Source organism: Lentzea sp. DG1S-22, from assembly GCF_036321065.1.
Lineage (GTDB): Bacteria > Actinomycetota > Actinomycetes > Mycobacteriales > Pseudonocardiaceae > Lentzea > Lentzea jiangxiensis.
Genome location: NZ_CP143276.1, coordinates 3762029 through 3990000 on the forward strand (window position 1 = coordinate 3762029; position 227972 = coordinate 3990000).

General features: G+C 68.8%; 208 protein-coding genes, 1 tRNA gene, 2 rRNA genes and 5 pseudogenes (2 of these 216 running past the window's edge). 107 read left to right on the forward strand and 109 right to left on the reverse strand.

Annotated features, from left to right (window positions below; genetic code table 11):
- From V1227_RS16640 to V1227_RS16660, 5 genes are all read left to right on the forward strand, one after another.
- Window positions 1-493, forward strand: partial view of a pectate lyase family protein gene (locus V1227_RS16640; RefSeq protein WP_329793485.1) — the final stretch only. It extends 611 nt beyond the left edge of the window; the window shows 493 of its 1104 coding nt (coding positions 612-1104); its start codon lies off the left edge, out of view; the stop codon is at window positions 491-493.
- A gap of 591 nt (window positions 494-1084) precedes the next feature.
- On the forward strand, window positions 1085-2107 hold the full coding sequence (locus V1227_RS16645; protein ID WP_329793486.1) for a pectate lyase family protein: 1023 nt from the start codon (window positions 1085-1087) through the stop codon (window positions 2105-2107).
- A gap of 13 nt (window positions 2108-2120) precedes the next feature.
- Window positions 2121-3080 carry a pectate lyase family protein gene (locus V1227_RS16650; protein WP_329793487.1) on the forward strand — a complete coding sequence of 320 codons (960 nt, stop codon included), beginning with the start codon at window positions 2121-2123 and terminating at the stop codon, window positions 3078-3080.
- 19 nt (window positions 3081-3099) lie between these two features.
- Entirely contained in the window at window positions 3100-4092 is a 993-nt protein-coding gene (locus tag V1227_RS16655; RefSeq protein WP_329793488.1) for a pectate lyase family protein, read from the forward strand.
- Window positions 4089-5081 (forward strand): pectate lyase family protein, encoded by a 993-nt coding sequence (locus V1227_RS16660; RefSeq protein ID WP_329793490.1) that lies wholly within the window; start codon window positions 4089-4091, stop codon window positions 5079-5081. The genes V1227_RS16655 and V1227_RS16660 overlap by 4 nt, the downstream gene beginning before the upstream one ends.
- Here V1227_RS16660 and V1227_RS16665 read toward each other — a convergent pair.
- The 5 genes from V1227_RS16665 to V1227_RS16685 all read right to left on the reverse strand — a co-directional run bounded on the left by V1227_RS16665 (window position 5012) and on the right by V1227_RS16685 (window position 12334).
- On the reverse strand, window positions 5012-5860 hold the full coding sequence (locus tag V1227_RS16665; protein WP_329793491.1) for a hypothetical protein: 849 nt from the start codon (window positions 5858-5860) through the stop codon (window positions 5012-5014). The genes V1227_RS16660 and V1227_RS16665 overlap by 70 nt on opposite strands.
- Window positions 5860-6129: a hypothetical protein gene (locus tag V1227_RS16670; RefSeq protein ID WP_329793492.1), complete on the reverse strand. Its 270-nt coding sequence runs from the start codon at window positions 6127-6129 to the stop codon at window positions 5860-5862. The genes V1227_RS16665 and V1227_RS16670 overlap by 1 nt, the downstream gene beginning before the upstream one ends.
- Before the next feature lie 547 nt (window positions 6130-6676).
- Entirely contained in the window at window positions 6677-8017 is a 1341-nt protein-coding gene (locus V1227_RS16675) for an ABC transporter substrate-binding protein (protein ID WP_329793493.1), read from the reverse strand.
- A gap of 204 nt (window positions 8018-8221) precedes the next feature.
- Window positions 8222-10012, reverse strand: coding sequence for an RICIN domain-containing protein (locus V1227_RS16680; protein ID WP_329793494.1), 1791 nt, complete (start codon window positions 10010-10012; stop codon window positions 8222-8224).
- Window positions 10013-10288: 276 nt separating this feature from the next.
- Window positions 10289-12334 carry a beta-galactosidase gene (locus V1227_RS16685; protein ID WP_329793495.1) on the reverse strand — a complete coding sequence of 682 codons (2046 nt, stop codon included), beginning with the start codon at window positions 12332-12334 and terminating at the stop codon, window positions 10289-10291.
- A gap of 334 nt (window positions 12335-12668) precedes the next feature.
- Here V1227_RS16685 and V1227_RS16690 point away from each other — a divergent pair, with 334 nt between their 5' ends.
- Window positions 12669-13667 (forward strand): LacI family DNA-binding transcriptional regulator, encoded by a 999-nt coding sequence (locus V1227_RS16690; RefSeq protein WP_329793496.1) that lies wholly within the window; start codon window positions 12669-12671, stop codon window positions 13665-13667.
- A 33-nt stretch (window positions 13668-13700) separates the two neighbouring features.
- Here V1227_RS16690 and V1227_RS16695 read toward each other — a convergent pair whose 3' ends face one another.
- Entirely contained in the window at window positions 13701-14981 is a 1281-nt protein-coding gene (locus V1227_RS16695; RefSeq protein ID WP_329794047.1) for an RICIN domain-containing protein, read from the reverse strand.
- Window positions 14982-15620: 639 nt separating this feature from the next.
- Here V1227_RS16695 and V1227_RS16700 point away from each other — a divergent pair.
- On the forward strand, window positions 15621-15929 hold the full coding sequence (locus V1227_RS16700; RefSeq protein WP_329793498.1) for an alcohol dehydrogenase catalytic domain-containing protein: 309 nt from the start codon (window positions 15621-15623) through the stop codon (window positions 15927-15929).
- A 221-nt stretch (window positions 15930-16150) separates the two neighbouring features.
- Here the strand turns inward: V1227_RS16700 and V1227_RS16705 are convergent, their stop codons facing one another.
- The 8 genes from V1227_RS16705 to V1227_RS16740 form a co-directional block, all read right to left on the reverse strand.
- A complete protein-coding gene (locus V1227_RS16705) occupies window positions 16151-17620 on the reverse strand; it encodes a family 43 glycosylhydrolase (RefSeq protein WP_329793499.1) in 1470 nt (489 codons plus the stop codon).
- Between the two features lie 194 nt (window positions 17621-17814).
- On the reverse strand, window positions 17815-17961 hold the full coding sequence (locus V1227_RS16710) for a hypothetical protein (protein ID WP_329793500.1): 147 nt from the start codon (window positions 17959-17961) through the stop codon (window positions 17815-17817).
- Between the two features lie 23 nt (window positions 17962-17984).
- Window positions 17985-19346: a family 43 glycosylhydrolase gene (locus V1227_RS16715; protein WP_329793501.1), complete on the reverse strand. Its 1362-nt coding sequence runs from the start codon at window positions 19344-19346 to the stop codon at window positions 17985-17987.
- Between the two features lie 134 nt (window positions 19347-19480).
- Window positions 19481-20821, reverse strand: a complete 1341-nt coding sequence (locus V1227_RS16720; protein ID WP_329793502.1) for a glycoside hydrolase family 43 protein — start codon at window positions 20819-20821, stop codon at window positions 19481-19483.
- 622 nt (window positions 20822-21443) lie between these two features.
- A complete protein-coding gene (locus V1227_RS16725) occupies window positions 21444-22904 on the reverse strand; it encodes an alpha-L-arabinofuranosidase B (RefSeq protein ID WP_329793503.1) in 1461 nt (486 codons plus the stop codon).
- A gap of 471 nt (window positions 22905-23375) precedes the next feature.
- Window positions 23376-24836 (reverse strand): family 43 glycosylhydrolase, encoded by a 1461-nt coding sequence (locus V1227_RS16730; protein WP_329793504.1) that lies wholly within the window; start codon window positions 24834-24836, stop codon window positions 23376-23378.
- Between the two features lie 55 nt (window positions 24837-24891).
- A complete protein-coding gene (locus V1227_RS16735) occupies window positions 24892-27294 on the reverse strand; it encodes an RICIN domain-containing protein (protein WP_329793505.1) in 2403 nt (800 codons plus the stop codon).
- 338 nt (window positions 27295-27632) lie between these two features.
- Window positions 27633-28016: a hypothetical protein gene (locus tag V1227_RS16740; protein WP_329793507.1), complete on the reverse strand. Its 384-nt coding sequence runs from the start codon at window positions 28014-28016 to the stop codon at window positions 27633-27635.
- Between the two features lie 68 nt (window positions 28017-28084).
- Between V1227_RS16740 and V1227_RS16745 the strand changes: the two genes are divergently transcribed.
- Both V1227_RS16745 and V1227_RS16750 read left to right on the forward strand, forming a co-directional pair.
- The gene (locus V1227_RS16745) at window positions 28085-28621 is read left to right on the forward strand and encodes a helix-turn-helix domain-containing protein (protein WP_329793508.1); all 537 of its coding nucleotides are present in this window, start codon (window positions 28085-28087) and stop codon (window positions 28619-28621) included.
- A gap of 87 nt (window positions 28622-28708) precedes the next feature.
- Window positions 28709-29248: a tetratricopeptide repeat protein gene (locus V1227_RS16750; protein ID WP_329793509.1), complete on the forward strand. Its 540-nt coding sequence runs from the start codon at window positions 28709-28711 to the stop codon at window positions 29246-29248.
- 183 nt (window positions 29249-29431) lie between these two features.
- Here V1227_RS16750 and V1227_RS16755 read toward each other — a convergent pair whose 3' ends face one another.
- Window positions 29432-30649, reverse strand: coding sequence for a hypothetical protein (locus tag V1227_RS16755; protein WP_329793511.1), 1218 nt, complete (start codon window positions 30647-30649; stop codon window positions 29432-29434).
- 934 nt (window positions 30650-31583) lie between these two features.
- Here V1227_RS16755 and V1227_RS16760 point away from each other — a divergent pair.
- The 3 genes from V1227_RS16760 to V1227_RS16770 all read left to right on the forward strand — a co-directional run bounded on the left by V1227_RS16760 (window position 31584) and on the right by V1227_RS16770 (window position 34502).
- Window positions 31584-32765, forward strand: a complete 1182-nt coding sequence (locus V1227_RS16760) for a zinc-dependent alcohol dehydrogenase (RefSeq protein WP_329793512.1) — start codon at window positions 31584-31586, stop codon at window positions 32763-32765.
- Window positions 32766-32779: 14 nt separating this feature from the next.
- On the forward strand, window positions 32780-33349 hold the full coding sequence (locus V1227_RS16765) for a hypothetical protein (RefSeq protein WP_329793513.1): 570 nt from the start codon (window positions 32780-32782) through the stop codon (window positions 33347-33349).
- A gap of 664 nt (window positions 33350-34013) precedes the next feature.
- The gene (locus tag V1227_RS16770; protein WP_329793514.1) at window positions 34014-34502 is read left to right on the forward strand and encodes a hypothetical protein; all 489 of its coding nucleotides are present in this window, start codon (window positions 34014-34016) and stop codon (window positions 34500-34502) included.
- 63 nt (window positions 34503-34565) lie between these two features.
- On the opposite strand, the gene V1227_RS16775 is transcribed toward V1227_RS16770, so the two are convergent.
- Window positions 34566-35204 carry an isochorismatase family protein gene (locus V1227_RS16775; RefSeq protein WP_329793515.1) on the reverse strand — a complete coding sequence of 213 codons (639 nt, stop codon included), beginning with the start codon at window positions 35202-35204 and terminating at the stop codon, window positions 34566-34568.
- A 110-nt stretch (window positions 35205-35314) separates the two neighbouring features.
- Between V1227_RS16775 and V1227_RS16780 the strand changes: the two genes are divergently transcribed.
- Both V1227_RS16780 and V1227_RS16785 read left to right on the forward strand, forming a co-directional pair.
- A complete protein-coding gene (locus V1227_RS16780; protein WP_329793516.1) occupies window positions 35315-36313 on the forward strand; it encodes a GlxA family transcriptional regulator in 999 nt (332 codons plus the stop codon).
- Window positions 36314-36576: 263 nt separating this feature from the next.
- Complete coding sequence (locus V1227_RS16785) at window positions 36577-37869, forward strand: IS256 family transposase (protein WP_442916536.1); 1293 nt, start codon at window positions 36577-36579, stop codon at window positions 37867-37869.
- Here the strand turns inward: V1227_RS16785 and V1227_RS16790 are convergent.
- From V1227_RS16790 to V1227_RS16805, 4 genes are all read right to left on the reverse strand, one after another.
- Window positions 37866-38591, reverse strand: coding sequence for a hypothetical protein (locus tag V1227_RS16790; protein ID WP_329793517.1), 726 nt, complete (start codon window positions 38589-38591; stop codon window positions 37866-37868). The two genes, V1227_RS16785 and V1227_RS16790, sit on opposite strands and share 4 nt — an antisense overlap.
- A 311-nt stretch (window positions 38592-38902) precedes the next feature.
- Window positions 38903-39493, reverse strand: a complete 591-nt coding sequence (locus tag V1227_RS16795; protein WP_329793518.1) for an ABC transporter permease — start codon at window positions 39491-39493, stop codon at window positions 38903-38905.
- A gap of 339 nt (window positions 39494-39832) precedes the next feature.
- On the reverse strand, window positions 39833-40870 hold the full coding sequence (locus V1227_RS16800; RefSeq protein ID WP_329793519.1) for a medium chain dehydrogenase/reductase family protein: 1038 nt from the start codon (window positions 40868-40870) through the stop codon (window positions 39833-39835).
- A gap of 505 nt (window positions 40871-41375) precedes the next feature.
- Complete coding sequence (locus V1227_RS16805; protein ID WP_329793520.1) at window positions 41376-41780, reverse strand: Dabb family protein; 405 nt, start codon at window positions 41778-41780, stop codon at window positions 41376-41378.
- A 122-nt stretch (window positions 41781-41902) separates the two neighbouring features.
- Here V1227_RS16805 and V1227_RS16810 point away from each other — a divergent pair, with 122 nt between their 5' ends.
- Together V1227_RS16810 and V1227_RS16815 are read left to right on the forward strand one after the other, a co-directional pair.
- Window positions 41903-42625, forward strand: a complete 723-nt coding sequence (locus V1227_RS16810; protein WP_329793521.1) for a TetR/AcrR family transcriptional regulator — start codon at window positions 41903-41905, stop codon at window positions 42623-42625.
- Window positions 42626-42881: 256 nt separating this feature from the next.
- A pseudogene (locus V1227_RS16815) lies at window positions 42882-43454 on the forward strand (FAD-dependent monooxygenase); the annotation flags it as partial.
- A 314-nt stretch (window positions 43455-43768) separates the two neighbouring features.
- Here the strand turns inward: V1227_RS16815 and V1227_RS16820 are convergent.
- Genes V1227_RS16820 through V1227_RS16830 form a run of 3 tightly spaced genes read right to left on the reverse strand, consistent with a single transcriptional unit; the run spans window position 43769 to window position 46402 of the window.
- On the reverse strand, window positions 43769-44338 hold the full coding sequence (locus V1227_RS16820) for an NADPH-dependent FMN reductase (protein WP_329793522.1): 570 nt from the start codon (window positions 44336-44338) through the stop codon (window positions 43769-43771).
- A gap of 31 nt (window positions 44339-44369) precedes the next feature.
- The gene (locus V1227_RS16825; protein ID WP_329793523.1) at window positions 44370-45122 is read right to left on the reverse strand and encodes an SDR family NAD(P)-dependent oxidoreductase; all 753 of its coding nucleotides are present in this window, start codon (window positions 45120-45122) and stop codon (window positions 44370-44372) included.
- Between the two features lie 32 nt (window positions 45123-45154).
- Complete coding sequence (locus tag V1227_RS16830; protein ID WP_329793524.1) at window positions 45155-46402, reverse strand: amidohydrolase family protein; 1248 nt, start codon at window positions 46400-46402, stop codon at window positions 45155-45157.
- A gap of 75 nt (window positions 46403-46477) precedes the next feature.
- On the opposite strand from V1227_RS16830, the gene V1227_RS16835 reads away from it, so the two are divergent.
- Window positions 46478-46702: a hypothetical protein gene (locus V1227_RS16835; protein ID WP_329793525.1), complete on the forward strand. Its 225-nt coding sequence runs from the start codon at window positions 46478-46480 to the stop codon at window positions 46700-46702.
- 39 nt (window positions 46703-46741) lie between these two features.
- Window positions 46742-47371: a TetR/AcrR family transcriptional regulator gene (locus V1227_RS16840; RefSeq protein WP_329793526.1), complete on the forward strand. Its 630-nt coding sequence runs from the start codon at window positions 46742-46744 to the stop codon at window positions 47369-47371.
- 107 nt (window positions 47372-47478) lie between these two features.
- Here V1227_RS16840 and V1227_RS16845 read toward each other — a convergent pair.
- From V1227_RS16845 to V1227_RS16860, 4 genes and pseudogenes are all read right to left on the reverse strand, one after another.
- A pseudogene (locus V1227_RS16845) lies at window positions 47479-48425 on the reverse strand (IS481 family transposase).
- Window positions 48415-48973, reverse strand: a pseudogene (locus V1227_RS40670) (3-keto-5-aminohexanoate cleavage protein). The pseudogenes V1227_RS16845 and V1227_RS40670 overlap by 11 nt, the downstream one beginning before the upstream one ends.
- Before the next feature lie 174 nt (window positions 48974-49147).
- Window positions 49148-50053 carry an NAD-dependent epimerase/dehydratase family protein gene (locus V1227_RS16855; RefSeq protein WP_329793528.1) on the reverse strand — a complete coding sequence of 302 codons (906 nt, stop codon included), beginning with the start codon at window positions 50051-50053 and terminating at the stop codon, window positions 49148-49150.
- Between the two features lie 176 nt (window positions 50054-50229).
- Window positions 50230-50832 carry a helix-turn-helix domain-containing protein gene (locus V1227_RS16860; RefSeq protein WP_329793529.1) on the reverse strand — a complete coding sequence of 201 codons (603 nt, stop codon included), beginning with the start codon at window positions 50830-50832 and terminating at the stop codon, window positions 50230-50232.
- 206 nt (window positions 50833-51038) lie between these two features.
- Between V1227_RS16860 and V1227_RS16865 the strand changes: the two genes are divergently transcribed.
- Window positions 51039-52379: an MFS transporter gene (locus V1227_RS16865; RefSeq protein ID WP_329793530.1), complete on the forward strand. Its 1341-nt coding sequence runs from the start codon at window positions 51039-51041 to the stop codon at window positions 52377-52379.
- A 152-nt stretch (window positions 52380-52531) separates the two neighbouring features.
- On the opposite strand, the gene V1227_RS16870 is transcribed toward V1227_RS16865, so the two are convergent.
- The 7 genes and pseudogenes from V1227_RS16870 to V1227_RS16905 form a co-directional block, all read right to left on the reverse strand.
- The gene (locus V1227_RS16870) at window positions 52532-52852 is read right to left on the reverse strand and encodes a hypothetical protein (protein ID WP_329793531.1); all 321 of its coding nucleotides are present in this window, start codon (window positions 52850-52852) and stop codon (window positions 52532-52534) included.
- Window positions 52849-53961 (reverse strand): annotated as a pseudogene (locus V1227_RS40675) (IS701 family transposase). Before V1227_RS40675 ends, V1227_RS16870 begins: the two are co-directional and overlap by 4 nt.
- Window positions 53962-54047: 86 nt before the next feature.
- Window positions 54048-54791 carry a sulfite exporter TauE/SafE family protein gene (locus tag V1227_RS16885; RefSeq protein WP_329793535.1) on the reverse strand — a complete coding sequence of 248 codons (744 nt, stop codon included), beginning with the start codon at window positions 54789-54791 and terminating at the stop codon, window positions 54048-54050.
- Window positions 54792-55154: 363 nt separating this feature from the next.
- The gene (locus V1227_RS16890; RefSeq protein ID WP_329794048.1) at window positions 55155-56546 is read right to left on the reverse strand and encodes an MBL fold metallo-hydrolase; all 1392 of its coding nucleotides are present in this window, start codon (window positions 56544-56546) and stop codon (window positions 55155-55157) included.
- Between the two features lie 69 nt (window positions 56547-56615).
- Entirely contained in the window at window positions 56616-57038 is a 423-nt protein-coding gene (locus tag V1227_RS16895; protein WP_329793536.1) for a nuclear transport factor 2 family protein, read from the reverse strand.
- A 166-nt stretch (window positions 57039-57204) separates the two neighbouring features.
- Complete coding sequence (locus V1227_RS16900) at window positions 57205-58113, reverse strand: IS3 family transposase (RefSeq protein ID WP_329793537.1); 909 nt, start codon at window positions 58111-58113, stop codon at window positions 57205-57207.
- A gap of 5 nt (window positions 58114-58118) precedes the next feature.
- Window positions 58119-58385, reverse strand: a pseudogene (locus V1227_RS16905) (transposase); the annotation flags it as partial.
- 613 nt (window positions 58386-58998) lie between these two features.
- On the opposite strand from V1227_RS16905, the gene V1227_RS16910 reads away from it, so the two are divergent.
- The 4 genes from V1227_RS16910 to V1227_RS16925 are packed head-to-tail and all read left to right on the forward strand — an operon-like array spanning window position 58999 to window position 61140.
- The gene (locus V1227_RS16910) at window positions 58999-59304 is read left to right on the forward strand and encodes a hypothetical protein (protein ID WP_329793538.1); all 306 of its coding nucleotides are present in this window, start codon (window positions 58999-59001) and stop codon (window positions 59302-59304) included.
- The gene (locus V1227_RS16915) at window positions 59301-59930 is read left to right on the forward strand and encodes a helix-turn-helix domain-containing protein (RefSeq protein WP_329793539.1); all 630 of its coding nucleotides are present in this window, start codon (window positions 59301-59303) and stop codon (window positions 59928-59930) included. The genes V1227_RS16910 and V1227_RS16915 overlap by 4 nt, the downstream gene beginning before the upstream one ends.
- The gene (locus tag V1227_RS16920; protein WP_329793540.1) at window positions 59927-60136 is read left to right on the forward strand and encodes a hypothetical protein; all 210 of its coding nucleotides are present in this window, start codon (window positions 59927-59929) and stop codon (window positions 60134-60136) included. The genes V1227_RS16915 and V1227_RS16920 overlap by 4 nt, the downstream gene beginning before the upstream one ends.
- Window positions 60133-61140 carry a hypothetical protein gene (locus V1227_RS16925; protein ID WP_329793541.1) on the forward strand — a complete coding sequence of 336 codons (1008 nt, stop codon included), beginning with the start codon at window positions 60133-60135 and terminating at the stop codon, window positions 61138-61140. Before V1227_RS16920 ends, V1227_RS16925 begins: the two co-directional genes overlap by 4 nt.
- A gap of 375 nt (window positions 61141-61515) precedes the next feature.
- Here the strand turns inward: V1227_RS16925 and V1227_RS16930 are convergent, their stop codons facing one another.
- Complete coding sequence (locus tag V1227_RS16930; RefSeq protein ID WP_329793542.1) at window positions 61516-61992, reverse strand: very short patch repair endonuclease; 477 nt, start codon at window positions 61990-61992, stop codon at window positions 61516-61518.
- Window positions 61993-62452: 460 nt separating this feature from the next.
- Here V1227_RS16930 and V1227_RS16935 point away from each other — a divergent pair, with 460 nt between their 5' ends.
- From V1227_RS16935 to V1227_RS16960, 6 genes are all read left to right on the forward strand, one after another.
- Window positions 62453-64024 carry a nuclease-related domain-containing DEAD/DEAH box helicase gene (locus V1227_RS16935; protein ID WP_329794049.1) on the forward strand — a complete coding sequence of 524 codons (1572 nt, stop codon included), beginning with the start codon at window positions 62453-62455 and terminating at the stop codon, window positions 64022-64024.
- The gene (locus V1227_RS16940) at window positions 64021-67185 is read left to right on the forward strand and encodes a helicase-related protein (RefSeq protein WP_329793543.1); all 3165 of its coding nucleotides are present in this window, start codon (window positions 64021-64023) and stop codon (window positions 67183-67185) included. Before V1227_RS16935 ends, V1227_RS16940 begins: the two co-directional genes overlap by 4 nt.
- Window positions 67182-68966 (forward strand): DUF1998 domain-containing protein, encoded by a 1785-nt coding sequence (locus tag V1227_RS16945; RefSeq protein WP_329793544.1) that lies wholly within the window; start codon window positions 67182-67184, stop codon window positions 68964-68966. The genes V1227_RS16940 and V1227_RS16945 overlap by 4 nt, the downstream gene beginning before the upstream one ends.
- Window positions 68963-72115 (forward strand): sigma-70 family RNA polymerase sigma factor, encoded by a 3153-nt coding sequence (locus V1227_RS16950; RefSeq protein WP_329793546.1) that lies wholly within the window; start codon window positions 68963-68965, stop codon window positions 72113-72115. Before V1227_RS16945 ends, V1227_RS16950 begins: the two co-directional genes overlap by 4 nt.
- Window positions 72112-73857 (forward strand): AIPR family protein, encoded by a 1746-nt coding sequence (locus tag V1227_RS16955; RefSeq protein WP_329793547.1) that lies wholly within the window; start codon window positions 72112-72114, stop codon window positions 73855-73857. Before V1227_RS16950 ends, V1227_RS16955 begins: the two co-directional genes overlap by 4 nt.
- A gap of 147 nt (window positions 73858-74004) precedes the next feature.
- Entirely contained in the window at window positions 74005-75873 is a 1869-nt protein-coding gene (locus V1227_RS16960; RefSeq protein ID WP_329793548.1) for a DNA cytosine methyltransferase, read from the forward strand.
- 107 nt (window positions 75874-75980) lie between these two features.
- Here V1227_RS16960 and fxlM read toward each other — a convergent pair whose 3' ends face one another.
- From fxlM to V1227_RS16985, 5 genes are all read right to left on the reverse strand, one after another.
- Window positions 75981-77180, reverse strand: a complete 1200-nt coding sequence (gene fxlM / locus V1227_RS16965) for a methyltransferase, FxLD system (RefSeq protein ID WP_329793549.1) — start codon at window positions 77178-77180, stop codon at window positions 75981-75983.
- Window positions 77181-77240: 60 nt separating this feature from the next.
- Window positions 77241-78413 carry a lanthionine synthetase C family protein gene (locus tag V1227_RS16970; protein WP_329793550.1) on the reverse strand — a complete coding sequence of 391 codons (1173 nt, stop codon included), beginning with the start codon at window positions 78411-78413 and terminating at the stop codon, window positions 77241-77243.
- Window positions 78410-81466: a lantibiotic dehydratase gene (locus V1227_RS16975; RefSeq protein ID WP_329793551.1), complete on the reverse strand. Its 3057-nt coding sequence runs from the start codon at window positions 81464-81466 to the stop codon at window positions 78410-78412. The genes V1227_RS16970 and V1227_RS16975 overlap by 4 nt, the downstream gene beginning before the upstream one ends.
- Window positions 81467-81530: 64 nt before the next feature.
- Window positions 81531-81713: an FxLD family lanthipeptide gene (locus V1227_RS16980; protein ID WP_329793552.1), complete on the reverse strand. Its 183-nt coding sequence runs from the start codon at window positions 81711-81713 to the stop codon at window positions 81531-81533.
- A gap of 607 nt (window positions 81714-82320) precedes the next feature.
- Window positions 82321-82872, reverse strand: coding sequence for a DUF4254 domain-containing protein (locus tag V1227_RS16985; RefSeq protein WP_329793553.1), 552 nt, complete (start codon window positions 82870-82872; stop codon window positions 82321-82323).
- Window positions 82873-83037: 165 nt separating this feature from the next.
- On the opposite strand from V1227_RS16985, the gene V1227_RS16990 reads away from it, so the two are divergent.
- A complete protein-coding gene (locus tag V1227_RS16990; protein ID WP_329793554.1) occupies window positions 83038-84351 on the forward strand; it encodes an XRE family transcriptional regulator in 1314 nt (437 codons plus the stop codon).
- Window positions 84348-85226: a phosphotransferase family protein gene (locus V1227_RS16995; RefSeq protein ID WP_329793555.1), complete on the forward strand. Its 879-nt coding sequence runs from the start codon at window positions 84348-84350 to the stop codon at window positions 85224-85226. Before V1227_RS16990 ends, V1227_RS16995 begins: the two co-directional genes overlap by 4 nt.
- A gap of 33 nt (window positions 85227-85259) precedes the next feature.
- Here the strand turns inward: V1227_RS16995 and V1227_RS17000 are convergent, their stop codons facing one another.
- The 8 genes from V1227_RS17000 to V1227_RS40685 form a co-directional block, all read right to left on the reverse strand.
- Window positions 85260-85994, reverse strand: a complete 735-nt coding sequence (locus V1227_RS17000; RefSeq protein ID WP_329793556.1) for a hypothetical protein — start codon at window positions 85992-85994, stop codon at window positions 85260-85262.
- 444 nt (window positions 85995-86438) lie between these two features.
- A complete protein-coding gene (locus tag V1227_RS17005) occupies window positions 86439-87278 on the reverse strand; it encodes a hypothetical protein (RefSeq protein WP_329793557.1) in 840 nt (279 codons plus the stop codon).
- 23 nt (window positions 87279-87301) lie between these two features.
- The gene (locus V1227_RS17010) at window positions 87302-91369 is read right to left on the reverse strand and encodes an AAA domain-containing protein (RefSeq protein ID WP_329793558.1); all 4068 of its coding nucleotides are present in this window, start codon (window positions 91367-91369) and stop codon (window positions 87302-87304) included.
- Window positions 91370-91679: 310 nt separating this feature from the next.
- On the reverse strand, window positions 91680-93386 hold the full coding sequence (locus V1227_RS17015; protein WP_329793559.1) for a relaxase/mobilization nuclease domain-containing protein: 1707 nt from the start codon (window positions 93384-93386) through the stop codon (window positions 91680-91682).
- On the reverse strand, window positions 93383-93784 hold the full coding sequence (locus V1227_RS17020) for a hypothetical protein (protein ID WP_329793560.1): 402 nt from the start codon (window positions 93782-93784) through the stop codon (window positions 93383-93385). The genes V1227_RS17015 and V1227_RS17020 overlap by 4 nt, the downstream gene beginning before the upstream one ends.
- 322 nt (window positions 93785-94106) lie before the next feature.
- Window positions 94107-95252 carry an AAA family ATPase gene (locus tag V1227_RS17025; RefSeq protein ID WP_329793561.1) on the reverse strand — a complete coding sequence of 382 codons (1146 nt, stop codon included), beginning with the start codon at window positions 95250-95252 and terminating at the stop codon, window positions 94107-94109.
- 28 nt (window positions 95253-95280) lie between these two features.
- Window positions 95281-95505, reverse strand: coding sequence for a helix-turn-helix transcriptional regulator (locus V1227_RS40680; RefSeq protein ID WP_442916501.1), 225 nt, complete (start codon window positions 95503-95505; stop codon window positions 95281-95283).
- A complete protein-coding gene (locus V1227_RS40685) occupies window positions 95498-95755 on the reverse strand; it encodes a helix-turn-helix domain-containing protein (RefSeq protein WP_442916502.1) in 258 nt (85 codons plus the stop codon). The genes V1227_RS40680 and V1227_RS40685 overlap by 8 nt, the downstream gene beginning before the upstream one ends.
- Before the next feature lie 100 nt (window positions 95756-95855).
- Here V1227_RS40685 and V1227_RS17035 point away from each other — a divergent pair, with 100 nt between their 5' ends.
- Together V1227_RS17035 and V1227_RS17040 are read left to right on the forward strand one after the other, a co-directional pair.
- Window positions 95856-96443, forward strand: a complete 588-nt coding sequence (locus V1227_RS17035; protein ID WP_329793563.1) for a hypothetical protein — start codon at window positions 95856-95858, stop codon at window positions 96441-96443.
- Window positions 96444-96458: 15 nt separating this feature from the next.
- Entirely contained in the window at window positions 96459-97625 is a 1167-nt protein-coding gene (locus tag V1227_RS17040; RefSeq protein ID WP_329793564.1) for a tyrosine-type recombinase/integrase, read from the forward strand.
- A gap of 931 nt (window positions 97626-98556) precedes the next feature.
- Here V1227_RS17040 and V1227_RS17045 read toward each other — a convergent pair.
- Window positions 98557-99405 carry a GntR family transcriptional regulator gene (locus tag V1227_RS17045; RefSeq protein WP_329793565.1) on the reverse strand — a complete coding sequence of 283 codons (849 nt, stop codon included), beginning with the start codon at window positions 99403-99405 and terminating at the stop codon, window positions 98557-98559.
- 579 nt (window positions 99406-99984) lie between these two features.
- Here V1227_RS17045 and V1227_RS17050 point away from each other — a divergent pair.
- The 15 genes from V1227_RS17050 to V1227_RS17120 all read left to right on the forward strand — a co-directional run bounded on the left by V1227_RS17050 (window position 99985) and on the right by V1227_RS17120 (window position 112672).
- A complete protein-coding gene (locus V1227_RS17050; RefSeq protein WP_329793566.1) occupies window positions 99985-100302 on the forward strand; it encodes a hypothetical protein in 318 nt (105 codons plus the stop codon).
- A complete protein-coding gene (locus V1227_RS17055; protein WP_329793568.1) occupies window positions 100302-100775 on the forward strand; it encodes a Pycsar system effector family protein in 474 nt (157 codons plus the stop codon). The genes V1227_RS17050 and V1227_RS17055 overlap by 1 nt, the downstream gene beginning before the upstream one ends.
- Before the next feature lie 54 nt (window positions 100776-100829).
- Entirely contained in the window at window positions 100830-101669 is an 840-nt protein-coding gene (locus V1227_RS17060; RefSeq protein WP_329793569.1) for a DUF4097 family beta strand repeat-containing protein, read from the forward strand.
- 5 nt (window positions 101670-101674) lie between these two features.
- Window positions 101675-101848 (forward strand): hypothetical protein, encoded by a 174-nt coding sequence (locus tag V1227_RS17065; RefSeq protein WP_329793570.1) that lies wholly within the window; start codon window positions 101675-101677, stop codon window positions 101846-101848.
- A 139-nt stretch (window positions 101849-101987) separates the two neighbouring features.
- Window positions 101988-102137, forward strand: a complete 150-nt coding sequence (locus V1227_RS17070) for a hypothetical protein (RefSeq protein ID WP_329793571.1) — start codon at window positions 101988-101990, stop codon at window positions 102135-102137.
- Between the two features lie 341 nt (window positions 102138-102478).
- The gene (locus V1227_RS17075) at window positions 102479-102754 is read left to right on the forward strand and encodes a hypothetical protein (protein WP_329793572.1); all 276 of its coding nucleotides are present in this window, start codon (window positions 102479-102481) and stop codon (window positions 102752-102754) included.
- Entirely contained in the window at window positions 102751-103059 is a 309-nt protein-coding gene (locus tag V1227_RS17080) for a hypothetical protein (RefSeq protein WP_329793573.1), read from the forward strand. The genes V1227_RS17075 and V1227_RS17080 overlap by 4 nt, the downstream gene beginning before the upstream one ends.
- Window positions 103056-104174 (forward strand): DUF2637 domain-containing protein, encoded by a 1119-nt coding sequence (locus tag V1227_RS17085; protein ID WP_329793574.1) that lies wholly within the window; start codon window positions 103056-103058, stop codon window positions 104172-104174. Before V1227_RS17080 ends, V1227_RS17085 begins: the two co-directional genes overlap by 4 nt.
- On the forward strand, window positions 104171-106441 hold the full coding sequence (locus V1227_RS17090; protein ID WP_329793575.1) for a hypothetical protein: 2271 nt from the start codon (window positions 104171-104173) through the stop codon (window positions 106439-106441). Before V1227_RS17085 ends, V1227_RS17090 begins: the two co-directional genes overlap by 4 nt.
- 310 nt (window positions 106442-106751) lie before the next feature.
- Complete coding sequence (locus tag V1227_RS17095; RefSeq protein ID WP_329793576.1) at window positions 106752-106922, forward strand: hypothetical protein; 171 nt, start codon at window positions 106752-106754, stop codon at window positions 106920-106922.
- 456 nt (window positions 106923-107378) lie between these two features.
- Window positions 107379-108434 carry a bifunctional DNA primase/polymerase gene (locus tag V1227_RS17100; protein WP_329793577.1) on the forward strand — a complete coding sequence of 352 codons (1056 nt, stop codon included), beginning with the start codon at window positions 107379-107381 and terminating at the stop codon, window positions 108432-108434.
- Between the two features lie 83 nt (window positions 108435-108517).
- The gene (locus V1227_RS17105; protein WP_329793578.1) at window positions 108518-109264 is read left to right on the forward strand and encodes a hypothetical protein; all 747 of its coding nucleotides are present in this window, start codon (window positions 108518-108520) and stop codon (window positions 109262-109264) included.
- 49 nt (window positions 109265-109313) lie between these two features.
- The gene (locus tag V1227_RS17110) at window positions 109314-111005 is read left to right on the forward strand and encodes a hypothetical protein (protein WP_329793579.1); all 1692 of its coding nucleotides are present in this window, start codon (window positions 109314-109316) and stop codon (window positions 111003-111005) included.
- A gap of 274 nt (window positions 111006-111279) precedes the next feature.
- Window positions 111280-111504, forward strand: coding sequence for a helix-turn-helix domain-containing protein (locus V1227_RS17115; RefSeq protein WP_329793580.1), 225 nt, complete (start codon window positions 111280-111282; stop codon window positions 111502-111504).
- Entirely contained in the window at window positions 111488-112672 is a 1185-nt protein-coding gene (locus V1227_RS17120; RefSeq protein ID WP_329793581.1) for a tyrosine-type recombinase/integrase, read from the forward strand. Before V1227_RS17115 ends, V1227_RS17120 begins: the two co-directional genes overlap by 17 nt.
- Window positions 112673-112803: 131 nt before the next feature.
- On the opposite strand, the gene V1227_RS17125 is transcribed toward V1227_RS17120, so the two are convergent.
- The 6 genes from V1227_RS17125 to cmk all read right to left on the reverse strand — a co-directional run bounded on the left by V1227_RS17125 (window position 112804) and on the right by cmk (window position 117589).
- Window positions 112804-112877: transfer RNA gene (locus tag V1227_RS17125), tRNA-Pro, on the reverse strand.
- A 173-nt stretch (window positions 112878-113050) separates the two neighbouring features.
- Window positions 113051-114166, reverse strand: a complete 1116-nt coding sequence (locus tag V1227_RS17130) for a sensor histidine kinase (RefSeq protein ID WP_329793582.1) — start codon at window positions 114164-114166, stop codon at window positions 113051-113053.
- Window positions 114160-114792 carry a response regulator transcription factor gene (locus V1227_RS17135; protein ID WP_329793583.1) on the reverse strand — a complete coding sequence of 211 codons (633 nt, stop codon included), beginning with the start codon at window positions 114790-114792 and terminating at the stop codon, window positions 114160-114162. The genes V1227_RS17130 and V1227_RS17135 overlap by 7 nt, the downstream gene beginning before the upstream one ends.
- 63 nt (window positions 114793-114855) lie before the next feature.
- Window positions 114856-116277, reverse strand: a complete 1422-nt coding sequence (der, locus tag V1227_RS17140) for a ribosome biogenesis GTPase Der (protein WP_329793584.1) — start codon at window positions 116275-116277, stop codon at window positions 114856-114858.
- Window positions 116274-116906, reverse strand: a complete 633-nt coding sequence (locus tag V1227_RS17145) for a lysophospholipid acyltransferase family protein (protein ID WP_329793585.1) — start codon at window positions 116904-116906, stop codon at window positions 116274-116276. The genes der and V1227_RS17145 overlap by 4 nt, the downstream gene beginning before the upstream one ends.
- Window positions 116903-117589, reverse strand: a complete 687-nt coding sequence (cmk, locus tag V1227_RS17150; RefSeq protein WP_329794050.1) for a (d)CMP kinase — start codon at window positions 117587-117589, stop codon at window positions 116903-116905. The genes V1227_RS17145 and cmk overlap by 4 nt, the downstream gene beginning before the upstream one ends.
- Before the next feature lie 242 nt (window positions 117590-117831).
- Between cmk and V1227_RS17155 the strand changes: the two genes are divergently transcribed.
- Window positions 117832-118272 (forward strand): pyridoxamine 5'-phosphate oxidase family protein, encoded by a 441-nt coding sequence (locus V1227_RS17155; RefSeq protein WP_329793586.1) that lies wholly within the window; start codon window positions 117832-117834, stop codon window positions 118270-118272.
- A 6-nt stretch (window positions 118273-118278) separates the two neighbouring features.
- Here the strand turns inward: V1227_RS17155 and aroH are convergent, their stop codons facing one another.
- The 3 genes from aroH to V1227_RS17170 all read right to left on the reverse strand — a co-directional run bounded on the left by aroH (window position 118279) and on the right by V1227_RS17170 (window position 120254).
- The gene (gene aroH / locus V1227_RS17160) at window positions 118279-118641 is read right to left on the reverse strand and encodes a chorismate mutase (protein ID WP_329793587.1); all 363 of its coding nucleotides are present in this window, start codon (window positions 118639-118641) and stop codon (window positions 118279-118281) included.
- Between the two features lie 41 nt (window positions 118642-118682).
- The gene (locus tag V1227_RS17165) at window positions 118683-118997 is read right to left on the reverse strand and encodes an STAS domain-containing protein (protein ID WP_329793588.1); all 315 of its coding nucleotides are present in this window, start codon (window positions 118995-118997) and stop codon (window positions 118683-118685) included.
- A 141-nt stretch (window positions 118998-119138) separates the two neighbouring features.
- On the reverse strand, window positions 119139-120254 hold the full coding sequence (locus tag V1227_RS17170) for a DUF1015 family protein (RefSeq protein WP_329793589.1): 1116 nt from the start codon (window positions 120252-120254) through the stop codon (window positions 119139-119141).
- Between the two features lie 18 nt (window positions 120255-120272).
- On the opposite strand from V1227_RS17170, the gene V1227_RS17175 reads away from it, so the two are divergent.
- From V1227_RS17175 to V1227_RS17195, 5 genes are all read left to right on the forward strand, one after another.
- The gene (locus tag V1227_RS17175) at window positions 120273-120746 is read left to right on the forward strand and encodes a cation:proton antiporter regulatory subunit (protein WP_329793590.1); all 474 of its coding nucleotides are present in this window, start codon (window positions 120273-120275) and stop codon (window positions 120744-120746) included.
- Window positions 120747-120772: 26 nt separating this feature from the next.
- Window positions 120773-121924: a cation:proton antiporter gene (locus V1227_RS17180; RefSeq protein ID WP_442916537.1), complete on the forward strand. Its 1152-nt coding sequence runs from the start codon at window positions 120773-120775 to the stop codon at window positions 121922-121924.
- Window positions 121925-121987: 63 nt separating this feature from the next.
- Entirely contained in the window at window positions 121988-123145 is a 1158-nt protein-coding gene (locus tag V1227_RS17185; RefSeq protein ID WP_329793592.1) for a S8 family peptidase, read from the forward strand.
- On the forward strand, window positions 123142-123363 hold the full coding sequence (locus V1227_RS17190) for a hypothetical protein (protein WP_329793593.1): 222 nt from the start codon (window positions 123142-123144) through the stop codon (window positions 123361-123363). Before V1227_RS17185 ends, V1227_RS17190 begins: the two co-directional genes overlap by 4 nt.
- Before the next feature lie 97 nt (window positions 123364-123460).
- Window positions 123461-123907 (forward strand): DUF6319 family protein, encoded by a 447-nt coding sequence (locus tag V1227_RS17195; protein ID WP_329793594.1) that lies wholly within the window; start codon window positions 123461-123463, stop codon window positions 123905-123907.
- A gap of 84 nt (window positions 123908-123991) precedes the next feature.
- Here V1227_RS17195 and V1227_RS17200 read toward each other — a convergent pair whose 3' ends face one another.
- The gene (locus tag V1227_RS17200; RefSeq protein ID WP_329793595.1) at window positions 123992-124963 is read right to left on the reverse strand and encodes a quinone oxidoreductase family protein; all 972 of its coding nucleotides are present in this window, start codon (window positions 124961-124963) and stop codon (window positions 123992-123994) included.
- Between the two features lie 2 nt (window positions 124964-124965).
- Window positions 124966-125766, reverse strand: a complete 801-nt coding sequence (locus V1227_RS17205) for an SDR family NAD(P)-dependent oxidoreductase (RefSeq protein WP_329793597.1) — start codon at window positions 125764-125766, stop codon at window positions 124966-124968.
- Between the two features lie 130 nt (window positions 125767-125896).
- Between V1227_RS17205 and V1227_RS17210 the strand changes: the two genes are divergently transcribed.
- Both V1227_RS17210 and V1227_RS17215 read left to right on the forward strand, forming a co-directional pair.
- The gene (locus V1227_RS17210) at window positions 125897-126649 is read left to right on the forward strand and encodes an SDR family oxidoreductase (RefSeq protein WP_329793598.1); all 753 of its coding nucleotides are present in this window, start codon (window positions 125897-125899) and stop codon (window positions 126647-126649) included.
- A 1-nt stretch (window position 126650) separates the two neighbouring features.
- Window positions 126651-127103, forward strand: a complete 453-nt coding sequence (locus V1227_RS17215; RefSeq protein ID WP_329793599.1) for a MaoC family dehydratase — start codon at window positions 126651-126653, stop codon at window positions 127101-127103.
- Between the two features lie 3 nt (window positions 127104-127106).
- On the opposite strand, the gene V1227_RS17220 is transcribed toward V1227_RS17215, so the two are convergent.
- The gene (locus V1227_RS17220) at window positions 127107-127673 is read right to left on the reverse strand and encodes a TetR/AcrR family transcriptional regulator (protein ID WP_236219616.1); all 567 of its coding nucleotides are present in this window, start codon (window positions 127671-127673) and stop codon (window positions 127107-127109) included.
- 38 nt (window positions 127674-127711) lie between these two features.
- Between V1227_RS17220 and V1227_RS17225 the strand changes: the two genes are divergently transcribed.
- Window positions 127712-128767 carry a DUF2855 family protein gene (locus V1227_RS17225; RefSeq protein WP_329793600.1) on the forward strand — a complete coding sequence of 352 codons (1056 nt, stop codon included), beginning with the start codon at window positions 127712-127714 and terminating at the stop codon, window positions 128765-128767.
- On the opposite strand, the gene V1227_RS17230 is transcribed toward V1227_RS17225, so the two are convergent.
- From V1227_RS17230 to V1227_RS17245, 4 genes are read right to left on the reverse strand one after another with little or no spacing between them, the layout of a single operon-like run.
- Window positions 128757-129299 carry a 3'-5' exonuclease gene (locus tag V1227_RS17230; protein WP_329793601.1) on the reverse strand — a complete coding sequence of 181 codons (543 nt, stop codon included), beginning with the start codon at window positions 129297-129299 and terminating at the stop codon, window positions 128757-128759. The two genes, V1227_RS17225 and V1227_RS17230, sit on opposite strands and share 11 nt — an antisense overlap.
- 29 nt (window positions 129300-129328) lie before the next feature.
- Window positions 129329-130087 (reverse strand): SDR family NAD(P)-dependent oxidoreductase, encoded by a 759-nt coding sequence (locus tag V1227_RS17235; protein ID WP_329793602.1) that lies wholly within the window; start codon window positions 130085-130087, stop codon window positions 129329-129331.
- A 16-nt stretch (window positions 130088-130103) separates the two neighbouring features.
- Window positions 130104-131300 carry an acetyl-CoA C-acetyltransferase gene (locus V1227_RS17240; protein ID WP_329793603.1) on the reverse strand — a complete coding sequence of 399 codons (1197 nt, stop codon included), beginning with the start codon at window positions 131298-131300 and terminating at the stop codon, window positions 130104-130106.
- Window positions 131301-131312: 12 nt separating this feature from the next.
- Window positions 131313-132458 carry an acyl-CoA dehydrogenase family protein gene (locus tag V1227_RS17245; protein ID WP_329793604.1) on the reverse strand — a complete coding sequence of 382 codons (1146 nt, stop codon included), beginning with the start codon at window positions 132456-132458 and terminating at the stop codon, window positions 131313-131315.
- Window positions 132459-132549: 91 nt separating this feature from the next.
- Between V1227_RS17245 and V1227_RS17250 the strand changes: the two genes are divergently transcribed.
- The gene (locus V1227_RS17250) at window positions 132550-133173 is read left to right on the forward strand and encodes a TetR/AcrR family transcriptional regulator (RefSeq protein ID WP_329793605.1); all 624 of its coding nucleotides are present in this window, start codon (window positions 132550-132552) and stop codon (window positions 133171-133173) included.
- Here V1227_RS17250 and V1227_RS17255 read toward each other — a convergent pair.
- On the reverse strand, window positions 133166-133438 hold the full coding sequence (locus V1227_RS17255) for a GlsB/YeaQ/YmgE family stress response membrane protein (protein ID WP_329793606.1): 273 nt from the start codon (window positions 133436-133438) through the stop codon (window positions 133166-133168). The genes V1227_RS17250 and V1227_RS17255 overlap by 8 nt on opposite strands.
- 106 nt (window positions 133439-133544) lie before the next feature.
- A complete protein-coding gene (locus V1227_RS17260; protein WP_329793607.1) occupies window positions 133545-134324 on the reverse strand; it encodes a sporulation protein in 780 nt (259 codons plus the stop codon).
- Between the two features lie 136 nt (window positions 134325-134460).
- Here V1227_RS17260 and V1227_RS17265 point away from each other — a divergent pair, with 136 nt between their 5' ends.
- The 3 genes from V1227_RS17265 (at window position 134461) to secA2 (ending at window position 141371) form a co-directional block, all read left to right on the forward strand.
- The gene (locus V1227_RS17265; protein WP_329794051.1) at window positions 134461-137679 is read left to right on the forward strand and encodes a carboxyl transferase domain-containing protein; all 3219 of its coding nucleotides are present in this window, start codon (window positions 134461-134463) and stop codon (window positions 137677-137679) included.
- Between the two features lie 9 nt (window positions 137680-137688).
- A complete protein-coding gene (locus tag V1227_RS17270) occupies window positions 137689-138990 on the forward strand; it encodes an MFS transporter (protein WP_329793608.1) in 1302 nt (433 codons plus the stop codon).
- 95 nt (window positions 138991-139085) lie between these two features.
- Complete coding sequence (gene secA2, locus V1227_RS17275) at window positions 139086-141371, forward strand: accessory Sec system translocase SecA2 (RefSeq protein ID WP_329793609.1); 2286 nt, start codon at window positions 139086-139088, stop codon at window positions 141369-141371.
- A 3-nt stretch (window positions 141372-141374) separates the two neighbouring features.
- On the opposite strand, the gene V1227_RS17280 is transcribed toward secA2, so the two are convergent.
- The 5 genes from V1227_RS17280 to V1227_RS17300 form a co-directional block, all read right to left on the reverse strand.
- Entirely contained in the window at window positions 141375-141662 is a 288-nt protein-coding gene (locus tag V1227_RS17280; RefSeq protein WP_236219606.1) for a hypothetical protein, read from the reverse strand.
- 43 nt (window positions 141663-141705) lie between these two features.
- Window positions 141706-142818 carry an aromatic ring-hydroxylating oxygenase subunit alpha gene (locus tag V1227_RS17285; protein ID WP_329793610.1) on the reverse strand — a complete coding sequence of 371 codons (1113 nt, stop codon included), beginning with the start codon at window positions 142816-142818 and terminating at the stop codon, window positions 141706-141708.
- Entirely contained in the window at window positions 142815-143921 is a 1107-nt protein-coding gene (gene solA, locus V1227_RS17290; protein ID WP_329793611.1) for an N-methyl-L-tryptophan oxidase, read from the reverse strand. Before solA ends, V1227_RS17285 begins: the two co-directional genes overlap by 4 nt.
- A complete protein-coding gene (locus V1227_RS17295) occupies window positions 143918-146284 on the reverse strand; it encodes a GcvT family protein (RefSeq protein WP_329793612.1) in 2367 nt (788 codons plus the stop codon). Before V1227_RS17295 ends, solA begins: the two co-directional genes overlap by 4 nt.
- Before the next feature lie 162 nt (window positions 146285-146446).
- Window positions 146447-147217, reverse strand: a complete 771-nt coding sequence (locus V1227_RS17300) for an IclR family transcriptional regulator (protein WP_329793613.1) — start codon at window positions 147215-147217, stop codon at window positions 146447-146449.
- Window positions 147218-147336: 119 nt separating this feature from the next.
- On the opposite strand from V1227_RS17300, the gene V1227_RS17305 reads away from it, so the two are divergent.
- The 4 genes from V1227_RS17305 to V1227_RS17320 all read left to right on the forward strand — a co-directional run bounded on the left by V1227_RS17305 (window position 147337) and on the right by V1227_RS17320 (window position 151756).
- On the forward strand, window positions 147337-147657 hold the full coding sequence (locus tag V1227_RS17305; RefSeq protein WP_329793614.1) for a bifunctional 3-phenylpropionate/cinnamic acid dioxygenase ferredoxin subunit: 321 nt from the start codon (window positions 147337-147339) through the stop codon (window positions 147655-147657).
- A complete protein-coding gene (locus V1227_RS17310; protein WP_329793615.1) occupies window positions 147654-148757 on the forward strand; it encodes an NAD(P)/FAD-dependent oxidoreductase in 1104 nt (367 codons plus the stop codon). Before V1227_RS17305 ends, V1227_RS17310 begins: the two co-directional genes overlap by 4 nt.
- Before the next feature lie 81 nt (window positions 148758-148838).
- Window positions 148839-150278 (forward strand): aldehyde dehydrogenase family protein, encoded by a 1440-nt coding sequence (locus V1227_RS17315; protein WP_329793616.1) that lies wholly within the window; start codon window positions 148839-148841, stop codon window positions 150276-150278.
- Window positions 150275-151756, forward strand: coding sequence for a GMC family oxidoreductase (locus V1227_RS17320; RefSeq protein WP_329793617.1), 1482 nt, complete (start codon window positions 150275-150277; stop codon window positions 151754-151756). The genes V1227_RS17315 and V1227_RS17320 overlap by 4 nt, the downstream gene beginning before the upstream one ends.
- A 76-nt stretch (window positions 151757-151832) precedes the next feature.
- Here the strand turns inward: V1227_RS17320 and V1227_RS17325 are convergent, their stop codons facing one another.
- The 8 genes from V1227_RS17325 to V1227_RS17360 all read right to left on the reverse strand — a co-directional run bounded on the left by V1227_RS17325 (window position 151833) and on the right by V1227_RS17360 (window position 160134).
- Window positions 151833-153380 (reverse strand): helix-turn-helix domain-containing protein, encoded by a 1548-nt coding sequence (locus V1227_RS17325; protein ID WP_329793618.1) that lies wholly within the window; start codon window positions 153378-153380, stop codon window positions 151833-151835.
- Complete coding sequence (locus tag V1227_RS17330) at window positions 153377-154669, reverse strand: MFS transporter (RefSeq protein WP_329793619.1); 1293 nt, start codon at window positions 154667-154669, stop codon at window positions 153377-153379. Before V1227_RS17330 ends, V1227_RS17325 begins: the two co-directional genes overlap by 4 nt.
- Before the next feature lie 10 nt (window positions 154670-154679).
- Window positions 154680-155411: a 3-hydroxybutyrate dehydrogenase gene (locus V1227_RS17335; RefSeq protein WP_329793620.1), complete on the reverse strand. Its 732-nt coding sequence runs from the start codon at window positions 155409-155411 to the stop codon at window positions 154680-154682.
- A 291-nt stretch (window positions 155412-155702) separates the two neighbouring features.
- Window positions 155703-156722, reverse strand: a complete 1020-nt coding sequence (locus V1227_RS17340) for an LCP family protein (RefSeq protein ID WP_329793621.1) — start codon at window positions 156720-156722, stop codon at window positions 155703-155705.
- 76 nt (window positions 156723-156798) lie between these two features.
- Window positions 156799-157185, reverse strand: coding sequence for a DUF3037 domain-containing protein (locus tag V1227_RS17345; RefSeq protein WP_329793622.1), 387 nt, complete (start codon window positions 157183-157185; stop codon window positions 156799-156801).
- Window positions 157169-157936: a HipA family kinase gene (locus V1227_RS17350; protein ID WP_329793623.1), complete on the reverse strand. Its 768-nt coding sequence runs from the start codon at window positions 157934-157936 to the stop codon at window positions 157169-157171. The genes V1227_RS17345 and V1227_RS17350 overlap by 17 nt, the downstream gene beginning before the upstream one ends.
- A gap of 149 nt (window positions 157937-158085) precedes the next feature.
- Entirely contained in the window at window positions 158086-159141 is a 1056-nt protein-coding gene (locus tag V1227_RS17355; RefSeq protein WP_329793624.1) for a lactonase family protein, read from the reverse strand.
- 162 nt (window positions 159142-159303) lie between these two features.
- Window positions 159304-160134 carry a PPK2 family polyphosphate kinase gene (locus V1227_RS17360; RefSeq protein WP_329793625.1) on the reverse strand — a complete coding sequence of 277 codons (831 nt, stop codon included), beginning with the start codon at window positions 160132-160134 and terminating at the stop codon, window positions 159304-159306.
- A 140-nt stretch (window positions 160135-160274) separates the two neighbouring features.
- Here V1227_RS17360 and rocD point away from each other — a divergent pair, with 140 nt between their 5' ends.
- The 3 genes from rocD (at window position 160275) to V1227_RS17375 (ending at window position 163437) form a co-directional block, all read left to right on the forward strand.
- Window positions 160275-161525, forward strand: coding sequence for an ornithine--oxo-acid transaminase (gene rocD, locus V1227_RS17365; protein ID WP_329793626.1), 1251 nt, complete (start codon window positions 160275-160277; stop codon window positions 161523-161525).
- 74 nt (window positions 161526-161599) lie between these two features.
- Window positions 161600-162985, forward strand: a complete 1386-nt coding sequence (locus tag V1227_RS17370) for a DUF2252 domain-containing protein (protein WP_329793627.1) — start codon at window positions 161600-161602, stop codon at window positions 162983-162985.
- Between the two features lie 44 nt (window positions 162986-163029).
- Entirely contained in the window at window positions 163030-163437 is a 408-nt protein-coding gene (locus tag V1227_RS17375) for a GNAT family N-acetyltransferase (protein ID WP_329793628.1), read from the forward strand.
- Window positions 163438-163458: 21 nt separating this feature from the next.
- Here V1227_RS17375 and V1227_RS17380 read toward each other — a convergent pair whose 3' ends face one another.
- The 3 genes from V1227_RS17380 to zapE all read right to left on the reverse strand — a co-directional run bounded on the left by V1227_RS17380 (window position 163459) and on the right by zapE (window position 166413).
- Window positions 163459-165054: an ABC-F family ATP-binding cassette domain-containing protein gene (locus V1227_RS17380; RefSeq protein ID WP_329793629.1), complete on the reverse strand. Its 1596-nt coding sequence runs from the start codon at window positions 165052-165054 to the stop codon at window positions 163459-163461.
- A gap of 48 nt (window positions 165055-165102) precedes the next feature.
- Window positions 165103-165348, reverse strand: coding sequence for a DUF3040 domain-containing protein (locus V1227_RS17385; protein ID WP_329793630.1), 246 nt, complete (start codon window positions 165346-165348; stop codon window positions 165103-165105).
- A gap of 72 nt (window positions 165349-165420) precedes the next feature.
- Complete coding sequence (gene zapE / locus V1227_RS17390; protein WP_329793632.1) at window positions 165421-166413, reverse strand: cell division protein ZapE; 993 nt, start codon at window positions 166411-166413, stop codon at window positions 165421-165423.
- A 66-nt stretch (window positions 166414-166479) separates the two neighbouring features.
- On the opposite strand from zapE, the gene V1227_RS17395 reads away from it, so the two are divergent.
- Together V1227_RS17395 and V1227_RS17400 are read left to right on the forward strand one after the other, a co-directional pair.
- Window positions 166480-167133, forward strand: coding sequence for a dihydrofolate reductase family protein (locus V1227_RS17395; RefSeq protein WP_329793633.1), 654 nt, complete (start codon window positions 166480-166482; stop codon window positions 167131-167133).
- Window positions 167134-167150: 17 nt separating this feature from the next.
- Window positions 167151-168215, forward strand: a complete 1065-nt coding sequence (locus V1227_RS17400) for an ATP-dependent DNA ligase (RefSeq protein ID WP_329793634.1) — start codon at window positions 167151-167153, stop codon at window positions 168213-168215.
- Here V1227_RS17400 and V1227_RS17405 read toward each other — a convergent pair.
- A complete protein-coding gene (locus tag V1227_RS17405; RefSeq protein ID WP_329793635.1) occupies window positions 168212-169081 on the reverse strand; it encodes an EamA family transporter in 870 nt (289 codons plus the stop codon). The genes V1227_RS17400 and V1227_RS17405 overlap by 4 nt on opposite strands.
- Window positions 169082-169201: 120 nt before the next feature.
- Here V1227_RS17405 and V1227_RS17410 point away from each other — a divergent pair, with 120 nt between their 5' ends.
- On the forward strand, window positions 169202-170704 hold the full coding sequence (locus V1227_RS17410; protein ID WP_329793636.1) for an alpha/beta hydrolase: 1503 nt from the start codon (window positions 169202-169204) through the stop codon (window positions 170702-170704).
- Between the two features lie 314 nt (window positions 170705-171018).
- On the opposite strand, the gene V1227_RS17415 is transcribed toward V1227_RS17410, so the two are convergent.
- The 5 genes from V1227_RS17415 to V1227_RS17435 all read right to left on the reverse strand — a co-directional run bounded on the left by V1227_RS17415 (window position 171019) and on the right by V1227_RS17435 (window position 174580).
- On the reverse strand, window positions 171019-171708 hold the full coding sequence (locus tag V1227_RS17415) for a DUF6319 family protein (protein ID WP_329793637.1): 690 nt from the start codon (window positions 171706-171708) through the stop codon (window positions 171019-171021).
- A gap of 108 nt (window positions 171709-171816) precedes the next feature.
- Window positions 171817-172035: a hypothetical protein gene (locus V1227_RS17420; protein ID WP_236219580.1), complete on the reverse strand. Its 219-nt coding sequence runs from the start codon at window positions 172033-172035 to the stop codon at window positions 171817-171819.
- A 78-nt stretch (window positions 172036-172113) separates the two neighbouring features.
- Window positions 172114-172929: a phosphotransferase family protein gene (locus V1227_RS17425; RefSeq protein ID WP_329793638.1), complete on the reverse strand. Its 816-nt coding sequence runs from the start codon at window positions 172927-172929 to the stop codon at window positions 172114-172116.
- 34 nt (window positions 172930-172963) lie between these two features.
- Window positions 172964-173971 carry a non-homologous end-joining DNA ligase gene (gene ligD / locus V1227_RS17430; protein ID WP_329793639.1) on the reverse strand — a complete coding sequence of 336 codons (1008 nt, stop codon included), beginning with the start codon at window positions 173969-173971 and terminating at the stop codon, window positions 172964-172966.
- A gap of 9 nt (window positions 173972-173980) precedes the next feature.
- Window positions 173981-174580 carry a TetR/AcrR family transcriptional regulator gene (locus V1227_RS17435; RefSeq protein WP_236219577.1) on the reverse strand — a complete coding sequence of 200 codons (600 nt, stop codon included), beginning with the start codon at window positions 174578-174580 and terminating at the stop codon, window positions 173981-173983.
- Window positions 174581-174620: 40 nt separating this feature from the next.
- Here V1227_RS17435 and V1227_RS17440 point away from each other — a divergent pair, with 40 nt between their 5' ends.
- From V1227_RS17440 to V1227_RS17455, 4 genes are read left to right on the forward strand one after another with little or no spacing between them, the layout of a single operon-like run.
- Entirely contained in the window at window positions 174621-175766 is a 1146-nt protein-coding gene (locus tag V1227_RS17440) for an acyl-CoA dehydrogenase family protein (protein ID WP_329793640.1), read from the forward strand.
- A gap of 10 nt (window positions 175767-175776) precedes the next feature.
- Window positions 175777-176946 (forward strand): acyl-CoA dehydrogenase family protein, encoded by a 1170-nt coding sequence (locus V1227_RS17445; RefSeq protein ID WP_329793641.1) that lies wholly within the window; start codon window positions 175777-175779, stop codon window positions 176944-176946.
- Window positions 176947-176955: 9 nt separating this feature from the next.
- The gene (locus V1227_RS17450) at window positions 176956-177702 is read left to right on the forward strand and encodes a MaoC/PaaZ C-terminal domain-containing protein (protein ID WP_329793642.1); all 747 of its coding nucleotides are present in this window, start codon (window positions 176956-176958) and stop codon (window positions 177700-177702) included.
- On the forward strand, window positions 177699-178259 hold the full coding sequence (locus V1227_RS17455) for a helix-turn-helix transcriptional regulator (RefSeq protein WP_329793643.1): 561 nt from the start codon (window positions 177699-177701) through the stop codon (window positions 178257-178259). The genes V1227_RS17450 and V1227_RS17455 overlap by 4 nt, the downstream gene beginning before the upstream one ends.
- Here the strand turns inward: V1227_RS17455 and V1227_RS17460 are convergent.
- Window positions 178256-180205, reverse strand: coding sequence for a LuxR C-terminal-related transcriptional regulator (locus V1227_RS17460; protein WP_329793644.1), 1950 nt, complete (start codon window positions 180203-180205; stop codon window positions 178256-178258). The genes V1227_RS17455 and V1227_RS17460 overlap by 4 nt on opposite strands.
- A 211-nt stretch (window positions 180206-180416) precedes the next feature.
- On the opposite strand from V1227_RS17460, the gene V1227_RS17465 reads away from it, so the two are divergent.
- Window positions 180417-180800: an SsgA family sporulation/cell division regulator gene (locus V1227_RS17465; RefSeq protein ID WP_329793645.1), complete on the forward strand. Its 384-nt coding sequence runs from the start codon at window positions 180417-180419 to the stop codon at window positions 180798-180800.
- A 4-nt stretch (window positions 180801-180804) separates the two neighbouring features.
- Here the strand turns inward: V1227_RS17465 and V1227_RS17470 are convergent, their stop codons facing one another.
- Both V1227_RS17470 and V1227_RS17475 read right to left on the reverse strand, forming a co-directional pair.
- Entirely contained in the window at window positions 180805-183060 is a 2256-nt protein-coding gene (locus tag V1227_RS17470; RefSeq protein ID WP_329793646.1) for an ATP-binding protein, read from the reverse strand.
- A 9-nt stretch (window positions 183061-183069) separates the two neighbouring features.
- Window positions 183070-183717 carry a GntR family transcriptional regulator gene (locus V1227_RS17475; RefSeq protein WP_329793647.1) on the reverse strand — a complete coding sequence of 216 codons (648 nt, stop codon included), beginning with the start codon at window positions 183715-183717 and terminating at the stop codon, window positions 183070-183072.
- A 100-nt stretch (window positions 183718-183817) separates the two neighbouring features.
- Here V1227_RS17475 and V1227_RS17480 point away from each other — a divergent pair, with 100 nt between their 5' ends.
- From V1227_RS17480 to V1227_RS17515, 8 genes are all read left to right on the forward strand, one after another.
- A complete protein-coding gene (locus tag V1227_RS17480; protein WP_329793648.1) occupies window positions 183818-184771 on the forward strand; it encodes an asparaginase in 954 nt (317 codons plus the stop codon).
- A 22-nt stretch (window positions 184772-184793) separates the two neighbouring features.
- Window positions 184794-185084, forward strand: coding sequence for a hypothetical protein (locus V1227_RS17485; protein ID WP_236219567.1), 291 nt, complete (start codon window positions 184794-184796; stop codon window positions 185082-185084).
- Between the two features lie 96 nt (window positions 185085-185180).
- A complete protein-coding gene (msrB, locus tag V1227_RS17490; protein WP_329793649.1) occupies window positions 185181-185603 on the forward strand; it encodes a peptide-methionine (R)-S-oxide reductase MsrB in 423 nt (140 codons plus the stop codon).
- 246 nt (window positions 185604-185849) lie between these two features.
- Complete coding sequence (locus V1227_RS17495; protein WP_329793650.1) at window positions 185850-186728, forward strand: TIGR04222 domain-containing membrane protein; 879 nt, start codon at window positions 185850-185852, stop codon at window positions 186726-186728.
- A 92-nt stretch (window positions 186729-186820) separates the two neighbouring features.
- Window positions 186821-187603 (forward strand): TIGR04222 domain-containing membrane protein, encoded by a 783-nt coding sequence (locus V1227_RS17500; RefSeq protein ID WP_329793651.1) that lies wholly within the window; start codon window positions 186821-186823, stop codon window positions 187601-187603.
- 10 nt (window positions 187604-187613) lie between these two features.
- Complete coding sequence (locus V1227_RS17505; protein WP_329793652.1) at window positions 187614-188363, forward strand: TIGR04222 domain-containing membrane protein; 750 nt, start codon at window positions 187614-187616, stop codon at window positions 188361-188363.
- The gene (locus V1227_RS17510) at window positions 188363-189181 is read left to right on the forward strand and encodes a DUF692 domain-containing protein (protein ID WP_329793653.1); all 819 of its coding nucleotides are present in this window, start codon (window positions 188363-188365) and stop codon (window positions 189179-189181) included. Before V1227_RS17505 ends, V1227_RS17510 begins: the two co-directional genes overlap by 1 nt.
- Window positions 189174-189545 carry a hypothetical protein gene (locus tag V1227_RS17515; RefSeq protein ID WP_329793654.1) on the forward strand — a complete coding sequence of 124 codons (372 nt, stop codon included), beginning with the start codon at window positions 189174-189176 and terminating at the stop codon, window positions 189543-189545. Before V1227_RS17510 ends, V1227_RS17515 begins: the two co-directional genes overlap by 8 nt.
- 49 nt (window positions 189546-189594) lie before the next feature.
- On the opposite strand, the gene hemQ is transcribed toward V1227_RS17515, so the two are convergent.
- Genes hemQ through hemE form a run of 3 tightly spaced genes read right to left on the reverse strand, consistent with a single transcriptional unit; the run spans window position 189595 to window position 192772 of the window.
- Window positions 189595-190287, reverse strand: a complete 693-nt coding sequence (gene hemQ, locus V1227_RS17520) for a hydrogen peroxide-dependent heme synthase (protein WP_090105006.1) — start codon at window positions 190285-190287, stop codon at window positions 189595-189597.
- A gap of 23 nt (window positions 190288-190310) precedes the next feature.
- Complete coding sequence (gene hemG, locus V1227_RS17525; RefSeq protein WP_329793655.1) at window positions 190311-191738, reverse strand: protoporphyrinogen oxidase; 1428 nt, start codon at window positions 191736-191738, stop codon at window positions 190311-190313.
- Window positions 191738-192772, reverse strand: a complete 1035-nt coding sequence (hemE, locus tag V1227_RS17530; protein WP_329793656.1) for a uroporphyrinogen decarboxylase — start codon at window positions 192770-192772, stop codon at window positions 191738-191740. Before hemE ends, hemG begins: the two co-directional genes overlap by 1 nt.
- 72 nt (window positions 192773-192844) lie before the next feature.
- Here hemE and V1227_RS17535 point away from each other — a divergent pair, with 72 nt between their 5' ends.
- On the forward strand, window positions 192845-193390 hold the full coding sequence (locus V1227_RS17535) for a DUF3000 domain-containing protein (protein ID WP_236219557.1): 546 nt from the start codon (window positions 192845-192847) through the stop codon (window positions 193388-193390).
- Between the two features lie 115 nt (window positions 193391-193505).
- Here the strand turns inward: V1227_RS17535 and V1227_RS17540 are convergent, their stop codons facing one another.
- A complete protein-coding gene (locus V1227_RS17540; RefSeq protein WP_329793658.1) occupies window positions 193506-194651 on the reverse strand; it encodes a dipeptidase in 1146 nt (381 codons plus the stop codon).
- 255 nt (window positions 194652-194906) lie between these two features.
- On the opposite strand from V1227_RS17540, the gene V1227_RS17545 reads away from it, so the two are divergent.
- The 3 genes from V1227_RS17545 (at window position 194907) to V1227_RS17555 (ending at window position 197669) form a co-directional block, all read left to right on the forward strand.
- Window positions 194907-195623 carry a response regulator gene (locus tag V1227_RS17545; RefSeq protein ID WP_015099292.1) on the forward strand — a complete coding sequence of 239 codons (717 nt, stop codon included), beginning with the start codon at window positions 194907-194909 and terminating at the stop codon, window positions 195621-195623.
- A gap of 70 nt (window positions 195624-195693) precedes the next feature.
- The gene (locus V1227_RS17550; protein ID WP_236219555.1) at window positions 195694-196950 is read left to right on the forward strand and encodes a ribonuclease D; all 1257 of its coding nucleotides are present in this window, start codon (window positions 195694-195696) and stop codon (window positions 196948-196950) included.
- 230 nt (window positions 196951-197180) lie between these two features.
- Complete coding sequence (locus V1227_RS17555; RefSeq protein WP_329793659.1) at window positions 197181-197669, forward strand: GNAT family N-acetyltransferase; 489 nt, start codon at window positions 197181-197183, stop codon at window positions 197667-197669.
- Window positions 197670-197756: 87 nt separating this feature from the next.
- Here the strand turns inward: V1227_RS17555 and V1227_RS17560 are convergent, their stop codons facing one another.
- The 3 genes from V1227_RS17560 to V1227_RS17570 form a co-directional block, all read right to left on the reverse strand.
- Window positions 197757-197957, reverse strand: coding sequence for a hypothetical protein (locus V1227_RS17560; RefSeq protein WP_329793660.1), 201 nt, complete (start codon window positions 197955-197957; stop codon window positions 197757-197759).
- Window positions 197954-198166: a hypothetical protein gene (locus tag V1227_RS17565; RefSeq protein WP_329793662.1), complete on the reverse strand. Its 213-nt coding sequence runs from the start codon at window positions 198164-198166 to the stop codon at window positions 197954-197956. The genes V1227_RS17560 and V1227_RS17565 overlap by 4 nt, the downstream gene beginning before the upstream one ends.
- A gap of 71 nt (window positions 198167-198237) precedes the next feature.
- Entirely contained in the window at window positions 198238-198888 is a 651-nt protein-coding gene (locus tag V1227_RS17570) for a MerR family transcriptional regulator (RefSeq protein ID WP_329793663.1), read from the reverse strand.
- Window positions 198889-198991: 103 nt separating this feature from the next.
- Here V1227_RS17570 and V1227_RS17575 point away from each other — a divergent pair, with 103 nt between their 5' ends.
- The 4 genes from V1227_RS17575 (at window position 198992) to V1227_RS17590 (ending at window position 203687) form a co-directional block, all read left to right on the forward strand.
- Window positions 198992-199828, forward strand: a complete 837-nt coding sequence (locus tag V1227_RS17575) for a hypothetical protein (protein ID WP_329793664.1) — start codon at window positions 198992-198994, stop codon at window positions 199826-199828.
- Window positions 199825-200274, forward strand: a complete 450-nt coding sequence (locus V1227_RS17580; protein ID WP_329793665.1) for an ABA4-like family protein — start codon at window positions 199825-199827, stop codon at window positions 200272-200274. Before V1227_RS17575 ends, V1227_RS17580 begins: the two co-directional genes overlap by 4 nt.
- Window positions 200275-200364: 90 nt before the next feature.
- On the forward strand, window positions 200365-201582 hold the full coding sequence (locus V1227_RS17585) for a thiolase family protein (protein ID WP_329793666.1): 1218 nt from the start codon (window positions 200365-200367) through the stop codon (window positions 201580-201582).
- On the forward strand, window positions 201579-203687 hold the full coding sequence (locus tag V1227_RS17590) for a 3-hydroxyacyl-CoA dehydrogenase NAD-binding domain-containing protein (RefSeq protein WP_329793668.1): 2109 nt from the start codon (window positions 201579-201581) through the stop codon (window positions 203685-203687). The genes V1227_RS17585 and V1227_RS17590 overlap by 4 nt, the downstream gene beginning before the upstream one ends.
- 48 nt (window positions 203688-203735) lie before the next feature.
- Here V1227_RS17590 and V1227_RS17595 read toward each other — a convergent pair whose 3' ends face one another.
- The 3 genes from V1227_RS17595 to V1227_RS17605 form a co-directional block, all read right to left on the reverse strand.
- On the reverse strand, window positions 203736-204053 hold the full coding sequence (locus V1227_RS17595) for a hypothetical protein (protein WP_329793669.1): 318 nt from the start codon (window positions 204051-204053) through the stop codon (window positions 203736-203738).
- 261 nt (window positions 204054-204314) lie between these two features.
- The gene (locus V1227_RS17600; protein WP_329793670.1) at window positions 204315-204725 is read right to left on the reverse strand and encodes a type II toxin-antitoxin system VapC family toxin; all 411 of its coding nucleotides are present in this window, start codon (window positions 204723-204725) and stop codon (window positions 204315-204317) included.
- On the reverse strand, window positions 204713-205000 hold the full coding sequence (locus V1227_RS17605) for a type II toxin-antitoxin system Phd/YefM family antitoxin (protein WP_329793671.1): 288 nt from the start codon (window positions 204998-205000) through the stop codon (window positions 204713-204715). Before V1227_RS17605 ends, V1227_RS17600 begins: the two co-directional genes overlap by 13 nt.
- A gap of 72 nt (window positions 205001-205072) precedes the next feature.
- On the opposite strand from V1227_RS17605, the gene V1227_RS17610 reads away from it, so the two are divergent.
- Window positions 205073-205786, forward strand: a complete 714-nt coding sequence (locus V1227_RS17610) for a DUF72 domain-containing protein (protein WP_329793672.1) — start codon at window positions 205073-205075, stop codon at window positions 205784-205786.
- Here V1227_RS17610 and V1227_RS17615 read toward each other — a convergent pair.
- Both V1227_RS17615 and V1227_RS17620 read right to left on the reverse strand, forming a co-directional pair.
- Complete coding sequence (locus tag V1227_RS17615; RefSeq protein WP_329793673.1) at window positions 205752-207038, reverse strand: FAD-dependent monooxygenase; 1287 nt, start codon at window positions 207036-207038, stop codon at window positions 205752-205754. The genes V1227_RS17610 and V1227_RS17615 overlap by 35 nt on opposite strands.
- Complete coding sequence (locus V1227_RS17620) at window positions 207035-207595, reverse strand: PadR family transcriptional regulator (protein ID WP_329793674.1); 561 nt, start codon at window positions 207593-207595, stop codon at window positions 207035-207037. The genes V1227_RS17615 and V1227_RS17620 overlap by 4 nt, the downstream gene beginning before the upstream one ends.
- 70 nt (window positions 207596-207665) lie before the next feature.
- Here V1227_RS17620 and V1227_RS17625 point away from each other — a divergent pair, with 70 nt between their 5' ends.
- The gene (locus V1227_RS17625) at window positions 207666-209384 is read left to right on the forward strand and encodes a glycoside hydrolase family 5 protein (protein WP_329793675.1); all 1719 of its coding nucleotides are present in this window, start codon (window positions 207666-207668) and stop codon (window positions 209382-209384) included.
- Here the strand turns inward: V1227_RS17625 and V1227_RS17630 are convergent.
- Window positions 209339-210088, reverse strand: coding sequence for an arylamine N-acetyltransferase family protein (locus V1227_RS17630; protein ID WP_329793676.1), 750 nt, complete (start codon window positions 210086-210088; stop codon window positions 209339-209341). The genes V1227_RS17625 and V1227_RS17630 overlap by 46 nt on opposite strands.
- A gap of 17 nt (window positions 210089-210105) precedes the next feature.
- Here V1227_RS17630 and V1227_RS17635 point away from each other — a divergent pair, with 17 nt between their 5' ends.
- The 11 genes from V1227_RS17635 (at window position 210106) to V1227_RS17685 (ending at window position 222926) form a co-directional block, all read left to right on the forward strand.
- Window positions 210106-210915: a DUF72 domain-containing protein gene (locus V1227_RS17635; protein ID WP_329793677.1), complete on the forward strand. Its 810-nt coding sequence runs from the start codon at window positions 210106-210108 to the stop codon at window positions 210913-210915.
- Window positions 210916-210952: 37 nt separating this feature from the next.
- Window positions 210953-211309, forward strand: a complete 357-nt coding sequence (locus tag V1227_RS17640) for a peptidase inhibitor family I36 protein (RefSeq protein WP_329793678.1) — start codon at window positions 210953-210955, stop codon at window positions 211307-211309.
- A 155-nt stretch (window positions 211310-211464) separates the two neighbouring features.
- Window positions 211465-213831, forward strand: a complete 2367-nt coding sequence (locus tag V1227_RS17645; protein WP_329793679.1) for an AAA family ATPase — start codon at window positions 211465-211467, stop codon at window positions 213829-213831.
- A complete protein-coding gene (locus V1227_RS17650; protein WP_329793680.1) occupies window positions 213828-214244 on the forward strand; it encodes a hypothetical protein in 417 nt (138 codons plus the stop codon). The genes V1227_RS17645 and V1227_RS17650 overlap by 4 nt, the downstream gene beginning before the upstream one ends.
- Entirely contained in the window at window positions 214222-215058 is an 837-nt protein-coding gene (locus V1227_RS17655) for a metallophosphoesterase family protein (RefSeq protein WP_329793681.1), read from the forward strand. The genes V1227_RS17650 and V1227_RS17655 overlap by 23 nt, the downstream gene beginning before the upstream one ends.
- Window positions 215055-217685: an AAA family ATPase gene (locus V1227_RS17660; RefSeq protein ID WP_329793682.1), complete on the forward strand. Its 2631-nt coding sequence runs from the start codon at window positions 215055-215057 to the stop codon at window positions 217683-217685. The genes V1227_RS17655 and V1227_RS17660 overlap by 4 nt, the downstream gene beginning before the upstream one ends.
- A gap of 335 nt (window positions 217686-218020) precedes the next feature.
- Window positions 218021-218653, forward strand: coding sequence for a hypothetical protein (locus tag V1227_RS17665; RefSeq protein ID WP_329793683.1), 633 nt, complete (start codon window positions 218021-218023; stop codon window positions 218651-218653).
- Window positions 218654-218768: 115 nt separating this feature from the next.
- The gene (locus V1227_RS17670; RefSeq protein WP_329793684.1) at window positions 218769-219668 is read left to right on the forward strand and encodes an XRE family transcriptional regulator; all 900 of its coding nucleotides are present in this window, start codon (window positions 218769-218771) and stop codon (window positions 219666-219668) included.
- A 22-nt stretch (window positions 219669-219690) separates the two neighbouring features.
- Window positions 219691-220806: a hypothetical protein gene (locus V1227_RS17675; protein WP_329793685.1), complete on the forward strand. Its 1116-nt coding sequence runs from the start codon at window positions 219691-219693 to the stop codon at window positions 220804-220806.
- 21 nt (window positions 220807-220827) lie between these two features.
- On the forward strand, window positions 220828-221955 hold the full coding sequence (locus V1227_RS17680) for a hypothetical protein (RefSeq protein ID WP_329793686.1): 1128 nt from the start codon (window positions 220828-220830) through the stop codon (window positions 221953-221955).
- 62 nt (window positions 221956-222017) lie between these two features.
- Entirely contained in the window at window positions 222018-222926 is a 909-nt protein-coding gene (locus tag V1227_RS17685) for a hypothetical protein (protein ID WP_329793687.1), read from the forward strand.
- Here the strand turns inward: V1227_RS17685 and V1227_RS17690 are convergent.
- On the reverse strand, window positions 222899-223678 hold the full coding sequence (locus V1227_RS17690) for an SDR family NAD(P)-dependent oxidoreductase (RefSeq protein WP_329793688.1): 780 nt from the start codon (window positions 223676-223678) through the stop codon (window positions 222899-222901). The two genes, V1227_RS17685 and V1227_RS17690, sit on opposite strands and share 28 nt — an antisense overlap.
- A gap of 109 nt (window positions 223679-223787) precedes the next feature.
- On the opposite strand from V1227_RS17690, the gene V1227_RS17695 reads away from it, so the two are divergent.
- Together V1227_RS17695 and V1227_RS17700 are read left to right on the forward strand one after the other, a co-directional pair.
- Complete coding sequence (locus V1227_RS17695) at window positions 223788-224147, forward strand: nucleotide pyrophosphohydrolase (RefSeq protein WP_236219529.1); 360 nt, start codon at window positions 223788-223790, stop codon at window positions 224145-224147.
- Window positions 224144-224734 (forward strand): hypothetical protein, encoded by a 591-nt coding sequence (locus tag V1227_RS17700; protein ID WP_329793689.1) that lies wholly within the window; start codon window positions 224144-224146, stop codon window positions 224732-224734. The genes V1227_RS17695 and V1227_RS17700 overlap by 4 nt, the downstream gene beginning before the upstream one ends.
- On the opposite strand, the gene V1227_RS17705 is transcribed toward V1227_RS17700, so the two are convergent.
- The 3 genes from V1227_RS17705 to V1227_RS17715 all read right to left on the reverse strand — a co-directional run.
- Entirely contained in the window at window positions 224731-224895 is a 165-nt protein-coding gene (locus V1227_RS17705) for a hypothetical protein (RefSeq protein WP_177221221.1), read from the reverse strand. The two genes, V1227_RS17700 and V1227_RS17705, sit on opposite strands and share 4 nt — an antisense overlap.
- Window positions 224896-225058: 163 nt before the next feature.
- Window positions 225059-225175: ribosomal RNA gene (gene rrf / locus V1227_RS17710) — 5S ribosomal RNA — on the reverse strand.
- Window positions 225176-225267: 92 nt separating this feature from the next.
- Window positions 225268-227972: ribosomal RNA gene (locus V1227_RS17715) — 23S ribosomal RNA — on the reverse strand; it runs 380 nt beyond the window's last position.

Here is a 227972-nt window from a genome sequence, read left to right on the forward strand (position 1 = left end):
GTCCTACAGCACCCTGCGCAACTCCGGTCGCGGCGGGCTCGTCGGGTCCAGTGAGAGCGACCGCTCGAACGGGTTCATCACCTACCACCACAACCTCTACGAGAACATCGACTCCCGGGCGCCTTTGCTGCGGGGCGGCATCGCCCACATGTACAACAACCACTACGTGAGCCTCAACGAGTCCGGCATCAACTCCCGGGCCGGCGCCAAGGCCAAAGTGGACAACAACTACTTCAAGAACTCCCATGACGTCCTCGGCACCTTCTACACCACCGAGGCCGGCTACTGGCAGGTCAGCGGCAACGTCTTCGACAACGTGACGTGGTCCGCCCCGAGCAGCGATCACAAGCCCGCCGGTCCCGAGGTCAAGTCCACCACCACCGTCTCCGTGCCCTACAACTTCACCCTCGACCAAGCCAACTGCGTGCCGAACATCGTCAGCCGCACGGCGGGCGCCAACACGGGTCTGAGGGAGTCGGACGGCAGCTGCTAGGAAGGCTTCGCACGTTCGGTCGAGCAAGCGGACACTGACCTCCCCGGTCGAATATGACGTCGAACGAATCGCCGTATCTGCCATCGCGATGTGGATCATCGATCATGCCAGGGGCGGTATCTGGATGCTGATGGTCGCGCGAACGCTGTAGTCGTGTAGCCGGACGACGAGCTGGATGATGCCGAACAGCCTGTGCAGCAAGGGCGCCAGAGCGCGTGGAAAACAGTCACCGGGTCCGGCCCGGTACGCCACGCCCCTGGCGCCGCGGGGTGTTCGCCGACCGGGTCGAGGTCCCGAACTGCTGCGCGACGACGCGCTGCGGGCGAGCCTGCTCGACACCTGACGTGAACCCGGCGCCGCCCACCCCCGTCGAATTCATTCGACACTATTCTCCACAACCTCGAATTAATCGTCCGAAAGGACTATCCGAACACCACTGAAAAGCAATCCTCCAGACCACGTATGTGAACCGGTTCTCATATGTGACGCGACGTTGACACGCCCGAAACACGAGTCCTATGGTCCGAATCAGGAAAGTGATTTCCCAACGCCGCCGCCGTTGCGCAGCAGCATTCTCGAAAGGACCACCAAATGCGGACGCACGTCGGGTACGAACGCGCCCTCGCACGGGTCGCGGTGGTAGTGGCCCTGGTGGCCGCCGCGGTCGGAGCACCGCCCGCAATGGCGGCCGGGCCCGCCGCCGACGGGTTCGCCGGGGTGACCGCGCTGGGGCAGGGCGGGACCACCGGCGGGGCGGGGGGCGCGGTGGTCACGGCGACGACCACCGCGCAGTTCCTGGACTACATCGCTCGACCTGAACCGCTGGTGGTGCAGGTCCGCGGCACTATCGTGCTGCCCACCGGCACCAGGGACGGGATGCACGACATCGCTTCCGACAAGACGATCGCCGGTCTCGGCGGTGACGCACGGCTGGTCGGCGGCGGGCTGAACATCGGGCTCCCGGTGGACGACGACGTGATCTCGCCGCCCGCGAACGCGGTGCACAACGTGATCATCCGGAACCTGTCGATCACCGGCGCCACCGATGACCTGATCAACGTGCAGATGTTCAGCCACCACATCTGGATCGACCACAACGACTTCTCCGACGGTGATGACGGAGCCGTCGACATCAAACGCGGGTCCGATTTCATCACCGTTTCCTGGAACAGGTTCCACGACCACGACAAGACGTTGTTGCTCGGGCACGACGACGACAACGCGGCGCAGGACGCAGGGCGTCTCAGGGTGACCTACCACCACAACTACTTCGACGGTTCCGATCAGCGCAACCCGCGAGTCCGCTTCGGCGAGTCGGTGCACGTCTACAACAACTACTACCGGGACAACAGCTACGGCGTCGCGTCGGCGATGAACGCGGGCGTGGTGCTGGAGGGCAACTACTTCTTCAGCGTCAACAACCCCGGCCGGGTCGACTTCAGCGGTGACCTCGGTCGGATGGTCGCCAGGGACAACGTCCTCGTCGAGTGCAACCACGAGATCGAGGTGCGCGGGTCCGTCGTCGAGCCGCGCACCTACTACGCCTACACACCGCACCGGGCCGTCGAGGTCCCGACCGTCGTGCCCGCCGGTGCGGGTGTCGGCCGAGTCTGAGGAGGACGGGCACATGAGCAGCATCAGCCGGCGGGCGCTCCTCGCGGGCGCCGCCGCGACCGCGCTGGCCACGACCACCAAGCCCGCGTGGGCGGTCCCGTTCGCCACCGCCGACGGTTTCGCCGGGGTGAACTCGCTCGGCCAGAACGGCACCACCGGCGGCGCGGGCGGGCCGGTCGTCACGGTGCGGGACGCGGAGGCGTTCCTGGACTACTGCGACCGCAACGAGCCGTACGTCATCCAGGTCGACGGGGTGATGCGGATCAGCAGCAAGCAGGGCGTGCGGTCGAACAAGACGATCATCGGGCAGGGGGCGACGGCCGAGATCACCGGTGGCGGCCTCGACCTGTACCGCAGGCAGAACGTGATCATCCGCAACCTCCGGTTCACCGGTGCGGACGACGACGCGATCAGCATCCAGCAGTCCTCGCACCACGTCTGGATCGACCACTGCGACTTCAGCGGCGGCGCCGACGGGCTGATCGACATCGTTCGCGGCGCCGACTACATCACCGTCTCGTGGAACCACTTCCACGACCACAGCAAGACCGCGCTGCTGGGCCACTCCGACTCCAATGCGGGCCAGGACACCGGCAAGCTCCGGGTGACGTTCCACCACAACTTCTTCGACGGCACCGCGCAACGGCACCCGAGGGTCCGCTTCGGCGAGCCGGTCCACGTCTACAACAACTACTTCCGCAACAACACCCTCTACGGCGTCGCGTCGACCGAGAACGCGGGAGTCCTGGTCGAGGCCAACTACTTCGAGGACGTCCCCCACCCGATCTACTCCGGCTACGACGAGAGCGGGCCGGGGCGCGTGGTCGAGCGCGGCAACGTCTACGTCCGCTCCGGCATCCCCGAGACGCTCGGCACCGTGGTGGAGCCGCGCACCTACTACGCCTACACCCCCGACAGCGCCGCCAGCCTGCCCGGCACCGTTCCGGCGGGCGTCGGCGTCGGCCGGATCTGACCAGACGCGGAGGAGAACCATGAGCCCCATCAACCGACGGCGGCTGCTCGCGGGCGCGGCGCTGACCGCCTTCGCCGCCACCGCGCCGCGCGCCGCGTGGGCCGGCCCGGCCGCCGACGCCGTGGCCGACGGCTTCGCGGGCGTGACCGCGCTGGGCCAGAACGGGACCACCGGCGGCGCGGGCGGCCAAGCCGTCACCGTGACGACCGCGGAGGCGCTGCGGGACTACGTCGGGCGCAAGGAGCCCTACGTCATCTCGGTGTCCGGTCGCATCGAGGTCGACGGCATGCTGACCGTCGTCGCGAACAAGACGATCTTCGGGATCGGCTCCACCGCCGAGATCACCGGCGGTGGGCTGCAACTGGGCTCGACCACCCGTCCCGGCAACAACGTGATCATCCGCAACCTGCGCTTCACCGACGCCTCGGACGACTCCATCAGCGTCACCAACTCCGCGCACCACGTGTGGATCGACCACTGCGACCTGTCGCGCGGCTTCGACGGCCTGCTCGACATCAAGCGGCAGTCCGACTACGTCACGGTGTCGTGGAACCACTTCCACGACCACAGCAAGGCCGCGCTGCTGGGCCACTCCGACAGCTACACCGCCGACCGCGGCAAGCTGCGCGTCACCTACCACCACAACTTCTTCGACCGCACCGACCAGCGGCACCCGCGCGTGCGGTTCGGCGAGCCCGTTCACGTCTACAACAACTACTACCGCGGCAACTCCCTCTACGGCGTCGCGTCCACAGAGGACGCCGGGGTGCTGGTCGAGGCCAACTACTTCGAGAACGTCGCCCACCCGGTCCTGTCCGGCTACGACAAGAGCGGACCGGGCCGCGTGGTGGAGCGCGGCAACGTCTACGTCGGCTCCGGTACACCGCAGACCCTCGGCACCGTCGTCGAACCCCGCACCTACTACGCCTACTCGCTCGACCACGCCGCCGACGTACCAGCGCTCGTCACCGCGGGCGCGGGCGTCGGCCGAGTCCAACGGAGGACTTCATGAGGAGGACAAGCGCTCTCGCGCTCGCCGCGGTGCTCGTCGGCGGTGCCACGCCGGTGGTCACCGCGCCCGCGTCCGCCGCCGAGGCCGCGCCCATCGGGTTCGCCTCGGTGACGGCACTCGGCCAGAGCGGGACCACCGGCGGCGCCGGAGGACCGGAGGTCACGGTCTCCACGGCGGCCGACTTCACCACCGCCATCAAGGCCGACGGCCCGCGCGTGGTCCGCGTGCAGGGCATGATCACGTTGGCAGCTGGCATGTACGACGTCTCCTCGGACAAGACGGTCATCGGCGTCGGCGCGAACTCCGGCATCACCGGCGGCGGGCTGAACATCGGCCTGCCGGTCAGCTCGGTGACCACGCCCCCGGCGAACGCCGTGCACAACGTGATCATCCGCAACCTGGTGTTCCGCAACGCCAGCGACGACTCGATCAACGTGCAGATGTTCTCCCACCACGTCTGGATCGACCACAACGACCTGTCCACCGGCAAGGACGGCCTGATCGACATCAAGCGCGGGTCCAGCTACGTGACCGTGTCGTGGAACCACACCCACCACCACACCAAGAACATGCTGCTCGGCCACGACGACGGCAACGCCGCGCAGGACACCGGCCACCTCAAGGTGACCTACCACCACAACTTCTTCGACCGGACGCCGCAACGCAACCCGCGCACCCGCTTCGGCAACCCGGTCCACGTGTTCAACAACTACTACATCGCCAACAGCGACACGGGCGTCGCCTGCCAGAACAAGTCCGGCTGCTGGGTCGAGGGCAACTACTTCGAGAACGTCGAGGAGCCCATGACGAACAGCTACGCGGGCCCGAAGGGCAGCATCGTCGAGCGGGACAACGTCTACGTCAACAGCGGCAAACCGGTGGTGGGCGGCAGCGTGGAGGACCCGCGCGGCTACTACGCCTACACCCTGGACACTCCGGCGAACGTGAAAACGCTGGTAACCCAGGGCGCGGGAACCGGCAAGATCTGAGCGGCGGCCAGGTCGTCCGGGGCGGACAGGAACGGGGAGTGCGACGTCGGCAGCTCCACGACCGTGGTCGCACGGGCCGAGACGGCGTCGATCTCCTCGACGAAGCGGCGCTGCAACGCGGGCAGAAAGACCCGGTCGCCGGTGCAACGACGCACATGTGAGACACCTGGCCGTAGCGTCTCGTTGACAAGGACTAAAGCTCGCGATCGGGTGGGTCTGCTGCACGAGTAGGTGACAGTGGTAGTCACGCAGCCAGACTGACTGGCGTGGTCATAATTGCTTCGTATTCGATGGGTGTTGCCCAGCCACCGCAGGAAGATCCCGCCGTCGTGGGTGAACGTCCCGGTGATGTTGTCCAGCAGCGCGAAGTTGCCGCCCGGCTCGAAACCGGACGTGGTCAGCAGGTCTTGCTGCGTCTTGGTGGCGCTGATCAGCAGCCACGCTAACGGCACCAGCGTGTACAGCAGGTACACCGCCATCGCCGCGGTCAGCACCCTGGACTTGCGTGGCCGAAGCGGGGAGTGGGTCGTCACCACGGTGCTCACACCCTTCCGGGAGCCGCGCAGCTGCACGACGTAGGCGATGATCGCGGTGATGACGCCCATGACGGTCGCGACGGTGGCCGAGCAGTTGTACTGCTGGCCGCTGAAGGAGAGGTTGTGGGCGTACACGTTGGGCGTGTAGTAGGTGCTGATCGCGTTGGGCGCCAACGACCGCAGGATGTTGGGCTCGTTGAACAGCTGGAAGCTGCCGATGATCGAGAAGATCGTGGCGATCATCAACGCACCGCGGATGGCGGGCAGCTTGACGCTGACCACCGTGCGCAACCCCCCGCGCCGTCGATCGCCGCGGCCTCGTACGGGTCGTGCGGCACGACCTTGAGCGCCGAGTACGGGATCAGCATGTTGTGGCCGACGAACTCCCAGGTCACGATGTTGCCGATCGAGGCGAGGACCCAGTCGCGCGACAGCGGCTCGGCCACCCGCCGCCCCAGCCACGCGTTGAGGTCCGCGGCCAGGCCGAAGTTGTCGCCGTAGATGAAGCCCACATCAGTGCCGCCACCACACCCGGCACCGCGTACGGTAGCAAGATCACGATCCGGAACAGCCCCGCCGCGTGCGGCCGTGCGCTGTCGATGGCCAACGCCGCCACCAGCGCCAACCCCGGCATCACCGGCACCTGAACCAGCAGGAACACCAGCACCCGCAGGAACGACTCCCAGAACTTCGCGTCGCCCAGCACGGCCGCGTAGTTGTCCAGTCCCACGAACTCCGTACCGCCGAAGAACACCTGCTCGCGGAACAGGCTCAACCACATCGCATAGGCGATCGGCGCCAGGACACCAAGGCGAACACCAGCAGGAACGGCGCGACGAACACCCAACCTCGGTGATCCACGCGCAGGCGACGAGAGGGCCCGCGGGTCGGGCGCGCCGAACGTGCCGGCGGAACCTGGACCGGCGGCGAGATGGACGTCATCGTCCCTCCTCCAGTGTGGAGTATCGATTCAGCCGGGTGGCGTTCCGGACTCCACCGTCCACTCGCGACAGCGATGCCAGTCCGGGTGACGGCGGGGAACCACTTCTTGGCACACCGTCAGCGGCCCGACACGGTGAAGCCGTGCTCATGGCCGTACCGGGTGATGGATTCCTGCCACTGGCTCAAGCCCGTCCCCAGGTCCGACTCACCGGTGATCGCCTTCCCGACGGTGTTGTCGAAGACCGTGTTGGCGTACTCCTGGTAGGGCAGGTACTGCCAGCCGGTGCCCACTCGCCGCGACGCCTCGGCGAAAACCCGGTTCGCGGGTTGGCCGCCGAAGAAGGCGACGGGCTGCTCGCGGAACGCGGGATCGTCCAGCAGGGCCTTGGTCGCCGGGAACAGGCGCACGTCGGCGTTCAGCGACGCCGCGCCCTCGGGGTCGGAGTTGAGCCACTGGGCGAAAGCGACCGCGGCGGCCTTCTTCTCGCTCTCGGCCGTGACCGCGACCGAGGAGCCACCGTGCTCACCGGCCGTCGGTTCGGCCGCGTTCCACTGCGGCATCGGGGCGACCGCCCACTGTCCACTCGTCCGCGGGATCGACTTCTCCAGGTTCGCCAGCCCCCAGGCACCGGCGAACCACGTGGCGTACCTGCCCTCCGCCATGGAGGTCCACCACTCGTCCGTCCACTCGGTGACGGGCTCGACCGTGCCGTCGTCCAGCATCGCTCCCCACACCTCGGCGAACGCGTCGACGCCGGCGTCCGCGGTGAGGTTGACCCCGATCGACCTGTTCGGCCGGTTGGCGAACGGCCTTCCGCCTGCCTGCCAGATCAGACCGCCCACTGTGCCGAAGTCCACCGGGTCCAAGGAGGTGACGTAGGTGCCTGGTCGATCGCGCTTGAGGCGCTGGGCGGTCCTGCGGTACTCGTCCCACGTCGCAGGTGGCTCCAGGCGCAGCCGGTCGAAGATGTCCTTCCGGTAGAACATCACCATCGGCCCGGTGTCCTGGGGGATGCCGTAGATCTTGTCGTCCACCACGACTTGCGACCACGCCGACGCGGTGAACCGCTCCTCGAGGTCCGCCACCCCGTACGGGGTGAGGTCGGCGATCTGGCCGGAGGTCGCGAACTGCGGCAGGGCGAAGTACTCGATCTGGGCCAAGTCGGGGGCGCCGACCTCCGTGTTGAGCGTGTTCTGGAGCCTGAGGTAGTGGTCCGGCCCCTGACCTGCGTTGACCACGTCGATCTTGATCTTGGGGTGCGCGGTCTCGAACTTGTCGACCGCCTTCTCGATGTTGGGCACCCACGTCCAGAAGGTCAGCGTGGTCGGCTGGTCCAGCGCTGCCCGCACCGCTGCCGCACCGGTCGGCTGCTCGTCGGCGGACCCGCAGCCGGCCAGCACCGCGGCTGCGACGACGAGCACCGCGAGGGTGCGGCGCGGTCGTCTCCCGGAGGGCATGGGGCGGCCTTTCACGGATTTGTCGTGGGGAGGGGATGAGGGCGTCGCCGGTCGCCCGCCGCTGCTGTCTCGGCGGGTCGTCGCACGTCCGCGGTGGTGCGTTCACGCGACGCAGAGCATCGAAGGTGTGCAGCTCCGTGTGACCAGGGGTAGGCCGCCGGTCGAACCCGGTGGCCTACCCCTGGCGCTTCGACGGTCTGCCGTTCAGAACACCTGGACGAGCGACCAGTGCTGCTCGAGGCGGTTCTCGTCCGGCCACTGGATGACCTGTGCGCCGTCGGCGGTCGATCCACCACCGACGCTCAGCAGCTTGCCGCTGTGACGGGCGCGGATCTTGTAGTAGGCGCCCACCGGTTCGAGCCGGAACGACTGGTCGAACGCGGTGTTCTGCACCCACTGCGCCGCGTGCGCCGCGTCGGCCGTGCTCGCGCCGTAGATGGACACCGCCCGGCCGCTGTTGCGGTTGAGCAACGTCCGGTAGCCGTCACCGGTGTCCATGACGTGCCAGTGCTGGTTGAAGCCGCCGTTGTCGGCCCACTGCACGAGGTTGGCGCCGTCGGCCAGGTCGGCGCCGTACGCGTCGAGCACCTTGCCGCTCTGCCGGTTGACCAGCTTGTAGTACGCCCCGGCGGATCGCCCGAAGTCGATGTCGGCGTGGCTGATGGTGCCCGCCCCGGAGAGGATCAGCACTCGGCCGGTGCGCGGCACGTACGTGAGGTTGCGGAAGTAGCCCGCCTGGATGGTGGTGCGCTGCCGCGTCCAGGGGCCGGTGCTGCTGCCGCTGGGGTTGACCCAGACGTCGCCGCTGCCGGATGCGTTGAACATCAGCCGGCCGTCGGGCAGCCGGATGACGACCGGGCTTCCACCGGTGGTGAGCGCGGGGGAACCGGCGGTGACCGGGAGCGCGCTGATGTTGGTTCCCGCCGCACCGCCCACCGAGCGGAAGTCCAGCGGGTTCGACGAGATCTTGTAGCGCACGTTGTCGCCGCCGCCGAAGTACTCGTACGTCATCATCCACCGACCGTCGGTGGTCGGCACCACGTTCGGCATGCCCGGACGGCCGCCGCCGATCTGGCTGACACCGGCAACGGTCTCGGTGAGGCCCGCGACGTCCACCACGGGTGCGCTCCACCCGCTGGAGGTGTAGCCGTTCCAGGTCCGGTGGGCGATGACCTGTCCGTGGGAGTCGGGTGCGGTGCCGTTGTCGGCGCGCATGGTCAGGACACCGGTCGAGGGGTTGTAGCCGGTGAAGTCGTTCTCGTCGGAGTAGTAGGCGACGAGCTGGTTGTTGTACACCATCAGGTACGGCTCCCAGACGGGGTCGACCTGGCGGTAGGTGTTGGCGCGGGCGATGCGCTGGCCGATGGCGCCGGCGCTGCCGCCCTGCCAACCTGCCGTGGTGATGATGTTGAGGAAGTTCCAGGACGCGCCCTGGTCGGTGCTGGAGTACAGGGCGGTCGCCATGTCGCGGCGGTCACCGTCGTTGGTCGGCACCCAGTTCGGGTCGGCTGCCTTCTGCTCGGTGTAGTAGTGGTCCTCCCCCGTCACGGTCGTCGCCAGCAGCAACGTGCCGGCGCTCAGGTTTCCGACGTTCTGGGGAAGGGTGTAGAAGAACGGGCTGCCCCAGTTGCTCGTGTACTTCGCGTGCGCGGGGTTGCTCGACATGTACGCCGGCGCCCGCACCTCGGCCAGTGGCTGCCAGGTCGTGCCGTCGTCGTCGCTCTTGTACACGGGGATGACCTGATCGACCGCCGTGCCAGTCGGGCCGACGAGGGCTCGTTCGAAGCCGGCGACCAGGCGGCCGCTCGGGAGCGCCGCCGACTTGGAGTAGATCGCGCAGTTGCCGAGGCCCTTGGTGCACTGCGCGTTGGCGGGCAGTTGGTAGAGCGTTCGCGGAGTCGGGCTGACGGCCCCGGCGGGAACGGTGGGGATGGTCAACAGCGCCACTCCCATCACCGCGGTCACGGCCCTCGCGAGCCACTTCTTCGTGTTCACGGGCTGTCCAATCGGGATTGTTCGGTTCTCGTGGTGGTGGTCCGGAGCTGGAGGCGGAAAGCCGGGCCACCGGAGCGATCGTCGCCATGTTCACGTAAACATGACTGCGCGGGCATCACTGGCGGCGAGACTTGCCCACGCTTCGCCGCGCCGAAGCCGGCGCGGTTGCCTCGAGGAACGGTGTGCCGTCGGTCGACAGCCCCGAAACGGGGACCGGTGAGTGCGGTGCCTGCCGCAGGATTCTCATCACGTGACCTCTCTCGTGGAGCGCACGGGTCATTCGGCGTGTCGCCGCAGCACGGCCACCGCCCGCGGTGGCAGGACGAGCTGCCGCCCGGAGGCGTCGGGGCCGACGACGATGTCGCCGTCCAGGTCGGGGACGTCGACAGGCTCCTCGGTACGGTTGATCAGGAACCAGAAGGTCGCGTCGTGGCCACCGCGGACGGCCAGCTCGACCCGGCCACGGGCCTCCGGCGGGAGTTCGCTGCGGATGGCGGCCGCGTCCAGCAGCTCCGCCAGCACCGGACGCAGACCCGCGGCCCCGAGGCGGGTGGACACGTACGTGGCCGACCCGGTCGCGGTGACGCGCCTGGTGATCGCGGGCCGATCCGCGTGGTCCCCGGTCTTGTACCAGGCGAGGACCTCCACCTCGGCCGAGGTGACGTCGACGCGGTCGGTCCACATCGTGCCGGTCGTGCCGTTGTCCAGGTCGACCCGCCGGTCGTCGGGCAGGGGGCCGAACTCCTCGATCCGGATGCCCAGCAGTTCCCTCAGCGCGCCGGGGTGACCACCGGTCCAGACGTGGTCGTTCTCGTCGACGACGCCGGAGAAGTACGTCACCGCGAGGTGTCCCCCGTTCGCGACGTAGGTGTTCAGGCGCTCGGACAACGCCGCCGGGACCACGTGCAGCACCGGGGCGACGACGACGTCGTACCCGTCGAGCGGCGTGTGCGCGGGCACCACGTCGACGCGGACGCCGAGGTCGAGGAAGGCCGAGTACCAGTCGAGCGCTTCCTGGCGGTAGTCCAGGAGCGAGGTGGGGTGGGAGTCCTGCTCGGACGCCCACCAGGACTCCCAGTCGAAGAGGATCGCGGCCCGGGCCGGGCGGCGCACCGTGCCCGCGACAGGAGCGAGCTCCTCCAGGGTCCGGCCGAGGTCCTTGACAGAGCGGAAGACCTCGCTGTCCTCCCCGGCGTGCGGCAGCATCGCGGAGTGGTACTTCTCCGCACCGGCGACCGACTGCCGCCACTGGAAGAAGCACACCGCGTCGGCGCCGTGGGCCACGTGGGTCAGCGAGTCGCGGGCCAGCTCGCCCGGTCCTTTCGCCAAGTTGACGGGCTGCCAGTTGACGGCGCTGGTGGAGTGCTCCATCAGGAACCAGGGGCGTCCCGGCGCCAGGTTGCCGGTCAGGTTCGCCGAGAACGACAGCTCGTCGAGCGCCTGCGGCCCGGGGTGCACGTAGTGGTCGTTGGAGACGAAGTCGACCTCGTCCGCCCAGTCCGCGTAGTTCATGCCCTTTATGCCGCGCATGACCATGAAGTTCGTCGTGACCGGCACGTCCGGAGTGAGAGCCCTCAGGAGGTCGCGTTCGGCCCGCAGGTAGTCCTTCAGAGCGTCGGAGGAAAAGCGTTTGAAGTCCAGCTGCTGCGTCGGGTTCGGGTGTGCCGCCGCCTGCCGGGGAGGCAGGACCTGGCCCCAGTCGCTGTAGTGCTGCGACCAGAACGCCGTGCCCCAGGCGGAGTTCAGCTCGTCCAGCGTGCCGTACCGGGCCCGCAACCACGTCCGGAACGCACGCGACGCGTCGTCGGAGTAGTCGTAGACGTTGTGGCAGCCCAACTCGTTGGACACGTGCCAGGCCGCCAGCGCCGGGTGGTCCGCGTACCGCTCGGCCAGGGCGCGCACCAGGCGCAGCGCGTGCTCGCGGAAGACGGGCGAGGTCGGCCGCCAGTGCTGGCGAGCACCCGGCCACACCGTCGCGCCGGTCCGGTCCACGGGCAGGACCTCGGGGTGTTCGGTGGTCAACCACGGTGGTGGCGAGGCCGTCGCCGTCGCGAGGTCCACGGCGATGCCGCCCGCGTGCAGCAGGTCCATGACGGTGTCGAGCCACGTGAAGTCGCAGGCGTCCCGGGTTGGCTGGAGCCGCGCCCACGAGAAGATCCCCAGCGACACGATGTTCACCCCGGCCGCCCGCATCGCCCGGACGTCGTCGTGCCACACCTCGGCGGGCCACTGCTCCGGGTTGTAGTCGGCGCCGTAGGCCAGCCGCGCCCTGGCGGTCGCATCGGGCCGGCGTAGCCAGCGAGGGGCAGGACGAGGGGCCACTGCTGCTCCTGACGTTTGGAGTGCACCACGAGTGGTCGATCGCTTGGCCACCCGCTTCATGTTTACGTCAACATGGCCGTGGGCACGCGCTCGCAACCCTTTGGAGGACAAGCGATCGACAAAGGAGTCCGCCACAGGCCGACGCGAGCGCCGACGGCCCATGTTAACGTGAACATCGAGCCGATAGTGTCACCGTGACACACGGTCGTCAAGACCCGACGCGTCAGTAGCAGGCGCCCGTCGAGGAAGGCGGTAGGCGATGAGCGCCGCGGAAAAATCGTCAGGAACGACACCACCGGCCTCCTCCGGCCGCCGGGGTCGCACGAAACGCGGGGTGTCCATCGGCGACGTGGCGAGACTGGCCGGCGTCTCGTCGCAGACGGTGTCCCGGGTGTCCACCGGTCATCCCAGGGTGATCCCCTCGACCCGTGACCGCGTGCTCGCCGCGATGAAAGAGCTGGGTTACCGACCCAACAGCGCCGCGCGCGCCCTGAGGATGGGCGAGTTCCGCACCCTCGGCGTCGTGCTCTTCACGCTGTCGAGCACGGGCAACAGCCGCACCGTCGAGGCGATCGCCGACCACGCCGCCGCGGAGGGCTACGCGATCACGCTCATCCCCGTCGCGAGGCCGACCCAGGACGACGTGCTCGGGGCGTTCACCCGCCTGGAAGAACTGGCGGTGGACGGGGTCGTCGTGATCATGGAGGTGCACCTGCTGGACACCGCCACGGTGACGCTGCCACCCGGCGTGCAGCTCGTCGTGGTCGACTCCGACGCGGGAGACCACTACGCCGTGGTCGACAGCGACCAGTACGACGGCGCGAGGCAGGCCGTCCGCCACCTGCTGGACCTGGGGCACCGCACGGTCTGGCACGTCGCCGGTCCGGCCGGGTCGTTCTCCGCCGAACGCCGCGCCCACGCCTGGCGCACGACCCTGAAGGAGGCAGGCCGCCGCGTTCCGCGCATAGAGCAGGGCGACTGGTCGGCTGCCTCCGGCTACCAAGCCGGCCTTCGACTGGCCGAACGACCAGGGTGCACCGCCGTGTTCGTCGCCAACGACCAGATGGCGCTGGGCGTGCTGCGCGCCTTCCACGAACACGGTCGCACCGTGCCCGACGACATCAGCGTGGTCGGGTTCGACGACATCCCCGACGCCGGCTACTTCATCCCACCGCTGACCACGGTCCACCAGGACTTCGCCGAGGTGGGGCGGCGCTGCGTCCAGCGCCTGCTCCAGCAGATCCGCCATGCGGGCAACGGCTCCGACGCGGGCCTGGTGCCCACCCAGCTGGTCGTCCGCCACAGCACGGCGCCACCCCGCCGCGCGCGGTGACGCGAGCGGCGGGGCTCCTCGTGCCGCGAACCGTCAGGCAGGCGCCTGGCGCCAACGCTGGTTCGTGCCGCCGCCGCACGTCCACTGGACGAGCAGCGTCCCGCTGGTCGGGCTGTACGACGGGACGTCGAGGCACTTGCCACTGGCGCGGTTGACCAGTGACACAGTGGTGGCGTCGAACCGGCGCACGGTCCACTGCTGGTTGTCACCGCCGTGGCAGCCGTACTGCAGCACGCTCGCGCCGTCCGCGGTCGAGCTGCCCGACACGTCCAGGCACGAACCGGTGGCCCGGTTGATCACCTCGACGTAGCCGCCCGCCCTGGCGCGGAGCTGCCAGTGCTGCGACTGCGCGGTCGACGCGGTCGCCTGCCGGACCGAGGAGCCGGACGTGTCGAGCCTGAGGCCGCTGTGCTGCGCGGTGAAGGTCGAGAACGGACCTACGCCGCCCGCGGTCTGGGTCACCGTGCGGATCGTGCCGTCCGCGTTGTGGTGCAGGCGATCCATCACGACCGACCGCTTGAAGTCACCGCCGCCGGTGCGGGCGTTCTTGTGGTAGGCGATGTACCACTCCCCCTGGTACTGCACGATCGACTGGTGGTTGGTGCTGACGTTGACGTAGTCCAGGACCACACCGCGGTAGGCGAACGGCCCCAGAGGCGACGTGCCGGTGGCGTAGTGGATCTGGCCCGGCCAGCCAGTCGAATAGGTGAAGTAGTAGGTGCCGCCGACCTTGTGCAGGTGAGGAGCCTCGCCGTACACCGTCGAACCGGTCACCCGGACGTCGAGGATCGGCCCCGCCGTGGACACCATGTCCGCGCCCAACCGGACCACCTTCGGCGTCCGCGTGCCGAAGTACATGTAGGACGAACCGTCACTGTCGGTGAAGACCATCGGGTCGATGGGCTCCTCGCCGACGTTCACGTCCCGGGCCCGGTCGACGAGCGGGTTGCCGCGGGCGTCGGAGAACGGGCCCGTCGGCGACGACGACACCGCCACACCGATCTTCGTCCGGTCCACGGGGAGGTAGAGGTAGTAGCGCCCGTTCCGCTCCGCCGCACCGGGCGCCCAGGCGTACTGGCTCGCCCAGGAGAACCCGGAGACCGAGAACACGTCACCGTGGTCGGTCCAGTCGACCAGGTTGGACGACGAGTACGACCGCCAGGACCTCGAGTCCCAGTAGGTGCCGCTGTTGGTCTGGTCGTCGGTGAGGTAGAGGTGCACCCGCCCGTTGAACACGTGCGCGGAGGGGTCCGCGACGAACCGGTCGGGGATGACCGGGTTCGCGGCACTCGCCTGCGGCAGGCCGATCACCATCGAACCCACGAGCACACCGGCGGCCACCATGCCGCCAAGGGCCAGTCGGCCATTGCGTGAAGTCCTGATCCTGATCACTTCCAATCTGCGGCGTGCGGACTGCGTCCCGCGTGCCGGACAGTGGGATTCCGAGCGATGACCGGCGTCGTCGACGCCTCCGGGCACCCGTGCAGCCGGTGAACGGCATCGCCAGCGGGTCGCGCCACCTGAAGGCGCTGTGTTAACGCTAACAGTGCACGTGGCGAAACCCAATATCCCGCGCGGTGCTCGCCCCACCCCGGGCGAAAGTTCCTACCACGCCCCGATTTGCCGTAGGACAGCCAGCCGTTTCCGCCCGTTGCGGCGGCCCGGCGCGTCACCACACCGGCACCACGCAAACGTGCTCGGCACGAGAGTCCCGCTCGCGCCGACGCGACCATCGTGGTCGCCCCTGCGCCTCACCACGGAAGGACTCCCCATGCGCGGAGCAGTGATCCACGCACCCGGCGATGTCCGCTTGGAAACCCTGGACGATCCGAAGATCCTCCACCCGACCGATGCGATCATCCGCACGGCTGTCACCTGCGTGTGCGGTTCGGACCTGTGGCCCTGGCGCGGCCTGGAGCCGGTCGGCGAGGCGCACCCGATGGCCACGAGTACGTGGGCTTCGTCGAGGAAGTCGGCGCCGAGGTCGCCTCGGTCAAGCCGGGCCAGTTCGTCGTCGGTTCCTTCGCGACCTCGGACAACACCTGCGCCAACTGCCGCAACGGCTTCCAGTCGAACTGCCTGCACCGCGAGTTCACGAGCACCTGCCAGGCCGAGTACGTGCGCATCCCCCACGCCCAGGGAACCCTGGTGGCCACCGACGAGGTGCCCGGCGAACAGCTGTGGCCCAGCCTGCTGGCACTGTCGCTGCTCGCCTCCCGGGCAGCCTCCGAGACCGGCACCTTGTCAACGCCCGAGCGCTGACCGCCGCGCGCAACCGCCCCACTGGGGATGCCTGCAGGTCCGGGCCTGTGCCGGTTCGCATCCCTGGTTCCCGGATGCCATACCGGCAACGAATGCCGTATCAGTCACTTGTGGACAGTGCCTTCCCCAGGCGAATTTCAGCGCCTTTCCTGGCTGCGGTTACCGGCCGGCCGATCAGAGACCGTTCGATCGGCCGGCCGGTACGCCGTTGGCTCGATTGCTCAGTACACGTACGGCCAGCCGTTCTGGTCCCAGTCGAGTTTGTTGATGCCGAGCAGCGGGTTTCCGTTGTCGGCGTAATAGTGGTAGAAGAGGATTGATCCGTCGGTGTCGTCCAGGTACTCCTGGTGACCGGGACCGTGGATGTTGCCTTGGCCGGCAAGGATCTCCGTGCCACCGCCGGACATCATCGACACCCCGTCGCGGTCGGTGAAGGGGCCGTTGACCGAGGTGGAGCGGCCCACCATGATCCGGTAGTCGCTGGCGGCGCCCCGGCAGCAGTAGTCGAAGGAGACGAACAGGTAGTAGTAGCCGCCGTGGCGAACGAGGGTGGCCGCCTCAATGGGGAGCTGCGGGAATGGCGCGTTCCGGCTGGCGATGTTGATGAGGGTCGAGTCGGCGCGCTTGCCGGTCGCCGGGTCGAGCCGGAACTGCTTGAGACCGGAGTAGTAGGAGCCGAGGGTCAGCCACCAGCCGCCCTGGGTGTCGATGGTCAGGGTCGGGTCGATGGCGTTGAAGTTCTCCCCGGTGCGCGACTCGTAGATCAGGCCTTCATGCCTCCACGATCCCGCGGCGCCGGTGGCACTGGTGGCCAGGAAGATCGCTGAGCGCGAGGACCCGACGCTGGAGGCCGAGTAGTACATGTAGTACCGGCCGTTGACGTAGGTGAGGTCGGGGGCCCATATCTGGTTGCTGTTGTTCGTGTACGGGTGGGCCCACGGGACGCCGCCGGGGAACGCCGAGCCCGCGTTGCGCCAGTCGGTGCGGTCGTTGGAGGTCTTCAGCGGAATGTTGTCCCCGGTGTGCGCGAGGAGATAAGTGCCGTTGGAACGCTTGACCACCGTGGGGTCGTGCACGCCGGTGTCACCGGTGACCAGACCGGGACGAGGGTAAGGGGGCCGGTCGCCGGTCCTGATGAGCTGCCACTGCTGGTTCGCGCCGCCCAGGTCGGTGTACTGGGAGACGCGGCCGCCGTCGGCGGTGGACCACCCCCACACCTCCAGGGCCTTGCCGCTGTTGCGGTTGATCAGGCGGATGTGGCCGCCCTCGCTGTCGCTGACGCGGAACTGTTGGTTGGTGCCGTTGTGGTCGGTCCACAGCGCGACGTTCGCGCCGTCGGCGGTGGAGGTGGCGGCGATGTCGAGGACCTTTCCGCTGTGCACGGAGCGCAGCCGGTAGTAGCCGCCGCCGGAGTCGACGAACTGCCACTGTTGCCAGGCGTTGTTGTTGCGCGACCACTGGTCGATGGGGGCGCCGTTGGCGGTGCCCTGGTTGAAGACCTCCAGGACCTTGCCGCTGTGCCGGTTGGCCAGGATGTAGGTGGCGTTGGTGTCGATGTATGCCGCGCTGGCCGGGGCCGCGGCCACGATCGCCTGGACGAGCGAGAGCAGGATCGCGACAACTGCCGTGATCGCGGTGGCGACCTGGGGGCGGATGCGCCGCCGGCTGGAAGGGGGTGCGATGGTGTCCATGGAAGACCTTTCGTTTCGGACGAAGGCCGAGATGACGCACAGGCGTATAGCGCTGACATTCGCGAGGTCTTCTACCTTCCACACGCTGGCCTCGCGCATGAGTCATGTGTCCGTTGCCGAGAGCTCCTCGGGGCACGCTCCGGGTTGTTGTCGTCACCGCAGCAGCTGATGCCGTCCCGCATTGTTCTCAGCGGTCAGTTGATCCGTACGATCTGCCGGCCTTCCCACGTGCCGTGGTTGACGCCGGGATTGACCCCGATGGTCGCGTCGCCGCGGGTGACTGCTGTGCCGAGCGCGGTGCTCGCCGCCGCGGCGAGCACCGCTCTGCGGTTGATCGTCAATCCTCCTCGACGTCCATCGGTGGTCAGACGACGGACGGCCAGCCGGCGGCGTCGTAGACCAGGCGGTTGATGCCCAGCAGCGGGGCGCCGTTGTCGGCGTAGTAGTGGTAGACCAAGATGTCGCCGTCGGTGTCGGCGAGCACGGCCTGGTGGCCGGGGCCGTGGATGTTGCCGTGCCCGGCCAGGATCTCCGTGCCGCCGCCGGAGGTCATCGCGCGGCCGTTGCGGTCGACGTAGGGGCCGGTGACGCTGGTGGAGCGGCCCACCATAATGCGATAGGTGCTTTGCGCGCCGCGGCAGCAGTAGTCGAACGAGACGTACTGGTAGTAGTAGGCGCCGCGCTTGACGATGAACGGCGCCTCGATCGCGCCACTGCTGGCGATGGAGGTCATCGAGCTGCCCGACCGCAGACCCGTGGCGGGGTCGAGCGGGATGAGCTTGATGCCGGACCAGAAGGAGCCGAAGTTCAGCCACCACCGGCCCTGGTCGTCCACGACCAGGTTCGGGTCGATGGCGTTGAAGTTGTCGGCCGGACGGGACGACACGACCAGGCCGCGGTGGGTCCAGGTGCCGGGGTTGCCGTTGGGGCTGGTGGCCAGGAAGATCGCCGAGTTCATGGAACCGAAGGTCGAGGCCGAGTAGTACATGTAGTACTGGCCGTTGCGGAAGGAGATGTCCGGCGCCCACAGTTGGCGGCTGTTGTTCGTGTAGGCGTTGGCCCACGGCGTGCCGCCGGGGAACGCGGAACCGATGTTGCGGAAGGCGATCCGGTCGGTGGAGGTCTTCAGCGGGATGCCGTCGCCCGTGTACGCGACCAGGTAGCTGCCGTCGGGGCGCTTGAGGATGGTCGGGTCGTGCACGCCGATGTCACCGGTGACGTAACCGGGGTTGGGGTAGGCCGACCGGCCGGTGGACCAGCGCTGGTTGGGCGCGGCGGTGCAGGTCCACAGGGTGACCCGAGTGCCGTTGGCGGTGCCGTGGTCGAGCACGTCCAGGCACAGGTTCGACTGGGTCGCGGTGATCGTGCCGTCGCCGTTGCGCCGGAACTTCTGGTTCGCCGCGCCGGTGCAGTTCCAGCTCACCAGCCGGGTGCCCGGCGCGGTGCCGAAGTTGTAGGCGTCCAGGCAACGCGTGCCGTCGAACGTCCGCATCTCCCCGGCGGCGGTGAACTCCCAACCCTGGTTCGCCTGCCCGTTGCAATCCCAGATCCCCACCTCGCTGCCGGGAGTGGCGTTGCTACCCACCACGTCCAGGCAGCGACCGGACCCGGCGCCGACGAGGGATGGACCGATGACGGCCGACGCCGTGGGCGCGCTGATCAACGTGGTCAAGAGTGCGGCTATGAGCAGGACGGCTCCGGTGAGCCGGGATCGAGCGGTCGACATGGCTGCCTCCATTGGCAACGGATGTGTGGTGGTCGACGAACGGCTTGGGGTCGGGGACATGGGTGTGCCGCACTGCCCGGTGGACGGTGCGCGGTGACGTGGTCCGCGCACCGAACCCGGCAGGCTTGCGATCGTCAGGCTTGCGGTGAGGTCAGGGTGAACGAGGCGTCACGGGCGAACACCGTGTCCGTGCTCCTCAGGTCCAGACGCATCTCGAAGCCGAAGTGCCGCAGGTAGCGGCCGGGGAAGTTGTAGGACTCGAAGGAGGTGGAGCCGCCCCCGGCCAGGCCCGCCCGGCCGCAGAACGTCGCGTCACCGCGGAAGACGGCCAATCCGTCGTTGCGGGCGAGCACGAGCTTCATGCTGCTGTGACGCAGGTAGTGCCCCGGGAAGTTGACCGACTCGAACGAGTAGCAGTTCCCGTTGGCCAACCCGCCGACGACGGTGAAGGTGGCGTCGGCGCGATCGGTGGCGGTGCCGACAGGTTCGACGTAGGCAACGTTGTTGCGGTGCCTGACATATCGGTCGGGGAAGTTGACCGAACGCACCGAACGCCTGCCGGTCGGCACCGCCGTGCTGTCACCGACGTTCTCCCGCAGCACGGTGAAGTGCCGCGCCGTGCCGGACAGCTCCGACAGCTCGACCTTGGCGCCGAAGGTGTTCAGGTTGGAGCTGTCCGCGTAGAAGTAGCGCTTGGCGCCGTACTGGTCGAAGTAGATCCGCCACCGGCCGTCGGGCAGCTGCACGAGCGCCGGCCCTTCGAGGCCCGAGCCCCAGCCGGCCCAGTTACCGGTGCCGACGAACTGCCACGGGCCGTTCAACGACGGGGCGGTGGCGTGCTCGATGTACTTCGTCGTCTCGTTCTTGACGAAGTTGTGGTACGTCCCGCCGTCCTTGACGATGAAGCTGTCGATGTAGTTGGCCGGGATCCCCAGCGCCACCGGTGCGGTCCACGCCGACAGCGAGCTGTCGGTCGCGGTGATCCGGTAGGGCCGGAACTGGCCCGCGGTGCCCGTGGTCGACGCCGAGAACACCACGTGCACGCTGCCGTCGGAGTCCTTGAACCACTCCGGTGCCCACGTGCTGCCGGTCGAGCCGTTCAGGCCGACGGTCAAGTCGCGCAGGAACGTCCACGTCGTGTAGTCCGCGCTGCGGGCGAAGCCGATCGTGTTACCGGTCCAGCCCGTGGTGTAGACGATGTAGTAGTAGCCGTCGGTGTGCCGGATGACGCTCGGGTCGCGAATCAGCCCGGACGGCGGCGTGTACGCGTTGGAGCGAACCAGGTTGAAGTTCGTCCCGTTCGTCGAGTCGTACACGTACATGTTCGACTCGCTGCTGTTGGTGAACGCCGTCATCACGTAGTGCGGCGCAGGACCTGCCGCGTGCGCGGTGGGCTGGTGTACCAACAGGGAGGCAGCCAAGGTGGTCAGCAGGGTCGCCACGGCGGCGGCGATCCTCGAGCGGGGGGACGTCATCGTCTCTCCTCGGAACGGTCTGCGTGCAGCGCCGGCTGCAGCGGCCTTGCCGATAAGCCGGTCGCCACCGGCGGGTAGCGCTGTGGCGCTGGAGGAGCACGGCCGGGGTGCCGACCGCCTGCGCCATGTTTACGTAAACATGGCGCAGGGTGGTACGTGGCGCGTAAATACCGGGAGTTGCCAGAAGCGATGTTCACGTTAACATCCTGCGGCAGTTCAGTGTCTGCGCAAGGCCACGCGGATGTCAAGAGCAAGGTCACTGCCAACTCGCGATCCGGTGCCCGGCGTCGCCCACCGCTCGACAACCCGCGGCGTCACCGCACGCGCGGCGGGGCGGTGCTCTGGCGCTCGACCAGGCGGGTGGCACCAGGAACGTACCGGGCTCGGCCGCCCCGAGCCGGACCCTCCCAGCCGGGCCGCACGTCGACAGGTCGCCGACCGGTCAGTGGCGACCTGATCGAGCAGGAGCCCACCGCAGCCTGACCGCAGGTCAGACCGCACGACCGACTTCGGCACCCGACTGGGGCGGGGGTCACGAGCGACCCCCGCCCCATCTGAAGGTGTAGTCGGTCCTGTCGGTCGTGTAGGTCCTGTCGTGGAATGAGGGCTCAGCGGTGCGGGGTCATCCCGTCAGCCTGAAGGTCGCGTCGGCGCGGCCGGTGGCATCGGAAATCTGGTGCAGCCGCAGTTGGTAGTCCTGGTGGCGGATGTAGCGGTCGGGGAAGTTGTAGGACTGGAAGGACGACCAAGACGGGTCGGCCAAACCCGCGACCTGGCGGAAAGCGGTGTCGGCCTTGAACGTCGCGCTGCCGTCGTCCGCCGCCAGAACGAAGTCGAAACCGCTGTGCCGCAGGTAGTGCCGGGGGTAGTTCACCGACTGGAACGACACGGTTCCTGTGCCTGCCAGGCCGGGGACCACGCGGAACTGGGCGTCCTGGGCGGGGTTGGCGTTCGGGTCGATGCGCGCGTCGAAGTCGACGTGGCGGATGTAGTGGTCGGGGAAGTTGTAGGACTGGATGCGGTTGACCGGGGCGACCGACTCGGCCGCGTAGCCGGCGGCGGTGATGTTGGCCTGCACGGCGTCCTCGGTGGCGTTGGTCGGATAGCCCGAGGTCATCACGCCTTCGTAGAAGGTGCCTGCACCACCGATGCTGTTGTCACCACCGATGCCGAGGAGGATTCCGCCTTCCTTCTGCATCGGGTGGTAGCCGTTGGGGCGTGGCCCGTCGAAGGTGGTCGACAGCCCACCGGACTGGGCGTTGCCGCTGCGGATGGCCCAGTGGTCGGGCTCGCCCTTGACGATCGCCGTGACGAACCGGTGGGTGATGGTCGGGTTCGGGTTGTAACGGGGGTTCACGCCGGAGAACAGCCCCCACTCCAGGTCGGCCATGACCCACGGTCCTGGGCCGTCCCCTGACCCCCACCAGTTGTTGGAGCCGAAGTAGACGGTCTCCATGATGCCCTGCCGGTCGGCCTTGCCGTCGGTCTGGGCGTTGCCGTAGTCGAAGCAGCAGCCGTCGCTGTAGTGCGTGCCGTCGAGGACGGCGTAGATGCCTTCCGGCTGGTCGCCGGTGGCGATGCCGTTGGTCCTGTTGTTGCGGTAGCCGGTGCCGGGCGAGATGTACACGCCGTACGCCTTCCGGCCGCCGACGGTCACCGGCGCGGCGGTCGCGACCGCGAGGTTGTCGTAGCCGCCCGGAGCCGGGCCGAGGAAATCGCCGGGAGGCGCCTGGGTGAGGTGGTTGCCACGGCCGGACTGGTCGTAGAGGACGGTGATGAGGCAAGTCGTGACGGCGCAGAAGGAATCCTGCGCGGCGGCGTTGGCGACCCCGCCCGCGGTGAGCGGGCCGACGTCGCGCGTGCTGTTGTCCGACGAGCGCCGGACCTGGTACAGCGGACCGTTGTACGCGCCGTACAGCGCCCTTGTGGTGCTGTGCGCCGCCACGCACGGCGTGCCGCCGGCCGCGTAGATGTCGCACGGTCCTTCGGTCGCGCCGTTCGCCGGAGCGGCGAACGGCACCGCCGTGAGGGCGATCCCGGTCGCGAACGCCACGGCGGACCGTGTGATGGCTCGAACTTTCATGGCTCTCCTTGTCGTTCAAAGGCCGAGTGCGGGCGGATCGCTGCGGTGGCGAGGACTCCGGGGCAGTGCACGTGCGACATCGTCGCGTCCGCGGGCCCGTGCCTCGGGCTACGACTCCGCGACAACCTGGCGCAGCGAACCGGAATCGTGAACTCCGGCTTCCACGGCATCCGCACCCACTGCGCCGAACAGCGGCCATCGCCGCCGCCGTCGCCGACCCGGTGGTACCCGTCACCGACTGCCGAGAGGTACCGGTTCTGCACCAGGAGGCCGCTGCACGTCCGCTGCGCCACCTCCTCACCCGGCACGGCGCCGAAGTCGTTTCTCGACGGTGAGCAGCGTGCCGGGACGACGCACCCGCCCGGTACGTGCCCAGGTGCTCCTCACCTCGCGTCGGAGGTGAGGAGCACCTGGGCAGGCGGGTCGCAGAGCCGTGCCACCGGTCGGGTGTGTTCGTCGGTCAGGTGGGCGTCAGCCGACGGTCCACTGCTGGTTGGCCGCGCCGGTGCAGGTCCACTGGCGCACCTCGGCACCGGGGGCGGTGCCGAAGTTGTAGTTGTCCAGGCACAGGCCGCTGTGCCGGTTGACCAACGTCGTCATGCCGTTGGTGGTGGTCATCCGCCACTGCTGGACCGCCAGGCCGTTGCACGTCCACTGCTGCACGACCGAACCGGGCGCGGTCGCGAAGTCCTTGTTGTCCAGGCACAGACCGCTGTGGCCGTTGGCGACGGTGTGGTAGCCGTCGCCGACCGGGGTGAGGTACCAGTCCTGGACCGGCAGGTCGTTGCACGTCCACTGCCGCACCTCCGCACCCGGCGTGGTGACGAAGTTGTAGTCGTCCAGGCACAGGTTGCTGTGCTGGTTGCGGATGTGGGCACGCCTGGTGTTGTCCACCTCGCCGGAGGGACCGGCCAGGACGGTGGAGGTGGAGACGGGCACGCCGAGGTTGGGGGTGCCGTCGGCGTTCCAGGAGATCTTCTGCACGCGGGTCGTGCGGGTGGTGCCGCAGCCCTGGGTCGCGGAGGAGTTGGCGTGGTAGGCGATCCAGGTCTCCGTGCCGTCCGGCGAGGTGAAGAACGAGTGGTGGCCGGGACCGAACACTCCGTTGGCGTCGTTGCGCTGGAAGATCGGGTTCGGGAACTTCGACCAGGACGCCGCCGCCAGCGGGTTGCCGCCGCGGTACTCCAGCATGCCCAGCTTGTAGTTGGGGCCGTTGCAGTGGCTGCCCGAGTAGGTCAGGAACGTCCGGCCACCCCGCTGCAGCGCGAACGACCCCTCGTTCACCGCGCCGTCCTGCCGCTCCCACGCCAGGGTGGGCGAGGAGATCCGGGTCCCGAAGGCGGAGGTGGTGTACGGGTTGGACATCGGCGCGATGTAGAGCGACTGCAACCCGTCGGCGTGGAAGGCCGAGAAGTGGAAGTACAGCGCGCCGTTGAGCTTGAGCAGCGCCCCGTCGATCGCCCACCCGTCGTTGGGCATCAGGTTCAGGATGCCCCGGTAGGTGTAGGGGCCGGCCGGGTCGTTGCCGGCGCTCTCCAGCACGTGGGTGCGGCGCGCGGCGCAGCACTGCTCCACCGAGAAGTAGACGTACCAGCGGTTGCCGACCTGCTCCAGGTGCGGCGCCCACATCGTGTTCCCGGCCGAGCGGAAGATCACCTGCTCCGGTGCGCTGCGCAGCCCGGCGATCGTGGACGACCGGCGCATCACGATGTCGGAGGTCCATGTGGTGGCGACGTAGTAGTAGTTGCCGTTGAACTGCACCAACGTCGGGTCCGCGCTGTTGGGCGCCGGCACGACCGGGTTGGTGAACGACGGACCAGGCGCGGCTGCGGCCTGTGGCTGGCTGATCGGGCTCAGGATCAGCCCGGCGACGATGGCGGCGACGAACGACATCGCCCGCCAGACCGTTCCTCGACGTTGAGCGAACAGCACAATCACTCCTCGGGGGTGTGTGGAACAGCGGATCGGTGACGGCGGTACTGCGGCTCTAGGCGATGCTCCAGTCCTGCGCGGCGAGACCGTTGCAAGTCCATTGCCGGACCTCGGAACCGGGCGCGGTGCCCCAGTTGTAGTTGTCCAGGCACAGGCCGCTGTGCCGGTTGACCAGCGTCGTCGTGCCGTTGGTGGTGCTCAGGCGCCACTGCTGGACGGCCAGGTTGTTGCAGGTCCACTGCTGGACCACCGAACCGGGGGCGGTGGCGAAGTCCTTGTTGTCCAGGCACAGGCCGCTGTGGCCGTTGCGGACCTCGTAGTAGTCGCCATCGACCGGGGTCCGGGTCCAGTCCTGGACGGGCAGGCCGTTGCAGGTCCACTGCCGGACCTCGGCGCCCGGCGTGGTGACGGCGGTGTAGTCGTCCAGGCAGAGGCCGCTGTGCCGGTTGCGGATCTGCTTCCGACCGGCGGGCGGGTCGCCGTTCAGGACGTCGATGTCCTTGTTGCCGTAGGTGTCCTGCAACATCGCCAGCGACTCGGTGGTGGCCCGGTACAGGCGGTAGTAGTCGAACAGCATCCCGGACTGCCGGGTATCCATCGCCGAGTGTCCGGTCGCGATGACGCTCTGACCCCGCACTCCGTACTCCGCGTAGGCGGGGCGACTGGAGGCCACCGAGTAGTTCCAGGCGAACTGCCAGGTCTCGGCGAAGTCCGCGGCCCGCTGTGCCGCTTGGAGCCACCGCTGGTCGCGGGTGTGGTCGTAGGCCGACAGGAACGCCCGCAACGCCAGGCTCGCGGCCTCCTTGTCAGTGACGTTGGGGTTGTCCGGCGTGCCGCCCACGTAGGCCGAGGGCAGGTGCACGGTCTGCCACGCGAACTCCGCCGCGCGCAGCGCCGCTGTGCGGTACCGGGTGTCACCGGTGTAGGCGGCCAGCTCCATCAGGAACGGGATCGTGTTGTGGGTGTTGTACTTGGCCTGGTTGTCCGGCGCGGTGCCCGCGAGGTCGTAGGACCGGTAGTAGGACCCATCCGCGTTCTGGTTCGCGACCAGCCAGTCACCGAACCGCCGCGCGTAGGACTCCCACGACGCCACCGGCGTCCCACGGGCACGCATGAACCGGGCCGCCTTGAGCACGCCCTCCATGCCGTCGGTCGCGATGCGCAGGTAGGTCGGGTAGAACCCGCGCCACCCCGGCGGGTTCACGTCGTACCACGTCCTTGGCAGACCCGACGGCGCCGACGAGTTCGCCACCCAGAAGTCCAGGATCTGCCGCCCCTTCGTCACGTGGTCCGGGCGGTTGTTGAGGTAGCCGTCGCGCAGCATCAGGTAGGCCGCCGGGATCTGCCGGCCGACGAACCCCATCTGATAACTGATCTCGCGCACGGTGCCGTCCATCCACACGCTGAACGGCAACCCCGGCGCCCCACCCCAATTCCCCTGGTACGAAGCCAACACGTCCACCGACGACCGGTAGACCTGCTCGATCGGCACCTTGGTGATCTCGGGGTTGGCCATGTCCCAGTGGTAGCGCCACGAATCGCGCACCGCCGCACCGAAGTCCGCCGTCCGGTGCGCCCGGAACCGGAACTGGTAGCTCTGGGAGTAACCCGCGGACACCGGGTTGCTGCGCCGCACCCACGCCGCACCCCGGTTGACGTAGTTCTTCTCCCCCTCCACACCGGGGTAGACGATCGCCAGCTTGCTCGACGGCACCCGCTGCGCGCCCAGCGCGGCGTGCGTGATCCCGCCGTTGACCAACCACGCCCCGCTGCCCTCGTCCACCGGCGAAGCCGCACGCGGGTTCTGGTGGGCCAGGCTCACGTCCAGGCCGCTGCCCGGGTCGTGCATCATCACGAACGGCAACGGCATCCGCATCTCGCGGAAGTACAGGTAGTTGTCGTTGAGGTCGCTGCCCAACTCCCCCGCCGGCACGGTGCGGTTGCGGTCGTACATCACACCCGGCGCGAGGAACTGGTAGTCCTGCAACGGACGCGGAGCCGCCGCACCGATCGTGGAGCGGGAGTTGAAGCCCTGGTCGGCGACGCCGGCGGTGACCACGGTGACGGTCCGGCCCACGCTGAACCCGCCGCCCGGCGCGGCCTCGTAGCTGTCCCGGAACCGGAACACGCTGCCGTTGCGGCTGCGCACGTCACCGGCGCTGACCAACCGCGTGACCTCCAGCACCACCGACGTGTACTGCCCGTTGACCTCCGACGGCGTCTCACCGTTCTTGACGATCACCTGCATCGGCTGCTGCTCGGCCAGCACCGACGCACCACTGGTCACCTCCCGCACCACCACCGCCTGGCTCGTCGGGCCGGTGGTCAGGACCAGCTCGTGGTTCCCGGAGCGCAACGAGCCCGATGCGGCCTGCGCGCCGGTGCCGCCCACCGGCGCCAGCACCGAGGCAGTCCCCAAGGCCAAGGCGGCGAGCAGGCCTTTCCTTCTGCGGACCATGGTTGAACCCTTCTGCGTTGGAGGGCAAGGACCATCGCCGGACGGGATCGGGAACGTCGTCCGGTGTGGCAGCGCGATCACCGAGGCGGCATCGGGTGGTCGCGGTGCGGGGTGGTCGACGGCTTCGCGGAACGACCGTCAGGTGTTCGGTGGCCGGTCGTCCGGACGACACGGCACCCAAGCGGATGTACCCACGCGATGACTCACGTCACAGCAGGTGTGTTAACGCTAACAGGACTGAGCGGGTGACTCAAGTGGTGTCCGCTCACCAAGATCAACCGAGGTGATCTTCGGTTCCGGTAATGTATGTTATCGCTAACATGTCGTAACACGACCGACTACCAGCGCAGATCCCGCGCTTCGTCCGCCTTCGCCGGCGATGTTGACCAGGTCGACTTCGCTGAACAGCAGGTAGGTCGGGATCGCCAGGGCCGTGGTCGGGACCATGATCGTGCCGAGGACCAGGCCGAGCAGCAGGCCGCGACCCCGGAACGCGTACCGGCGAAGCCGTAGCCCGCGAAGGTGGCCAGGAAGGCCGCGCCGACCGAGCTGACCGCGGCGTACAGCAGCGTGTTGACCAGCCAGCGGCCGAACACTCCGCCGTCGTGGGTGAACGTGCGGCGGATGTTGTCGAACAGCGAGAAGTCGTCGGCGAACCATGATTTCAAGCGCTGAAGGAAGCGTCCATAGTCGTGCGGCCCGACACACCACCGGATGCGCACCGGGGACCGCACCCGCTCCGGCCGGGGCACGACCACCCAACCTGAACCGTCACTACTGCGAGGTAGTCATGTCCACCAACCGCACCCTTCGAGCTGTCCCGAATCCGGCGACCGACCCGGCGCAGCCGCGCACGGAGACCGGGGAGAAGCTGTGGCAGGCACTCCGGGACAACCCCGGCAGCACCGCCACCGCCCTGTCCACCGCCGCCGGAATCGGCAAGTCGACCGCACCCAAGATCCTCACTCACTGGGAGAAGGACGGCCTCGTCACCCGCACCGCCGGGATCGCCGACGGCGGTTCCCGCCCCGCCGACCGCTGGTCCATCACCACGACGGACGACCAGCCCACCGACGTCGATCCGGGGAAGCAGTCGGAGAAGCCTCAGCGGTTGGCACCAGGGGCCCTGCGCGGCATGGTCGAGGACTACCTGCGCGACAACTCGGACGAGTTCAGCCCGAACGCGATCGGCAAGGCGTTGAACCGATCCTCTGGTGCGGTACACAACGCGCTGGAGAAGCTGGTCGAGAGCGGCTACGCCGTGCGAACCAGCAACAAGCCGAGGAAGTACTCCCCCGCCGCGACGACTGCCGCGACTACGGAGTAGCCGTCATCGTTGCTGGACGGTCATGCCGTCACGTGCCTCCAAAGGTTCATCGTTGGAGGCACTACGGAGTCCAGGGACTTTACGTCATTGGCAGCCAACGAGATCACCATCTCATCCACACTCACCGCGGCGTTGCTACTGCATCGCGGCCGGCCCGAGGATCCATGGAACAACCCGTCGGTGTGGCCGCAATGGCAGCGACTACTGCCCCACCTGCTCACCACCACCGCACCCGACCGACACGATCTCCTCACCACCCATCACGACACCCTCATCGATCTGCTCAACAGCATCTCCGCCTACCTGCACACCAGCGGGACAACCCGCCAAGCGCTCTCCCATGCCCAGCACGCCCACTGGCTCGCCCACCACCATCACGAACCCGATCACACCATCACCCTCAGCACCAGCACGCGCCTGGCCCTCCGCCTGTCGGCGTCAGGCGACCACCAAGCCGCACGCGAACTCGGCGAAGACACCCTGACCCGCTACCGCCGTCTCCTCGGCGACGACCACCCCAACACCCTGCGCACAGCGCTCGACCACGTTGCAGTACTGGGCGAACTCGACCAAGCCGACCAAGCCGATGCACTCCAGGCATGGATTGACAACGTCACCAACTCTTGACCACGCGCGCTAAGCGAGCGCGCAAGCACTGCGGCAGTACTTGTTTGTGTTATTACGAACATCCGCTCATGCCGCTGAGCGCGCGGACCGACCACAGTCAAGACACCGCCGGCGCCCCCTTGGGAGCACGGAGTGGGAGCAGACTGGGAGCAACTCCGCGCGTTGAACATGCCGGAACGGTCCTCAATGGACCTGAACGGAACCGCTCCGACCTGCAGAAGTGTTGTTTTCGCAGGTCAGCGCAGTCCCGGTGCCATAGTTCACACCTAAGAGGTCGCCGGTTCCGCTACAGAAGTCGATCGCGTTGGTCGTCGGCCTGTTCTCGAAGGGCATCGAAGAACTCCTCGTCGACCCGGTTGCCGCTCTCCTCGTCGTCGAGGTCGTCATAGTCGGCGTACTCCCGGTAAAGCAGCCAGCACCCGCGAATCCCGTCCAGCAGGTCCTCCAGAAGATCCTGGCCGGGCGAGCGAGATCGAGCGGCGTCACCCACGGCATCACACCGGCGAGTAGCTCCTCATCGCCCGGTCCGAAGAGCTCGACCTTCGTCCTTGCCTCTTCGATCGCACGCACCAACTCGTCCGGGTCCGGCAGCTTGCCCTCCGCGACGGTCATCGCGCCGGCAACCAGATCGACAACGACACGTCGTGGACTCTCCTCTGCGACCAGGCGCTGCAGCACCAGAGTCGGGGTCTCCAGCGCGAGCGATTCGATGTTGTCCGCCTCGATCACCACGCTCGCAGGGGCGACACCCGAGGCCTCGCTGGCGATCCCCGCGGCGACCTGCAGCCAGTGCGCCGCCGCCACGGCCGCCGCGGTCGGGTCGACCTCGTCGAAAAGCCTGCTCGACCACAGTGGATGGGCGTGCAGAAAGTCGTGTGCGGCGCTCACCTGCAGCAGCGAAGCATCCGCACGACTCAACCGCACCGCTTGCCGCGCACGGCCTGAGAAGTCGCCCAGCTCCGCATGCTCGAACGCCGCCAACTCCTCCCGGACCTCCGCGACGACAGCGTCCGAGAGCACTTGATCACCGAACGCGTGCAGGGCCCGCCCGACGCGGTGGGCAGCTTCCTCGACCAGCACGTACGACTGGACGAGGGATCCCTGCTCATCGGGCAGATGGGGCCTGCTCACGTGGTCGAGCACCTCGGCGAACGCGTCCCGCTCTCCCTGCCGACGCCAGCCCTCGGTGTTCGGCTTCACACTCCCGGCGGCGCTCGCCGGATGGGTGTAGGTCCGCCACGCCCACCGAGACAAGGTCGTCAGACTGGCCGAGAGCCGCAACGCCGCTTCCCGCTCCAGCACCGGCGGCAACACCGCGACCGTGCGAGCCAACTGCCCATCACCCGTCTCCCAGACGGCCATCAACGCACGGCGAGTTTCGTCGAAGGCGTACTGCGTCATACCGCCATCGTGGCGGATCAACAGCACTCGCCCGGAGCGTTCACGACACAGGTCATCTCAACGCCGCAGGCAATTCGCACTCACTTCTTCACGCTTCGGCTTCGCGGCAACAGGACACAGCGTGCCCGGGCCGAGTTCGAACCCTCTGGACCGCATTGCGGCGGGAACGCCGCATTACAGGTCGACACGGAGAGGTTCGAGCACGTTCACGACTTCGACGCGACCGCCTCCTGCACCGGTCGACCATTGCCGGTCACGGCCCGTTAGTCGCGGATGAAGGTAGAACGGGCCGGTTGACGCCTGTTCAGTGTCGTTCAGCAACTTCACCCGTTCGTGGTGACCCCATTTGGCGTCAGTCGAAACGAAGGAGCCAGCGCCTCCTTCTTGGCTCCTTCATCGACCTGTCGATCATGAAAATGATGATCAAACGAAGATTCTTCCGAAGACACGAAAAGCCCGCTGACCTGGGCTTTCACCCAGAATCAGCGGGCTGATTCAGACCGTCGGGACGACAGGATTCGAACCTGCGACCCCTTGACCCCCAGGGTGGGTCGGATCACAAATTGACCTGCGAATACTCCGAACCGGCAGGTCACGACGGCGCAGTTGGACGCACTTGAGCGCAGCTCGATCCTGTTGCCACGCCTTGACTTCTCCCAATTTCCTCCCAACTTACTCCACGGCAGATATGTGTCAGCTGCTGCATGCATCGAACGCCTGTGCGTGAACCAAGTGACCGAGATCGTCTCCGCGCAACACGGCCGCAGCACTCGACACGCCGCGTCAGCAGGTCGGGCCGACTCATGTCGGAGTGAACCACTCCGGAAGGTCTCCACCATCGACCGCGGTCGACGTTCGCCTGCGCGCAGCGGGTTATGCACTGAGACAGCGGGTACCTGCCGGTTTGGCGAGTGGCCCGCCGTCGCATCGGTCGGTGCCCAACGAAGTGACGCTCGAAGGAGACGCCGTGCGTGCGATGGTCTACCGAGGTCCCTACAAAATCCGTGTCGAGGAGAAGCCCCCGCCGGTCGTCGAGCACCCGAACGACGCGATCGTGCGGGTCACAATGGCTGCGATCTGCGGCTCCGACCTGCATCTCTACCACGGCATGATGCCCGACACCCGTGTGGGCATGACGTTCGGGCACGAGTTCATCGGTGTGGTCCAGGAGGTCGGGCCCTCGGTGCGCAACCTCGTGCCCGGCGACCGCGTGATGGTGCCGTTCAACATCTTCTGCGGCACGTGCTGGTTCTGCGCACGTGGCCTGTACGCCAATTGCCACAACGTCAATCCCAACGCCACGGCCGTGGGCGGCATCTACGGCTACTCCCACACCTGCGGCGGCTACGACGGCGGCCAGGCCGAGTACGTCCGGGTGCCGTTCGCCGACGTGGGGCCAACCGTCATTCCGGAGTGGATGGACGACGAGGACGCCGTCATGCTCACCGACGCGCTGGCCACCGGGTACTTCGGAGCGCAGCTCGGCGACATCGTCGAGGGTGACGTGGTGGTGGTCTTCGGCGCCGGGCCGGTCGGCCTGTTCGCGGCGAAGTCGGCCTGGCTGATGGGCGCCGGCCGCGTCGTCGTCGTCGACCACCTCGAGTACCGGCTGGCCAAGGCCCGCACGTTCGCCCACGCCGAAACCGTGAACTTCACCGAGTGCGACGACATCGTGGTGCACATGAAGAAGATCACCGGCCATCTCGGCGCGGACGTCGCGATCGACGCCGTGGGCGCGGAGGCGGACGGCAACTTCACCCAGCACGTCACCGCGGCCAAGCTGAAGCTCCAGGGCGGCTCCCCGGTAGCGCTCAACTGGGCCATCGACTCGGTCCGCAAGGGCGGCACGATCTCGGTGATGGGAGCTTACGGCCCGATGTTCAGCGCGGTGAAGTTCGGCGACGCCATGAACAAGGGCTTGACGCTGCGGATGAACCAGTGCCACGTCAAGCGGCAGTGGCCGCGACTGTTCGAACACATCCGCAACGGCTACCTCAAGCCCAGCGACATCGTCACCCACCGCATCCCGCTGGAGCACATCGCCGAGGGCTACCACATGTTCTCGGCCAAGTTGGACGGCTGCATCAAGCCGCTGATCGTGCCCAACGCCGCCTGAAGGAGACGACCGCCATGACCTACACGTCGGACAAGCCGCCGCTGCCCGAGTCCACCGACCAGCTGCGGGCCCGGATCCCCGGCTGGGGCGCGGATCTGGATCCGAAGGACCGCCCGTCGGTGCCGAAGCTGCAGTGGCAGGAGGACCGGACCGGCGCGCACTGGGACTTCCCGGACCGCCAACCGGAGAAGTGGCCGCGGGAACGCTCGATCGAGCACAAGTTCCTCACCCCCGTCTTCGGCACCTCCTGCCCGCCCAAAGGGGCGTCCGGAATGATCCGCAGGCTCGCCTACCGGAAGTTCAGCGAGGCACGGGCCGCGCACTGGCTACTGCTGCTGGCCGCCGACCGGGTGGACGCGTGGGAGAGCCACCTGAGCTCATTCCTGACCACCCAGCCGGACAATCCCGTCACCGAGACGGGAGTGCTGAGCGAATTCTCCCGACACGGCATCTCCTCCCGCGTCGGCCAGAAGCGGTCCGACGTCAAACACCAGGTCCTGGACCCGGTCATCGTGGCCGGCCCGTGGGTGCTGGCCGTCGCGGTCGCGGTCACCGTGGTGCGGAAACTGCTCCGCCGCTCGTAGATGAGCACGTCCACGGTGCCACCCAAGCGAAGTGGTTCAGGGCCGCGATGGCGTCTGTTACCGGCGCGGCCTCAGTTTCTCGAACGGCTTCCATCGGGGATCCTGGGGTAGTGATCACCGCAGCGGAGGGTGCCGAGCGGGCTCGTGTGCCAGCGCACGCGGCGGGCGTCCGTGTGTTCTCCCCGCGCACGCGGGGATGATCCCAACTGGGAGGGCGTCGCGCTCGTGGTTGCCGAGGTCCTCCCCGCTCATGCGGGGTTGGTCCCGCTTTCGTGGCGGCCACGTGGGTGCGGCAAGCGTTCTCCCGCCGCACGCAAGGATCCCTCCACCAGTTCACCCGACGCATACTTTGCGGCGTTCTCCCCGCGCACGCGGGAGGTCCCCCAGCCAAGCCGAACGCGGACAGGATGCCCTTGTTCTCCCATGCAGCGGAGTGGCTCGTCCGTGTCACCGCGGACAAGTCCGAAGCCACCCGTCCTCCCCGTGCACGGGGGGTGGTTCGCGCGAGTGTTCACCTGGCTCCATCGCGAACTCTCTCGCACCAACGGTTCCACTTGTCAGCCGTACTTCCCACCCTTGGAGGCTTCGGCTGTGGGGTCGCTCCAGCGCACGGCTTCCTGCCACGACGGCTGTCCGCTCAGTCGGCTACGGCATCATTGCCGCCATGCCGTTCAACTCTGCAGAGCTGCGGCCCGATGAGCCTTCACGGCCGGGAGTGGCCGGCGTACTCGTGGCCGACGCGGAATACGGCGTCGAGGGCTTCGCCGTGTTCGAGAACGGCATGGTGACCGCCCATGCTTGGTGCATCGACCACCACGGCCGGGTCCATGACCCGACCTGGCCGATCGGCTCAGGACTCGCCTACCTCGGCATCCCCTTCTCCAATAGCTACATCCAGTCCTTCACCGATCGCGTCGGCGACGCCTGCCTGCTGCACGACGCGCACCGAGACAACTTCCGCCTGCTCAGATCCGGCCTCCCGCCGAATGCAGAGACGTTGACCATGACCACAGCGGAGTCCGCTCCGGCTGGTCCATGTCCGCTTGGCCACCGATGTCGAGCTGCATCTTCCTCCCACCGCAGGCCTATGTCGACCGCAACACCCGTCGAACACGCGTGCGTGCGCCAAGTAACCAGACTCCACCGGGATTGAGCACTTCGGCGATACGGCCATGTCCGTCGCGCCGCTTAAGGCGTCGCGGGGGACCGGCGCAGATCATGCTTGTCCGGCGCGCTGCGCACCCGTCACGGCCGACGAGCCGAGATCGGACTTGGGCAACGGCCGTCCGGCGGCGGCGGCGTCGGACCAGGTCGCGGTGTCGGTGACGGCGGCGAAATTCGAGTTGAACAACGCCATCAGCGTGGTGTGGACCGTCTTGGCGTCGGCGAAGCCGGCCTCGTTGGCGATGTTGATCGCACCGGTGGCGTCGGAGAGCACCTCGGCGGCCAGTCCGCGGGTCTCGGCTTCGGCCGCGGAGGCGAGCACGCAGTTGTTGGTCATGTAGCCGATGAGGGTGATGGTGTCGATCTCGCGTTCCCGCAGCCATTGGAGCAGGTCGGTGCCGGCGAACACGGTGCCGTACTGCTTGATGACCGACTTCCACTCGTCCGTGCGGCGGCTCGCGACTTCCGGGTGCAGCCGGAAGCCCGGCTGGGTGGGGTTGAACACGGGTGCGTCCTCGCCTGCCGTGTGCTGGACCGCGACGACGGGGATGCCCGCGGCGCTGGCCGCGTCGATGGCCCGTGCGATCCGGGGCAGCGAGTCGGCGTGCGGCGGGTACTGGATCTCCAGCGGGCCGCTGAAGTACTCCTGCTGCACGTCGATGACGATGAGAGCACGGCGCGGGGCGGTCATGACCTGCGAACTCCTCGATGTGGGGGCGCCGCCCCGATGGGCGGCAGGTCGAGTGTGCGGACTCCGCGCTCGGCACGCCATTGGCACATGTGCAGCGTTACGATGAAATCGTGCCAACCTCTGGCGGCGCCCTGCGCATCGCTGTCTATGCCTTCGACGGCGTCACGATGTTCCACCTCTCCGTGCCGCAGCTCGTCTTCGACGAGGTCACGCGGCAGGGGCTGGGTGACTGGACGACAGTGCTGTTCTCCGACGTGGCCGGGTCGATCCGCACGGCCGAGGGTTACCCGATCGGCGAGGTGCGGGGGCCGTCGGCGGCCGAGGACGCCGATGTCGTGGTCGTTCCCTCCTGGTTCGAGGACGGTCGCGCCGCCGGCCAGGTGCTGCGGCAGACCCTGAGGACGGCTCACGGCCGTGGCGCCACGATTGCCGGGTTGTGTCTCGGGGCCGTCGCCGTCGCGGACGCGGGCCTGCTGTCACGGCGTACCGCGGTGACGCACTGGCAGGCCGTCGACATGCTCGCCGCACGCCACCGTGACGTCGGCGTGGACGCCTCCGTGCTATACATCGACCACGGCGACGTGCTGACCTCCGCCGGTACCGCCTCGGCGATCGACGCCTGTCTGCACCTGGTGCGCGGCAGGCTCGGCGCCGCGGCGGCCAACCGGGTCGCGCGCAGCCTCGTGGTGGCCCCGCACCGCGAGGGCGGGCAGGCGCAGTACATCGAACGCCCGCTGCCCGCTCAGGCGGCGAACGACCCGATCGCCGCCGTGCTCGAGTGGGCGTTGCGGCACCTGGCGGAACCGCTGCCGGTCGAACGCCTGGCCGACGTCGCGCACCTGAGCCGGCGCACGTTCATCCGGGCGTTCCAGGCTTCCACCGGCGTCACCCCGGCGGTGTGGGTCAGGCGTCAGCGCCTCGACGAGGCCCGCCGGCTGCTGGAGTCCACCGACCTGCCCATCGACCAGGTCGCCGCCAACTGTGGCTTCGGCAGCACGGTCACCCTGCGGCAGCGGTTCGCCGCGGCCTTCCACACCTCGCCGTCGGAGTACCGACGGCGGTTCGACGCCCGTGCCGCCGACATCGGCACCGCTCGCCATGGTCGTTGAGGCCCTGTCAAGCCGCGGCAGTGTCAAGTGAGTTGCCGGCGTGTGGCGCCTGCTCGCGCTGACGTTCGGCGAACACATGATCTCGCGTGCCAGCGCCGCCCCATCAAGTGAGCCTGCTGGCCACACTTCCTTCCGGCCATCACGCTGGCGGTGCCGCCAGCCTTTCCATGTTCGCTCGGAACAGGTTGCGCATGCGCTGGTGATCGAAGTCCCCTGGGACTGTAAAACGAGCGGTGTAACTCCCGATCATGGAAGTGCACCTGATGACCGACATGATGTCCGGCGTGGAGAACGCTGAGGACTCAAAGCCCGCAACCGGTCTGGACGGCCTGGACGAGCAGCTCGTCGCGCAGCTGCTGAGCAGTGCCAAGGCCAGTGGCCTGAAGCTGACCGGTGAGGGCGGGGTGCTGCAGCAACTGACCAAGCGGCTGCTGGAGTCCGCGCTCGAGGGCGAGATCACCGATCACCTCGGCTATGACAAGCACGACCCGGCCGGGCGCGGGACCGGAAACTCGCGTAACGGCACTCGGTCCAAGACCGTGCTCACCGACGTCGGCCCGGTCGAGATCGACGTGCCCCGCGACCGCGACGCCAGCTTCGAGCCCAAGATCGTCGCCAAGCGGCAGAGGCGCCTGGGTGGAGTGGACGAGATGGTGATCTCGCTGGCCGCCAAGGGTTTGACGACCGGCGAGATCTCCGCGCACCTTGCGGAGGTCTATGGCGCCGAGGTGTCACGGCAGACGATCTCCACGATCACCGACAAGGTTGTCGAGGGCATGATCGAGTGGCAGAACCGGCCTCTCGATCCGGTGTATCCGGTGATCTTCATCGACGCGATCCATGTGAAGATCCGGGACGGTCAGGTGGCCAACCGGCCGATCTACGTCGCGCTCGCGGTCACCTGCGAAGGACGGCGTGACATCCTCGGGTTGTGGGCCGGCGATGGCGGCGAGGGCGCGAAATATTGGCTGCACGTGCTGACCGAGCTCAAGAACCGCGGCGTGGCTGACGTGCTCATGGTCGTCTGCGACGGGCTGACCGGCTTGCCGGACGCGATCACCACGGTCTGGCCGCAGACGATCACCCAGACCTGCGTGGTCCACTTGCTGCGCAACAGTTTCCGCTACGCCGGCCGTCAGCACTGGGACCCGATCGCCAAGGCCCTCAAGCCGGTCTACACCGCGCCGACCGAGGCCGCGGCCCGCGAGCGGTTCGCCGAGTTCACCGAGGCCTGGGGCGCCCGCTATCCGGCGATCGTGCGGTTGTGGGACAACGCCTGGGCCGAGTTCGTGCCGTTCCTGGCCTTCGATCCGGAGATCCGGCGGGTGATCTGCTCGACCAACGCGATCGAGAGCGTCAACGCCCGCATCCGTCGCGCGGTCAAGGCTCGCGGGCACTTCCCCAACGAGCAGGCCGCGCTGAAATGCGTCTACATGGCGATCATGAGCCTGGACCCGACCGGCACCGGACGCAAACGCTGGACCATGCGCTGGAAACCCGCGCTCAACGCGTTCGAGATCGCCTTCGACGGCCGACTGGCCGCCGGACGCAACTAGTTTCCTTCAACCTGAGTTACACCGCTCGTTTGACAGACCCAGTCCCCTCCCTGGGGAACGCGTGTGACGTCCAGCAGGCCGTGGCTTTGCAGCTCCTTCGTCGCGCGGGTCCAGGTATCGGCGGACAGGCCGTATGCAGCACGATCTTGTTGGCTCAGGTAGGCGGCGTTGACTCCGCCGCGGCTGTGTTCCAACTGGACATCACGCACCACCATGAACAACGCCAGCGCAGTCGCGGAGAGGTCAAGGATCCACCCGTGAGTCCACAGCCCGAGCGGAAGGCTGATGTAGGGCGTCCCATGCTGGCTAGGCAGGCGGTAAGGAGCACCGGTTCCTGCCGGGTCCAGCACGGTGATCAGCGAAATGGTTCCTGGACGTTGGGTCAAACTGATGAACTTGTTGTCCCGCAGCCAGTTGAGGTTGCTGGTAACGCGCCGGGGAACTGACGGTCCATCCAGGCTCAGCAACCGTCCCCACCGTGAAGGCGATGGCGTCTTCTGCAGGTCGAACGGTTCGGCGGTCGCCATCATCGTGATCGTCAGGTAGAGCTTCAGGCGCACCTCGCCTCCACGTCCGCCGTGGATCATCCGCGCCAGCGGCGGCCTGTCCTTGCTCGAGCGCAGAAACTCCTTCGGGAACGGCACCTGCTCCTTGCGCTTGGACTTGTCCACTGCTGCCCGCAGCAGGCCGATCGCCGTGTCGTGTGCGCTGGACTTGCCCATCAAATCGGTCGACCTTCGTGCAGGAGAGACGTTGGGGTCGGGGGTACGGGGGTACGGGGGTCTGCTATTGGCTTGTCACGCAGCCTTGACCGGGTAATGGGTCCAGGTGCGGATGGGTGACAAGCCACTAGCCACTCCCACAGTCTGGCCGCTCCTAGTTCGGGGTCGGTGTCCTCGATCCCGGTGAGGTCACGGGCGAGAGACGCGTAAGTGCTCACCACCGCATCCCTGGAGTCGGCGGTGACCCACACCAGCAGGTCCACCTGTCCCGCCGCCCACGCGCGCTCGGCGTGATCCAGTGCGGCAGAAGTTCACCTGGCGAGGAAGGCCAGCCGACTGCGCTCCAGAAACGCTGCCAGCAAATATGCTCCGCCGCCCACCACGGCGAGCACACCGAAGAAGCCTGCTCCGGGAACGAACAGAGCTGCGGCGGCGACTAGTGCCAGGGAGGTACCCAGGTTGTAGTGCAGGGCATTGCTGCGAATAGCGCCCTCTGCGATGTAGATCAGACCGACGACGATGGCTGAACCGGCGGGCCAGAGCACGGTCTGCAATTCCGGCATGTCGAACACGGCGCTCAAGCCGGTGACCGCCAAAGCTAGCGCGGCGAAACCGGTGACCCAGGCGATGCCGACGAGTTTCTCGGCTCGTCGCCGAACCTCGGAGGCAGCCCGCTGAGCGCGCAGCGACGCGGTCATCGCGAAGGTCACTCCGGCGAGGATGCCGGTGGCCAGCAACGTGATTGGCAGCCACGAAGGCATGATGACGATGTCGGCCTTGGACAGCAGCGCCGCGCCGTGACCGAAGACGTAGGCGAATGCGAAGCCCAGGTAGGCAGCGCGGTTGTCAACCTCGTCGGAGGGGACGGCGACTGCAGGGCGGACAAAGGCAGGGTTGATCATGAGGGCTCCTGGAAAGTCAGATGAACGAATTGCTCAGCGAGATGCCGTGACGAAGAACTGGAGCGAGCAGCTGATCGACGTGCGCTGGTCACAAGCTGCGCTCGCTCATCCAGGACGTGATGGCGCACCCTGGACGAGAAGCTCCGGAGGAACAGCTGCATAGCAGGTTCGGGACCTGCTATGCGGGCACTGAGGTGCGTCGAGAACGGCTGATCCGAGTTGGTGTTCCTTTGGCACATGGCCGACGGGATCGCGCCGGTGGGTCGGCGAACTGCTGATGAATCGACGAGGTGGATGCTCGCCTTGCGGGACGAGTCGCGGGGTCGCGGCGTAGTTCCTTCACTGCTCCGCGATGATGACGACCTTGCCCAGCACAGTGCGAGACTCCGCCAAGGCCAGTGCGGCAGAAGCCTCTGCCAACGGGAAACGCGCGGCGATGTGCGGCGTCAGCACACCAGCCGCGACCAAGCGCAGCACCTGCGTGAGGTCCTCGGCGAGGCGGGCACGGAACACGGCCGGGCGGAGTCGCTTGCCGGCCCAGAAGTTGTAGAAGCCTGCGCGTCTGCCGTTGGGCAGTGCGTTCCAGATCATCAGGCGGCCGAACACCTTGAGCACTGGCAGCGACGCGTTCCCCGGCTCGTCCTTCGTCGCGGCTGAGCCGTAGCTGATCAGCGCACCACCACGGCGCAGCAGTCGCCAGGAGTCATGCACCGTGGGGCCACCAACGTGGTCGAACACTGCATCTACGCCGTCGGGCGCGAGCTCGTGGATCTTGTTGTACATGGCCGGGTCGCGGTAGTCGACGGGAATGGCGCCTAGCTCCCGGACGGCGTCGTGGTGGCGTGCTGAAGCCGTGCCGATCACCCCAATGCCAGCATGACGGGCCAGCTGCACCAACGTCGACCCGACGCCGCCGTTCGCACCCAGTACAACGATGGTGTCGCCGCGCTTCACCTTCGCGGCCCGGTACATCATCTGCCACGCCGTGACGCCGTTGAGCACCACAGCCACGGCCACGGCGGCGTCGAGGCCGTCCGGCACCGGAACCAGGTCCACAGCCTCGACGATCAGCCGACTCGCCCACCCACCGATCTTGGTGACCACGGCGAACCGTTTCCCGTGCAGTTGGCGGTCGACGCCGGGCCCGGTTCCCACAACCGTGCCGACCACGTCGTATCCGGGCACGAAGGGGAATGAGGGCTGGTCGTAGTACTTGCCCACGCGCATCTGCTGTTCAGCGAACGAGACGCCCGTGGCCTCCATGCGCAGGACGACCTGGCCCGCTGCCGGCGCGGGTAGATCGCGGACTTGGACCAGCAGACCAGCGGGCTCGACGACACCCGGCAGGACGATTTCAGTGGTGGGGGTGATGCTCATCGTGACTCCTTGAAACCCGTTTTGTGCTTACGAATGTGAACTGACGAAGAATGATCTGGAGCTCGATGTGAGCGGGAACCTCGTGAGATCCGATCGCCGCGGCGGTCCTCGCACTGGTGAACAAGGGCGACGACGAACACGCGATCACGCTTCGCCCACAGGACACGGAGATGCGTGATCGACAACGTCCTGAATGGACTGCGATCAGGCGTACCTGCGTTTTTGAGAAAGCGCGTTCGGCGTCATGAGCCTCTTGTGTGTTCACACCGCGATCGCGGATGACCTTCGCAGTGGGTCGCGGCTGGTCGCACGGCGCAACCGTGACCGGGTGCTGCGCGAGGTGTTCGGGCCGGACCGGGCTTCCTCGCGGCCGGCCTGGGCCTGAATTGAACAGCGCGTGGCGTGTTGATGGCCTGACTCGGTCTTGTGCTCGCGCCGTTTGATGCGGTGCTCCTGTTCGGTCACCGGCGGTACCGCCGATGACCGCATCCAGGGCGTGTCCGGGTCAGTCGTCCAGGCCGGCTCCGACGTAGGTCGGCACCTCGGCGATCTTCGCGGCGACGTCGGGATTGTGCTCGTTGCGGCGTCGGTGCAGCTCCTGGATTTTGGAGTACAGCTCGGGGTCGTCGTCGTCGCTGACGTCGAAGATGTCGAGCCGCTCGGCCAAGTGCAGCCCGATGCGGTCGGTCTCGTAGGTGGACGGATGGGTCAGGTACGCGAAGAGACCGTCGAGGTCCTCGACAGCGAAAACCGCGCTGTACTCGAAGTCGCCTCCGTGGTCACGGCCCACCAGGAACGACTTGACGGCGGGGTTCGACCGGCCCTGATTGCGCCATGACTCCAGCGCTTCCTCGATCTGTTCGGGGGTCGCCGTGGCCTTCAGGGTGGCTCGATTGATGTGGTAGATCATTGCTCATGCCTCGTTTCTAACGTTGTTAGCTCTTCTAACGCCGTTAGACTATGCACGGCTTCGGACTGCTGTCAAGACCAACGTCTAGTGTTCGAGCAATCCACTGAAAGCGAGCGACGACCATGGCGACGAGCACGAGGCGGGCCCTCGAACGAGCACGCACCCGTGAACAGATCATCGAAACCGCGCTGCGCATCCTCGAGTCGGAGGGGGTGGCAGCTCTGACCATCCGGCGAATCGCGACTGACATCGAGTACGCCGCGCCCATCGTCTACCAGTACTTCGCCAACAAGGACGCGCTCGTGCTGGAGCTCGTCACGCGTGGTTACCAGCTGTTGCGGAACGACATACAGCTCGCCTCCGAGGAGCCCGGCATCGACCGGCGGATACTGCGACTCGCGTCCGAGTACGTCCGGTTCGCCGGTGAGCACCCGCATCTCTACAAGGTCATGAACGACACCACGGTGGATGCGAACGCACGCCAGCGTGCTGCGCAACCAGGCACCGAAATCCTCAAGGAACTACTCGCCTCCTGGGCGAGCGAGCACGACGTGGAGCTGACCGACTTCGACGAAGCCTGCGAGATCGTTTGGGGGATGCTCTACGGGATCGCCTCGCTCGGCCACCTCGGCACCATCGGCAACGAGCGTGCCAGGCGGCTTGCTGTGCAGGCCTTTCGCGCGATCCTTTCCGGCTGGTCGAACGAAGCACCGAGACCGAGCAGCCCGTACGGGGGTCGCTCCACGGATCAGTGTCCTACTTGCGATTCACGGCTCGACAGCAGGACAGCTGCCACGACCAAAACTCCCAGCGTCACGTCGCCGGACCATGTGGACACCGCATGAATATCCTTCGCCGCGGCCACGCAGACGCACTTGAGCGCAGCCTGCTTGTTGGAAAATGCTTGCAGGCCTCGACGCTCTTGACGACGTCGGCGAGGCTGCAGCCTCCTAGCCACCTCCAGGGGACACCGTTGCCCTGACGTAGCTGGCCGACGCGAGCCCACGGTGGTCACCGCAGGAACCGGGGCGAGCCGGCGCGGCTAGAACATCGGTTCGCCCACGCCGCAGACACCCCCTGATCACGCTCGAGACCAACCGCATGGTCGCCGATGTCGACCTGCATGCCGACGGCGCGACGGTGACGTGCACCGACGGCACGCGCTACGAGACCGCGGCTGTCATCGCCGCGGACGGACTGCATTCCGCACTGCGCCGGCACGTCGTCGACGACGACGCCGTCTGCAGCGAGTACGTCGCCTACCGCGGCACCGTCACCCGGGAGCGAGCCGGCCAGTCCGCCGACGACACGTCGGTCGTGCTGTGGGTCGGACCCGGAATCCACCTCATGCAGTACCCGGTCCGCCGTGGCGAGCTCTACAACCAGGTGGCGGTCTTCCGCAGTCGCCGGTATCGGCCAGGGCTGGAGCCGGGGACGTGGGGAGGCCACGACGAGCTCGACGAGGCATTCGCCGGCGCGTGCCCGCCGGTGCGCGACGCGGTGGCGCGGATCGGCCGCGAGCGTCATTGGGCGATGTACGACCGCGAGCCCGCGACGACCTGGGTCAACGGCCCGCTGGTGCTGACCGGCGACGCCGCCCACCCCATGTTGCAGTACCTCGGCCAAGGCGCCTGCCATGCCTTGGAGGATGCCGTCGAGCTCGGCCACCGCTTCCGACTCCACACCCACGACGGCGTGGTGGACCTGCGCCGGGCTTACCGGGAGTTCGAGCAAGTCCGCATCCCCCGGACGGCGCGGTGTCAGGCCAGCGCACGCCCCTGGGGAGAGCTGTGGCACACGGACGACCCCACTGTGCTGGCCGTTGCGCGACAGGCTGTTCGCCCGGCGCCGCGCGGACGAGTACGACGAGCTCGACTGGCTCTACGCGCCCGCACCGGCGTCGAGCGCCGCCCAGCGGATCGACGCCACCCCCAGGACCTCCGGACTCATGGCCGATTCTTGGAAAACGAAAGCGACGGCTCGTGGGATCAGCTGACCGCTCGCGCCGACGCCAGCGTCACGTTGAGCGCCTCCAGCTCGGCGAACATCGAAGCCGCCGCCGCGTGCATCTGCGCGTTGGGCACGAGCTCCCCGTTCGCGTCCAACATGTCGAAGACGAACGGGATGTGAACCGAGGTGCGAACCGTCACCATCTGCAGAGCGCTGGTCACCTGCTGGAGCTGCTGGACTGCTCGCGTCCCGGCGGCGACACCACCGTAGGAGACAAATCCGAGAGGCTTGTTCCGCCATTCGTGATACAGGTAGTCCAGCGCGTTCTTCAGCGGAGCCGGATAACCGAAGTTGTACTCGGCAGTGACGAGCACGACGGCATCAGCGCTGTCGACGATCGCGCTCCAGTCGAGCGCGTGCGGGGTCGTGTAGTTGCGCAGCGCGGGATGGTCCGGCTCGTCGAGGAACGGGAGCGCGAGCTCGGCGAGGTCGGCGAGCTGGACGTCGAAGCGCCCGTCCGCGACCGCCAGCTTCGAGAACCAGCCGGCCACCGGCAACCCGATCCGGCCCGGACGCGTGCTGCCAATGATGATCAAGAGCTTGGGCATGACCCCTCCAGGATCGAGAGTTCGGCCGCCATCACCACATGGTGAGGCCGCCATCGACGTTGAGCGTCTGGCCGGTGATGAAAGCGGCGTCGTCGGATGCGAGGAAGAAGACCGAGCCGACGACGTCGTCGGGGACCTCGTCGCGGTGGAAGGAACGCATGTCGCGTTGCATCGCCAGCAAGGGCTCCGGCAGGACCGCGGCAGCCGCGGGCGTCACGACGAGCCCGGGGGTGACGAGGTTGACGGTGATCGGGTAGTCGTTGCCGAGCTCGCGGGCCAGGACCCGCGTCAGGCCCATGACGCCGGCCTTCGAGGCGATGTAGTGCGCCTGCATCGGAACGCCGAAGAACATTCCGCCGGACCCGATGTTGATGATGCGCCCGCGCTCGCTCCGCTTGATCAGCGGGAGAAGCGCTTGGACGGTGTAGAAGGTGCCGCTGAGGTTGACCTCGACGACCCGGCGCCATTCCTCACCCGAGATCTTCTCGAAGGGCGTCTGGGGGAAGTGTCCAGCAGCGTTGATCAGGACGTCGACGGTGCCCAGCCGTTCCCGCGCGGCTTCCGCCAGGTCGGCCAGGCTCGCCTCGTCGGAGACATCGGCGGGGAAGGTGTGCAGCGACGGGTTCGCGCCGTCGGAGTCCCAACGGGTACGCCACTCGTCGAGCGTCTCCTGGTACAGATCGCTGGCGAGAACGGTGTCACCGTTGCTCAGGAACCGGTTGGTGATCTCGGAGCTGATGCCGCCGGCAGCCCCGGTGATCACGACGTTGCGTGCGGTGGTCATGTCTGTTTCCCTTCGGTGGTGCGGTAGCCGCGTCACAGAGCCGCCAGGGGCGTGGTCATCGCCCCTCGCCGCCAGACGGCACGCGTCGCGAGGGTGTCGGAGATGGAGCCGGTGGGGTCACCGTCCACCAGGAGCAGGTCGGCCCTGGCCCCCAGCCGGATCACGCCGCGGTCTTCGAGCCCGAAGGCCTGAGCGGGCATGGACGTCGCGGAGCGCAGTGCCTCGACGTTCGGCAGGCCTGCCTCGACGAGGAGCTGCAGCTCGTGGTGCAGGCTCGCACCCTGGGCCAGTCCGCCGTGCTCTTCCTCGGCTCGCGCCGCGTCGGTTCCGGCGATGATGCGCACGCCGGAGCTATAAAGCGCTTGCACCGTCTCCCGGGAGAACCGGTAGTCCCCTTCGGGGTAGGTGGTGAAGGAGCTGCGCAGCGCTCGCAGCCATTCCTCGCTCATGCGTGACGAGACGCGGCTGTCGGCCGCCAGGTCCTCGCCGCTCGTGCCCGTGATGGACCGGTTCAGCACCAGGCAGGGGATGACGAACACGCCGGCCCGTGCGATGGCGTTGACGATCTCGTCGGTCGGCGCCCGGTCGAGGAAAAGGTGGGCCAGTCCGTCGACGCCGACCCGCAGCATCTCCATCGTCGCGTCGTAGGTGAGCGCGTGGGCGACGACGAGCTTGCCGTGACCATGAGCTTCCCGCACCGCGGCGGCGAACACGTCCTCGGCGAGCTCCGGCAGGCCGGGCGCGTTCAGCACCGTGCCTTCCTCCGCCAGCAGTTTGATGAAGTCGGAACCTTCTCGCACCCGCTGGGCGATGAACGCGGGGAGCTTGTCGGGGTTCGCGAGGCCGGGCATGGGTGCCGCTTCGGGATGATGACTGCCGTCCGGTCCGATGAGCTTCTCCATGGGGACGAACAGTTCATTCGGGTGTCCGCAGACGGCGGTGAGCGGGAGCCCCGCCGATCTGATGTCGGCCAGCCGGTCGTCATCGGCGATCCGGGCGCGGTCCTCCGGGCTGCGCGGAGCGCCACCCATCTCCACGACGGTGGTCACACCGAACCTCACCGCCTGGGCGAGGCCGTCGTCGTCGGGATGGACGTGGGCGTCGATGAGACCCGGCAGGAGCGTTCCACCGGCACCGTCGACAACCGTCGCCTCCGCCGGCGGCAGACCGTGCCCGATGTCGGTGATCACCCCGTCCAACACGGTCACCGTGGAGGCATCGATGACTGATTCGCCATCGAACACCTTCACGTTGCGGATGGCGTAGCTCCTGTGGGTCATGACGACGTGCCTCGACTTTCGACTTGGCGAACCAGATTGTGTACGACCATACACATCTTGTGTTTCGCTGTACACATGCCACTCACGGCGGTGTTCGCCCTGGTCGCGTCTCCCGAGATCAAGTTCGGCGCCGCCGACGTCGACCGGACGCACAAAGGCCCGCGCACGCGATATCACGAGGACTGGCACGCAGGGCGACGAGAACTCGATCCGCGGCCTTTCGGCGCACCGCCGATGGCGGCCGGCCCCCGTGCGCACGATCGGCGCGATCACGCGTCGGGCGACGGGACGCGTGTGTAGACTCACGCCGTTGTGTCTGACCATACACATACCTCGGGAGTGGCCACGAAATCCACGGAGGACAAGCAGCCGTCCCGGCCGCGGAACGCAGCCGAGACGCGAGAACAGCTCCTGAAGGCTGCGGCTCCGCTGTTCGCGCGCAACGGGTACGAGGCGACAACCGTGAGCCAAATCGCCCAGGCCGCAGGCTTCTCGGCGAATCTGGTGACCCGGTACTTCGGTGGCAAGGAGGGCTTGTTCCTCGCGGCGATGGAAACTCGGCTGAACCTGGATTCGACGTTGCCGGGCAGCATCGACAGCCTCGGACAGCGGCTGGCCGATCGGATCGTCGACCGGTGGGAGCGGCAAGGCGACGCCGACCCACTGCTGGCCCTGCTGCGCTCGGCCTCTTCCCGCCCGGCGGCACTGGGCGACTTCCTCGAGAAGGAAGCGACCGGACCGCTGACCAGGGCGCTGATGTCGTGGGGGTTCTCCGACCACCAGGCGGTTGACACCGCGAACGCGATCCAGTCCTTCATCGTCGGAACTGTCGTGACCCGCAGGATGCTGAACACTGGCGCGGTCGCTGCCGCCACCGGCCCACAACTGCGCGGCTGGCTGGCCGACGTGCTGCAGCGTCTCGTCGACGAGGGCGCGGCGGCCGACTCACCTCGCCTCCCGCTCAAGTGACGCCCGGTGCACCGGTGACACCGAGTTCCGCCGCGAACTCATGCGCGTCCGCGATCGTGAGGTCGAGGTGGTGAGCTAGGTGTACTGACTCGTGACGTTGTTGACGTCTAGGCGGTCAGTCGGGTGATGGGTGGCTGGCCGCCGAGGGCGGTGTGGGGGCGTTGGGTGTTGTAGTTGTGGACCCAGCCGGGCAGGGCGGCCAGGCGGTGGGTGTTGCCGGTCCAGGCGTGGGCGTAGGCGAACTCGGTCTGCAGGGTGCGGTTGAAGCGTTCGGCTTTGCCGTTGGTCCAGGGACAGCGGGGTTTGGTGAAGCGGCGGCGGATGCCCAGTGCGACGCAGACCGCTCGCCAGGTGCTGCCGACGCGATAGACCTTGGCGTTGTCGGTGAGCACCCGCAGCACTGTGACTCCGTGGTCGCGGAACCAGGCCACCGCGCGGTGCAGGAAGCCCGCGCAGGTGCGGTCTTTCTCGTCGGGCAGGGCTTCGACGTAGGCCAGGCGGGTGTGGTCGTCGACCGCGACGTGCAGGTAGTCGTAGCCGATGCCCCGGCCGCGCACCGCTTCGCTGCGGCCGTGGACCCGCCAGCCGCCGCCCTCGGGCACGCGGCCGAGTTTCTTGACGTCGACGTGCAGCAGATCACCGGGCCGGGGGCGTTCGTAGCGGATGCCGCTGTGACGGCGCCGCACCGGCAGGCCGGTGATCGGGTCGGCCGCGGCCAGTGCGGGCTCGCCGCGGCGGCGCAGGACCCGGCCGATCGTGAGGCCGGCAGCCCGAGCAGGCCCGACAGGTGCACCGGGCCGCGTCGCACCGTCCGCCGCACGGCCAGGATGCGGTCTTCGACCTCGACCGGTGTGCGGGCGGGGCTGCGGTGCGGACGCGAACTGCGATCGGCCAGACCCGCCTCGCCCTCACGCCGATAGCGGGCCAGCCACTTGTGCACCGTGGCACGGGAGATACCGAGCTGCTCGGCGATGCACGCCGGTGACCACCCGGCCGCGCGGCGAGTCACGATCAGCCTGCGGGCATGGATCGTGGTGCGGGCGTTACTGTGCACGCGAGGACCTCCGTGTGCCGATGGGATGCGTCAGACACATCCACTCCGCCCGGAGGTCCTCCCATGTCCAACCCGACACGCCGTCAACAACCTGATTAGTCACTACAGCTAGGGCGACAGTTCGCTCGACCAGTGGCAGGTTCCCGTCGGCGAGGACACCACGACGCAGGTGCAGGGTGTCCTCCAGTCCCGCCCTGGCGTTCCCACCCAGAGCGAGACCGATCGCCGTCAGCTCGAAAGTGCTCCGGCCGATCGCGATCACCTGCCAGATCGCGTCCGCGGGCAGCCGGCGCACCATCGTGAGCAGGTTGTCGGCCGTGGCCGCCATCCCGCCGCGCACGCCGAGGACGAGCGAGAACTGGAGACGCTCCGGCAGCAGGCCCTCGTCGCAGCCGTAGGCACGCCTCCAGGTGACCCGTGTCGTAGATCTCCAGTTCTGGCAGGATGCCGAGGTCGCACATGCTCGCGGCGAGCCGCCTCACGCCGTCGGGCGGATTCAGGAACTGGCTGGCGCCGAACGACATCGAGCACGGGGTGAGCGTGGCCATCTGCGGCAGAAGCTCGACGAGCCTTGCCCGTTCTTCGAACGGCACGTCCGCGACGCGAAGCACACGCTGGTCGAGATCGAGACGGCTGACGCACGAGCCATGGACGACCGCGACCACTGGCAAGGCTGCGGTATGACCGTGTCAAGCCACCTGGCACGGACGCGACTCCGCGGCTCACCACACGCGCATGTCCTCCCGGATCCAGTCGGTCATTGACGTGTGCTCAGGTTTCCACCCGAGCTCTCTCGCCCTGCTGGCCCGGACGCGGCTGTTCGACCCCAGGGCGAAGCGCGCCAGGCCTTCTCCCCACACCTCCGCGGCCTTCTCCCACGGCCATGGCTCGACCGGTCCCAGGCCGAGCCTGTCGGCGATGGCGGCGCCGATCTCGGCGATCGAAGCCTCACCGTTCTCGACGAAGTAGAACCCGCGGGCGGTGGAGTCGGACAGTGAGATCGAGTACAACGCCGCCATGTCGTCGACGTGAACGTTCGACCAGGTGTTGACGCCCTTGCCGACGACTCGGACAACTCCGCTGTCGCGTGCCTGCTCGACCAACGGAATCATCAGCACCGTGTCGGGCCGGGGCGGGCGGCCGTTGCCGTAGATGAGCGAGTTGCAGAGCACGACCGTGCGGACGCCGTCTCGCGCCGCGTCGACCACGGCGGTGTCGAGGGCGAACCGGGCCTGCCGGATCGGGTGGGAGTCGGCGACCACTTCCCGCGTGTCGTCGTAGACGGCAGACGAGAGTTCGTCTCCCTTGGCATCGTCACCGATGATGCTGGTTCCGCTGGTGTGCACGAACGGCTTGCCGGAGCCGCGAAGACCGCGCAGCAAAGCCTCTGCCGCACCACGATGGTCGCTGTTCGCCGTGTTGACCACGGCGTCAGCGCGCTCCGCCTCGGCCGTGAGGAGGTTGTCGTCATCCAGATCACCCATGACGGGTGTGATCCCGGCTTTCAACAGAACGGGTGCGTGGTCTCCATTGCGTAGCAGACCGCGGACTTCGTGTCCCTCGGCGACGAGGCGCTCGCCGACGACACCTCCGATGTAACCGGTCGCGCCGGTGAGGAAGATCTTCATGATGCCCTTCTCAGATGCGCGTGCCCCGCAGAGGGGAATAGGGTCGACCTGTTCGCCGGTTGGTGATCCGACGCAACTGCGAAGCTAGCCACGGCGTTGCAAAGACCCCAAGAATTTTGCCGTTTCGTCAAATCGGGTGACCATCTGGTGCCGCTGGTCGCAAGCACTCCAGGTGACTACTCGCCCTGCGCCTGCTTCTTGGCACGGCTCGGAGCGGCACGCAGATGGACACGTTCACCCTGGTGACCGAAGAGGGTCAGCACCTCCACAGGATGCTCATCGGCGTTGCCGAACCAGTGCGGCGTCTTGGTGTCGAACTCCGCTGCCTCGCCCGGTCCCATGACGAGGTCGTTGCCGCCAAGCACGAGACGCAGACGTCCGTTGAGGACATATAGCCACTCGTAACCTTCGTGGCTGGACACTTCCGGCCGCCGCGGACGCCTTCTCGGGTAGATGATCAACTTGTAGGCCTGGAGGTTGCCCGCCCTTTGAGTGAGGGGCAGAAGCGTCATGCCGTTACGGGTGATCGGCTTGCTGCGGAGGCGCGGATCACCTGTTTCCGGCGCCCCGATCAAGTCGTCCATGGCTACACGCAGCTCTCGGGCGAGGGGCAGCAGCAACTCGATCGTGGCGCGGCGCTGACCGGACTCCAGGCGCGAGAGCGTACTCACGGAGATGCCGGTGGATCTGGCGAGACCGGTCAACGTGAGGTCTCGCTGCTTGCGCAGGCGCCGAAGCCTCGGTCCGATTGCGTCCATTGTGGAGGAGATATCGTCCATCTCCCCAGTTTGCCACCGCAGCAACAGTTGTTGCGACTACCAACCCGCTGCCCCGAACCTTGCCAGGGCGCTTCACCCGAGCCCGCGATTGGACCCTGGAGCGGAGAATGGTCAAAGGTAGTAGTTCAACGGCGTCGGCCTCCGTGGCCGAGGACGCAGCGGCTGAACCGAGAGTCGCCGTGCCGCGCGGTCGAGTGATGGTAGCTGTGGCCGTGTTGGTGTTGACACAGCTGATGCTGGTGGTCGACACCTCGATCGTCAACGTGGCACTGCCCGACATCGGCCGGGAACTCGAATTCACGAGCGCGGGCCTGTCTTGGGTGGTCACTGCCTATGCGTTGTCATTCGGGGGCTTGATCCTGCTCAGTGGCAAGGTCGGGGCGATGATCGGCCCCAAACGCGCCTTGCTGATCGGTCTGGCGATATTCGTAGGCGCCTCGATGGCGGGCGGATTCGCGTCCACGGCCGTAATGCTCGTGACGGCGCGGGCGGCGCAGGGCATCGGTGCCGCACTCGCAGCGCCGTCCATCATGGTGTTCTTGATGAACATCACCGCGCCAGGACCGCAACGGGCGCGAGCCATGTCTCTGTTCGTGCTCGCCTCGGGTAGTGGTGCGGCCCTTGGCCTTCTCGCCGGCGGTGTGCTCACCCAGAGCCTGGGCTGGGAGTGGGTGATGTTCGTGAACGCACCGATCGGCGCGTTCACGATGATCGCCGCACTGCGTTGGTTGCCCGAATTGCCGCGTCACCGTACCTCTCTCGACATCGCGGGCGCCATCGCATCGACCTCGGCCATGGTCGCGCTCGTCTACGCCTTCACCACCGCGGCGGAGTCCGGCTGGTCCAACCCTCTGGTCGTCAGCGCGTTCGTCGTAGCCGCGTTGTCCGCTCTGGCGCTGATCCTGGTGGAGCGCGGACGCCTGCATCCGGTGATGCCCCTGGACCTCTTCAGTACGATGCGCAGCGCTGGACCACTGCTGTCCATGCTGTTCATCCCTGCAGGTCAGGTCGGCTTCCTGTTCTTCACCACGCTGCTGACCCAGCGGGTCTTCGGGTTCACGCCGCTGGAGACCGGTCTTTCCCTGGTTCCCTACACCGTGGCGCTGATCGTCACCAACCAGGTGATTCCACGCATGATCCCGCAGCTGGGCGAACGAATCATAGGCATCGCGGGACTCGCCGGCCTCGTTCTGGGCATCACGTCGATGGCGGTGGTTGCCACGCAGGCGCACGCTCCGATCGCCGTTGTACTGCTGCCCTCGGTGCTGCTCGGGCTGGGTGCGGGAGCTGCGTTCGCCCCTGTGACCGCGGTGATCATGCACCAAGCGCCGCATGAGCACCTCAGCGCGGTTTCCAGCGTCACCCAAGGTTTGCAACAGCTCGGCGCCGGAATGGGCCTGGCCGTGCTGACCGGTGTCCTCGCCGACAACGGCGGCATCGAGTCGGGCCTGCCTACGACCCTCTTGGCCGCAGCTGCATTTCCCCTGGCCGGTCTCCTGCTGTTCGGATTCTGGGGGCGACGCCTCGCCCACGCCAACACCGCTTGACGTGAGCCTCACGTCAAGCACGCACTCACGGCCGGATCGCGTCGACGATCCGGCTGTGTTGGTGGTTCTTGTAGTTTCGTCACGCAGCTGCGGAGAAAGCGGTTGAGGTTGGATTCGCTGTCGGGGCGATCCATCAGGTGTGATCTGTGCGGTCAAGGTGTCGTTGCGTCGGCTGTACCGGCGAGCCAAGCAGGCGTTCCAACTTTCGCCGTGATCCCGCACGAGCTTGTCGACGACAAGCTCGCCACGGCGCCATAGTGTGTCCCCTGCTCAAAGTACGGGTGACTTGCTGGACGAACTGGTCGATCGTCGTTGCCCGGTGAAGATGTCTTGGCGGTTCCGAACTGCGGGCTTGGTGTTGGCGTCGTCGGCATCGGCACGACCAGGACCAGACGTTGTTCGATGCTGGTTGTCGGCCGGAGGACCAGGCCGACGAGCATGCTGCGGATCTCGGGGAACGTGAAGCCGATCATGCCCTCGTTGCTGTGGGTTGTTCCCCTTTTGCGGCAAGGGATCTGGTCATGGCGAGCCAGGCATGGGCAAGCATGGACAGGTTGATGAGGGCATGCCAGGCCCGCCAGGTACGGACCTGGTAGTGGTCAAGCCCGGCCTCGTTTTTGGCTTGCTGGAAGCATTCCTCGATGCGCCGGCAGACGCCGGCGACCCAGACCAGGTCCGGCAGCGTGCAACGACGGGGCCCGAAGCGGACGTAGTAGGCGATCTCGCCAGGATCGGTGATGCTGCGGCGGTCCAGCAACCAGTGTCCGCGGCCCTATTCCCGCAAAACGCGGATCGGCACCCGCCAGTCGTACTCGCGCGGACGATGCGCCCCGCGACCACCGACGACCTGTGCCAGGCCCGTGCCGGCACCCCCGCGATCAGGGCGTCGGCGCGATCCTGATCGAAGTCGGTGGTGGACAGCATGTCGTTGATCCTCGTGGCCAGCACCTACGCCACGTCGCGCTGCTCGAGCCAGAACCGCAAATGCTTGGCCTGCCTGTCAGCCTCGTCGGCAGTCACCCAGCGGAAAGGCACCCTCACCTCGAGCGTGCGCTCGGTCATTGCCATCGCGTTCCGCGGTTTGGTGGCGAACTCCACCTCACCGGGGACACCGGCCGCCCGGCACAGGCTCGGATCGCGGTCCGAGATTCCGGCAGATAGAGTTCCCGGTCGATCAACGCGTGCCCCGCGCCGACGCGTGGGCCAGGAACACGCCCATCTGACAGTTCTGCGTGCGACCGGTGGTCCCCGAATACTGCTGCTGCACAGCCGCTGAACGAGAGCTCTCTTCAGAAACCCTGTGTCACCGACGATCAACACCCGTCCTGAGCACCTGGATGTTCCACGACATAGTCGCGCGGATCGTCCCGGACGCCCTCGACGTCCCCGTCCGCCCGCCGCAACAACCGCTGCATCCCGTCCGGCGAGACCTCACCGGCCCGCTCGGCCGACGACCAGCCGTTCTTGCGCTCAACCCCGCGACCAGACCGAGCACGTAGTCCCGCACCCGATCACGCGGCTCCGACCTGACGAACCGATCACGCAACCGGCCCGACTTCGCCGCAGCGACATCGACGACCACACACAACATGATCCACCACGGAACACAAGTGCTGTTGCACCACTAGCGGTTGCTCTCGCTGTCGCCACAAGCAGTTCTGGAACAACTCAGATCGTCGCCGAAAGCTCCCGCACGAGCACGAATCCTCCGATTAGGAGCACGAACCAACCAAACCCCTTGCGCAGCAGCGTTTCCGGGACGCGGCCTGCCAACTTCCCACCGACCAGGCTGCCTACCACCGCTGCGCCGGCGACCATCAGAGTGAGTGTCCAGTCAACGTGCGTGGTGGCCAAGTAGCCGGCAAGCCCCGCGAATGACTTCATCGCGATCACAACGAGCGATGTACCGATGGCGACCGCCATGGGCAGGCCGCCCAGCAAAACCAGCGCGGGTACCACGAGGAAGCCGCCACCGGCTCCGACGAGGCCGGTTACCACGCCGACCACGAGACCTTCGGCAACGACCCGAACGACCGGGGTCTCCCCGTGCGGCTTCGCCGGAGCGCTCTGACGCCGACCTCGGATCATCGCCATCGCGCTCGCGACCATCATCACCGCAAAGGCCACCAGCAGCCACGTAGCGGGAATCAAGTCGGCGAGCCGACCACCGCCGTAGGCACCTGCCATGCCCGCAGCTCCGAACACCAGCCCTGTTCGCCAGCGCACTCGTCCGGCTCGTGCGTGCGGCACGACGCCAACCGCACTGGTGATGCCTACGACGAACAGCGAGATGGCGATGGCCTGCTTGGGTTCCTGCCCGGCGAGGTAGACCAGGACGGGCACGGTCAAGATCGACCCGCCTCCGCCCAGCACACCCAGTGTGAGTCCAACGATCACAGCGGCGACGAGCATGAGTACGACTATCACGCTGATGCGCTCCTGACGGCCAATGCACTGAGGACCGGTACGAACGTCATACCTGGGCCGTGATTGCAGGACGGTGTTCCCGGTCTGCACATGTCGGGCACTCCTACAGCCGTCCGTTTTCTTTCGCGCGCCACCGCACTCCGGCCGAACTGACGAATTAGCGGGACGTGCCCATCAGGGCGGGCGCGCGATTCACCGCAGCGCTCGCGCAGCAGGTCCAGCGGAATGTTGCAGGAGTCGGAGATATGGGCGGTCTCAAACTCACCTGGTGCGCACGCGTCGATCCATCGCAGAACTGCTACAAACGTCAGCCGACGGAGCTGGCTGACGTTTGTAACAGCGGAGATCTCACTCCCGCTCCACCAGCACGGTGAGCCCGCTGTCTCGCGCGATGCCGAAGTCGTCGTCCACGAGCACGGTCCGGTGCCCGGCCGCAGTCAGCACGCCCGCCGCGATGGACGCACGGTAACCGGACTGGCAATGCACCCACACCACTCCGGCCGCCAGTTCCGTCGCTCGCTGCGGCAATTCGGGCAATGGCACGTGCACCGCGCCTTCGAGATGTCCTTGCCGCCACTCCCCGACCAGCCGCACGTCTAACACCACTTCGGCTGGCGGTAGGCCATGCGGCGGGCAGCCGGCCCGCGCGGCGGCCAAGTCGGTGAAGGTGGCCACGGGCAGCGCAGCCAGGTCGCTCTCGTCGTTCGCCCACTGCTCCGGCGTGCCGGTCGCGGCGGCCGCCGGACGGTCGATCCCGATCCTCGCCAGTTCCCGCTGCGCTTGCGCCACCTGCTCCGCCGACTCACCGAGCAACACGACCGGAGCACCGGCCGGCGCCATCCAGCCGAGCCAGGTGGCCATCGGCCCGTCCAGCCCGAAGCTCAGCGTGCCGACCAGGTGCCGGTGCGCGAAAGCCTTGCGCGAGCGCAGGTCCACCACCCATTCATGAGCCTCGATGCGGTCTCGCAGCTCGACGGGGTCCGCGATCCGCGTCGGCGTCAGGTCGATCAGATCGGCCCCCGCAGCGTTCCGCGCGCCCATGTGCGCGTAATAAGCGGGATAGGCGTCAAGCCCAGCGAGCATCTGACTGACGAAGTCGTCCGCCTCCAGCCGCAACGCCGGGTTTGCCGTCTTCTCCTGACCGATCGTCGACGATGGCGCATCGGACTGCATGGCCGAGCAGAAGCTGCCGAACCCGTGCGTCGGCCACACCTCGGCCCCATCCGGCAGCAGATCGGCCAGCCGACGCACAGACAAATGCTGCTGACGCGTGAGGGTGCTCGCGTGTCGCTTGCCGAGCAGGTCCGTGCGGCCCGTGGTACCGAACAACAGCGATCCGCCAGTGAACACCCCCAACGGGCCTTCGGCGCTCTGCAGCACGTACGACACGTGGTGAAACGTGTGCCCCGGCGTGGCCAACACGGACAACCGCATGCGATCGGACACCACGATCTCGTCACCGTCCGTCACGGACAGCCTTTCGAACGTGACGTCGTCTGCGCCCGCCACCACGTACGCCGCGCCCGTCAGTCTCGCTAGCGCCAGGCCGCCGGACACGTAGTCGTTGTGCAGATGCGTCTCCGCAACATGCGTAATTTTGACCCCGAGCCGGCCTGCCAGCTCTACGACGCGGTCGACATCGCGTTGCGGGTCCACCACGATCGCCAGGCTTCCGTCGTGAGCCAGGTAAGTACGATCCCCCAGTGACGAGGTCGTCACGACCTCGACCTCCAACGACATCATCGTCCCTCTCTCCCATGCGACGATTTAAAGTCACCGCACCACCATTCCCTGATTGACAACGGTAAATTAGGTGCGGAATTTCCCTGAGGCTTTCAGGAAATTGTCATAAGGCTCACGCTGACCAAGGTCGCCGAATTCATTGATACGTACGATCAGGCCATCTTTAACATCAATCAAGAGGCAGCGTGGAATGCGGACCGGCGTGCCGTCCGGCAACTCACCCTCCAGCGTGGCTGCCAGCGTGAAGCCGTCTGGGCTCACCTGCAACGCCCACACGGAGTCGTGGTGATCACGGAGAATCTCGGAAGACGCACTCACCATGCGGACCATGATGCTTGCCAGTTCCCTGCCGGGTACGGACATTTCACTTTCGTAGTTGTGCCAGACCACCACGTTGTCACTGAAAAGCTCACCGAAGTTCGGGTCGATGCTCTCGCGCGAGTACGTGAGCCGGAAGCGCTCAGCGATAGTGTCAACAGTGTTTTTCACACGACAAGTGGATCACCAACCCGTGAAGCGGCAAAGCTTCTTTGCCAGATCGGCAAATTGACACCAGAACACTTGACAGCATCCGTGCTGCGGAGCTGCACTGCGAACTCCAAGAGAACATGAAAACCTGGCAGGATGAGGTTCCCCCGATAACTTGGAGGATTGGTTACCTGGCTCCGGTTGGGGACGCAGGGATGATAGATGGCTGGAGTTGGTCGGCGTGCCAGGCGGCCTCGTACTCGTCGGGGCTGAGCCAGCCGAGCTCTTTCTGGATGCGCTGGGTGTTGTACCAGGCGTCGATGTAGCTGAAGATCGCGTTCTCGGCCTCGTCGCGGGTGCGCCACGAGTTTCGGTACACGAGCTCGATCTTCAGTGTGGAGAAGAAGTTCTCCATCAGTGCGTTGTCGTAGGAGTCGCCGACCGAGCCCATCGACGGCAGGATTCCGTTGTCCGCCAGGCGTTGCGCGAAGCGGATCGAGGTGTAGGTCGAGCCTCGGTCGCTGTGGTGGATCAGCTGTCCGTCGCGTACGTCGCGGGACCAGATGCCGTATTCCAGGGCGCCGAGGACGAGGCTGGTGTCGCAGCGGTCGCTGGTCTTCCAGCCCACGATCCGGTTGGAGAAGGCGTCACGGACTGCGGCCAGCCAGAACACGCCCTCGCCGGTGGGGATACGGGTGGCGTCGGCGACCCACAGCCGGTCCGGGGCCGGGGCGGTGAAGTCCCGGTTGACCAGATCCGGCGCCGGCGCCGCTCGTGGATCACGCCGGGTCGACGGTGTCCGCCACTTCTTGCGCAGGAACGCGCCCTGCAACTCGTGGCCGCGCATCAGCCGCTCGACCCGCTTGCGCGACACCAGGATCCCGCGGCGGCGCAGCGTCGCGTGCACCCGCGGGCTGCCGTAGGTGCCGCCGGAAGTGGTGTGGATGTCCACGATCTCGGCCACCAGCTCCTCGTCCTGACGCTGCCGCGGTGACGGGTTGGCCTGGCGCTGGACCCAGCCGTAGTAGGTGGAGGAGGCGATACCGAGGACCCGGAGGATGGGCTCGACCCCGAAGCGGCCGCGAAGCTGTGACACGAACTTCACGACCGTCGCCGGGTCGGGTCGAGTTCCGAGGCGAAAAAAGCGCTCGCGGCCTTGAGGATCTCGTTGGCGCGCTTGAGTTCGGCGTTCTCCCGCCGCAGTCTGCGCAGCTCGTCGGACTCGCTGGTCGTGGGCCTGTCGTCACGCTCGCCGCGGTCGGCCTCGTCCTGCCGGATCCAGTTGCGCAGTGCTTCGTGATGCACCCCGAGCTGCTCGGCCAGCCGGCGGATCACCGGCTTCGGATCCGACTCTCGATACAACCGGACTGCACGAGCTCGATAGAGCCAAACCGTAGGTCAAGCACTAATGACTCCTGGTCCTTCACAACCAGATGAGTCCTCTGAACACCGCCCGGACCGCCGCGCGCGGACACTGGCCACAGACCAGCGCGCTCCAGGCGCAGCGTGCACGATCCATGAGATCAACAGGCCCTGCCGCGCTTGGGACAACGCCGTCACACGCCGATCACAGCCAAGAAGAACACCCGAATGGAGGACACCATTCGCTTTAGCCAACGCGACCCTATTTCGCCCCGCGCAAACCGATTCTCCCAAAATCCTCCCAAACACCGAGTTACCCGCCAGTATATACCACTGTGGACAGTCAGCTCAAGATCGAAAAGAACGCACGAAAAAGCCCGCTGACCTGGGCTTTCACCCAGAATCAGCGGGCTGATTCAGACCGTCGGGACGACAGGATTTGAACCTGCGACCCCTTGACCCCCAGCGGGACAACTGGTGTCCACAGTGGTCCTATCCGGTCCGTTGTGGCTGGTCGAGTCCGGCGGAAATCCAGGTCAGGGCCTCCAGTCCGGCCCCGTCCAACAGGTCCGTGAGACACCTGTGAGACGGGACCCGAGCACGAGAGGTCCTGTTCACGATGAACACCACCCAGTTCCTCAACTCCACTACGCCGCTCCGACGGCCGCCGCGGCGCCTTCGTCCGCCCTTCGATGTGGACGACGTTGCGAGCCTCGACAGCCTGCAGCCGGACGAGACGGCCGACCAGTGGCACGTTCGCCGGCACGCTGACCGCGTCACCGCTCTCCTGGAGCCGTTGGACGGTATCGAACTGGGCGAGCACGACCGGCGGGTCATCGAGTGGCTGTCCAATCAGGACAACTCGGTGGTGGGCACCGTCGCCAGCCTCCTCTACCGCGCCCGCGCTGTGGACGGTGCCTGGTGAGCGTCGAAGCCATCAACTGGGCGCTCAACCACGCCCCCATCCCCACCGACCGGAAGGACGCCTCGACGCTGGCGATCACGCTGATCGCACTTGCTAACCACGCCGGTCCCGACGGCCGCGACGCGTTCCCGTCGGTCGAGCGGATGATGCGCTACACCCGCCTGTCCCGACGGACCATCCAGCGTTCGCTGCGGTCGTTGGAGGAGTTGGGCCTGATCGGGCCGGGCAGCACGCACGTGCGCAACGCCAAGATTCCGGAGGCCAACTCGCGGCCCCAGGTCTACGACCTCGCGTTGTCCACCAAGTTGTTCACAACTCCGGACGAGACGCGTCAGGCTGACGCCCCTCTGACCAGTAGGGGGCGTCAGCAGAAGCACCTGGGGGCGTCAGCAGCTACCAGCAGGGGCGTCATCACGGCGCCCAAACCGTCCTTCAACCGTCCAGATAACCGTCCTGCGCCGAGCGCGCCCCCTACTAGGCGCTCGGCGATGCCACCGGTGTGCGGACAGTGCGACGCCCGTGATTCCGACCCGGTCAGCGCCCGCGTGGTGTGGCTGGACGACGACCGCATGCGGTCGGTGCCATGCCCGCGCTGTGCGCCGCAGCGAGGCGGAGGTGCTCGATGAGCCGGGTGCACCTGTTCTACAAGGAGCCGCCGAACTTCGCCCATCCCAACGACGGCTGGCGTTCCTCGGCGGACTGCCTGGAGGACCGGACCTCCGCCAAGCGACTGCTGGACGCTACCAACCTGCTGTCGGGCCGCAGCGCCACCGTACGTCGCACCTGGCACATCGTGGACTGCCCCGGCGGCGACTGCGGAGTGCAGCGATGAACACCGCTGCGTCCTTTCCCGAGCCGAACGACGACAACGTGGAGCGCGCCGTGGCCGAGCTGGAGAACTACGTCGCCGCCCACGCCCCCGCCGCGGCCGATCCTGTCCCGGCTGCCGTCGCACCGGCCACCAAGCGGGTCCGAGACCTCCGGGCGGAGGTTGACGAGGCCCACGTCCTGCTGGAGTTGCAGGCCGACGCCGCGCCGCTGTTGGTGGACACCGACCGGGTCCGCCGCAGCCGCAAGCGTGCCGCCGAGTCCGCCCGCCTGCACGCCCTCGCCCAAGACCCGGCCGCGCGGGCCTGGCAGGCATCACGGGTGCGCTTGGTGCTCACCTCCGCGGCGCTGGCGGCACTGGTCGGGGCGCTGGCGTGGTCCACCACCGGCGTCCACCACACGCTCACCCGAGGCATGGTCGAACACACCGCCGCGTGGTGGGGGGCCTGGGCGGTGGAGCCGATGATCTCGACGGTGCTGCTGGTGGTGGTCGGGGCGCGGGCGTTCCTGGCCACCCGTGGCCGTGTGCTGCACCACCCGCACCTGGCGGTGGTCGAGTACGGGGCGCTGGCGGTGACGTTGACCCTGAACGTGTGGCCGCACCTGCCGCGGGTGTCGGTGCCGTGGGCACGGTTCGACCCGATGCAGCTCCTCGCCCACGCCATCGGCCCACTCGTCGCGGTCGGCGCTGTGGCGGTTCTGCCAATCATCTGGGCAGCGTTCGTCGACCTCGATCACGGCCTACCGGTAGGCCCTACTCCTACCCCCACCAGCCCGGAGTACAGGCAAAACGTGCCCCGCAGCGCAGCCGCACAGCGCGGGACCAACGGCGACCGAGTGGCCCTGCTGGTAGACCGCGCTCGCTGGATGATCGCCGCCGGCCAACTGTCCACCGACCCGTCCGCCACACGGCTACGGGAGGCGTTGGGGTGCGGCACCGACACGGCCCGCGATGTCCGTGATGCCCTCCGCAGGGTGTGGCATGAGCCTGACGATGCAGGGCGGTAGGGGCGGCGAGTTGATCCTTTCCCGATCGCCCCCGTTGAGGGAACGCTGAGGACGCAGGTGCGGCGGCAACAACAGCACCTGCTTCGGACGGCGAGCTGATCGCCGGAGCCGAGTACCAGCGTTCTCGCGTCCGCCGCTTGGCCGAGTCGGCGCTGTCCCGCCTACCCGCGATGGCAGATCCCTGAGTCAGCCCGCCAGGCCGGGAGTTGAACTGGTGCATCAACCGCCGCTGGTGCCGCGCGCTATCCGGCGGCGGTTGGGCGCGGCCTCCGCACCAGGAGTCATGACACCGCCCATCCCCGAGCCAGGTCGTCGATAAGAAGCGTGAGCTGCACCGCCAACTGCGGCAGACGGTGCGCAGCCGCCACCAGGAATTCAAGTCCTGACGTCAGCCTTCCCCACCTTTGCAGTTGTGGTGCGCAGCGCGACCAGGCCGCGTACGCGCTCTGCCGCCTCCGCAGGGTCTTCGTGCTCCCACACCCTGACCACCAACCACCCGGCTGCGGTCAACTGGGCGTCCGTGTCGCGGTCGCGCAACACGACGCCCCGCAACTTCAGCCGCCACCACGTGCGGTTGGCTTTCGGGAGTTGCCCGTGCACCGGACAGGAGTGCCAGAAGCACCCATCGACGAACAGGGCGATCCGCGCACCGCGCAGCAGGATGTCAACGCGCCTGCGGCGATTCGTCCCGCGCGGGGCGCGATCCACGACGAAGCGCAGCCCCAAGCGGTGAAGCGCACTGCGCAACGCCAGCTCGGGCCGCGTGCCGGACCGCTTCATGCGGCGCATCACCTTCGCGGTGGCCGGGCGTGTTGCAGGAGGCGCTGGCCCAGGATCGAGGTAGTTGTACACGCCCTCATGCTGCCGGTGACCTCCGACAACCTGCTCATTTCGACAACGGTCGACGTGGCTGTGCGGATATCGAATATTACGAGACGAGGCGGTATCAGGTGGTTGCCCTGCAATGGTGCGATTGGGAGCAGCCGCCCCGTCCGAGCAACTGCCGACTTCAGCGCGTCGAGCTTGTTCACAGGTGCTGCCCGATGGGTGTTTCATCACTCGGACGGCGCAGCATGAAACCGAGAAATCGGGTTCATAGGCACACTAAGGTGCTCTCACCGGAAGACGGGCTCGACATGCACGCGTGCCTGAAGCTCACATGTGTTGCCGTGTAACTATGCCACCCGAACGAGCGATGGATCGTTAGCGCACGACTGCTTACGTGGCTTAAGAGGGAGATTCCACTGAACTGCTCGAACACACTTTCGATCGCCTCCCCCATTCGTCGCAAAGCAGGCAGGTTACCGTGCGCATGATCCCGGATGCGGTGCATCCCGGTGCCAGCCGGGCCGAGCAGGAGATCTTCTCCCAGCTGGCCGCGCTCGAAGTGGCTGGGTGGGAATACGCCATGCACAGCACCAACCTGCCCGAGCACGATCGCAAGCGGGTGTGCGAGATCGACTTCCTCTTGCTCGGGGAACGCGGCCTGCTCGTACTCGAAGCCAAAGGTGGCGAGATCCTGCTGAGGAAGGGCGTGTGGCACACGCGCGACCTCAAGGGCAATCGGCACCGGCTCAAGGAAAGCCCTCTCGACCAAGCGCAGACCAGCATGTTCGCCTTGGAGAAGGTCCTCCGCCGAACGACGGCCGATACGGGTTTGGTCGGACGCACGGTGTTCGGGTATGGGGCTGTCTTCCCTGACAGCGAGTTCGACGCGGTCAGCGTGGAGTGGACTCCGGAAATGGTGATCAACGCGGTCCGCCTGGCGTCCGAGGGATGGGCGGAGTGCCTCGACCGGTTGGGCGCGTTCTGGGAGAACAAGCTCGGTGGGCGGGGACCGCTGTCACCCGATGACATCGAGCGCTACCTCAACGTCCTCCGCCCCGACTTCGACCGCGTGCTGTCCCTGCGCCGTCTCGACGACCTGGTCGAGAAGGAACTCGTCGCCCTGACCAAGAGCCAGTACAAGGCCCTCGACCTACACCGCAGGAACCCGCGGGTGGTGTTCGAGGGCGGCGCCGGAACGGGCAAGACCATGCTGGCGGTCGAGATGTGCAGGCGAGCCCGGGCCTCCGGCGAACGTGTCCTGCTGACCTGCCGGAGCCACGTCCTCGCGGCCTTCATCCGCTCGCAGCAGGACTTGGACGGCATCACCGCGGTCCCGTTCGACCAGGTGTCGGCTTTCGACGCGGACGCCTTCGACGTGGTCGTGGTGGACGAGGGGCAGGACGTCGTCAACCGGCAGGACCTCGACGTGCTGGATGCCGTGCTGGTTGGTGGGCTGGCGGACGGCCGCTGGGCGTTCTTCCTCGACTCCAACAACCAACGCGGGCTGGTCGGCCGCTACGAGGACGACGCGAAGGTCAGGCTGGACTCCCACCGCCCCACCTTCGTCGAGCTGATGGACAACTGCCGGAACACCATCGAGATCGTCCGCGCCACCCAGGAGCGCACGGGGGCCGATCTGGGGGTGACCAAGGCGGGCCACGGCCGCGAGGTCGTGGTGGTTGAGGAAGACCGCGAGAAAGCGGTCGCCGCGGTGTTGGCGGCCCTCACCGAACTGGAAGAACACGATGTGCCTCTGGAGCAGGTCGTGCTGCTGTCACCACACCAGTTGAGTGCATCGATCTTCGTCGAACTGCCTGTGGAATGGCTCGAACGCATTGACGTGCTGGACCTGATGCGCATGCGCCGGCCCGGCCGGGGGCGCGTCGGGTTCGCCCAGGTAGCCGATTTCAAGGGATTGGAAAGCCGGTACGTCCTGCTGGAAGTGGACGAGACGGCAGATGAGAAGGCGGCGCGCGCGCAGTTGTACGTGGGCATGACCCGGGCCAAGGCCGCCCTGTGGGTCGTCAAGCCGCGCGGAAGGGGAGTGAACGGGTGACGGAGGTGCACACCACGGGGTTCCCGGACCGGGACCGGGTGCTCGAGTACCTGCACGACCACCTGGTCGGCCCGGTCGACGGGGACGACGAAGTCCTCTACGAGAAGGCGCCGCAGCACCGGTACTTGACCGCCGTGCTGTACCCGATGTCGCTCGCCCCGCTTCCCGCCGACGCGAGCGGTCCAGCGGACGACGCGGAGGAGGTCGACGACCAAGCGGGTGCCCTCATCGAGGACGACGACGACGATCCCATCACCCTCGCGGGGCAGAGCCGGCCGAGTTCGGCCGGCATCAGCTTCATGATCGCGAACCGGTCCGCGATCACCGTGGAGGTGCGAGCCGCGCGGTACCACCGCCTCTCGGACGAGGACGAGTGGCAGCGCGAACCGCTCGACCTCGTGGGAAGTGCCGCGCTGACGGTCGAGCCGCCGTCCTCCGGGATTCACCAGAAGGTCAACCTGTGGGGCGAGGCGGCCAGCGCCGAGGTCACTTGGCGTCCGCACCCCGGCGGGGTGATCGTCACCGTCGTCCTGGTCAACCGCAGGGTGCAGGAGCAGCGCCGGGCAGTGGCTCCGGAGGACTGCCTCTTCCAAGTCGGGCTCCGCTGCCAGGTCGCGGAAAGCGCCATCATCCGCTACCCGACCCAAGCACGAGCTCACAGCGACGACGAAGCGGAAGAACTCGAACTCCAGTACCGCGATGTGCCCGTGTACGCCGTCGGCCACGGAACGGCGGCTCATTGGGACACCGCGGGCGAACGGCCCGAGTGGGTCGGCACGTCGTTCCTCCCGGTGCACGTCGTGCCTGATGTCGCCTTCGACCTGCCCGACGTGGCGGACGCCGTCCGCTTGAACGGACTCGCCGGGATCGCCATCACTCCGGAGCCCGTGTTCGCGGCCCTGACCCGCTTCGTCGACCGGTACTCGGACTGGATCGGGAAGACCTGGGACGCGGCATCGGCGGACCTCGACCCGCATCTCCGCCCGGCGGCCGAGCGGTTGCGCGACCGTGCGATCCGGGCCAGGGACCGCATGCTCGCAGGCCTGGACTTCCTGCGCGAGGACCGGGACGCGCTCGAAGCCTTCGCGCTCGCCAACCGGGTGATGGCCATGCAGATGGCGCACAGCCGGCCGCACCTCGGCGGCTCGCCGCACGCCCCCTCGGAAGCGCCGGACCCGCGGGTCGACTACGGCTCGCTCAACCCCGCGTGGCGTCCCTTCCAACTCGGTTTCCTGCTGATGACGGTGAAGGGCGTGGTCCAGGAGGGCGAGGATCGGGACCTGGTCGACCTGATCTGGTTCCCCACAGGCGGCGGCAAGACCGAGGCGTACCTCGGGCTCGCCGCGTTCACCATCCTCCACCGGCGACTGACCTTGGGGGACAGCGGAGCGGGCACCGCGGTCATCACCAGGTACACCCTGCGCCTGCTCACCAGCCAGCAGTTCCAGCGAGCCGCGACCATGATCGCCGCCTGTGAGCTGGTGCGCCGCGGCTCCAACGGACGGCTCGGCAGCCGCCCCGTGTCGATCGGCCTGTGGGTCGGCGGCGAGAACAGCCCCAACAGCTTCGTGGACGCCCGCCGATTGCTCGCGCGGGCGCGTGACGGTGCGGCGGGCGACAAGGGTTTCCAGATCGAGTCCTGCCCGTGGTGCGGAACGCGGATCGTCCCCGGCGACCAGGACGACGAGCAGCGGTGGGGCATCTCGGCGACCAACAACTCCTTCCGGGTGCGGTGCTTGAACGACAAGTGCCCGTTCCGCACAGAACTTCCGATGTCGTCGGTGGACGAAGACCTCTACCAGAACCCGCCCACCATGCTGGTCGGCACGGTCGACAAGTTCGCTCGCACCGTGTGGAACGAGAACACCGGCGTGTTCTTCGGGGCGGGCCGCGACCCCGGTCCGTCGCTGATCATCCAGGACGAGTTCCACCTCATCTCCGGTCCGCTGGGTACCATCGTCGGCCTTTACGAAGCAGCCTTCGACGTGCTGATGGAGCACTTGGGGAACAAGCCGAAGATCGTTGCCGCCACAGCCACCATCCGCCGGGCCGACGAGCAGACCAAGGGTGTCTTCGGGCGACCCGTCGCGCTGTTCCCACCCGCGGGTCTCGACGCCACCGACTCGTACTTCGTGAGCACGAATCTCGCAGCGCCCGGTCGCGCCTACATGGGTGTCATGCCACAGGGCCACACACCGCTGACTGCGCTCATCCACGTCGCCGCGGCGCAGTTGCAGGCGCCGCTGGAAGTCGAGTTGACGTCCGTGGCCGAGGATGCCTACTCCACCCTCGTCGTCTACCACAACAGCCTCCGCGAGCTGGGCAAGACGATCAACCTGGCCTCCGACGACATCCCGTCGCGGTTGAAGGTGATCGCACGGGCCGAAGACCACGTGCGACAGCTCCACGACGACAACGTGGTGGAGCTGACCAGCAACGTGGCCTCCGCGCAGATCCCGAAACGCCTCGACCGGCTGAAGAAGTCGCACGACGCACCCGGTGGCGTTGCCTTCTTGGCCAGCACCAACATGATTTCCGTCGGCGTCGACGTCGGTCGGCTGGGCATCATGACCGTCGTAGGCCAACCGAAGACGACCGCCGAATACATCCAGGCCACCAGCCGCGTGGGGCGGAGCGCCGACCGCCCTGGGCTCGTGGTGACGGTCTACTCGCCGTCCAAGCCGCGTGACCGCTCGCACTACGAGTCGTTCACCCCCTACCACGCGAGCCTCTACCGCTCGGTGGAGCCGAGTTCGGTAACGCCGTTCTCGGTGCCGGCGCGGCTGCGCGCCCTGCACGCCGACTTGGTCGTGCTGGTGCGCCACGCGCTCGGTCTGTCGGGCGATCAGCAAGCGGCGTCGTTCGACCCCGATGACGAGCGCTTCACCACGCTCGTCGGGAGGTTCCTCAGCCGCGTGGAACGGGCAGACGCGACCGAGCTCAAACGAGTCGAGACCCACCTGGACACCTTGATCGAGAAGTGGGTGAAGCGGGCGGCCGACGCGGAGCCCCTCGGCGGGCTGCGCTACAGCCAAGGTGGACGTGAGCGCCCCAAACTGCTCAAGCGGTTCACCGAGCGGGGTGATGGTTGGGCGACGCTCGATTCGATGCGCAGCGTCGATGTCGACGTCCACGTGCAGGTGAGGGGGCCGCGCAAGTGACTGTGCGCAAAGTTCGACGTTCACAGGTCATCAGCCCCTTCGGCCCCGGAGCGATCATCGACCTCGTCGGCGAGTCCTTCGTGGTGGAGGACGCGGGCAGGTGGCCCCGTCAACGCGTGCCCGTCGACTTCCCCAGGCTCGCCTCGTACCTCGGGGTGAACTCCCTGGCCTCTCCCATGCCGGGCAGGCCGATCCCCTACTACAGGTTCCCGCAGTGGTTGTTCTGCCCGGCCTGTCGACGCATGAGCCGGTGGTCGTACACCCGGGAAGTCGCCAACACCCCTCCGAAGTGCGAGCACTGCCCCGCCGAAAAGCAGCTCATCCCCATGCGGTTCGTGGCGGTGTGCGCCGACGGACACCTGTCGGACGTCGACTGGGTCCGTTGGGCGCACTCAGCCGATCGCCGCGACCGCAACCAGAACCAGTGCCAGCGATCGGACCTGAAGTTCCTGAGCAAGGCCAAGGTCGGCGGTGGCCTCAACTCCCTCGTCGTGCGGTGCGTGCCCTGCGGCGGTGAGAGATCGCTGGACGGGCTCACCACGAGCGTCGGGCTGAAGCACATCGGCAGCAAGTGCACCGGCAGGCAGCCGTGGCAGGACCAGAAAGACGCGAGGGTGTGCGCGAAGCAGGTGGTGGCAATGCAGCGCGGCGCGTCGAGCGTGTACTTCCCGAACGTGGTCAGCGCGATCGACATCCCGCCCGACTCGGATTGGAGTTCCGTCAGCGAGCCGTTGGCGGTCCTGAGGAAGAGAGAGGACTTCAAGTTCCTCGTCAACAACCCGGGCTACAAGCTGACCAAAGCCATGATCGAGATCATGGCTGACGAGCACGGCCTGTCCGTCGCCGAAGTCGAGGCGGCGCTGGCCGACGAGATGAGCGCACCCCACTCACAACCCGACGGCGGACCTGAGAACATCCGCCCGGACGAGTGGGCAGCCCTGATCAACCCGAGGGAAGGGGAGCACCACCACCAAGACCAGTTCATCTCACGACGGGCCGATCGACCGTTGCGCCCCGCGGGCGGGACCACGAACGGCTGGAGCCGGCTGATCCCGGAAGTCGTGCTGGTCGACCGCCTCCGCGAGGTTCGGGTGCTGACGCACTTCGAGCGCTACGCGATGGAGGAGAAGGTGCCGTCCAACCTGAGTGACGACCCCGACTTCCTGCCGGCCGTCGAGGTGTTCGGAGAGGGGTTCTTCCTCATGTTCGACGAGGAGGCCCTCGTCCGATGGGAGAAGTCCGCTCCGGTGGTGACCCGGTGCCGGCGATTGGCTGAACGGCGCGAGCTGACAGGTGCGACGTGGCTCCCCGAGCCCACACCGCGTTTCGTGCTGTTGCACACCCTCGCGCACCTGCTCCTGCGCAACACCGCCTTCGAAGCCGGCTACTCGACATCTTCGTTGCGCGAGCGCCTGTACGTGACGACGAACGGCGGCGGTCCCCCCATGTCCGGCGTGCTGATCTACACGGCGGCTGGTGACTCGGAGGGCACACTGGGCGGCCTGGTCAGGATGGGCGAGTTCCCCCGGTTGGGCAGGCTCCTCGACATGTCCATCACCAGCGCCCTGTGGTGCTCGTTCGACCCGGTGTGCGCGGACCACCCCGGCCAGGGGCCCGACGGGTTGTCGCTGGCCGCGTGCCACGCGTGCTCGCTGACGCCGGAGACGAGCTGTGAGGCGACGAACCGGCTGCTGGACCGACGTCTGCTGGTCGACCCGGAGTTCGGGTTCTTCAAGGACTTGGCCGCGACCGTCGGCGGTGTCCCGGGGAGCCTCCTGTGAGCGCCGCGTTACGCGCCTCGGTCCACGAGGCGCCCAGTCACGCCGTGGTGGTCGCCGCACCCGCGGTCGACCAGGCACGCGAGGCCGTCGCGGCCTACCGCCGCCTTCGGAGGCATGGCAAAGAGCTGCACGTCATCACCCGGTCGAGCGTGCTGACGAACCGCATCCGCACGCTGATGCCGTTCGAGAGCCGCGGCGACACCGTGATGACGTACCACTCGTACTTCGCCAATGTGTGGCGCACGGTGCTGCGGATCAAGCAGCCGAAGGCGGACGACTACGACATCGACTTCTGGGAGTTCAAGCAACACCTCAGGGCTCGCTATGTCCGACCGCTGGATCGACGGCACGTCATCGTCGTCCAAGGGCAGCAACTGCCACGTGACTTCTACACGGTGCTCCGGCTGCTCAGCATCGAGGCGACGGTGCTCGTCGACCCCGTGCAGACGGTCGACGACTCCGGCACGACTCTGGAGGACCTGACCGCTCTCTTCGGCGCGGGCACCGCCACCACCTCGCACGAGGTCGACGGCGGTACCGCTCAGATCCACGAGTTGCTGGCGCACATCGGAGACAGGTCGTTCCCGGTGGCCGCGCCTCAACGCGAAGGCTCACGACCGGTGCTGGTCAACCACGAAGACGTCGGCGAGGAAATTCGGTTCGTCGTGGAGCAGGCGGCAGCGCACCGCGACCGGCAGATCGGTGTGCTCCTCCCGACCCGGGAACTGGTTGAAGTCTTCAAAGACGAGATCGGAGACCTGTTCGACGGCAAGACGCAATGGCACCTCTCGGGCGTCAAGGTCCCGAAGCACGCCGAGATCACGTGGTCCGACCCCGGCGTGAAGGTGCTGACCTGGGTCAGCGCCATAGGCATGCGGTTCGACCACGTCGTGTTGGCGGGACTCGACCACGTCGAGGACCGCTTCCGGTTGGAGAACGCGCTGCGGGTACTCGGTCCGACGGCACGTTCGGAGTTGTTCCTCTCCTACTCCGGTGTCGGACGACCCACCTCGTTGAGCGGGCTGACGCCGGCCTTTCTCGACGACCGAACCCGTGACGCGCCTGGCGGAGAATGGGTGGAGGCGGGCCCGACTCTCGAGTTCCCGACGCCTCGCCCTGCTGTGTCGGAGCAGCCGGCTCCACCCGCCCGGTCCGCGGTCGACAGCGCTTGCGCCTTGCTCGCGGTCCCGATGCGGAGCAACGCTCGGTCCAAGCACCTGCTCACCGCCGATCAGGAGGTCGGGCTGGCACAACTCATGCGATCAGCCGACGAAGACCTGTCGGACGAACTGCCGAAGGGCTTCCGCTCGACCCTGCGTGACGACGACGTGCGGGCCCGAGCGTTCGACGCGATGGTGCTGCACAACACCGGTCTCGTCGGCTCGTGCATCAGCAGGCACCTCGGCGCGGGACTCGACTACGAGGACCTGTACCAGCACGGGCTGCTCGGCCTGATGCGGGCGATCGAGAAGTGGGACGGCTCGCGAGGGCTGAAGTTCTCCACCTACGCGGTGAACTGGATCAACCAGCACATGGGTCGCGCCGTTCCCGACGAGGGCACGACGATCCGGCTGCCGGTCCACAAGTACGAGGAAGTCCGCAAGGTCCGCGCCGTCCGGGACAGGCTGCTCCTCGATCAGGAGAACGCTCCGATCGCGGAGATCGCCGAGCGCACCGGGTTCTCCTGGGAGAAGGTGGTGGACTGCTTGCGGTTGTCCAGGGGCATGATCAGCCTGGACGCACCTCTGGGCGCGGACGGGGAGATCTCGTTCGCAGAACTGGTCCCCGCTCCGTTCGAACACCACTCGAACCCCGACTACGTGGTCGACAACGAGCTCGGCGCCGAACTCGTGCGGAAAGCCCTGTCCCAGCTGAAGGAGCGCGAGGCCGAGGTACTCAGGCTGCGGTTCGGCTTCGACGGTGGTGACGACCGCACCCTGGAGAAGATCGGCGAGCACTTCTCCGTCACGCGCGAGCGGATACGGCAGATCGAGAGCAAGGCGAAGAGCAAGCTCGTCGGGAAACTGGCGGACGTGGGACTCATCGCCGGTGGCGCGAACCCCGTTCCCTCGAAGGAGGTCTCGCCCCGCAGGTTGAGCGTCGTGCGGACACCGGTTCGCGAACGGCTGCGGCTCGGCACGGAGATCGCCACGGGGTCGGGTTTGGTGGAGCGGCTCGGCGCCACGGGCGAGGACAGCGCTGTCGGCCACCTGCTGATCGCCTTGGTGGACCGCGCGCTGTCGTCCGGCGCCCGTCACGTCCGGATCAGAACCGCGGGCGCAGGCACGAGTTCCAGGCTCGCCCTGGTCCACGACGGAGCCGCCTTCGCCGGGTACGCGCTTCTCTCGACCCTCCGCGAAGGACAGGAGTTGTCGCGCGGATCCGCGGCCCTCGGTGTCGCCGCTGCCCTGTACGACGAGGTCACCACCTGGGACTCCCACACCTCCTCGGCGTGCCTGGTCCTGACTTCTGCGGCGGACACCGACGCCTGGTGGCTGCACCGCACCACGCGCAGGCTGCCCTCGGGACTGCTGCCCGAGGCGAAGTCGGACCGGTGGTCGGTCGTGCTGCTCCGGGCCCCACGGCCGCAGGTGGCACGTGCGCGCGTCGGTGTGGTGCTCGACCGGTGCATCTGCGACCTCGGCGTCGTGTTCGGCGAGTTGTTGCGGCGGAAGGTCGAGATCGACGTCAACGGACGTGCGGTCACCGCTCAGGACCCCTTCCTGTGGGGCAACCCGGCTGGGCAGCACCTCGGGGAGGAGCGGGTGACCGCCGCGGGGTTGTCGGTGGTGGCGAGTCCTCGCGTGCTCCCCCACCCGGATGCATTGAGGGCCGGCGACACCGCTGCGGCGGGTGACCCCGCCGACTGGCGAATGAGCCAGGGCTTCTACGTGCGGTGCGACGGCCAATACCTCTCGCGCGGTGGCTGGCTTGGGCTCCACGACCTGGACATGGCGGAGGGCACCGCTCTGGCCAGGGTGCTCGTCGAGGTGCCACCCGAACAGCGCACCGCGTGGGGTGGAGATCACCCCGGTGCCTCCGTCGTGCCACCGGAGCCGCTCCAGCCGAGGTTGGCCGCTCTCGCCCGCATAGCGCGCGGCAAGTCCGAACTCGTGATCGAACGACACCGAACTGGGGAAACGACGTGACGGACGGTGAACTCGTCGCCTTCGCAGCCGAGTTGCGGCGCAGGGTGGACGACCGCATCGCAGCTGAGCCGGAGCTGATGGCGCGGGACGCATTCGTGACCGTGGTCGGTGAGCACCTGATCGACGACGGGGCGTTGGACGACTTGGAGACCTGCTACCTGTTGGCACCGTGGCAGAACCGACGCGTCGAGGTCGCCGGGTACGACATCACGGGTGACGGCACGATCCTGCACCTCGTCACGTCCGCGTACGGCATGGACGCCGAGCCGTTGAAACGAGAGCGGCTCACCCAGTTGGTCCGCCGCGTCGGTGCGTTCGCGGAGTTCTGCCGGAACGGCCTGCACGAGCAGTTGGAGCGATCGAGTCCGGCGTACGACATGGTCGAGCGCATCCACAGCGCGTGGCCTCAGCTCCAGATGATCAAAATCTTCGTCTTCACCGATGGCAGGACCGGGTTGCGCCGAGCGGAGGAGGCCACCGTTGCCGACCTCCCGACCCTTGTCAACGTGTGGGACATCAGCCGCCTCCAGAAGCTGATCAGCTCAGGTGCCCAGCAGGAGGACATCCTCATCGACGTCGCGAAGATGGGGTACGAGGTGCAGTGCCTGGAGTCGCCGGAGCAGGCCGACGGGTACCGCTGCCTGATGGCGATGCTGCCCGGGAAGCTGCTCGCCGACCTGTACGACGAACACCACAGCCGCCTGCTCCAGCGGAACGTGCGCGCCTACCTCCAAGCGCGGGGAAAGGTCAACAAGGGGATCGCGGAGACGATCAAGGAGCAGCCCAGCCGGTTCCTGGCCTACAACAACGGCGTCTCCGCCACCGCTCGCGCGGCGGACCTCGAACGGACGTCGAACGGACTGGTGCTGCGGACCCTGACCGAACTGCAGATCGTCAACGGCGGGCAGACCACGGCCTCGCTGCACCACGCGGCCCGCAAGGGTGTCGACCTGTCCGAGGTCACCGTGCCCGCGAAGATCACCCTGATCCCCGACGACCGGCTGGACAGCATGGTCCCGGAGATCTCCCGCTACGCGAACTCGCAGAACGCCGTCACCCCGGCCGACTTCGAGGGCAACAGCCGCTTCCACGTTGGGCTGGAGCGGTGGTCCCGCACCATCTGGGTGACCCCTCTCGGTGTCGACGTCGAGCAGACCCGGTGGTACTACGAGCGCGTACGTGGGCAGTACGACGTCGAGAAGAACAAGTTCACGACCGCAGCAGCACGGCGCAAGTTCGACCGCGAGAACCCCGTGCGGCAGCGGTTCGGCAAGACCGACGCCGCGAAGTACGAGTACGCCTACTCGCTCCGGCCGGAGGTCGTGTGCCAGGGCGCCGAGAAGTGCTTCCGGACGTGGACGTCGGACGAAGGCTTGGCCGAGCGTGAAGCCCCCGACGACGTGTACTTCCGCCACTTGGTGGCAAAGGGGATCCTGTTCCGCCAGGTGAGGTCGATCATCCAGAAGCAGAACTTCGGCGGCTACCTCGGGCAGACTGCGGCGCACACCACGTCGCTGATCGTGCACACGCTCGGTGGGCTCGACCTGGACCGGCTCTGGCGCGAGCAGAGGCTGCCCGAAGCGATCGCCGCAGCTGTCCCCGACGTCGCGAAGGCGGTGCGGCGAGTGCTCACCTCACCACCGAGCGGCGGGAACGTCACGGAGTGGGCGAAGAAAACCGCCTGCTGGGACCGCGTCCGCGCCGTGGGCTGGGCTCCCCCCTCCGACGTACTCGCCGGCTAGACGACTTCATCCCCATTTTTCATCGTTCGCGCGTCGGGACGGCCGAGCGGACCGGTCCCGGGAAGTGGCATGGAAGAACTTGAGCAGAACCAGATCGTCGGTGGTGGAGGTCCCACGCGGGTCCCTGTTCGGTGGACGGGAGGCGACGTGGCGGTCTACGCGGTGAAGCTCGAGCGCAGCGACCTGCTCCAGTTGCCGGTGCACCCGGACGCGTGCACCGAGGAGACGTTCGAGCAGTGGTGCGCCGAGCGGGTGGCTGGCGGCGACCGACTCGCGGTCGACCTGTTCTCCGGTGGCGGCGGGTTGAGCCTCGGCTTGACCGACGCCGGGTGGACCGTCGCGGCCTCGGTCGACCACAACAAGTTCGCGCTGCAGACCCATCGGGCGAACTTTCCCGGTCTCGCGCTCGACGTGGACCTGGGAGACCCCAAGAAGCGCGCCGCGTTGATCAGGATGTTGAAGCGCGTCAACATCGACCTCATCGCTGGTGGGCCACCGTGCCAACCGTTCAGCAGGGCCGGACGCAGCAAGATCCGCAGTCTGGTGGACGCGGGTGTGCGCGACGAGTTCGACGAGCGCAAGGAGCTGTGGCAGGCGTACGTCGACGTCGTGCTCAAGGTGAAACCCCGCGCGGTGCTCATGGAGAACGTCCCCGACATGGCCTTGGGCGACGACTTCCACGTCGTGCGACGGATCGTGGACATGTTGGAGGACGTCGGGTACCGGACCAACCTCCGCTTGGTCGACGCCTGGCAGTACGGCGTTCCCCAGCACCGCAAGCGCCTGATCCTGCTCGCGCGCCTCGACAGCGACACCTTCACGTGGCCCAGCCCCGGTAAAGCGGTAACCGTGCGGGATGCGATCGCCGACTTACCCAGACTCGGCCTCACCACCGGTGGTCGGGAGCTGCCCTACTCAGCCACCGGCGAGGTGTCGGAGTTCGCCGCGGTGATGAGGCGCGGCAGCGGCGAGGAAAGGGTGTGGGACCACATGACCCGACCGGTTCGCGATGACGACCGCGAGATCTTCGCCTTGATGACGTCCAAGACGCTCTACGCCCACATCGACCCCAGCCTTCGCAGGTACACGGCGGAAACGTTCGACGACAAGTACAAGCGCTTGGACTGGGACGAGCTGAGCCGCTCCATCACCGCGCACATCGCGAAAGACGGCTACTGGTACATCCACCCGTCGGAGAACCGCACCCTCACCGTTCGCGAGGCCGCCCGCATCCAGACGTTCCCGGACGACTTCCGCTTCGCCGGCAGCCGCAGCCACGCCTTCCAGCAGATCGGCAACGCCGTACCGCCGATGCTGGGCAAGGCCGCAGCCACTGCCTTGGTCCCGGTACCGGTCGCCGACAAAACGCGGCAGAACCGGTGGCGTGCACTCGCGAAGCACTTGGCCACTTGGGCTGAGGAACGGCGTACCGGGAACTACTGGTGCGTGCTCCCCGGGGACCAGTTGACCCCGGCCGTAGCCGCGGTCGTGGCGATGCTGGACCCGTCACCTGTTGAACTGGCCGCATACGCTCGTGGCCTCCGCGAGGTGGCCGCGAGGGGGCGGGTCACCAAGCGAGCGGTGGACCTCATTGAACAGGCGGCAGTCAGGCGCGGAGCTGCTGCAACGATCACGCGCTTGCGGCAGTTGCAGAACGACCGGAAGCTCTGGCTGCACCCCCAGGACATGCCGGAGGTCCTGGCCCTCCCTCCTGGGAAGACCGCACTCTTGAAGCTCTTGGCGGGCGACGACGTCCTGTTGACCAGTCAGCCGGTCATCCGCGTGTCATCACGCGTGCTCAACACCAGCTCGGAACGGGCGAACAGCCTCACCGACGGCAGGGTCGACCTCTCCCGCTTGGTGGGAGGTGATGCCAAGGCACCGTTGCGCATGGCCGCGTTGCGACTGGTCGGCCAACTCCACTGCCACAAGCAGGCACCGATGTGCGAGGGGTGCCCACTGGCTCGCCATTGCGCGACCGCCCGCCGCAGCGAGTTCTCAGGCAGGCTGTTCTGACCCGGAACCGCAGATGATGCTGACAGCCCGGTCGACATCGTCACCGCCCGACCGGGCCGTCAGCAAAGGCGGAAGCTGCTCATCTGCACACAGGGGGATTCGCTGGTTCAGAATGTGATGGTCAGATTGGTCCAGCGCTTGATGACGTTCGAGCCTTCTACGGGATGCTCAGCGGAGTGGGCGATCACGACCGGCTCGCCGGTGCGGTCCGCGCCCCAAGCGCGGATCTGATCGCACAGCCTCAGTGCGAGGCGATCCCCAGCTCGACCGTGGCCGATCGCACCGAGTTCAGCGCTGGCACCGCCGTTCTGGTCAGGGTTCACGCGGCGGTAGGTGAAGTAGGCCAGAGAACCACCTTCGGCGAGTGCGGGGCTGCGGCTCGGGATGGCCGGAGTGCAGAGGCCGCTGTCGACCGCGGCTTGGTCAGCGGCGATGCGGCAGGTGGCGGATTCAGTGGCGGTCATGCGCAGCCAGACGCCGTCGAACGGTTCCGAGCCGCCCACGGTGACCTCGGACCAGACCTCGGTCTTCGGCGTGCTCAAGACGCCGTGCAGGAGTTCGGGGTCGATGTCCTGATCCGCGTCCCAGGACAGGGTGACCTGCTCATCGGCGTCGAGGTGGGCGGAGCGCTCGCTGTCCTGGCCGATCATGGGTACGAAGCCGCACAGCTTGACCGAGTCCGATCGCAGCAGGTCGTCGTCGCGGACGAAGGCGACGCTGCGGGTCTGGCCACGCCAGCGCAGGGGGACGACCAGGCGACCGCCGGGAGCCAGCTCTTCGCGCCAAGCGGGCGGGATGTCGAACGCGCCGACGGTGACGATGATCCGGTCGTAGGGTGCGTTGTTAGGTGCCCCGAGGGAGCCGTCGGCGGTGATCACCTCAACGTCGGCGAAGCCGGTGATGTCCAAGCCCGCGCGGGCACCTGCGGTGACCCCGGGGTCGATGTCAACGGTGGTGACGTGACCGGTCGGGCCGGTCAGCGTGGCGAGCAGTGCGGCGTTGTAGCCGGTGCCGGCGCCGATCTCCAGGATGCGGTGGCCGGGCTGGACATCGAGCTGGTCGAGCATCATGGCGACCACAGTGGGCACGGACGCGCAGCTCAGGGCGGCACCGTCGGCGGCGCGCTTGGTGATCACTGCCTGGTTCGCGTAGGCGTCGGTGAGCTGCGCGGCGGGCACGAAACGGTGCCGGGGAACCTCGCGCAGGGCCTGCTCCACCGCAGCGGTGTGTGCGTGGCCAGCGGCCTTGATGCGGTCGACCATTGCGGCACGCAGGGCTTCGGGTGAGGAGTCGGTGGTGATGTTCATCTGTTCCTTCTCAGTGCGGGCGGGCGGATGGTAGCGGCGTGCGCCGGGTTGCGGCGGGTGTCAGCCGTCGAGCAGCAGGCAGGCATCCCATCGGGTGACTGGTGCAGTGCTGACTCGGCCGGCGAGGAGAACTCCGGTGGCGCCTTCCAGCAGGCCGGGTGAGGTCGGCGAGCCGCGGTGGTCGAGGTGTTCCTGCAGGCGGATGCGGAGCGCGGGCAGGCTGGCGGCTAAGCGATCGTCGGTGGCGTCCGCTGCCGCACGCCACGTAGCGTGCAGAAGTCCGGCCCAGCCATGGCACAGCGAGGTGTCGTGCAGCTGTGCGAGCTGGTGTTCGTCGTTCACGCAACTTATGAGGGCCTGTTCAGCGGCGTGTTGGCGAGCCTGGTCCTCCAGGACGAGGGCGGCCAACTGCTGGGCACGAGCGATGCCCGGTGTGCCGTAGCACCAGGACGGGCGCTGTGGACCGCGCTGGCGAACGGTGCGTTCCCGGTGTTCGGCGCCGAACACGATGCCTGGCCACCACGGGTTGTCCACCGAACCTTGGCGCAGGTCGTCGAGCCAAGTACATATCCGCTCCACCGCCTGGAATTGACCGGGTACCGCGGTGCCGCGTCGTGCGGTGATGGCCAGCAAGGCGAGTGGGCCGGTGATGCCGTGGGCGATGCCCAGGTTGCCGTGCCCGCCCGGCCAGCGGTCTTCTCGGTGTCCACCTGGCCCGTTTCCGCTCCACCAGCCAGGCAGCTGCTCGCCGTCGACGACCACGGGGTCAGTCAGCCGAACCAGGTAGGTCAACACCTGGCGCAGCAGGTCGGTGTCGCCGTGGGCGTGCAGCAGGTACGCACCGATCCCGGTCAGACCGCTGATCAGGTCGAACTCGCGGACCTCGGCGAGCTCGCAACGATCGATCCGGTCGTGAGCGACGGTGAGGCGCTGCTGCGTGAGGGTCCTGATGTGTTCATCGAGGGTTTGCAGTGCGGTCGGAAAGATTGGTCTCCCTACCGACCAACGAGCCGCGTGCAGGGTGAAGGCGACGGCTGGTACTCCTCGGTACAAGCCGCAGGCAGCGGGATCAGCGGTGACGGGGTGCTCGGTCATCATGCGCAGCCACGGCTGAGCGGTGTCCCACCGGCCGTTCTCCAGGTGCAGCAGGGCGATTCCCGCCGCACCCCTGCTCAAGTCCTGTCCCCAGCGCGGCTGCGCGGCCATCACCGAGGTATCGGTCAACGCGATCACCGAACACCTCCGGCAAGCCAAGCCAAGGCAGCTTGGCGAGCCATGCGGCGGCAGGATGCCTCGCTCACTCGATCAACGCCGAGAACCCGGTTGTGGTGCATATGCAACAAGGACTCCAGCACCGCGTCGGCGTCGGAATCAGCGGGCAGCTGCTTGCGGTAGGCAGCAAGGGCAGCAGCTCGGGCCTTCCACGCCTGCGTCAGCTCATCCGTCCAACCCGGCAGTTCACGGAGGTCCTCGGCCGAGATCAAGCGGATCACGCTCGCGGTGTGGTGACGGTCCGCAGTGCCCGGCGCAGGACGGTCGAGCAGCCAGCGCAGAGCCTGTTCACGACTGTCGAGGAAACCGTCTGAGGTGGCGATCATGCCGACTGCGGCCAAGACCGCGGGAGCGACGACGGTGTCAGGCAGTTGGCGCAGTTGGCTGGAGACCGCAGTCGAGTCGGCGATGAACACCTCCTCAGCTGCTTCCATTGCCGGGCCCGGCCCATAACGACCTGTCTCGGGCAGGTAGGTGTCCAGGACGAGGCGCGAGGCGAAGCCGTCGTGGCGGAGTTGCTGAGCCCACTCACCGACCGCAGCCACGGCACGCAGGTGTTCTTCTCTGCTGGAGGTGCGCAGGCGCAGCCGCAGGTGGTCGTTCTCCTGCGGGCTGCGGTAGCGGATGTACCAGGCCCGCGCTGCCGGTCCGGTGGTTTCGAAGAGCTGCGGCAACCGGTGGGCGACGATCTCGTTCATTCGGTCGGGATGGGTGTAGAGCTTGGCGTACAGCCAGTCCGCCGTGCCGGGGAGATGCCCGTGATCGCTGTTGGTCACGAGCGGCAAGGCGGCGACGCGCGGAGAAGGTGTCGGTGGTCGCGTAGAAGCCAGTGGCACAGCGATCTCGTGGACGTGACCGCCCGCCCAGTCGAGCAGGGTCTGGTCGGCGACTTCGACCAGGACCGCGTGCCCGTGGCCGGCCAGGTGGGTGCGGAGCACCTCGGCGTGCACCGGCTCGTCCAGGGTGAGCCGCAACGAGCGGTCACCATCACGCAGCTCCACCGTACTGGGGCAGCGCAATCGTTGACGCCAGTGTTCAAGCGCCGTCCTCCACTGGCCGTTGTCGGTGGTGCTGGGCAAGTCGGTTGTACCGAGACGCCACCGCGCTGGGCTGAGCACGGCGTGGCGGTAACGCACCCTGGGCAGAAACGGCAGCCGGCCCGCGTGCGGTCCCCAGTCGAACTCGTGCCATGCCGCGGTCAGCGCACGAGACAGGTGGGCCAGGAACCGCGCCAGCGGTGGGGCCTGCTTGTCCAGCGCCAGCGCGTGGAACACCTGCGGTTCGACCACCGCGTTCCGCGACCGGCTGACCAGGTGGAGGCCGTGGTGTGTGGCGGTCACGGCGAGGTCGTCCAGGCTCACGACCGCGGACTGGCCGTTCCCGCCGTGTTCGCCGAGCGGGAGCACGTGCGGCAGGTAGGCCGGGACGCGGGACACGTTCTCAGCGTTGGGGAAAATCGGCCGGAACGAGAGCTGCACCGGTAGGGCGCCCTCCACAGCGGTTGGCATGGCCGCGTAGGTCGTCCTCAGCTCGAAGCCGTCGATCACGTGGGTGAATCGGGAGGTGAACGTCCCAGCCGAGCGGCCAGGCGCCACGGTGAACGTGTAATCGCCGTGCTTGAGCGCGTCCGGACCGGTGGCCTGGATGCGGGCGGCGAGCTCCACGTGCGGCGGGATGCGGCGTTGTGCAGAGCTGCCTCCCACGGTGAGCGCGTCGATCATCTCGTTGGTGAGAACGACCTCGTCGGCGCGGTCGACGACCGCGTTCCAAGCCAACGTCAGAAGCATTTCTTGGCGCGGTGATCCCGAGTCCGGCGGCATCGGGTACGGGCTGCTGAGGTAGCCGGCTGGGAAGCCGAGCCCGGCGTCCGGATCGACTACGTCTGCCAGCGGCACCAGGGTTCCGGTCCCGTAGCGAGCGCAGAACGCGATGTAGTACTCGCGCCACACGGCCTGCCCAGTTGGCTGGTTGCTCAGCCGTACCAGGACATCGGCGGCGCGCTCAATCTCGTTGACCACCTGTTCCGGCAGAGCTGTTCCGACGTCCAGGCGCAGGTCGAGCCCCAAGGGAACCCGTCCGGCTGAGGAGATCGTCCTCATGCGGCTGCTGATCTTCGCTCGCGTGGACACCTGCGCTGCACGTGTGGCACCGACCTGGTTGTGCCGAACGAGTTCGGAGTGGATTGCTTCGAGCTCACGCAGCACGGGTGCGGCCTCAGCCAGGGTGTCAGCTCGTGCTCTCCTGAGGCGGCCGACCAAGTGCTCCAGTGGATCGGTGATCGTCATCGGGGTGCGTAGGCACGTGACAAGTAGTCCTTTGTGGACCAGGTCGATCAAGGTGTCGTGGACCACGACGGGATCGGCCTGCGGGAAGGCGGTGAGCACCGTGGTGACGAGTTCGCCGAAGCTGATCGGCATGGAGGCAACCTCACGGACCACCTCGACAACACGGGTGCGGCGAACGCTGGTCTTACCGGGCCCATGCGGCGCTTCCAACCGAAGGCCGCGTTCGACGGCGAGATCGGTGAACGCCACGTCCAGACGCTCGACCAGCTCGGGTCGCGCTTCGAGCTGGTCGGTCACGTCGGCCAGCCAACTGGTGTCAGCGCGCCCGATCACGCGATGACCACTTCCCCAGCGCGTCTGCACGCCGCCGGACGGCGCTTCGAGCAACGAAACCGGCGCCACGCCTGCGAACAACCCGAACGGCGTGTGCCGGCTGACCGCGCGCAGCAAATATCGGACCGTAGCCAGAGTGGCGCGCCGTACCTGCTTGCTCGTGGCGACAGGATTTTCGCGCAAAACTTGAACCCGCGTTGCCAGCCCAGGACTGGCGGCACCAATCGCCTCGGCCAAGTCCGGTCGTGACCAGATTTCACGCAGCCACGATCGGCACATCTCCGTGTCGACCAGGTCGGGCCACCACGACGGCACCTCGTTCAACGGGATTGCCGCCGCGCGCAGCAGGCCAACCCCTTGGTTCCGGTAGAGCGGGGTCGTGTTCGAAGTGGACATCTGGCCCTCCAGTGCGGCGGTCGGGCCGGGCAACCCGTGCCCAGCCCGACCGCGACGACTCAACTCATGCGTTGCTGATGCAGGACGAGGCGCAGGTCGGGTCACACCCGTCGTCGGTCGCGCACCTGCCGATGTCGGCGGGCAGCGCGTCGGTGGACACCCGCAGGTCCAAGTCGAACTCGAGGTCCAGGTTCGCCGCGCCGGTCACCGCGGTGTCGACCGGGGAGACGAGGGTCAATGCCGTCATCATGTGCTCCAAGGGTTGTGCGGATGTGGAAATTGATGTGACGACTCACAGATGAGCGGGTCGTCATCTCTTAGGTGAGTGATGGCATGCGGCTCGGAGCGTGGACGCGCCGCGTCGGGGGCGACGCCTCCGCGCTCATGTGGCCCTCGGCAGGGCGACGGCGGCCGCCGGCCAACTGCCGCGCCGACCGTTCGCGGTCGAGGGGGGCCATCAGCTACCGAATGCTTAGGGCGGTGGTCCACGCCGCACATGCTGATCTCCGTGCACGGCGCGAGCCGGAGCGCTGCCAACGGTGAGTTGCAGTTCAGACATTGGGGCTTTCCTGGTTGAACCAGCGGGATTGCTGCGAAGCAGCCGGCGGCCACAGCCGCGAGTGGAGGTCGACCGGCACCAAGTCGGCGAGCCGGACGCCTGCCGCAATCACCCGGTGCGCCGCGTCGTGGAACGGAGGGCACGGCCACGGCCGGGCTGAGCAGACCAAGCAGGAGGACTGCCCGCCAGCGGCCGGGAGATGAGCGGTGAGATCGTCGATGGCCGTTGCAACACGACCGGTGGGGCTGTCGGCAGCCACGACGACGGCGACGACACCGCGTGTCCCGTCCATGCCTCACGCGGCCACGTCGTGGCCGGTGAACGCCTGGTAGACCGGCAACCGACGCCGTCCGCTCAGCAGGTCGGTCACCAAGTCGTCGTAGCCGATGCACAGCTCGCCCAACCGGTGCAGCGCCAGCTTCGCCGGATCGCGTGCGGCCGGGTCATCGTCCTCGGCCAACAACCGGGACCACGCCCAGAGCGCGGCCAGCCGGTCGACCAACTGCCCAAGGCTCTCGGTGTGCAGCAGCCGCGCGCTGGACTCGCCGAACTGTCCGGTCGCCCAGACGTCGATCCGCTCGGTGAGCCTCGATCGGGTTACGTCGTGGTCGTGGAGAGCACAGAGAGCAGTGGCGACTGCGTGGTCATCGCTGCACTGGTCGCTGACGATCCGCTGGGTTTCGGTGCGCGCCCGGTGCTCAGCTCCCACCTCGGCCGCCACGGCGAGCACCGGATGACCGCCGTCGACCTCGCAGGGACTGCTGAAGGCCCGAACCACCAGCGCGGCGCGCGGAATGACGCCGGTGACGTTCACCGTTCTGCCCTGCTCAAGCGGGATCTCCGTCATGTCACAAACCGTGCCCGCTGTCAGCACCGCTGCGGGTACCGGGAACGGAGGACGTCAAGGGGAGGATCCGGGGAGGGTTGCAATCCTCCCCTTCCGAGGAGCAGTACCCGTCCGATCACGATGCGTGCCACGATGGCCCCGGTCACACTCGGGGAGGCAGGACCAGTGTCCACGGCAAACGATCAGCTGCGGCATGCGCGGGAACGCACCGCCTCGCCCACCCAGTCTGATGAGTGCCTGTCCCGGCAGGAACTCGCGGACCTGGTCAACGCCTACGTCTGGCACCACCACCAACGCAAGGTGGAGCTGGACGCCAACTACATCGGCAAGCTCGAACGCGGCAACATCCGCTGGCCGAGCGCCCTCTACCGAGAGGCCTTGCGCGTCACCCTGGGTGCATCCAGCGACGCCGCACTGGGCTTTAGCAATCGCCGTCGCACGGTGGTAAAGCTGGCGACCGTGGACCGAAAGCAGTTTCTGCGCACCGCCGCCCTCGGCGTCGGCTCCCTTGCGCTCGCCCCCGTCGCCGCCCTGCTGGAAGGTGCCCAGCCCACCGTGGCCCCCGCCCGCGTCGGCCAGACCGAGATCGAGCAGATCCACACCGCGGCACGCGTGTTCGCCGGGTGGGACCACACCTATGGCGGCGGCCTGGCCCGTGAAGCCGTCCTTGCCCAACTCCGCTTCTCCGCCGGCCTGCTCGGCGCCAACTACCAGTCCAAGCTGCACGGCCCGCTGCACAGCGCCGTCGGATACCTCGCCCACACCTGCGCCTTCATGGCCTTCGACGCCTACGCCCACGACGACGCCCGCCGTGTGTTCCAGTTCGCCCTGGCATGCGCCGAGGAGGCCGAGGACTGGCACCTCCGCGCCAAGATCCTCTCCTCAATGGCTCGGCAGGCCATCTGGATCGGCAAGCCCGACGAGGGCCTGACCCTCACCGAGCACGCCCTCGTCCGCTCCGACCGGCTCACGGCGACCGAGCGGGCCATGCTGCACACCGCCCACGCCCGTGCCCTGGCCAAGATGGGCCGTGTCCGAGAGACGCTCATCGCCGTCGGCACCGCCGACGACCACTTCACCCACAGCAACCCGGCCAACGACCCGTCGTGGATGCGTTACTACGACGCCGCCCAGCACGCGGGCGACACCGGCCACGCCCTGTTCGACATCGCCGTTCAGGGCCGGTCCCCTGCCGAAGCCACCGCCCGGCTTTCCACGGCCGTGGCCGGGCACACTGCCGCCTACAACAGGTCGCGCACGATTTCGCAGATCAAGCTGGCTTCGCTGACGATGGCCACCGGTGACCCGCGCGAAGCTGCGGTGATCGGCTCAGCGGCACTGGACGCCGCCGGGACCATCCGCTCCAACCGCGCCGTGGACGACCTGCGCGAGCTGGCTCGCTACGGCCAACGGCACCGAACCATCCCCGCGGTGGAGGCCCTGCGTCACCGCATCGCGACCGTGGTGGTGGCACGTTGAGCGACGACCATTCGGCCGTGCTAGCCGCTGCCTGTGCAGAGGTCGGCCTCGACCACACCAACGCTGAGCTGATTCGGCTCAGCGAGAACGCTTTGTTCCGCCTGCCCGGCGGCGTGGTGGCTCGCATCGCCCGGCCCGGCCAGTTCACTGCTGCCACTCGTGAGGTCCGCATTGCCCAGTGGCTCGCCGAGCACGAGATTCCGGCCGTCCGGGCGTTGAAGGACATTGCGCAGCCGGTGCAGGTGGCGGGCAGGGGCGTGACCTTCTGGGAGGAGCTCCCTCCTCACCGACACGGCACTCCCGCCGAAGTCGCTACGGCCATCCGCCGACTCCACGATCTCCCCGTCCCGACCGACGTCCCCCTCGGCGACCTGGCCCCGTTCGTCCGGCTCGCCGAGCGCATCGACGCGGCCGCGACGCTCACCGAAGCGGACCGGACCTGGCTCCGCGAACACCTGGCATCCCTCCAGGCCCGCTACGCCAACCTGCCTCCTGGCCTGCCGCGCTGCGTCGTGCACGGCGACGCCTGGGTCGGCAACGTGGTAGCCACCGACGACGGCCAAGTGGTACTGCTCGACCTCGAACGCTGCTCCGTCGGCCCACCCGAGTGGGACCTCGTCAGCACCGCCATCAAGCACACCAGCTTCGACTGGCTCACCGCAGAGGACTACAGAGACTTCTGCGACCGCTACGGCCACGACGTCACTACGTGGGCCGGCTTCGACCTGCTCCGCGACATCCGCGAACTGCGCATGGCGCTGTACGTCGCCCAACGCGCAGCAGAACACCCCGTGGCACGTGAGGAGGCCGCCCTGCGCACCGCTTGCCTACGAGGTCAGGAGCAGCGGCCTTGGGCGTGGACCCCTGCGCTTTGAACGCCGGAACTTGGAGGATCTCCCTCAACTCGATCAGAAGTAGCGCTCACGTTCCCTCCAGGCAGCGTAGCTGTCCAGTTCGTCTTGTAGGACCTCGTAGAAGTCAGCGCGCAGGCGTCCGAGACTCGGTGCGGGTCCTGAGGTGGCAGAGCCCAACAAAGCGGACAGCGGCCAGGTGAGCAGTTCCCCGTGCCAGCCACAGTAGACCGCTATCGCGTCCAAGTGGAAGGTGTCGAACCGGTCGAGCAGCACGTAGCCGAGTAACTGCCGCAACCACACAGCTACGTCTTCATCGGTGGGCTCAACAGCAAGCTTCACATCGACCAGGGTTCGTCCGATGACCAAGTCGGCCACGCCATACCCGCCCGCCAGTTCCGGTGCGACGACCACCTGCTCCCCCAACTCCAGCAGGGCTTGGCGGCCACGCTCCAGGTAAATGGTCCAGCAATGCTTCAGTGCATCGAGGAGCTCGGTATTGCCATCGGAGTCCTTCGCTTCGGTCACCATCCTGGCGAACAGGGAGCGACGCTCGTCCACTGTGCGCCTGGTCCCCCAGCTGTGCATGGGTTGTCTGAAGGAGCCGAGGGCCAGGCAGTCCAAGAAAGCAGCACTCTGGTCCTCGGCCGAGTCCGTCGAACGGCGGGCACGTTTCCAGTGGCGTAGCACGGGATCCGCAGTACCGTTGGCAGGCAGGGCACCGACCGGAGCGTGCTCGAACCCGACCGCGGTGAGCAGCGCCGTGCAACGGTCGATCGAGAGATAGGACAATTCCCGCAACCGTGGTGGCGTGCTGGCCAAGTCGAGACCGATGCGCAGTTCCAGCGCCCACCCAGCACTATCTCGTCCATGGCGCGGTGCTGGGATGTCGTTCCGGGCTGCAGATGCCAACGCCTTGGTCCACGACCCGAGCACCGAGGCGCGGTGCGGCAGGCGCGCATCGAGGAATCGAGACAGGGATGTTCCTGCGTACTTGGCCTGTTCTTGGATACCTATGACGACGCTCCCTGTTCATTCGACTGACCATGCGGCGTCGGCGCCCGAACTCCGCACGCTGACCTGCGCCGAGGACCGCAGGGCTGTGGGGAGGCAAGCGGATGCGCTCGTTCCTGTCAGTGTTGGCGAAGTCCCAGACGACCCAGGTAAAGGCAGTCCACGTGCCGCCTGCCCACACTGGGAAGGCGGCACGTCTACGACTGAACCAAACGTCGTCGACTACACGGTTACCTCGTCCGCGCCCTCGGAGACCACCAGCTTGTCGAGGTCGTTCAGCAGTGCCTGCACCGGCGGCCAGCACATGGCGACCGTGTCTGCGTCCGGGGTGAAGTCCGTCTCGAACTGCCTGCGCGGGTGGATGTAATTGCGGAACTCCCGCACGGGACGCATGAAGTCCTTCGCGTCGAGCTGGACCAGTCCTCGATCATGAGCTGTGTCGAGGAGCAGTTCGAGACCTGCGCGGTCGGCCCGGATCTTTCCGTTCCGACCGGTGAACCCTTCTCGAACCAACTCGGGGTAGTGGCCGATCAGCACCGAGTAGAGCAACCCTTCGACGAAGCTGCCGATGCCGAAGAGCGCGAGGAGGTACGAGCCGCTGGCCTCTGCGAATTGGCTCTCCCTGACTCGCGAGACCAACATCTGGACCAGCTTCTCCTCACGGATCAGCTTGCGCAGCCGCTGCTCCACGTCTTCGACGTGGAGCACGATCTTGGCCGTGCCGTTGCTGCCCAGCTCTCCGACCACCGGCCGACCGCCGACGTAGCTGACTTCAAGCCTCTCCAGCTCGAGTACCTCATTGATCGATCGGCGGACGTCATCGGCTTCCGCCTTGCCGTCCACGTACTCGATGGGATCGCACAGTCGGCACAGAAACCGCTCGATGTCGGTTCGCACGTTCTCCCGTTCGGTCAGGGCGTCGACCAGCCAGCTGACCTTGGACGAGCCGTCGTAGCCAGGCGGGTCGATCCAGCCGGCGTTGCGGAGGAGTGCTTCAACTTCGCGTCCTGTGCGCTCGTACGGACCACCCTGGTCGACCACGATCCGGGCGAGCCGCTCCACAGTCTTGGGGTCTAGCGGAAACATCATGCTCCCTGTCCGTCAACGAGCTGCTGAGCGCGCACCAGGGCGTTGCCGATGCGCTGTTCCATCTTGGTCGTGCGCTTGCGGAAACCGATCTCTTCAATGGCTTGGCCGATGCGGGTGTCGCGATCGACCTGCAACCGGTCGGTGAGCAGCCACAAGCACAGCTCGACCAACTCGCGGTCGGAGTAGTCGTCGATCTTCGATCGTCGCGGCTCCGAAAGGAACCCTGGGCGAGGACCGCGTTCGACGGCAGCCTGTTGCGGCTTCCGAGAGGGCACGGTCGTCGCAGGAGAAGGAGCGATGTCGCGTTCCGCGTCGAGCATGGCTTTCTCCCAGCTCTCCACGATCATCGCGGTCTGCGTGGCTCGATCGCGGAACCACTCACTCGCCCACACGCGGTGGAACCGCCAGCCTAGGCGTTCCAGGTGTTCCTGCCGAAGCCTGTCGCGGTCACGAGCGCTGCCCAACTGGTGGTAGGTGTCGCCATCCGCCTCAACGGCCAGCACCATCCGGCCGTGCTGGTCCCTGTGCCCCAACGCGAAGTCGATGCGGTAACCGGCCACACCCCACTGCGGCGTCACCGGAACGCCGGCATCGACCAAGGCGTCATGGATGCTCCGCTCAAAGCCGTTCATCTCCTGCTTGCCCTGCGCACCGACGAGGCCCAGCGATCCCCCGTTGTCCGCGAACTCCAGGTACTGGCGCAACAGGTCCGCTCCGACGCTGATCCCGGTCGTGGGCATGTCGAGCGGGGAGAACGAAGCGACGATGTCCACCCGCTTCCGCGCACGTGTGATCGCCACGTTGAGGCGCCGTTCTCCCCCTTGCCGGTTGAGCGGGCCGAAGGCGGTCATGTGAAGTCGACCGTTGATCGCCTTGGCGGCACCAAGGCTGAAGATGATCGCGTCACGCTCGTCGCCCTGGACTTGTTCGATGCTCTTGACGAACAGGCGACGCCCCGCTCCCTGCATGCGCCCGTTGAACTCAGCCAGCTCGCCGTGAGCGGCGTTGGCTCGTCGAAGAGCGAGCTCGACGCGTTTGGCGTGGTTGCCACCCATGGTGATGACACCGAGGGTGTCCTCGGGATTGGCGCGGGCGTGCGCCAGCACCAGATCGACGACCTTCTCCACCTCGGCCTCGGCAGATCCGTCACGGCCTGGCGCCACCCTGCCGTCGACTTGGTGCAATGACAGAGGGCTCACCGCCTGGCAACCGGGGAAGGTGATGAGCTTTCCCTGGTAGAAAGCCTTGTTGGAGAATGCGATCAGCCTCTCGTCCTGGCTCCGGTAGTGCCACTCCAGCATCCGGGTGTTCGGGATAAAGGCGCTCAGGCAGGCGAGGATGGACTCGAAATCGCGAACCTGCGGCGTATCGGCCTGCTCGTCATCCTCATCGTTGTCCGAATCGCCGCCGCTGAGAGCTGTGCGGAACCAGGCGCTGGGCGGCAGTTGGCGCTCGTCCCCCGCGACGACGAGCTGCTTGCCGCGCATGATGGACGTCATCGAGTCCTGCGGTTCCACCTGGCTTGCCTCGTCGAAGACGACCAAGTCGAACAGCCGCTGCGCGGGCAGGAGCCTGCTGACCACGATCGGGGACATCGCCCAGCACGGGCGGGCGGCGAGCAGGACGTCTGGAGCCTTGGCGACCAGCTTCCGCAGGGGCATGTGGCCCCGTTTGCGCTTCGCCTCGGCGCGGACCACGTCGTTCTGTTCCGGGTGCGCGTCACGTGCTTCACGCAGCCTCTCGGCGACGCGCCGGCGAACGCGCTGGGCGTTGAGCTGGAAGTGAGAGGTGTCGAACTCCCGGAACTCGGAGACTATGTGCGAGTGGTGCAGCCCCGCGAACTGCCCCAAGTGCGGGATGCGCACCCGGTACTCGTCGAGCAAGGAGCTGTACCACGAATAGCGGAACATCGTGCGCGCAAGTTCGGCATCCGCACTCCGCTCCACCAGGACGTCCAGGAAACGCCCCATTCCCATCCCGACGAGTCGATCGGTCAACTCGTTCAGCATCGGGACCTTGAAGAGGAAGTTCCGCTCCTCGTGCAGCCGCCCGACGTGCGCTGTCACCTCGTCTTCCGACCATTGGTCAGGTTCGGTCAACTGGGCTCCCATCGCCACAGCGGCCAGTTGGTCGCGGGCCTTGGCGATCTCCTCGAGCGTCTCAGCGAGGCCGATGACTTCTTGCGGTGCACCCCCTCCCGCTGCCATCTCCTGCCACCGGTTGCGCTGGGCGAGCGCTGCGCTCAGATCCGCGTGTAGCGTGCGCCGGTTGCACTTTCCGGCCTTGCGGAGCGCCGCGGCCACCTTGCGAACCTTGTACCGCTGCCACCAGTTCAGCGGTCGCGGGTTGGCTGACCGCCACCTGCGGTCCCCGGTGGCGAAGCAGTAGTCCTCAAGCTCATCACCGAACACGTCCTTCTCGAATAGGGTCAACGTGTTTTCGACGTGGCGCAGCAGTTCCAAGACCTGTTCCCACCCCGGCAGATCCGTGGGGCGTTGGAAGCCGACCTGCCCGATGAGGCGCCGCATCCGGTCCTGCGCGTCCGGCCACGTCTTAGCGTGCAGCTCGTCGAGCTGGACGATCACGTTCTGCACCTGCTCGGGCGTGCGGATCTCGGACTCCGACCAGGCGGACTCGCCGCGGTGGAAGCGGAGGCCGTCCGAGTTGATGAACTTCATGAGGTCGTCTTCGACCCGCTGAACCGTGTCACCGTGCAGGTCGCGCAGCTCGGCACCGCGGAACCGCACCGGATTGGAGCTCCTGTCCAGCAGGGCCAGGAGCTCGTCGTACAAGGAGAATGCCTTGATGCCCCACGGCTCGATCGCGGCGTGCAGTGCGCGGTCGTGGTGCAGGAGGTGGTCACGTCGTTCGGTCAACCGCTCGTGCAGACCGTTGACGTCCGCGGGTGGCTCTTTGCTTGCCCTGTCCAACGACTCCGAGACCTGTTGGGCGACCTGACGCTTGTCGAGCTTCTGCTGGTGGAGGTCGAACACCAGGTGTCCCAGGTCGACGTGCTCCAAGCGGTTGGTGACCGCCTCGATCGCGGCTCGTTTCTCCGCAACGAACAGCACGCGCCAACCCCTTGCCGCCGCAGCTGTGATGATGTTGGCGATCGTCTGGCTCTTGCCAGTTCCCGGCGGTCCTTGGATCACGACGTGCTGCCCGTCCATCACCGCGTTGACAGCGCGCTGCTGGGACGAGTCCGCATCGAGGACGAGGAATTCGTCCCTGAGGACGACCTCGTCGGGCTCGATCGGTTGGTACCCGCTGGCCGTTTCACGGAGCTGGCGCCTGGCCGGTTCGTAGCCCGCCGTCGCAGCGATGACGTCGTGCGCTGCCAAGAGCTCGGCGCAGTCCTTCAGCTCTCGCACCATCGGCAGCTTGTCGAAGCTGAACGTACTGGCGAACAGCCGCTCCTCGAATTCCGCGGTGCGACCGTGCTCGGACACGAGGTCGCTCAACGCCCGGTAGACGAGTCCCGCATGCGTCGAGCGGTCATCGTTCTCTTCGATCATCGCGTTCAGCTCGTCGGTGAGCTGCTCGACGTCGAGATCGATGCCGTGCTGGCGGTTGAGCGCGTACAGCAGCACCGGGTTGACCTCAGGGGCTCCGACCAGCTCAAGCACGTAGTCCGTCTCCGCAGCGGTGCGGGGTGTGATCGTGAGTGGTTGGAGGACAAGAGGCGCCCTCAGGGGCTTGACCGGCGTCGTGCCCTTGGTCGACGTCGGCTGCAGCAAGAAGAGGCCGTGGGCCAACTTCCCCACGTCATCGACGCCCTGCTCCTCCTGGAAAGTGAGCATCCTGCGGCGCAGGTTGCGCGCACGCTGGCAGGCAGCTGCGTGTGCCTCACCGGAAGCCACCAATGTGTCAAGCCTGGTCTTACGGCCTGAGAGCAGCTGCGCAGTGAATTCAGGAGCGGCCTTGGCCAGGTCGAGGCTCCAAGTTTTGCTGTCGCGGTAGTACAGCAGTGTGTTGTTGGGGCCGAAGTCGATCAGGTCATCTGCCCACGACTCCGCCTTGGTTTTTACGAGATCGATCCGAGCACGGTCGGCACCTATCGCCACCTGCCCTTCCCCCTTCGAACGCTGCGATCGGCGCGAACGCCGAGCCCGCAGAGCACTGGCGAGCCGCTCAGTATGTCTAAGAGGGTGGAGCAGGTCAGCGTCCGTTCAGGGCATCCGTTGACACCCAAACGGGTAGCTGTGATACCGAGAGTGAGGCACGCCCCGAAGCCGACCGCTTCACTTGTATGATTCGACATGGTTAGGATTTGGCAGTTTTTACATCAATTGAGAAATGTGCTCACCTTCTAGAGTCGCGAGCTTCGGAAAGCCGTACTTGGACGGTTGCTCACGTTCCACTCGATGTGTCCTATCACCGGGTAGGCCCTGTGCTCCTGGTCGAGTTGGACGGGGCGGCCCGGCGTGGTTGCACCGGCGTGGTGCGGGGAAGCGGTGCCGGGCCCGGTCGAGCAGCGGTTGGGGTGGCCGTGACGGGTTGGCGGAGAAGTGGTGGCTTCTCGAGTGGGAGGTCGTTGCGGGCTGGATGCTTCTCGAGGACAGCGATGGCGGCGTACAGCTGATAACAGGCAGCCTCACGGATGGTGTGACGCTCGGCGATTGCCAGCAGGGCCGTGACGATGCCCAGAACCGCGACCACGACCAAGGCCAGGACAACCGGGGTGACATCGCGGGCACGGGCGGCAGCACGGGTGGCGTCGCTCAACAGCCGCAGTGCCTCCTGAGCGGTGATGCCCGAGGCTGGAGACCGCTTAGCACTCGACGACGCGGTGAAGCTGGCTGTCGCGGCTATGTGAGGAAGTTGGGCGGCGCGGGTCAGCTGATCGTAGACCTCGGCCAAGAGCTGGCGCGGGTCGTGAAATCGAACCACGGCTACCAGGTCGGCGGAGCGCTCGACGAGCAGGTGCCAGGTGCGCTGGTCAAGATCCGGCGCCGAAACTGCGCCTTCTGCGGTGCCGGTGGCAGCTCCTACCGCGGCGCGCGCTTGGCCCAGTTCCCGTCGCAATGTCTGTTCACTCGTTCCGCCGATGCGGTCCTGCGGGTCAACGGGGTGGCCAGCGAGATCGCGCCACAGCACCTGCTGCCGGCTCGCGGGAAGTGGTTTGGGATCAGGCCAGCGAGCGCGCAGCCGCGGCAAGGACAGGTCGCGGCGCAGCGTCGACCCCGCGAACCACAGCGGCTCGGGTGCTGGACGCATTTGCTCGGCGACGTACTGCTCGGTGCGTAAGGCGACCTTGTAACCGGTGACCGGCCCGGTGTCGGGGTAAGCGACAACCAGCACACCACGGCGACGCAGGCCCAGTACGAAACCGATCTCGTCGACGGCCTCGGCGGCTACGGCCGTAACGAGGTCGCGCAGCCGGTCCCGCTCCGTGCGCTGCCCGTTGGCGTCCGCGCGTACAAGTTCGGCGCGCGAGGTGCGCTTGGAGCGACCCTCGCCAGCCGGGGCGGTACGCGTCCAGCCGCGCTCCTCCTCGACCTGGCGGCACCAGTCGCGCCACCGCAGGAAGTCGCGATGCAGGTTGGCCACCTGGCCATCGCCGCGCACCACGTTGACCACGACGTGGACGTGGTCGTTGCGCTTGGTTGAGAGGCCGTGGTGGACCGCGACCCACCGACAGCCGCCGTGTCCGTCGGCGTCGGCACCCAGCCCCAGAGCGGCGATGCCGGACTCGACCAGTTCGCGCCACACCTCGTCCGGCAACCGCTCCTGGGTGGAGTGCTTCCCGTACTCGTCGGTGTTCGCCTCCGGCTGGGGTCGGTAGCCGGCGATGGCAATGTCGGTGGGCGGGATGGACAGAACCACGTGGTAGACGTGCCCGTCTGGTAGGTCCACTTGGTGCCCCACCATCAGAGCGTCCAGTTGCTGGGCCAGCCGTGCGCGGCCTCGGGCGGTGGTCGCGTCCTCACCCCAGGCTCCGCCGCGTACCCATTCTGGGTCCCACGCCGCCACGACGTGCGGGTCGCGGTGCTCGTTGGAGCGGCCCTTGCCGAACAGGTAGCGCAGCAGCCCCAGGGTGTTGGAACCGCGCTTGCCGCGGCCCGCGACCTCGGCGATCACCGCCCGTCCCCTCGGCGCTGGTCCACCGCACCGAGCACCCGGTACAGCTCGTCCAAGACCCGCTGGTGGTAGGTCAGCGCCGCCTGCAACTGCTGCTGGCCGATGACGTGGTCGCTGTTGGCCTGGCGGGCGAGCTGGTTGAGCGCGCTGCCTGAGCGGGATAGCTTCACCGCAGCGGCCTCCCACTCGGCTACCCAGTGCCGCTGCTGGCGCAGCGACCAGCCGTCGGGTTCACGTAGCCCGCACTCAACCAAGTACAGCGGCACCGACAAACCAGCCACCACCGCTCGCGCTTCCAGCGCATCCCGCACCAAGCCCGAAGTGCGAATGTTGATCCGGGTCTCAGCGCCTCCGCGCACACGCCGCTGCCGGCGCACACCTTGCTTCCCCGTGCTCATCGTTTCCCCCTGAAACGACAGGCGGACTTCGAAGCCCGCTCGCTCTCAACGTCGAACGAATGGCTGGACAGCACCCAGCCTTGCCGATCCGTGACCCGCGAAGTTGGCAGTCCGTACTGCACCTTGCGGTGTCGAGTCCGGCGCCGTGTCGACCAGGTCGGCATCGACTTCGCGCACGGCGCCCGGCTGGCCCTGCTGCTGCGCCAGCCACCGCGCAGCGCTCGCCCGTCGCCGATGGCACGGAAGTGCCTTCGTAGATGGCGCGTGGGCTGCGCGGTGGCCAGTGTCGTTTGGTCAGGACGCCCCTCGGGTGTCCTGATCTCTAGCTTGCTGACCGCGGCCGGTTGCCGTGTTCAGCCTCCGAAGCGCGCACCAAGGGCTCGAAGGGAGCGGCACTCTCAACACCGCACCCTTCGCACTCTTTCACGCTCCCTTCGAGCCTGATCCGCCACACCCAACCGCCACCGAAGGCGGCTTTCTGCGAGCGAACCTTGGCCTTTGACTTCGCACGTTTTAGCGTGTCCTTGGAGAAACCGGCCTGGCCCCCGTTGGACAACACGTCGGCAACTGCGGCCTCGCCTCCGCAGTCGACGAGGTACTCGGTGAGCCACACGACGGCTTCCGCACGGTCGTCACCGTCGTCGTGTGCGGGATGTAGGAGAAGGTCGGCGACCGATGTCGCCGACTCTCCCAACCAGTGAATCTTGCCGACGGTGGCCTCGCCTCCATCGTCAGCGGAGATCGAAACAGCCTCGGTGCCGTACGCAAGCGACGGGACAGTTGGAACCGACACGATGTTAGATTTGATGACCGAGAGGACGAAGTTGTCCTCGTCCGCTCCGCACGCCAACACGTGTCGGACAACCTGTGTGTACGCGCCAGCGCCGCCGATTGCGTCGACTGGATCGACGCCTGCCGTTGCCTTCCGGAAGTGCCCAACTCCCAGAATCGCTGCGCCCGTGTGGTGCGCCAGCAGCTTCAGTTTCTCCAACTGCGGGCGCACGACGGAGTTGTCGTTGAGCTGTCCGGACAAGGACGAGTTGAGCGCATCCAGCACGAGCAAGACCGGCTGCCATGCCGCGATCGCTTCACGTGCTGCGTCCAGGTCGAGGTTGACGATCAGCGGTGTCCCGTCGACCGATTCGCCGTAGACGACATCGACCAGGTGTAGGTAGTCCGGATCTCCGCCGGCTGCGACGAAACGGGCCTTCAGAGTGGACGGTGAGTCCTCTGTGGTCGAGTAGAGGACATGGTGCGGCTCGTCTTTGAAGGCGCCGTCCAGCTGTCCCGTGGTCAGTTTGGCGGCGAGGTCGACAACAACGGTGCTCTTCCCGATCCCTGGTTTGCCGACCAACAACGACACCTCACCAACAGGCAAGTAGTCGTTCCACACGTACCGCGTCTGCACGATCTCGACCTCGCGAATCGCTCTCACTCGCAAGCGCCGGCTCGGCGGTTCATCTGTCATGGCCGGTCCCCCGAACGTGGCCATCGCGTCAGTCCGTTGCCGACAGCTTGCGAATGATCGACTCGGTGTAGGCGACGTAGCGGCTCCCGAACCTGTCCACTCGTGCAGGAAACTCTCCGCGTGCAACGAGTTCGTAGGAGTAGCTGCGACTCAGGCCGAATGCCTCTCCAGCTGTCGGCACATCGACGGTCGGCGGCCACTCTGCTTTGATTTCCGCCAAGGTCGGGCGCTTCTTGTGCTGTCGCCTAGACATCGTGCTCCCCCAGCAGCTCACGCTCGACCAGGCGAGCCAGAAGGCTGTGGTACGCGAAGATGTTGCGTCCACGAGGCAACCGATCACCTGTTTCCCAGCGGTGCACAGTGGACGCCGTGACCTCACAGTCCTGGGCGACCAGCGCCTGACTGAGACCGGCAACGACGCGTAGCTGACGCGCCCTCCCGGTCCTGATCCATTCACGAAGCTCTGCGGATCGCTCCGCCAGAGCCATTCCCCCGATAGCCATGCCATGCACGATAGACTCAAAGACATTGACTGTGCCACCATGATGGTATAGCTTGTAGTCGTCCGATCACTGACGATGAGGGAGGTCGTATCGTTCTGCCGTGCCTCGCCTGCCGAAGAACTTCGAGATCGCCTGGGTCACCATCGACGAACTGGCTCCCCGCGGCTATCTGTCCACGGGGCCCAACACCGCGATACCAAACCGCTTCCAGGCCAACTTCGGGTTGGAGAAGCCACCGGCAGCTGTGGTCCTCGAGGTGTTCGTCGGGGCTGACCTTCGTCCCGTCGCGATCTCAGTGAAGGTCCAAGCGAGCACCAAGACTCCAGTCACGACGTCGGTGATGAGGCAGATCCTCATCGACCAACTCGTGCAGCGGGCAGTGGAGGAAGCCACGGTGCCGGCCTCTACGCGAGAGGAATGGCTCGCCACGCTCCCGCCTGGCGCTGTGCAACCAACGGACCGCAACGACGCCGCACCGAGCGCAGATCAACGCGCTCGCACCCAAGCTGATGACGATGCCCGGCGCGCCGCATTGATCTACGCGGAAGCCGTGTCCAGGGGCAACAGGGCGCCTGCTGTGGCAGTCGCCAACGTCATGAACCGTTCACGCACGCAAGTCGCTCGGTACATCCGCCGAGCTCGCGAGCTGGGAATTCTTCCCCGTCTGGGCGAGACCGAGGGGGACTGATCGCCAAGGGGAAACATGGGGGATCCGATCAAGAAGATCGAGCTGAAAGACGGGACCATCAGGTATCGGTTCGTGATCGACGTCGGGCGTGATCCCGACGGCAAGCGCAAGCAGCTGACCAAGACCTACGACACTCGGAAGGAAGCCCGCGCCGAGTACGCGAAGATCAAGCACCAGACCGACGAGGGAACGTTCGTCGGGCCGGACAAGATGACCGTCGCGGAGTGGCTCGACACCTGGCTGACGTCGGCGACGATTGATGTCGAGAAAGCCACGGCGTCGAACTACGCCGACGCGCTTCTGCCGGTGCGGGAACGGCTCGGCCATCGGCGCCTTCAGCAGCTCAGCGAAGAAGACGTGGACGGCCTGGTGAGCTGGATGCTCACTTCCGGCCGCAAGCGCGGAGGAAAGGTTGGCACCGGTCTTGGCGTCCGGTCGGTCCAGCTGACTCTCGGCCGCTTCAGGGCCGCGCTGAACGTCGCGGTGCGACGGAAGTTGGTCGTGCGCAACGTCGCCCAGTACACACAGATTCCCCGCGAGGCACGCCGGAAGGCAGCAGCGGCTGCAGCTGAGCGAGTGCCCTGGAGTGAGACGGAGGTGAGACAGTTCCTCGCCGCGATCCGGGACCACAGGCTGCACGCCCCGGTCCTGCTTTCGCTGATAGGGATGCGGCCGGCCGAAGTGTGCGGGCTCCGTTGGTCAGCCGTTGATCTCGAAGCCGAGACGCTGTCTGTGGAGCTCACCAGGACGCTCGTCGATGGCGAAGTCGAGGAGAAAGGTCCGAAGTCCGAGAAGGGCAAGCGCAGGTTGCCACTGCCCAAGCCGCTACATGCCGCCTTGAAGGCCATCAAAGCCCGCCAAGCGCGCGAGGCGATGAAGGCAGGCGACGCCTACGACCGTTCAGGGTTTGTGCTCGTCGACGAGCTGGGTGCGGCATGGAAGACGGACAAGTTCAGACGGGCGATCTACAAGCTGATGGCCCAGGCGAAGGTTCGGAAGGTCCGGCCGTACGACGCCCGGCACGCCTGCCTGACCTATCTGGCCACCTCCGGCGTCCCCGACGTCATTGTCAGTGCCTGGGCTGGACACGCAGACCTGAGCTTCACCAAGCGGGTCTACATCCACCCCAACGCCGAGCACCTGAAAGAAGCCGCGAACCAACTGGATGAGTTGCTCGGCTGAGAAGCAGTACAAGCGTTCGTGAGAAATTGTGAGATGACGGCCCTAAAAACGCAGTCAGGGCCTTGTCTCACCGTAGTGATCCAAGGCCCTGAACTGGGCTTTCGCCATACTTCGACCGTCGGGACGACAGGATTTGAACCTGCGACCCCTTGACCCCCAGGCACTTTGCAGCGTTGATCGTCCAGCATGGACAGATCCGCTGACCTGCATCGCTTGTGCGCTAACGTCCGTAGACGTCCGGCTCTGTGCGTGGTGATTGTCGCTCAGCTAGTCGCTCAGTCACCCAGTCAAATTGTCCACTGTGGACATACTTCCGACCTGCACCGCAGGGCATGTGACGCGCCTGATCTGGCACCGGCTGCGCGCTTGAGCGAATCCATCCCAGACGTGTGGACGTCTCACGACCGTTGCGCCTGTAGCGCGCAGTCGATCAGCCTGGCCGCATCACCTGGGGACACCTGGGCAGTGTCGATCGATAGGTCAGCACTCAGCAGAGGCTTTGTCTCATCCCATGCCGTTAGCCGAGCCTCCACATCACCAGTATGCCTTTCAATCACCCTGCGTCGCGCGATGTCGCGAGGGCACCAGAGATAGACAGAGAGCCACTTCGCATCAGTAGCAGAAATGAGGGCGTCGACGGCCTCAATTTGCCCTAGGTGAACGACTGGGTAGTGATCTCGAAGCGCGAACATCAAAGGCTCACGGTCGATCACATAACAAGAATCGTACCTATAGTTCTCCCAGATCACATCGCCTGCCCGACGAAGCGCATCGAGGTGCTGACGGTCGGACATTCGATAGCTCTCCGTCCGACCAGAGCCAACTTTCAGCCGCTGGAAGATTTGATACCGCCGGTCGATCGAATGCAGAGCGCGAGTAACCGTGTCCTTACCTGCAGCGGGTGGACCGTAGAGAATTACTCCACGCACTATCAATCCTTCCCGATGAGGTCTGCCACAAGCTTCCTCGCCTGCTCCTGCAAGGGAATGCCAGAAGCACTATTGTCGATCACGACGTGCGACACCGGCGGCCTAAAGTCGACATCAATAGCCTCCAGATAGTTGCTCCAGTTCTCCAGCTTTGAAGCATCGCGCGCAGCGCCGCGATGACGAATGTAGGTGTTCATCGTGGATGGATCGCAGTAGACCCAGATCACCGTAACCACAGCTTTCATGTCGTCACAGCTTGCCTGGATTCGATTCAGCCAGGCAACGTCTCGAAACTCCTTGATAAACGGCGCAGTAACGATTGCACTGTTCCCACACTGCACGTTTTCCGTCATCGCATTAATAAGCGCTTCGTATTCACGTGGCCGAACATCGGAGAGATACGATTCAGACTCACGGTCATTAGGAGACAGGCCAAGCAACTCCAGTGCAGCTTCTACAACGGGTCGCGTAAGAGTGTCCTTATCGAGCATCGGCCACCCTGTTTCACGCGCTATGACACGCCCAAGCTCCGTCTTTCCACTGCCCGCATAACCGCCAATCAGCAGCACACGAGGCGCATTGGTCCGCACTTCGTGGTGACGAATCTGATCAGGGGCATGAACGAAACGACCAGCGCGAGACTTGCTAATCACAACACCTTCATCAATGAGATCCTGCATCGCCTCACTGATGGTGAAAACGCTGACGTCCCACTGCTGCGCCAACTCGCGCGTTGATGGCAAGGCCTGCCCATCACGAAGGACGCCAGCAGCTATCTGGTTGCGGATGTTGCGCGCGACCTGCTGGCGGAGCGACTCCTTGCGTGCCGCGCGTGGGCCTTCGCCTGCCATCTGACCTCCAGTCGTAGGTGATCCGAGCAGCCTACCAGGGTCATAACAGTCGACCGATCAGCGTTTCCGCAGGTAGAAGGCCACTTTCCGACCAGTTTGACCTAACAGTTGACTGGGTCACATACCAACTGTTAGCTTCTGTCCTGTCGCCAGAGCGACCTGGATCACAGGTCACACCGGCACAGCAACACAGCTCAACGGCTTGACGCGCAGGGCCGGACTTCACGTCGGACACCGCCGTCGCGGTCTTGTTCTTTGACAACTGAACAGGGTCAGCGAAACCCGCACCCCTGGCAGCACGTTCGGGCCTCACGGCCTGGCGTTAGCCCGCAATGACCCGCGCAGCGTGCTGCGTGGTGAGCGAGCGTGGGGCATTGGACGCCAATGCCGGGAGATCCACGGCCGAGGCTGACCCCTTGAGAGCACATAAGGCCCGTTCTCGTGTGCCGGTTCCTCATCGTTCCCGGTTCGGCCGGCCGATGGGGCTCCGGGACTCAACGGTCCACAACCTTCTGCGGAGACGCCTGTTTCCGCAGGTAGGCGCTTCCTTCGATCATTTGCAAACGTAAAGGATCCTCCATGTCCGAGGTCAACTACATCGCTTCCCCGCTGGCTGCTCTGCGCCTGGCCGAGGAGCAGGCCTGCGCCGGTTACCTCAAGGCCCGTAAGGCAATGGTCCGTCTCGCCACGCAGGTCGCCTCGATCGGTCAGCTGGTCAAGGAGAACCCCAAGCGCACCGACTACCGCACCGCACTGGGCCAGCTGACCGGCCGGCACTTCGACGCCGAACAGCGCACCCGGCTGGCCTGGCAGCGCTGGCAGCGTGCGCAGGTCCGGGCTGATGCGTTCTGGGCCGCGTCGAACAAGGCCGGTGCGCCGGTGCTGGCGGCTGCCTGATGAGTGAGCACAGCGACAAGGTCGTGGCTCGTGTCGAGCAGGCACAGACCGATGTGGCGGACCAGCTGCGGCGCGCTGACCAGAAAGCAGCGTCGATGCTGCCGCTGTTCGGCGGGTTCCTGGCCGGTGTGGTCGCTCTGGCAAGGGGCGATGTTCCGCCTGTGGCGCAAGCGTTTCTGTGGCTCGCGGCGGTGCCGATGATGGCCAGTGTGCTGCTGCTGTTGTCGGCGGTGCGCCCGCGCCGGGTGAAAGGCGTGGAGTTCGGGTTCGTGCGTTTCGCCGGTCTGGTGGAGCGCCCCTCGGAGCTGCTGGAGCAGTTCGAGTCCGAGGAATCGGCTACGGCACTGGCGGTGGATGTGTGCCGGGCGTCGGTGATCGTGCGGGCCAAGTACACCGACGTGCGCATAGCCATCGACCTGCTGATGGTCGGGGTGCTGCTGTTCGGTGTGGCGGTGGCCGTGACGGCGGCGTAGCGACCTGATTGTTGTTGTCTCCCTTCCTTTTCTCGTCTGTGAGAGGTGTTTGTGATGCGTTCTGAGTCGTTCGAGGTGTCCGGTCCGGTACGGGCGTCGATCAAGGTCGAGCACGGGCATGTGTTCGTCCAGCACGGCGCTGGGGTCGAGCAGGCGCGGGTGACGCTGTCGCCGATGGTCGCCGGTGATGAGGTCGCCGCCGAGTTGATCGGCCGCGCGACGGTGGAGTTGGGTGCGGGCGGGCTGGTCGTGTCGGTGCCGCCCGGCCCGGCGGGTGGTGGCGCGACCACGGTGGTGCGGTCGGGCGGTGGGCTGACCGTGACGCAGACCCTGCACAACGTCAGCATCGGCAGCAACGTCGTGGGTGTGAGCATCGTCAACGGCCGCGTCGTTTCGGCGGGGGACGTGCATGTCGGTGGTGCGGTGCCGGCCGATGGTGCGGTGCACGGTGGGGTGCGGGTCAACGTGCTGCTGCCTGCCGATTCCAGCGTGACCGTCAGGACGGTGTCGGCGGGCTTGGAGGTCGGCAGTTTCGGTGAGTGGGCACTGGACACAGTGGACTTCGACACGATGTCCGGTGCTCTGCACGTGCGTGAGGCGCAGACGGTGATCGCGCGCACGATCTGCGGTGACGTGGTGGTCGACGCCGCTATCACGGCGCGGGTGACCTCGACGTCGGGTGATGTGGCGTTGGAGGTGGGCGGACGCGCGGAGGTCTCCACGGTCTTCGGTGATGTCGCGGTTTTCACGGTTCGGAATGGCGTGGCGGTGTCGGTGGCCACGGTCTCCGGTGACATCCGCGTCAGCACGGGCTCGCCTGAGTTCGGTGTCGCGCTGTCGACCTCGACGGTGACGGGCAGGGTCCGCGGACCGCGTCCCGTCGCGGGCCGGTGAGGGCGGTGACCGCCGCGTTCGTCCGCGCGCTTCCGCAGACCGTCCGGGACTGCCCGGACGGGTGCGACCTGCCCACGGTGCAGGTCGATCCCGGTTTCGGTGAGCCGGTATGGGTGCACGCCGGCACCTACAGCTACGCCTGCCCGACGTCGGCATCTCGCATCGGTGAGGTGCGGTGATGTGGGTCGCCTGTTCGGCCTGCGACGGCACCGGCACCTGCGATGACGGGTGCTGCGACTGCACGGACTGCCGTGGATACGGCGGCGCTCAGTTCCCTGACAACGACCCTGATGAGTAATCGACCACAAAGGACTGATCATGGATCTCATCGAGAAGACGTGCAGTGTCTGCCACAAGATCAGCTGGGACAACCAGTTCGGCACCTACCACGAGCGGCACGAGGCCAAGGGCAAGTCGGTGCCGTGCGACACCAACGGCGGCACGTACGTCGACGGCGTGCGGCAGTAGCCGGGCGACTGCATTTGTGCCCTGGTCCGGCGGCTCGAACCGCCAAGCACGCACCGCCGGACCAGGTTGCACCACCTCACCCGGTCAACAAGGACCGAGCACAGGCCCGCACAGTGTCGCGCACGCGCTCACCTGGGCCAAGCCAGCCCGCCCCGCGTGACGCTTCCCCCTCGAAGGGGTTTCGTCCCCGCTCATCGCAACGCCCCCACGCACGTACCTCGAACCCGAAAGGGCTCTTTGCCATGTCGCCAGGCGGGCGGTTCGAACCGCCCTGGCCTCCACGCCCCGCCCGCCTGGCGGTGCCCACCTCACCCGCTCTCACGAGACAGGACCCCTGTGCCATGCCCTCGACCACCCCCGCCGCCACGGCGGCACACGAACCGAGGATCTGCGAACTGCTGGCGACCTGGCAGGCCAGCGCCCCGCCCATGAACGCGTCCAACGCCGAGGTGGCGGACTGGTTCGCCCTGTCGGTGCGGCTGCTCACCCCGATCACCGGCAACCCCGCGCACCCGCAGTACGCCGAGGCGTGCGAGCTGGCGCGGGAGAACTCCCACGACGCCCTGGCGCTGCGCCAGGGCGACCAGGCCGCCGCCGGATCGGCGGGTGCGCGGTGAACACCCTGCTGTTGCTGGCCCTGCTGGGCTCCGGCCTGGCGCTGCTGGTCGCGGTGCTGCTGTGGAAGCTGCTCATGCTCACCGGCGGTATCGCCGCGGTGCAGTGGGCCGTGGTGACCGGTTTCGCCGACAACCCCGTGGTGCAGGCCGCCGCCTACACGGTGCCCGCCCTGCTCGCGGCGTGCGCGTTGCTGTACCTGCCGCGCGCGGCCGGCCGATCCACCCGCACCCACTTCCGCCGCTCCACTACCTCGTTCAACCCGCGCCGCGGTGCGGGCCGTATCCGTTGGGAGGCAATGGCATGAGCACCTGGGCCGACAATCGCCGCGCCGACCGCGTGGCCGCCGCCGAGCAGGCACGCGAACACCAGCGGATGCTGTTCGAGCAGCGCCGCGCCGACAAGGCCGCCGACGCCGAGATCCGCCGCCAGGCCGCCGAGAAGGCCCGCGCCGACCGGGCGGCCACGCTCGCGAAGCTGACCGGCTGGACCCGCACGCACGCGCTGGACCTGTTGTTCCTGCCGGTGATTCTCGTTCCGGCGGTGCTGGCCTGGTCGGCGATGGCCGTCTACGGGGAGATGATCTTCGGCGCTCCCGGCTGGCTGCTGCCGCTGTTCTCCGAGGGCGCGATGTGGGTGTTCGCGTTCGCGGTGCCGATGGCCGCCCGCGCAGGCCGGCCAACCGGCTGGCTGCACACCGGCACGTGGGTCTTCGCCGCAGTTGCCGCGGCGCTGAACTTCGTGCACGGCCTCGACACTCCCGGCGGCGGCGTCGGGCACGGCATCGTCATGGCGCTGGTGTCGGTCGGCGGTGTCGTGGTGCACCAGCTGGTGCACGCCAACCCGCTGCGCGCCCGCCGCACCCGCGCCGAGCGCGCTACCCGGCGTGTGGAGCGCGACGCACACAGGCGCCTTCACCGTGTGCGCCGCGCCGCCGTCCGCCAGGCCGTAGCCGAGGTCGCCGCCGACGGCACGGCAACGCTGCTGTACCGGCCTGGCACGTTCACCCTGCGCGGCGGCTTCGGCCGACCACGGCTGACGCCCACAGCGGTACCCGGCCTTCCCGTCACCAAACTCGACAGCGCACTCAGCGACGGTCTGGCCGAGGAGATCACCGCCTACCTCACCGCCCTGCCCACCTCGGATGTGACCGCGGCCGGGAAGACGGTGCACCCCTCGGGAAGAGGGCAAACGCCGCCCGCGACGCCTGTTGTTGAGGTCCCGGCGGAGATCGCGGACAAGTTCGGCGGCTATGTCGCGCGCGTGCGCGCGGCCATCGACTCCGGCAGGCTCCCGGCCTCGCCGAGCAAGGACGCGGTGCGCAAGTTCCTGCGCATCCGCGCCACCCACGCGGCTGTCGTCTGGCAGGCCGCGACGCACGACGACGGCCCCGACGACGGCCGCCAGGAGGTGACCGCATGACCACGCCTGACAACGAGTCCGGTGCGCGGGTGTACGACTTCTCCGCGCACCACCCCACCCCGGCCGCCCTGCCGCTCAGTCACGGCGCGGTCGAGTCCGATGAGGCGGTGCAGGGGCAGGTTCTGACGCCGGAGGAGTCGGCGGAGGTGGATCGGCGACTGGCCGCCCAAGCCGCCGCCAAGGCCGCCGCCGCTGCGCTGGCCAAGACCGACGCCGACGATGACATGGTGACCGCACGCGACCGGGCGCAGGCGGTCAGGGACGTGCTGGTGCGCAACGCCGGGTATGCCTGGGAGGGCGCGAAGATCCGGCGCGCGGAGCGCCGCAACCGGCGCAAGCACCTCGACCTCGAACAGGCCATCACCACCCTGCGCGTGAACGCCAAGGGTGCGGAGGACTTCGCGGTGCTGCGCGAGTTGGAAGACTCTTTGGAGCGCCGCCGCGCAGGTGTGGCGCAGCGTGGCAAGGAACGCCGTATCGAGATCTTGAAGTGGTCCGGTGGCGTGGTCGTGCTGCTGGCGGGCGGGCACGTGGTGCTGCTCGGTATTGCCGCCGTTCAAGCCATCGTCGGCGCGGGGTCGCTGACCGACCGGTGGCACGGGATGGTCGAGTTCTGGACCACTGTGGCGGACCTGTCGCCGGTGGGCGGCTACTGGTGGGCGTGGGCCGTCACCGGTGCGGGCACCTGGGCTGTCCGGTCGATCTCAGCCGGACGCGCGGCCGGCACGTTGCCGATGTGGGCGGTGAGCGCCGAACCCATCCCCGCCGATGCGCGGGAGCTGGTCCCGGACGAGTCCGCGGTGCTCAACGCGCTACGTCACCTCGGGGGCCTGCCCCAGCTGCGGGATGCGTTCAAGAAGGGCTGGGGCACCACCATCGCCCCGACCTGGATCGACCCGCCCTACGAGGAAGGCAAGGGCTACCGGATGCGGCTGGTACTGCCCCGTGGTGTCCCGGTCGCCGACATCGTGCGCAAGAAGACCGTGCTGGCGCACAACCTGGTGCGCCAGCCGATCGAGGTGTGGCCGACCGAACCCAAGGATCAGCCCGGCGTGCTGGATCTGTGGGTGGCCAACCAGGGCGCGCTGTCCGGGCCGGTGCCGGACTGGCCGCTGCTGCACGAGGGCACGGTGGACTACTTCAAGGGCGTGCCGATCGGCGTGAACATCCGCGGTGACGTGGTCACCGCCCGGCTGTTCGAGTGCAACTACGCCCTGGCCGGTGTGATGGGCTCGGGCAAGTCCACGTTCATCCTCGACCTGGTGGCCGGAGCGATCCTCGATCCGCTGGTGGACGTGGACGTGTTCGTCATGGCCGAGAACGTCGACTACGAGCCGTTCGCACCGGCGTTGCGCACCCTGCGCACCGGCTCGGGGCCGGAGACCGTCAAGGACTGCGTGGACGCGCTCAAAGCCCTCTACGCCGAGATCGACGTGCGGGGCAAGGCGCTCAAGGAACACGGCGTCTCGCGCAACGTCACCCGCGCCCTGGCCGCCAAGGACGCGCGGCTGCGGCCCCGGCTGATGGTGATGGACGAGTGCCAGGCGCTGTTCATGGACGACGAGCACGGCGAGACCGCCGTCAAGACGGCCGTGAAGCTGATCAGCGCCGCCCGCAAGTACGCGATCACGCTCGTGTTCGCCACACCGGAGCCGTCCACGGAGTCACTGCCCCGCCGGATCATGGCCGTGACCAGCTGCAAAGCCTGCTACGCCATCGGCGACCAGCAGTCCAACGACGCCGTACTCGGCACCGGCTCCTACAAGGCCGGCATCTCCGCTGTGTCGCTGGAACCCAAGACCGCCGAGGGTCCCGGCGACGTCGGTACCGCGATGGTGCGCGGCATCATGGCCAAGCCCGGCCTGCTGCGCACGTTCTACCTGCGCAAAGACGACGAAGTGGACCAGGTCACGCCGATCGTCAACCGTGCCCTGGAGCTGCGCAGCGGCCAGCCCACCCCGGCCGTCGACGACGACCAGGAGCAGGCGGCCGAGCCGGACTTGCTCACCGACCTGCTCACCGTGATGGGCACCGACAAGCACATCCGCACGATGGTGGCGCTCTCGCGGCTGGCCGAGCTCAACCCCGGCCACTACGGCGACTGGACGTCCAAGACGCTGCGCCCACAGCTCGACGACGTCGACGTGCCCATCCGCAAAAGCGACGGCCACAGCGTCATCCGCGCCGAGGACCTCACCGAAGCAATCACCCTGCGTGAGCAACTGGCGGACGCCGAGGACGACGGATTCGCCGACGACGACGCCTGAACACACCACCGGTGACGACAGGGAAGCAGTCAGGGAAGCAGTCAGGGAAGCACCGAAAGTCAGGGATTTTCCCCTGACAGCTTCCCTGACCCTCCTTCCCTGGGCTCACCAGCGCCGATCACCTCCAGGGAAGATCCACAACACACCGCATTGACCGGCCGAAACCCGCGAAAACAGCACTCGTGCATCCCTGCCCGGTCCTTCCCTGAACCGCCCGCACATCCCACCGCGTCGCACCCGCAGCACCGCGCACGCGGCCCACCCGCACACCCCCCACACAGTCACTCACGGTGACAGAAACGAGGTTGAGATGGCACGCCAGATCATGCACGTCGTGGCGTCCCGCTCGTGGTGGAACGGCACCGTCACCACGGCCTGCGGCCAGACCATCGACAGCTCGGAGACCAGCAGCGTCTGGTTCCCGAGCCTGTCGGGCAACACCAAGTGCCCGGCCTGCATGGCCGCGCACAACGCCCGGTGAGCCGTGGCCACCCGCCCGCGTACCGGCCCATGCTCGATCGGCCGACCGATCCGCGCCGCACTGCGATTCGTCGCCACCTGCCCGACCTGCGGCACGCGCATGAGCCCGGACCAGGTCATGTGCACCGCGTGCGCGCTGTCGACCGCGGCGCACGCCTAACCAACAACAACCCTTCTTCAAAGTCGAAAACAAACCCGTAAACCCGGTCCCGCGCCAGCAGGCATGCCCTGAGCTGGGCAAACACGGGCCGGGTTTAGCGCGGCGACAAACCCGGCCCGGGAACGCCAAACCCGCAAACCCGGCCATACCCGGCACCCCTAGTGGTGCGTTCCAGCCGCCCCCGTTCACCGGCAGGCCCCACTACCCCGCGCGGGGTTAGTAGGGCCTGCCCGGTGCGCCCCCAGCGGCACGCGAGAGCACCACACCCACAACCACGGCTGAAAGGGACTCGCGATCATGAGCACGAACCGGACCGTTGCGACCGCTGCCGATGCCGCGCTGTGGCTGGCGGTGCACCGCGGCTGGCACGTCCTGCCGCTCAGTCTCGACAGCAAGCTTCCTCTGCCGGGATGCCGGAACTGCCGCGCCAAGGTCCGCGACCATGACCACACTGACTGCCCGTGCTTGGCACGCGGTGACGGGGCGCTGTGCCACGGCGTGTGGGCAGCCACCACCGATCCTGGCGTGATCGCACGCTGGGCACAGCGCTGGCACACCTCCATCTGGGCAGTGCACCTGTGGGCGTCCGGGCTGCTGGCGGTCGACCTCGACACCCGCCCCGGCCCGCCACCACGCCACCCGCTCAACGGCCTGGACTGGCCGCCCGGTGAGCCGCCGCCGGCCGATGGGCTCGACACCTACGCCACCCTGGCCGCCTTGTCGGGTGGCACGGTCGGAACGGACACGTTCACCACCGATACCCCCTCCGGTGGCCTGCACCTGATCTACAGCACCACCGGTCAGTGGAAAGGCAGTCACGGCAAGGTCCGCGACGGAGACGACACCGTCCGAACAGGACTGGGCTGGCAGATTGACATCAAGTGCTACGGCGGCTATGTCGTGCTGCCCGGCTCCACCAGTCAGGCCGGTCTGTACCGGCGCAGCTCGACCACCACCACGCCCCGCCCGCTGGACACGTGGCTTGCCGACGCCCTCACCCGGACCGGCCACGACCGCACCACTACCGTCCCGGCCGCCACCAAGCCCGCCCCGGCCGTGCCGGTGGTCGACGCGCAGACCGGCCCGGCCCGCTACGCCGCCAGCGCCCTGCACTCGGCGTGCGCCGAGCTGGCCGCGATGGAGCCCGACACCGGCCGCAACCGCAAGCTGTTCCGCTCCACCACTCGTCTCGCCGGTATGGCACTGGCCGGGTGGATCGACCGCGCCACGGTGGAGGCCGCGTTGGCCGAGGCCGCGCGGCACGCCGGGCTGCCCGCATCCGAGATCCGCTACGTGCTCACGTCCGGGTTCTCCCGGCCCCGGCCCGTACCCGACATCAGGAGTGCCGCATGAGCCGTCTCCGGCTGCTCGATCTGTTCTGCGGTGGGGGCGGTGCCTCCGCCGGGTACCACGCGGCAGGGTTCGACGTGACCGGAGTGGACATCGAACCCCAGCCGCACTACCCCTTCGAGTTCGTCCAAGCCGACGCGCTCACCGTCGACGTGTCCGGGTTCGACGTCGTGGCCGCGTCCCCGCCGTGCCAGAAGTTCTCCCGCGCCACACCGCCCGCCCGCCGCGACCTACACACCGACTTGCTCGATCCGATCCGCCTGCGGCTGCGTCAGGCCGTTGAGCAGGGCGAGATCGGGGCCTACGTCATCGAAAACGTGCCCGGTGCTCCCATGCAGGACCCCATCACCATCTGCGGTGAGACGCTGCGGCTGGGCGTGCAACGGCATCGGCTGTTCGAGTCGAACCTGCCGCTGTTCGGCACGCCGTGCCATCACGACCGCGGCGCACCGGCGGTGCCGGTCTATGGCTCGTACACGGGACGAAACCCCGTCGAGGGGCAAACGTCACCCGCACCGACCGACCGGGCGCGGGCCGCGATGGGCATCGACTGGATGCCGTGGCCCACCCTCACCCAAGCCATCCCGCCCGCCTACACGGCGTGGATCGGCGTTCAACTCATCGGCCACGCCGCCACCGTGACGCAAGCGTCCTGGAGGAAAGCGTCACGCCCCGAGGTGACGCAACCGCCTCGAAGGGTTTCCGTCACCGACCGCCGGTGCCGATGCGGAGCCGCGCTCTATCGGCCGGCCACCGGCCGATGGCCCCGGCACTGCTCGCACGCCTGCCGACAAGCCGCGTACCGAGAACGCACCAAGGGAACCGCCGCATGACCACCCCAGCAGCACCCGCCATTCGCAGTGCCGAAAGGAGGACCCGAGCATGAGCATCACCGCCGACACCAACCCCGACAGCGACACCGACAGCGGCGACCAGGCCGTGCCCACCGACCGCCCGGCAATTCAGATCGGCGGAGAGGCCGAGACGATCCGGGTTCTCACCGCCGCACTCGGGCAGGGCGCGCTGCCCGACGTCTACGTCTGCGGCGGGCAGCTGGTGCACCTCTCGCGCGTCTCCGGCAAGGCCGCCAGCGCCGCCGAGCACGCCCACCAGGTCGACGCCGGGGCGCTACCCGTGCAGGCCGACCCGATCACCGCCCCGTCACTGACGTGGCTGCTCGCACACCACACGTTCGTCTACCGGCGCAAGAAGAACAAGGACACCGAGCAGTGGGAGGAGGTGGAAGCCAGCCCCACCAAAGCCGCGCTGTCCGCGGTGCTGTCGTCGCGGTACTGGCCCGACGTCCGCCCGCTGGTCGGTGTAGTCACCTCACCGGTGCTGCGCCCGGACGGAACCCTGTTGCAGACCGCCGGATACGACACCGCCACCGGCCTGTACTACGCGCCCACCGTGGCCATGCCGCCCATCCCGGCACAGCCATCGCAAGCCGAGGTCAGCGACGCGCTCGAGTTCGTGACGAACACGCTGCTGCGTGACTTCCCGTTCGTCGCCCCGGCCGACAAGGCCAACCACATCGGCCTGCTCATCGCGCCCATCCTGCGGCCCTACCTCGGATGCCTGACCCCGTTCGGACTGATCTCCGCCACCACGCAATCGAGCGGCAAGACGCTGCTGGCGGAGATCCCCGGCTACATCTACGGACTCAAGCACCTGGTGTGGCGGCGCAACGACGAGGACGAGTTGCAGAAGTCCATCACCAGCGCCCTGCACAGCACCGCCGCGGTGATGCTGTGGGACAACCTCGCCGAGGGAACCGAGGTCTCCTCCGCGGTACTGGCAAAGCTGCTCACCGGCCCGAAGTGGGACGACCGCAACCTCGGCTCCAACAGCGCCGGGTTCGAGGCCACCAATGACCGGCTGTGGCTGGCCACCGGCAACAACATCCGCCTGGGCGGGGACATGGCCACCCGCACCGCCCTGGTGCGCCTGGACCCCAACGACCCGCATCCCGACCAGCGCGACCAAACCGGGTTCGGCATCCCGCACCTGGACCAGTGGCTCAAAAGGCCGGCCAACCGCGTCACCGTGCTGCGGCACCTGCTCATCCTGGTCATGGACTGGATCAACGCCGGAGCACCCCGCAGCGGACACACCATGCGCCAGTTCACCACCTGGGCAGGCGCGGCCGGCGGATTCCTCGCCCACCACGGCATCGACGGCTTCCTCGACAACCTCGACGAGATGCGCGAGGCCGACGACGAGAACACCACCTGGACCGCCTTCCTCGCCCGCTGGCACGAACTGCACGGCGACACCCCACTCAGGGCACGGGTGCTGTGCCACAGCGCCGAACCGCACATGGTGGGCGACCAGCTGGTGGACCGCTGGGACGGCACGTTCCTCACCGACGACCGCGACCGCATCCCCTCCTCCAAGAGCCTGGGCAAGTTGCTGACCGGCCACATCGGACGCTGGCACGGCCCACACGTCTTGCGCAGCAAGCACGACAAGAGCGCCAACTCACTCGTGTTCTGGGTCGAGACCAACCCCGAACCCGACCAGGCCGACCACGACCAGACACCCGCCGACGACGACCAGGGCACGCTGATCTAGCCGCGGCTAGCAGGGCCATCCCAGCCTCACCGGGACCGGGTTTAGACCCGCCACCGGGTTTGCACCGGGTTTGGGCCGGGTTTAGCCCTGCGCTAAACCCGGCCCACATCACCGCAGGTCACAGCCCTGCCGCACCCAAGAACCGGGTTTCCGGGTTTCCAACGCCGATCCCCGCACACACACCCACGTCCCCCACCCGTCCGGACGGCTCGAACCGCCAACCACGCACCGCCCGGACGACCACACCGCACCACCACACAGAACGGAACACACCTTGACGAACGCCGAGATCATCACGCTGAACAAATACCTCTACAAAATCCCAGAGGCGATGACGCTTCTCTCTCTGAGTCGCTCAGTCATCTACGAGCAGATTCGCGCGGGACGGCTGAGGTTCGTGAAACAGGGTAGGGCGACGCTTGTTCCAGCATCGGCCATTCGGGACTACGTGGCGCTTTTGGAGCAGGAAGCGGAGGTGCACTATGGCGAAAGCGCGTAGCGAGCAGGACGACCGCAAACGACGCAGCCGTGGTGACGGCGGTATCCACTGGGATGAGAAACGCCAGAGGTACATCGCTACTGTAGACCTCGGGTTCGATGCCCGAGGAAAGCGGAAGACCAAAAGAGCTAGCGGCAAGACATATACAGAAGCCAAGGACAAGCTCAAGGAGATTCAGCGCGCGCTGGACGACGGCCTACCCGTCACGCCACACACCTACAAAGTCAAGGAAGCGGTGAACGCGTTTCTCAAGTACGGCTTGCGTAAGTGCGGCAAGGAGACGGTGAAGAACTACACCTATCTTGCGGACGGCCACATCATCCCGTGCCTGGGTGAGCGCAACCTCCGCGAGTTGTCCGCCGACGAGGTGGACGACTGGTTGGAAGAACTCTCGCTCACGCTGTCCACGCGCACCCTGCGGTTGGTGCACTCGATTCTCAACCGCTCGGTGCGCATGGCGCAAAAGCGCGACAAGGTGAAGCGCAACGTCGTCCAACTGTGCGAGGTGCCCACCGGACAAGACGGCCGGCCGTCGAAGTCGCTGACGCTCGAACAGGTGGAAGCGGTGTTGAAGGCTGCGGAAAGCACACCGATGCACGCCTACATCGTGCTGTCCCTGCTCCTCGGTGCGCGTACAGAAGAACTGCGCGCGTTGACGTGGGACCACGTGGACCAACTCGGCAAGCCGGACGCTGTCCCGGTCGTGCTGCCCTCCATCTCCGTGTGGCGCTCGGTGCGGGAAGGTGGTGACACGAAGACGCGAAAGTCCCGGCGGACGCTCGCAATGCCGACGCGGTGTGTCGAGGCGCTGAAGGCGCACCGCATCCACCAGGACGCCAGGCGCAAGCTTGCGGGCAAGCGGTGGCAGGAACATGGCCTGGTGTTCGCGTCCGAGGTGGGAACGCCGCTCGACTCCCACAACGTCCGCCGGGCGTTCCGCAGGGTCGTGAAGGCGGCCGGGCTCGTCGCAAAGGACTGGACACCTCGGGAGATGCGCCACAGCTTCGTCTCGGTGCTCTCTGCGGCCGGTGTGCGGATCGAGGACATCGCACGCCTGGTCGGCCACAGCAGCACGGTCGTCACTGAGACGGTCTACCGCCACCAAATCGCACCCGTGATGCAGCACGCCGCCATCACGATGGACGACATCTTTCCGGTGGCGAGCTAGATCGTTGTCACTCAGTTAGTCACTCACACACCTTTGTGAGACGACGCAAGATCAAAGGCATGATCACAGGCTGACATGAAAAAGACCCGCTGACCAGGCTTTATGCCTCAGTCAGCGGGTCTTTTCGACCATCGGGACGACAGGATTTGAACCTGCGACCCCTTGACCCCCAGTCAAGTGCGCTACCAAACTGCGCCACGTCCCGGCCACACTCCCGGTTCCCCGGCGTGCATGGGAAATCCTACAACACCCTGCACAGAGATCAAAAACGACCCCCACCACAGGCTGTGAGCTGCGGAAATACGGCAGGGACCCGAAGCTCGGGTCCCTGCGCCCCTCGGTCCGACCGATCCCCCGATCCTCGACCGACACCCTGAACTATGCGGTGGCGGTGTCGCGGGCGCCACCGCCGAAAGTCGAGTCTTGTACGTCAACCTTCGACTTACCGGGTGGTAGGACAGCGCTGACGCTGAAGCCGCCGTCGGCGCGGTAGGAGGTGGTCAGGGTGCCGCCGGCCAGACGGACTCGCTCGGACAGGCCGTGCAGGCCCGCGCCTCCGCCGTCACCCGGCGAAGGTGAATCCCCCGGCCCGTTCACCACCGAGACCAGGACGGGTGAGCTGCGGTTCACGGTCACGGTCACGGAGGCGCCTGGGGCGTGTTTCGTCACGTTGGTCAGGGCTTCCTGGACCACCCGGAAGAGGGCGCGTGACACTGCCGGCGACAGAGGTGCGTCGCCTGATTCGGAGAGGGTCACGGACACGCCTGCCACGCGGGCCCGGTCGACCAGCTCTTGCAGGGACGGGTAGGTGGTGTCGGAGTTCAGCAGGCCCAGGGCGGCTCGCATCTCGGCGAGTGATTCCTTTGCGAGGGAACGCAAGCGCAGCGCGGTCTCGCGGACGGTGTCGTCCGGGGCTGTGGCGGCCAGGGCGGCTGACTCGACTGCTATCAGGGTGGCGTGGTGGCCTACTGCGTCGTGGATCTCGCGGGCTATCCGGGCTCGTTCCGCAGCTCGGGCGGAGGTTTCTCGAGCCTCCAGTTCCGCTGCTCGGGCTCTGCGGGTTTCGTACAGGGACCTGGTCAGTTCCTTGCGGGTGGTGACGAGGGCGCCGAGGACCGTGGGGGCGGCTGCCAGGCCGAAGGCGAAGGCTGTGGCCAGGAGCAGTGGGCCTGGGGGGATGGACTCGGTCAGGAGTACCGGTGCTATCGAGGCGACGGTCATCGCGATCATCCAGGAGACCTGTCGCGGGAGGGACTTCTCCTTGCGGCCCAGGCGGAACTGGGCCACGAGCGCCGGCGCCCAGCCGAGGCCGCCGGCCACGGCCGGGATGCAGATCAGGGACGCGAGCCACGGCCGGCGCAGGCGCACGGAGAGCAGCAGTGAGGCGATGACGGCTGTCCACAGTGACCACGGGAACGGGCGGTCCTGGGTCAGGAGGACTACTCCCGTGGTGATGCCCACGGTGAGGACCTCGCGCAGGACTGCCTTCACCACGCACCGACCTGGTGGGCGACCAGGGCCGCCTGCACCCGGTTCTCCACCCCCAGCTTGGTGAGGACGGTGGAGACGTAGCTCTTCACCGTCGCCTCGGACAGGCAGAGCTGCTCGGCGATCGAGTGGTTCGAGCGGCCGCTGGCGACCAGTTCGAGCACCTGGCGTTCGCGTGCGGACAGCGAGTCCAGCCGGCGGTTGGCGCGGAAGCCCCTCAGGCGGGGAAGCAGGCGGGCGGTGATGCGCGGGTCGAGGACGGCGCCGCCCGCTGCGAGGTCCACCACGGCGCGGACGAGGGCCTCGGGTTCGGCGTCCTTCAGCAGGAAGCCCTGGGCGCCCAGGTCCAGGGCGGTCGCCACGTAGTCGTCGAGGTCGAACGTGGTCAGCACGGCGATGGCCGGTGGGGTGGCCCACGTGCGCAGGCGGCGCACGGCTTCCAGGCCGTCGACGCCGGGCATCTGGACGTCGACCAGCACGACGTCCGGCAGGTGGGTCAAGACGACCTCGACCAGTTCGGCGCCGTCGGCCGCCTCGCCGACCACCTCCACCCGGCCGTCGGCCTCGAGGAGGACTTTCAGGCCCCGCCGCAGCAGGGCCTCGTCGTCGGCTAGCGCCACTCGTACGGCCACCAACCCAACCAACCGCACCCCGTCACGAAGGGCAACCGGCTGGTCGGGTCATCAACGGGTGAGCTACTTCTTGCCGGCGCCGGCCTTTTTCTTCTCGCGCACGCGTACGGAGATGCGGACCGGGCTGCCCTCGAAGCCGAACTCCTCGCGCAGCTTGCGCTCGATGAAGCGGCGGTACGACGCCTCGAGGAAACCGGTCGTGAACAGCACGAACGTCGGCGGGCGGGTCGAGGCCTGGGTCGCGAACAGCACCTTCGGCTGCTTGCCGCCGCGCACGGGCGGCGGGGTCGCGGCGATGAGCTCGGTCAGCCACTGGTTCAGGCGGCCGGTCGGGACCCGGGTGTCCCACGAGTTCAACGCCGTCCGCAACGCCGGCGCGAGCTTGTGCACGGCGCGGCCGGTCAGGGCCGAGATGTTGACCTTGTCGGCCCACGGGACGCGCACCAGGCCGCGTTCGAGCTCGCGGATCATCTCGTTGCGGCGGTCCTCGTCGACGAGGTCCCACTTGTTGAACGCCAGCACGCAGGCGCGGCCCGACTCGACGACCATCGTCAGCACGCGCAGGTCCTGCTCGGCGAGCGGCTCGTGGGCGTCGAGCAGCACGATCGCGACCTCGGCGGTCTCGATCGCGGACTTCGTGCGCAGCGAGGCGTAGTACTCGGCGCCGCTCTCGAACTTCACCCGCTTGCGCAGGCCGGCGGTGTCGACGAAGCGCCAGATCTCGCCGTCGAGCTCCACCAGCGAGTCGACCGGGTCGACGGTGGTGCCGGCGACCGAGTCGACGACCGAGCGGTTCTCGCCGGTCAGGCGGTTGAGCAGCGACGACTTGCCGACGTTCGGCTTGCCGACGAGCGCCACGCGCCGGGGGCCGCCGCTGCGGGCGCCGAAGTCGTCGCGCGGGGTCTCGGGCAGCCTGTCGAGGATCACGTCGAGCAGGTCACCGGAGCCGCGGCCGTGCAGGCCGGAGACCGGGTACGGCTCGCCGAGGCCCAGCGACCACAGCGACGCGATGTCGGCCAGCAGCCGGTCGTCGTCCACCTTGGACGCGCACAGGATCACGGGCTTCTTCGACCGGCGCAGGACCTTCGCGACGGCCTCCTCGGTCGACGTCGCGCCGACGGAGCCGTCCACGACCAGCAGGATCACGTCCGCGGTCGCCATCGCGAGCTCGGCCTGGGCGGCCACGGAGGCCTGCAGCCCGACCGCGTCCGGCTCCCAGCCGCCCGTGTCGACCACGGTGAACTTGCGGCCGTTCCACAGCGCGTCGTACGCCACGCGGTCACGCGTCACGCCCGGCACGTCCTGCACCACGGCCTCACGGCGGCCGATGATGCGGTTGACCAGCGTGGACTTGCCGACGTTCGGCCGTCCGACCACCGCGAGCACCGGCTGCGGCGGAGCGGACTCCTCGCCGCCCTCGCCGTCGAGGTCGTCGAAGGCTGACCAGTCGGCCTCGTCCTCCCAGGTGCCGTCCAGGTCCGTCATCGTCTTCCCTCACTCGCACGTTGTCCGTCTAGTTCGGCGACCAGTGTCGCCAGGCGGTCGCGCACCTGTTCGGTCGCAACGCCCAGGGCGGCTCGTCCCTTCCCCTCGGGGAGGTGGAACGGCTCACCGATCAGCACGTCGACCTCGGGCCGCCAGCCCTTCGCCTGGTAGGTCCCGCGGCAGGCGATCGGCAGCACCACCGCGCCGGAGGTCTTGGCCAGCCACGCCGCGCCGTTCTGCGCGTTCGCCACGTCGCCCTCGCCGCGCGTGCCCTCGGGGAAGACCCCGATCACACCGCCTGCTCTGAGCACGGACAACGCGCTGGTCAGCGCGGTGCGGTCGGCCTCCTGCCGCTTGACGGGGATCTGCCCGATCTTGCGCAGGAGGTAGCCGACGACGCCTTGGAACATCTCCTGCTTGACCAGGAACGTCACGCGCCGGGGCAGCACCCCGAACAGGATCGGCCCGTCGGCCATCGAGCTGTGGTTGGCGACGACGACCACGCCGCCGCTCAAGGGTACGCGGTCGAGCCCGTGCACCCGCAGCCGGAACTGCCAGGCGTAGGGGACGCGCCCGACCCAGCGCCCGAGGTCGAACAGCCAGGGCAGTGTCCCCTCGGGAACGCTCACCCGGTCACCCGCAGCCCGCGCTCGTGCACGAGCTCGAGCAACGCGTCGATGGTGCCGGCGAGGTCGAGGTCGGTGTTGTCGAGCTCCACCGCGTCCTCGGCCGCCTTCAACGGTGACACCGCGCGCGACGAGTCGTAGCTGTCCCGGCGCTGCACGTCCGCCAGCACCGCGTCCACAGTGGACTCACGGCCGGCGGCGTTGTCCTGCTTGGTCCTGCGCACGGCCCGAGCGTCGGCCGACGCCGTCAGGTAGACCTTCAGCGGGGCGTCCGGCGACACGACGGTGCCGATGTCGCGTCCCTCGACGACGATGCCGCCCACGTGGTCCAGCGCGTCCGCGATGATCGCGCGCTGCTGGGCCACGAGCAGCTCCCGCACATGCCGCGCCGCGGACACCGGCGACACGGCGAGGGTCACCTCGGGGCCGCGGATCTCCACCGACACGTCGTCGCCGTCGAGCGTGATGCCCGGCCGGGCGGGGTCGGTGCCGATGACCAGCACCGCGTTGTCCGCCACCTCGGCGACCTTCGCCTCGTCAGCCGGGTCGACGCCGGCGCGCAGCACCGCCACCGTGATCGCCCGGTACATCGAGCCGGTGTCGAGGTAGCGCGCGTCCAGCGCCATCGCGAGCCGCTTCGCGACGGTGGACTTGCCGGTGCCGGACGGTCCGTCGAGAGCGACCACACCGCGCAACTGACCCTGGCCCACAGCAGCTCCCTCCGAGACACCCACGGCCCACATTGTGCCTGGTGCGGACGCTCACACCTCAGGCGGGACAACTCACAGCCACTCCGGCGCGACAGCGTCGCCGGTGATCGCCCGCCGTCGGCGGCTCGCCGCAACGGTATCGATCGGTGGAATTCGCATCAGCCGCGCTGCGGCGGGACCGATCACGTGAGCGCACCACCGAACTCACGGAGGCTCCAGTGACCACCACCGAACAGCGCGGCGCCGTCGAGGCGTTGCTGCACCGCACGCTCGCCGCGCACAAGTCGATGTTCCTCGCCACGGCCGGTTCGGACGGCTCGTGGGTGAGCGGCGTGTACTTCGCCGAACGGGGGCCGCACGAGCTCGTGCTCGTGCTGGAGGAGCGCGGGCGGACGCTCGAGGCGATCGGGGAGAACCCCGAGGTGTCGCTGGTCGTGTCCACCGGGTCGCCGATGGAGCCGTTCCTGCAGGCGCGCGGTACGGCCGTGGTGGTCGGTGGCGCCGAGGACGAGCTGGTGCGGCAGGCGCTCGTGGCGAAGGTGCCCGAGGCGGGGCCGTTCCTCGCCACGCCGGTCCGGGCGGTCGAGGTGTCCGTGCCGCGGTGGCGCGTCACGGACATCCCCAACGGGTGGTTGCCCGGCAAGGACTTCAGCGCCTGACGGCCTTCAGTGGTTGAGGTCGGTCCTCAACGCCGCCGCGCCACGCAGGTAGACGTGCTTCACCGACGAACGGGGCACGTCGGTCTCGACGTGCGCCAGCAGCCGGATCACGCGGGGCAGGGAGCCGGGGACGGCGATCTCGGTCGCGGACAGCAGCGGCACGTCCTGCAGGCCCGCCAGGCGCGCGGCGTAGGCGGGGAACTCCGAGACCAGGTCCGGTGTCGCGGTGAGCACCACGCTGATCAGGTCGTCGGTGGTCAGGGCGTTGCGGGTGAGGACCTCCCGCACCAGCTCGGCCGTGGCTTCCAGCAGCAGGTCGCGCGAGTCCGCGTCGATCTGCGTGGCTCCCCTGATCGCTCGCACCGCCATGCGACCGACCCTAGCAGCGTCCTCAGTGGACGGCCCGGACGTCATTGGCCGACAACGATGTTCGGGAACTGCAGCGTGAGGCCGAGCAGGTTCACGACGTAGGCGGCCCAGCCGCCGCCGAGCAGCACCAGCCGCCGCTCGCCCAGCGCCTCGGCGGTCTCGATGAGCACGTGCAGGCCACTCGAGCCGATGAACGTCAGGCCGGTGAAGTCGACCACCACGTCACCGTCCCCCGAGGCGCAGGCGAGGGCGAGCTCCGACCTGAGCAGGTCGCTCGTGGTCAGGTCGACCTCACCGGTCAGCGCCACCACGGCGTCGTGGCGGCGCACCCGCAGCAAGCCTCGTTCCGGTTCCATCTTCGATGCCTCACAGGTGGGGAGACCGCGAACCTGGTTCCCCCACCATGAGACGTCAGCAGGCCCACGGCCACCAGGGCCGGTGGACTCCGAAGCGCCTCTTCTGCCCACCAGGGCCGAACGAACCCGCCCGGCAGGGCCCTACGGTGACAGATCGGCCAGCAGGAGCCCGCTGCGCGGCTTGGGGGTGAAGTGCGTGCTCTTGCGCGGCATCTTCCCGCCCTCCAGCACCTCCCGCAGCGGCACGGGCGCGATCAGCAGCACCGCCTCGGCCTCGACGGACGGGTCGACGACCGGCCGCACGCACGGGCTCTCCGGGTCCAGCCCGAGAGCGGCTCCCAGCAGCAACGACTCCACGACGGCGTGGTCGATCCCCTTCCCGGCGGGCAGCTCGACGCGCAGCACCTCGTCGGGACAGCGCACCACGACCACGCCCGGCTCCGGATCCACGACGTAGGGCAGCGACGACACCGCCAGCCCCACGCCCTCCCACGCCGCCACCAGGTCGGAAGCGCCCAGCCCCGTCCCGGCGATCGCGCGGTGGATCGGCCCGACCCGCAGCCCCGGCCCGGACGTCACGAGCGCGAGCAGGCCGGACAGCCCCGCCTCGCGCGCCGCCGCGACCCGGTGGTTGCCGTCCGCGACGAGCAGCGGGTGCGCGCCCGCCGCCCGCAGGAACGCCTCCTGCGCCTCCCCCGGTCCGACGAGCCACACCCAGTGCCGCCGCCCGCCGGAGTCCACGAGCGACACGGCGGGCTCCCCGGTCATGCCGAGCACGAGCGACGTCAGCCGGTCGTGCGGGGTGACCGGGATCAGCATGGCCGCGCTCGTCGCGATGCCCAGCGACGCCAGTACCCGGCCGCGTTCGGCGACCACGTCCGGGTAGACGTCCTCGGTGTGCTCGATCGCGTCCGGGTCGACGAGGCAGAGCAGCCCGCACGCCGTGCCGTCCGACCCGTCGACCCGGTAGGGCGCGACGACGTCGGTGACCTCCCGGTAGGCCCGCCGGATCAACGCCGCGAGCTCGGTGCGGGCGGCGGGCAGCGCGTCGAGCAGCCCGGTGCCGGCGGCGAGCGCGGCGGGCGTGCGGTGCGGGTGCTGCACGGCGAGCAACGTGCCGTGCGGGGCTCTCGCGAGCGCCCCGATCACCTGACCGGGCTCGGCGAACTCGTCGACGTCCGGGCCGGGCACGCGCTCCCGGACGATCCAGCCCCGGCGCACGGGGCCCACGCACAGCGTCCTCGATGTTTCGGACATGCACGTATCATGATCTGTGTGAACGTAGAGATCACGCCCCTGCCGGGCATCGGCACGCGTCAGGACTTCATGATCCGTGCCGGCCGGCGCGTCGGTGTGATCACGTACCGGGACGGCCGGTTCGAGCTCATCCTCTCCAAGGCGAGCGATCCGGACTCCTGCGCGGCGTCGATACCCCTCTCACCGGAAGAGGCGAACACGCTCGCGGGCCTGCTCGGCGCGCCGCAGCTCGTCGCCCACCTGCGCGAGGAGACCCGCGACATCGCGGGCATCACCACCCGCCAGCTGCCGGTCACCGCCTTCGCGAACCGCACGCTCGGCGAGACCGCTCTGCGCACCAGGACCAGTGTGTCCGTCGTGGCCGTCGTGCGCGCGGGCAACGCGCATCCCTCACCCGGCCCCGACTTCCTCTTCGAAAACGGTGACCTCGCGGTCGTCGTCGGCACCGCGGAAGGCCTCGACGCCGCCGCTGAGATCCTCCACGGCGGTTAATCACAGTGCACGAGACAACAATCGCCATGATCCAGCTCGGCGCGGTGTTCTTCGGCCTCGGCCTGCTGGGTCGTGTGGCCCGGCGTGCCGGCATCTCCCCGATCCCGCTCTACCTGGTCGGTGGACTGGCGTTCGGGCACGGCGGGCTGGTCCCGTTGCACGGCATCGAGGAGTTCACGCACCTCGCCAGCGAGATCGGCGTCGTGCTGCTCCTGCTGCTCCTCGGCCTCGAGTACTCGGCGTCGGAGCTCACGACCGGCTTGAAGAAGTCGTGGATGGCCGGTGTGCTCGACCTGGTGCTCAACTCGGCGCCGGGCGCGATAGCGGCCCTGCTGCTGGGCTGGGGCCCGGTCGGCGCGCTGGCGATGGCGGGCGTCACCTACATCTCGTCGTCGGGCATCGTCGCGAAGGTCCTGGGCGACCTGGGCCGGCTCGGCAACCGCGAGACGCCGGTCGTGCTGTCCGTGCTCGTGTTCGAGGACCTCGCGATGGCCGTGTACCTGCCGGTGCTCACCGCCGTGCTCGCGGGCGTGAGCTTCCTCGGCGGGCTCACCTCGGTCGGCATCTCGCTGCTCGCCATCACCGTGGTCCTGGTGGTGGCGTTGAAGTACGGCCGGTTCATCTCGGCCATTGTGGACAGTCCCGACCACGAGGTGTTCCTGCTCAAGCTGCTCGGCTCGGCCCTGCTCGTGGCGGGCGTCGCCTCGCAGCTGCAGGTGTCGGCGGCGGTCGGCGCGTTCTTGCTCGGCATCGCGATCTCCGGCTCGACCGCCGAGAACGCCACGCGCCTGCTCGAACCGCTCCGGGACCTGTTCGCCGCGATGTTCTTCGTGGTGTTCGGCCTCAACACCGACCCGCGCTCGATCCCGCCCGTCCTCGTCATCGCGGTGGCGCTGGCCGCCGTCACGACGGCGACCAAGGTCTTCACCGGCTGGTGGGCGGCGCGGCGCCAGGGCATCGGCAAGATGGGCCGCATGCGTGCGGGAGCGGCACTCGTCGCGCGCGGCGAGTTCTCCATCGTCATCGCCGGCCTGGCCGTGGCGTCCGGCCAGGTGAGCTCGGAACTGGCCGCGCTCGCGACCGCGTACGTGCTCCTGATGGCCATCCTGGGCCCCATCGCGGCCAAGTACGTTGAGCCGATCGGTGAATTCTTCGCGCGCAGACGGCAAATGGCCTGAAACAACTGCCCCGATGTGACGACTCTCTAGTGAGGGCTGAACGGAGAGTAGGGGCGAATCGTCATGACCGAACCCGCGGAAGTGGAGACCACAGGTCGTTTCCTCGTGCTGCTGCAGGAGGACGCGGTCGAAGAGGGCTTGGCCGAGCTCGGCGCCATCGCCGGGTTCGACCCGAACAGCGGTGACCTGGACGCGGACGCCGTCCAGGTCTTCCCGGAGTTGGGCGTCGCGGTCGTGTCCGCGGACCCGAACCTGCTGGCCGAGCTGAACGGCGCCGCCGAGCGCCCCGGCCCGGTCCAGATCGTCGAGCCGGAACGCGTCGTGCACGTGTTCGCGGCGCCGGCGGAAGAGGAGGCGCCGGAGGCGGTGGCCGACGAGTCCGTGCTGACCTGGGGGTTGCAGGCGGTCGGCGCGGACGTCAGCACGGCCACCGGCAAGGGCATCAGGATCGCGGTCCTGGACACCGGCTGGGAGAAGAACCACCCGGACTTCACCGGCCGCGCCATCACCACGAAGTCGTTCATCACCGGCGAGGACGTGCAGGACGGCCACGGCCACGGCACGCACTGCATCGGCACGTCCGCGGGCCCGCGCAAGCCCGCGACCCCGCCCGGCTACGGCGTCGCGCACGAGGCCGAGATCTTCGCGGGCAAGGTGCTGTCGAACGCGGGCTCCGGCACCGACGGCGGCATCCTCGCGGGCATCGACTGGGCCGTCGCGAACGGCTGCGCCATCGTCTCGATGTCCCTGGGCGCCGACGTCCCGGTGAACACGCCGTACTCGCAGATCTACGAGACGGTCGCCCAGCGCGCGCTGGCCAAGGGCACGCTGATCATCGCCGCGGCGGGCAACGCCTCCGCACGCCCGGCGCGCATCGCACCGGTCGGCCACCCGGCCCGCTGCCCCAGCATCATCGCGGTGGCGGCGATCGACGTGAACCGCGCGATCGCGTCGTTCTCCTCGGGCTCGGCGGACAAGATCGGCCAGATCGACGTGTGCGCACCCGGCGTGGACGTCTACTCGTCGTTCAAGCTGCCGGAGAAGTACCGCCGCCTGCGCGGCACGTCGATGGCGACCCCGCACGCGGCGGGCGTGGCCGTCCTGATCGCGGAGAAGACCGGGGCCCGCGGCTACGAGCTGTGGGCACGCCTCGTGGGCACCACCCTGCGGCTGCCCCTGCCGTCCACCGACATCGGCAGCGGACTAGTCCAGGCACCATGACCGCTCCGGTGGACCAGGTGATGGTCTCCGTGGCGGAGGACACCCTCCCGCGGGTCCTCGACGACCTGCGGGAGGCCGGTCTGGTCGTCGACACGGTCCTCGAGGCGCTGGGCGTCGTGACCGGTACGGCGGAGGTCAGGGCCATCCCGGCCCTGCAGGCCGTACCAGGCGTCCTGGACGTGGAACGGCAGTGGCGCGTACAGCTCCCGCCGTACTGACTGGCTAGGCTCTGCGCTGACCCCGTTCACGTCTGATCGAACACGTGTTCTACGCTGTGCTCGGGGTCACGTCGTTGCGCAGAGAGGAAACCTGATCGTGTCGGACACGCTCACCGAGGTGCAGGCAGTCGAGGAGACCGTCGTGGAGGAGACTCCGGCGCCGGCCCTCGCGGCCGAGAAGGCCGAGGCTCCGAAGCCGGCGGAGGCCCCGAAGGCCGAAGCCCCCAAGGCTGAGAAGCCGAAGGCCGGCCGCCCGAAGAGCACGGCGAAGAAGACCCGCACCGTCGAGCTCACGCTCACGGTGACCGGCACCGCCGAAGGCGAGTGGCAGGCGGACCTGGTCCACGGCACGCAGCGCGTCGTGTCGGGCCTGGTGATCCCGGCCATCGCGGTGGCGAAGGCGGCCAAGGAGCTGCACCAGGACATCGCCGAGGGCATCGAGACGGTGCTCGAGGCGGCGCGCGACCAGCACCGCACCCGCATGGAGGAGCTGGAAGCCGAGCTGGCCAGGGTGAAGGCGCAGCTGGCGGAGCTCTCCGAGTAGGACCCGCACGTCCGGGAGGGGCGGCCGCTTCGGCGGACCGCCCCTCCCGGCGTTTCACCGGACTGGTGCCGGCGGGGTGTTCGGTCAGCGCGACGGGTCGAGCAGGAGCTTGCCCGTCGTCTTCCGCGACCGGAGGTCCTCGTGAGCCTGCCGGATCTCCCCCAGCCCGTACTCCCCGCCCGCGACGGCCTTCAACTTGCCGTCCACCGCCAGGGCGAACAGCTCCGCCATGGCGCGGTGGGCGAGCGTTCCGTGCTCCGCGTCCCGGACCTTCAGCGCGTGCGGCAGCCACATACCCGCAACGGTCGTGGAGTGCACCAGCAACGCCCCGAGGTCGACCGGCTTCGGCCTTTCGCGCGAGGCCATGCCGTAAAACGCAAGACGCCCGAACGGAGCCAGCGCCACCAAGGACTGGTCAGTGGTAGCCCCTCCGGTCATGTCCAGCACGACGTCGACCCGCCGCCCGCCGTTCGCCTCGATCAACGCGGCGGTCATGTCCGACGACCGCGAGTCGACGGCGACGTCCGCCCCGAGGTCGAGGGCCAGCTTCCGCTTGTCGTCGGAAGAAGCCGTGGCGATGACCCGCCCGGCACCCCACAGCTTGGCCAGCTGGACGGCGATCGTGCCCACGCCACCGGCGGCCGCGTGCACGACGACCGACTCGCCGGGCTCCATGTGGGTCGACTTCCGCAGCAACAACCAGGCGGTGGCGCCCTGGACGACCAACGACAGCGCCGTCAGGTCGTCGACGCCGTCGGGAACGTCGAAGGTGGTCAGGGCGGGAGCGACGGCCTTCTCCGCGTAACCACCGGAGCTCTTCGTCAGGGCGACGACCCGGCGGCCGTCCGCGGTGACCCCGGCGACCTCGCCGCCGGGAACCATCGGCAGCTCCATCTTCGCCAGGTAGGAGTTCTCCGCCTGGTGCGTGTCCGCGTAGTTCAGGCCGGCGCGCGAGACGTTGATCAGCACCTCGCCCTCGCCCGCGACGGGGTCCGGCAGCTCCACCTGCTGCAACACCTCGGGGCCACCGAACTCGGTGATCTGAATGGCACGCACGGTCAGTTCTCCTTGAGCGCGATCGAAACGGGGTCCTTCTGGGCGGCCTGGATCCGCGAGCCGTCCGCGGCGCGCGGGCCGGGCGGGTTGCGGAAGCCGAACGGCTCGGACTCGCGGCCGGCCTGGACGAACCAGGCCTCGCCGGTGCCGGAACCTTCCACAATGGACATGAACGTGTCCACGACGGCCGACACGGGCAGGATCGGCATGCCGATCTCCTCCAGCGTGGACCGCAGCGGCGTGATGATGCCGGTGTCGGCGAACGCGGGGCACAGGGCGTTCACGCGCACGTCGGGGTAGGCGCCGCCGAGCGAGCGGACCAGGCCGACCACGGCGGCCTTGTTGGCGCCGTAGACCGGGTCGCCGGGCATCGGCATGAGGCCGGCCATCGACGCCGTGGCGATGATCTGGCCGCCGCGCTCGCGGACGGCGGGCAGCGCGTAGTGCGCGCCGTAGACGACGCCGTCGAGGTTGATGGCCATCGCGCGGCGGTAGGTCTCGACGTCGAAGTCGTCGCCCAGCGAGCAGCCCGTGCCGATGCCGGCGTTCAGGAAGGCGATGTCGAGGCCGCCGAACTCCCGGACGGCGAGCGCCACGGCGTCGGCCGAGTCCGACGGCACGGTCACGTCGCACCGCACGAACACGCCGCCGACCTCGTCGGCGACGGCTTTGCCCTGGTCGGCGTCGATGTCGGCCACGACGACGCGCACGCCGAGCGAAGCCAGACGCCGGGCGGACGCGGCACCGATGCCGTTGGATCCGCCGGTGATGAGCGCGACCTTGCCGGTGAGTTCCACGGGCACCTGCCTCCTCGTATTGCCACATTCCGACCAGTCGGTATGGTCGTCCCGACGACGCTGGACGTCAAGGCGACTGATAGGTACGTTACTAAGCGCTTGCTTAGCTCACCATCCCCTCACCGAAGGAGGACCCGTGGCCGACAGGGTTGCGATCGTCACCGGCGCGGCGCGCGGCATCGGTGCCGCGATCGCGCAGCGCCTCGCCGCGGACGGCTTGGCCGTCGCGCTGCTCGACCTCGACGAGCAGGGCGTGCTCGACGGCGCGGACAAGATCGTCGCGAGCGGTGGGCGCGCGATCGGCCTGAAGGTCGACGTCGCCGACGAGGAGCAGGTCGACGCCGCGGTCGCGAAGGTCGCCGAGGAGCTCGGCGCGCCGACCGTGCTGATCAACAACGCCGGTGTGCTGCGCGACAACCTGCTGTTCAAGATGTCCGCGAGCGACTGGGACACGGTCATGGACGTGCACCTGCGCGGCGCGTTCCTGATGAGCAAGGCCGTGCAGGCCCACCAGACGAAGGAAGGCTTCGGCCGCATCGTCAACCTGTCGAGCACGAGCGCGCTCGGCAACCGCGGCCAGGCCAACTACTCCGCCGCCAAGGCCGGCCTGCAGGGCTTCACGAAGACCCTCGCGATCGAGCTCGGCAAGTTCGGCGTCACGGTCAACGCGATCGCGCCCGGCTTCATCGCCACCGAGATGACGAAGGCGACCGCCGAGCGCATGAAGATCTCGTTCGAGGACCTCGTCAACGGCGCGGCGCAGGCCATCCCGGTCGCGCGCGTCGGACAGCCGGACGACATCGCCCACACCGCGTCGTTCCTCGTCAGCGAGGGTGCCGGGTTCGTGTCCGGCCAGGTCATCTACGTCGCCGGCGGACCGAAGGACTGAGATGCGCGCTTTCGAGAACATCGACGAGCTGGTCGCCGCCAAGGGGCAGCACCTCGGCTTCGGCGAGTGGCACGAGATCACGCAGGACCAGGTCGACCTGTTCGCCGACGCGACGCTGGACCACCAGTGGATCCACATCGACGTCGAGAAGGCGAAGCAGGGCCCGTTCGGCGGACCGGTCGCGCACGGCTACCTGACACTCTCACTGGTGCCGTACCTGGTGCGCGACGTCTACACCGTCAAGAACATCAAGATGGGCGTCAACTACGGCAGCAACAAGGTCCGCTTCCCGCAGCCGGTGCTCGTCGGGGCCAGGGTGCGCGGCGGGGTCGAGCTGCTCGACGTCACGGACATCGCGCTGGGCAAGCAGCTCGTGACCAAGGTCGTCATCGAGATCGAGGGCAGCGAGAAGCCCGCGTGCGTCGCCGAGATCGTCAGCGTGATCGTCCCCTGACGATCAGGCCTTGAGGCTGTGGATCAGCAGGTCCGCGTAGTGCTCGGCGAGCCGCCCGGGCGGGATGTCCCCGTCCGGGCGGTACCACGTGCCGAGCTGGTGCAACGACCCGAAGAAGTAGTACGTGGCGACGTCGGCGGGCACGTCGGCGCGGAACGTCCCGTCCCGCTGCCCCTCCTCGACCAGCGCGCGGAACATCTCGTGGAAGCGCCGCCGTTCGGCCCGCACCTCACGCTGCTTCTCGGCCGAGAGGTGGTTCATCGAGCGGAAGAACACCTTCGCGGCGTCGAAGTCGTCGATGCTCGTGACGATGACGTCGACCGCGGCCTCGCGCAGCCGCTTGGTGACCGGCCCGTCCGCCGCGGCGATCTTCTCCAGGTGCTCGGTCTGCAGGCGCAGCAACCGCCCGTAGATCTCGTGCAGCAGGTCGTCCTTCGACCCGAAGTAGTGGTACATCGCGCCCTTGGTGACACCGGCGTGTTCCACGATCTCCTGCACGGCGACCCGCTCGTACCCCTTGTCCGCGAACAGGCGGGTGGCGGCGTCGATCAGTCTTTCAGGCACGGTCACGACCGGAGCGTACCGCCCGACCGAGGAGAACCCGGGCAATGATCAGTCGCTGGACCATCGTCGTCGACCGCGGCGACCTCGCCGAAACCGAGCTCCTGCACGACGGCCCGCCCTCCCCGTCCGACCTGTCGGACTGCGAGGTGCTGCTGCGCGTCAGCCGGGTCGGCCTCACCGCCGACAACGTCACCTACGGCGTGCTCGGCGACGTCATCGGCTACTGGGGCTTCTTCCCGGCGGGCGGCCCGCGCCAGGGCGTGATCCCGCTGTGGGGCTTCGCCGACGTCGCCGAGTCCACAGTGGACGCCCTGCCGGCCGGCACGCGCGTCTACGGCTACCTGCCGATGTCCAGCCACCTGGCGGTCCGGGCCCGGCTGACCCCGTCCGGGTTCGTGGACACGGCCGATCACCGCGCCGAGCTGCCGGCCGTCTACAACAGCTACCTCGTGACGTCGTCCGACCCCGCCTGCGACGCGTCGCTCGAGGACCTGCAGGTGCTGTACCGCCCGCTGTTCTTCACGTCGTTCCTGCTGGCGGACCACCTGGCGGACAACGACTTCCACGGCGCCCGCACGGTCGTGATCTCGTCGGCGTCCAGCAAGACGGCCTTCGGCACCGCCCAGTGCCTGCGCTCCCGCGGCATCCGGCTCGTCGGCCTGACCTCGCCCCGCAACGTGGAATTCACCACCGGCCTCGGCCTCTACGACACCGTGCTCCCCTACGACGCCCCGGTGGACGTCGAACCGTCGGTGTACCTGGACTTCAGCGGCTCGCCGGACGTCCGCTCCGCGCTGCACGACCGCCTCGGCGCCGATCTCGTGGAGGACGTCTCGATCGGCCTGACGCACCAGGCCACCTCGCAGGACCCGCGCACGTCGTTCTTCTTCGCACCGGACCGGCTGTGCAAGCGCACGGCCGACTGGGGCGCGGAGGGGCTGGCGGAGCGGTTCGGGCAGGCGTGGCACGCGTTCACCGCCCAGGCCGGCGAGTGGGTCGCGATCGCGCACCACAGCGGGCCGGAGGGGCTGGCCGAGGTGTGGCGATCGGTGCTGAGCGGCGGCGCGGACCCTGGCACCGCCGACGTGATCACCTTCTGAGCAGGCCGACCAGCAGTCCGGCGATGTTGAACGCGTCGTCGTGGCCGCGGTGGTGCGTGCCGTCGACCTCGCGGCCGGTGAGCCGCACCGCCTCGGCCATGCCGACCTCGCGAGGCAGCGCGCGGCTCAGGGCGAAGAGCGTCTTGACGTTCACGTGCCGCGGCCCGAACGGGTAGCGGACGCCGAAGTCCGCGCACTGGCGTTCGAACATCTTGCGGTCGTAGTCGCCGTACGACGCCCAGACCCTGTTGTCCGACCTGTACTCCTTGCGCAGCAACGCGCACGCCTCCGCGAACGAGACGCCGCCGGCGACCTGACCGGCGGTCAGGGTCGTGAGGTCGGTGCAGAAGCGGCTGACGGACGAGCGGGAAGGCCGCACGAGGATGCTGCGCCGCTCGCCGCGCCTGCCCGACGCCACCTCGACCGGGCAGATGCCGATCTCGATGATCTCCGACACCTCGCCCGGCGGCGGCGAGGCCTCCCAGCACGTCGACTCCACGTCGACGACCAGCACCTGGTCCAATGCGATCACGTGCTGATCGTCCCCGACGTGTCCAGCGACTAAACGATGACGGCGCCGCCGTCGACGACGAGCGTCTCGCCCGTGACGTAGCCGCCTGCCGGCGAGGCGAGGAAGACGACGGCCGCGGCCAGCTCCTCCGGGTCGCCGACGCGGCCCGCGGGCAGCGACGCCTGCATCTTCTCCAGGTAGCCGGGCGGGTACTGGTCGGTCATCTCCGAGGCGAAGAAGCCGGGGCAGATCGCGTTGACGCGGATGCCCTTGCGGCCGGTCCACTGCTGCGCCAGGTCGCGCGTCAGGCCGAGCAAGCCCGCCTTCGAGGCCGAGTACGCGGCCTGCGGGATGCCACCGGTCACGAGGCCCAGCACGCTGGAGATGTTGATGATCGAGCCGCCGGACGTCATGACCGTGGCGGCGGCCTGGGCCATCCAATAGGCGCCGTTGAGGTTCACGTCCATGACGCCGAGGAACTCCTCCGGCGTCTCGCGCGACGCGGGCACGGCCGAGGCGACACCCGCGTTGTTCACGAGGACCGAGACGGTGCCGAACTCGGCGGCGGCGCGCGCCACCTCGCGGCAGTCGTCGGGCTGCGAGACGTCGGCCTGCACGACCAGCGCCCGGCGGCCGGCGGCCTCGACGAGGGACGCCGTGTCCTTCAGCCGGTCCGCGCGGCGGGCGGCGAGCACGACGTCCGCGCCCGCCTCCGCCAGGCCCTTCGCGAACGCCACGCCGAGGCCGGAGGACGCGCCGGTGACGATCGCGACTCGTCCGTCCAGGCGGAACTTGTCCAGGATGCCCATCTTCGCCAGAGGCCCTTCAGCTCAGTCGTTCCAGGATGATCGCCATGCCCTGGCCACCGCCGACGCACATCGTCTCGAGGCCGAACTGGGCGTCGCGGGCCCGCATGCCGTTGATCAGCGTCGTCATGATCCGCGCACCGGTCGAGCCGAACGGGTGGCCGAGGGCGATGGCGCCGCCGTGCACGTTCAGCCTGTCGATGTCGATGCCCAGCTGCCGCTGGCTGCCGAGCACCTGGACGGCGAACGCCTCGTTGATCTCCACCAGGTCGATGTCCGAGATGGACAGACCGGCGTGGCCCAGGGCCTGCTTCGTCGCGTCGACCGGGCCGAGTCCCATGATCTCCGGCGAGAGGCCCGAGACGCCCGTGGACACGATGCGCGCCAACGGGGTCAGGCCGAGCTCGCGGGCCCGCACGTCGCTCATGACCACGACAGCGGCGGCGCCGTCGTTCAGGGGACAGCAGTTGCCCGCCGTGACCGTGCCCTCGGGCCGGAAGACGGGCTTCAGCGTCGACACGGCCTCGTAGGTCACGCCGGCGCGCGGGCCGTCGTCCGCGGAGACCACCGTGCCGTCGGGCAGGGTGACCGGCGTGATCTCGCGGGCGAAGAAGCCGTCCGCGATGGCCTTCTCGGCGAGGTTCTGCGACCGGACGCCGAACTCGTCCTGGTCGTGGCGCGAGATGCCGAGCTGCGTCGCGACGTTCTCGGCCGTCTGGCCCATCGCGATGTAGTAGTCGGGCAGCCGGCCGTCCAGGCGCGGGTCGGTCCACGGCGCGTTCGAGGCGGCGGTGTCGAGCGTCCGCTGCTGCGCCTCGTCGAACAACGGGTTGGACGACGGCACGCCGGAGTGCATGTACCGGGAGACGCACTCGACGCCGGCCGAGATGAACGCGTGCCCCTCGCCCGCCTTGATGGCGTGGAAGGCCATGCGGGCGGTCTGCACCGAGGAGGCGCAGAACCGGTTCACGGTCGTGCCGGGCAGGGTGTCGAACCCGAGCTGCACGGCGACGCGGCGCGCGATGTTCTGGCCGTGCTCGTCCTGCGGCTCGGCGCACCCGAGGTGCAGGTCGGTGATCTCGGACGCCGGGAGGTCGCCCAGCGCCGCCGAGATCACCTGCGCGGCCAGGTCGTCGGGCCGGATCGACGCGAGGGAACCCTTGCGGGCACGGCCGATCGGCGATCGGGCGGTGGAGACGATGACTGCTTCAGGCATGCCGTTCTCCCCTTACAGGCCCAGTTCGCGGCCGATGAGTTCCTTCATGATCTCGTTGGAGCCGGCCCAGATCTTCGTGACGCGGGCGTCCATCCACGCGCGGGCGACGCGGTACTCGGTCATGTAGCCGTAGCCGCCGTGCAGCTGCACGCAGGCGTCGATGACCTCGTTCTCGATGTCGGCGCTCCAGTACTTCGCCTGCGCCGCCTCGACCGGGCTCAGCTCGCCGCGGACGTGCTGCATCGTCAGCGTGTCGACGAACGCCTGCGTGACGTCGAGCTTGGTGCGCAGCTCGGAGAGCAGGAACTTGTTGTGCTGGAACTTGCCGATCGCCTGGCCGAAGGCCTTGCGCTCCTTCACGTACTCGAGCGTCTCGTCGAAGATGCCCTGCGCGTGCGCCAGGTTCGAGATGGCGGCGCCGATGCGCTCCTGCGGCAGGCGTTCCATCATGTAGATGAAGCCCTGGCCTTCTTCGCCGATCAGGTTCGCGGCGGGCAGGCGCACGTCGGAGAAGAACAGCTCCGCGGTGTCGGACGGGTGCTGGCCGACCTTGTCGAGCTTGCGGCCGCGCTCGAAGCCCGGCATGCCGGTCTCGACGGCGAACAGCGAGATGCCGCGCGAGCCCTTCGACGGGTCGGTGCGGGCCGCGACGACGATCAGGTCGGCGGTGTAGCCGTTGGTGATGAACGTCTTGGAGCCGTTGAGGATCCAGTCGTCACCGTCGCGAACGGCGTTGGTCTTCAGGGCGGCGAGGTCGGAGCCGCCGGACGGCTCGGTCATCGCGATGCCGGTCTTGATCTCGCCGGTGCACATGCCGGGCAGCCAGCGCTGCTTCTGCTCCTCGGTGCACAGGTCGACGAGGTAGGGCGCCACGACGTCGCCGTGGATGCCGAGCGACGACGCGACCGCGGCGTTGACCCGGCACAGCTCCTCGGCGAAGACGGTGTTGAAGCGGTAGTCGTTCGCCCCGCTGCCGCCGTATTCCTCGGGGATCTCCAGGCCCAGCAGGCCCTGACGCCCGGCCTCCAGCCACACGTCCCGGTCGATCACGCGCTGCTCGATGAACTTCTCGACGTTCGGCGTGATCGTGCGCTCGACGAAGGCTTTCGCCGACTCCCGGAACGCGGCGTGATCCTCGTTGAACAGCGTCCGCTGCACGACTTACCTCCATACTAAGCGGTTGCTTAGCGCTAAGCGCACGCTTAGCGTGCAGTACGATCCATCACCTGTCAACACGCGAGGAGCACCGATGACGACGACCGGAGTGGACGGGTTCGCGCTGCTCGACGAGATCTGGCGCGAGGTCACCCCGGAAGCCGCCCGCCGGATGCTCATCGCGGCCGTCCGCGCGTTCGCGGAAAAGGGATACCACGCCACGACCACCCGGGACATCGCCTCGCTCGCGGGGATGTCCCCCGCGGCCGTCTACATCCACTACCGCTCGAAGGAAGAGCTGCTCTTCAACATCTCGCTGGTGGGCCACGAGACGTCGCTGGCGCTGCTGGCGGGCATCGAGGGCGGCGACGCGGTGGAACGGCTGAAGAACGCCGTGTCGGCGTTCGCGGGCTGGCACGCGGAGTTCCACACCACGGCGCGCGTGGTGCAGTACGAGCTGAGCGCGCTCTCCCCCGAGCACCACGAGAAGGTGGCGGAGCTGCGCCGGCAGATCGAGCAGCGGATGCGGTCCTACCTCGAGGACGGTGTCGAGGCGGGCGTGTTCGACGTCCCGGACGTGAAGGGCGCGACCCTGGCCGTGCTGTCGCTGTGCATCGACGTCGCGCGCTGGTACCAGCCGGGCGGGAAGCGGACCCCGGACGAGATCGGCGCGCTGTACGCCGACCTCGTCCTGAGGATGGTCCGCCCCGCTACCTGACCGACCTGCGGCCGTACACGCCGGCCACCACGGACACACCGACCGCGGCGAGCACGAGCTGGATGACCACCTCGATCCAGTCGATGCCGCGCGTGTCCTCCACGCCCAGCAGCCGCGCGATCCACGTTCCGACGAACGCGGCCGCGATGCCGACCAGGATGGTCAGCCAGATCGGGATGTTCTGCCTGCCCGGCGCGAGCAGCTTGCCGAGCAGGCCCAGGACCAGACCGATGACGATCGCGCTGATGACACCGCCGATGGACATGACCGCCTCCTCCCGCTGATGAACGGATCTCGGCCGAATCATCCCTTCGGACGCCTTGATCCGCAGCGTGAGGAGCAGCGCGTTGGGCCTTTCGGCCCTGATCGGACTACCAGCGGCTGCCGGAGACCTGCGCCATCCACTGGTTGATCGTCGCGGTCCAGTCCGTGGCGGCGGCCTGCTGGTGCGACACGGCGAACCGGCCGTACGCGTCACCGCCCGAGCGGAGCAGGCCGGCGCGCTTGTCCGCCTCCAGGACCACGTGCAGCTCGGTCGGCGTCGTCACGAACGTCAGCTCGACCTGCTTGAGGCGGCCGGAGAACTGCGGCGGCGGATAGAACTCGATCTCCTGGTAGAACGGCAGCTGCTGCGGCACGCCGTGGATGCGGCCGCGCTCGTTGTCGGCCTTGGTGAAGCGGAAGCCCATCCGCCCGAACGCCTGGAGCACGGCGTCCTGCGACGGCAGCGGGTGCACCCAGATCGGGTCGAGGTCGCCGGGGTCGACGGCGCCGCGGACCTCGAGCTCGGTGCGCAGGCCGAGCTGCATGCCGTTCAGCTGCATGCCGCCGACGACGTTGAGCGGGCACTCGAACGGCACGGGGACCTGGAACGGCAGCGAGAGGTTCTGGTGCGGCTGGGCGATGATCCGCTGTCCCACGGAGAACTTGTGGAACTCCATGTTGGTGTTGTACTCGTTGTCGCCGCTCTCGACCTCGACGCGGGTGAGCAGCGCGAGCGTGACGTGGTCGATCTCGGCCGCGTGGTCGCCGCCCGCGATGCGCACCTCGCCGGACAGCACCTCGCCGGGCCGGACGTTGGGGTTCGTCAGCACCGTGTCGACAGTCGGCCCGCCCACGCCGAACGCGCGCATCATCCTCTTGAACACCACTGCGGCCTCCTGAATGCCCTTCGCATGTTTGCGGGGAGTCTGCCAACTGGATCGCCCGTTTGCGGCGAAGTGTTCCGTTGACGCCTCGACCCCACGATCGGTTCCGTATGGACTTCCGTTGACTTCAGATGGCAACATGCGACCGCCGTCACATACTAAGCGGTCGCTCAGGAGGATTGCCGTGCTGCTCGTCGCCAACCGGGGTGAGGTCGCCGTCCGCGTGCTGCGCGCGGCAGCTGACCTGGGAATTCACACCGTGGCGGTGTACGCGGAGGACGACGCCTCGTCCCTGCACGTGACCCTCGCGGACCGGGCCGTGGCCCTGCGCGGTGACTCGCCCTACCTGGACGCCGACCAGATCCTCGACGCCGCGCAGGGGTGCCAGGCGGTGCACCCCGGCTGGGGTTTCCTGTCCGAGAACGCTTCGTTCGCCCAGGCGTGTTCGGCGCGCGGGCTGGCGTTCGTCGGACCCTCCGCTGACGTTCTGGAACTGCTCGGTGACAAGCGGCGAGCACGGGAACTGGCCGCGTCGCTGGGGATCCCGGTGCTGGACGCGGCGCCCGGCGAGTTCCCGGTCATGGTCAAGGCCGTCGCGGGCGGGGGCGGCAAGGGCATGCGGGCCGTGTGGCGGCCCGAGGACCTCGACAGCGCGGTGCAGGCGTGCCGGGCGGAGGCGCTGGCGGCGTTCGGGGTGGGCGACGTCTACTTCGAACGGCTGCTGACCTCCGCCCGGCACGTCGAGGTGCAGCTCGTCGGCACGACCGTGATCGGCGACCGGGACTGCTCGCTGCAGCTGCGGCACCAGAAGGTCGTGGAGATCGCGCCCGCGCCCCTGCTGGACCCGTCGCTGCGCAAGGCCCTGCACTCGGCGGCCGTCGCGCTGGCGGAGGCGGTCGGCTACACCGGCGTCGGCACCGTGGAGTTCCTCGTCGCCGGGGACGCGTTCTACTTCATGGAGGCCAACCCGCGGCTGCAGGTCGAGCACACGGTGACCGAGATGGTGTCCGGAGTGGACCTCGTGCGCACCCAGCTGCTGCTCGCGTGGGGCGGCGACGTCGACTTCACGCCGCACGACCGCGGCGCGGCGGTGCAGGTGCGGGTGAACCAGACCTCGGGCGGCGTGCTGTCGTCGTTCGGCCTGCCCGCCGGGCCGGGTGTCCGCGTCGACACGCACGGGTACGTCGGCTACCGGGCCGGCACGCGGTACGACGGGCTGCTCGCGAAGCTCGTGGTGCACGGCGAGGACCTAGACGTGGCGCTGAACCGGGCGCGGCGGGCGTTGCGGGAGTTCCGGATCGAGGGCGTCTCGACGAACCTGGAGTTCCTGCGGGGGCTTCTGGCCCGTGACGTCGTCGGCGCCACCACCGACTTCGTGGTCGACGAGCCCGTCTCGGGCATGCGGGCGCCGCTGGCGGGCACGGTGGTGTCGGTGTCTTCGGACTCCGTGGTGCTCGAAGCGATGAAGATGCAGCACGTCGTGCGGGTGTCCGGCGAGGTGCTGGTGTCGGTGGGCGACACGGTGTCCGAGGGCCAGGTGCTGGCCACCGGTTCCGCCGAGTCCGCCGAGGACGCCGAGGCGGTGGACCCGTCGTTCGTGCGCCCGGATCTGGCCGAGGTGCTGGCACGCCACGACTTCGACCGTCCCGAAGCCGCGGCGAAGCGGCACGCCCGCGGTGGCCGGACCGCGCGGGAGAACATCGCCGACCTCTGTTCGGACTTCGTCGAGTACGGCGGGCTCGCGATCGCCGCGCAACGCCGGCGCCGCTCGCTGGAAGACCTGATCGAACGCACGCCCGCTGACGGCATGGTGGCCGGTATCGGTGTCGTGAACGGCTCACGGGTCGTGGCGATGTCCTACGACTACGCGGTGCTCGCCGGTACTCAGGGCATGCGCAACCATCAGAAGAAGGACCGGCTGTTCGTGCTGGCGCAGCAGGAGAACCTGCCGGTGGTGCTGTTCGCCGAGGGCGGTGGCGGACGGCCGGGCGACACCGACCACAGCGCGGTCAGCGGTCTCGACTGCGGCTCGTTCCACGCGTTCGCCCGGCTGAGCGGGCAGGTGCCGCTGGTCGGGGTGGTGGCCGGGCGGTGCTTCGCGGGCAACGCGGTGCTGCTCGGGACGTGCGACGTGATCATCGCGGTCGAGGGCGCGAACATCGGCATGGGCGGGCCGGCGATGATCGAGGGCGGCGGGCTGGGGGTGTTCCGGCCCGAGGAGATCGGGCCTTTGGACGTTCAGGTGCCCAACGGCGTCGTGGACGTCGTGGTGGCGTCGGAGGAGGAGGCTGTCGCCGTCGCCAAGAAGTACCTCTCGTACTTCCAAGCTTCCGCTGCTCTCCCGGCTTCCCCGAGTCTTCAGGCTGCCCCGGGTCCCCAGGCTTTCGCCGGCTCCCAGGCTTCCGCAGGCGTCCCCTCGCCGAGTGCGCGAGCGTCGTCCGCGCCCTCGGGGGGACCCCTGGATTCAATTCTCCCAGACGGCACCGACAATTCCGGGCCGCCAGCCGGCGAGCAGGCACCGACCGGCGGACAGGCAACGGCCAGCGAACAGGCACCGATCGGCGAGCAGGCACCGGCCGGCGGGCAGGCGTGGAGCTGCGCCGACCAGCGCCTGCTCCGCCACGCCGTCCCCGAGAACCGCCTCCGCGCCTACGACATCCGCGCCCTAGTCCACACCCTCGCCGACACCGGCTCGGTCCTCGAACTCCGCCGGGGCTTCGGCAAGGCGATCGTCACCGCCCTGGTCCGCGTCGAAGGCCGGCCCATCGCCCTGATCGCCAACGACCCGGCCGTCCTCGGCGGCGCGATCGACGCCGACGCCGCCGACAAGTGCGCCCGCTTCCTGCAGCTCGCCGACGCTTTCGAACTCCCGGTCGTCTCGCTCACCGACACGCCGGGCTTCATGGTCGGCCCGGAGGCCGAGCGCACCGCCACCGTCCGCCACCTCACCCGCATGGTCGTGACGGGTGCGAACCTGACCGTCCCCTTCGGACTCGTCGTGCTGCGCAAGGCGTACGGCCTCGGCGCTCAGGCGATGGCGGGCGGAAGCCTCAAGGTGCCCCGGTTCGCCGTCTCGTGGCCCACCGGCGAGTTCGGCCCGATGGGGCTCGAAGGCGCCATCAAGCTCGGCTTCAAGAAGGAGCTCGACGCGATCGAGGACCCGGACGAGCGCAAGCAGCGCTACGACCAGATGGTCGCGATGGCCTACGAGCACGGCAAAGCCCTGAACGTCGCCTCGGTCTTCGAGATCGACGACGTGATCGACCCGGCCGACACCCGCCGCTGGATCGCCACGGCGCTGGCCCCCGCAACTTCCCGAGCACAAGGGAAGAAACGCCCGTTCATCGACACGTGGTGAGGAGAATCCGTGGTCAGCGTCGCCCCTGCGGAACAAAAGACGTTGCGCCGGCTCATGGCAGCCGGGCTCGTAGGTTCGTCTCTCGAGTGGTACGACTTTTTCATCTACGCGACCGCCGCGGCACTGGTGTTCCCGAAGCTGTTCTTCCCCGAGGCGACGCCGCTCGTGGCGTTGCTGCTGAGCTTCAGCACGTTCTGGGCGGGCTTCATCGCGCGTCCGGTCGGCGGCCTGGTCTTCGGGCACGTCGGCGACAGGATGGGTCGCAAGCCGGCCCTCGTCATCTGCCTCGCGATGATGGCGGCGGCGACGTTCCTCATCGGCCTGCTGCCGACGACGGCGACCATCGGCGTCGGCGCTCCGCTGCTGCTGGTCCTGCTGCGGTTCCTGCAGGGCATCGCGGTCGGCGGGCAGTGGGGTGGCGTGGTGCTGCTGCTGACCGAGTCGGCGGGGCCGCGCCGGCGCGGCTTCGCGGGCACGTTCGGCCAGGCCGGCGTGCCGATCGGCGTGCTGCTCGGCAACGTCGCCTTCATCAGCGCCACGACGGCTCTCTCGCCCGAGGCGTTCGCGTCGTGGGGCTGGCGTGTGCCGTTCCTGGCGTCGGCGCTGCTGTTCCCCGTGGTGCTGTTCATCCAGCTGAAGGTCGAGGACAGCCCGGTCTTCAAGGAGCTGCAGCAGCGCCGCGCGGAGGCACCGGCCGTGGTCCACGCACCGCTGAAGGAGGCCCTGCGCACGCACCGCAAGCCGATCCTGCTCGGCGCGGGGCTGATGTTCGCGTCCAACGCGATCTTCTACGTGTCGATCGCGGGCGTGCTGTCCTACGCGACGACCTCGCTCGGCCTGAGCCGCGAGTCCGTGCTGGTCGTGTCGCTGCTGTCGTCGCTGGTGAGCATTCCGGTGATCCTCTACGCCGGGCACCTGTCGGACCGCCTGGGACGTCGCCCGCTGATCATCGCGGGCACCGTCGGACTGATCGTGTGGGCGTTCCCGTACTTCCTGCTCGTGGACACGGCCTCGCTGCTGTTGCTGTTCGTCGCGAACACGATCGGCGGCATCGCGTCCTCTCTCGTGTACGGGCCGATCGCCGCCTACCTGGGTGAACTGTTCGAGGCGCACGTGCGGTACTCGGGCGCCTCTCTCGCCTACCAGCTGGCGTCGATCCTGGTCAGCGGCGGCACGCCGTTCGTGATGACGGCTTTGCTGGGCGCGACCGGGACGTCGATGTCCGTTTCGGCGTTCCTGCTGGTCATGGGCTTGTGCACGCTGGTTTCCGTGCTGAAGCTGCCGGAGACGCACCAGCCGGAACGGGCCTGATCAGAGGCTGTGAAGGCCCGATCTAACGGACAAATCGGGCCTTCACAGTCAAGAGGTCTGCGGAACCTGGAGCCGATGCCGTACGTTGCTGCGTCGTGACCACTCTCATGGCGCGCTTGAAGCAGCGGATGCGCAGGTTCGCGCAGAAACCCGGCTCCGTCGACCTCGCCCCGTTCCAGGCCTTGCTCGAGGACGTGGAGAAACACGCTGACGCGTTCAAGGCGTTCAGCGACGAGGAGCTGACCGAGCACGCGAAGAAGCTGCGCGAGGAGAGCACGGACACCGAGCTGGTCGCCCTCACGCGGGAGGCCGCGGAGCGCGCCATCGGGCAGCGGCCGTTCGACGTGCAGGTGCTGGGCGCGCTGGGCATGCTCAGCGGCCTCGTCGTCGAGATGGCGACCGGTGAGGGCAAGACGCTCGCGGGTGCCATGGCCGCGGCCGGGTTCGCCGTCAAGGGCAAGCGCGTGCACGTCGTCAGCGTCAACGACTACCTGGCCCAGCGCGACGCGGAGTGGATGGGGCCGCTGTACCGGCTGCTCGGCGTCACGGTCGGCTGGATCAACGGCAGCTCGAAGGCCGAGGAGCGCCGCGAGGCCTACCAGTGCGAGGTCACGTACGCGCCGGTCAGCGAGATCGGTTTCGACGTCCTGCGCGACCGGATCGTCACGAGCCCGGACGACCTCATCGTGCCCGAGCCGGAGGTCGCGCTGATCGACGAGGCCGACTCGGTGCTCGTCGACGAGGCGCGCGTGCCGCTCGTGCTCGCCGGCTCCACCAGCGCGGAGGCGGCCGACCCGGTCATCGCCGACCTGGTGAAGCGGCTGCGGCAGAACCTGCACTACGAGATCGACGACGAGGAGCGCAACGTCTTCCTCACCGGTGCCGGGTCGGAGGCCGTCGAGCGCGCGCTCGGCGAGATCGACCTGTACTCGCAGGAGCACGTGACGTCCACGCTGTCGAAGGTCAACGTGGCGCTGCACGCGCAGGTGCTGCTGCACCGCGACGTCGACTACATCGTGCGCGACGGCAAGGTGCACCTGATCAACGACACGCGTGGCCGTGTCGCGAAGCTGCAGCGGTGGCCCGACGGCCTGCAGGCCGCCGTCGAGGCCAAGGAGAACGTGCAGACGACCGAGTCGGGCGAGATCCTCGACTCGATGACGGTGCAGGCGCTGCTGTCGCGCTACCCGACGCGCTGCGGCATGACCGGTACCGCCGTCGCCGTCGCCGAGACGCTGCGGGAGTTCTACGAGCTGGAGGTGCTCGTGATCCCGCCGAACAAGGAGAACATCCGCGAGGACGAGCACTTCCGCCTCTACGCGACGCTGGAGCAGAAGGAAGACGCGATCGTCGAGGAGATCAAGACGGTCCACGGCACGGGCCGCCCGATCCTCGTCGGCACGCTCGACGTCGCCGAGTCCGAGCGCATCTCCTCGAAGCTGCGCGCGGCCGGCATCGAGTGCGTGGTGCTCAACGCGAAGAACGACGCCGAGGAAGCGTCGATCATCGCCGACGCGGGCTCCTACAACCGCGTCACGGTCTCCACGCAGATGGCCGGTCGCGGTACGGACATCCGCCTGGGCGGCCACGAGGGCGAGGACCACGACCGGATCGCCGAGCTCGGCGGTCTCTACGTGATCGGCACGGGACGCCACTCGTCGTCCCGCCTGGACGACCAGCTGCGCGGCCGCGCCGGACGTCAGGGCGACCCCGGCGGCTCGGTGTTCTTCTCGTCCATGCAGGACGAGCTGATCACCCAGTACGCGCCGGACGCCCAGGACCCGTCCGAAGTGGACGAGGACGGACGCGTGCACGACAAGGGCCTGCTGCACACCTTCGAGCACGCGCAGCGCGTCGCCGAGGGCGTGAACCTGGAGATCCACCGCAACACCTGGCGCTACAACAAGCTGATCGAGCACCAGCGCCAGATCCTGCTCCAGCACCGCGACGTGGTGCTGCGCACGGACGCCGCGTTCGAGAAGGTCGGCGCGAAGGAGGGCGTGTCCGACGAGGTGGCCGCCGACGCCGCCCGCAAGATCACGCTGTTCTTCCTCGACGACCTGTGGACGCACCACCTGACGTTCCTGTCGGACCTGCGCGAGGGCATCCACCTGCGCGCGCTCGCCCGGCAGAACCCGCTCGACGAGTTCCACCGCGAGGCCATCCCGGCGTTCAACAAGATCGTGCCGGAGTCGTGGGAGCTGACCAGGGAGAGGTACGAGGCAGCCAAGATCACCGACGACGGCTACGACCTCGCTGACGCCGGGGTGAAGCGCCCCAGCTCGACGTGGACGTACCTGGTGCACGACAACCCGTTCGGCTCCGGCTTGGAGGAGACGATGAAGGGTCTCGTGAAGATGGTCCGCGGCCAGCGCCGCTGACGTCTAGCTGTTCGGGATCAGGTCGTCCGCGGGTCTGGCGGGCCGGGGCAGCGCCTCGGCCCGCCTGGTCTTCGCGGGCGCGGCGGTCATCGTCGAGCTGACGGTGGCCGTGGCGATCTCGGCGGTCAGCTTCTTGATCTCCGCCAGGATGTTCAGGTGCTCCTGCGACGGCGGCGGTCCCACGAAGTTGGACCTGTCGTGCGCCGTCCGTTCCGCCCGCTCGGCCAGAAGCCTGATGCGGCGGAGGAGGTCGGGCTCCCCTTGGGGGAGCAAGAAATCGGTCTGCTCCATCACCCGTGCAAGCTTTCGCGTGCACGGGTGAGCAGTCGATCCCCTAGTCGGCTGATTCCAGTTTGTCGACCAGCCAGGCGTGGAAACCGCCGATGTGGTGCTCCGATGGCACCAACACCCCACCATGTGCATAAGCGCGCGAGGCCATGGCCGGCTGACATCGCTCGCAGGCTTCGAAGTCCTGTTCGTTCACCCGGTGGAACAGCTCGACCGAGCGAGAGACGTCACGGCCGGTGTCGACGACTTCCTTGGCGTAGAGCCAGTCGCACTCGACGACCGTCCGGTCCGCGGCCAGCGGGTACATGCGGTGCAGGATCACGTGGTCCGGTACGAGGTTGATGAACACCTGCGGCTTGACGGTGATCGCGTAGTACTTCCGGTCGCGTTCCTCTTCCAGGGCCGTGAGCTTCTCGAAGCCCTCACCACCGTCGACGGTGAAGCCTCTGATCCCGTCGCCGAACTCCGCGCCGTGCCCCACGTAGTACTGCGCCGCGTAGCCGTCGGCGAACTCCGGCAGCACCTCGGTGAGCTCGGGGTGGATCGTGGCGCAGTGGTAGCACTCCATGAAGTTCTCGATGATCAGCTTCCAGTTGGCCCGGACGTCGTAGGTGATCCGCCGGCCCACGGACAACCGGTCGATCCCGTAGCCGTCGATGGCGTCGAGCGACCCCAAACGTTCGGTGACGGCACTCAGGACGTCGTCCTCGAAGCTCGGAGGACTGTCGGCCAGGTTCACCCAGGCGTACCCGAGCCACTCGCGCAAATGCACCTTCGCTAGCCCGTACTCTGTGCGATCGACGTCCGGCATCGAGGTGAGATTGGGTGCGGCGATCAGCTTGCCGTCCAACGCGTAGGTCCAGGCGTGGTATGGGCATTGGAACGCCCTTTTGACGCTGCCGGACTCCTCGGCGCAGATGCGCGCGCCGCGGTGCCGGCAGACGTTGAGGAACGCGTTGAGGCCACCGGAGCGGTCCCGCGCGACGATCACACTCTCCCGTCCGACCTGCACCGTGCGGAAGTCGCCGGGGTTCGGCAGATCGCCGCACCTGACCGCGCAGAACCACATCTTCTCGAAGATGTGCGCCTGCTCCCGCGCGAAGATCGCGGGATCGGTGTAGTAGCGCCCCTCAAGGGTGGAGATCAGGCTGCCGGTCATGCTCCGCCTCTCAAGCGAGCAGGGTCGAAAAGGGCGATCGGGTGCCGCGTGGCCCTGTCGGTCGCGAGGTCGGCGAGGATCTCCCCGACGACGGGCACGAACTTGAAGCCGTGCCCGGAGAAGCCGCACGCCACCGTCACGCCCTCGTGGTCCGGGTGGTGCGCGATCACGAAGTGCAGGTCGGGGGTGTTGGTGCAGAGGCAGGTCGCGGCGCGCTGGAACGATCCGGCGACACCGGGCATCGGCGCCCTGGTGGCGTTCGCCATCGCCTCGACCTCGTGGGCGTGCACGGTGCGGTCGACGGTCTCCGGGGTGCAGAGCTGCCCGCCGTGGTGGAACGCGACCTTCACGGCGCCGTCGAGCTCGGGGAAGCCGTAGAAGTTCGTGCCGTCCGCGCGGTCCCAGATGTAGACCGGGTGGTCGCGGAGGTCCTCGCGGGGCGTGAAGTAGAACTGGACCGCGCGTTCGACCTGGAACGGGATTCCCAGGTCCCCCAGCATCTCCGGTGCCCACGCTCCCGGGCACACCACGACGTGCCCGGCCTCGTAGGTCGCCCTGGTGGTCGTGACGCGACCGGTCTCCCAGTGCGTCACCTGCTCTTCGAAGTGCAGCTCGGCGCCCGCCCGTTCCGCGAGCGCCAGGTGGGCCCGCACGGCGTTCTCCGGCACGACGAGTCCCGCGCCCCTCTCGTACAGCGCGATCTCGTCCGCGGCGGGGTGCAGGGCCGGGAAGCGGTGGCGGATCTCGCGCGCGTCGAGCAGTTCGTGCTCCAGGCCCCACTGCTCGGCGCTGGCCCTGCTGCCGGTGATCGCCCCGGAGTCCGCGGCGCCGACGACGATGCCGCCGACGCGGTGGAAGATCCGCTCGCCGCTGTCGCGCTCGGTCCGGTCCCACATCTCGTGGGCCCTGAGCAGCAACGGCACGTACGCGGGGTCCTCGAAGTAGGCCTGCCGCGTGATGCGCGACCCGCCGTGGCTCGACCCGAGCGCGTGCACCGGTGTGAACCGCTCCAGCCCCAGCACCCGCTTGCCGCGCTGGGCGAGCCGGTGCGCGGCGGCACCGCCCATGCCGCCCAGCCCGATGACGATGACGTCGTGGGTCACGCGCGGAGCCGCTTCATCCCGGGGTCGAACAACGGCTCCTGAGCGGGTCGGGCGGTGACCTTCCGCCCGAAGTACTCGATCTCGACCTCGTCGTCGATCTCGCTCGGCAGCCAGGCGTAGGCGATGTTGAGCCCGGTCGTGTACCCGTAGGCGGCGCTCGTGACGTACCCGACCGGCTCCCCCTGGTGGAACACCGGTTCGCTGCCCATCACGACCTCGTACGGGTCGTCGATCGTGAGGCAGGTGAGCTTCTTGGTCGAGGTGAGGTTGTGCAGCGACCCCTTGCCGAGGAACTCCTTGTCCTGGCGCACCGCGAAGCCGAGTCCCGCCTCGAACGGGTCGTGCTCGGTGGTCACGTCCACGCCCCACGACCGGTAGCCCTTCTCCAGGCGCAGGCTGGTGAACGCCCCGCGCCCGGCCGCGATCACGCCGTGCCGCTGCCCCGCCTCCCACAGCGTGTCCCACAGCTTCGGGCCGAGATCGGCGGTGGTGTAGAGCTCCCAGCCGAGTTCGCCCACATAGGACAGTCGCAGCGCCGTCACCGGGACGTTCTTGACGAACCCCTGCTGCGCGGTGAAGTAGCCCTTCCGCACGTCGAGGGTGTGCGGGATGTCGTTGATGAGGTCACGTGCAAGGGGTCCCCACAGGCCGATGCAGCACGTGCCCGCCGTGATGTCCCTGATGAAGACGTCGTCCGGAGCGTGCCGGGTGAGCCAGTCGAGGTCGAGGGTGCCGTTCGCGCCGACCTGGAACGTGCTCGTGCCCAGGCGGGCGATCGTGAGGTCGCTGCGCACGCCGCCCTGCTCGTCGAGCAGCAGCGTGTAGACGACCGCGCCCGGTTTGCGGTCGACGTTGTTGGTCGTCATGCGCTGCAGGAACTCGAGCGCCCCCGGTCCACCGACCTCCAGCCGCTTCAACGGCGTCATGTCGAACAGGGCGACCCGCTTGCGCGTCACCAGCGCCTCGGCCCCGCAGATCGGCGACCAGAACCGGCTCGCCCACTCGTTGCGGTCCGGCACCTCGGCCACCTCGGGCAGGGACGCGTTGGCCTCGTACCAGTGCGGCCGCTCCCAGCCGGACGCCTCCAGGAAGAACGCACCGAGCTCCTGCTGACGACTGTGGAACGGGCTCGTGCGCAAAGGCCTCGGGCTCTGCATGGGTTGCAACGGGTGCAGCAGGTCGTAGACCTCGACGAAGTTCCGGCAGCTGCGTTCCAGCACGTAGTCCGGCGCGAGCTGCACCTGCTCGAACCGGTTGAGGTCGCTCGCGTGCAGGTCCAGCTCCGGCTGCCCGTCCACGATCCACTCGGCCACCGACCGCGCGACGCCCGCGGAGTGCGTGATCCACACCGCCTGGGCGACCCAGAAGCCCCGCAGCCCCGGATGCTCGCCCAGCAGGGGCATCCCGTCGCTGGTGAAGGAGAACAGCCCGTTGAAGCCGCGGTCCACGCCGGCCTCGGCCAGCGCCGGGATCAGCTCGACGGCCGACTCCCACGAGGCGTCGAAGTCCTCCTCGGTGAACGGCAGCTCCGAGCCGGTGATGTCGCGCGCCGCGATCGGCATGGGCCGGTGCCCGTACGCGCCGATGCCCAGCGCCTTGCCGTGCGAGCGGAAGTACAGGTCGGCTTCCTGGTGCCGCAGGATCGGCTGCCTCGCCAACGCCTCGGCGTCGGCGTTCAGCTCGCCGGTGAAGACGTACTGGTGCGCCATCGGCACGAGCGGGACGGTCAGCCCGACCATCTCGCCCAGCACCGGGCCCCACATCCCGGCGCACGACACCACCACGTCGGCCGGGAAGACGTCGGTCCCGGTGCGCACACCGGTGACGCGGTCCCCGGTGGTCTCGACCGCGACGACCTCCTGCCCGTACTCGAAGCGTGCGCCGCGCTCGGCGGCGCGCCGCGCCTGGACCCCGGCGGCCTCCACGGGCCGCGCGAGGCCGTCGTCCGGGGTCAGGAACCCGCCGAGCACCTGGTCGCGGTCGAGCAACGGGTGCAGCCGGGCGACCTCGCCGGCGTCGACCAACCGGCTCCGCACCCCCCACGACGTGGCCCAGCCGTGGCGGCGGGACAGGTCGGCGAGCCTGTCGCCGGAGGTGGCGATCTCCAGACCGCCGATCCGGTCGAAGCAGCCGAGCGCGGTGTACTTCTCGACGGTGTAGCGGGCGAACTGCGTCATGCTGCGGCACGGGTTGGTCTGGAAGACCAGGCCCGGGGCGTGACCGCTGGACCCGCCGGTCGCGGGGCCGGCCGCCTGGTCGAGGACGGTGACGTCGGTGAAGCCCCGTTCGGTGAGCTCGTCGGCCAGCGCGCACCCGACGATCCCCGCTCCCACCAGCACCACGCGCGGAACTGCACCAGGCATCAGGACATCCCTTCGCCGCAGTTGCGAATCGCAGAACTCGTTCCGCTATCAGCAACAAACTGCGGCTCGGCGGATCCGCTGTCAATACCGCCGTTCGCGCACCGGGGACTCGCCGGACACCACCGCGAGCCCCGGACCGGCGTGGCCGCTGCCCTGGCGGGCTCAGCCCGCGAAGTAGCCGAGCTGCGCCGAGAGGTCCGCCGCCGCCGTGGACATCGCCGGCACGATCTCGTCCACCCGCTGCCGCGACAACCGGTACGAGGGCCCGGACGCGCTCATCGCCGCGACCACCTCGCCCCGGTGCCCGCGCACCGGGACGGCCACGGCGTGCAGCCCCAGCTCCAGTTCCTCGAAGCAGGACGCGTACCCCTTCGCCGCGACCTCCTCCAGCTCCGCGAGCAGCTTCGAGCCGTCCACGACGGTGTTCTCGGTGTAGGCGTCGAGCGGCAGCGAGACCAGGCGGCGGCGTTCGTCCTCGGGGAGGTGCGCGAGCAGGACCTTGCCGGACGACGTGGCGTGCAGGGGTGTGCGCTGGCCGATCCAGTTCACGGCGGACACGGCCGCGGAGCCGCGGGCCTGGGTGATGTTGATGGCGACGCCGCCGTCGTGCACGGCGATGTTGACGGTCTCGCCGAACGAGTCCGCGAGGCTCTGGCAGACGGGCTGGCCGAGCTTGGTCAGGTCCATGCGGCCGGTGGCGGCGCCGGCGAGGCGCACGACCCCGAACCCGATGGCGTACTTGCCCCTTTCGCCGAGCTGCTCCACCAGGCCGCGCGCCTCCAGCACGGAGACGAGTCTGGACACCGTCGACTTGTGCACGCCCAGCTCACCGGCGATCTGGGTGATGCCCGCCTCGCCCCGGGCGAGGAGTTCGAGCACGCTGATGGCCCTGTCCACGGACTGCACCTGAGCTGCCGAGGCGGAGTTGCTCATCGCGCAACAGTAATCGACAGGTAAAACAACCTGGTGGACTCTTGACGGCGGGTCGTCCGAGGCCCACATTGTGTTGCGTCATTCGGAACGTGTGCCGTGTCACGCAACGGAGGCCGACGATGATCCGCGCCTGCGCTCTCGTGGACCTGCCCCCCGGGGAGGCGGTTCGCGTCGTCGGCCCACCCGTGCCGATCGCCGTCTTCAACGCGGGCGGCGACCTCTACGCCATCGACGACACCTGCACCCACCAGGACGCCTCGCTCAGCGAGGGGTGGCTGGAGGGGTGCTTCGTCGAGTGCCCGCTGCACGCCGCGAGCTTCGACCTCCGCACGGGCGAGCCGACGTGTCCACCCGCCAAAAGACCGGTGAAGACCTATCCCGTCTCGGTTATAGATGGAGAGGTCTATGTCGGGGTCGAGGTGAACGAGGACGTGGCGTGAGGACGATCGCGATCATCGGCGCATCACTGGCCGGCCTGAGGTCGGCGCAGGCACTGCGCCAGCAGGGGTTCGACGGACGGATCGTCGTCATCGGCGATGAGGTCCATCTCCCCTACGACCGGCCTCCCCTCTCGAAGGACTTCCTCCTCGGCAAGGTGGAGGCAGTGCCGCTCGCCGACAAGGAGGACCTCGACGCGCTCGACGCCGAGTGGCGCTTGGGCGTGCGGGCGACCGGGCTGCTGTCCACGCGGGAGATCGCGCTCAGCGACGACTCGACGGTCTGCGCCGACGGCATCGTCATCGCGACCGGTGGCCTGCCGCGGACGGTCCCCAACGCGCACGTCCTGCGCACTCTCGACGACGCCACCACGCTGCGCGACGCGTTCGGCGGCGCGCAGCACATCGGTGTCATCGGCGCCGGGTTCATCGGGGCCGAGATCGCCTCCAGCGCACGGGCGCTCGGCAAGGACGTCACCGTCGTCGAGGCGTTGCCCGCGCCGCTCACGCGGGTGCTCGGCGCCGAGATGGGCGCCGCGTGTGGACAGCTGCACAGCGACCACGGATCAACGTTGATCACGGGAGTCAACGTTGATTCAGTCGACGTCGACGGTGCGATCAACCTCGCCGACGGGCGTCGAGTCGACGCCGACGTCGTCGTCGCGGGCATCGGCACGCGCCCGGCCACGGACTGGCTCGCCGGCGGACCGGTCGCCCTCGGCAACGGCGTGCTGTGCGACGCGGGTGGCGTGACGAACGTCAGGAACGTCGTCGCGGTCGGCGACGTCGCGAACTGCGCGGGACACCGCGCCGAGCACTGGACGTCCGCGACCGAGCAGGCCCAGGTGGCCACCCGCAACCTGCTCGCGGGCGAGACGGTGGCCACGCACACCAACGGTGGTTACGTCTGGTCCGACCAGTACGGGGTGCGAATCCAGTTCATCGGGCGAGCGACGCGGGACGTCCGCGTCGAAGACGGGTCCGTGCAGGACAGGAAGTTCGTCGCGACGTACCGGGACGACGACAACCCGGAGGACGTCGTCGGCATCGTGGCGATGAGCAACGCGCGCCTCTTCACGAGGCTGCGCAGGAACCTGAAGTAGGAGACGGTCGTCACGGTTTACCGCCACCGGCGATCGGCAACACCCCCATGTCCTTCGTGGACAGACGAACAGGGAGGCCCCGTGTCGCCGGTGCGGCAGATCATCAACCCCTTCGACCGCAGTGTTCTCACCGAGGTCGAGGACCACACCCGCGACCAGGCGATCCAGGCGATCGCGAAGGCCAGGACCGCCTTCGACCACGGCGACTGGGCCCACTCGAGCCCCGAGCACCGCGCGGCGGTGCTGCACCACGTGGCGGACCTGCTGGAGCGCGACAAGGAGGACATCGCCCTCACCGAGACGCTCGACACCGGCAAGACGCTGGTCGAGAGCCGCATCGACGTGGACGACGTCGTCTCCGTGTTCCGCTACTACGGCAACCTCGCCGGGCTGCTGCACCCGAAGATCGTGCAGGGCGCCCCCGACGACGTCCTCAGCCGCGTCGACTACGAACCCGTCGGCGTCTGCGGCCTGATCGCGCCCTGGAACTACCCGCTGCTGCAGATGTCGTGGAAGATCGCGCCGGCCCTGCTCGCGGGCAACACGCTGGTGGCCAAGCCCAGCGAGATCACGCCGCTCACGACGATCAGGCTGTTCGAGCTGCTGGCCGAGGCCGGGGTGCCCGACGGGGTCGCGAACCTCGTCCTCGGCACCGGGCCGGAGGTCGGCGCGCCGCTGAGCGAGCACCCCGACGTCGACCTGGTCTCGTTCACCGGCAGCCTCGCGACCGGCCGGCGGATCATGGCCTCGGCCGCGAAGACCGTGAAGAAGGTCGCGCTCGAGCTCGGCGGCAAGAACCCGAACATCGTCTTCGCGGACGCCGACCTCGACACCGCCGTCGACTACGCGCTCACGGCGGCGTTCTTCCACGCGGGCCAGGTCTGTTCGTCGGGCACCAGGCTCCTCGTGCACAGCAGCATCTACGACGACTTCGTGGACGAGGTCGCGCGTCGAGCCGACCTCGTCAAGCTGGGCAACGGTGTCGACCCCGACACCGAGTCCGGCCCGCTGGTCTCCGAGGAGCACCGCGCGAAGGTCGAGAGCTACGTCGAGGTCGCGAGGCAGGAGGGCGCGACCCTCAAGGCCGGCGGCAAGCGGCCCGGCGAACCCGAGCTGCAGAACGGGTTCTTCTTCCGCCCCACGGTCTACGCGGACTGCACGAGCGACATGAGGCTCGTCCGGGACGAGACGTTCGGCCCGATCATCACCGCCGAACGGTTCGAGACCGAGCAGGAGGCGGTCCGCCTCGGCAACGACACCGAGTACGGCCTCGCGGGCGGTGTCTGGAGCCAGGACCTCGACAAGGCGCAGCGCGTCGCGAAGAAACTCCGCCACGGCACGGTCTGGATCAACGAGTTCGGCCCGTACCTGCCGCAGGCCGAGTGGGGCGGCTTCAAGCGCTCCGGTGTCGGCCGCGAGCTCGGCATCGCCGGTCTGCACGAGTACACCGAACCCAAGCACGTGTACCAGAACCTCAAGCCGCAAGCCCAGAACTGGTTCGCGCGAAGGGACTCGAAGTGACCGCTCACGACTACGTGATCGTCGGCGGCGGCACGGCGGGCTGCGTGCTCGCGGCGAGGCTCACCGAGGACCCGGACGTCACGGTCGCCGTCATCGAGGGCGGGCCCTCCGACGTCGGCGACGAGAAGATCCTCGACCTGCGCAACTGGATCAACCTGCTCGGGACCGAGTACGACTACGACTACCCGACGGTCGAGCAGCCGCGCGGCAACTCCCACATCCGGCACAGCCGCGCGAAGGTGCTCGGCGGGTGTTCCAGCCACAACACGCTGATCTGCTTCACCCCGTTACCGCAGGACTTCGACGAGTGGGGCCACGGCTGGACGTGGGACGCGATCGGCCCGTACTACGCCAAGGTCCAGCTCAACATCATCCCGGTCGCCGAGAAGGACCGGAACCCCATCGCCGAGGACTTCGTCGCCGCGGCGCGGCAGGCCACCGGCGTCCCGGAGATCGACGACTTCAACGCGAAGCCCTTCGAGGACGGCGTCGGCTTCTTCTCGGTCGCCTACCACCCGGAGGAGAACAACCGGCGGTCTTCGGCGTCCACCGCGTACCTGCACGAGATCCTCGACAGTCGCGGCAACCTGACTCTGCTGCCGAACACCTGGGCGGGCAAGATCGAGTTCGACGGCACGCGCGCGATCGGCGTGCACACCGACCGGGGTTACGTCGAGGCGAACAGGGAGGTCCTGCTCTGCGCGGGCGCCATCGACACCCCGCGGCTGCTGATGCTCTCGGGCGTCGGCGACGCGGAGCACCTCAGCGCCATCGGCATCGAGCCGAAGCACGACCTGCCCGGCGTCGGCGAGAACCTGCTCGACCACCCGGAGTCCGTCATCGTCTGGGAGACCACGAAGCCGTTGCCGGAGAACTCGGTGATGGACTCCGACGCGGGCCTGTTCCTGCGGCGTGACCCCTCCGACCCGCGGCCGGACCTGATGTTCCACTTCTACCAGATCCCGTTCACCACCAACACCGAACGCCTCGGCTACCCGAAGGTGGAGCACGGGGTCTGCATGACGCCGAACGTCCCGCGGCCGCACAGCAAGGGCAAGCTGTGGCTGAAATCCAGCGGCCCCGCCGAGAAGCCCGCTCTCGACTTCGGGTACTTCACCCACCCCGACGGCTACGACGAGCAGACGCTGGTCGACGGCTTCAAGATCGCCCGCGAGATCGCCGCGCGGGAACCGCTGAAGTCCTGGCTCGCGCGGGAGATCGCGCCCGGCCCGGACGTCACGAGCGACGAGGAGCTGTCCGAGTACGGCCGGCGCGCGGCCCACACCGTGTACCACCCTGCCGGGACGTGCGCGATCGGGTCCGTTGTGGACGGTGACCTCAAGGTCATCGGCCTGGAGGGCCTGCGGGTCGTCGACGCGTCCGTCTTCCCCACGATGCCCACCGTGAACCCGATGGTCACGGTGCTCATGATCGGGGAACGCGCCGCGGACCTGATCAGGGGAGCACGAGGAGCCTGACAGCCGGGGACGGGCTGAAAGACGTCGGGTCCACGCCGGCGCACGACGTGGGTCCGGCGCGCCCGCGGTGCCGGCGTCAGCCCTGGAGGCGGAGCAACCGCAGGGCGAGCTGCACCTCCAGCACGCGGTCCGGCGACTGCCAGTCGCCGAGCAGCGACGTGACGCGGTCGAGCCGTTGCGTGACCGTGTTGACGTGGAGGTGCAGCTCGGCCTTGGCGCGGCTGAGGTTCGCGCCGCAGCGGAAGTAGACCTCCAGCGTGTGCACCAGTTCCGTGCCGCGTTCGGAGTCGTAGTCGAGCACGGGGCCGAGCACCGACCGCACGTACCCGGACACGTCCGCGCGGTCACCCAGCAGCACGCCGACGAACCCGAGGTCGGCCATCGTCGCGGCGTCCTTCTCCCGGCCCAGCTGCCGCAACGCCTTCAGGCACCGCCGCGCCTCCTCGTAGGCCGCCGCGATCGCCCGGGGTCCCGCGACCGGTCCGCACGCGCCGACCGTCGCGTCCAGCGCCTTGGCCACGTCCCGGGCGACGTCCGTGGACGTCGAGGGCAGCGCCAGCACGACGTCCCGGCCGCGCGAGCCCGCCAGTCCTCTGTGGACCGACGCGTAGTGCGTCGCGCCGGACAGGTTCCCGTCCGCCACCAGCACCACGTGCGGGTCGCTCAGCTCGATGCCGACCCGGCGCGCCCGCACGAGCAGACCGGTGGCGTCCCGGCCGTCGAGGATGTCGGTGATCAGCTCACCGCGGACCTTGTTCTCCGCCTCGGCCACGGTGCGCCGCAGCAGCAACAGCAACGCGGTCACCGCCGCCGACCGCTCGAACACCCGCCGGTCGGCGTCCGGGAGGTCCGGGCGGCGCGAGAGCGCGATCCCGCCGAGCAGCTCCGAGCCCGCCAGCACCGCGCACACCCACACGTCGCCGAGCAGCACGGCCCGCCCGTTGGCGCGCACCGCGGGCGTGGGCACCGTCTCCAGCACCTCGACCGGCCCGCCGAGCAGCTCCCCCACGGCCGCCGCCACCTCCGCCGAGGAACCACCGCGCAGCACCAGGTCCGTGAGGCGGTCGTGGGCTTCCTCGGCGCGTTTCATGGCCTCGTTGTGCGACTGGATCGTGGCGAACAACGACGCCGTGTCGATCGCGATCGCCGCGTGGTCGGCCAGCGACTGCAGCAGCGCCACTTCCTCCGGCGGGAACTCGCGCGGCGTCCGGTCCGCCGCGTACAGCACGCCGATGACCTTCGAGCCGAGCTTGAGCGGCACGCCCAGGATCGCCGTGAGGCCCTCGTCGCGCACCGCCGAGTCGATCGCCCGGGTGTGGTTGAAGCGGGCGTCGGCGAAGTAGTCCGAGCTCGCGTACGGCCGGGCCGTCTGCGCGACCAGCCCGCCCAGGCCCTCGCCGAGCCCGAGCCTCACCTTCTGGAACAACGGCGAGAACGACCCGTCCGTCACCCGCATGTAGGTGCCGGCCGGGTCGTTCATCGACAGGTACGAGACGTCCGTCCCGAGCAGCGTCCGGGCCCTGCGCACGATCGAGCGGAGCACCGCGTCCGGGTCTCGCATGCCCGCGAGCTCGGACGCGGTCTCGAACAACGCCGCCAGTTCGGCCTCACGCCGTCGTGTCACACCCCAACCCTGTCACGTTCCTCCAGGTCCGCACCACGGGTCTCACGGGCGGCCAGCACCGCGACGACGGTCAGCACGCACATCGCCACCACGTAGATCGAGATGGGGAACGACGACCCGTACGCCTTCAGCAGCGCGGTCGCGATCAGCGGGGCCAGCGCGCCGGCCGCGATGGACGCGAGTTGGTAGCCGATCGACGCGCCCGAGTAGCGCACCCGCGTGCCGAACAGCTCCGAGAAGAACGCCGCCTGCGGCCCGTACATCGCGCCGTGCAGCACGAGACCGACCGTCGTCGCCAGGACGATCAGCCCGGGGTTCCTGGTGTCGAGCATCGCGAAGAACGCGAACACCCACACGGCCATGCCCACCGCGCCGACGAGGTAGATCGACCTCCGCCCGAACCGGTCGGACAGGTGGCCCCACACCGGGATCGTCACCAGGTGCACCGCCGAGCCGATCAGCACCGCGTTGAGGCCCACCGACTTCGACAGCCCGAGCCCGGTCGTCACGTACACGAGGATGAACGCCGTGATCACGTAGTACGACACGTTCTCGGCGAGCCGGGCGCCCATCGCGACCAGCACCTCGCGCCAGTTGTGCTTCAGCAGCTCGAGGACCGGCGCCTTCTCCTGCCTGGGCTCCTTGGCCGCCCTCTCCTGCGCGGCCAGGAAGACCGGGGACTCGGCCACCTGCAGGCGGATCCACAGGCCGATCACGACCAGCAGACCCGAGAGCAGGAACGGGATCCGCCAGCCCCACGCGAGGAACTGCTCGTCCGACTGCACCGCCGCCAGCACCGCCAGCACACCGGTCGCCAGCAGGTTGCCGCCCGGCGCGCCCGCCTGCGGCCACGACGCCCAGAACCCGCGTCGCTTCGAGTCACCGTGCTCCGACACGATCAGCACGGCCCCGCCCCACTCGCCACCGAGCGCGAAGCCCTGCACCAGGCGCAGCAACGTCAGCAGCAACGGCGCCAGGACACCCACCGACGCGTACGTCGGCAGCACGCCCATCAGCATCGTCGCGCCACCCATCAGCAGCAGCGACAGCACGAGCAGCTTCTTGCGCCCCAGGCGATCCCCGTAGTGGCCGAAGACGAGGCCACCGAGCGGGCGCGCCAGGAAGCCGATCGCGTACGTGGTGAACGCGAGCAGCGTGCCGGTCAGCGGGTCCGCGGTCGGGAAGAACAACTTGTTGAACACCAGAGCGGCGGCCGACCCGTAGAGGAAGAAGTCGTACCACTCGACAGTTGTCCCGATGAGCGAGGCACCCACCACTTTTTTGATCATCGACAACTCCTCATTGAGCTGACCAGCCGCCGTCGACGGCCAACGACGTACCGGTGACAAAACTGTTGTCGCACAACCACAGCACGGCCGACGCCACCTCGGAGGGCTCGATCAGCCGCTTGACCGCGCTGCGCTGCAGGAAGATCCGGGAGGTCACGTCCTCGGCGGCGATGCCGTGCACCTTCGCCTGGTCGGCGATCTGCTTCTCCACCAACGGGGTCCGCACGTAGCCGGGCTGCACGCAGTTCGACGTGACGCCGTGCGGCGCGCCCTCGAGCGCGGCGACCTTGGAGAACCCCTCCAGGCCGTGCTTCGCGGCCACGTAGGCGGACTTGAAGGCGGACGCGCGCATCCCGTGCACGCTGGAGATGTGGACCAGCCGGCCCCAGCCGCGGTCGTACATGTGCGGCAGCACGTGCCGGGTGAGCCGGAACGCCGCCCCGAGCATGAGCTCGACCATCGCCGAGAAGCGCTCGGCGGGGAACTCCTGGATGGGGGCGACGTGCTGCACGCCGGCGTTGTTGACGAGGATGTCGATCTCGCCGGGCAATGCGTCGACCGGACCGGTCAGGTCGAGCACGTGCCCGACACCGCCGAGCTCCTCGGCGAGGGCGAGGACGCCGGGGTCGCGGTCGGCCAGGTGGACTTTGGCACCTTCGGCGGCCAGTGCGCGGGCGCAGGCCAGACCGATGCCGCTCGCGGCTCCGGTGACCAGCGCGCTGTGACCCGTGACACTCGACATGACCGGAAACGGTAGGCGTCACAAGGCGTCATCGACATGTGGTCGACCCACACAACGCCTGGTCAGCAGGTGGCTTTAGCCACCATTTAGCGTTTAGGAGGCATATCTGCCGGGAGGGTGGCTGCAGGGGCGTAAGCTCCCGTCACCTGAACGGGGGAAGATCCGCACGAGGGGGCTGTACCCATGTCGACCACGCCTATTTACGACGACCTCCTGCGCGAGCTCGAAAGCATCGCGCAGGAGGCCGGTTTGACCGGCTCGGAGCCCACACCCGAGGCCGACGGGCAGTAGCTACTTCGGAGGGGCGATCAGCTCGGCGGGCACCGGCTCGTCCTTGCTGATCAGGTCGAAGAGCTGCGAGGCCTTCTCCTTGTTCCACTGCACGACCGAGCCCGCACCGGGCACCGTCGGCGTGGAACCGACCGGCACCGTTCCGCTGGTGGCGTCGCCCATGTTGAGCGCGACGCTCGCGAGGTGCCAGACGTGGTCGTCCTCGTTGACCGACACCGCACCCGAGGCCGCGTTCATCAAAGGGATGACGCGGAACGGGTTCGCCAGCGTGGCCGGGCTCTTGACCTTGGTGAACAACGCGGACAGGAACTGCCGCTGGTTCTGCACGCGCTGCAGGTCGGCGGTCGCGAACGCGCGCGTCCGGACGAAGCCGAGCGCCTGCGGCCCGTCGAGCTCCTGGCAGCCCGCGGGCAGGTCGATGCCGGCGAGCGGGTCCTTGATCGGCTGGTCGAGGCAGAGGTCCACACCGCCGACCGCGTCGACCATGTCGGAGAACCCGCCGAAGCCGATCTCCATGTAGTGGTCGATCCGCACGCCGGTCGCGCCCTCGACGGTCTGCACGAGCATCTGCGGCCCGCCGAACGCGTACGCCGCGTTGACCTTGTTGCGGCCGTTCTGCGGGATCGGGACGTAGGAGTCGCGCGGGATCGACAGCAGCACCGGCTTGGCGGCGCTGTTGTCGGGCAGGTGCAGCATCATGATGGTGTCGGTGCGCCGGCCCGCGGCGTCACCGGTGGCGAGCGCGTCCTTCTGCTCCTGCGTCAGGCCTTCCCGCGCGTCCGACCCGACGAGCAGCCACGTGGTGCCCGGCGTCTCGGCGGGGCGGCCCGCGTAGTCCGGCAGCGCGTTGATCCGGGTCAGCGTCGAGTCCACGTAGAACGCGAACCCGACCGTGCCCAGCACCAGGACGAGCAGCAGCACCAGGATGACGCGTCCGGGACGCCTCTTCTTCCTCATCGGCCGCTGCGGCGGCATGGGCCGCCGCGGCTGCTGGTAGCCGTGGTGATACCCAGCGCTCATGTGTCGCCAACCCCGATCGCTTCAGTTCCGCTTTGCAACTAGGGACGCCGTTCGTCCCGTCAGGTTGCGAGGAAACCTACCGGGGTGGCAGCACCAACGCCTCGAAAAGGCGGGTGACCTCGGCGGACGGGTCGTCGGTCCACCCGGTGTGAGCCGGCGACGTCTGGACGATGGTGCTGCGCGGCGCCGTCAGCCACCGGAACCGCTGCCCCACCGTGGTCCTGCTGACCGGACCGGCGTCGGGGCTGCCGTCGCACGAGCGGGTGAGGTGCGCGAGGCTGCTTTCGAGCGTCTCCACGTCGAGGTGCGGGTCGAGCGCGCGCAACCGGTCTCCGTCCACATGGGTCTTCGCGCACAGGAAGTCCAGCGGCGCGCAGTAGACGATGACGCCGACGTTCATGAACTCGCCGCGCTCCTGCCGCGGGACGGCCCGCAGCAGCGCGTACTCAAACACGTGCGGCACGCGCGGCCTCCAGCGAGTCGACCCAGCCGCGGTGAGCGAGGCGGTAGGTGAAGAAGTCCTTGTAGCGGCGGCGGAGTTCGGCCGGGTCGCCTTCGAGCCAGGAATCGGGGACGAGCGCGAGCACCTCGTCGAGCAGCGCCGGCGTGATCCGCCCCGCCATCTCCGAGTCCACTTCGGACAGCGCGGCGGCGCTCGGCAGCATCGCGTGGTCGGAGGCGTCGTAGCGGTAGTCCCTGGTGGCCGGGCGGTCCTCGCTCCACGAGTAGTGGAAGTACAGCGCGGCGCCGTGGTCGATGAGCCACGGCTCGCGGTGCCACAGCAGCATGTTCGGGTTGCGCCAGCTGCGGTCGACGTTGAGCACCAGGGCGTCGAACCACAGCAGCTTCGTCGCGAGCCCGGCGCCGGGGTCGCGCACGACCGGGTTGAAGTCGAACGAGCCTGGCAGGTAGTCGAGGCCGAGGTTGAGCCCGCCGCTGGCCCGCAGCAGCTCCTGGACCTCCTGGTCGGGTTCCGCGCGCGCCAGCTCCGGGTCGAGGTGCACGAGGACGATCTCCGGTATGCGGAAGCCCAGCCGTCGCGCCAGCTCGCCGACGACGACCTCGGCGACCAGGACCTTCACGCCCTGTCCCGCGCCGCGGAACTTCACCACGTACATGCCCAGGTCGTCGGCCTCGACCAGACCCGGCATCGACCCGCCCTCGCGGAACGGCGTCACGTACCGGGTGGCCGTGACCTCCCTCAGAGAACTCACCCGCGCATGATCACACGAACGCGCCCCGAAGCCGAGCCGAATATGCCGTTGGCCGGCGGTGACGACGAGCACCCGCCGTGGGCCGCCTGGCGTGCACGTCGCCGGCACGCCGGGCGGAGTACCACTGTGGACAGTCGGTCAGGAGGGCGTCAGCCCCGTCGTGCGGGCAGCACGCAGACCGGGATGGGGGTCTGCAGCGGGGTCCCGGACGGGGTCAGCTTCCCGGTCGCCCGGTCCACCGCGAACGACGTGACGTTGTTCGAGTTCTGGTTGGCGGCGAAGAGGAACGACCCGGTCGGGTCGAACGTGATGTGCCGCGGGTACCTGCCGCCGACGGGCGTGTGGCCGACCAGGGACAGCCCGGACCCGCAGACCGCGAAGTGCGCGATGCTGTCGTGTCCCCGGTTCGACAGGTAGACGTGCTTGCCGTCCGCCGACACCAGGACCTCGGCCGGGTAGTTCGTCGGGCTGCCGGACGGCACGGTGGGGAGCACCTGGCCCGGCGTGAGCGTCCCGTTCGCGTAGGAGCAGGTCACGATGGTCGAGTCCAGCTCGTTCGCCACGTACGCGGTCTTGCCGTCCGGGTGGAACGCGATGTGCCGCGGCCCGGCACCCGGCTTGACCCTGGCCTGGGAGACCCGGGTCAGCTTCCCGCCGGTCAGCGAGTAGACGAACACCGAGTCGGCACCGAGGTCGACGGCGGCCGCGTACCTGCCCGCCACGTCGAACACGACGTGGTGCGCGTGGGGGCCCTCCTGGCGTTCCTTGTTCGGTCCGGAGCCCTGGTGCTGCACCTTCTGCGTCCGCGCGCCGAGGCCGCCGTCCGCGCCGACCGGGAAGACGCTCAGCGAGCCGGACGAGTAGTCGGCCGTGACCAGGAACTTCCCGGAGGGGTCGAGCGTCAGGTGGCACGGGTCGGCGCCGCCGGTCGGCTGCTTGCCGACGACCTCCAGCGTGGCCGCGTCGATCGCGGTGACCTCACCCCGGCTGGTCTCGTTGACGGCGTAGAGGAACCTGCCGTCGCGCGACTCGACGACGAACGACGGGTTGACCACACCGCGGATCACGCCGGTCGTCCTCAGCTGGCCGTTCGAGGTGTCGTAGGTGCCGACGCCGATGCCCTCGGCGCCCCCGCTCCACGTCGTGTAGGCACCGAAAAAGACTCTCCGCGTGGCGGCAGCCGCCTCGGCGGTTCCTCCGGTCATCAGCAGTCCAGCTCCTACGCCCATGGCTCCGAGAAAACGTCGCCGGTCCACACCCACGTCCGCACCTCCGGATGATCTCTTCGGCGGCGTGGCTCCACACTGGCCCAGACGGTCGCGGCCAGGCAATAGGAACGATCAAGATTGCGTCCAGCGCAACGGCGGCTAGCGCAGCGGGTCGTCGTTCACCAGGCGGGCCTTCTCGGCCTCCAGGTCGAAGGCGGGCTGCGGGAACGTCGGGTTCATCTCGCGCAGGGTCTCCAGCAGCAGCCGGCTGATCGCCCAGTTCCGGTACCACTTGCGGTCCGCCGGGACGGCGTACCAGGGCGTGTCCCGGCAGTTCCGCAACGCCTGCGTGTAGGCGTCCTGGTACTTCGACCACTTCGACCGCACGTCGATGTCGGCCGGGTTGTACTTCCAGTTCTTCTTCGGGTCGTCGAGGCGGGCGAGCAGCCGTTCCTTCTGCACCTCCGGCGAGATGTGCAGGAAGCACTTGACCAGCGTGATGCCGGAGTCCGCGAGCTCCTGTTCGAACGCGTTGATCTCCTTGTAGCGCTTGCGCAGCTCGGCGGCGTTGATCAGACGTTCGACCTTCGGCACGAGGACGTCCTCGTAGTGGGAGCGGTCGAACGCGCCGATGTGGCCCTTGTCGGGCAGGACCTTGCGGATGCGCCAGAGGTAGTGGTGCCGCAGCTCGGCGGCGGTCGGCTTCTTGAACGACGCGATGCGCACGCCCTGCGGGTTGACCAGGCCCATGACGTGCCTGACCACGCCGCCCTTGCCGGAGGTGTCCATGCCCTGCAGCACGAGCAGCACCGCGCGCGAGTCCTCCGCGTAGAGCGCCTCCTGCAGGGCCTCGAGCTCGTCCCCCGTGACGACGAGGTCGTCCGCCGCCTCCTTCTTGGTCCTGGGGCCGATCGGGCGGCCGGCCGGGTCGAGGGTGGAGAGGTCCACCCGATCGAGTCGCAGGGCGTCACGAACCGACTTCTTCACCATCATCCGACCGTAGCTATCCACCGCGGCGTCTGCCTGTTGTGCAAGACATCTCCGCTCGTCGGCGAATCTACGCAACGAACTGAGGCCATGCGCAATGCTTGACGGCTGAAATCGCCTGTTCCGGCCCCTAGCCTTGGAGGATGACCGCCACCGCCCACCACCACACCGCGGGAACCATGAACCTGGCCAGCGCTGACTACGTCGCTCTCGACGAAGAGTGGAGCACCCACAACTACCACCCGCTGCCGGTGGTCATCTCGCACGGCGAGGGGGCGTGGGTCACCGACGTCGAGGGCCGCCGCTACCTGGACTTCCTGTCGGGCTACTCGTCGCTCAACTTCGGGCACCGCCACCCCGCCCTGGTGGACGCCGCCGTCGAGCAGCTCGGCCGCGTCACGCTGACCAGCCGCGCGTTCCACCACGACCAGTTCGGCCTGTTCTGCCGCGAGCTGGCCGCCCTGACCGGCACCGAGATGGTGCTCGCGATGAACTCCGGCGCCGAGGCGGTCGAGTCCGCGATCAAGGTCGCGCGCAAGTGGGCCTACCGGGTCAAGGGCGTGCCGGAGGGCACCGCCGAGATCATCGTCGCCGGGTCGAACTTCCACGGCCGCACCACGACGATCGTGTCGTTCTCGACCGATGAGACCGCGCGCAACGACTTCGGCCCGTTCACGCCCGGGTTCAAGGTCGTGAAGTACGGGGCGCTGGACGAGGTCGAGTCCGCGATCACCCCGCGCACCGCCGCCGTGCTGCTCGAGCCGATCCAGGGCGAGGCCGGCGTCGTCGTGCCGCCCGCCGGCTACCTCGCCGGGATCCGGCGCCTGTGCGACGAGAACGACGTGCTGATGATCGCCGACGAGATCCAGTCGGGCCTCGGGCGCACCGGCGAGCTGTTCGCGCTCGACCACGAGGGCGTGCGCGCCGACCTCTACACGCTCGGCAAGGCGCTCGGCGGCGGCATCCTGCCGGTGTCCGCGGTGGTCGGCTCGCGCGCGGTGCTGGGCGTGCTCAAGCCCGGTGAGCACGGGTCGACGTTCGGCGGCAACCCGCTCGCCTGCGCCGTGGGCCGCGGCGTCGTCCGGCTGCTCGCGACCGGGGAGTTCCAGGAGCGTTCCCGCTCGCTCGGCGCGTACCTGCACGCGGAGCTGGGCAAGCTCGTCGGCCACGGCATCGCCGAGGTGCGCGGCCGCGGGCTGTGGGCGGGCGTCGAGATCGCGCCCGGCGGCCCGGTCGGCCGTGCCGCGTCCGAGGCCCTGGCCACCCGTGGGGTGCTGTGCAAGGAGACGCACGCGTCGACGTTGCGCGTCGCGCCGCCGCTGGTGATCACCAGGGACGAGATCGACCTGGGCGTCCGGGCCATCGCGGAGGTCGTTCGTCCCGGTTTGGGGTGATTCTCGGGCCTGACCAGGTCACAGTTGCGACGGACGGGCCTCTTCGCCCGTCCGTCGCGTGCATCATGACTCGTATGGGTGAACGGGTGCGTGCCGAGGCCGCTGCCGCGCTGGGCAGGTGGGTCGAGCCGGAAGAGGTCTACGCCAAGGGGCGCGCATTGCTGTCCTCAGTGGACTTCAAGGCGCACCGCCCGATGTCGCTGGCCGGCGCACGCCCGTCCGTTCTGGAGTACGTGCGCGCCAGCAACGAGGGCAGGCTCGAGCACCTCGTCCCGCTGCGGGTGGGGCGGATGCTCGCCAACCCCTTCGCGTTCTTCCGCGGCGCGGCCGGGCTGCAGGCGGGCGACCTCGCCGCCGGGTGCGTCACCGGCCTGCACGCTCAGTTGTGCGGTGATGCACACGCGGCGAACTTCGGCCTCTACGGCACGCCCGAGGGCCAGATCGTCATGGACATCAACGACTTCGACGAGACCCTCCCCGGCCCGTGGGAGTGGGACCTCAAGCGGCTCGTGGCGTCCCTGGTGCTGGCCGGCCGCGTCGGTGGCGTGTCGGACAAGGGCTGCCGCGACGCCGCCGAGGACGCCGTGAGCGCCTACCGCGCGGTGATCAAGCGCCTCGCGGACATGCCGTTCATGGACTCGTGGAGCGCCCTGGGCGACCAGTCCACGCTGTCGAAGGTCAAGGCCGACGACCTGATGAACGACTTCTCCAAGGCCGCCGAGAAGTCCCGCAGGAACACCAGCGCCCGGTTCGCGGCGAAGTGGACAACGCACGACGGCGAGAAGTGGCGCTTCGTCACGAACCCGCCGACCTTCACCGACGTCTCCCCCGCGACCGCCGACGCGGTGATCGGCGCACTGCCGTCCTACGTGGACAGCCTGCGCGAATCCCGCCGCAACCTGATCATGCGCTACGGCGTCTCGGACGTCGCCTTCCGCGTCGTCGGCACCGGCAGCGTCGGCCTGCGCAACTACCTCGTCCTGTTGCACGGCAACGGCTCCGAGGCCCTCGTCCTGCAGGCGAAGGAAGCGCGCCCGTCCGCCCTGAAGCCGTTCCTCGACGTCGAGCACCCCAAGCACGACGGCAAGCGCATCGTGCACGGCGCACGCCTCGTCCAGGCCGAGACCGACATCCTGCTCGGCTGGACGACGATCGAGGGCCGCCCGTTCATCGTGCGGCAGTTCCGCAACCGCAAGGGCGGCATCGACCCGACCGCCCTGAAGCGCGACGACCTCGACGACTACGGCCGGTTCGCGGGAGCCCTGCTGGCCCGCGCACACACGCGCTCGCTCGACCCGCGGCTGCTCGCCGGGTACTTCCAGAACGGCGGCGGCGAGGACCTCGACGACGCCTTCGCCCGGTACGCGTTCGACTACGCCGACCGGACCGAGGCCGACCACGAGGAGCTGACCAGGCTCGTCAGGAACGGGAAGCTGCCCGCGCACGTCGAACACCGCTGACGCGCCTTCCCGCTCCCGCCGCGCAGGTGACCTAGCCTGGCCGCATGAAGATCCGCCGCGCCGCCTCCCCCGACGACGTGGCCGCCGCCGCGCACCTGTTCGACGCGCCGCCGCGGCCGGACGCGACCGCCCGGTTCCTGGCGCAGGACCACAGCCACCTGCTGATCGCCTACGTGGACGACCAGCCGGCGGGGTTCGTGTCCGGGGTGGAGACGACGCACCCGGACAAGGGCACCGAGATGTTCCTCTACGAGCTGGGCGTGCACGACTCCTTCCTGCGGCGCGGCATCGGCACGGCGCTCGTCGAGGCGTTGAAAGCCCTTGCGGTGCAACGGGGCTGTTACGCGATGTGGACCGGCACCGCCGCGGGTGACGCGGCGGCGCAGGCCACCTACCGCAAGGCGGGCGGATCGGTGGACGACGGCGCGTTCGTCAGCTGGGACCTCGGCTAGTGGCGTGGCGCAGACGCGCCACTAGGTCCAGACCGGCTCGTCCACTTCGGACACCCGGCCGTCCGCCCGGAAGTGCAGGAACCGGTCGAACGACCTCGCGAACCACCGGTCGTGCGTCACCGCCACCACTGTCCCCTCGAAGTCGTTCAGAGCGTTCTGCAACGCCTCCGCCGACGCGAGGTCGAGGTTGTCGGTGGGCTCGTCGAGCAGCAGCAACGTCGCCCCGGACAGCTCCAGCAGCAGGATCTGGAACCGCGCCTGCTGTCCGCCGGAGAGGTTCTCGAAGCGCTGGTCACCGGCGTGGTGCAGGCCGTAGCGCTGCAGCACCGCCATCGCGGCGCCCCGGTCGCGGCCGGGCCGCCGGCCCTCGCCGTGCCAGAGGATGTCCACGAGCGTGCGGCCGAGCCACTCCGGGTGCTCGTGCGTCTGCGCGAAGAGGCCCGGTACGACGCGGGCGCCGAGCCTCCACGCGCCGGTGGTCCGGACCTCGTCGCCGCCGAGCAGCCGCAGGAAGTGGCTCTTGCCGGAGCCGTTGGAGCCGAGGACCGCGACCCGGTCGCCGAAGAAGATCTCCTGCGAGAACGGCTTCATCAGCCCGGTCAGTTCCAGCTCCTCGCACGTGATCGCGCGAACGCCGGTACGGCCGCCCTTCAGCCGAGGGGTGACCTTCTCGTCCGAGGGGATCTCCGGAGGAGGACCGGCCTCCTCGAACCGTTGCAGACGTGCTGCCATCACGCGGTACTTGGGCGCCATCGCCTCGGAGTACTTGGCCTGTTGTTGGAGAGTGCGCACGAGCTCACGAAGGCGCTCGTGCTCCTCGTTCCAACGGCGGTGTTCTTCGAGGAGCTTCTCGATGCGTTTCGCGCGGGCGGCGTGCCAGGTGGAGAACGAGCCGGCGTGCGTCCAGGCGGAGTGCGCCTCGACGGTGACGACGTGCGTGGCGGCGCCGGCGAGCAGCTCGCGGTCGTGGCTGACGACGAGCACGGCCTTGTCGGTCGCGCGGAGGCGGTCCTCCAGCCAGCGCTTGCCGGGGACGTCGAGGTAGTTGTCGGGCTCGTCGAGCAGCAGGACCTGCTCGTGGCCGCGCAGCAGCGCTTCGAGGACCAGGCGTTTCTGCTCGCCGCCGGAGAGCGTGCGGACCTCGCGGAACCGGGCCCGGTCGTAGGGCAGGCCCAGGGCGGCGACGGTGACGGTGTCCCAGAGGACCTCGACGTCGTACCCGCCCGCCTCGCCGTAGGCGGTGAGGGCGTTGGCGTACCGCATCTGGGCGGCCTCGTCGTCGGTGTCCATCAGCGCGAGCTCGGAGTCGTCGAGCTCCCGCGCGGCGGCCCGCAACGCCGGGGGTGCGACGGAGAGCAGCAGGTCGCGCACGAGGCTGTCGTCGCGGACCGAGCCGATGAACTGCGGCATCACCGCGAGCCCGCCCTGCACGTGCACGCTGCCGCGCTTCGGGGTGAGCTCACCCGACAGGATCCGCTGCAGCGTCGTCTTGCCGACGCCGTTCGCGCCCACCAGCGCGACCACGGTTCCGCCGCCCACCTTGAACGACACGTCGCGGAACAGCTCCCTGCCGTCGGGCAGGGAGTACGCGAGCCCGTTCGCTTCCAGAAAACCCACGCAGCAGATGGTCGGGGACGTGCCGCGCGGGCGCCAGCGAGTTTCCGGCTACCGGAGGCGGATCGGGTGCCTGTGCAGCACCAGCGCCGCCGCGGTGACCAGCAGGCACTGGAACGCGGCGCCGAACGCCCCGATCACCGTCAGCAGCACCGTGAGCCCACCGAAGACGAGCAGGAGGGAGTAGAACAGCCAGGGCCGCACCTGGCGGTTCATGGTGCGGGCCAATCTCGGTTCGTCCGCCAACAACCGCTGTTCGATCTCCTTCAGCGAGCGGCGCTCGGCTTCACTCAGCATGGGTGCCTCCGGAAGACGTCGGGACGTCATCATTCCCGCCCGTAACCAGTGGATACTCGAACGCCGCGGGAGTCAAACCCGGGACAGTGCGACCAATCGGCTGACAGCGCGCAGGTACTTCTTCCGGTAGCCGCCCCGGAGCATCTCGTCGGTGAAGAGGTCCGAGAGCGGCTGGCCCGACACCGCGACCGGGATGTCGCGGTCGTAGAGCCGGTCGCCCAACGCGACGAGCCGCAGCGCGACGGACTGGTCCGGTGCGGGTTTGACGTTCTTCAGGTGCACCGCGGTGACGCCGTCGACGAGCCGGCCGTACTTCGACGGGTGGATGCGGGCGAGCGCCGCGCACAGGTCGTCGAAGTCGTCGAGGGTCCCGCCCTGCGTGTTCGCGGCCTTCGTGACCAGCTCGGAGTCCGACATCGGCGGCGGGGCGTCGGGCAGGCCGCGGTGGCGGTAGTCGGGGCCGTCGACGCGCACGACGTCGAACTTCGACGACATCGACTGGATCTCGCGCAGGAAGTCGGCGGCGGCGAACCGGCCCTCGCCGAGCTTGTCGGGCAGCGTGTTGGACGTGGCGGCGACGTGCACGCCGGCCGCGACCAGCTCCTTGATCAGGCGCGTGACCAGCATCGTGTCACCCGGGTCGTCGAGCTCGAACTCGTCGATCGCGAGGAGCTTGTGGCCGCTCAGGCGCCGGACCGCCTCGGGGAACGTCAGGACGCCGACCAGGTTCGTCAGCTCGACGAACGTGCCGTACGCCTTCGGGCCCGGCACGGCGTGCCAGAGCGAGGCGAGCAGGTGGGTCTTGCCGACGCCGAAGCCGCCGTCGAGGTAGAGGCCGAGCTTGCCCTCGTCCTCGGCCCTGCCGCCGAAGAGCGACCACTTCTTGCGCCGGGTGCTGACGCGTGCGGCGAACAGGCGGCCGGCCTCGACCGCGGCGGCCTGGCTGGGCTCGTCCGGGTTGGGGAGGTAGCTGTCGAAGCTGACGTGGTCGAACCTCGGTGGGGGGACCAGGCTCTCCACCAGTTCGTCGGCACCGATCTGGGGATCCCGGTCGGACAAGCGCATGCCCGCACCTTATCGGCGTGGTGGGATGGGTTCGTGGAGATGTTGTGGCCCTCACCGGGCGTTGAGATGACCGACACAGCACTGGAGTCGCTCTACGCCTACCCGCGGGGCCGGACCTGGGTGACCGCGAACTTCGTGTCGAGCGCCGACGGCTCGGTGTCGGTCGACGGGCGCTCGGCGGGGCTCGGTTCGCCGGCGGACAAGAAGATCTACCTGCTGGGCCGCGAGCTCGCCGACGTGGTGCTGGTGGGCGCCGGCACGGTGCTGGCTGAGGGCTACCGGGGCGCGCGGAGGGCCACGCCGCTGCCGATCGCCGTGGTGACGGCGCGCGGGACGCTGACGCCGGACCTGCCGCTGTTCACCGACACGTCCGTGCCGCCGATCGTGATCACCACCGAGGCCGCGCGGATGCCGCCGCTACCCGCCGACGTGGTCATCGCCGGGGAGCAGGAGGTGGACCTGAACGTGGCCGTCGCCGAGCTCGCGGCGCGCGGGCTGCACCGAATCGACCTCGAAGGGGGTCCCCGGCTGTTCGGGACGATGGTGGCCGAGGGGCTCGTGGACGCGCTGAACCTGACCCTGTCACCGGTGCTGGCGGTCGGCGACGCGTCCCGGATCGCCCACGGCCCGGTGGTGCCCCCGGTCGACCTGGCGCTCGAGTCGGTGCTGCGCGAGGACGACGTGTTGTTGTTGCGGTACCGGCGGCGCGATTCCGGCTGAAGAGGCAGGATGTCCGCGTGGACCTCCCGCTCACGCCTCCGCTGCAGCCGATGCTCGCGACCGCGGTGGACGGCATACCGGACACCGCCGACCTGCTGTTCGAACCGAAGTGGGACGGCTTCCGCTGCGTGGTGTTCCGCTCCGGCGACGAGGTCCTCCTGCAGTCGCGCAGCGGCAAGCCGCTCAACCGCTACTTCCCCGAGGTCGTCGCCTCGATGCTCGAGGTGCTGCCCGAGCGCGTCGTCGTCGACGGCGAGCTGGTGGTCGCGAAGAACGACGAGCTGGACTTCGACGCGCTGTCCGAGCGCATCCACCCGGCGGCCTCGCGGGTGACGATGCTGTCGGAGTCGACGCCGGCCACGTTCGTCGCGTTCGACCTGCTCGCGCTCGGGTCCGAGGTGCTGCTGGAGTCACCGACGGTGGCGCGGCGCGAGGCGCTGCTCGCGCTGCCCGGCCTCAACGTCACCCCGGCGACGACGTCGGCCGAGACGGCGAGGCAGTGGTTCGCGCTGTTCGAGGGCGCCGGGCTGGACGGCGTCATGGGCAAGCCGGCGGACGGCCCGTACACGCCGGGCAAGCGGTCGATGATCAAGGTGAAGCACGCCCGCACCGCCGACGTGGTGCTCGCGGGGCTGCGCTGGCACAAGGACACCGAGCCCGGCACGGCCGTCGGCTCGCTGCTGCTCGGCGTCTACGACTCGAACGACCTGCTGCACCACATCGGCGTCTGCGGCTCGTTCAAGGCGGCCGAACGCCGTGAGCTGGCCGCTGAGCTGGCGCCGCTGATCACCGAGTCGCCGGAGCACCCGTGGGCGGACCCGCGGCCCGGCCAGCGGATTCCCGGCGAGATCAACCGGTGGCGCGGCAAGCAGGCCGAGTACGTGGCGTTGCGCCCCGAACGGGTGCTGGAGATCCACTACACCCAGACCGAGGGCGAGCAGCCGGTGCGGCTGCGGCACAACGGCCAGTTCGCGCGGTGGCGCCCGGACCGCGAGCCGCTGTCGTGCCGCTACGACCAGCTGGAGATCCCGGCCCGCTACGACGTCGCCTCCGTGCTCAAAGGGGAGCTGCGCGCCCGTTAGACCTCGGGTCTCGCGGACCTGGTCGCTCCCACGGACGCGATCACGACGCAGCAGACGGCGACCCACTGCGCCGGTGCGAGGTGCTCGCCGAGCAGCAGCAGGCCCGCGACCGCGGCCACCGCCGGCTCGAGCGACATCAGGATGCCGAACACGCGCGGCGGCATGCGCCGCAACGCCTCCAGCTCCAGCGAGTACGGGATCACCGACGACATCAGCGCGACGGCCACGGCCGCCGCCAGCACCACCGGGTCGAGCAGCGCCGTGCCGGCCGAGGTGACGCCGAACGGCAGCGCGACCGCCGCCCCGACGACCATCGCGAGCGCGAGGCCCTTGCCGTCGCTGGTGGTGCTGCCGAGCTTGGCCGTCACGAGGATGTACGCCGCCCACAGCGCGCCCGCGGCCAGCGCGAACAGCACACCCGTCCACAGCAGACCGCCCTGCACGCGCGTGAGCAGCACCACGCCGGCGCCCGCGAGCAGCACCCACAGGCCGTCGAGCCAGCGCCGCGACCCCGCGACCGCCACCGCGAGCGGTCCGAGGAACTCGATGGTGACGGCCGCGCCGAGCGGGATGCGTTCGATCGCGGAGTAGAAGCAGAGGTTCATCCCCGCGAGCACCACGCCGTAGGTGAGGACGACGGTCAGCGTGCGGCGGTCCATCCGCAGCGACGGCCGCCAGATCGCGACGAGCACGACCGCCGCGACGACCAGTCGCAACGTCACCGTGCCGACCGCGCCCGCCGTCGCGAACAGCTGCTTCGCGACGGCCGCGCCCACCTGCACGCTGACGATCCCCAGCAGCACGAGTGCCGTCGGCGGGATGCCGCCCAGGAACCGGGCGACGGGAAGCCGGTCAGCGTGAGCCATGGTCTCCATCCTGGCTCATCGACTCACCGCGTTCTCACCTTCCGCGTGCGACGCTCACCACCCGGACCGTGAACGAGAGTGAGGACATCTGTGCGTCGCGCTGCCTTGGCCCTACTGGCAGTGAGCGTGCTGACGGCGTGCAGCGCGGGGCCGTCGACCCGGCCGGTGATCGCGGTGAAGGGCGACGAGAACCGGCCCTTCGACCAGAGCACGCTCGCCGGGCCGCAGCCAGTGCCCCCGCTCGGCGAGTTCAAAAAGGACTCGCTGGCGTGGTCGGCGTGCGACGAGCAGATGAAGGACCGCCTCGGCGCCAACGCGCCCCAGGGCGACCAGACCTACGAGTGCTCGCGCATGACCGTCGTGCTCGACCCGCCGGGACGTCCCGGCCGCGGCACGCTCGGCATCGCGCTGATGCGCGTCGGCACCGGCAAGAGCGCGCTGGTCGTCGTGAACGACCCCGGCGGCGAGCCCGGCACGCTGAAGGCCGCGCGGCTCGCGGCGGCGTTGCCGAAGGAGGTCCTCAGCACGTACACGATCATCGGCATGGACCGCCGCGGCACGGGCCGTTCGGACGGCCTGTCGTGCGTTCCGCAGGCCACGCGCGCACAGCTCGTCGAGTACGACCCCGCCGAGACCGAGCAGTCGAACCTCGTCGTCGCCGCCGGTGAGGCGTCGCAGGAGTGCGTGCTCGACCTGGAGGGCAGGCTGACCGCGTTCGACTCGTGGCGCGCCGCCGCCGACCTGGAACGCCTCCGCGACTCCCTCGGCTCCGACCGCCTCAACGCCCTCGGCTTCGGCGAGGGCTCGCGCGTCATCACGACGTACGCGCAGCGCTACCCGAACCGCATCGGCCGCACCGTCCTCGACGGCGCCCCGGACCCGACGCTCGACCAGGTCGGCGTGCTCGAGTCCCGTGCCGTGGCGGCCGAAGCGACGTTCGAAGCGTTCGCCCGCGACTGCAAGACGCGCGGCTGCGCTCTCGCGAACCCCCGTGAGGACGTCTCCGCACTTCTCACCCAGCTGCGCAACGGACGCCTGCGCGGCGAGTACGTCGACCTGACCCCGGGCTCCGCGCTGAACGCGATCCTGCTGGGCCTCGCCGACCGGACTCGCTGGCCCGCGCTCGCCGACGCCGTGGTGAAGGCCCGCGCCGGCGACGCCTCCGGCCTGTTCGCCCTGCTCGACCCGGTGGTGAACGACCTCGACGAGAACCCTCCACGCTTCGACGCGGGCCTGATCATCGGCTGCAACGACACCTCCACCCGCATCCCGCCGGACCGGGTGAAGGCACTGGCCGCGGACTGGCAGGACAAGCACGCGCTGTTCGGCGCCGTGTTCGCCCGCCAGCTGCTGCACTGCAACCCGTTCCCGCCGCCCAAGGCCGAGAAGGTCGATGCGCTGAAGAGCGCGCCGCCGATCGTGGTGCTGAGCACGGCCAACGACGTCTCCACCCCCGCGCCGGGCACCGAGCACGCGGCGCAGCGGTTGCCGGGTGCGGTGCTGGTCGGGTGGCAGGGCAGCGGGCACGGCGCCCTGACGCTCTCGGGCTGTGCCACCACGGCCGTGAAGGACTACCTGATCGACGCGAAGGTGCCGTCGAACGGCACCGTCTGCCCGCCGTGATGGTCAGGCCCGTTGTCCCGCAACAGGTCTGCTGAGGCTTTACCGGCGGACATGGCGCAGGGAGCCTCTCGCGTGACCACAACGCGAGGGCTCCCCGCCCGAATCTCGTGTCAGCAGCTCGAACAGCAGCCGCAGCCGGGCCCCGTGCACCCGGAACAGCACCCACACGTACCCATCAGGGCCTCCCCGTCCTCCAAGCCGGACCTGCGCGGGACCTCCGCGCTCACCACGGTCCGCTCCGGCACCGGCCCTGGGAACCCCTCTCACCCGAACGCGTGCGGACAACCACCGGGGCGTCGCAGCGAGTGATACCGCTACGCGCCCAGCTCGTCCAGGGCCTTCTGGGCCGCCTCCAACTCGGCGCGCAACTGCTCCACGCGGGCCAGCTGCTGGGCACGCGCCGCGTTCAGGACGCCCTCGACGATCTCGGACACCTCGGGCGTGAGCAGCTTCGCGGCCTGCGCCACGGCGGCCGGGGACACCGGGGTCGGGCGGACCGCCTTGCGGCTGCCCTGCAACACCTCGACGGTCCACTCGCCCTCACCCGTCGTCACCAGTGTCACGGTGACCTCGGGCGTGGAGCCCTTGCCGGAGGCCTTGCGCGCGGCGGGCTTCGGCGCCGCCGCCTCGACCGGCGCCGGGGCGGGCTTCGGTTTGGGGGCCGCAGTCTTCACCGGCGCCTCCGGGACGTAGGGGTGGATGATCTCAGTCTCCCGCGACGGCTCCGGGGGCGCAGGGGGCGGGGTGGCCGGCTTCTTGCGCGGCGGGGGCTTCTCCAGCGTCAACTCGGCCGGGGAGAACGACATCTCGTCCTTCGACCCCGTGGGCCGGACCTGGATGAAGTCGCCCTCCTCGGGCTCGGTGAACGCGAGCAGCTTCGCCGACCTGCCCGCCTCCATGCCCACGGCGGCCGCTGTGAACCACACCATCGGCTGAGTGCCTTCGTTCAACTGCGAGCGCAGGCTGTCGACGTCCTCCGCCGACAACCCGCTCTTCTTCGCCATCGCGCTGCCTCCCCACCGTTCGAACACCTGTGCCCCAGCATGCCCTACACCCCTGACATTTCTGAGCACCGGGTCGCCGGCAAGATCATCAAGCGGCGCGGGGCGCGCTCAGGCCTCTTCGGCCTCTTCGGTCTCGACGACGCGAAGCCGGTATTCGCACCCGTACTCGACGGTGTACGACAGCTCGTACACGTGCACGATCTTGGGCCCGCCGTGCAGGTGCACGTACGTCACCGTCTGCTTCGGGACATCCGGCGTGGACGGCAGCGAGTCCACCCGGCCGTCGAGAGGACCGCCGACGTACCGGACGACATAGGGCTGTGACACGGCGACCTCCTCTCGCGCGTTTTGTCCAGTCTACGAGGTCGCGGCTTGGATCCGTCCCGATCCAGCCAGTTGGCTCACTCACGCCCCGAACCACCGCACGGCCAGGTCGTCGAACGTTTCGCCGGCAGGCATCCCACGCATGTACCACGGCATGTTCGAGTACACGTGCAACAGCGCGTAAGCCATCACACGCCGAGCGTCAGGAACCCGCCCATACGCTTCCACCAAGGCCTGCCAGCACCGGCGATCGCCTTTCGTCACGAAGACGCCGACGCTCGCGAACTCGTACTCGAACGCCCCGCGCACCGCCGGTTCGAAGTCGAACAGCCCGCTCAGCTCCCCCTCCCGCCACAACAGGTGCGCGCTCATCACCTCGGTGTGCACCAACACCGGCGGCTCGGCACCGAGGTCCACACCGCCGAGGAACTCCGGGATCTGCTCCAGCCACCGCTCACCCAGCCCACGCTTGCGTTGCTGCTCAACGCAAGCAGCCCGCCGCTGCGCCACGAACGCCGTCCAGTCCGCGGGCCCGAGCACCGCGGGGGGCTCGACGCCGTGCAACACCCGCAACACCTCACCGACCCGCGCGGCGACCTCCACGTCCGGCACATCGGGTTCCCTGCCGTGCAACCGCGACATCACCACGTACGCCCAGTCGTCGAGCAACCCCGTCGCGTGCAGCCGAGGCGTCGGCACGGGCAGCTTGCCGTGCAACGCCTCCATCACCGCGACCTCGACCGGCGCCTCGCCGTGGAACTGCGGCGGGAACAGCTTCAGCACCAGCTCGCCGCCGACGGCGAAGACGGGCAGCGAGCCCCCGGCGAACCGCACCACGTCACCGCGCAGGCCGAGGCGGTCGCGCAACGACTCGGCGCCGCGGACGGAAAGATCCATGCCGCGATCCTGCCCGACCACCGACGCGCGCGGGTCACTCCTGCTTGCGGGCCCGCGAAGGCTGCACCCGCATGGGCTCGCCCGGCATCTTCGGGTAGTCCGGCGGATACGGCATCTCCCCGCGCGGATCCGCCGCGTACCACTCCAGCAGGGTCTCGATCCCGAACGCCTCGGAATCCAGCGCGGCGTGCGGGTCCCCGCGCTCCTGCAGGTACTTCGGCACCGTCAGCACGTCGAAGTCGTCGGGATCCACAGTGGACAGCTCGTCCCAGGTGACCGGCGTCGAGACGGTGGCGCGGGCCGTTCCGCGCACCGACCAGGCCGAGGCGATGGTGCGGTCGCGCGCGGCCTGGTTGAAGTCGATGAAGACCCGTGAGCCGCGTTCCTCCTTCCACCACGCCGAGGTCGCGAGGGACGGCGCCCGCTTCTCCACCTCGCGGGCCAGGGCGATGACGGCGTGGCGCACGTCGACGAAGTCCCAGTCCGGGCGGATGCGCACGGCCACGTGGATGCCGCGGCCGCCGGAGGTCTTCGGGTAGCCGGTGAGGCCGGCGTCGGCCAGGACCTCGCGCAGCACCTCGGCCACGCGGGCGGCGTCGGAGAAGCCGGTGCCCGGTTGCGGGTCGAGGTCGATGCGCAGCTCGTCGGGGTGGTCGACGTCCGGCCGGCGCACGGGCCACGGGTGGAAGTCGAACGTGCCGAGGTTCGCGGCCCAGACGACCACCGCCTCGGAGGTCGGGCAGATCTCGTCGGCGGGGCGGCCGGAGGGGAAGCGGACCTGCACGGTCTCGACGTACTCGGGCGCGCCCTTGGGCACGCGCTTCTGGTAGAACGCCTCGCCCTCGACGCCGTCGACGTAGCGCTTCAGGACGACCGGGCGGTCGCGCAGCACGGACAGCAGGACCGGGGCGACGGTGCGGTAGTACTCGACCACCTGCCCCTTGGTGATGCCGCGCGCGGGGAAGTACGGCTTGTCCGGGTTGGACACCCGCACGAGCTGGTCACCGACTTCGAGCTCGATCGCCTTCGACTTGGCAGCCACGGGGAAACCCTAGAGGCCGCGCACGAACGCCGCGAGCGCCAGCTCGAAGCTGTCGCGGTCGAGCTCGCGGGCGACGCCGGGGAGCAGGTGGGCGCGGTCGAGGTGCGGGTAGCGGTCCGCGTAGTCGGCGGGGTCGGCGGAGAAACCGCTCGAGAACGAGCTCAGCGCCGAGCCGAACACGATGTACATCAGGCCGGCGGCGATCATCGTGGCCTCGCGGCGCGACCAGCCCGCGTCGACCAGCGCGCCGTGCAGGAGGTCGAGGCGCTGCAGCGACTCGGCGCGGCCCGCCGGGCCGTAGGCGAGGAACGGGACGATGTTGGGGTGCGACGACAGTGCCGCGCGGTACGAGCGCGCGCACCTGATCAGGCCTTCTCGCCAGCCGTCGGAGAAGCCCGTGACGTCGACCGTGGACAGGATGCTGGACGCGATGTCGTTGAGCAGCTGGTCCTTGGTGCGGACGTGCCCGTAGAGCGACGCGGCCTGCACGCCGAGCTCGGCGGCGAGCTTGCGCATGGACAGGCCGTCGAGGCCGTCGCGGTCGATGATGGCCAGGGCCACCGACCTGATGCGGTCGGGACTCAGCAGAGGGGTGCTCGGCCGGGGCATGTGAGTTAACCTAACACTGTTCGGTTAGTCGGGAGGGCCTGTGGATCTAACGCTTTCGGACGAACACCGGCAGCTCAGGGAGCTGGCCCGGCGATTCACCGACGACCGCATCGTCCCCCACGCCACGCGGTGGGACCGCGAGGAGGCCATCGACAGGGACCTCGTGCCGGCGCTGGGCGAGGTCGGGTTCCTCGGGCTCGGCATCGACGAGCGCTACGGCGGGTCCGGGGGCGACAACCTCGCCTACTGCCTCGTGCTCGAGGAGGTGGCGCGCGGCGACTCGGCGGTCAGGGGGATCATCTCCGTCTCGCTCGGGCTGGTCGCGAAGTCGATCGCGCGGCACGGCACCGAGGAGCAGAAGCAGCGCTGGCTGCCCGGCCTCACGTCGGGCTCGCAGGTCGGGTGCTTCGCGCTCACCGAACCCGGCACCGGCAGCGACGCGGGCAGCCTCGTCACCAAGGCCGCGAAGACCGGCGGCGGCTACCGCATCACCGGCCGCAAGGTCTTCATCACCAACGGCACGTGGGCGGACGTCGCACTCGTGTTCGCGAGGACCGGCGGACCGGGCCCGAAGGGCATCTCGGCGTTCCTCGTCCCCACCGACTCCGAGGGTTTCCACGCCACCGAGATCAAGGGCAAGCTCGGCATGCGGGGCCAGGCCACCGCCGAGATCACCCTCGACGACGTCGAGGTGCCCGACGACGCCCTGCTCAGCGACCAGGGCTTCAAGCTCGCGATGGGCGCCCTGGACAAGGGCCGGATGTCCGTCGCGGCGGGCTGCGTCGGTGCCGCCAGGGGTGCGCTGGAAGCCGCGCTCCGGTACGCCGGGGAACGCGAGCAGTTCGGCAAGCCCATCGCGGGGTTCCAGCTCGTGCAGGAACTCCTCGCCGACATGGCCGTGGAGACCGACGCCGCGAGGCTGCTGACCTGGCGCGTCGCCGACCTCGCCGACAGGGGTCAGCCGTTCGGCACCGAGGCGTCCATGGCCAAGCTGTTCGCCAGCGAGGCCGCGGTGAAGGTCGCCAACAACGCCATCCAGGTCTTCGGCGGCTACGGCTACATCGACGAGTACCCGGTGGGCAAGTACCTCCGGGACGCCCGCGTCACCACCCTCTACGAGGGCACCAGCCAGATCCAGAAACTGCTCATCGGCCGCGCGCTCACGGGCGTGAACGCGTTCGTCTGAAAGGAAAGCAATGGACTTCACGCTCGACGAAGAGCAGAAGGAGATCCGCGACTGGGTGCGGACCTTCGTGCGCAAGGAGATCGTCCCGCTCGAGCCCGAGGTGCTGCGCCGCGAGCGCGCGGGCCGGCCGGGTCTGGGCCGGGACGAGCTGAAGGCGTTGCAGGACAAGGCCAAGCAGGCCGGGTTCTTCGGCGTGCTGACGCCGCAGGAGTACGGCGGCATGGGCCTCGGCGCGATGATGACCGCGCTCATCGAGGCGGAGCTGGGCCGCAGCTTCGTGCCGTTCCGCTTCGGCGGTTACGCGGACAACATCCTGTTCCACGGCAACGAGGAGCAGAAGCAGCGCTACCTGCTGCCGACGATCTCCGGCGAACGCGTCTCGTGCTTCGCGATCACCGAGCCGGGCGCCGGCAGTGACGCGAAGGCCATCCGCACGTCCGCCGTCCGGGACGGCGACGAGTGGGTGATCAACGGCGAGAAGACGTTCATCACGCAGGGCAACGAGGCCGACTTCGTGATGGTGTTCGCCGTCACCGACAAGGAGAAGGGCGCCGACGGCGGCGTCACGTGCTTCCTCGTCGACCGCGACATGGGCTGGAAGTCCGAGCCGATCCCGACCATGGGCCAGTGGGGCCCGGCGGCGCTCGTGTTCGACAACGTCCGCGTGCCGCACGAGAACATCCTCGGCGAGGAGGGCAAGGGCTTCCACCTGGCGATGCAGTGGATCGGCCAGGGCCGCTACCTGCTGCCCGCCCGCGCGCTCGGCAGCGTCGAGCGGCTCGTCGAGATGGCGGTCGAGCAGGCCCGCAACCGCGTCACGTTCGGCAAGCCCATCGCCGAGTACCAGGCCATCCAGTGGATGATCGCCGACTCCGCGGTCGAGATCGAGGCGCTGCGCTGGCTCGTGCTGCACGCCGCGTGGCTCGTCGACCAGAAGCAGGACTCGCGGCAGGCGCAGTCGATCGCCAAGCTCTACGGCGGCATCAAGGCCAACGAGATCGTCGACCGCGTGCTGCAGATCCACGGCGGCATGGGCTACACCCGCGAGCTGCCGATCGAGCGCTGGTACCGCGAGCTGCGCCTGCTGCGCATCTACGAGGGCACCGACGAGATCCAGCGCCGCACGATCGCGCGCAACCTGCTCAAGGGCCACGCGAGCGTGCGGGGCACGCTCGGCTAGCTTGAGCTCGTGCTCGACCACGGCATCCTCGGCGTCGTCGACCGGCAGGTCCGCACCTGGTCGGTCCGCGACGCCGAGGTGTACGCGGCGGCCGTGGGCGGCTTCTCCCCCGCGTTCGCCATCCCGCTGCTGCAGCACGGTGGCCCGCAGCTCGGCCTGACCGGCGCCGACATGACCCGGGTCCTGCACGCCGAGCAGTCGCTGTGGCTGCACCGAGGGCTTCACCCGGGCCTCCCGGTGACCGTCACCAAGACGGTCGAGAACATCTACGACAAGGGCTCGGGCGCCCTGGTCGTCAGCAGGTGGGAGTCGGAGTTCGCGACCACCCGGTCGTCGTGCTTCGTCAAGGGCGAGGGCGGTTTCGGCGGTGAACGCGGCGAGACCCGCGAGTTCACCGTTCCCGGCGAACCGCCGGAGGCCGGCTTCTTCCAGACCGCGGGGAACCAGGCGCTGCTGTACCGCGAGACCGGTGACGTGAACCCGATGCACACCGACCCGGAGTTCGCCCGGCGCGCCGGGTTCCCCGGGCCGATCCTGCACGGCCTCTGCACGCTCGGGATCACCGTGCGCGGCCTCGACTTCACCGAGCTGCACGCCCGCTTCACCGCCCCCGTCCTGCCGGGCGACCTGCTGCGGGTCGAACGCTGGCCCACCGGCGAGTTCCGCACGCTCGTCGACGGGAAGCAGGTCCTCATCGGAACGGTTCGGCTTTCCGAAGCGGGGCGCGGCCCGGAGGTTCGCACGATCGTGTCATGAGTGGTGCCCTGGCAACCGTGGACTCCGGGATCGAACCGGTGCGCGTGGCGGTGGAGTCCCGAGACCTGATCAGCGCGGCCGGTGTGACGCACCTGCTGAACAGCTCACCGCGGGTGCGGGTGGTCCAGGACCGCTCCGCCGCGCAGGTGCTGCTGGCCCTGGTGAACGAGCTGTGCGCCCAGCAGGCCGCCCGGCTGCGGGCCTGCGGTTCCCCCCGGATCGTGGTGATCGCCGCGCGCGTGCACGACCTCACCCCGTCCATCGCCGCCCAGGCCGGGCTGCCGGTGCCCCTGCGGCGCGCCGACGTCAACGCCGAACGCCTGGTCAAGCTGCTCGTCGGCGGCCAAGCCGTGCAGGAGCGGTCCCCGGTGCTGAACGACCGCGACCTGCGGCTGCTGCGGCTGCTGGCCGACGGCGCCACGATCGCCGAGGTCGCCGCACGGCTGTTCTGCTCGGAACGGACCGTGAAGTACGCGCTGCACCAGCTCCTGGAACGGTTCGGTCGGCGCAACCGGGTGCACGCGGTGGCGTGGGCCTTGCGCTCCGGCCTGCTCTAGCCGGAACCGAAGACGGACGAGAGCTGCACCCGCCTGCCGATCCCGGCCTTGCGGTAGACGCGGGTCAGGTGCAGCTCGACCGCCCGCCGCGTCACGCCGAACCGCTCGGCGATCTCCCGGTTCGTCCGCCCTTGCAGCGCCAGCAGGACGATTCGCGACTCGTGCGGCGTCAGCTCGTCCCACGCCGCCGGGCGCACCGGCCGTGCGGGACGGGACAGGGCCGCCCTCGCCTGCTCCACCACCTCGGTGGCGCCGGCCCGTTCGGCGTCGGCCACGGCGGCACGCGGCGAGCCCAGCGCGAGATGCATGCGGGCGCGCTGGTGCAGCAGCAGGTCGCACGTCCACGCAGGCGGCAACGTGCCGGTGTACCCCAGTCGCACCAGCACCTCCCGGGCATCACCCGGCCGTCGAGCGTCCACACAGGACGCCACGAAGGCCGCTGCTCCCAGCGCCGCGCAGCCACGTGACGGTGACGCCCCGGCCAGCTCGCCCAGGAGCCGCGACACCTCGGCGTGGTCCCCGCGAGCCCGGTGCGCCCACATCACCCACGCGGTCAGCCAGTCCTGCTCCGCCCCCACGAGCCTCGGCCGCACCAGCGGCGCCAGCTCCAGCAGCACGTGCTCGGACCCGGTGCGCAGCAGCGCGAGCCCGGCGAGCGCGAGCGACGGCACCACCGGCCCGCTCGGGGGAAGCGAGCGCAGCACCCGTTCCGGATCAGGCGGGACGACCGGCGTTTCGCCGAGGCTCAGCACGTCCTCGTCGCACTGCCAGTCGAGGACCACCGCGTCGACCCACGCGCGGGCGAGGGGCCGCTGCCGGGCGAGCTCGCCGGCCCGGGGCGCGATCCCGCAGCGCAGGTGCAGCTCCGCCATGGCCACCGCGACCTCCCCCGCGACCCCGGCGTCCAGCGGCTCCCGCACCGCGGCGCGCAGGCACCGGACCGCGTGCTCAGGCCGTCCGGCAGCCCGGTGCAGCCGTGCCGCGCCGAGCAGCAGCGGAGCCACCCACGACGCCTTCAGCGGTTCCGCGCACGCCACGACGTGCTCGGCGACAGCGGCCGGTGGGTCGCTCCGCCGGTGCATCACCTCCGCCGCGGCGCGATGCAGGAGTTCCCGCGGCTCGGGCGCCATCTCGTGCCGGATCGCGTGGCGCAGCGCCGGCGACCGGACCCGCATCGGCTCACCGCGGGCGAGGCGGGCGTCGACGAGCCGTTCGAACGCGGCCAGCGTCCGGAACGACCCCGTCCCCGCCACCTCGCCCAGCACGTCCAGCGACGCGGTCCCCAGCACCGAGAGCGCCCGCGCGACCGCCACCGCGTCGGCGTCCAGCGCCTCCCAGCTCCGCCGCACCGCCCGCAGCAGGCGCGGCAGCCTCAGCCCGGGCAGCAGAGCGCGCAACGAGGACACCGACACGTCCGCGACGACGTCCAGGACGTCGCTCAGCACACCGGGGGCCCCACCGCTGAACTCGAAGCACAGCTGCGTGAGCTCCGGCGAGACCTCGGCGCCGCACCGGCGCCGGAGCAGCTCGGCCACCGCCGGGGCCCCGACCGGCCCCACGGGCACCCGCACGGCGTCCACGACCGGCAGGGTGTCCGGATCGCAGTCCCCCGCCACCAGCACCGCGCCCCGGAACCGCGCCAGCCGCTCGGTCTCCTCCCCGGACAGCCGCTCGACGTCGTCCACCACGAGCACCGTGCGGCTGTCGGCCCCGGCCTGCGCCCTCAGCCCGCGCACCGGCCGCAGCCCGCTGCGCACCGCGATCGACGACGCGATCGACAACAACGCGCTCTTGCCCATACCAGTCGCGCCAAGCACAACGCACGACCGCACACCACTGCTGATCGCGTCCGTCAAGACGGCGATCTCCCGCTCACGCCCCACGAGCAGGCCGCCCGCCCGGCGCGCGGCGGCGTCGACGAGGCCGGGACGAGGTGGGGCGACCATGCCGTCCAGCAAATCGCCCTCGACCGCGCGGGACCATGCAGAAGCACCGGCAGAAGTTCGCCGGTTCTGCCCCTTCGCACAGCACCGGTGACCGCTCTTCAGGGCATGAACGCGAAACCCGCTCGACCAATCGGTCGGTGATGACCGTGAACCGTTCCGGCTCCCGCCACGTGTTCCTCTAGGTAGGCACGCGCACACTCGGGAGTCCCCCATGCGGGTCACATCACGCACCGTCTTCGACTTCGTCCGGCCGGACGGCACCACCGCGCCGGTCGAGACCGAGCTGGTCTACCGGGCGGACGACCCGTTCGCGGTGACCATGAGGTTCCGCGCGGGCGGCTCGGTGGCCACCTGGGTCGTGGGCAGGGACCTGATCTCCGAGGGCATGGCCGCGGCGGCGGGCGAAGGCGACGTGCGGCTGCGCCCGGTCACCGGCCGCGTGCTGCTGCTGGAGCTGATCTCGGACCGGCAGGTCACGGTGTTCCGGGTGCCGGCGGGCACGCTGCGGAAGTTCCTGGGCGCGACCCACGAGCTGGTGCCGCCCGGCTCCGAGCGGTTCGACGCCGACGCATTCCTGAGCACCGTCCTGCGCTAGCCCGTCACCTCGCGGACAGGTGCTCCCGCACCTCGGCGGCGATCTCGCGCGTGGCGTCGGTGTCCCACCGCTCGCACACCGCGAGCGAGTCGCGCAGATGCCGCCGCGCCGCGCCGTGGTCGCCCCGTGAGGCGGCGTTGTCGGCGAGCGCGCGCAGGATCTCGATCTCGCCGAGCCCGTCACCGATCGCCCGGAACCCCTCCAGCGCCCGCGCCAGGTCGTCGTCCGACGCGTCCAGGCACCCGGCGGCACGATGGGCCAAGGCGCGATGCAGCAACGTGCGCGCAAGCCACGACCTCATGTGCGCACGCCGGTAGACGTCCTCGGCCTCGATCAGCACCACAACGGCCTCGTCCGCCCTGTCGGCGTCCATCAGCGCGAGGCCGAGCCATCCGAGCGTGCGACCGAGGGCGGAGAAGTCGTAGATGCCGCGGGCATAGGCGCGTTGCTCCTCCGCCACTTCTTCGTGCGCGGTCACGGCGGCGATCGGACGGCCCATCAACCGCCACAGCACGCCGAGCACCGACCGCGCGTAGTGCTCGTCCCCGGGCTCGCGCATCGACGCGATCGCCTTCAGGCACACGCGTTCCGCCTCGTCGAACTGGCCGAGCCCGCTGTGGGCGGCCGACGCGACGAGCCACACCCAGCCGAGGTGCCCTGTCTCCCCCGACTCCTCGGCGAGCCGCGCGGCGCGGGTCAGCACCTCCAGCGCCGGGCCCGACCGGCCGGCCACGTCGAACAGCACCCAGCCCAGCTGGGCGAGGACCACGATCTCCTGCCACGGCTCGTGCGCGGACGCGAGAGCAGCGCGGTAGACGCGTTCCCAGAGCAGGCCCGGTTCGATGGCGGCGTAGTGCGACAGGGCGATCACAGCGCGGGCCACGTCGTCGTGCAGGCCCCTGGCCTGCGCCCGGTCGACGATCTCCGGCAGCAGGTCGCGGTGCTCGTCGAGCCACCGCCTCGCCGCCACCACGTCGGGGAACGCCCTGCCCCGCGGGCGGACGCGCCGGGCGTCCCCCGTCTGTCCGAACAGGACTCCCGCCGCCACGGTCGACTCCAGCAGCCAGGAGAGCATCCTGCGGTGCGCGTCGTCGTCAGTGGCGTCGATCAGGCCGTTGGCGAACGTCCGGACGAGGCCGTGCATCGCGTAGCCGTGCTCGTCCGGGTCGAGGAGGCTGACGTCGGTGAGCTCCTCCAGCACCTGCCCGGCCTCGGCGGCGGTGACGCCGGCCAGCTCCGCGGCGAGGTCCGGGGTCACGTGGGTGCCGACGAGCAGCCCGAGCCGCCGGAACACCAGGCGCGCCGTCTCCGGCAGGTGCGCGAGCGACACCTCGAACGCGCCGCGCACGTCGAGGTCGCCCGCCGTGAGCGCGGCGAGGCGGCGTTCCTCGATCTGCTCGACGAGGTGGCGCAGGGGCCAGCGCGGGCGGCTGGCGAGCCGGTTGCCCGCGATCCGCAACGCGAGCGGCGACTCCCCGCACAGCCGGACGAGCGTCCGCGCGGCCTCGCGGTCGGCCTCGACGCGGTCCGCCCCGACGATCGACGCGAGCAGGTCCAGGGCGGAGGGTTCCGCGAGACCGCCGAGCCGGATCCACGTGGCGCCCGCCAGGCCGGCGAGGCGGTGGCGGGACGTGACGATCGTGAGGCACCGCGGATCGGCCCCGAGTGTGCGGACCTCTTCCTCCGTGCGCGCACCGTCGAGCACGAGCAGCAGGCGCTTACCCGCGACCAACGACCGGTAGAGCCGCGTCTGGCCGTTGACGTCCTCCGGCACGTGCTCGGCGGGCACACCGAGGTCTCTCAGCAGCCGCTGGAGCGGTCGCTGAGAACCTTCGAGGTCGACGAGCAGCTGTCCGTCCGGAAACCGGCCCTCCAGCAGATGCGCGGCCCTCACCGCGAGGCTCGTCTTGCCGGTGCCCGCCGCGCCGTGGACCACCACGAGGCCGTGGGGCTTGCCCGCGATGGTGTCGAGTTCGGCGTCGCGGCCCACCAGGTCGGCGACGTACATCGGCAACGACCGGACGGGGCTCGTCAGCGCGACCCCGCCGGTCCGCGCGAGGCGGCGCAGCTCGGCGCGGTCGCGTTCGCCGAGGTCCAGCGCGTCGAGCAGGGCTTCGGTCGTGCGGCGCTGCGGTGACCGGGCACGGCCGCGTTCCATGTCGCTGATCGCGCGGACGCTGACACCGGACCGCTCGCTGAGCTCCTCCTGGCTGAACCCGGCGTTCCTGCGGTGCCGCACGAGCCGGTCGCCGAACGTCATGCCCCGAAGCTAGTGGTTCAGGCTCGTGAGCATCTGCGCACACACGCGGGAGAGGTGGCGGCGCATCACCGCGGACGCCTTGGCCGCGTCGCCGTCCGCAACGGCCCGGACGAGCTCGTCGTGGTCGTCCAGCGACGCGTGCTGGTGCGGTGGGTCGTCCTCCAGCGCGCTGCGCAGGAGCACCACGCGTTGCTGCACGAGCCGCACCTGCTCCGCGATGCGCGGGCTGCGGGCCGCATCGAGCAGCGACTGGTGGAACGCGAGGTCGAGCCGGTACGGGAACGGCTGCCCCGCCCGGTAGTTGCGGCGGCTCTCCGCGCAGACCTCCTGCAGCCGCACCAGGTCGACGTCGGTCCGCCGGGACGCCGCCAGCTCGGCCGCCGCGCACTCCAGGGCGGTGCGCAGCTCGAACAGGGCCTTGACGTCCTCGGGCGTGGCATCGGGCACGAACGCGCCGCGGTGGGGCACCAGCATCAGCAGCCCCTCGGAGGCGAGGTGCCGGATCGCCTCGCGCAACGGGCCGCGGCTGATGCCGAGCTTCTGCGCGACCTCGACCTCGTTGACCCGCGAGCCCGGCGCGATCTCGCCCGTCAGCACCTGTTCGCGCAGGACGTCCACGGCCTGCCCGGCCAGGCTGAGGTGCAGCGGGGGTGTCACCTTCGTCTCCTGATCTGGACGGCACCGGCCGTCCTCCCGCTAAGCTAGCGAACGTGTCAACTGTCGACAGTTGGCAGTTTTCGGGTGCGAAAGGGGCGACATGGGACACGAAGTGGTGGCAGAGGTCTGGCGGGGCGACTTCCTCGAGTCGGTGCACCACGGCACCGTCGTCGCCACCGACGCGTCCGGCGCCCCGGCCCTGTCCGTCGGCAGGCCGGACGACATCACGTTCCCGCGCTCGTCCAACAAGCCGCTCCAGGCCCTCGCGATGCTGCGCAGCGGCCTCGACCTCGACGGCCCGCTGCTCGCGCTCGCCTGCGCCTCCCACTCGGGAGAGGACTTCCACGTGGCCGGCGCCCTGGAGATCCTCTCCTCGGCCGGCCTCGGCGAGGAAGCCCTCCGGTGCACGCCCGACCTGCCCCTCGGCGAGCAGGCCCGCGCCCGGCACCTCGCCCGGGGCCTCGCCGCCGCGCCGAAGTACATGAACTGCTCGGGCAAGCACGCCGCCATGCTCGCCACCTGCGCCGTCAACGGCTGGTCGACGGAGGACTACCTCGACCCGGCGCACCCGCTGCAGGTCGCGACCCGCCGCACGATCGAGGACGTGGCCGGCGAGCCCGTCGCCCAGGTGGGCGTGGACGGCTGCGGCGCCCCGATCTTCGCCATCAGCCTCACCGGCCTCGCCCGCGCGTTCGGCCGCCTCGCCAGCGCCACCCCCGGCACGCTGGAGCACCGCGTCGCCGCCGCGATGAACGCCCACCCGGAGTGGGTCGGCGGCACCGGCCGTGACGTCACGGCCCTGATGGGCGCCCTGCCCGGCGTCATCGCCAAGGACGGCGCCGAGGGCGTCTACGCCGTGGGCCTCCCCTCCGGCGAGGGCGTGGCGCTGAAGATCGCGGACGGCTCGTCGCGCGCCCGTGCCGTCGTCGTCATCGCGGTGCTCAAGCGCCTCGGGGTGGACGTGAGCGCGGTCGAGGACCTCGCCACCGTCCCGGTCCTCGGGCACGGCCGCGCCGTGGGCGCCGTCAAGCCGTCGCTCGCGCTCGCGGGCTGACCAAGCCACTAAACTGGGGCCCATGGGCGATCCGAAGGACGAGGACGAGAAGTTCCAGGAGGAACTGATCGGCCTCGACCCGCACGACCCGGAGACGAAGGCGTTCGCGGACCACCTGGACCGGATGCAGCGGCAGCGTCCCGGCTACACCGTCGAGGGCTACCTCGACGGTGTGCGGGACTTCGCCGACTCGGCGAACCGCACGACGGGGCACCAGCGGCTCGTCGCCGTCATCGTCGTGGGCCTGTTGCTGCTGGGCGTCCTGCTCACGATCTGGTTCGCGCTGGGCGACATCCTCACCATCATCTTCTGACCCGGACGAGAACGAGTTCTCAACGAGGTCTTACGACCTCGCACGGGAAACGTCGCGCCGGGAAGCCTCACGAGCGCGTCGGCGTTATAAAGAGACATGGAACCTGTTGTCGGCGCCACCCCCAAAGTCGTGCGATCCGAAGAGGAATGGCGCACGCTGCTCAACCCCGCCGAGTTCGCGGTGCTGCGCCAGGCCGGCACCGAGCGTCCGTGGACCGGCGAGTACACCGAGACCAAGACCGAGGGCGTCTACGAGTGCCGTGCGTGCGGGGCCGAACTGTTCCGCAGCGACACCAAGTTCGACTCGCACTGCGGCTGGCCGTCGTTCTTCTCGCCGCTGGCCGGTGACTCGGTCATCCTGCGCGAGGACCGCACCCTCGGCATGAAGCGCGTGGAGGTGCTCTGCGCGGCCTGCCACAGCCACCTCGGGCACGTCTTCGAGGGCGAGGGCTACCCCACCCCGACGGACCAGCGGTACTGCATCAACTCGGTTTCCTTGAAACTCGTTCCGTCCGAATAGGAGACTGCAGGAGGAGTCCGGTCGACCGGACCGGACCGACCTGGGAGGCACCATGAACTTCTTCGGTACCGACGGTGAAGGCTCCAGCGGAGTCGACGGCGGCTCGTCGAGCTAGTCGAGGCGCCTCGTCCGCCGACCGGTGACGGGCAACCCTAAGGCTTCGTCAACAAGCCTTGTGGGGCTGTGGCGCGGACCACACCATGAACGCACCGAAGCACATTCGGGGCAGTTCAGGGGGTGGGTCGCATGAAGGCTTGGGGGTTGTCCGGACCGGAGTTCCTCCAGTTGTACTGGATCGGGCTGGCACTGGCGGTGCTGGTCGCGATCGTCGTCCGGGTACGCGTGCGGGCGGGTCACGGCGACCAGCCCGTGCGCTCCCTGGACATGGACGAACTCGCCTACCTCGCAGGCGGTCCGAGGCGCGTGGTCGAGACGTCCCTCGCGCGCCTGCTCACCGCGGGTGAGCTCCGCACGTCCCGGCGCGGCACGGTGCAGGTGACGTCCACCACGCACTCGGTGAACCCGGTGGACCGCGCGGTGGTGACCGACGGCCAGCGCTACACCAACCGCACGGTCAACCTGATGATCCCGGCCGTCGCCCAGGACGACGCGGTCACCGCGATCGGCCGGCGGCTCGAGGACATGGGCCTGGTCGTGCACCCGGCCGTCGCCAAGAGCGCGCTGCACAAGGGGTGTGCCGCGTTGTGGGTCCTGCTGGCGATCGGTGTCGCCCGCTGGGTCAACGGCATCGCGATCGGCGCGGACATCGGCTGGCTCTCCGTCCAGCTCGTCCTGACGGTCCTGCTGATCGTGCTCCTCACGCGGCGCGGCAAGCACATCCGCACCGCCAAGGGCACCAGGGTGCTGGAGGCCGCCCGCGGCGCCCGCACCAGGGCGGCGAGCGGGGACGAGGCCCTCTACGCGGGCGCGGCCGGAGCGGTTCTCTTCGGCGGCCTCGGCGTGTACCCGGACCTGGCGGTGCGCAGCTCGCTGCTCGCCTCGTCCTCCACCACGTCGGCGACCACCGGCTACAGCGGGTGTTCGTCCAGCTCTTCCTCGTGTTCGAGCGGCAGCAGCTGCGGCGGGGGCGGTGGGTGCGGTGGCGGCTGCGGCGGGGGCAGCTGAGCCGTCTCCCCCTTGTTCTTTTCAGGTAACGCGAGGAACCCAGGGGTAGATCTCACGTCGAAGAAGCACAGGCACCAGTGAGGGGAGTGCTGATGTCCACGCCTTCGACACCGCAGCGGACCACGTGGACCGCGGAGGAGATCGGGTTCCTGGCAGGGGGACCGGGCAGGGCGGCGGAAGCCGTTCTCGCCCGGCTGATGGACGGCGGTCTCGTGCGCGTCTCCCGCGAGGGACTCGTGACCGCCGTCCACCAGAACACCTACGGCGCCACCAGTCCTCTGGAGGCGTACGTCCTGGCGGGACTGCACGGGACGCCGCGGCCGGTCCAGCAGGTCGTGCAGGTGGCGATGACGAGCCACGAGATGGGCGCGCTGCACCAGAGCCTCGTCGCCCGCGGGGTGGTGCGCTCCTCGTGGGGCAGGCCCCGCGGCGGCAAGACCGCGTTGCGGGTAGTGCTGTTCCTGATGGCGTTCGCCTCGTTGTTCGTGGCGCTCGCGGTCGAACCCCTGGTGCTCGTGCTGACGGGCATGGTGCTGGTGACCGCGCTCCTGTTGCGGGACAAGGGCAGACTCACGGCGAACGGCAAGATCGTGGTGCGGTACGCGTTCAGGTCGACGAGCAGCAGTGCGGACGCGGTGGCGTTGTTCGGGTTGCGGCGGGGCAAGCAGCGCGCGGTCAAGTCCTCCGGTTCGTCCACTTCGCACGTCGGCAGCGGTTGCGGCTCCTACGACTGGAGCCACCACAGCTGCGGCGGCTCGTCGAGCTGCTCCAGCGCGAGCAGTTGCGGTTCCAGCAGTTGTTCGAGCAGCAGCAGCTCGAGTTCGAGTTGCGGCAGCTCCAGTTCCAGCAGCAGTTGCAGCAGCTCCAGCAGTTGAGGGAGAACTGATGGTGACTCCGACGACCTCCCGGGCGACGGTCCTGTCCCCCGAGGAGATCGGCTTCCTGACGGCGGGACCGGGCAGGGCGGCCGAGACCGCTCTGGCCCGGCTGCTCGACGCCGGCGTGGTGCGGGTCGCGCGCGACGGCCGGGTGTCCCCCGTGCACCAGAGCGGCGGCGGCGTCACGGTGGTCGAGACGCGCATGCTCGGCCGGCTCACCAAACCCGTGCAGTTCGGTCAGGTGGTGCAGGCCTCCGCGAACAGCCTGGAGATGCGGGTGCTGCAGCAGGGGCTGCGCGAGCGGAAGCTGATCCGCAACCCCCGTCCCCGGATGCGGCTGTGGTGGATCTTCCTGGTGATCGGGTCGTTCCTCGCTCTGGCCGCCATCACCGAGCCGACCCTGCTCGTAGGCACCGCGGCGCTGTTCGGGGCCTCCTGGTGGTCGTTCGGCGCTCGTCCGGTCACCAGGGCGGGCAGGGCGGCGATGGAGGGCGTGACGGCGGACGACAGGGTGCTCACGGTCGCGCTGCACGGCTTCCGCGGCCGGGTCGGCGACCGGAACGCCGGCGACCTCTTCGGACTGCCGCAGAGCGTCGTCCGGACGGTCCCGCGCAAGAAGAGGAAGCGCACCGAGGACGACAGGTGCGGCAGCTGCGGGAGCGGGTGCGGCAGCAGTTCTTGTGGTAGCAGTGGGTGTTCGTCGGGCAGCAGCAGCTGCGGTGGCGGCGGTTGTGGCGGCGGCGGAGGGGGCGACTGATGGCGGGGATCGAGGACCTGGGTGTCGGCATCGGCTGGCGCTCGGAGATCGACCTGACCGTGGAACGGCTGCCCGGCGTGGACTTCGTCGAGGTCGTCGCCGAGAACCTCCACATCGGACACCTGCCGGAGTCGGTCACGCTGCTGCTGGAGCGCGGAGTTCCGGTGCTCCCCCACGCCGTGTCGCTGTCGCTGGGCGGTGCCGACGAGGTCGACCTGCACCGGGTCGAGCACCTGGGCGCCGTCGCCGAGGCCGTCGGGGCGCCGATGGTCAGCGACCACGTGTGCTTCGTGCGGGCGGGCGGGCTCGACTCCGGCCACCTGATGCCGGTGCCGCGCACCAGGGACGCGCTCGACGTGCTCGTCGCGAACGTCAAGCTGGCCCAGGCGAACCTGCCGGTGCCGCTCGCGCTCGAGAACGTCGCCGCGCTGCTGGAGTGGCCGGACGGCGAGCTGTCCGAGGGCCAGTTCCTCGCCGAGCTCGTGGAGCGCACGGACTGCTGGCTGCTCGTCGACGTCGCAAACCTCTACGCCAACGCCCGCAACATCGGCACGGACCCGGAGCGGTTCCTCGACGAGATCCCGCTCGAACGGCTGGCCTACGTGCACGTGGCCGGCGGCGAGCAGCACGGCGACATCTACCACGACACGCACGCCCACGCGGTCCTGCCGGAAGTCCTGGAAGTGCTGGACGAACTGTGCTCGCGGGTCAGCCCTCCGGGCGTTCTGCTGGAACGCGACGACAACTACCCGTCCGACGCGGAGATCGAGGCGGAACTGGCCGCGATCCGCGCCGTCGTGGACAAGCACCGTGGCTGAAGTCGTGAACGAGGACGACGTCCCCGCCGCCCGCGCGAGGCTCGCCGCCCGGCAGGCCGAGCTGTTGACCGCGCTGCTCGCGAACGGACCGGCCCCGGCGGGATTCGACGAACAACGCCTCGCCGTCGAACGGCGCGCGTTGCTGTCGAAGCGACGCGGCATCGTGCGGATGCTCGGCCCCGCTGTCGCCGACGAGCTCGGCGAGCGGTTCCGGCCGCTGTTCGACGCCTACGCCGTCGAACACCCACGTCGAGCGGGGTCACGCGCCCGCGAGGACGCCGCATCGTTCGCGGAATGGTGCCGCGCCGCGGGTGAGTTGTCGGCGAAGCGCAAGGCTCGCTGGAAGTTCTGGCAGTCGAACTGATCGACCCGGAGGGGTCCCGGCCGCCCGCTCCGGACGGCCTGGACCGCCCTCACGGCAGGTTCAGGACCAGCTCGGCGGCCGGGACGCGGGTGCCCGTGTAGAAGGGGATCTCCTCGCGCACGTGCAGACGGGCCTCGGTGCCGCGCAGGTGGCGCATGAGGTCGACGATGCGGTGCAGCTCGTCCGCCTCGAACGCCAGCAGCCACTCGTAGTCGCCGAGGGCGAACGACGCGACGGTGTTCGCGCGCACGTCCGGGAAGTCGCGGGCCTCCTTGCCGTGGTCCGCCAGCATCTTGCGGCGGTCCTCCTCCGGCAGCAGGTACCACTCGTAGGACCGCACGAACGGGTAGACGCACACGTACTTGCGCGCCTCCTCACCCGCGAGGAACGCGGGGATGTGGCTGCGGTTGAACTCCGCGGGGCGGTGCAGGGCGACCTGCGACCAGACCGGCGTGGAGACCTTGCCGAGCGGCGTGCGGCGGAAGCCGGTGTACGCGGCCTGGACCTGCTCGATCTCCTCGGCGTGCCACCAGATCATGTAGTCCGCGTCGGCGCGCAGACCGGCCACGTCGTAGACACCGCGGACGACGACGCCCTTGCCCTCCAACGCGTCCAGGTAGTCCTGGGTCTCGCTGGCCGCCGCCGAACGGTCGTCCGGAAGCTTGCCGGGTTCGACCCGGAACACCGACCACATCGTGTAGCGGATGGTGTCGTTGAGCTCGTTGTAGTTCAAGCGCGCCATACGTCCATCTTGGCACGGTCCTCTCAGCGGCGAACGCGGCCCAGCAGGTGTGCTGCGACACGGGCGGCGGCCGCGTCCGCGGTCGCGATGCACGCCGGCACGCCCACGCCGTGCAGCGTGGCTCCCGCGACGGCGAGGCCCGGCACGTCGGCGATGCCGCGCTCGATGGTGTCGACGAGGTCGACGTGGCCGACGCCGTACTGCGGCAGCCCGCCGCCCCAGCGCTGGACCACGTAGTCGATCGGCGCTTCCTTGACGCCGGTCAGCTCGTGGAGGTCGTTGCGGACGGCCTTGACGAGGTCGGCGTCGCTGCGTTGCAGGAGCGCCGTCTCGCCGTGCCGCCCGACCGAGCCGCGCAGGATCACGGGTTCGCCGTAGTGCGCCCACTTGCGGCTGGAGAACGTGAAGGCCTTGGCGGTGAACGGGGTGATGCGGTCGGAGTACCGCTCCCCCTCCGCGATCAGCACGCCGGAGCGGTCCGGCAGCACGGTGCCCGGCGGCAGGGCGAGCGCGACGACGGCCATGGAGGCCACCTCGACCTTGCCGTACGCGGCGGACACCTGCGGGGCGATCTCGTGCAGCAGCTTGCGCGCGGACGGCGCGGGGACCGCGAGCACGACGCCGTCGCACTCCAGGTACTCCGGGGTCGCGGCCGAGCCGATCTCGAGGCGCCAGCCGTCGCCGAGCCACGACAGCACCCGCACCGGCAGGCCCAGCCGCACCTCGGGCTTCGCGACCTCGGCGAGCCGGTCGACGAGCGACGAGACGCCGTTCGCCAGCGACGCGAACACCGGCGGGCGGACCGCGCGGGGCTGCGGTGGCGCGGGCATCGTCATCGCGGCGGCCGCGAGCAGCGACCCGACACCCTTGTCGAGCAGCGTCGCGATCTGCGGCATCGTGGCGCGCAGGCCGAGCTCGTCGGCGCGGCCCGCGTAGACACCGCCGAGCAGCGGGCCGACCAGGCGGTCCGCGACCTCCGGGCCGAACCTGTCCTTCACGAGCGCGCCGACGGCGACGTCCCCGCCGCCGAGCGAGACCGGCGGCAGCGTGGGTTCCATCTCGACCCGCAGCGCGCCCTCGGACGACAGCACGTGCCGCACGCTCTCGACGCTCGCCGGGACGCCCATGAACGTGTGCGCCGGCAACTGGTGCGTGCGCCCGGCCGCGTGGACGCTCGCCTTCACACCCGTCGGGTGCACGACGTGGTCCCGCAGCCCGATCTCGCCGATCAGCTCCTGCGCCTCGGGCTTGCGGTGCAGGAACGCCTCCGCGCCCACGTCGAACCGCACGCCGGCGAGCTCGGTGGTGCGCAGCTTGCCGCCCAGCCGGTCGGACTGCTCGACCACCGTGATCCTGGCGTCGGGGCCGAGCAGCATCCTCAGGCGGTGCGCGGCGGCGAGTCCGGAGATGCCTCCCCCGACGATGGCGACGTGCGGTGCTCTGGCGTGCATTACAGGCTGTGGATCAGTTCGACGGTGCGGGTGATGATCTCCGGGTCCGTGTCGGGCAGGACGCCGTGGCCGAGGTTGAAGATGTGGCCGCGGGCGGCCTTGCCCTCGGCGTGGATGCGGCGCACCTCGCGTTCGACGGCCTCGAAGCCCGCGAAGAACAGCGCCGGGTCGAGGTTGCCCTGCACGACCGGCTCCGGCAGGTCCGGGGCGGCCTCGCGCAGCCGCCGCACGGCCACGTCGAGCGGCAGGCGCCAGTCGACGCCGACGACGTCCGCGCCGGCCTCGCGCATGGCGGGCAGCAGCTCGCCCGTGCCGACGCCGAAGTGGATCCTCGGAACGGTGCTGATCGTCTCCAGCACGCGCTTCGAGTGCGGCAGGACGAACTCGCGGTAGTCGCGCTCGGACAGCGCGCCCGCCCACGAGTCGAACAGCTGGACCGCCTGCACGCCCGCGTCGAGCTGCGCGTGCAGGAAGGCCGCCGTGACGTCGGCGATCTTCGCGAGCAGCGCGTGCCACAGCTCGGGGTTGCCGTGCATGAGCGCCTTGGTGCGCTCGTGGTTCTTGCTCGGGCCGCCCTCGACGAGGTACGAGGCGAGCGTGAACGGCGCCCCCGCGAAGCCGATCAGGGCGACTTCCCGCGGCAGTTCCTTGAGCAGCAGCCCGATCGCGTCGGCGACCGGCTGCACCTGCTCGGCGTGCAGCGCGGGCAGCGCCTTCACGTCGTCGAGCGTGCGGACCGGGTTCGCGACGACGGGACCGGTGCCCGCGACGATGTCGAGGTCGACACCGGCCGCCTTGAGGGGCACCACGATGTCGGAGAAGAGGATCGCGCCGTCGACCCCGTGCCGCCGAACCGGCTGCATGGTGATCTCGCAGACCATCTCCGGGTCCATGCACGCGTCGAGCATCGCGGTGCCCTGGCGGAGCGCCCGGTACTCGGGCAACGACCGTCCCGCCTGCCTCATGAACCAGACAGGGGTGTGCGACGGGGTGCCGCCACTTGCGGCCACGAGGAGGGGAACTGAAGAAGTCATATCTCTTTCATGGTCCCACGTCCCGGCGTGCCGCCGTCACTCGGTCGGTTTCCGAGGCATACAGTCAGTTGTGTGACCGAGCCGGAAATCTTCCGCCGGGCGGTGGGGACGCTCAAGTCGGTTCGCCACAGGCCCGAGATCGAACTCACCGAAGTTCGCCCGCCGCAGCGGCTCGCCCCGTGGGCGTACGCGCTCACGGCTGAGGTCACGGGTCCCTCGGACGAGCTGTCGACCGGAAGGCTCGTCCTGCTGCACGACCCGGACGGCGACGAGGCGTGGGGCGGTGTCCTGCGCGTCGTGGCGTACGTGCGCGTCGAACTGGACCACGAGCTCGCCTCCGACCCGCTGCTGCCCGAGGTCGGGTGGTCGTGGCTGACCGAGGCCCTCGACCAGTCCGGTGCGCGGTTCACCGCGCTGGGCGGCACCGTGACGCAGACGTCGTCGGCGAGGTTCGGCGACATCGCCGGTCCGGCTCGCACGGACGACCTGGAGCTGCGCGCGTCGTGGACGGCGCTCGACGGCGAGCTCGCCGAGCACGGCACCGCGTTCTACGAACTGATGGCGACGGCCGTGGGGCTGCCCCCGGTCGGCGTGACGTTGTTCGGCCAGCGCTCCTGATTCACCGATATCCCATATATCAACAGCCATTTCGCACGCTCCCACCTTTGCAACTGGTCTTTTGCGGACGTCCGCAAAAGACCAGTTGCAAAGGGTCGGACGACAAAACGGCAGGTCAGTTGTCGGCGTCGCGCAGCACGCGCAAAACGTTGGCGCCCGCGAGCTTCGTGCAGTCGTCCTCGGACCAGCCGCGGTCGAGCAGCGCGCCGATGAGGTTCGGGTAGGTCGAGACGTCCTCGAGGCCCTGCGGGAGCGCTTGGACGCCGTCGTAGTCGCCGCCCAGCCCGATGTGGTCGACACCGACGACCTCGCGGGCGTGGTCGAGGTGCAGGACGACGTCGTCGAGCGTCGCGACCGGCTTGGGGTGGTCGACGACCCACTTCTCCGTGAACTTCTTCCGCTCGTCCATGTCCGCGTGGCTCGCACCGGCGGCGGTCATCGCGTCACGAAGAGCCGCGTCCCATTCAGCGACCCGCGGTGACACGAAGTCCGGGACGAATGTGATCATGGCCACACCACCGTTGGTCGCCAGCTTGACCAGGACGTCGTCCGGGATGTTGCGCGGGTGGTCCGCGACGTGGCGGCACGAGGAGTGGCTGAAGATCACCGGCTTGACGCTCGTGTCGAGCGCCGCGTGCATCGTGCTGGGCGCGACGTGGCTCAGGTCGACGAGCATGCCGATCCGGTTCATCTCGCGCACGACCTCGCGGCCGAACTCGGTCAGGCCGCCGTGTTCGGGCTGGTCGGTGGCACTGTCGGCCCACGGGGTGTTGTCGTTGTGCGTCAGCGTCATGTAGCGGACGCCCAGCCGGCGCAGGGCGCGCAGGACACCGAGTGAAGAGTTGATGGAATGGCCGCCCTCGGCGCCCAGCAGGGACGCGACACGCCCGGATGCGAAAACTTTTTCGGCCTCGGCGGCGGTGGTCGCGATCCCGAGGTGGTCGGAGTACCGCACGGCCAGTTCGTGGACCAGCTCGACCTGCTCCAGCACGGCGGTGACGGCTCCGTCGCCCGCGAGCCTGCCGGGGATCCAGACGGACCAGAACTGCATTCCCAGGCCGCCTTCGCGCATTTTCACGATGTCGGTGTGCAGGCTGGGATGACGGTCCGTGAGGTCGATCTTCGCGGCGGTCGTGTAGACGTCCTCGCCGGTTCCCTCTCCGAACTCCCGCAGGGCCCACGGCAGGTCGTTGTGGCCGTCGACGAGGGGCACGCGCCGCAGCAGGGCCCGCGCTCGTTCGACACCCGAACCGCTCCGCACAACCAACTCCTAGATGTCGTTCCGAGAGGGCCTCGCGTTACGCCCCCTATCCAGTTGTCATCCAATCGTGTGACACATGAGGCCATCTGTCACAACTCAATAGGGATAGATACCCGATTGATCGTCCCGTAGACCCGCATGGGCGGCTACGCTGCCCCAGACGACACCACTTTCGGTCGATCAGTGGCGCGGCTGATTGGACGAAAGTCTCCGGTGCCGGTCGGGGGGCACGACCGACTCCAGGGAGGTAGTGACGTGGCTGCCGTCGGCTTAGGTCAGGCCGTTCGTACCACGCCAGCCGGCTCGTTGCCGGCGAACATGGTCCCGCACCCGCGGGAAGAGCTTTTTTCAGTGCTGGTGGTCGACGACCACCCACTGCTGAGGGAGGCGATATCAGCTCGGCTCACCCAAATGGGAGCCGGGACAGTGCATGAGGCCGCATCGGTGGCAGAGGCTCGGGCGCGGGCACTTGCCACCGGACCGTGCGACCTCGCGATCCTCGATCTGGGCCTGCCGGATGGCACCGGCATCGACCTGGTCACGGAACTCCGTGCCCAGGGCTGGCCCCGCATCGTGGTCCTCGCATCCTCCGACGACCCCTACGCGGTCAGGTCGGCCTTCCAGGCGGGCGCCCAGGCGTACCTCCTGAAGTCCGCCTCTCCGATGGTGGTCACCGACGGGGTGCGCAGGGTCCTCGACGGCGGCGTTTACGCAGATCCGAGCGTGGCACCAGTACTCGCAGCGGGTACTCGGGTGCCGGGCACGGACAACACGCCGCGGGAACTCTCCGCGCGTGAGGTCGAGGTGCTCCAGCTGGTCGCCGATGGCCAGAGCAACAAGGAGATCGGCGAGGCTCTGAGCCTGTCCGCGTTGACGGTGAAGTCTCACCTGTCGCGGATCGGCCGGAAGCTGGGCACCGGGGATCGCGCTCAGATGGTCGCGCTGGCGATGCGTGCCGGCGTGATCCGTTAGATACCGGTTTGAAGCACTGAACCGGCCGAGAACACCTGTGAGTGGTGCGATCGTCGTAGGGTCATCCGCTGTGGATGTACCCGCCGACGAGCCAACCGCACCAACCGGACCAGATCCGGTACCGCTGACGGAACCTGCTGATGGGGTCCCGCCCGTGGTCGCCGATCCTGCTGCGCTCCGGCGAGCCGCTGACGCGCTCGCCGGGGCGAAGGGCCCGGTCGCGGTGGACACCGAGCGAGCCTCGGGCTACCGCTACTCACAACGTGCCTACCTGGTGCAACTGCGCCGGGAGGGCGCCGGCACGTGGTTGGTCGACCCGATCGCCCTGGGCGGACGGCTCGACCCGCTGGTGCAGGCGCTGGACGGTACCGAGTGGGTGTTGCACGCAGCGTCCCAGGACCTGCCGTGCCTCGCCGAACTCGGGCTGCGTCCCGGCGTGCTGTTCGACACCGAGCTGGCGGGCAGGCTGGCTGGGTTCGAGCGCGTCGCGCTGGGCACGCTGGTGGAACGGCTACTCGGTTACAGGCTCGAGAAGGGGCACGGCGCGGCCGACTGGTCGCGCCGGCCCCTTCCCGCCGATTGGCTGACGTACGCCGCTCTCGACGTGGAGCTGCTCGTGCAGCTGCGCGACGTTCTCGAAGCCGAGCTGGAGCGCCAGGGCAAGCTCGCCTGGGCGCTCGAGGAGTTCGAGGCGGTGCGGACGGCGCCGTTGCCGCGCCCCCGCACCGACCCCTGGCGACGCACGTCGGGCATTCACCGCGTGCGCAACCAGAGGCAACTGGCCCTCGTGCGTGCGCTGTGGGAAGCCCGCGACGCCGTGGCCCGTGAACGCGACATCGCCCCCGGACGGGTCCTCCCGGACTCCGCCCTGATGGAGGCGGCCGCTCGCAACCCCTCTTCGGAAGCCGAACTGCTCGCGCTTCCGGTCTTCCGCGGACGTTCCCAGCGCCGCATGGCGGGCGTCTGGATGAATGCGCTGCGCAAGGCGGCGAACCTGACGAAGGCGGAGCTCCCGGAACCCGCGGGCCAGCACGACGGCCCTCCCCCGCCCAACCGCTGGGCGGACAAGGACCCGGACGCGGCGGCCCGGCTGACCGCGACCAGGGCGGCGCTGGGGGCCATCGCCGAGGCCAACACCCTCCCGGTGGAGAACCTGCTGCTGCCCGACCTCGTGCGCCGCACCTGCTGGCAGCCGCCGGCCGACCTCTCGCCCGAGTCCGTGGCGTCCGCGCTGCGGGAGGGCGGAGCCCGGTCGTGGCAGATCGAGCTCACCCTCGAAGCGCTGACGAAGGCACTGGCGGCGACAGCACCACCACCGGCCGGCTGACCTCCGGCAGATCAGCCGGGTCCAGCAGAGCTGTGCGTTGACGACGGCCTCGACGTCCTCGCGCCTGGGTCACCCAGTGCGCCGCCGAGGACCGTCGTCAACGCGCCGAACGGGTCGTCCCCGCTGTCCGCGCGGCCAGGGCGTCTGCCTGGCAGCCGATCTCCACCCGTCCTCGACCGGACCGGCGACCTCGTCGCCGCCTCCCCGCACCGCCACCAGGGACGTCCCCCGTGATCAGCACCGCCCGCCTGGACCTGGTCCCCTTGCGGGTCGACCACGCCGCGGAAATGGCCGAGGTGCTCGCGGACCCGGCCCTGCACACGTTCACCGGCGGAGCACTGCTCACCCCCGAGGCGCTCCGGGCCCGCTACGAACGGCTGACCGCGGGCTCACCCGACCCGAGCACCCGGTGGCTGAACTGGGTGATCACCCTGCGCGACGAGAACCGCCTCACCGGCACCGTCCAGGCGACCATCACCGACCACGTCGCCGAAGTCGCCTGGGTGGTCGGCATCCCGTGGCAAGGCCGCGGCATCGCTCGCGAGGCGGCACAGGGCCTCGTCACCTGGCTGAGGACCCAGCCCGTCCACACGGTCATCGCCCACGTCCACCCCGACCACCACGCCTCCGCGGCCGTCGCCTCCGCAGCCGGTCTCACGCCCACCTCCGAGGTCCAGGACGGCGAGGTCCGCTGGCTGCTGCACCAGCCCTTGCAATGACTTTTTTGCGGACGAAGTCCAAAGAGTCGTTGCTAAAGGCCAGCTCAGCACTGCCCGAACTGATATATCGGTTGGCACCTCACTTGGTCATCTGGTCGCCGAGGCGCCGGGCCAAGTCCGCGACCTCGTCGTCGGGCAGGTCGAGGTGGCTGCGGGAAGGCTCGAACAGGGCGAACTGTTGATCTTCGCCGGCGGCAGCGGCACGAGGTGCCGGTGCACGTGCCGGTTGGCCTGCCGGCTGCCGAGCGAGAGCACGTAGAGCCGCTCGACGGGCAGCAGCGCGGTCAAGCCGCTGCGTGTTCGTGGTGCCCGAACGGCGCCACCAGGAAGTGGCCGACCGCCGAGGGGGACCTGCTCGCGAACACGATCGCCACCTCGTCCCGGTGGGCGACGTGGTGCGGGTGGTCCGGGTTGCCGGCGAGGAGCTCGCAGACGAAGCAGGCGCGGCGAGCGAGCGCGAGGTAGCCGCCGGAGTCCCAGGGCACGCGGGTCGTCATGAGCCGTCCGTACCGGAACCCGTCCGGCGCGGTTCGCGTCGTGCCCGGCGGGACGGCCGCTCCTCACCCCGTCAGTTCAGGGGATCGGAGTCGGGCCGGCCGTCGATCACGTCGCGCGACACCTGGACGTGCGCGAGCCGCCGGACGGCCTTGAGAACGGTGTCGCCGATCAGGGTGCCGACGACCATCGCCTCGATGACGTCGTCACGCGAGCCGCGGCCCGCGATGTACTCCACATCGGCCTGCGCGATGATCTTCAGCCCCTCGAGGTAGGGGTCGAGCAGGTCGCGGAAGTGGTCGTGACCGACCGAACGGGCCACGGAGAGCGCCGCGGCGAGCATGTGGGTCACGTTGTTCTCGGTGACGTCGACGCACTCGGTCTCGCCCTGCCGCGCGAAGAAGGCCTGGACGTCCTCGATCGCGAGCGGGTCCAGCTCCACCGCGCTCGGCTGGCTGATCGCCTCCTGCACCGCGCCGAGCTTGCTGTGCAGCGACTCGTCGCGGGTGTCGATGGCCGCGAGGACCTCGCGCACCGACGCGATCGAGAGACCGCCGACGTCCACCAGGGCACGGACCAGCCGGAGCCGGCGCAGGTGCTCGTCGTCGTAGTGCGCCTGGTTCGGGCTGGTCAGCACGCCGGCGGGCAGCAGCCCCTCGCGCAGGTAGTACTTGATCGTCGGCACCGGGACGCCGCTTCTCTTCGCAAGCTCGCCAACACGCATATGGATAGTGTAACTTCCGGATAGTAGAGAGTGCCGCTATCCATTCAGGGGGTAAGAGATGTTGCGCACGTGGCACCGGCCGCTAGTGGTCTTCGGTCTCGCGATGGCAGTGCTGATCCCGATCGCGCTGGTCGGGCTGCTCGTCGACGACCGGACGGTGGTCAACTCGCCGATCTGGCTCAAGCCGCTCAAGTTCGCCGTGTCGCTGACGATCTACGCGTTCACGCTGGCGTGGCTGCTCACGTTCCTGCAGAAGTTCCAGCGCGTCGGCTGGTGGGCGGGCACCGTCCTCGCGCTCGCCGGCGCCGCCGAGATGGTCGTGATCGTCGGCCAGGTCCTGCGCGGCAGGCGCAGCCACTTCAACTTCGAGACCCCGCTCGACGCGGCACTGTTCTCGATCATGGGCACCACGATCGTGGTGCTGTGGCTGACGCACGCGGTCGTCGCGGTCCTGTTGTGGCGCACGAGGTTCGAGAACGAGGCGCTGGCGTGGTCGATCCGGCTCGGGCTCGTGATCTCGTTCCTGGGCCTCGGCGTCGGCTTCCTCATGACGAGCCCGAAGCCCGGCCAGGCGCTCGACGGCGACACGCTCGGCTCGCACACCGTCGGCGCGCCCGACGGCGGCGCGTACATGGCGCTCACCGGGTGGAGCACCGAGCACGGCGACCTGCGCGTCGGCCACTTCATCGGCATGCACGCGCTGCAGGTGCTGCCGGTCGTCATCGCACTGCTCGGCGACCGCGCCAACGCGAAGATCGCGTGGGTCGCCGGCGCCTCGTTCCTGGGGATCTTCCTGCTCGTGACCTGGCAGGCCCTGCGCGGCCAGTCGCTGGTCCAGCCCGACGGCACGACGTTGCTCGCGCTGGCCGGGATCATCGCCGCGACCGCACTCGGACTGGTGTGGGCGCGTGAACCGGAGAAGGAGCTCGTCGCCGCATGACCACCACCCTGTTCGACCTGACGTTCCTGGTCGTGGCGCCGTTCTGGGCGCTCATGATCCTCGCGCCGAAGTGGTCGTGGACGGAGAGGATCGCCGAGTCATACCTGATCGTGCTGCCGCCGGCGCTGATCTACGTCGCGCTGCTGGTCCCGGAGCTCTCCACGGTGCTGCCGCTGGTCACCCGGCCGGAGATCGGCCCCCTGGCCGAGTACCTGGCCACGGACGCGGGCACGGCGCTGGTGTGGGCGCACATGCTCGCGTGGGACCTGTTCGTCGGGCGCTGGATGTACCTGGAGGGGCGCCGGCTGGACGTGCACCCGCTGGTGATGGCACCCGTTCTGGTGATCACGATCCTGCTGGCCCCGGTCGGGTTGCCGCTGTTCTTGGTCATCCGCAAGGTGTGTGACGCAAAAAACAGGGGCGCCGCTGTGGTTACCGGCCAGTAACTAGGGCTAGAGTTGGCGTTACCGACCGGTAGGGACGTCGCGCTCCCCTGCCGAGTGGACAGAGTTGTCACCACAAGTGGAGGAGACGCCGTGGCCGCACCAGCAGCGCCGGCACGCGTTCGGAACGTGGTCTTCGTCGACGGCGTCCGCACGCCGTTCGGCAAGGCCGGCCCCAAGGGGATTTTCGCCGAGACCCGTGCCGACGACCTCGTCGTGAAGGTCATCCGTGAGCTGCTGCGCAGGCACCCCGAGCTGCCGCCGGAGCGCGTCGACGAGGTCGCCATCGCCGCGACCACGCAGATCGGCGACCAGGGCCTGACGATCGGCCGGACCGCGGCGCTGCTCGCGGGCCTGCCGAAGTCGGTGCCGGGCTACGCCGTCGACCGCATGTGCGCCGGCGCGATGACCGCCGTCACCACGGCGGCGAGCGGCATCGCGTTCGGCGCCTACGACGTCGTCATCGCGGGCGGCGTCGAGCACATGGGCCGCCACCCGATGGGCGAGGGCGTCGACCCGAACCCGCGCTTCCTGTCGGACAAGATCGTCGACCCGAGCGCGCTGGTCATGGGCCAGACCGCGGAGAACCTGCACGACAGGTTCCCGGAGATCACCAAGGACCGCGCGGACGCGTACGCCGCGGCCTCGCAGGCCAAGTACGCGGCCGCGCTGGCCGCGGGCAAGATCGGCCCGGAGCTCGTGCCGGTCGCGACGCGCTCGGCGGAGAACGGCTGGGGCCTCGCGACGGCCGACGAGCCGCCGCGTCCGGGCACCACGGTCGAGGACCTCGCCAAGCTCAAGACGCCGTTCCGCCCGCACGGCCGGGTCACCGCGGGCAACGCGGCCGGTCTGAACGACGGCGCGACCGGCTGCATCCTGGCCGACGAGGACACCGCGAACGAGCTCGGCCTGCCGATCGGCATGCGCATGGTCGGCTACTCGTTCCTCGGCGTCGACCCGTCGGTCATGGGTGTCGGCCCGGTGCCCGCGACGGAGAAGGCCCTGCAGCGCGCGGGCCTGTCCATCGAGGACATCGGCCTGTTCGAGATCAACGAGGCGTTCGCCGTCCAGGTGCTGGCGTTCCTCGACCACTTCAAGATCGCCGACGACGACCCGCGCGTGAACCAGTGGGGCGGCGCCATCGCGACCGGTCACCCGCTGGCCTCGAGCGGCGTGCGGCTGATGACGCAGCTCTCGCGTCAGTTCGCCGAGCGTCCGGACGTCCGTTACGGCCTCACCACCATGTGCATCGGCATCGGCATGGGTGGAACGGTCATCTGGGAGAACCCGAACTGGAGTGGCGACAAGTGACCATCACCGCTGAGGAAGCAAAGGCGATCTTCCCCGACGAGGTCGTCACCCACGCCAAGACGCGCCTGATCGACGTTCCCGGCCTCGACAAGCCGGTCGCGTTCATCACGATCGACAACGGCCTGGACCACACCCGCCCGTCGACGTTCGGCCCGCAGTCGCTCGTGTCGCTCGGCGCGGCGTTCGACGAGGCCCACGCGGCCGGCCCCGCCGCCATCGCGGTGACCGGCAAGCCGTTCATCTTCGCCGTGGGCGCGGACCTGTCCGCCGTCGAGCAGGCCACCGACCGCTCGCAGGGCGTGACGATCGGCGAGCTCGGCCACGACGTCTTCAAGAAGTTCACCGACTCGGACATCCCGACCTTCGCCTTCGTCAACGGCGCGGTCATGGGCGGTGGCCTCGAGCTCGCGCTGTCGTGCCACTACCGCACGCTCGCGTCGAACGCGGCCGCGATCGCGCTGCCCGAGGTGTTCCTGGGTCTGTTCCCGGGCTGGGGCGGCACGCAGCTGCTGCCGAACCTGATCGGCGCCAACGACGCCGTGACGGTGATCTTCGAGAACGCGCTCAACCAGAACAAGATGCTCAAGCCGGCCGACGCGCTGAAGCTCGGCATCGCGGACGTGCTGTTCGACTCCGCCGACTACCTGGAGCAGTCGCTGCTGTGGCTGTCCGGCGTCGTGCGCGGCGAGATCACCGTGCCCCGCAAGGAGATCGACCGCGGCGAGGCGTGGGACGCCGCCGTCGCGCGCGCCAAGGGCATCGTCCGCGGCAAGACCAAGGGCGCGGCGCCCGGCGCGCAGAAGGCGCTGGAGCTGCTGGAGCTGGCGCGCGAGAACGACCTCGAGAAGGGCTACGCCGCCGAGACCGAGGGCCTCGCGGACCTCGTCATGAGCGACGAGCTGCGCGCGGGCCTGTACTCGTTCAACCTGGTGCAGAAGCGCGCGAAGCGCCCGGCCGGCGCGCCGGACAGGTCGCTGGCGCGCAAGGTCACCAAGGTCGGCGTCGTCGGTGCCGGTCTGATGGCCTCGCAGATGGCGCTGCTGTTCCTGCGCCGCCTGCACGTGCCGGTCGTGCTCACCGACATCGACCAGGCGCGCGTGGACAAGGGCGTCGGCTACGTGCACGCCGAGGTCGACAAGCTCGCGGGCAAGGGCCGCATCTCGCCGGACGAGGCCAACCGCCTCAAGGCGCTGGTGTCGGGCTCGCTCGACAAGGCCGCGTTCGCCGACGCCGACTTCGTGATCGAGGCCGTGTTCGAGGACCTCGCCGTGAAGCAGCAGGTGTTCGCCGAGGTCGAGGAGCACGTCTCCGCCGAGGCGGTCCTGGCCACGAACACGTCGTCGCTGTCGATCACGGACATGGCGTCGAAGCTCAAGCACCCCGAGCGCGTCGTGGGCTTCCACTTCTTCAACCCGGTCGCGGTCATGCCGCTGCTGGAGATCGTGCGCGCCGAGCAGACCGACGACGCCACCCTGGCGACGGCGTTCGCGATCGGCAAGCAGCTCAAGAAGTCCTCGGTGCTCGTGAAGGACGCGCCCGCGTTCGTCGTGAACCGCCTGCTGACCCGCTTCATGGGCGAGGTCATCAAGTCGGTCGACGAGGGCACCTCCTTCGAGGTCGCCGACAAGGCCACCGAGCCGCTCGGCCTGCCGATGTCGCCGATGATCCTGCTGCAGCTCGTCGGTTCCGCCGTCGCGCTGCACGTGTCGGAGACGATGCACGGCGCGTTCCCGGACCGCTTCTCCGTGTCCGAGAACATGAAGAAGTTCGTCGCCGCGGGCAAGACCGCCGTGTGGCAGTGGGACTCCACGGGCGCCCAGACGGTCGACCCCGAGGTCCAGGCGCTCTGGGAGTTCGGCTCGACGCCGCTCACCGGTGACGAGGTGAAGAACCGCGCGCTGGAGGCCCTGGCCGAGGAGATCCGCATCATGCTCGACGAGGGCGTGGTCGCGGAGGCGCAGGACATCGACCTGTGCATGATCCTCGGCGCCGGATGGCCGTTCTGGCTGGGCGGCATCACGCCGTACCTGGACCGGACGGGCATCTCGGAGAAGGTGACCGGCAAGCGGTTCCTGGCGCCCGGTGTGGCGTCCGTGCCCGCCTAGTCGTCCAGGACCGCGAAGCCCCGGCTCTCCCCCGACGGAGCCGGGGCTTCACTCCGTTTCGGGCAGGTACTGCTCCGCGCTGCCGTCCTGGCGGATGAAGTAGGCGTCGATGTTCGTCGCGCGCAGCGTCACCTCGGACCCGGCCACCAGGTCGCGGTAGCGCAGCAGGTCCGGCAGTCCGATCGCGACCGTGTCGAACGGGTGCGTCTGGCGCAGCAGCAACGACTTGCGCAACGCCTCGCTGAACGCCCTGCGGGGCGACTCGTCGTGCTCGGGTACTTCCACCAGCGCGCCCGCGAGGTGCCGTTCGAGAGCGGCTCGCACGTGGTTCGCCGTCCCCCACGCCGCGATGTCCGTGACAGTCATGTGTCAGGTATCGGGAAAAATCGCGCGAGCATTAGCAGTCGGGATGGTTTCGATCAGGTGATGTTCTGCCGTCCCGCGGTCCTGCTCGACGTCGGCGGCCCTGCGGCGACCGGAGCGGACCTGGTGTGGGCGACGACGTGCGAGCGCGAGGCGACCGGTTCATCGGACCGCGCCGACGGGCGGCACGGCAAGGTCCCGGCACGCGCTGTACGGGATGCTCGTGTTCACCGTCGGCCTGGGCCGGTACTCCTTCCCCGGTGCTCAGACCTGACGGATCGGCACGACCTCGACGAGCCGTTCGACGTCCTTGAAGTCCTTGACGTTCATCGTCAGCACCGGCAGGCCCGCGACCGCCGCCGTGGCCGCGATCTGCAGGTCCATCCGCCGCGGCCGGGGTGAGCGGCCGGCACGCCGCACCAGCGAGGCCATCTGCCCGTAGACCTTGGCCTCCTCCACGCCGAACGGCAACACCTCGAACGTCTGCAGCGCCGCGTAGTACCGCTCGGTGCGCGCGAACCGCTCCACCGGGTCCTCGGTGTCGAGCCCGAACGCCAGCTCCGCGATCGTGACGGCGCTCAGGAACGGCTGCGCGTGGACGTACTCGCCGAGGTTCGCCCGCTCGAGCCGGATCAGCACGCAGGTGTCGAGCAGGCAGCGCCTCACCTCTGCCACGGGTCTTCCAGCGGGTCGTCCGCGCCGAACACCTCGTCGGCGGCGCGGCGGTCGGCCTCCCAGCGGTCGGCGTCGACCGGGGGCAGGGTGCCGAACAGCACCTGGACGTCACCGAGCGGCGGCCTGGGCACGGCTTCCTCCCGGTACGGCGAGAGCTGCGCGACCGGCTTGTTGTTGCGGGTGACGACGAAGCTCTCGCCCGCCTCGACGCGGCGCATGATCTCCGCGTTGTCGTTGCGGAGCTCACGCTGCCCGATGGCTTTGAGCTGCTGCATACCACCAATGTAGCGCAGTTCGCCAAAAGGTGCTACAGAGTAGCTACAGACTCGCCCGGATACCCGGACGGAATGATCAGAATCGGCACGTCGGGCTGGCGCTACCCGGAGTGGCGCGACGGCTTCTACCGCTCCGTCCCGCAACGGCGCTGGCTCGGCCACCTCGCCGAGCACGTGGGGACGATCGAGATCAACAGCTCGTTCTACCGGCTCCAGCCGCCGTCGAACTACCGCAAGTGGGTCGCCGAGACGCCGCCGGACTTCGTGTTCGCCGTCAAGGGGCCCAAGCTCGTCACGCACGTCAAACGCTTGCGCGACGTCGAGGACCCACTGAGGACGTTCGTCGAGTCACTGGCCCTGGGCGACAAGCAGGGCCCGATCATCTGGCAGCTGCCGCCGTCCCTCCGCTTCGACCACGCGGTCCTGCGCGACTTCCTCGCGCTGCTCCCGCCGGGCAGGCACGCCCTCGAACCGCGCCACGAGTCGTTCCGCTCAGACACCTACTTCGACCTGCTGCGCGCGCACAACGTCGCTCACGTTGTGTCGGACGCACCGACGTTTCCGTGCATCGAGGCCGTGACGGCTGACTTCGCCTACGTGCGGTTGCACGGGCACGACGAGCTGTACATCAGTTCGTACAGCGACGAGCAGCTCGACGAGTGGGCCGAGAAGATCCACGGCTGGGACCGCGACACCTACGTCTACTTCGACAACACGATGCACGGCGCCGCACCGCGCAACGCCCTGGACCTCATGGCCCGGTCCACGTCTCCAGCGCGGCGCTGAGCGTCGCCGGATCCGCCACCCAGGCGACGTGACCGTCCGGCCGGATGAGCATCCCGCCGTCGTCCGGCAGGAGCACCGGCCGTCCGGGACGCAGCAGCTCGGCGATGGACGTCGTCCTGCCGTCCACCACCACGGGGCGGTTGGGCGCGAGCCTGCCGAGCAACGGGTGGTCGCCGGGGATGCGCGGGTCGTACCGGATGTCGAGGCCGGTGACGAGTTCGGCCAGCCGCTTGCCGTTCAGGTTCGCTAGAAGGTCTCGCACCGGTGCGAGGTCCTCACGTCCGAGCATCGATTGTGCGCGGGTTGTGGACAGCACGCGTGCACCTGCCGGGTGCCGCTCGTCGTGGTAGGTCTGCAGCAGCCCGTCCGGCGCGCGGCCGGAGACCGTCGCGGCCAGCTTCCAGCCGAGGTTCACCGCGTCCGCCAGAGCCACGTTCACGCCGACCGCCCCGGCCGGCGGGTGGACGTGCGCGGCGTCTCCCGCCAGGACGACCCGTCCGTGGACGTACCGTTCGGCCTGCCGCGCGGCGTCGGAGAACCTGCTCAGCCACAACGGTCTTCCCAGCTCGACCTCACGCCCGAGCCGCGCGGTCAGCAGTTCCCGGACGTACTCGACCTCGACGGGACCGGAGCGCGGCTCCGGCTCTTCGAGCACGATCCGCACGTAGCCTGGCCGTGGCAGCACGAACACCTCACCGGTCGCGAGCGCGTCGTAATCGGCCTCGACGTCCGCGATCAGCCCGTACGACGACGCGTCCACGCCTGGGAACGCGATGCCGGCACGGTGGCGCACGACGCTACGGCTGCCATCGCACCCGACCAGGTACGAGAAGCGCCGGCGCTCACCACCGACGACGACGTCGACCCCGTCGGGGTCCTGCGCGAGGTCGACGACCTCCTGTCCCCAGCGCACCCGCACCCCGAGCTCGGCGAGCCACTCCTCCAGCAGTTCCTCGACGCGGTTCTGCGCGATGCCGAGCGTGTACGGGTGGTCGGTGTCCATGGCCGACAGGTCGAGGAACACCCCGGGCAGGAACATCCCGTACGGCACCGCGGGCCCCTCGGCGAGGAACCGGTCGACGATCCCGCGCCGGTCGAGCAGTTCCAGGCTGCGGGCGGACAACGTGAACCCGCGCGGGTGCGACCGGCGCCGCGCGGCCGCGTCCACCACCTCGACCCCGACCCCGGCGAGCGCGAGCTCGGCCGCCACCACCAGTCCCGCCGGTCCCGCCCCGGCCACCAGCACCGTCATCGCGCCTCCTCCGGCCAGGCGAGCCGCCCGGACTCGACGTCGCCGACGATCTCCTCGACCCACCTGAGCTCGGCCTCCGCCATTCGGACCGCGTACTCGACCTCGACCACGAACAACCGCGGCACCTGTTCCAGCGCGTCCCGGTGCCCGGCACGCATCTCCTCCAGCGACGCCCGCAGCCGGTCCGCGCGTTCGCGCAACGCCTCCACCGCACCGGACGGCCCGAGAGCGCCCAGGTAGCTCACGGCGGAGAGGAACTTCGGGAACTCGGCCAGCGGCTCGCGCACGAGCCGGTCGACCCAGCGGGTGAACTCCTCCCGCCCGGCCGCGGTGAGCCCGTAGACCGTCCGCTCGGGCCGCGCACCGACCTTCACGGTCTCGCGCGCCTCGATCCAGCCTTCCCGCACGAGCGCGCGCACCACGTCATAAAGCGAGCCTGTCGTGACTTTGAAAGCCCGGTCCATGCCGCGTTCCCGCAACGTCGCCGCCATCGCGTGCGGATGCAACGGCGATTCCAGCAGCAGCCCCAGCACCGCCATACCCAGCGGGTTCTTCATCACTCGCCTCCGATCGCTCGGATCCGAGTATTTGTGGTGCGCACCGTGATGTCAACTAGCCTGCTCAGACATGAGAACGATTCGCGTCTTAGCTCCCCTGCTGCTGGCCGCGAGTCTCGTGGCCCCCGTGCAAGCGCACGCGGAGGAGGCGACCTGGACCGGCCCCCTGAGCACGAGGGGCCGGTGGATCGTCGACGCCCACGGCGACCGCTTCAAGCTCAAGTCCGGCAACTGGCACGGTGCGAGCGGCACCTACAACGGTTCCGGCGACGTCGACGACCCCGCCAACCACCACGCCGGCGAGAAGGCGGACCAGGTCCCGCTGGGCCTCGGCCGCGCCACCACGGCGACGATCATCAGCGGTTTCAAGGAGATCGGCGTCAACAGCGTCCGGCTGCCGTTCTCCAACCAGATGATCAGGGACACCACCCCCGTCACCGGCCTGAAGGACGCGCAGCTCAACGGCAAGCGGCCGCTGGAGGTCTACGACGCGGTCGTGGCCGAGCTGACGCGCAACAACCTCGCCGTCATCCTCAACAACCACACCACCACGTCGCGCTGGTGCTGCGGTGTCGACGGCAACGAGCGGTGGAACACCAGCCAGAGCACCGACCAGTGGATCGCAGACTGGGCGTTCATGGCCGACCGGTACAAGGCCGACAAGCGGGTCGTCGGCGCGGACCTCTACAACGAGGTGCGCCGCAACGTCTGGGACGACCCGAACTGGGGCTGGGGCAACGACCACGACTGGCACAAGGCCTCGCAGCGGGCGGCGGACCGCCTCCAGCAGGTCGCGCCGGACCTGCTCGTGATCGTCGAGGGCATCAACTGGACCGGCATCCCGGCCGACGGCTTCGCGCACGGCCGGCCGACGCTCGAACCCGCGCGGTTCCTCAGCCACACGCTCGCGAACCCCGGGAAACTGGTCTACAGCGCCCACTTCTACGGCTACACCGGCCCGAACCACAGCGGCGCGACGGGAATCGGTGAGACGACGGACCCCCGTTACCAGGACCTGTCACCGCAGGAGCTCACGGATGTCCTGCAGCGCCAGGCGTTCTTCATCACCGAGGCGCAGAAGCACTTCACGGCACCCTTGTGGATCAGCGAGTTCGGCGTCGGCGGCATCGACGAGTCGAACCAGAAGGCGCGCGCCTGGTTCGAGCGGTTCGTCGACCGGCTGATCGCGCAGGACACCGACTTCGCCTACTGGCCGCTGGTCGGCTTCCACACCAACCGCTCCGGCAACAGCTGGGCGTTGCTGCGCTGGGACGCCGCCGGGAACCGCATCAGCGTCAACGACGGCGACGACTGGCGCGCGAGCGCGTGGAACCGGCTCGTGAACGCGTCGGGCCGCACCGGGCAGATCCCGCACGAGACCCGGTGGAACATGCTCCTCCAGGAGTCGTGCCCGCGGAGCGAGAAGCTCGCCGGCATCAGCCACACCGGCAACCGGGGCCTGTGCGTCAGCGGTCCGCAGTGGAGCGGCACGACCCGGGTCACGAACGAGCAGCACGTGACCACCGACTGGGCGCGCGGCTACACGAAGCTGCAGTGTCCCAACGGCAACGCGGCCGTCGGCTACGCGAACCTCGCCCTCGTCTGCGCGCCGATCGCGGGCGGGACGACCACCCGCGTCGTGTGGTTCGACCGCGGGGACGACCGCCCGGACCTCGGCGGCGACTGGGCGAACGGGCACTACAAGGGCCAGTGCGCGCAGGACGAGCACGTCGCCGGTGTCGCCTACAACTGGCGCAGGACGCCGGACGCGCTGCTCTGCCGGAAGTGACTCCGCTGGAACTCGATGGCGAAGTGCTCCCGGAAAGCGGCCGCGGGATCCTCGACGTCGGTCGAGGTCTTGCGGCCGTTCTCGGTCACCACGACCTTCTGGCCGGTCACGGTGATCCGCCCGCCCGGTGTCGCGCGCGTCGCCATCGGGCCCTTGCGGAAGTGCGACTCCGGTGAGGTCTGGTGCCACCAGCAGGTGGGCACGAACTCGGCCAGCTCCCTCGGCCTGCGCTCCACCCGGTACGCGGGCGCGCCGTCCTGGAACACGTCCACGTCGCCGCCGTTGTCCCGCAGCCGGAACACACCGGCCGGGTCCGCCTGGTCGTCCCGCGACGTCCACGACAGCGGGTGCAGCGAGAACGCCCCGAAGCCGACGTCCACCAGCCACGCACCGTCCACGAGCAACACCAGGTGGTCGAACGGCGGCCCGAGCCGCTGCTCCGCGCCGTACGCCCGCGCCGCCAGCAGCTCGACCTCGTGGCCCAGGTCGCGCAACAGCTCCGCGAACAACCCGTTGAGCTCGTAGCAGAACCCGCCGCGGCGCCGTTCGACGATCTTCTCGTGCAGCCACGGGACCTCCAGGACGATCCTGGTGTCCATGTGGGTGTCGAGGTTCTCGAACGGAACGCTCAGCAGGTGCCGCTCCTGCAACTCGGCCAACGACGACGTGCGCGAGGCACCGATGCGCTGTAGGTACGCGTCCACCGTGCCACGATAACCGCATGGGTGACGTCAAGATCGGCACTTCGGGATGGGTGTACCCGCCCTGGCGCGGCGTGTTCTACCCCAAGGGCGTCACGCAGAAGCGCGAGCTGGCCTACCTGAGCCGGCAACTCGGCTCCGTGGAGATCAACGGCTCGTTCTACTCGCTGCAACGCCCGTCGAGCTACCGGAAGTGGGCCGCCGAGACCCCGGACGACTTCGTCTTCGCCGTCAAGGGAAGCCGCTTCATCACGCACATGAAGCGCCTCAAGGACGGCAACGACCTCCTCTCGAACTACCTCGCCTCCGGCGTCCTCGCACTGGGCCCGAAGCTCGGCCCGATCCTCTGGCAGCTCCCGCCCACGCTGCGGTTCGACGCGGACCTGCTCACCGGCTTCTTCGAGGTCCTTCCCCGCACCACCACCGAGGCCGCCGAGATCGCCGAGCGGCACGACCACCGCGTCGACCCGGCCCACACCACCACCGACGCCGAACGGCCGATGCGCCACGCCCTCGAGATCCGCCACGAGAGCTACAACACGCCGGAGTTCCTCGACTTGCTCAAACGGCACGACATCGCGCTCGTGGTCGCGGACGCCGCCGGCAAGTACCCGTTGATCGAGGAGGTCACCAGCGACTTCGTCTACGTCCGGCTGCACGGCCACGACGAGCTCTACGTCAGCGGCTACACCGATGAGGGTCTCGACATGTGGGCGGAGAAGGTCCGGGCGTGGGCGCGGCACGGTGACGTGTACGTCTACTTCGACAACGACGCGAAGGCCTACGCGCCGCGCGACGCGAAGGCCCTCCAAGATCGTCTGGCCGAGTAGCCCGAATGGACCCACACTCCTTGGCGGAGGTGCGTCCATGCCGTCGAAGAGCCTCATCACCGCCCTGGTGGTCACCGCGGGCGCGGTTGCCTGCAGTGGGATTGCCATAGCGCAGAGTGACAAGAGCTGCGACAAGGGCGAGTTCTGCGTGTGGGCGGGACCCGACTACACCGGCGCCGTGCAACGACTCGACCTGGAGACCGCGAACCCCGGCGAGTGCATCACGCTCAAGATCGTCGGGAAGTCCTTCGTCAACCGCCTGAGCAGGGACGCGACCGTCTACCAACGCGAGAACTGCTCCACCGGGGCCGAGTTCACCACCTACCCCAGGCACGGCACGTACGTGCCCGACGCGTACTTCGTCGTCCGGGGGCTCGAGGTGTGGGGGCCATAACGACGACGGCTTACTTTAGTCACCCTATGTAACACCACCCGATCGTGTGAGTACTCGTCAGTAGCCCTCATTTGGTGCCTAAGTTGCCGCCCTATCGAGTGGTGGCAGCTGGAGGAAACGTGACCGTGGCGGGTGAAGCCGGGTTACTCGAACTGATGGCCGGGAGACTGGCCAAATACGATCTCACCCCACGTGCGGCAGAACTGGTGCTGGCGGCGTGCCGTGGCGGAGGAGCGCTGGACCGCGCCCTCGCCGACGTGCCCGACCGGCAGGAGGCCCCGCGGGAGCAGCCCGACGGCCCCGGGCACGGGATCTACCTGTCGGAGATCCGCGTGCGCGGCTTCCGGGGCATCGGCCCCCAGGCGCGCCTGCCGCTGGCACCGGGTCCCGGCCTGACCGTCGTGACCGGGCGCAACGGCTCGGGCAAGTCGAGCTTCGCCGAGGCCGCGGAACTGGCGCTGACCGGCTACAACGCGCGCTGGACCCACGCCAGGCACGACGTGTGGCTCCAGGGCTGGCGCAACCTGCACCAGCCTGGCACCGCCGTCGAGCTGGACCTCGTGCAGGCCGCGCGGCCGGGCCGGACGACGATCCGAAGACGCTGGGCGCCGGGCGAGGACCCCGCGCAGGGCGAGTGGACGCAGGACGACGAGCCGTTCGACGACCGCAGGTGGCACGACGCGCTGGAGACCTACCGGCCGTTCCTGCCGTACAGCGAGCTGGGAACCGTTCTCGACGCACAGCCGGAAGACCTCTATGAGGCAATGCACCGCCTTCTGGGCTTGGAGGCGATCACCGAGGCGCAGCAGGCGCTCGCCGACCACCGCAAGCGCCTCGCCGAGATCGTCGCCCGCCCCTACGACCGGCGTGAACGCGTGCGGGCGGAGCTGGCGGCGTCCCCGGACGAACGCGCCCGCCGCGCCGCCGAGCTGCTCGGCAGCGGCTCCCCCGACCTCGACGCGATCGCGGACCTCGCGCTGCGCGCCGACGTGGGCAGCGGGACCGGCCTCCTGCACCGGGTCGCGGACATCTCGCTGCCGCCCGACGACGAGGTGGCCAGGGTTCGCGACGCGCTCGACCAGGCGCTCGGCGCGGTCACCGCCGTCGCGACCGACAACGCGCAGGACTCGTTGCGCTCCAGCGAGATCCTGCGGCTCGCGATCCAGTTGCAGGAGTCCGGCGGCACCCGGACGTGCCCGGTGTGCGACCTCGGCAAGCTCGACGGCCACTGGCTCGGCAAGGCCCGCGGGCGCGCCGAACACCTCGCGAAGGCCGCCGCGCAGCTGCACGGCGCCGCGGACCGCCTGGACGTGGCGGTCGCGGCGGCCCGGGCGTTGTGCCAGCCGGCGCCCGAGGTGCTGTCCGAGACGCAGGACATGCTCGACACGACGGGCGTGCTGCAGACCTGGCAGGCGTGGGAGGCGTGCGCCTCGATCGACGACCCGGTGCGGTTGCGGCGGGAGATGTTCGACCGCCACGCGGAGCTGGCCCAGGCCGTGGAGCAGCTGAAGTCCGTGGCGCGGGAGCAGATCGACCGGCGCGACCTCGTGTGGCGGCCGATGGCGATCGCGTTGTTCGAGTGGCACTCCCAGGCGCAGCAGGCGCTGGCGGACAGCGAGGTGCTCGCCGACGTCACCGAGGCGGAGAACTGGATCCGCAAGACCGCGGCCACGCTGCGGTCCGAGCGCATCGCGCCGTTCGCCAAGGAGTCGCAGCGGATCTGGCAGCGGCTGCGCCGGCAGAGCAACGTCGACCTCGGCGCGGTGCGGCTCGGCGGCACCCGCAACGTCGAGCTGGACGTGTCGGTCGACGGCGTCTCGAACTCGGCGCTCGCGGTGATGAGCCAGGGAGAGCTGCACTCGCTGGGGCTCGCGCTGTTCCTGCCGCGCGCCATGGTCGACGAGAGCCCGTTCCGGTTCGTGATGATCGACGACCCGGTGCAGGCGATGGACGCGTCCAAGGTGGACGGTCTGGCGCAGGTGCTCGCCGACGTCGGCCTCACGCGCCAGGTCGTGGTCTTCACGCACGACGAACGGCTGGTGGAGGCGTTGCGGCGGTTGCGGCTCAGCGGAACCGTCTGGGAGGTCTGCCGCGGCGAGGAGTCCGTCGTGCAGGTGCGGATGTCCGACGACCCCGTCGGCCGGTGCCTGAACGACGCCCGGTCGATGCGCGGTGACGCGGACCTGCCGGACGCGTTGCGGGCCGAGCTCGTGGCGTCGTGCTGCCGCGCGGCTCTGGAAGCCGCGTCGCACGCCCGGTTCCGGCGCGAACGGCTCGAGAGCGGCATGCCGCACGCCGAGGTCGAACGCGTGCTGGAGTGCGCGCTGACGACCAGGCAGAAGCTCGCGCTGGCCGTGCTCGACGACCACGCGGAGCCGGCGGCGCTGCTGCCGCACCTGGAGGACGTCGTCGGCTCGTGGGCGGTGGACCTGCTGCAGGCGTGCCGCGTCGGCGGCGAGACCGGCGATCTGGACGTGCTGATACGGGACACCGAACTGCTGGCGGGGTGGCTGCAGCGATGACTCTTCCCTCTGACGTGCAGGACCGGCTGACCTGCGTCGCGAACCTGCTGGCACGCCCCGGGCAGCTCGACGGCGTGCGGATCCGGTGCGGTGCCGAGCTGCTGCTCACGGCGGTGGAGCGGTCGGTGGCCCGTGCTTGCGGCGCCGAGGACTCCGACGAACCCGCGCAGGCCCTGCTGATCAGTCTTCCGTCCCATGTGGACGCGGACGTGGCGTACGACGTTTCCCAGCTGTGGCACGCGTTGAGCCGTGCGATCCGCCACCACGGCTACGAGCTGACTCCGACCGCCGCGGAGCTGGCCGGCTGGCACGCCGACACCGCGGACGTGTGCGCGGTCCTCCAGCCGCCCCTGACCCTGTCCGGCACCATCGACCTCCCTGAAGGCACCGGTGAAACTGCTGCTGTTCGCTGACCTGCACCTGGACACGCGCTTCCCCAGCGCGGGACCGGTGCGGCGCAAGGCCTTGCGCGACACGCTGGAGCGCATCGTCGACCTCGCCCAGGAGTCGGACGTCGACGCGGTGCTCTGCGCCGGCGACCTGTACGAGCAGGACCGCTGCTCCCCCTCCACGGCCTCGTTCCTGCGGTCGGCGTTCGACTGCCCGGTGCCGGTGTTCCTGGCTCCCGGCAACGCCGACCGGTACGGGCCGCGGTCGGTCTACCAGCAGGTGGACTGGACGCCGAACGTGCACGTGTTCTCGTCCGGCGAGCTGTCGCCCGTGGAGCTCGCCGACGGCGTCACGCTGTGGGGCGCCGCGCACGTCGGACCCGGTCCCGCGCGGGACGTGCTGGACGGGTTCGCGGTCACCCGCGGCGGCGTGAACCTGGCCCTGTGCCACGGTTCCCCGCCCGGCGACGTCGCGATCACGGGGCTGGACCACGCGTTCCTCGGGCACGTGCACACCCCGGAGCACGCCGCGCGGTACACGTTCCCCGGCAACCCGGACCCGCTGACGCCGGGCGAGACCGGTGAGCGCGGAGCCGTTCTGTGCACGGTGAACGAGGACGGCTCGGTGTCGCGCGAGGTGGTCGACGTGTCCGCGTCGAGGGACCTCGACTGGCTGGACCGCGAGAAGGCGTTCCCGTTGCTGGACTTCGACTCCGTCGCCGCCGAACGGACAGTGCGCGGCCAGTTCGTGCGCGACGTGCTCGCGGACCCGTCGCTGGAGACCACCCTGCGCGGCCGGGTGCTCGCGACCGGGCTGCGGGCATTGGAGGGCCGATGAGGATCGAGTCGGTCACCGCGCACGCCTTCGGGCCCCTGCACGACCGCACGCTGCCGCTGGCACCCGGCCTGACCGTGGTGTCGGGCGCCAACGAGTCGGCGAAGTCGTCCTGGCACGCCGCGATCCGCGCCGCGCTGTGCGGCGAGCCGTCGTCGCGGCACCGGCCGTGGCACGGCGAGTCGTGGCGGGTGGCGGCCATGGTGTCGATGGAGTCCGGTGAGGTCGTGGCCGTGGACCGCGACCTGAACGACGACTCGGCCCCGGACATCTCCCGGCGGCTCGGGCTCGACCGCACCTCGTTCGCCGCGACCGCGTGCGTCGACCAGGCGCAGCTGCTGACCGTGCTGGACGCGGCGGACGGCCTGCGGGACCACCTGCGCCGTGCCGCGGCGACCGCCGGTGCGGACGGCACCGTGGAGCAGGCGTTGCAGCGGCTGACCGTGCCGGTGGAGGCGGTGAAGGAGGCGCGGAACCGCTTGCGGGAAGCCGAGACCGACCTGGCCGCGGCCCGTCGTGAGCACGCCCGCTACCTGGAGCTGTCCGCGCGGGCGCGGTCCGCTTCCGCCGCTCGCGCGCGTCTCGCCGTGCAGGAGCACGCCGCCTTGCTCGATGAGCTGTCTTCTCGCGTGACGCGGCTGAACGACCTGCAGGAGCGCTTCGGCGACTCGCCGCCGTCCGGGCTGGCGGAACAGGAAGCGCTGGCCCGTCTGGTGAACCGCGCGCTGGCCGCGTGGCGGGCCGCGCCGACTCCTCGTGCGCTGACGGGCCCGTCGGCGGCGAGTCTGGAAGCCGAGCTCGCGGCGCTGCCGGAATTCCCCGCCGGCGAGACCGCCCTGGACGACGAGCTCCGCGTCGTGGCCTCGGCCCACTCCACCGCTTCCGCTGTCGCCGCGGCCCACGGCGAGCGCCGCCCGTCGCCGCCGACCAGCGCCGAACCGTCCGTGCTGCGGGGTCTCGCGGCACGCCTGGACCCGTCCTGCGGCGCCCGCCTGACCACCGCGTCGATCGACGTCGACCACGCCCGCCAGGTCCAGGACGAGGCCGCGGCGAACGCGGCCAGGGCCCAGGTCGAGGCGGACGTGGCGTCGGCGCGCGTGCAGGAGATCGCGGTGCCGAACCCGTTCCTGCGCAACGCTCTCCTCGCCCTGAGCTGCCTGACGACGCTGGTGGGCCTGCTGCTGTTCCTGACCGGCCAGCACCTGGCCGCCGCCGGGGTCCTCGTCGCCGCGCTGGTGGCCGGCGTCGGCGGTGCCCTGTGCCGCGACAACGGACCCGAGCGCGAGGCGGCGGTGACCTTCGCCGCCGAACGCGCCGCCGCCGCGAACCGGGCGCGCGGCGCGCTGTTCACCGCGGACCGCGCCCTGGCCGAGGCCGAGGGCCAGCGCGCCGTGGCGGCGGAGGCCTCCCGGGCCCACGACGAGGCCGCGGCCGGGTGCGCGGCCCTGGGCATCCCCGCGGACCGCGAAACCCTGTGGCGCCTGGCGAACCGCGCGGCGTGGGAGGCCGAACACGCCGACCTGCTGTGCGAGGTCGCCCGCACCGAGAAGGCCGTCCGCGTGGAACTGTCCGCCCGCGGCAAGACCGACCCGTCGACGTCCGTGGCGGACCTGCTGGTCGACTACGAGACCGACTGCAAGGTGCGCGCCCGGCAGGCGTCGATGGCGGCCGGGCGCCCGAGGCTGGTCCAGGCACTGGCGGACCGCCGCCTGGCCGAAGCCACCGTCGCCGAGGCCGCCGCCACCCACGCCCAGGCCCTCGACCTGCTGCGCGAGGCCGTGACCGCGATCGGCCGCACCGGCGACCGCCCCGAGGACCTGCTGCGCGCGATCGCCGAATGGCAGCGCGGCTGGGACCGCGTGCTCCGCGAAGCGGAAGACGAACGCAACGCGTGGGCCGAACTCCAGACGTTGCTGGCCAACGGCTCCCTCGACGACCTGGAGGCGACGCTCTCCGCGGCCCAGACCCACCACACCACCCTGCTCGAAGCCGCCGCCCGCTACGCGGCCTGTCCCCCGGTCGACCCGTCCCTGGCGGCGTCCGCGGACTCACTGGCCGCGACCGTCGCCGAACTGGCCCGCTCCCTGCCGAGCGTCCCGGACGCCGAGGAGGCCGTGGAGGCCGCCACCGCCGCGCTCGCGGAAGTGACGGCCGAGGTGGAAGCCGTCAACCTCGCCTCCCGCTACCTGACCGCGGCCCGCGAGAAGGTGCACAGCACCATCGCCCCGGCCCTGGAGGACACGCTCCGCGCCTGGCTGCCCACCGTCACCGAGGGCCGCTACGTCGACGCCGCGGTGGACCCGTCGTCCCTGACCGTGCGCGTGTGCGCGGCCTCCGACACGTGGCACCAGGCCTCCCGGCTGTCCCTGGGCACCGCCGAGCAGGTCTACCTGCTGCTCCGCGTGGCCCTGGCCCAGCACCTGTCCACCGAGCCGTGCCCGCTGCTGCTCGACGACGTCACCGTGCAGGCCGACGACGTCCGCACCCGCGCCGTGCTCGACCTGCTGCTGCAACTGTCGGCGGACCGGCAGATCGTGGTGTTCGCGCAGGACGCCGTGGTGGCGGAGTGGGCCCGGGAGCGGTTGGGTGAGCGGGACGCGTTGCACGAGCTCACCCAGGTGGCGGCTTAACCAGGAGAGCGGTCACCAGAGCGAAGACCCGGTCGGCGACGTCGTCCGGGTCCTGGTGTTTTCCGCGTCGTGAAGGTGAGCCGATTGCACTGGACGCGCCAAGGCACAGAGGTCAAGGCGGGCGACGCGTCGGCCACGAGCTACACGTCTGCGCCTGGCCACGTATGTCTTCGCCACACAGCTCCTCCCCGCTCACGCAGTAGGCGATCCCCCGGCGAGACGTCGGTGCAACGATGGCGAGCTCGCCTGACGGCCAGCTCAGGACCGGGGTCGACGTAGCGGTACACGACCCGCAGTCTCCCGGAATTGTCAGACCCCGCCGTTACCGTCGACCCATGACCAACGCCGCCTTCCGCAAGCGCACCCCCACCGCCGGAGAGCAGCTCGCCGACCTCGGCCTGCGCCTCGAGGTCCTGGACCGCGCGGTCGCCGCCGGGATCGACGCGCGCGCCGCCTCGCCGCCGTTCGGGCCGACCAACGCGCCCGGCCTGCTCGACTGGATCCACCGGGTCGGCACGCTGCGGCAGCTCCTGGCCGAGGAGGGCTGGCAGCGCCTCGACCACTGGAACGCGGGGCTGGTCCGGCACCCGTCGCGGCCGATCCTGCTCGGCACGCTGCAGGGCAACCGGGGCACGGGGTCGCCCGACGCGCCGCTGCGCAGCGACTACGCGAAGGGGCCCGCCATCGCGGCGATGATGCGGGACAACGACCACGACCAGTTCGCGCTGTTCGAGAACGTGCGCAACGAGGGCTTCAAATTGTGGTTCCTCGTCACGTACGCGCTGCAGCTGGAGGACCGGCTCATCGTGCTGCGCGAGGTGTCGCAGCCGGAGCCGACGCCGCAGAACCAGGTCATCGAACGGTGGGCGCACCGGATCTCGTTGCCGCCGATGGAGTTCGCGCGGACCAGGACGCCCAATGTGGACGGTCCGGAGGAGGTGGACTTCCCGATCGCGCTCCGGCGGTGACGGCCGGGGCGCCGCCGCTACCGGCACCCGCGGAGCGGCGCGAGACCGCAGGTCCGGCGGTCGCGGCAGGACCCGCCTGGCAGCCCGGTGAGCCAGCAGCGACAATGACCGGATCATGCTCACGCCCTCGCGACTCACGCTCGCCCGCGCCCGGCGCGGTCTCACCGCGGCCGAGCTGGCGCGCAAGTCGGGTGTGCAGGCGCGGGCCATCGGCGAGTACGAACGCGGGTCGCGCACGCCGCTGCCGGCCACGGTCGAGTCGCTGGCGGGAGCGCTGGGGTTCCCGGCCGAGTTCTTCACGGCCGACGAACCGCCGCGGCCGCAGAACGCGCCGCCGGACGAGCAGGTCACGGCGGCCGCGCAGCTGGCGATCGAGTTCAACGGGTGGCTGGAGCGCCTGTTCGTGCTGCCGCAGCCGGACCTGCCGCCGCCTCGGACGTCTCCCCAGGGCACGCGGGACTCGTGGCGGCTCGCGGACGGGCCGGCGCCGAACATGGTGCAGTTGCTGGAGTCGCACGGTGTGCGGGTCTTCTCGTTGCCGGTCGACTGCGCCGGGCACGAGGCGTTCTGCTGCTGGCACAACGGGACACCGTTGCTGTTCCTCGACCCCTCGTCGACCCCTGAGCAGGCGCGGTTCGACGCCGCGGTGCAGCTCGCGGTGCTCCTCGGGCACGACGAACCCCGGGAGTTCGCGGCCGAGTTCCTGATGCCGCAGCGGCAGTTGCCCGGCACCGACCACCGGCACTGGCACGTGGGCCGCGAGCAGTTCACGAGGTGGGCGAACGTCCACAGCCTCGTCGAGGGCGGCATGACGCGGCGCGAGAGCTCGAAGCTGCTCACCAAGGTGTTCAGGGTGCTGCGTGAGAACGGCACGACGCCGGCACAGGTGGCCAAGGCGCTCCACCTCGGACTGGAAGAGCTCAACGGCATGGTGTTCGGGCTCGTGCTGACGGCGCTGCCAGGTGGCGGAGAACCAGGACCCGGAGGACGGGCACGCCTTACCCTGGTCCACTGATCAAGTCCTGGGGGACCACATGATGTTCTTGCGGTATCTCGTCGCGCTGCCGTTGATCCTGACCAGTTACGTCGGCGTGCCGTTCGCGTACCTGACGTTGTCGTCGCAGCTCTTCCGGCGGTCGCTGCCGGGTGGCACGAGCCAGTCCTTCACCACCGGGTTCACCGAGACGTTCACCGACCACATCGGCGGCTTCTGGCCCGTCCCCGTCGCGCTCGTGCTCTTCGCGGCGCTGTGGTGGATGACCACGGCATGGCCTCGGATCGCGTTGCTGCCGTCGGCGCCGCTCGCGCTCACCGGACTGTTCAGCGGGACGGTCGACAAGACGCTGCTGGCCGTGGCCGCACCTGCGGTGGCGTGGGGGCTCGCGCAGTTCGCGGCGAAGATCGTGTCCTGGCCGCTCACGAGAGATGTGCGGCGCTCGGCCGCCGAGGTCGTCGTCGGGTTGCGGGGCGAGGGGCGCTTGCGGGTGCAGTCGCGGCGGCTGTTGCTCGACAAATTGCCGCCGCCACTGCAGAAGGGGTCGCCGGTGGGCAGGGTCGCGATCCGCTTCGACCGGATCATGCACGTCGAGGCCGGGGCCGTGCGGACCGCGGCGAAGTGGCGGCTCGGCAACACCAGTGAGCTCACCATCACGCCGGGGCCGGTCCTGCGGATCATCGGGGGTGGCCAGGAGTGGCTGCTGCCGGTCGACGACGTCGAGACGGCGGCCCGGCTGGTGCTCGAACGGGCCGAGGCGCGCTCCAAGGCAGAACCACGGCCGCCGATGGACAGCAGCCGCTGGACCAGCGCGAAGCACCTGTGGAAGCTCCAGGACGCCCCTGTGCTGCGACCGAACCTGCAGAAGGTCAGGCACGGCGCGCACCACATGATGCTCGTGCTCAGCGCCCTCACGACGGCGATGGCCGGGTTCGCGGCGTTCCGCATGTTCACCGGCGACTGGACCTTCGTCTTCGGTGTCCTGTTCTTCGGTGGTGTCGCCCTGGGCTCGGTCCTGTCCTGGGCCTCCATCGGCGCCACGCAGAAGCTCACCGAGGAGAACCCGCGCTCTCCGCTGGACGGAGATCCCGATCCACACCGGACGCCGGTCACGGGCTGGAGCCCTCGATCGGTCTCCCCGAGCCGCTCGCTGTTCTGATCAGACATCCTGGGGGAAGTCGTGTTGATCCACCTGCGGTACCTGCTGGCCGCACCGTTCCTGCTCACCGCCGTCGTCGGCGTGCCGACCGGCTACAAGGTGCTCTCGTCCTACCTGTCCCGGCGCGAGGTCCGCGGCGGGACGTTCGACTGGGCCGGCGAGTTCCGCGATTCCTTCACCCAGACCGCCGTGCTGTGGCCGACGGCGCTGGCGGTCGTGCTGTTCGCCGTCTTCTGGTGGATGACGACGGCGTGGCCGAAGATCGCGCTGGTGCCGTCGGTGCCCGCCTTGTTCGGCGGCTTGATCTACGGGCTGCTCGACGGCTGGGAGCACGCGGCGGCGGGAGCGGCCGCGCCGGTTGTCGCGTTCGGACTCGCGTGGATCGCCGCGCAGATCGTGGTGCGGCCGGTGAGCGGTGCCGTGCGGCGGTCGGCGGTCGAGGTGGCCGTCGGGCTGCGCGGCGGAGGCCGGTTGCGGATCCAGTCCCGGCGGCTGCTGCTCGACCGGCTGCCGGCGCCGGTGCACCCGATGAGTCCTGTCGGGCGGGTCGCGCTCCGGTTCGACCGGATCCGCGGCGTCGAGGCGGGCGTCGTGCGGACGCCGGCGCAGTGGCGGCTGGCCAACACCAGCGAGCTCACGATCACACCGGGTCCGGTCCTGCGGATCATCGGCGGCGGGCAGGAGTGGCTGCTGCCGGTCGACGACGCCGACGGGACGGCGCGGTTCGTCTCGGAACGGGCGCAGGTGCGCGCGACGCCGGACCCGCGACCGCCGCTCGACAGCGGCCGGTGGTTCCACGCCAAGCTGCTGTGGGAGCTGGCCGATCAGGAGCCGCCGGTCCGCAACACCCAGAAGGTCAACCACGGCAACCGCTGGGCGGCGCTGCTCATCTCCGCGCTCACGACGCCGATGGCGCTCTACTCGGCGTACCGGATCTTCACCGACGGCTGGAGCTACCTCGTGGGCGTCCTCGTCTTCGGGGCGATCGCGTGGGTCGCGACGCACGTGTGGTTCCGGCAGGGCATCGTCTACAAGCTCACCGAGGAGAACCCGGTGTCGCCGTTGGCCGACGATCCTGATCCGCGCCGGATTCCAGTCACGGGCTGGAGCTCTCAACTGATGGCGCTAGGCCGAACGAGCGATTTGTGAAACGCATCGTCCGGCTTGTCCGACACTGAGAGTGACGGGAAGCCGAGTCGTGAGGACACCCCATGACGATGCAGCAACGCACGGAACCTTCGCCTGCCGCGGTCCTGATCGCCGTTGCGGTGCTCGCGCTGGTTCTGACCGTTGCTTTCGGCCCGCTGGGCTTCGTCATCGGTCTCGCGCTCTTCGCGCTCATGTTCGTCGGCAGCAAGAAGAACACCGCCGACCAGATCGTCCCGGCGCGCACCCGTTCCCGCCTGCGCCGCCTGTCCACGGCGGGACGGGTCGCGATCGTCGGCGAGGTGCACCACCAGGACGCCATCGCCGAGGTGGCGAGGCACCTCCCGACGCTGGACGACGCGGTTCCGGCGACCGCCGTGCTGGTGCCGGAACCGGCGAGCCGGCACGACGCCGCGGCGGTGCGGGTCGACCTGCTGCGCGGGGACGGTTCCGCGGTCACCGCCGGCTGCCTGCGCGGCGACCAGGCCGCCGAGTACCGGCCTCTCCTGCTCGAGCTCGCTGAGCGCGAGGAGGTCGGCTCGTGCCCCGCCCGCATTCTCGGCGGGCGGCGCCCCTACACCGTGCACCTGCACCTCGGGGCCCCTCGGCTCCTGCTGCTCGACCACGAGTCGCTCGGCACGGCACCCACGTTGCCCGCCGAGCACCAGGTCGCCGTCGTGGGAGAACCGGCCCACCAGTACGTGCTGCACCGCGTGGTCAACGGCCGCACGCCCGTCCACGTGATCGCCGAACTCCGCGACAGCCGCATCGCGAAGGGCTCCCACATCGGCGAACGCACCCTCGAGGTGCTCCTCGAAGGCGAGTCCGTCGGCCAGCTCAGCTACGCGACGGGTCTGCGCTACTGCGACACCGCGCAGGAGTGGCGCGCCCGCACCGGGCGCGCGCTCTGCGAAGCCGTCATCACCAACGAGGGCACGCGCGGGCTTCAGGCGAACTTGCTGCTGCCCAAGTAGTCGGCGAACGTCCGCGGCTCTCGTCCGAGCACTCGCCGCACGCCGTCGGACAGGTGCGCCTCCTCGCCCGTGCGAATGCGCACCAGCAGCATCGTGACGAGATCGGCGATCTCGTCGGGGTAACCGAGCGTGCGCATCGAGGCGGCGAACTCCTCCGGCGCGATGTCGTTGTACCGCACGGGCTTGCCCGTGACCTCGGTGATCCGCGCGAGCATCTCGGGGAACGACAGCGCCTCCGGACCGCTCAGCTCGTAGGTCTGCCCGTCGTGGCCGTGCTGCGTCAGCGCCACGACGGCGACCTCGGCGATGTCGGCGACGTCGATGAACGGGTGCACGCCCCCGCCCGCGGGGACGGCCAGCTCGCCGTGCCGGACGGGCGCCGCGAACATGTCCTCGTCGAAGTTCTGCATGAACCAGGTGGGCCGCAGGACGGTCCACTCGACACCGGAGTCCTTGACCGCCGCCTCGAACGGGTCGTCGTCCGGGGCACCGCGCATGGACAGCAGCACGAGCCGGGTGACGCCGGACTTCACGGCGAGCGGCACGAACTCGACCAGGAGCGAAGGGTCGTCCGGCGGCACGACGTAGATGGCGGTCGTGTCGGCGAGAGCGGGCTCCCAGGTGTCCTGATCGGACCAGTCGAACCTGGAGGACGACGACCGGGACGCCGGGCGGGCGGCAGCGCCGAGGAGGTCGGTCACGCGACGGCCGGTCTTGCCCGTGGCACCGAGGACGAGGATGGACGAAGTCATTACTGCGATCGATGTTGACATGACCAGAGCCAATCAACATTGACGCGGACGATCCATGCTTGATCAGCCGCCATCCTTGCTCGTTCGTCCACGTGGTAGTTAGTGGAACATGAGTGAGCGTGATCTCGTGGACCTGAGGGACGCCCTGCGGGCGTTCGCCGCTGCCCGCGACTGGGACAGCTACCACACGCCGAAGAACCTGGTCATGGCCTTGTCCGCGGAGGTCGGCGAACTCACCGACCTCTTCCAGTGGCTGACGCCGGAAGAGGCCAGGGACGCTATGAAGGACCCGGAGCTCGCGTGGAACGTGCGGGACGAACTCGCGGACGTGATGCACTACCTCACCAGACTGGCGGACAAGCTCGACGTCGACCTCGTCGAGGCCGCGTTCGCCAAGATCGAGCGCAACGAGCGGCGGTTCCCGACCGGGAGCCTCACGCCTGTCGCCGTGGAGAAGGGGGAGCTGTGAATCTCCAGAACGCGCAAGCCCTGCACATGCACCAGAAGGTCACGTTCATGGTCAACCGTTACGAGGTCTTCGCCGACGACAACGGCAAGCCCGGAGCACTGGTCGGCTTCGCCGAGCAGAAGCGGTTGAAGATCAAGGAGAAGGTCACGGTCTACACGGACTCGTCGAAGAAGCAGGTGCTGTTCGAGTTCAACGCCCGCAAGGTGATCGACCTCGGCAGCGGCTACGACGTGACGGACGCCGGCGGCCGGTCGATCGGCCTGTTCCGCAAGAACTTCGCGAAGTCGCTGCTGCGGTCGACCTGGCACCTCGAGCAGCCGGGCTGGGGTCAGTCGACAGGAGCCGAGCGGAACGGGTTCCTGGCGGGCTTCCGGCGGCTCTGGCAGTGGATCCCGGTCATCGGAGACGCGCCGTTCCCCATGCGGTATCACTTCGACTTCACCACGGAGAACGGCGCTCCCGTGTTCAGCGTCGACAAGAAGACCTGGATCCGCGACCACTACCTGGTCCGCATCCAGGATCCTGGCGTCGACCGCCGGCTCGTGATCGCTCAGGCCGTGGCGCTCGACGCGCTGCAGTCCCGCTAGAGGTACGTCAGCAGGAGGAGGATCAGGCACACCAGCAGCACGACGCCGAGCACTGCGGGCAGGAGCGACTGCGAGGACGGCGCGGGCTCGCGGGCGTGCCTGCCCCGCCTCCTGCGCGCTCGCCACCGCAATGGTGCCTCCCCTGCCCACTGATCGTTCATGACGATCACGGTAGGGAGGAACAACCCCGGCTTGACTCGCGTCACCCGCTCGCCGGGGTCTCATCACCCGGTCAGCCGCTCAGCAGGCCGGCGCCGCCTGCACCAGGACGTGAAAAAGCCCTGCGGGGAGCGCTTGTGGCGCTCAACCCGCAGGGCAAATTAAGTTCGGCGGCGACCTACTCTCCCACACCGTAACCAGTGCAGTACCATCGGCGCAGAAGGGCTTAACTACCGGGTTCGGAATGGGACCGGGTGTTTCCCCAACGCTATAACCACCGAAACACTATGGAAATATTCAACCAGCAACCCCGCTGGGGTCGCGATCGGTTCTGGTTGTTCTTCCAGAACCGCACAGTGGATGCGTAGCGTCTTTGTAACAAGTCCTCGGCCTATTAGTACCAGTCAGCTCCAACCGTTACCGGTCTTCCACCTCTGGCCTATCAACCCAGTGGTCTAGCTGGGGGCCTTAACCCACGAAGGGTGGGATACCTCATCTTGGAACGAGCTTCCCGCTTAGATGCCTTCAGCGGTTATCCCTTCCGAACGTAGCCAACCAGCAATGCTCTTGGCAGAACAACTGGCACACCAGCGGTCCGTCCGTCCCGGTCCTCTCGTACTAGGGACAGCCTTCCTCAAGTATCCTACGCGCGCGGCGGATAGGGACCGAACTGTCTCACGACGTTCTAAACCCAGCTCGCGTACCGCTTTAATGGGCGAACAGCCCAACCCTTGGGACCTACTCCAGCCCCAGGATGCGACGAGCCGACATCGAGGTGCCAAACCATCCCGTCGATATGGACTCTTGGGGAAGATCAGCCTGTTATCCCCGGGGTACCTTTTATCCGTTGAGCGACCACGCTTCCACAAGCCATGGCCGGATCACTAGTTCCGACTTTCGTCCCTGCTCGACCCGTCAGTCTCACAGTCAAGCTCCCTTGTGCACTTGCACTCGACACCTGATTGCCAACCAGGCTGAGGGAACCTTTGAGCGCCTCCGTTACTCTTTGGGAGGCAACCGCCCCAGTTAAACTACCCACCAGGCACTGTCCCTGATCCGGATCACGGACCGAGGTTAGACATCCAATACGACCAGAGTGGTATTTCAACGATGACTCCACACTGACTGGCGTCAGCGCTTCACAGTCTCCCACCTATCCTACACAAGCCGAATCGAACACCAATACCAAGCTATAGTAAAGGTCCCGGGGTCTTTCCGTCCTGCCGCGCGTAACGAGCATCTTTACTCGTAATGCAATTTCGCCGGGCCTGCGGTTGAGACAGTCGAGAAGTCGTTACGCCATTCGTGCAGGTCGGAACTTACCCGACAAGGAATTTCGCTACCTTAGGATGGTTATAGTTACCACCGCCGTTTACTGGCGCTTAAGTTCTCAGCTTCGCCACAAAGTGACTAACCGGTCCCCTTAACGTTCCAGCACCGGGCAGGCGTCAGTCCATATACATCGTCTTGCGACTTCGCATGGACCTGTGTTTTTAGTAAACAGTCGCTTCTCGCTGGTCTCTGCGGCCGTCTCGCCCTAGCCCGCAAGAGGCTTCAAGCGCTACGGCCCCCCTTCTCCCGAAGTTACGGGGGCATTTTGCCGAGTTCCTTAACCACAGTTCGCCCGATCGCCTCGGTATTCTCTACCTGACCACCTGTGTCGGTTTGGGGTACGGGCCGCGTGAAAGCTCGCTAGAGGCTTTTCTCGGCAGCATGGGATCACTCTACTTCGCCTCAATCGGCTACGCATCACGTCTCAGGCTTGATGAGTTGCGGATTTGCCTACAACTCGCCCTACACGCTTGCACCAGTACTACCACTCACTGGCGGAGCTACCCTCCTGCGTCACCCCATCGCTTGACTACTACAAGTTCAGGTCCCGCGCTCCACAACCCGGCTAGTCCCGAAGGACATCGCCGAGCGCTTCGGGCGGTTAGTATCACAAGGTTCATCATGGGCGCGTTCACACGGGTACGGGAATATCAACCCGTTGTCCATCGACTACGCCTGTCGGCCTCGCCTTAGGTCCCGACTTACCCTGGGCGGATTAGCCTGGCCCAGGAACCCTTGGTCATCCGGCGGACGAGTTTCTCACTCGTCTTTCGCTACTCATGCCTGCATTCTCACTCGCATAGCGTCCACGGCTGGATTACTCCGCCGCTTCAACCGCTACACGACGCTCCCCTACCCATCCCAGCACAAGGCTGAAATGACACAGCTTCGGCGGTGTGCTTAAGCCCCGCTACATTGTCGGCGCAGGACCACTTGACCAGTGAGCTATTACGCACTCTTTAAAGGGTGGCTGCTTCTAAGCCAACCTCCTGGCTGTCTGTGCGACCCCACATCCTTTCCCACTTAGCACACACTTAGGGGCCTTAGCTGGCGTTCTGGGCTGTTTCCCTCTCGACTACGAAGCTTATCCCCCGCAGTCTCACTGCCGCACTCTCACACCACGGTATTCGGAGTTTGGTTGATTTCGGTAAGCTTGTGGGCCCCCTAGACCATCCAGTGCTCTACCCCCGCGGTGAAACATGCGACGCTGCACCTAAATGCATTTCGGGGAGAACCAGCTATCACGGTGTTTGATTGGCCTTTCACCCCTAACCACAGCTCATCCCCCAGGTTTTCAACCCTGGTGGGTTCGGGCCTCCACGCGGTCTTACCCGCGCTTCACCCTGGCCATGGCTAGATCACACCGCTTCGGGTCTAGACCACGCGACTAAACGCCCTATTCAGACTCGCTTTCGCTACGGCTACCCCACACGGGTTAACCTCGCCACGTAGCACTAACTCGCAGGCTCATTCTTCAAAAGGCACGCCGTCACCCCTAAAGGCTCCGACGGATTGTAGGCACACGGTTTCAGGTACTATTTCACTCCCCTCCCGGGGTACTTTTCATCTTTCCCTCACGGTACTAGTCCGCTATCGGTCACCAGGGAGTATTTAGGCTTAGCGGGTGGTCCCGCCAGATTCACAGCGAATTTCACGAGTACGCTGCTACTTGGGAACACTCTAAACAGACATCGGGTTTTCGAGTACGGGAGTTTCACCCTCTACGCTCACGCTTTCCAGACGCATT

Bases quoted from the DNA above. Each gene is read 5' to 3' on its own strand.
- V1227_RS16645 (WP_329793486.1), top strand. From the start codon at position 1,085: ATGCGGACGCACGTCGGGTACGAACGCGCCCTCGCACGGGTCGCGGTG.
- V1227_RS16650 (WP_329793487.1), top strand. From the start codon at position 2,121: ATGAGCAGCATCAGCCGGCGGGCGCTCCTCGCGGGCGCCGCCGCGACC.
- V1227_RS16655 (WP_329793488.1), top strand. From the start codon at position 3,100: ATGAGCCCCATCAACCGACGGCGGCTGCTCGCGGGCGCGGCGCTGACC.
- V1227_RS16660 (WP_329793490.1), top strand. From the start codon at position 4,089: ATGAGGAGGACAAGCGCTCTCGCGCTCGCCGCGGTGCTCGTCGGCGGT.
- V1227_RS16665 (WP_329793491.1), bottom strand. From the start codon at position 5,860: ATGATCGCCACGATCTTCTCGATCATCGGCAGCTTCCAGCTGTTCAAC.
- V1227_RS16675 (WP_329793493.1), bottom strand. From the start codon at position 8,017: ATGCCCTCCGGGAGACGACCGCGCCGCACCCTCGCGGTGCTCGTCGTC.
- V1227_RS16695 (WP_329794047.1), bottom strand. From the start codon at position 14,981: ATGGTGATCGGCCTGCCGCAGGCGAGTGCCGCGAACCCGGTCATCCCC.
- V1227_RS16705 (WP_329793499.1), bottom strand. From the start codon at position 17,620: ATGGACACCATCGCACCCCCTTCCAGCCGGCGGCGCATCCGCCCCCAG.
- V1227_RS16715 (WP_329793501.1), bottom strand. From the start codon at position 19,346: ATGTCGACCGCTCGATCCCGGCTCACCGGAGCCGTCCTGCTCATAGCC.
- V1227_RS16720 (WP_329793502.1), bottom strand. From the start codon at position 20,821: ATGACGTCCCCCCGCTCGAGGATCGCCGCCGCCGTGGCGACCCTGCTG.
- V1227_RS16725 (WP_329793503.1), bottom strand. From the start codon at position 22,904: ATGAAAGTTCGAGCCATCACACGGTCCGCCGTGGCGTTCGCGACCGGG.
- V1227_RS16735 (WP_329793505.1), bottom strand. From the start codon at position 27,294: ATGGTCCGCAGAAGGAAAGGCCTGCTCGCCGCCTTGGCCTTGGGGACT.
- V1227_RS16745 (WP_329793508.1), top strand. From the start codon at position 28,085: ATGTCCACCAACCGCACCCTTCGAGCTGTCCCGAATCCGGCGACCGAC.
- V1227_RS16755 (WP_329793511.1), bottom strand. From the start codon at position 30,649: ATGACGCAGTACGCCTTCGACGAAACTCGCCGTGCGTTGATGGCCGTC.
- V1227_RS16765 (WP_329793513.1), top strand. From the start codon at position 32,780: ATGACCTACACGTCGGACAAGCCGCCGCTGCCCGAGTCCACCGACCAG.
- V1227_RS16770 (WP_329793514.1), top strand. From the start codon at position 34,014: ATGCCGTTCAACTCTGCAGAGCTGCGGCCCGATGAGCCTTCACGGCCG.
- V1227_RS16775 (WP_329793515.1), bottom strand. From the start codon at position 35,204: ATGACCGCCCCGCGCCGTGCTCTCATCGTCATCGACGTGCAGCAGGAG.
- V1227_RS16785 (WP_442916536.1), top strand. From the start codon at position 36,577: ATGACCGACATGATGTCCGGCGTGGAGAACGCTGAGGACTCAAAGCCC.
- V1227_RS16790 (WP_329793517.1), bottom strand. From the start codon at position 38,591: ATGGGCAAGTCCAGCGCACACGACACGGCGATCGGCCTGCTGCGGGCA.
- V1227_RS16795 (WP_329793518.1), bottom strand. From the start codon at position 39,493: ATGATCAACCCTGCCTTTGTCCGCCCTGCAGTCGCCGTCCCCTCCGAC.
- V1227_RS16800 (WP_329793519.1), bottom strand. From the start codon at position 40,870: ATGAGCATCACCCCCACCACTGAAATCGTCCTGCCGGGTGTCGTCGAG.
- V1227_RS16805 (WP_329793520.1), bottom strand. From the start codon at position 41,780: ATGATCTACCACATCAATCGAGCCACCCTGAAGGCCACGGCGACCCCC.
- V1227_RS16810 (WP_329793521.1), top strand. From the start codon at position 41,903: ATGGCGACGAGCACGAGGCGGGCCCTCGAACGAGCACGCACCCGTGAA.
- V1227_RS16820 (WP_329793522.1), bottom strand. From the start codon at position 44,338: ATGCCCAAGCTCTTGATCATCATTGGCAGCACGCGTCCGGGCCGGATC.
- V1227_RS16825 (WP_329793523.1), bottom strand. From the start codon at position 45,122: ATGACCACCGCACGCAACGTCGTGATCACCGGGGCTGCCGGCGGCATC.
- V1227_RS16830 (WP_329793524.1), bottom strand. From the start codon at position 46,402: ATGACCCACAGGAGCTACGCCATCCGCAACGTGAAGGTGTTCGATGGC.
- V1227_RS16835 (WP_329793525.1), top strand. From the start codon at position 46,478: ATGCCACTCACGGCGGTGTTCGCCCTGGTCGCGTCTCCCGAGATCAAG.
- V1227_RS16855 (WP_329793528.1), bottom strand. From the start codon at position 50,053: ATGAAGATCTTCCTCACCGGCGCGACCGGTTACATCGGAGGTGTCGTC.
- V1227_RS16860 (WP_329793529.1), bottom strand. From the start codon at position 50,832: ATGGACGATATCTCCTCCACAATGGACGCAATCGGACCGAGGCTTCGG.
- V1227_RS16870 (WP_329793531.1), bottom strand. From the start codon at position 52,852: ATGATCGGCTTCACGTTCCCCGAGATCCGCAGCATGCTCGTCGGCCTG.
- V1227_RS16885 (WP_329793535.1), bottom strand. From the start codon at position 54,791: ATGCTCGTCGCCGCTGTGATCGTTGGACTCACACTGGGTGTGCTGGGC.
- V1227_RS16890 (WP_329794048.1), bottom strand. From the start codon at position 56,546: ATGTCGTTGGAGGTCGAGGTCGTGACGACCTCGTCACTGGGGGATCGT.
- V1227_RS16910 (WP_329793538.1), top strand. From the start codon at position 58,999: ATGAACACCACCCAGTTCCTCAACTCCACTACGCCGCTCCGACGGCCG.
- V1227_RS16920 (WP_329793540.1), top strand. From the start codon at position 59,927: ATGAGCCGGGTGCACCTGTTCTACAAGGAGCCGCCGAACTTCGCCCAT.
- V1227_RS16925 (WP_329793541.1), top strand. From the start codon at position 60,133: ATGAACACCGCTGCGTCCTTTCCCGAGCCGAACGACGACAACGTGGAG.
- V1227_RS16935 (WP_329794049.1), top strand. From the start codon at position 62,453: ATGATCCCGGATGCGGTGCATCCCGGTGCCAGCCGGGCCGAGCAGGAG.
- fxlM (WP_329793549.1), bottom strand. From the start codon at position 77,180: ATGAACATCACCACCGACTCCTCACCCGAAGCCCTGCGTGCCGCAATG.
- V1227_RS16975 (WP_329793551.1), bottom strand. From the start codon at position 81,466: ATGTCCACTTCGAACACGACCCCGCTCTACCGGAACCAAGGGGTTGGC.
- V1227_RS16980 (WP_329793552.1), bottom strand. From the start codon at position 81,713: ATGACGGCATTGACCCTCGTCTCCCCGGTCGACACCGCGGTGACCGGC.
- V1227_RS16985 (WP_329793553.1), bottom strand. From the start codon at position 82,872: ATGACGGAGATCCCGCTTGAGCAGGGCAGAACGGTGAACGTCACCGGC.
- V1227_RS17020 (WP_329793560.1), bottom strand. From the start codon at position 93,784: ATGAGCACGGGGAAGCAAGGTGTGCGCCGGCAGCGGCGTGTGCGCGGA.
- V1227_RS17025 (WP_329793561.1), bottom strand. From the start codon at position 95,252: ATGACAGATGAACCGCCGAGCCGGCGCTTGCGAGTGAGAGCGATTCGC.
- V1227_RS40680 (WP_442916501.1), bottom strand. From the start codon at position 95,505: ATGTCTAGGCGACAGCACAAGAAGCGCCCGACCTTGGCGGAAATCAAA.
- V1227_RS40685 (WP_442916502.1), bottom strand. From the start codon at position 95,755: ATGGCTATCGGGGGAATGGCTCTGGCGGAGCGATCCGCAGAGCTTCGT.
- V1227_RS17040 (WP_329793564.1), top strand. From the start codon at position 96,459: ATGGGGGATCCGATCAAGAAGATCGAGCTGAAAGACGGGACCATCAGG.
- V1227_RS17045 (WP_329793565.1), bottom strand. From the start codon at position 99,405: ATGGCAGGCGAAGGCCCACGCGCGGCACGCAAGGAGTCGCTCCGCCAG.
- V1227_RS17050 (WP_329793566.1), top strand. From the start codon at position 99,985: ATGTCCGAGGTCAACTACATCGCTTCCCCGCTGGCTGCTCTGCGCCTG.
- V1227_RS17055 (WP_329793568.1), top strand. From the start codon at position 100,302: ATGAGTGAGCACAGCGACAAGGTCGTGGCTCGTGTCGAGCAGGCACAG.
- V1227_RS17060 (WP_329793569.1), top strand. From the start codon at position 100,830: ATGCGTTCTGAGTCGTTCGAGGTGTCCGGTCCGGTACGGGCGTCGATC.
- V1227_RS17070 (WP_329793571.1), top strand. From the start codon at position 101,988: ATGGATCTCATCGAGAAGACGTGCAGTGTCTGCCACAAGATCAGCTGG.
- V1227_RS17075 (WP_329793572.1), top strand. From the start codon at position 102,479: ATGCCCTCGACCACCCCCGCCGCCACGGCGGCACACGAACCGAGGATC.
- V1227_RS17085 (WP_329793574.1), top strand. From the start codon at position 103,056: ATGAGCACCTGGGCCGACAATCGCCGCGCCGACCGCGTGGCCGCCGCC.
- V1227_RS17090 (WP_329793575.1), top strand. From the start codon at position 104,171: ATGACCACGCCTGACAACGAGTCCGGTGCGCGGGTGTACGACTTCTCC.
- V1227_RS17095 (WP_329793576.1), top strand. From the start codon at position 106,752: ATGGCACGCCAGATCATGCACGTCGTGGCGTCCCGCTCGTGGTGGAAC.
- V1227_RS17100 (WP_329793577.1), top strand. From the start codon at position 107,379: ATGAGCACGAACCGGACCGTTGCGACCGCTGCCGATGCCGCGCTGTGG.
- V1227_RS17110 (WP_329793579.1), top strand. From the start codon at position 109,314: ATGAGCATCACCGCCGACACCAACCCCGACAGCGACACCGACAGCGGC.
- V1227_RS17120 (WP_329793581.1), top strand. From the start codon at position 111,488: ATGGCGAAAGCGCGTAGCGAGCAGGACGACCGCAAACGACGCAGCCGT.
- der (WP_329793584.1), bottom strand. From the start codon at position 116,277: ATGACGGACCTGGACGGCACCTGGGAGGACGAGGCCGACTGGTCAGCC.
- aroH (WP_329793587.1), bottom strand. From the start codon at position 118,641: ATGGCGGTGCGAGCGATCAGGGGAGCCACGCAGATCGACGCGGACTCG.
- V1227_RS17165 (WP_329793588.1), bottom strand. From the start codon at position 118,997: ATGGAACCGGAACGAGGCTTGCTGCGGGTGCGCCGCCACGACGCCGTG.
- V1227_RS17170 (WP_329793589.1), bottom strand. From the start codon at position 120,254: ATGTCCGAAACATCGAGGACGCTGTGCGTGGGCCCCGTGCGCCGGGGC.
- V1227_RS17180 (WP_442916537.1), top strand. From the start codon at position 120,773: ATGATCCAGCTCGGCGCGGTGTTCTTCGGCCTCGGCCTGCTGGGTCGT.
- V1227_RS17185 (WP_329793592.1), top strand. From the start codon at position 121,988: ATGACCGAACCCGCGGAAGTGGAGACCACAGGTCGTTTCCTCGTGCTG.
- V1227_RS17190 (WP_329793593.1), top strand. From the start codon at position 123,142: ATGACCGCTCCGGTGGACCAGGTGATGGTCTCCGTGGCGGAGGACACC.
- V1227_RS17215 (WP_329793599.1), top strand. From the start codon at position 126,651: ATGCGCGCTTTCGAGAACATCGACGAGCTGGTCGCCGCCAAGGGGCAG.
- V1227_RS17225 (WP_329793600.1), top strand. From the start codon at position 127,712: ATGATCAGTCGCTGGACCATCGTCGTCGACCGCGGCGACCTCGCCGAA.
- V1227_RS17235 (WP_329793602.1), bottom strand. From the start codon at position 130,087: ATGGGCATCCTGGACAAGTTCCGCCTGGACGGACGAGTCGCGATCGTC.
- V1227_RS17240 (WP_329793603.1), bottom strand. From the start codon at position 131,300: ATGCCTGAAGCAGTCATCGTCTCCACCGCCCGATCGCCGATCGGCCGT.
- V1227_RS17250 (WP_329793605.1), top strand. From the start codon at position 132,550: ATGACGACGACCGGAGTGGACGGGTTCGCGCTGCTCGACGAGATCTGG.
- V1227_RS17255 (WP_329793606.1), bottom strand. From the start codon at position 133,438: ATGTCCATCGGCGGTGTCATCAGCGCGATCGTCATCGGTCTGGTCCTG.
- V1227_RS17265 (WP_329794051.1), top strand. From the start codon at position 134,461: ATGCGACCGCCGTCACATACTAAGCGGTCGCTCAGGAGGATTGCCGTG.
- V1227_RS17280 (WP_236219606.1), bottom strand. From the start codon at position 141,662: ATGGAGCAGACCGATTTCTTGCTCCCCCAAGGGGAGCCCGACCTCCTC.
- V1227_RS17285 (WP_329793610.1), bottom strand. From the start codon at position 142,818: ATGACCGGCAGCCTGATCTCCACCCTTGAGGGGCGCTACTACACCGAT.
- V1227_RS17295 (WP_329793612.1), bottom strand. From the start codon at position 146,284: ATGCCTGGTGCAGTTCCGCGCGTGGTGCTGGTGGGAGCGGGGATCGTC.
- V1227_RS17300 (WP_329793613.1), bottom strand. From the start codon at position 147,217: ATGAGCAACTCCGCCTCGGCAGCTCAGGTGCAGTCCGTGGACAGGGCC.
- V1227_RS17305 (WP_329793614.1), top strand. From the start codon at position 147,337: ATGATCCGCGCCTGCGCTCTCGTGGACCTGCCCCCCGGGGAGGCGGTT.
- V1227_RS17330 (WP_329793619.1), bottom strand. From the start codon at position 154,669: ATGATCAAAAAAGTGGTGGGTGCCTCGCTCATCGGGACAACTGTCGAG.
- V1227_RS17335 (WP_329793620.1), bottom strand. From the start codon at position 155,411: ATGTCGAGTGTCACGGGTCACAGCGCGCTGGTCACCGGAGCCGCGAGC.
- V1227_RS17340 (WP_329793621.1), bottom strand. From the start codon at position 156,722: ATGAGCGCTGGGTATCACCACGGCTACCAGCAGCCGCGGCGGCCCATG.
- V1227_RS17355 (WP_329793624.1), bottom strand. From the start codon at position 159,141: ATGACCGGAGGAACCGCCGAGGCGGCTGCCGCCACGCGGAGAGTCTTT.
- V1227_RS17360 (WP_329793625.1), bottom strand. From the start codon at position 160,134: ATGGTGAAGAAGTCGGTTCGTGACGCCCTGCGACTCGATCGGGTGGAC.
- rocD (WP_329793626.1), top strand. From the start codon at position 160,275: ATGACCGCCACCGCCCACCACCACACCGCGGGAACCATGAACCTGGCC.
- V1227_RS17370 (WP_329793627.1), top strand. From the start codon at position 161,600: ATGGGTGAACGGGTGCGTGCCGAGGCCGCTGCCGCGCTGGGCAGGTGG.
- V1227_RS17375 (WP_329793628.1), top strand. From the start codon at position 163,030: ATGAAGATCCGCCGCGCCGCCTCCCCCGACGACGTGGCCGCCGCCGCG.
- V1227_RS17385 (WP_329793630.1), bottom strand. From the start codon at position 165,348: ATGCTGAGTGAAGCCGAGCGCCGCTCGCTGAAGGAGATCGAACAGCGG.
- zapE (WP_329793632.1), bottom strand. From the start codon at position 166,413: ATGCGCTTGTCCGACCGGGATCCCCAGATCGGTGCCGACGAACTGGTG.
- V1227_RS17395 (WP_329793633.1), top strand. From the start codon at position 166,480: ATGACCGACACAGCACTGGAGTCGCTCTACGCCTACCCGCGGGGCCGG.
- V1227_RS17405 (WP_329793635.1), bottom strand. From the start codon at position 169,081: ATGGCTCACGCTGACCGGCTTCCCGTCGCCCGGTTCCTGGGCGGCATC.
- V1227_RS17415 (WP_329793637.1), bottom strand. From the start codon at position 171,708: ATGGCGAAGAAGAGCGGGTTGTCGGCGGAGGACGTCGACAGCCTGCGC.
- V1227_RS17425 (WP_329793638.1), bottom strand. From the start codon at position 172,929: ATGGATCTTTCCGTCCGCGGCGCCGAGTCGTTGCGCGACCGCCTCGGC.
- V1227_RS17435 (WP_236219577.1), bottom strand. From the start codon at position 174,580: ATGCCCCGGCCGAGCACCCCTCTGCTGAGTCCCGACCGCATCAGGTCG.
- V1227_RS17445 (WP_329793641.1), top strand. From the start codon at position 175,777: ATGGACTTCACGCTCGACGAAGAGCAGAAGGAGATCCGCGACTGGGTG.
- V1227_RS17455 (WP_329793643.1), top strand. From the start codon at position 177,699: ATGAGTGGTGCCCTGGCAACCGTGGACTCCGGGATCGAACCGGTGCGC.
- V1227_RS17460 (WP_329793644.1), bottom strand. From the start codon at position 180,205: ATGGTCGCCCCACCTCGTCCCGGCCTCGTCGACGCCGCCGCGCGCCGG.
- V1227_RS17465 (WP_329793645.1), top strand. From the start codon at position 180,417: ATGCGGGTCACATCACGCACCGTCTTCGACTTCGTCCGGCCGGACGGC.
- V1227_RS17470 (WP_329793646.1), bottom strand. From the start codon at position 183,060: ATGACGTTCGGCGACCGGCTCGTGCGGCACCGCAGGAACGCCGGGTTC.
- V1227_RS17480 (WP_329793648.1), top strand. From the start codon at position 183,818: ATGGGACACGAAGTGGTGGCAGAGGTCTGGCGGGGCGACTTCCTCGAG.
- V1227_RS17485 (WP_236219567.1), top strand. From the start codon at position 184,794: ATGGGCGATCCGAAGGACGAGGACGAGAAGTTCCAGGAGGAACTGATC.
- msrB (WP_329793649.1), top strand. From the start codon at position 185,181: ATGGAACCTGTTGTCGGCGCCACCCCCAAAGTCGTGCGATCCGAAGAG.
- V1227_RS17495 (WP_329793650.1), top strand. From the start codon at position 185,850: ATGAAGGCTTGGGGGTTGTCCGGACCGGAGTTCCTCCAGTTGTACTGG.
- V1227_RS17500 (WP_329793651.1), top strand. From the start codon at position 186,821: ATGTCCACGCCTTCGACACCGCAGCGGACCACGTGGACCGCGGAGGAG.
- V1227_RS17505 (WP_329793652.1), top strand. From the start codon at position 187,614: ATGGTGACTCCGACGACCTCCCGGGCGACGGTCCTGTCCCCCGAGGAG.
- V1227_RS17510 (WP_329793653.1), top strand. From the start codon at position 188,363: ATGGCGGGGATCGAGGACCTGGGTGTCGGCATCGGCTGGCGCTCGGAG.
- hemQ (WP_090105006.1), bottom strand. From the start codon at position 190,287: ATGGCGCGCTTGAACTACAACGAGCTCAACGACACCATCCGCTACACG.
- hemG (WP_329793655.1), bottom strand. From the start codon at position 191,738: ATGCACGCCAGAGCACCGCACGTCGCCATCGTCGGGGGAGGCATCTCC.
- hemE (WP_329793656.1), bottom strand. From the start codon at position 192,772: ATGACTTCTTCAGTTCCCCTCCTCGTGGCCGCAAGTGGCGGCACCCCG.
- V1227_RS17565 (WP_329793662.1), bottom strand. From the start codon at position 198,166: ATGACGACCCGCGTGCCCTGGGACTCCGGCGGCTACCTCGCGCTCGCT.
- V1227_RS17570 (WP_329793663.1), bottom strand. From the start codon at position 198,888: ATGCGTGTTGGCGAGCTTGCGAAGAGAAGCGGCGTCCCGGTGCCGACG.
- V1227_RS17575 (WP_329793664.1), top strand. From the start codon at position 198,992: ATGGCAGTGCTGATCCCGATCGCGCTGGTCGGGCTGCTCGTCGACGAC.
- V1227_RS17580 (WP_329793665.1), top strand. From the start codon at position 199,825: ATGACCACCACCCTGTTCGACCTGACGTTCCTGGTCGTGGCGCCGTTC.
- V1227_RS17595 (WP_329793669.1), bottom strand. From the start codon at position 204,053: ATGACTGTCACGGACATCGCGGCGTGGGGGACGGCGAACCACGTGCGA.
- V1227_RS17605 (WP_329793671.1), bottom strand. From the start codon at position 205,000: ATGCAGCAGCTCAAAGCCATCGGGCAGCGTGAGCTCCGCAACGACAAC.
- V1227_RS17610 (WP_329793672.1), top strand. From the start codon at position 205,073: ATGATCAGAATCGGCACGTCGGGCTGGCGCTACCCGGAGTGGCGCGAC.
- V1227_RS17615 (WP_329793673.1), bottom strand. From the start codon at position 207,038: ATGACGGTGCTGGTGGCCGGGGCGGGACCGGCGGGACTGGTGGTGGCG.
- V1227_RS17620 (WP_329793674.1), bottom strand. From the start codon at position 207,595: ATGAAGAACCCGCTGGGTATGGCGGTGCTGGGGCTGCTGCTGGAATCG.
- V1227_RS17625 (WP_329793675.1), top strand. From the start codon at position 207,666: ATGAGAACGATTCGCGTCTTAGCTCCCCTGCTGCTGGCCGCGAGTCTC.
- V1227_RS17635 (WP_329793677.1), top strand. From the start codon at position 210,106: ATGGGTGACGTCAAGATCGGCACTTCGGGATGGGTGTACCCGCCCTGG.
- V1227_RS17640 (WP_329793678.1), top strand. From the start codon at position 210,953: ATGCCGTCGAAGAGCCTCATCACCGCCCTGGTGGTCACCGCGGGCGCG.
- V1227_RS17645 (WP_329793679.1), top strand. From the start codon at position 211,465: ATGGCCGGGAGACTGGCCAAATACGATCTCACCCCACGTGCGGCAGAA.
- V1227_RS17650 (WP_329793680.1), top strand. From the start codon at position 213,828: ATGACTCTTCCCTCTGACGTGCAGGACCGGCTGACCTGCGTCGCGAAC.
- V1227_RS17660 (WP_329793682.1), top strand. From the start codon at position 215,055: ATGAGGATCGAGTCGGTCACCGCGCACGCCTTCGGGCCCCTGCACGAC.
- V1227_RS17665 (WP_329793683.1), top strand. From the start codon at position 218,021: ATGACCAACGCCGCCTTCCGCAAGCGCACCCCCACCGCCGGAGAGCAG.
- V1227_RS17670 (WP_329793684.1), top strand. From the start codon at position 218,769: ATGCTCACGCCCTCGCGACTCACGCTCGCCCGCGCCCGGCGCGGTCTC.
- V1227_RS17675 (WP_329793685.1), top strand. From the start codon at position 219,691: ATGTTCTTGCGGTATCTCGTCGCGCTGCCGTTGATCCTGACCAGTTAC.
- V1227_RS17685 (WP_329793687.1), top strand. From the start codon at position 222,018: ATGACGATGCAGCAACGCACGGAACCTTCGCCTGCCGCGGTCCTGATC.
- V1227_RS17690 (WP_329793688.1), bottom strand. From the start codon at position 223,678: ATGACTTCGTCCATCCTCGTCCTCGGTGCCACGGGCAAGACCGGCCGT.
- V1227_RS17695 (WP_236219529.1), top strand. From the start codon at position 223,788: ATGAGTGAGCGTGATCTCGTGGACCTGAGGGACGCCCTGCGGGCGTTC.
- V1227_RS17705 (WP_177221221.1), bottom strand. From the start codon at position 224,895: ATGAACGATCAGTGGGCAGGGGAGGCACCATTGCGGTGGCGAGCGCGC.